The following is a 165,065-nucleotide window of genomic DNA, read 5'->3' as shown; positions in this document are numbered from 1 at the left end:
AAGGCATAGGGCGTGGAAAGCGCCTCGCGGCCCTGGAACGCGAGCACCTGCAGGTCGTGCGCCTGGCCTTCGAGGCTCAGTGTGAAGTGCGCGGTATTGGCCGCTGCGAAGACGCTGTTGCCGGTGAGATCAGACATCGCCAGCACCGATGTTCAAGCGATCCATCCGGTACAGCAGCGTGCGCCTCGGCAAACCAAGATCGCGCGCCGCCCTGCTCTGATTACCACGGTTCTTGCGCAGGCACTCCAGCAACAGGCCCCGCTCGATCTGCTCCATACGCTCACGCAGGTTCTGCGTTTTTCCGCTGGAAATGATGCGTTCCTGGCGTAAATCGAAGTGCTCGGGCAGCAATTCGCCGCCTTCACACAACAGCACAGCGCGCTCGACCAGCCCCTTCAATTCGCGCACGTTGCCAGGGAATGCGTAGGCGCTTAGCTGACTCAGCGCGTCAGCGGACCAGCGACAGGTGTCGCGCTGCAGAAGGTGAGCGGCGTTGTCGGCGAAATGCCGGGCCAGGCGTGGAATATCACCGGCACGCTCGCGCAACGCAGGCAGCTCGATGGGAAAATGCGCCAGGCGATAGAACAGGTCTTCGCGAAACTGTCCTGCCTCCACCAGCGCGCGCAAATCACGGTGGGTGGCGGCAACGATACGCACATCGACACGGTGGGTCTTCGTCGAGCCCAGGGGGCGCACCTCACCCTCCTGCAGCACGCGAAGCAGCTTGCCCTGCAGGGCGAGCGGCATATCACCGATCTCGTCGAGGAACAGCGTGCCACCGTCAGCGGCATCGAACAGCCCCAGGCGATCACGATCAGCCCCGGTAAAAGCCCCTTTCCGATAACCGAACAGCTCACTCTCCAGCAAGCTCTCGGGCAACGACGCGCAGTTCTGTACCAAGAACGCTCGGCTGCGCCGCAATCCGCATTGGTGGATGGCCCGTGCGACCAGCTCCTTGCCGGTACCTGTTTCCCCCGTCAGCAACACGTTCACCGGGCTGTGCAGCACCTTGCCCACCAACCGGTAGACGGCGCGCATTCCAGGGCTTTCACCGATCAGGCCGTAGCCGCTGGCGCAGGGCGTAGGTGTACGTACCTCGTCCATTCCATCTGCGAGCCCGCGTAGCCTCTGCAACAGATGCAGTTGGGTGACCGCGAAGGTCCCCAGATTGCCCAGCGAGTCGGCGAACCCCTGCAGTTCGGAAGCGCGTTGACTGGCGCAAAGCAATAGCCCGCAGACATTGGCCCGCTCATCGCGCAGCGGCATGCATAACAAACTTCGCCAAGGCATCGCCCGAGGGGGCAGGAAGGATGTCTCGTGCAGGGCGCTGTCCAGCGTTGCAAGGCTGAGCGTCCGGTTCTGGCACAGGCAATACTGCAGCAACTGCTCGCCTTCGTAGTCGCTCGGCAGGCTCGCCGCTTCCCGGGGCTGCAGAACACCGTCAAGCCATTCGGCGCAGAGTGTGAGTCGGGTATGGGTCGCGTCCAGGAGGAACAGCTGGCTCAGCTCGCAGCCGGAAAGCTGAGCGGCGGACTCGACCAACATTCCGAGCAGCACCTCGGCGCTCAAGGCATGCGACAACCCGGCGAAACGCTGAAGCAGCCTTTCTGCGTAATGCAGCGGCTGCGGCACATGGCGGAACATGGAAGAGGCTTCAGGCGAACTCACAGACCATCGCTCCTTCGCCGTTCAGCGTGGCGTGCACGTGCCGCAGCGGCTCTCCGCCCGCCATCGCGCCCAGCAAGCGGTCCACGATCATGGGCTGCAGGTCGCTTTCGATCAGCCGGTCTATCAGACGAGCACCGCTATCGCCCTGCGCACAGCGTTCGGTGATGCGCGTGAGCAGCGCGTCGGTATAGCTGAGCCCCAGGTTGCGCCGCCGCAAGCGCTCGGCGAAACGGGCCAGCTTCATCTCGACCAGCTCACGCAGTACCTCGCCGCTCACCGGGTAGTAGGGCACCACGCAGATACGCGCCAGCAACGCAGGCTTGAAATGGTGGGAGAGAGCCGGACGGATGGCCTCCCGCAGTTCCTGGATGTCAGGTCGACGGTGCCCACACAGCGTGGCGATCCGCTCGCTGGCGAGGTTGGAAGTCATCAGGATCAGCGTGTTGCGGAAATCGATCTCGCGCCCTTCACCGTCGTTCGCCAGGCCCTTGTCGAAAATCTGGTAGAAGAGATTGAGAACGTCCGGATCGGCCTTCTCCACTTCATCGAGAAGAATCACCGAGTAAGGTTTCTGCCTCACCGCCTCTGTCAGTACGCCGCCTTCCCCGTAGCCGACATAACCCGGTGGCGACCCGATCAGCCGGGAAATGCTGTGCCGCTCCTGAAACTCGGACATGTTCAGGGTGGTGAGAAAACGCTCGCCGCCATACAGCAGCTCGGCGAGCGCCAGTGCCGTTTCGGTTTTGCCGACACCACTCGGGCCGACGAGAAGGAAGACGCCCACGGGAGCATCGGCCCGATTCAGCCCGACCGCCGTTGCTCGCATCGCACGATCCAGCGCATCCACCGCCGGGTCCTGACCACGCACGCGCTGACGCAGATCGGCGGCGAAACTCATCAAGCGGGCGTTGTGCTCGCGTGCCAGCTGCGACAGCGGTACACCGGTCCAGTGGCTGATCACCTCGGCAACCAGTCGTGGGCAGACCTCGTGGCTGACCAGACGTGACTGCGCTTGCTCCGCCGCCAGCTCGGCCTGGGTCTCACGCAACGCCGTCTCTATCCCCGTCGACGATGCCGAGTCCGCGGTAGCCTGCTGCTGCCGAAGGTCGAGTAGCCGCTGCGCCAACAGTCGCTGGCGCTGCCAACGCGATTCCAACTGCCGGCATTCGTCTTCGGCCTCGACAAGACGCGCTTCCAGCTCATCCAGGGCAGGCTCGTCGACCGCCAAACCGGCACTCAGATCACGCCGCTGGGCATGCGCCTGACGAACACCTTCGGCAATTTCGCCACGCAAACGCTCCAGCGCTTCCGGCGCCGTGGACAGGCTGATGCGGACACGCGCACAGGCGGTATCGAGAACGTCCACGGCCTTGTCCGGCAATTGCCGACCAGCAAGGTAGCGGGCGGAAAGCTCTGCGGCGGCGACCACCGCATCGTCACGCAGGTAAATGCCATGACTGCGCTGATAGACCGGCGCCAGGCCGCGAAGGATGGTTACCGCCTCGCTCACGCTGGGCTCATGCAGCTGCACCGGCTGGAAGCGCCGCGCCAGCGCGGGGTCTTTCTCGAAGTATTTCTTGTATTCGCTCCAGGTGGTTGCCGCGATGGTGCGAAGCTCGCCCCGCGCCAGCGCCGGCTTCAGCAGATTCGCCGCATCGTTGCTGCCCGCCTGGCCACCCGCCCCGATCAGGCTGTGCGCCTCGTCGATGAAGAGGATGATGGGTTTGAGCGCCATCTTCACCTCATCGATAACCCCCTGCAGGCGGCGCTCGAACTCGCCCTTGATACTCGCGCCCGCCTGCAGCAATCCAAGGTCGAGACAGAGCAGCTCGACGCCCGCGAGGGCTTCCGGCACGTCACCTCGAACGATGCGCAACGCCAGCCCTTCAACCACCGCGGTCTTGCCGACGCCGGCTTCGCCGACCACGATCGGATTGTTCTTCCGGCGCCGCGCGAGGATGTCGATCATCTGGCGAATCGCGGAATCCCGGCAGAGCACCGGATCGAGCTTCCCGTCCCGCGCCTGCTGGGTAAAGTTATGGGTGAAGCGCTGCAGATTGGTCTGGCCAGCGGGCACCTGCTCCATGGGATCGGGCGCCTGCCCGGCGCGGGCAAACTCTCGCAGGCGCTGCACGCTCAACCTCGCCAGCAAGGGCTGGAATTGGCTGCCGGCATAACGCAGCGGGTTGCACAGCAGCGCAAGAAGCAACGCCGCCTGGTCAATCTGGGTCCTGCCGAGTTCAAGGTTGGCCATGAGCAGCGAATCCTGCAGCCACTGCACCAGTTCGCCGGAAAAGACCGGATTGAGCGATTCGCTACGCTCTGCGCGCGGTTGCAGCGTGGCCGCCAGCGCTCCGGGTTCGACGCCGGCATCCTGCAAAGCCCGCATCAGCACGCCATCGCTGCGCTCCAGCAGGCCGAGGAGCAAATCCTCCAGCAGAATCCTGCTGCCTCCGCGTGAGACGCATCGCTCGGCGGCGCGCTCCAGGTCGCGTTTGCTTTCGGCATCCAATGCCAGCACCAGTCGTTGCAGATCGACGTTGATCATCTCGCTGTCCTCAGTGAGATTGGCTGCTCAAGGTCACCAGACCATCCGCCTGCCGACTCCCGAGCCAACTGGTCCAACCCAGCCGGCAGGGGTTATCGGCGCCCAGACGCAGCTCGCGTATTTCGTCCTGACGCAATTGCAGACGAATGTCGTAGGCCAGCGGATCGCGCAGGGTGAAACGCGCCAGCGCGCAGAGCGGTTGATAGCCCGTACCTATGGGCAGGAACTCGTGGAAGCGCTGCCAACCCAGCTGGCGGATGTGAATACGGAATTTTCCACCGCGATCCCGGACCCGCTCGCCCAACACCAGGCTTTCACCCAAACGGCTGTTCGCCAGACCGAGCCGGTTGAGCTGTTCGCCCAGAATCGTCACCTGGCGCTCGATGCACTGTTCGATGAACAGCTCGGCATGCTTGAAGTAGTACCGCAGGACCGATTCGATCAACGCGGCGGAATGCGCGCGCAGGCTGAGCAGACCGAGATAGGGCAGCAACCGCTTCCAGTTGAGTTCGGACGCGCCGCGAATGGTCTCGCCGCCCAGACCGATGAGAGCGAACAGATGCGCGGAGAAGGCGTCCGTGGCGCCCGGCCGGAACCCCGCGCGATAACGGTACTTGCGCCAGATCGGCAACAGCAGACGTTGCAAGCGTCCATTGAAGAGGTCGAGAAATGCGCGTGTTGGATTTCCCTCATCGCCATCGCCCAGCGCCTGATCGGCGTAGAACGTCGGCAATGGAGATCCGGCACCGCAAAGTCCGATCAGATTGATGCGCAGCCGCGCACGTAGCTCCCCGCCCTCCTCGAAGAACTGCAGCTGGTCGATATCGCTACCCGGAAAGCCGAGGCTCGGGTTGGCTTGAAACTCAAGCCGAGCGTACAGCCCCTCCTCGTCCAGATCGGGATAGGCGGCCCGTAGCCGATCAAGCACCAGCAGCACACCCTGGAACAGGCTGTACTCTCGAATGCCCCGGCTCAGCCGGCTCAAAGCAGGGGCTGCTGCCCCATGCGTGGCGTCCATCGGTACACCTCTCCTTGTGTACTGCGTACGTGCAGCTCGTGGTACGAATTAAGACTGGCGTACAGAGCCAGGAACTCGTTGAGCACCGAGGCGAAAAGGAACAGATCGCCCTCGCCCAGATAGCCGTCGGGATTCATCACCAGCTCCGTGCGTACTCCGCGCACCGGCAAACCCCGCAGCAATCGATCGACATGCTGATGGCTGATCGCCTCGAGCCCTCCCAGCAGACGCCGGCTGACCTTTTCTGCCTGCTGGTCATAGTGACGCGGCAGGTCATAGGTCTCGAGGATCACCTTCAGCGCCTCGACATTCGTCAGCGACAGGTAGTTGAGCGACAGGTTGCTGATCAGCTTCCAGAGGAAGTCACGATGTACGGGTGGGGCGTAGCTCGAGGTCACGCTGCCGATGTTTCGAAACGTCAGAAACTCCGGGGTGTCCTCGCTGGGCAGGCAGATATCGCCCGCCCGTAGCTGGCTCGGCAGGTTCTGATTGGTACACGTCAGTTCTACGGAGAGTGTTTCATGCTGGTCGAGGTCGCGCAGGCCGAAGCTGAGATAGGTTTCCAGGCCATCGCCGAGCAACGATGGTTGCTGTCGGACGCTGTAATGTGGGCGCGCCAGCGGCACGTCGAAACTCGGATCGTGCTCGAAGGACTCGAACGCGACGTACTCCTGATAGCCCATCCCCCCGGGCTTCCAACCGGTCACCCGATCCACCGAGAAGACGCCGCAATGCCTGGAGTCGAGTTCTGCAGGTAGCAGCAGGTACTGATCCTGCTTGCCATCCAGGCGAATCGGGATGGCATCGTGCTCAAAGAGGTTGACCACCGGCGTGCAGTGCAGGCGCACATTGTCCAGCGTCGGCCTGATGCGCTGCACCCCCGCCTGGCGAATGTCGAAGCGCACCTCAAAGCCGCGCGCCTCACCGATCCGCTCTCCCAGCAGAGGGTTGAGCCGTTCTAGGCCGAGCAGGTCGAGAAACAGGAATTTGTCCTGAAACGCGAAGTACTCCTGCAGATAGCGGTAGCCGCGAAAGGTATTCAGCGGATAGGGAACCAGCGCCTCGCTCTCGGAGAAACCTACTGCCTGTACCTGGCTGGGATCCAGCGACAGCAGCGACAGCATCTGGCCATGATCGTCTTCGAGTGGCCTGTGTTCGGCGTCGAGGAAGACCAGCTGAATGCCTTCGAGATGACGCAGTAAACCCAGATACAGCAACTGGCTGATGTAGCGGTCACCGCACAAATGCAGACGCAGGCTGGACAGTGCGAGCTCGCCCAGATGACCGTCCGCGCACATTTCCACGCGCAAACTGAGCAGCGCGCCACCGCCCTTGACCGAGTAATCCAGGCCGGTGAGCTCCAGCGGGAACACCGAGGTGGCATAGGCGGTACGGAAACGGCAAGTAACGCCTTCGATGGGCCGCGATTCCGCCGGCGTATTGCGAGGCACCGACAAAGCCGGTCCCGGACGCTTCAACGGATCGAACTGCACCATGCTGAACGCAGGCAATGGCCGCATGTAGTTAGGCCACAGCAGGTGCATCAGCGAATGGGTCAGCTCCGGCAGTTCATCGTCCAGCTTCTGCCGAAGACGCCCGGTTAGAAACGCGAAGCCCTCCAGCAACCGCTCCACATCCGGATCGCGCCCCGCCTGCCCAAGGAAAGGCGCCAGCGCCGGGCTGCGGTCGGCAAAGCACTTGCCGAGCTGGCGCAAGGCCGTGAGTTCGCTCTGGTAATAGTGGTTGAAGGACATGGCGCTTCAGTCCTTTTCCGATGGATACGAAGCGTACGGAACATGGCCCTGATCGGTTAGGGTCGTAGAAACCGGATGTGCAGATGAATAGAGAGGAAATACGAATTCCATCGGATTGACCCAGCACTTCTCGAGGCGAAGAAGTTGTTGGCGCCAGGTACCGATTGCTGTGTTTGAACTCTGAAGAATTTGAACGAAATGAAAGGCCGACGGATCGCCGCTATCCCCTACAACTAACAGGGGAGCGGATGTATTGCATAACTCACTCGGAACATGGACGCGGGCATGGAAAGTTGCCGAGCTACCTGCCGCTGTCGAAATCCAGGCAGTTAATGCCGAGGATAATTTTATGAAGTTCATGTCATCGCCATCCATGGCTCAGCCATTACGTTGGACCCTGACCTTGCCGCTGCCGTCCAGGCGTGCGGTAAAACTGATCGGGCGCGTCTGCCCATCAATATTCAGCAACCCGTCCAAGGTGAAAGACAGCGTGAGCGGGTCGTGCTTGCAGGGCAAAGGCGCAACCCGCACGCTCGTCAGGCGTGGCTCGTACTGCCCGACGAAACGCTCGATAGCCGTGCGAGCCTGAAGCAACGAGTCGTGTAACGAGCGACTCATGTCGTTGAGGTCGGGAAGTCCATAGTCGGGCAACGTTTGCACGCTGCCCGCCCGGGTACTGAGCATCTTTCCGAGATGGTCAGCCACCGATGCCATGACCGCCACTTCGCGACTCCAGCCCTTCCGCAGCTGGGCTGTACCGTTCAGGCGCTCGAAGAGACTTCCGTAGGACACGCCGTCACTCCTTGTCCAACTTGCCCACCAGCGACAAGGTGAAATCGGCGCCCATGTACTTGAAATGTGGCCGCACGTTCAAGCTGACCCGGTACCAGCCAGGCTCGCCCTCGACGTCGCTGACGATGACCTGGGCCGCTCGCAGTGGTCGCCGGCTTCGTACCTCCGAGCTGGGGTTCTCCTGGTCCGCCACGAACTGCCGAATCCACTTGTTCAATTCCAGCTCAAGGTCGGTACGCTCTTTCCACGCACCAATCTGTTCGCGCTGCAGAACCTTCAGATAGTGAGCCAGGCGGTTGACGATGAACAGATAAGGCAGCTGCGTGCCGAGCTTGTAGTTCAGCTCGGCATTCTTGCCTTCTTCACTGATGCCGAAGAACTTCGGCTTCTGCGCTGAATTGGCGGAGAAAAACGCCGCGTTATCGCTGCCCTTGCGCATCGTCAGGGCGATGAAACCCTCCTCCGCCAACTCATACTCGCGCCGATCGGACACCAGCACCTCGGTCGGAATCTTGGTTTCGATCTCGCCCATGCTTTCGAAATGGTGAAGCGGAAGATCTTCCACCGCCCCACCGCTTTGTGGCCCGATGATGTTCGGGCACCAGCGGAACTTGGCGAAACTGTCGGTCAGCCTGCTGGCGAAGGTATAGGCGGTATTGCCCCACAGGTAATGTTCGTGGCTGTTTGCGACATTCTCCCGGTAGACGAAGGTTTTCACCGGGTTGTCTTCGGGATCATACGGATTGCGCAGCAGGAAACGGGGCACCGTCAGGCCGACATAGCGAGAGTCCTCCTGCTCCCGGAAGCTCTGCCACTTGGCGAATTGCGGGCCCTCGAAGTGGTCCTTGAGGTCCTTCATGTCGGGCAGGCCGGTAAAGCTCTCCAGACCGAAGAACTTGGGGCCTGCCGAGGCGATGAAGGGAGCATGGGACATACAGGCGACGCTGGCGACGTACTGCAACGTTTTCACATCCGGCGCACTCGGATCGAAGAAGTAGTTGGCAATCAGCGCGGCCACCGGCTGGCCACCGAACTGGCCGTACTCGGCGGTGTAGATGTGCTTGTAGAGACCGGACTGGACGATCTCCGGGCTGTCCTCGAAGTCGTCGAGCAGGTCCTGCTTGGAGACGTTGAGAATCTCCAGCTTGATGTTCTCGCGGAAATTGGTCCGATCCACCAGCAGCTTGAGTCCCCGCCACGAGGACTCGAGCGCCTGAAACTGCGGATGATGGAGGATTTCATCCATCTGCCGGCTGAGCTTGGCGTCGATCTCCGCGATCATGCGGTCGACCATGGCCTTCTTCACCGACTCGTGCTCGTTCTGCGGCTTGAGCAGCTCTTCAATGAACGCGGAGACGCCCCGCTTGGCGATATCGTAAGCCTCGTCATCGGGGCTAAGTTTGGTTTCGGCAATGATGCGGTCGAGAATGCCGAGCTCGGCGAAATTCTTGTCGCCGTCGATGGCTGCTGCGCTAGTGCTCATGGTTTCCACTTCCCTGTGAGGTGTTCTCAAGCATCCAGTTTGTCTTGTGCGGCGAGACCCAGCTCGCCGAGCACCCGCTCCCGCGAGACGTCATCGGCCAGCACACTTTCGATGGCGCGGCGGAACGCCGGGGCATTGCCCAAGGGGCCCTTCAGCGCGACCAGCGCATCACGAAGTTCCATCAGCTTCTTCAGCTCCGGGACCTGATCGACCAGATTGGCCGGATTGAAATCTTTCATGGAGTGGATGCGCAGCTGCACGCCGAGGTCTTCATCGCTGGCGTCCTCCAGCAGGTGATTGGCCACGCCGAAGCTGAGGCTCAGCTCCTGCTTGGCGAGTACCTCGTCGAAGTTGTTCTTGTCGATGCCGATGGGTTGACGGTCCTCGACCTTTCGCTCATCGAGCTGCTGGTTGAAGTCGCCCAGAACCATGAGTTTGAGCGGCAGTTCGATCTCTTCCTGCGCACCTCCGGCGGCGGGCTTGAACGTGACGTTGACGCGTTCCTTGGGTGCCACCGAGCCTTCTTTGGCCATGTTCATTCTCCTTTGTGTTCAGTCTTGCGATCAGTCCAGCACCACTTCGATATCGAGGTGGCAAAGTCGTCTATGCACCTCCTCCTTGCGCTCGCGAACCGCATGGTTCTGCGGGAGTAGTTCGCAGCAGCTGTAGAGAAGGCGCATGACCTCGAGCACAAGATCCGGCTCCCAGTCGGACAAACCGCCGGCCTGAAGTGTCTGGTCCAGGGATTCGAGCTGGGTCTTCGCCAGCTCGTACTTTTTTGCGGCAACACACAAACGCGCCAATGCCAGATGCCAGAAAAAGCGCTCACGACCGCCTTGGGCGCTCGCCAACCCCTGCTTGAGGGCCTGAACCGCGGGCTTCAGGCCTTCCTTGCGCAGGCGTGGCAGGTTGTCCTGCAGGGCAACGTCCCACGCCAACCTAACCTCCTGCTCACTGGCGACAGGAAGGGCTGTGCTGGACGGCGGCTGAACATGGGGCATGACTTGGGCGCTGATCCATGCGCGGGTTTGTGCATCCGCGAACGGCGAGCCGTCATGGAAGCGCAACATTTCCAGGCCCTTCATCCGCTGCAGAAACAAGGCGAGCTGGATCTCGACCTCGCGCATGGCCTGCTCCGCTTGCAACTCCTGCAAGCACAGCCAGACGAGGTGCTGGCCGTCCAGCCAGAACGGCGCCCGCACCAGGCTGGCCTCCAGATCGCTCAGCAGATCAGCATATTGACCTTGCTGGAAGCGCTCCTGAAAGCAGACAAGCCTGTCCTGCGGCAAACCTCGGAGGCTGGTCATTTGTTCTGCGTTGCGTTCGGGGAGGCCTTCGATGGGTAACCACAACAGGGTGCGGGCCAGGCGCAACGCTCGCAGGTCACTGGCCTTCTGCTTTAGCCAATAGGCGCACAGCGGGCGGGCTTGCTCCTGCAGCGCCCGGAGCCCCTTGTGGGCATCCTTTTCGCTCTCTACTGGCGCGCCGGGAGTGAGCATCTGGCTTGCGGCCTGCTTCACCTGAGCGATAACGGCCCCGACGCTTCCCGGCTCCGGCTGGCCGACGGACGCCTGCCGGACCTGCTCCTCCATGCGCCGACAAAGCGGCAGTAACAGCGGCGCGTCACTGCCCAACTGCTCGGACAGCAAACGCTCCAGTGAACGAAGCTGCTCGGCGAGTTCGCGAAACAGCGTGAGTTGCTCGACAAGCGGGATGGGCTCGGCGAAAACCTGCTCCAGGCGCGGGACCAGCCAACTGACCGCGGCGGCGCGGGTTCGCGGTTTGCGGGGATACAGTTCCGTCCAGTGGTTCGCACACAGGTAGTTCAAAAGACCGAGTCCGGCGTGCAGCCCGGCGAAGGATTCGCGCTTGTACAGGCCCCAGATCAGCCACGCGGCGACGCGCAGGTCCTTGGACTGGGAGGCGAGCAGAGATTCACAGCCCTCACGAACTCTCTGCCAGTCGACAATGCCCGTCTCGTGCGGCGAAGAAGGCTTGTTCAGCTCTTTCTCAAGCCGTTCGTACTCGGCCGAGTAACGCGCATCGGAGCCGATGAAGTCTCCGTCGCGAATAGGCGACTTGGCCAAGTCCAGATAGTGGGCATTCAACTTGTTTAGATAAGTCATCCTTGACTCTTCATTTCGGCGTAATGACGCCTGAGGTGCGAAATCCATTTCGACCATGTTGCGCAACTTATTGCACACTTACCAACTGCGCAGTTATTTGCACACAAACTTCACGCGCTACGCATCCTAATCCTGCACACAACTTCAAAGTGTGACAGGCATTCAACTAATAGCACGATGTAAAAAAGGTGGAATCAAGTTGTCGACTTAATATGATCCAGGACAACCAATCCGAGTGATTATGCAAAGAGCGTATGTATTAGGGGCGCGAGTGCGCTTTCGGAGGTAGTGCAGAGTCCGAATCAAACCCACCCAGACTCCATCATCGACAGCGGTTCGCCGTCACCCACGATGAAATGGTCGAGTACACGCACGTCCACCAGGGCCAGCGCATCCGTCAGCCGGCGGGTCAGTTGGCGGTCGGCCTGGCTGGGCTCGGCGACACCCGAGGGATGGTTGTGGGTGAGGATGAGGGCGGCGGCGTTGTGTGCGAGGGCACGTTTGACCACCTGACGTGGGTAGACGCTGGCGCTGTCGATGCTGCCGTGGAACAGCGCTTCGAAAGCCAGCACGCGGTGCTTGGCGTCGAGGAACAGGCAGGCGAAGACTTCGTGGGGTTCGTGGCGCAGGCGCGCCTTGAGGTAGTCGCGCACGGCTTGCGGGCTTTCCAGGGCGGAATCGCGCTTGAGGCCCTCGGCGAGGTGGCGACGTCCCATTTCCAGGACGGCCTGCAGTTGGGCGAACTTCGCCGGGCCCAGGCCGAGACGCAGGCTGAAGGACGCCTGGTCGGCCTCGAGCAGCGCACGCAGGCTGCCGAAGTCCTGCAGCAGGTGGCGCGCCAGGTCCACCGCGCTCTGCCCGACCACGCCGGTACGCAGGAAGATCGCCAGCAATTCGGCATCGGTCAGAGCCGCCGCGCCTTGCTCCAGAAGTTTCTCCCGCGGGCGCTCTGCCGCAGGCCAATCGCGAATGCTCATGACACCTCCCTGTCGAGCCGCGGCCCGCTGTTCCGGTGCAGGCGCTGTGCTATCTTAGCCGAACTTTGCGCGGCGCCCTGCCTGGGCACATTTGCGGCCGCGGTCACTTATAAAAAGGCAGGCCTATGCAGCGGCTGTATCGTAAACGCATCGTCCTGGGCGTCGGCGGCGGGATTGCCGCTTACAAGAGTGCCGAGTTGGTCCGCCGCCTGCGCGACCAGGGCGCTGAAGTCCGTGTGGTGATGACCCAGGGCGGACGTGAATTCATCACGCCGCTGACCCTCCAGGCCCTTTCCGGCCACCCCGTTCACCTCGACCTGCTCGACCCGGATGCCGAAGCGGCAATGGGCCATATCGAGCTGGCGCGCTGGGCCGATCTGATTCTCATCGCTCCGGCCACCGCCGACCTGATGGCGCGCCTCGCCCAGGGCGTCGCCAATGACCTGCTGACCACCCTGGTGCTGGCCACCGATGCGCAGATCGCGCTGGCGCCGGCGATGAACCAGGCCATGTGGCGCGATGAGGCGACCCAGGCCAACGCCCGCGTGTTGCAGGAGCGCGGCATGCGCCTGTTCGGTCCGGCGTCGGGTAGCCAGGCCTGCGGGGATGTCGGCATGGGCCGCATGCTCGAGGCCGACGACCTGGCTCAGCTCGCCGCCGACTGTTTCCAGCGCCTGTCGCTGTCTGGCGTGCACGTGCTGATCACCGCCGGGCCGACCCAGGAAAACATCGATCCGGTGCGCTACATCACCAACCACAGCTCGGGGCGGATGGGTTTCGCCCTTGCCGAGGCGGCGGCCGAGGCCGGCGCGCGGGTCACGCTGATCACCGGGCCGGTGTATCTGCCGACGCCGGACCGGGTCAATCGCATCGATGTGGTCAGCGCCCGCGACATGCTCGCGGCCTGCGAGGCTGCGATGCCGTGCGACCTGCTGATCGCCGCCGCCGCGGTGGCCGACTACCGTCCCGAAGTGATCGCCCAGCACAAGCTGAAGAAGGACCCCACCAGCGGCGACGGACTGCTCCTGCAACTGGTGCGCAACCCGGATATCCTCGCCACGCTGGCGCAGCGCGCAGACCGCCCGTTCAGCGTCGGCTTCGCCGCCGAGACCGAGAACCTGCTGGAGTACGCCTCGCGCAAGCTGCGTGACAAGAACCTCGACCTGATCGTCGCCAACGACGTGGCCAACCCCACGATCGGCTTCAACAGCGAGGAAAACGCGATCACCGTGATCGATCGCGAGCACCATCAAAGCGCCTTCGCCCAGACCAGCAAGGGCAAGATCGCCCGTCAACTGATCGACTTCATCGCCGACCGTCTCAACCGCACTGAGTGACCGATGCACGCCCTCCAAGCCAAGATCCTCGATCCACGCCTGGGCAGCGAATTCCCGCTGCCGACCTACGCCACGCCCGGTTCCGCCGGCCTCGACCTTCGCGCGATGCTCAAGCAGGCGCATGTGCTCGAACCCGGTGAGACCCTGTTGATTCCCACCGGCCTGGCGATCCATGTCGCCGATCCCGGGCTCGCCGCGCTGGTCTTGCCGCGCTCGGGGCTCGGCCATAAGCACGGCATCGTGCTCGGCAACCTGGTCGGCCTGATCGACTCGGATTACCAGGGCGAGCTGATGGTGTCGTGCTGGAACCGCGGGCAGACCGCCTTCAGCATCGCCGTCGGCGAGCGGATCGCGCAGTTGGTGCTGGTTCCGGTGGTGCAGGCGCATTTCGAGCTGGTCGAGGAATTCGGCGAAAGCCAGCGCGGTGCGGGTGGTTTTGGCCATTCCGGCAGTCACTGACGCAACTTCAGGATGAATTGCGAGGAACCCAGGTGAAACTCTTCAAGCGCACGGCCAAGGAATCCGATACCGGTGTCGACCTCTCGTCGATGGGCAAGGCGGCGCCCCGCCAATCGCTGGGCAAGAATCCGCTGCTACCGGGACTGGTTCCCGTGCTGCTCGGCCTGGTCGCTGCAGGCGCCGTGCTGTGGTTCGGCGTGTTCTCCAACTTCCAGCAGGAGCAACGGCAGCAACTGGTACAGACCTTCGGCAGCGCCCAGGCATCCGCCCTGCAACAGGCCCTGGCTGCACTCACCGCCGACACCCGCGCCGCCGCGCGCAATCCGCAATTGCTCGCCGCGCTGCAGAGTGGCGACGCCAGCCAGATCAGCGCCGCCGAACAATCGATCGGCTACTGGGATGGCGTGATCGACGCCTACATCAACCCGCGCGGCGAGGCCTCTCAGGATCGCAGCCGGACAGCACCGGTGAGCTTCGCCGCCCTCGACTTGCTGCGCCGCGCAGAAGGCGGCCAGCCACCCGCCGCCGAAGCCTACAAGGTCGGCAACCGCTGGATGGTCTACAGCGCCGCACCGCTGCGGCAGGACGACAAGAGCCCGGTGGTCGGTACGCTGCTGCTGGTGGTCGATCTGCAACGCCTGCTGCGCACCCTGCCGCCGCTGCCGAACAGCGCCGGTCGCCTGCAGCTGACCCAGAAGTTCGGCAACGCGCCGGAGCAGGTGCTCGCCAACTTCGGTGGAGAACCCGGTACCGAGGGCGAGCCGCTGGCCTTGAGCAGCGGCAACCCGAACTGGAAGCTGCGCTTCGCGCCGAGCCAGGAAATCAGCGCGCTGGACGTCTCGCCGCTGATGCTCGCGCTCGCCGCGCTGCTGGCGTTCGGCGGCGCGCTGGCCGGCCTGCAGATGGTGCACGGGCTGCAGCAACGCCGCCTGCGCGGCGACGTTCTGCACCTGGGGCAGATGGCGCAGGAACTCTACAACGGCAAGACCATCAAAACTCCCAGCCTGAGCTTGCCCTTGATGGACGCTCTGGCGCAGAACCTCGCGCGCATGCCCACAAGAAGAAGAAACGAAGCAGCCTCGAATGCCGCCGAAAACGGCGCCTCGGGCTCCGCCTCATCCTCGCGAGCGGTTGAACCCATTGCCGACCCAAACACCGAGCTGGTCGACCCGCTGTTCCAGTCGACCGACATTCTCGATATCGACATTCTCGACGAGGACCAAGACATGCTTGGCCTCGAGTCCATGGAGCGAGACACTCAGATGAGCACCCCCCAAGCCCCCACGCTTCCCGCGAGCATCTTCCGCGCCTACGACATTCGTGGCGTGGTCGGCGACAGCCTGACCCCGGAAACCGCGTACTGGATCGGTCGCGCGATCGGCTCGGAAACCCTCGCCAAGGGCGAACCGAACATCTCCGTCGGCCGCGACGGCCGCCTCTCCGGACCGGAGCTGGTGCAGCAATTGATTCAGGGCCTGCTCGACTCGGGCTGTAACGTCAGCGACATCGGCATGGTGCCGACGCCGGTGCTCTACTACGCGGCCAACGTGCTCGCCGGCAAGTCCGGCGTGATGCTCACCGGCAGTCACAACCCGCCGGACTACAACGGCTTCAAGATCGTCATCGCCGGCGACACCCTGGCCAACGAGCAGATCCAGGCGCTGCGCCTGCGCATCGAGAACAACGACCTGGCCAGCGGCAGCGGTAGCGTCGAACGGGTCGACGTACTCGAGCGCTACTACAACGAGATTCGCGACGACATCGCCGTCGCCAAGAAGCTCAAGGTCGTGGTCGACTGCGGCAACGGCGTCGCCGGGGTGATCGCCCCGCAGCTGATCGAAGGCCTGGGCTGCGAAGTGATTCCGCTGTTCTGCGACGTCGACGGCAACTTCCCCAACCACCATCCGGACCCGGGCAAGCCGGAAAACCTCGAAGACCTGATCGCCAAGGTGAAGGAAGTCGGCGCCGACATCGGCCTCGCCTTCGACGGCGACGGCGACCGCGTCGGCGTGGTGACCAACACCGGCACCATCATCTACCCGGACCGCCTGCTGATGCTCTTCGCCAAGGACGTCGTCTCGCGCAACCCCGGCGCGGACATCATCTTCGACGTCAAATGCACGCGCCGCCTGACCGCGCTGATCAGCGGCTACGGCGGTCGCCCGGTGATGTGGAAGACCGGCCACTCGCTGATCAAGAAGAAGATGAAGGAAACCGGCGCGCTGCTCGCCGGCGAGATGAGCGGCCACGTCTTCTTCAAGGAGCGTTGGTTCGGCTTCGACGACGGTATCTACAGCGCCGTGCGCCTGCTGGAGATCATCAGCCAGGACAAGCGCGACGCCGAGCACGTGTTCTCCGCGTTCCCCAACGACGTCTCGACCCCGGAGATCAACATCCAGGTCACCGAAGAGAGCAAGTTCGCCATCATCGACGCCCTGCAGCGCGACGCCCAGTGGGGCGAGGCCAACCTGACCACCCTCGACGGCGTGCGTGTCGACTACCAGAAAGGCTGGGGCCTGGTGCGCGCCTCCAACACCACGCCGGTGCTGGTGCTGCGCTTCGAGGCCGAGACCGAGACCGAGCTGGAACGCATCAAGGCGGTGTTCCGCGAGCAGCTCGCGCGCGTCGCTCCGGAGATGAAAGTACCGTTCTGAGCAGACGGCGCGTGATGCGCCGCCGACTTGCTCGGTATCATTCCACCCGCGCGACGCTTCTGCGTCGCGCTGTCATTTCCACCCTTCGCTTTTCGATACGCCGGAGTTACCCATGCCCCTCAGTCGTGAAGACGCCACCCAGGTCGCCCAGGTCCTTTCCGAGGCACTGCCCTACATCCGCCGCTTCGTGGGCAAGACGCTGGTCATCAAGTACGGCGGCAACGCCATGGAAAGCGACGAGCTGAAGGACGGTTTCGCCCGCGACATCGTGCTGATGAAGGCCGTCGGGATAAACCCGGTCGTGGTACACGGCGGCGGCCCGCAGATCGGCGATCTGCTCAAGCGGCTGTCCATCGAAAGTCATTTCATCGACGGCATGCGCGTCACCGATGCGCAGACCATGGATGTGGTGGAAATGGTCCTCGGCGGCCAGGTCAACAAGGACATCGTCAACCTGATCAATCGCCACGGCGGCAGCGCCATCGGCCTCACCGGCAAGGATGCGGAGCTGATCCGCGCGAAGAAACTGCAGGTGACCCGCCAGACACCGGAGATGACCACGCCCGAGATCATTGACATCGGCCAGGTCGGCGAAGTGGTCGGGATCAACACCGATCTGCTGAACATGCTGGTGAAGGGCGACTTCATCCCGGTGATCGCACCAATCGGCGTCGGTGCCGACGGGCAGTCGTTCAACATCAACGCCGACCTGGTGGCCGGAAAGGTGGCGGAGGCGCTGAAGTCGGAAAAACTCATGCTGCTGACCAATATCGCCGGCCTGATGGACAAGACCGGCCAGGTGCTGACCGGGCTGACCACCGAGGAAGTCGACGCGCTGATCGCCGACGGCACCATCTATGGCGGCATGCTGCCGAAGATCCGTTGCGCGCTCGAAGCGGTGCAGGGCGGGGTGCACAGCGCGCACATCATCGATGGCCGGGTGCCGAATGCGGTACTGCTGGAAATCTTCACCGACACCGGTGTGGGCACCCAGATCACCACCCGCAAGCGTCACTGACGAGGCGCAACGCCCCGGGCCGCAAGGGCCCTGGGCATCGGTTCGTTCAACTCGGAATCGGGGTTACTGCGGCAGACCGAGCAACTCGCTCAGGCGGGCACGATCGGCGGCGAAGGAGGCATCGGCCTGCTTGCGCAGGTCGCCGTAGCGCTTGATATCGCCGAGCAGACGCACCTGGTCGGCCTTTACGTTATCGATCTGCGCCACCAGTTGATCGGGAACCGCCTGGCCGGCGCGCTCCTTGTCGGCGGCCTGGCTCTGCAGATTGGCCTGCTGGGTACGCAGCGATTGCAGATTTCCCCGCGCCACGCTGATCAGCCCGTCGAGCTCGGCCTGCTTGCGGGCCTTGGCGCGGTCGACGTCGTCGACGCTGGAGTACAGGCGCAACAGTTGCGCATCCGAACTGGCACGGGCTTTCTCAGAAAGGCGGCGCTGCATCTCCTCCGGGCTCGGCGCCGGCGGCACGACTTGGATCACCCGGCCGCTCTCGTTGAGCACCTCGTAGCCCTTGCCGATGTACTGCGAAGGCACACCCTGGCGGTCGAGGACCGTGACGCCCTTGTCGTTGACGTAACGATAGAGTTGTTGATCGCCCTTCTCGGCGGCCTGCGCGAGCATCGGCAGAGCCAGCAACAGCATCCAAAAACGGAACGAGCCCGGTTCAGCCATGTTCAGAGCGCCCAAGGGGTGAAGATCAGATGCCGTATTGCGCGCGATACGCTTCGACAGCTGGCAGGTATTTTTTCAGTTCAGCATCACCGGCGAGATATTCCAGTACTTGTTCGAGGGACACAATACTTACTACTGGCATTTTGAAATCGCGCTCGACTTCCTGAATCGCCGAAAGCGTCTCGCGCCCCCGCTCCTGGCGGTTCAGCGCGATCAGCACACCCGCGGCCTGCGCGCCCTGGCCGTCGATGATCTGCATGACTTCGCGAATCGCCGTGCCGGCGGTAATCACGTCGTCGACGATCAGCACGCGTCCGACCAGCGGCGCGCCAACCAGGCTGCCGCCTTCGCCATGGTCCTTGGCTTCCTTGCGATTGAAGCACCAGGGCAGATCGAGCCCATGGCGCTCGGCCAGGGCGACGGCGGTTGCCGCCGCGAGCGGAATGCCCTTGTAGGCCGGACCGAACAGCACATCGAAGGAAATCCCGCTCTGCACCACGGCAGCCGCGTAGAAACGTCCCAACTCGGAGAGCGCGAGACCACTGTTGAAGAGACCGGCATTGAAGAAGTACGGGCTGGTGCGGCCGGACTTCAGGGTGAACTCGCCGAAGCGCAGAACACCGCGCTCGATGGCGAATCGGATGAAGTCGCGCTGGTAGTCCTGCATGAAAAATCCTTGAAGCGGCATGGATTTAGCTAAATGTAGAGAGCTCGGGTATCATACATGCACGTGTTTTTGGGGGCCATTATGCGGATCATCAGTGTGAACGTGAATGGTATTCAGGCTGCAGCCGAACGAGGACTCCTCAGTTGGTTGCAAGCGCAGAATGCCGACGTGATCTGCCTGCAAGACACCCGTGCCTCCGCCTTCGAACTGGACGACCCAGCCTTCCAACTGGACGGCTATTTCCTGTATGCCTGCGATGCCGAAGTACCCAGTCAGGGTGGTGTGGCGCTCTACTCGCGGCTGCAACCCAAGGCGGTGATCAGCGGCCTCGGCTTCGAAATGGCCGACCGCTACGGGCGCTATCTGCAGGCGGATTTCGACAAGGTCAGCATCGCGACCTTATTGCTGCCGTCCGGCCAGGGCGGGGACGAAAACTTGAACCAGAAATTCAAGTTCATGGACGATTTCGCCCACTATCTCGACAAGCAACGCCGCAAGCGCCGGGAGTACATCTACTGCGGCTCGCTGTACGTGGCACATCAGAAGCTCGACGTGAAGAACTGGCGCGACTGCCAACAGGTCACTGGCTTCCTCGCGCCGGAGCGCGCGTGGATGGACGAAGTGGTCGGCACCATGGGCTACGTGGATGCGCTGCGCGAAGTCAGCCGCGAAGGCGATCAGTTCAGTTGGTGGCCGGACAGCGAACAGGCCGAGTTGCTCAACCTGGGTTACCGCTTCGACTATCAGCTGCTCACGCCCGGCCTGCGCCGATTCGTGCGCAGTGCCAAGCTGCCGCGTCAGCCGCGCTTCTCCCAGCATGCGCCGCTGACCGTCGACTACGACTGGATGCTCAGCGTCTGAGCCGCGCGGCTACGGGTTTTGCCCGTCGCCGCGGCGCGCTTACTTCACCAGCCGCCAGGTGAAGGGATAACGATAGGCCACGCCCTCGTTGGCCTTGAGTCCGCCGATGATGCTCAGCACCAGCGCGCCGATGCTGACCAAAGCCAGCAGCGGAAAGCCGATTACCAGCAGCATCAACATGAAGCAGACCATCACCGCGATGGCCACGCTGATCTGGAAGTTCAGCGCTTCCTTGCCCTGCGCGTCAACGAACGGGTCGATGTCTTTTTTCAGTTGCCAGACGATCAACGGCCCGAGCAGGTTGCCGAAAGGCACGACCAATCCCGCGAATGCCGCCAGGTGACAGAGCATCGCCCACTGCCGCGCCTGCTGGCTGGGCTTGAGCGGGGCGTTTTCCGGCGGGGTCAGGGTGTCGAACTCATCCATCACGGCAACTCCTCAGGCGACGATCAGTCGGCCAGCGCGACACGCTGCAGCTCGAAAATCTGCTGCATGCCCGCCGATGCCAGCGCCAGCATGGCGGTCAGTTCCTCCGGCTGGAACGGCGCGCCTTCAGCGGTGCCCTGCACCTCGATGAACCCGCCGGCGTCGGTCATGACCACATTCAGGTCGGTTTCGGCAGCCGAGTCTTCCAGGTAATCCAGATCGAGCACCGGCTCGCCCTGGTAAATGCCGACGGAAACCGCCGCGATCATCTGCTTGAGCGGGTCGCCGCCCTTGAGCCCGCCGCGCTTCTTCAGCACTTTCAGGGCGTCGATCAGGGCGACCATCGAACCGGTGATCGAGGCGGTACGCGTTCCGCCGTCGGCCTGGATCACGTCGCAGTCGACGTACAGGGTGTTTTCGCCGAGCTTGCTCATGTCCAGCGAGGCACGCAGGGCACGGCCGATCAGGCGCTGGATTTCCAGGGTGCGACCACCCTGCTTGCCACGCGCGGCTTCGCGCTGGTTACGGTCGCCGGTGGCGCGCGGCAGCATGCCGTACTCGGCGGTGAGCCAACCCTGGCCCTGGCCCTTGAGGAAGCGCGGCACTCCCGATTCGACGCTGACCGTACAGATCACCTTGGTATCGCCGAACTCCACCAGCACCGAACCCTCGGCGTGCTTGGTGTAGTTGCGGGTGATGCGGATCGGGCGCAGCTGGTCGGCGGCGCGGCCACTTGGACGCTTCATGGGTAATTCCTAGGCAGAAAACTGTCGCGCAGTATAAGGGCCGTGTTCGCTGCAGGACATCGCCGTTTGGGAGCCACCGACGCACTGCGCTACAATCCTGCGCCTTTCGTACCGTCTTTCCCGTCTTCACCGAGAGGTTTTCCCCATGGTGCACAGCATGACCGCCTTCGCGCGGGTCGAGCGGGCCGGCGCCCACGGCACCCTGAGCTGGGAGCTGCGCTCGGTCAATCATCGTTATCTCGAACCTCACCTGCGCCTGCCGGACGCCTTCCGCGACCTCGAAGGGGCAGTGCGCGAGGCGCTGCGCCAGGGCGTTTCGCGCGGCAAGATCGAATGCACCCTGCGCCTCGCCGAAGTGGGCGGCGGCGAAGAACTTCAGGTCGACCGCGAGCGCGCCGCGCAGCTGATCGCGGCGGCCGAAAGCGTCGCCGCGCTGATCAAGCAGCCGGCGCCGCTGAACCCGCTGGAAGTGCTCGCCTGGCCCGGCGTGCTGGTGGCCGATGCCGCGGACCCGCAGGCCATGAACGCCGCCGCGCTGGAGCTGTTCGGCGAAGCCCTCGCCGAGCTCAAGAGCGGCCGCGGGCGCGAAGGCGCCGAACTGGCGCGCCTGCTCAACGAGCGTCTGGACGCGATCGCCGGCGAAGTCGCCGCGCTGCGCGAGCAGGTTCCGCACATGCTCGCAGGCCAGCGCCAGAAGATCCTCGACCGCTTCGCCGAGATGCGCGCCGAGCTGGACCCGCAGCGGCTCGAGCAGGAGCTGGTGCTGCTCGCGCAAAAGAGCGACGTCGCCGAAGAGCTCGATCGCCTGAGCACCCATGTCGGCGAAGTCCGCCGCGTGCTCAAGGCCGGCGGCGCCGCGGGACGGCGTCTGGATTTCCTCATGCAGGAACTCAATCGCGAGGCCAACACCCTGGGCTCCAAGGCCTTCGATCCGCGTTCGACCCAGGCTGCGGTGAACCTCAAGGTCTTGATCGAACAGATGCGCGAACAAGTGCAGAACATCGAATAGGTTATCGAACAGATGAGCAGCGGCACCTTGTACATCGTTTCCGCGCCGTCCGGCGCGGGCAAGACCAGCCTGGTCAAGGCCCTGATCGACGCCATGCCGCAGGTGCGCGTGTCGGTTTCGCACACCACGCGCGCGATGCGCCCCGGCGAGGTGGATGGGGTCAACTATCACTTCGTCGACCGCCAGCACTTCGCCGAGCTGCTCGAGCACAACGATTTCCTCGAGCATGCCGAGGTCTTCGGCAATCTCTACGGCACCTCGCAACGGGCGCTGGAGCGCACCCTCGCCGAAGGCTACGACCTGATCCTGGAAATCGACTGGCAGGGTGCGCAACAGGTGCGCCGGCTGATGCCGCAGGCGAAATCGGTGTTCATCCTGCCACCGACCCAGGAAGCGTTGCGCCAGCGCCTGACCAACCGTGGCCAGGACAGCGAGGAGATCATCGAGCGGCGCATGCGCGAGGCGGTCAGCGAGATGAGCCACTACGTCGAGTACGACTACCTGGTGATCAACGACGATTTCGCCCACGCCCTGGACGACCTCAAGGCGATCTTCCGCGCCAATCAGTTGCAACAGGGCGCGCAGCAACTGCGTTTCGGCGAGCTGCTGCGGCAACTGCTGGCGTGAGGGGCAGCGTCTGGGGTATACCCTGGCGCGCGGCGGAGACAGATTTACCGCTTCCCTAAATGCTGGTGATTTTTTAAACTATCCAGTCCGCTCGCCCGATCGGGCACAGCTCCCAGACTTTTCAAGATTCAGAGGAACACCATGGCTCGCGTTACCGTTGAAGACTGCCTGGACCACGTGGATAACCGTTTCGAGCTGGTCATGCTCGCCACCAAGCGCTCCCGTCAGCTGGCAACCGGCGGCAAGGAGCCCAAGGTAGCCTGGGAAAACGACAAGCCGACCGTCGTTGCCCTGCGCGAAATCGCCGAAGGCCTGATCGATTACGACGTGATCGCCCAGGAAGAGATCGTCGACGACGAGCCGCTCTTCGCCAGTTACGAGGAAGAGGCCAACGAGGCCCTTTAAGCCTATGCCCGGTCGAAGTCACAGGGTAGCGATTGGAAGCCGGCAGGAGCCCTGCCTTGGCTAGCATAGATACCCTCGCCGAACGACTTTCGACCTACCTCGGCGCGGACCAGGTCAATCTGGTCCGCCGCGCGTACTTCTACGCCGAGCAAGCCCACGACGGCCAGCGCCGTCGCAGCGGCGAAGCCTACGTCACCCACCCGCTCGCGGTGGCCAACATCCTCGCCGACATGCACATGGACCATCAGAGCCTGATGGCCGCGATGCTGCACGACGTCATCGAGGACACCGGGATCGCCAAGGAAGCGCTGATCGCCCAGTTCGGCGAGACGGTGGCGGACCTGGTCGACGGGGTCAGCAAGCTGACCCAGATGAACTTCGAGACCAAGGCCGAAGCGCAGGCGGAAAACTTCCAGAAGATGGCCATGGCCATGGCCCGCGACATCCGCGTGATCCTGGTCAAGCTGGCCGACCGCCTGCACAACATGCGCACGCTGGAAGTGCTGTCCGGCGAGAAGCGCCGGCGCATCGCCAAGGAAACCCTGGAAATCTACGCGCCCATCGCCAACCGCCTGGGCATGCATGCGATGCGCGTGGAGTTCGAGGACCTCGGCTTCAAGGCGATGCACCCGATGCGCTCCGGGCTGATCGCCAAGGCGGTCAAGAAGGCTCGCGGCAACCGCAAGGAAATCGTCAACAAGATCGAGGAATCGCTGACCCATTGCCTGCAGCGCGACGAGCTGGAAGGCGAGGTGGTCGGGCGCGAGAAGCACCTCTACAGCATCTATCAGAAGATGCGCGGCAAGCATAAGGCGTTCAACGAGATCATGGACGTCTACGCCTTCCGCATCATCGTCGACAAGGTCGACACCTGCTACCGCGTGCTCGGCGCGGTGCACAGCCTGTACAAGCCACTGCCGGGGCGCTTCAAGGACTACATCGCGATTCCCAAGGCCAACGGCTACCAGTCGCTGCACACCACGCTGTTCGGCATGCACGGCGTGCCCATCGAGATCCAGATCCGCACCCGCGAGATGGAAGAGATGGCCAACAACGGCATCGCCGCGCACTGGCTGTACAAGTCCAGCGACGACGAGCAGCCCAAGGGCACCCACGCCCGCGCCCGGCAATGGGTCAAGGGCGTGCTGGAGATGCAGCAGCGCGCCGGCAACTCGCTGGAATTCATCGAGAGCGTGAAGATCGACCTGTTCCCGGACGAGGTCTACGTGTTCACGCCCAAGGGCCGCATCATGGAGCTGCCCAAGGGTTCCACCGCGGTCGACTTCGCCTACGCGGTGCACACCGACGTCGGCAACAGCTGCATCGCCTGCCGCATCAACCGTCGCCTGGCGCCGCTCTCGCAGCCGCTGGAAAGTGGCGAGACCGTCGAGATCGTCAGTGCGCCCGGCGCGCGGCCGAACCCGGCCTGGCTGAATTTCGTGGTCACCGGCAAGGCGCGCACGCACATCCGCCACGCGCTCAAGCAGCAGCGCCGCTCGGAATCGATCAGCCTGGGCGAACGCCTGCTGAACAAGGTGCTGGCCGGCTTCGACAGTCATCTGGACAAGATCGCCGCGGAGCGCGTGCGCGGCGTGCTCGCCGAGTACCGCATGGAGGTGCTCGAGGACCTGCTCGAGGACATCGGCCTGGGCAACCGCATGGCCTACGTGGTCGCACGGCGCCTGCTGGCCAGCGAGGGCGAGCAGCCGCAGAGCGCCGAAGGGCCGCTGGCGATTCGCGGCACCGAAGGCCTGGTGCTCAGCTATGCCAAGTGCTGCACGCCGATTCCCGGCGACCCGATCGTCGGCCACCTGTCCGCCGGCAAGGGCATGGTCGTGCACCTGGAAAGCTGCAAGAACATCGCCGAAATCCGCAACAACCCGGAGAAGTGCGTGCAGCTGTCCTGGGCCAAGGACGTCACCGGCGAATTCAACGTCGAACTGCGCGTCGAGCTGGAACACCAGCGCGGCCTGATCGCCCTGCTCGCCGGCAGCGTCAACGCCGCCGACGGCAACATCGAGAAGATCGGCATGGACGAACGCGACGGTCGCATCAGCGTGGTCCAGCTGGTGATCAGCGTGCACGACCGCGTTCACCTCGCCCGCGTGATACGCAAGCTGCGCACCCTGATGGGCGTGGTGCGCATCACCCGCGTCCGCGCCTGACCCCTTTCCCACCGAGCGCGCCGGCCTGCCCGCGCCCTCCGGTAAACACCCTCAGAAGGAGTTCATCATGAGCAAGACCGTCATCAGCAGCGACAAGGCCCCCGCCGCCATCGGCACCTACTCGCAGGCGATCAAGGCCGGCAACACGCTGTACATGTCCGGGCAGATTCCGCTGAACCCGGCGACCATGGAGCTGGTGGAAGGCTTCGAGGCGCAGACCGTCCAGGTGTTCGAGAACCTCAAGGCCGTGGCCGAGGCCGCCGGCGGTTCGTTCAAGGACATCGTCAAGCTGAACATCTTCCTCACCGACCTGGCGCATTTCGCCACCGTCAACGAGGTCATGGGCCGTTACTTCCAGCAGCCCTACCCTGCCCGCGCCGCCATCGGCGTCGCCGCGCTGCCGCGTGGCGCGCAGGTGGAAATGGACGCCATCCTCGTCCTCGAATGATCGTCGTCGCGGGGCCCGGGCCCCGCCGCCCGAGGGAAGCCATCGCCCATGCTTAACGCACTCTTGCTGTTACTCGCCGGCAGCCTGCTGGCGGGTTGCGCCAGCCCGCCGAGCGATCCTGGCGGCACCTGGATCAACCAGGCGGCGATCGATGCCGCCGCGCGAGGCGAGAGCCTGCGCGAGTCGCTACTGGCGTTCGGTCCGAACCTGGAATGGCGGATCGATCCGCAACAGCGCAGCGCCACCTTCAGCAACGGCTTCGAGCTGGGCGAAGGGCGTCTGGTGGACGAGCAGGAGCGCCAGTGGCGGGTGGAATTTCCCGGCGACTTTCAGGAGCGCCTGAGCCTGGACCACGGCGAGCTGGTGCAGCAGGCCAGCCAGAGCTGGCCGGAGCAGCGCTTCACCCATCCCGCCGTCGCGGCCCCCGCCGATGCACCGACCGGCGCCAGCTTCGAGCACGCGCTCTACGCCGCCTACCTGGGCGGCACCTGGACCATCCGCGAGGGCCTCGGCGAAGGCGGGCTGGTGCTGTTCCACCCGGACGGTAGCCTCGAAGGACTGCCCGGCGCGGACCGTTATGCCCTGTGCCTGGCCGGCGATTGCGCCTCGATGGCCGGGGATCACGACAGCCTCTGGCTGCAGCTCGGCGACCAGGGCCGCTCCTGGCTGTTCGAGCGCGACGGCAAGCAGCTGAAGATCATCGAAGCGCTGAACGACGCCGCGCCGGACGAGATTCCTGAGTACCGGCCCGGTGCCCAGGCCTGGCTGCTGGAGCGCGACTAGTTACCCGAGCGCGGGCCGCACGCAGCCCGCGCTCATTCGCCGCAGCTAGACCCAGGTCAACCCCGCCGCGGCGCACGCCGCCTAGAATCGCGCCCCCCTTTCCGGTTGCGATCCGCCCGCCATGACCACCTCGCCGTTCCGCCCCGAGCTGCTTTCCCCCGCCGGCACCCTCAAGTCGATGCGTTACGCCTTCGCCTACGGCGCCGACGCGGTGTACGCCGGGCAGCCGCGCTACAGCCTGCGCGTGCGCAACAACGAGTTCGACCATGCCAACCTGGCGCTGGGTATCGACGAGGCGCACGCGCAGGGCAAGCAGTTCTACGTGGTGGTCAACATCGCGCCGCACAACGCCAAGCTGAAGACCTTCCTGCGCGACCTGCAGCCCGTGATCGAGATGGGCCCGGACGCGCTGATCATGTCCGATCCCGGCCTGATCATGCTGGTCCGCGAACACTTCCCGCAGATGCCGATCCACCTGTCGGTGCAGGCCAACGCGGTCAACTGGGCGAGCGTGGAGTTCTGGCGCCGCCAGGGCCTGACGCGGACCATCCTCTCGCGGGAGCTGTCGCTGGAGGAGATCGGCGAAATCCGCCAGCGCGTGCCGGGCATGGAACTGGAGGTGTTCGTCCACGGCGCGCTGTGCATGGCCTATTCCGGGCGCTGCCTGCTCTCCGGCTACCTCAACCACCGCGATCCCAACCAGGGCACCTGCACCAACGCTTGCCGCTGGGAGTACAAGACCAGCACCGCGCAGGAGAACGAGCTGGGCGAGATCGTTGCCGCCGGCGTGCAGCAGGTCGACCCCACGCTCGGCCAGGGCGCGCCGAGCGACCGGTTGTTCCTGCTCGAGGAGAGCACCCGTCCCGGCGAACCGATGTCCGCCTTCGAGGACGAGCACGGCACCTACATCATGAACTCCAAGGACCTGCGCGCCGTGCAGCACGTCGAGCGGCTGGTGGCGATGGGCGTGCATTCGCTGAAGATCGAGGGCCGCACCAAGTCGCACTTCTACGTGGCGCGTACCGCCCAGGTCTATCGCCGGGCCATCGACGATGCGGTGGCCGGCAAGCCGTTCGATGCGTCGCTGCTGGGCAATCTCGAATCCCTCGCCCACCGCGGCTACACCGAAGGTTTCCTGCGCCGCCACGTGCACGACGAGTACCAGAACTACCTGCGCGGCAGTTCGCTGTCCGAACGCCAGCAGTTCGTCGGCGAGCTGACCGGCGAGCGTCGTCACGGCCTGGCCGAAGTGAAGGTGAAGAACCGCTTCGCCCTCGGCGACCAGCTGGAGCTGATGACCCCGCAGGGCAACCTGCACTTTCGCCTCGACGCGCTGCAGAACGCCGCCGGCCAGGGCGTGGAGGTGGCGCCGGGCGACGGCCACGTGCTCTACCTGCCGCTGCCCGAAGACGTGCAGCCGGAACTGGGGCTGTTGATGCGCCAGCTGGAGCACTGAGCGATCAGTCGCGGCGCTGTTCTTCCAGCAGCGCGACGAAGGCGTCCACCGCCAGCGGCCGGGCGATCAGGTAGCCCTGAATCTCGTCGCAGCCGTGGGACTTGAGGAAATCCAGCTGCGCCTGTTCCTCGACGCCCTCGGCCACCACGTCCAGCTCCAGGCTGTGGGCCATGGCGATGATCGCGCGGGTGATCGCGGCGTCCTCGGCGCTGGCGGACAGGTCGCGGATGAAGCTCTGGTCGATCTTCAGCACGTCCACCGGGAAGCGCTTGAGGTAGCTCAGGGATGAGAAGCCCGTGCCGAAGTCGTCGATCGCCAGCTTCACGCCGAGCGCGCGCAACTGCTGGAAGCTGCGCGCGATGGTCTCGACATTGTCGAGCATCTGGCTCTCGGTCAGTTCCAGTTCCAGCAGGTGCGCCGGCAAACCGCTGTCGTCCAGAACCTGGCGCACCAGGCTGGTGAGATTGCCCAGGCGAACCTGATGCACCGAGATGTTCACCGAGACGCGGATGTCCATGCCCTGGGCACGCCAGGCGCAGGCATCGGCGCAGGCCCGGCGCAGGACGAACTCCCCGATCACACCGATCAGCCCGGTTTCCTCGGCCAGCCCGATGAACGCCCCCGGCGTCAGTAGGCCCTGCTCCGGATGATGCCAGCGCACCAGGGCCTCGGCCGCGCTCAGGCTGTCGTCGGCGAGGCGCAGCTTGGGCTGGTAGAAGACGTCCAACTGGCCGTCCTCGATCGCCTTGCGCAGCTGGTTCTCCAGTTGCAGCCGCTGCAGCGTCGAGGCCTGCAGGCTGTCGGTGAAGAACTGGAAGCCGTTGCCGCCCAGGCGCTTGGCCTGCTGCATGGCGGTGTTCGCCTGGCTGATCAGGGTGGAGATTTCCCGCGCGTTGTCCGGCAGCAGACTGATCCCCACCGAGGCGCTGATCACCAGTTCCTGGCCGCCGACATCCATTGGCTTGCGCAGCTTGCCGAGCAGCCGTTCGGCGCTGCGCGCGAGCGCCGAGAGGCTGCCGTAGGAATCCAGCAGCACGGCGAACTCGTCGCCGGAAATCCGCGCCAGGGTGTCCGCTTCCGGCACCGCCTGGGCCAGGCGCCGGGCCATCTGCCGCAACACCTGGTCGGCGACTTCGTGGCCGAGGCTGTCGTTTAGCAGCTTGAAGCGATCCAGATCGATGTGCAGCAGGGCCAGACTGCGACCGCCCTGGCGAGCGCGCTGGCTGGCCTCGTGCAGGCGCTCGCGGAACAGCGTGCGGTTGGCCAGCCCGGTCAGTTCGTCGTAGTTCGACAGGTAGCGCAGACGCTCTTCGGCATGGCGCCGCGCGCTGAGGTCGGCGAAGAAACCGACGACGTGGCGCAGCGTGCCGCGCGCGTCGCGGACCACGTTGAGCTGCAGCCATTGCGGATAAAGTTCGCCACTCTTGCGGGTTTCGATCAGTTCGCCCTGCCAGCGCCCATGCTCGCGCAACTCGGCGTCGATCTGCTGGTACTGGCGCTGCGAATCGCGGCTGCTGGAAATCGCCGCCACGCGCCGCCCGAGCACCTCGTCGCGCTGATAGCCGGTGACCTGGCTGAACGCGCCGTTGACCGCCAGCACCCGGTATCCCGGATCGAGGATGACGATGCCTTCGCTGGCCGCCTCGAACACCGTGGCGGCGAGCAGCTGATCGGTCTCGCGGATCTTGCGCGCGCTGATGTCGCGGCGCGTGCCGAGCATCCGCGTCACCCGTCCGCTGGCGTCGCGCTCCACCGCCCGGCCACGATCCTCGACCCACAGCCAGTGACCCTCGGCGTGGCGCACGCGGTACTCGGCGACGTATAGCTCGGTGAGCCCCTTCAGGTGCGCGACCAGCGCCTGGCGCAGCTGCGGCAGGTCCTCGGGATGCAGGTGCGTGCGCAGGTAGCGGAGCATGCCCGGCGCGGTGTCCTCCTCGACGCCGAAGATTTCCCGCAGCTGCGAGTGATGCACTTCGTCGCTGACCAGGTTCCAGTCCCACAGGCCCAGCTCGCTGGCTTCCAGCGCCAGGGTCAGGCGCTCCTGGCTGCTGCTCAGCGCGCGGGTCGCTTCGTCCAGCTCGCGGGTGCGCTCGGCGACGCGCCGTTCGAGATCGTCATGGGCGTCGCTGAGCCGGCGCTCGGCGCGCCGCCGCTGCTCGACCTCACGCCCCAGCCGGCCATTCAGCACGTCGGTCTGGCGCTTTGACTGCTCCAGCGTCGCCAGCAGCGCCTGGTTCTGGAAACCCTGCAGCAGGCTGCACCAGAGCAGCCGGTTGATCTGCCAGGCCATCAGCAGCAGCGCCACGCCGAGAATCGCCGCCAGCACTCCGCAGGCACGTTGCGCGGGCGTGTCGCTGAGCAACAGGTAGGTCAGGGTCGGCAGCAGGCAGGGCAAGGCGAAGGTGAGCAGCGCCGGCAGGCTGACCGCGTAGGCCACGCCGGCGGAAAGGATCGCCGCGGCGATCAGCCCGTAGACCAGCGCCTGGCGGGTGAAGTCCTCGGCGGGCACCAGCATAATCACCGGGAACGCCAGCGCCAGCCCGGAAGCCGCGGCGCCCAGCAGAAACGCGCGATACCAGCGCGGCTCGGCCCGGCGCTGTTCCGGGGCGGCATCGAAGGCCGTCATCTGGACCAGCCGCACCACCGCCAGCAGCACCAGCCAGACCAGCCACACCGCCAGCCACAGGCTTTCCTGCGGGCTCCACAGCAGATAGGCGCAGGCCAGCCCGGTGAGCAGCATGAACAGCGTCGGCAACCGCGAGCCCTGGTACAGCAGGCGCGTGCGCTCGATGGCGATCTGGGTCGCGAACTGCTGACCGATGGCCCGGCCTTCGGCAGGCAGGCGGATCGTCCGGGTGGCGGCACTCATAGGCGGTTCTTGTAGTGGTCTGAGCCTAAAAAGACGCCGGAGCATAACGTGAGCACGAGGCCAGGCCCAACAGCTTTTAGGACGACCGAGCAGTCAGGCATCGCCGTTCCGCCGGGCACGCCGGTTTGCCCGGCCTGACGCCGCCCCCTAGAATGCCGCGATGCCTAACGACGATCTCTCCCTGCTGCTCAACTCCCTCAACGATGCCCAGCGCCAGGCGGTTGCCTCGCCCATTGGCCGCCAACTGGTGCTGGCCGGCGCCGGCTCGGGCAAGACCCGCGTGCTGGTGCACCGCATCGCCTGGCTGATTCAGGTGATCGGCGCCTCGCCGCATTCGCTGCTGTCGGTGACGTTCACCAACAAGGCCGCCGCCGAGATGCGCCATCGCATCGAACAGTTGCTGGGGATCAACCCGGCCGGCATGTGGGTCGGCACCTTTCACGGCCTGGCGCACCGCCTGCTGCGCGCGCACTGGCAGGAAGCCGGGCTGAACCAGAACTTCCAGATCCTCGACTCCGACGACCAGCAGCGCCTGGTCAAGCGGGTGATCCGCGAACTCGGCCTCGACGAACAGCGCTGGCCGGCGCGCCAGGCGCAGTGGTTCATCAACGGGCAGAAGGACGAGGGCCTGCGCCCGCAGAACATCCAGGCCGGCGGTGACCTGTTCCTCGCCACCATGCGCAAGATCTACGAAGCCTACGAAGCGGCCTGCGCGCGCGCCGGGGTGATCGACTTCTCCGAATTGCTGCTGCGCGCCCTCGACCTCTGGCGCGACAACAAGGGCGGCATTCTCGATCACTACCGCCGGCGCTTCCGCCACATCCTGGTGGACGAATTCCAGGACACCAACTCGGTGCAGTACGCCTGGCTGAAGATCCTCGCCCAGGGCGGCGACAGCCTGATGGTGGTGGGCGACGACGACCAGTCGATCTACGGCTGGCGCGGCGCCAAGATCGAGAACATCCAGCAGTTCTGCGACGACTTCGCCGACGCCCAGACCATCCGCCTGGAACAGAACTACCGGTCCACCGCGAGCATCCTCAAGGCCGCCAACGCGCTGATCGCCAACAACCAGGGTCGCCTGGGCAAGGAGCTCTGGACCGAGGGCGGCGACGGCGAGCCGATCGGCCTCTACGCCGCCTTCAACGAGCACGACGAAGCGCGCTACGTGGTCGAGAACATCGAACGCGCGGTACGCGACGGCGCGCTGCGCAGCGAGATCGCCATCCTCTACCGCTCCAATGCCCAGTCGCGGGTGCTCGAGGAAGCGCTGCTGCGCGAACGGATTCCCTACCGCATCTACGGCGGCCAGCGCTTCTTCGAGCGCGCCGAGATCAAGAACGCGATGGCCTACCTGCGCCTGATCCACCAGCGCGGCAACGACGCCGCGCTGGAGCGGGTGATCAACGTGCCAGCGCGCGGCATCGGCGAGAAGACCGTCGAGACGCTGCGCGAATTCGCCCGCGCCCAGGACCTGTCGATGTGGGCCGCGCTGCACCAGGCGGTCGGCACCAAGGTCATCGGCGGCCGCGGCGCCAGTGCGCTGAACGCCTTCGTCGAGCTGGTCGACACGCTGGCGCTGAAGGTCGAGGGCCTGCCGCTGCATGCGATGGCGCAACTGGTCATCGAGCAGTCCGGGCTGCTGGCCTACCACCGCGACGAGAAGGGCGAGAAGGGCCAGGCACGGGTGGAAAACCTCGAGGAACTGGTCTCCGCCGCACGGGCCTTCGACAACTACGAAGGCGAGGAAGGCGACGAGGAACAGACGCCGCTGGCGGCCTTCCTCGACCACGCCTCGCTGGAGGCCGGCGAACAGCAGGCCGGCGACCACGAGGACAGCGTGCAGTTGATGACCCTGCACAGCGCCAAGGGCCTGGAGTTCCCGCTGGTGTTCCTGGTGGGCATGGAAGAAGGCCTGTTCCCGCACAAGATGAGCCTCGAGGAACCCGGACGCCTGGAGGAAGAACGCCGCCTGGCCTACGTCGGCATCACCCGCGCCATGCGCCAGCTGGTGGTGACCTACGCGGAAACCCGCCGGCTCTACGGCAGCGAGACCTACAACAAGGTCTCGCGCTTCGTTCGCGAGATTCCCCCGGCGCTGGTCCAGGAAGTGCGCCTCTCCGGTAGCGTCAGCCGCCCTTACGGGCAGCAGGCACGCGGCGGCGCCTCGATGTTCGACGGCGCGCAGGTGCCGGACACCGGCTTCAACCTCGGCCAGCGCGTCCAGCACGCGCTGTTCGGCGAGGGCGTGATCCTCAACTTCGAAGGCTCCGGTGCCCAGGCCCGGGTGCAGGTGAACTTCGACGGCGAAGGCAGCAAGTGGCTGATGCTGGGCTACGCCAAGCTGCAGCCGCTCTGACGTAGCCATCCAGGAGCCGCGCTTTTTCGCGTCTCCCGGATGGCCACCTCTCGCTCTCAGATCCTGAACTGACGCACCAGCGCACCGAGCCGCTCGCCCAGTTGCGAGAGGCTGCGCGCGGTCTGCGCGCTCTGCCGGGTTTCGTCGGCGACGGTTTCCACCGCCACGGCGATCTGGTGCACGCTGCGGTTGATCTCCTCGGCCACTGCGGTCTGTTCCTCGGCGGCGCTGGCGATCTGCGCGTTCATCGCGTTGATGGTGCCGATCAGCCCGGCGATGGTGTCCAGCGAAGCGCCCGCCTGGTTGGCCTGGGTGCTGCTCGCCTCGCCGGCTTCGCTGGAGCGGCGCATGGCGCTCACCGCGATCTGCGTGCCGTGTTGCAGGCGATCGATCATCGCCTGGATTTCCTGGGTACTCTGCTGCGTGCGGCTAGCCAGCGCGCGCACTTCGTCGGCGACCACCGCGAACCCGCGCCCGGCCTCACCGGCGCGGGCCGCTTCGATCGCCGCGTTGAGCGCGAGCAGGTTGGTCTGCTCGGCGATCGAGCGGATCACCGCCAGCACGCTGACGATCGACTGTACGTCCTGCTGTAGGCTGTCCAGCGACACCCCGCTGCTGCGGATGTCGCCGACCAGTGCATGGATGCTGGCGACGCTGTCGTCCACCACACGCTTGGCCGACTGCCCCTCGTCGTCGGTCTTGCGCGCGGCCTCGGCGGCGCCTTGCGCACTGTGCGCCACTTCCTGGGCGGCGGCGGACATCTCGTTGATCGCGGTGGCGACCTGGTCGGTCTCCTGGCGCTGCCGGTCCATCGCCTGCTCGCCCCGGTGAACCTGGGAGGCGACCTCACCGACCAGGCCGTTGAGCTGCCCGGTCATGTCGGCGATCTGCCGGACCAGGCCGTGGATCTTCTCGACGAAGCGGTTGAACGAGGCGGCCAGCTGGCCGAGCTCGTCGTCGCCGCTCACCGGCAGGCGACGGGTCAGGTCGCCCTCGCCCGCGGCGATGTCGTCGAGGTTGTTCTTCATCTGCTTGAGCGGCTTCAGGAAGGTGTTGCCGAGGGTCACGCCGGCGATGCCGCAGAGGATCAGCAGCACCACGGCGATCACTGCGATGCTGGTCACGATGCTGCGGATGCGCTCGTCGATGCCGGCGCGCACCTCGCTCAGCTGCCCTTCGATGCGGTCCAGGTTGACCGCCGTGCCCAGCGCCATGTCCCACTTCGGCAGGTAGTAGCTGTAGGCGAGCTTGGGCACGTTGATGCTCTCGTTACCCGGCAGCGCGGTGGCGTACTGCACGTAGTTGCTGCCGTTCTTCGCCACGTTGACCAGTTCGTCGTTGACCAGCACGCCATTGGGGTCCTTGCGGCCCTTCAGGCTCTTGCCGACGTCGACCGGGCTGTCGCCGCGAAACAGGCGGACCATGTCCGAGTCGTAGCCGAAGAAGTAGCTGTCCTTGCCGTACTTGATCTTCGACAGGATCGCGATGCCCTGCGCGCGGGCCTCCATGTCGCCGGCGGCGGAGGCGTCGTACAGGCTCTGCACGCTGCCCAGGGCGATCTGCATGTAGTGCTGCAGCTCGCCGCGGCTCTCGTCCATCAGCCGCGCGCGCATGCTGTTCACTTCGTCGTCGGCGAAGCTCAGGAGGATCTTCGCCGTGGCCAGGCTCAGCACGATGGCCAGCAGGATCACCGGTAGCAGCGCCAGTATCAGCACTTTGGTCTTCAGCATCAGTCGCATCGCCATTCCTCGGGTACGGCCGAATCGGGCCGGATAGATAGTCTCGTTATCGGCATTCGCCGCGAATGCTGTATAGGAGTGAAGCAGACCTCGACATGCGGCGTGCTGACGCTGCGTAGCGGCGTGCCTCGAGGTGCGCGCCAGAGCCTCTGCCGCGGGCCAGGCAAAAGCCCGAAACACTCTGCGGCTGGTCTTGTCAGGCGCGCCTGTTCAAGATGGCGCGCGTAGATCAATGAATGGGATACCCACATGCAACGTTTTCTCAGCCTTGCCCTGGCCTTTTGCGTCGCCCTGACCCTGAGTCTCGACGTGAATGCCGCCAAGCGCTTCGGTGGCGGCAAATCCTTCGGCAGCGCGCCGAGCCACCAGAGCCGTCAGATGCAGCAACCGGCGCAGAACAACGCCGCCGCTGCCGCACCCGGCCGCCAGGCGGGCGCCGCCAGCGGCGCCTCGCGCTGGCTCGGCCCGCTGGCCGGTATCGCCGCGGGCGGCCTGCTCGCCTCGATGTTCATGGGCGACGGCTTCCAGGGGCTGCAACTGTTCGACATGCTGATCTTCGGCGCGATCGCCTTCCTGATCTTCCGCTTCCTCGCCGCGCGTCGTCGCCAGCAGCAACCGACCGCCGCCCCGGCGGGCCATGCGCCGTTCCAGCGCGAAATGCCGGTCGAGCCGCAAGCCGCCAACCGCAACATCTTCGGCGGTTCGCTGGCGCCCAGCGCCGCGGCGCCGGTGATCAACGCGCCGGCCTGGTTCAACGAACAGCGCTTCCTCGAAGCCGCCCGCGAGCACTTCATGTCCCTGCAGCAGCACTGGGACGCCAACGAGATGGACAAGATCGCCGAGTTCGTCACCCCGCAGATGCTCGACTTCCTCAAGCGCGAGCGCGCCGACCTGGGCGACGGCTTCCAGTCCACCTACGTGGACGACCTGCAGGTCCAGCTCGACGGCCTCGACGACAACCCGGACAAGACGGTCGCTACCCTGACCTTCGCCGGCGTCGCCAAGACCTCGCGCTTCGACCAGGGCGAAGCGTTCAGCGAAAGCTGGCGCATGGAGCGTGCCCAGGGCGAGAACCAGCCGTGGCTGGTGGCGGGCATCCGGCAGAACTGATCCGCCGAGCAACGCTGAAAAAACCCGGGCTTGCCCCGGGTTTTTTATCGCCTGGAGTTAGCGCCGACCGGCGATTGGGTGCGACTCGGGTTTTTCCCCGCGGTCACGCTACTGTATAAAACGCATCCATTTCGTTGGGGAGGACGCTTGCCGTGGAAGAAGTCATCGAAGAGCTGCGCGAACAGAACGAGCCGGTACCGGTGCCCCTGGAGTTGCCGGACGACGACCAGCTGGTCGAAATCGAGGAGCAGCTGCTGATCAACCTGCCATTCGAGTTGCGCGAGTTTCTGCTCAAGGTCAGCGACGTGGTCTATGGCCGCCTGGAGCCGGTGACTGCCACCGACCCGCAATCGCACACCTACCTGCCGGACGTCGCCGCCACCGCCTGGGACCTGGGCCTGCCGCGCGATCTGGTGCCGCTGTGCCAGGACGGCCGCGACTACTACGTGGTCGATATCGAAGGCCAGGTCACCCTGTGGGATGGCGACGACGGCGAACTCACCGACGAGACCTGGGACTCGGTGTGGCACTGGGCGCGCGACGTCTGGCTGGAGAGCTGATCGGCCGATCAGTGCGCCGCCCGGACGCTCCGCATGAGCGGTTTCAGTGCGGCTGTTCGGGCTTGTCGAGGGTCTCGAACAGGGCGATCTGCATGCGCGAGTGCACGCGGATGAACCAGCGCCAGAGCAGCGCGATCACCCCGGCGGCGAGCAGGCCGATGGCGATCAGCAGCTCGCCGGTCGGCAGAATGCTCGCCGACAGCGCCATCACCAGCAGCATGATCCCGGCCAGCGACAGCAGCGGGATCAGCTCGGCGATCACCTTGCGCACCCGCGCCGTGTGGCGGCCGGCCTTCTCCGGGCGAACGCTCAGTTCCGCCAGCAGCATCGACAGCGCCTTGAGCTTGCGGTACGCGGCGATCAGGAACGGCAACGCCAGCAACAGCGCGGCGCCCCAGATCAGCGCCTTCTGCAGGTTGTCCTGGGCGACCCAGGGCGCCAGGTAGGTGGCCAGGGTGCCGGCGAAATAGGCGCCGCCGAGGAAAATCGCCACCACGATGGCGAGGTTCACGCCCACCTGCATCAGGATCTTGCGGATCATCCCGGCGAGCACGGCACTCTGGCCCTGCGGCTGGATGCTGCGCAGCCAGTCGCCATAAAGCGCGAAGACCCGCGACACGCGCTCCGGCATGACCTGGGCGAGCTTGCCCGACAGCGGGTCGGCGGCGCGGATCAGGTAGGGCGTGAGCAGCGTGGTGATCGCCGACACCGCCACCGCGACCGGATAGAGGAAATCGCTGGTGACCTGCAGGGTGATGCCCAGCGCGGCGATGATGAACGAGAACTCGCCGATCTGCGAAAGGCCCATGCCGACGCGCAGCGAGGTGCGCCCGTCGTTGCCGGCAACGATCGCGCCGAGGCTGCAGGTGACGATCTTGCCGATCACCACGGCGCAGGTGATCACGGCGATGGGCCAGGCGTAGTCGAGGAGGATCCGCGGCTCGATCATCAGGCCGATGGCGACGAAGAAGATCGCGCTGAACATGTCGCGAATCGGCTCCACCAGCCGTTCGATCTGCGCCAGTTGCCGCGACTCGGCCATGATCGCGCCGATCAGGAACGCGCCCAGCACCATGCTGTATTCCAGCTTCACCACCAGCAGGCAGAAGCCGAAGCACAGCCCGAGCACCGTCACCAGCAGCATCTCGCTGCTCTCGAAACGCGCCACGTAGGCAAGGATGCGCGGCACCAGGAGGATGCCCACCACCAGCGCGACGATCATGAACAGGGTCAGCTTGCCGACGGTGGCGAACACCTGGCCGGTTTCCACGTTGCCGCTGACGGCGATCCCGGAGAGCAAAGCGATGATGCCGATGCCGAGGATGTCCTCGACGATCAGCACGCCGAAGATCAGTTGGGCGAAACGCTCGTGCTTCATCTTCAGGTCGCCGAGCGCCTTGATGATGATGGTGGTGGAGGAAATCGCCAGGATCGCGCCGAGGAACAGCGAATCCATGTTGTTCCAGCCGAAGTATTGGCCTATCTCGTAGCCGATCCAGATCATCAGGCCGATTTCCAGGAAGGCCGCGATGAACGCCGTGGCGCCGACCCTGAACAGCTTGCGCAGGGAGAACTCCAGTCCCAGGCAGAACATCAGGAAGATCACCCCCAGCTCGGCGAGGGTCTTGATCGTCTCCTCGTCGTGGATGAGGCCGACCGGCGGCGTATGCGGGCCGATCAGGAAGCCGGCGACGATGTAGCCCAGCACCACCGGTTGCTTGAAGCGGTGGAACAGAATCGTGACCACACCGGCGATCAGCATGATCACGGCCAGATCCTGGATGAAGCTGATGGCATGCATGGGCGCGGCTCCTTTTGTTGCTGGCGATACTCGCTTGGCCCCGCTGGAGCCCCGAACATTCGAAAAGGGAGTGGCCGCCGCCTGGAACAGCGGGCGAGCGGAAGCGCAGATTACCATCCGCATGGCGCGTCGCTGACGGACGGCAATATGGCGAAACAATGCACCCGCCCGGCCGTCGCCGGGTTGGCACGAACGGCGCTTTCAGCACGCTGCCGGGCGTTTTCGCGCGCTATTGACAGCCTGCGGGCTCAGCCCCGAGGATGTGCGAAAAATCGAACGAGGTGTTCAACATGACAGCCAGTGGCGTCGCAGAACAGGCCGTACAGATTCTGACCGCACGCGAGCGGCAACGCTTCCTCGAACGCAACCCGCGTTCGCTGGCACTGGCCGAGCGCGCCCGCCATTCGCTGTTCGGCGGCGTGCCGATGCACTGGATGAGCGACTGGTCGACACCCTCCGCGCTGTTCGTCGAGCGCGCCCAGGGCGCCCGCTTCTATGACATCGACGGCCATGAGTACGTCGACTTCTGCCTCGGCGACACCGGCGCCATGTTCGGCCATTCGCCGGCACCGATCGCCCGCGCCATCGCCGAACAGGCCGGCAACGGCCTCACCACCATGCTGCCCGGCGAGGACGCGGTGATCTGCGGCGAACTGCTCGCCCAGCGTTTCGGCCTGCCCTACTGGCAGGTGGCGACCACCGCCACCGACGCCAACCGCTTCGTCCTGCGCTGGGTGCGCGCGATCACCGGACGCAAGGTGATCCTGGTGTTCGACGGCTGCTACCACGGCACCGTCGACGAGGCCATGGTGCGCCAGCGCGACGGCCACACCGTGCACCGCGCGGGCCTGATCGGCCAGGCGCGCAACCTGGTGCAGCACAGCCGCGTGGTGCCGTTCAACGACCTCGCCGCACTGGAGGCCGCTCTGGCGCAGAACGACATCGCCGCGGTGCTCTGCGAGCCGGCGATGACCAACATCGGCATGGTCCTGCCGGAGCCCGGCTTCATGCAGCGCGTGCGCGAGCTGACCCGCAAGTACGGCAGCTTGCTGGTGATCGACGAGACCCACACCATTTCCACCGGGCCCGGCGGCTGCACCCGCGCCTGGAACCTCGAGCCGGACTTCATCACCCTCGGCAAGCCGATCGCTGGCGGCGTGCCCTGCTCGGTGTACGGCTGCACGGCCGAGATGGCCCAGGACATGCGCCTGGCCCAGCAGCACGCCAGCGAGATGGTCCACGGCCACGGCCACAGCGGCATCGGCACCACGCTGTCGGCCAACGCCCTGGCCATGCACTGCATGCGCGCCAACCTTGAACAGGTGATGACCGAGAGCGCCTACGCGCACATGCTGGCGCTGGCCGAACGCCTGGCCGACGGCTTCCGCGCGCTGATCGGCCGTCACCAGCTGGCCTGGTCGGTCAGCCAACTGGGTGCGCGCTGCGAGTTCCAGTTCTGCGCGCAGCCGCCGAAGACCGGCGCGCAGGCCGAAGCGGCGTTCCACGACAGCCTGCAGATGGCCCTGCACCTCTACCTGATCAACCGCGGCGTGCTGATCACTCCGTTCCACAACATGACGCTGTGCTGCCCGGACACCACCGCGGCGGATGTCGATCGGCTGCTCGCCACCCTCGACGAGGGACTGAGCGAGCTGCTGGCGATTCCCGGCGCGCGGCTTTAACCCTCTCCCATTCACGGGAGAAAGCTGGGGAGAGGGCCCATGTCGCGTCCTCCGCCCCGCTCCCCCGGCCCCTCTCCCGTAAACGCTAGAGGGGAGAAAAAGGACCTCACCATGCAATTCGCCGATATCCAGGAAGCTCATGACTTCCTCGCCGCCAACCCCGAGGTGCGCAGCATCGAGTTGTTCCTCATCGATGCCAACGGCGTGCCGCGCGGCAAGCTGCTGCACCGCGAGGAACTGCTCGCCGTGTTCGAGTCCGGCCGGCCGCTGCCGAGCACCATCCTCGGGCTGACCATCAACGGCGAGGATGTCGACGAGACCGGGCTGGTCTGGGACGTCGGCGATGCCGACTGCTGGACCTTCCCACTGCCCGGCAGCCTGTGCCTGCAGCCCTGGCGCGAGCGCCCGACCGGGCAGTTGCAGGTGAGCATGCATCCGACCCTGGGCCTGCCGGCGACCCCGGCCGATCCGCGCCATCTCCTGGCGCGGGTGATCAACGGCCTCAAGGGCGACGGTTACCACCCGGTGATGGCGGTGGAACTGGAGTTCTACCTGCTCGACCGCGAACGCGCCGCCGACGGCCGCCCGTTGCCGGCGCGGCAGATGAACGGCACGCGACCGCAGGCCACCCAGGTCTACGGCATCTACGAACTGGAACAGCTGCAACCCTTCCTCGACGATCTCTACGACGCCTGCGAGGCGCAGGGCCTGCCGGCGCGCACGGCGATTTCGGAGTACGCGCCCGGCCAGGTGGAAATCACCCTGGAGCACCGCTTCGACGCGTTGCAGGCCATCGACGAAGGCATCCGCTACAAGCGCCTGGTCAAGGGCGTCGCCAACCGCCACGGGCTGCAGGCCTGCTTCATGGCCAAGCCGTTCGCCGACCTCGCCGGCACCGGCATGCACATGCACGTCAGCCTCGCCGACGCCGAGGGCAACAACCTCTACGCCAGCGATCTTTCCGACCTTGAGGGCGACGGAGCCGCCGGTGCCGGTACGCTGCTGCGCCACTCGATCGCCGGGATGATGGCGACGCTGCTGGACTCGCTGGCGCTGTTCTGCCCCAACGCCAACTCGTTCCGCCGCTTCCAGGCCAACAGCTACGCGCCGCTGGCGAAGAGCTGGGGCATCAACAACCGCACCGTGTCGTTCCGCGTGCCGGGCGGGCCGGCGAAGAGCCGCCACATCGAGCACCGCATCTGCGGCGCCGACGCCAACCCCTACCTGGCCGCCGCGGCGATCCTCGCCGGCATCCACCACGGCATCCGCCTGCAACTCGATCCGGGCGCGCCCATCGAAGGCAACGGCTACGCCCAGGCCACGGAATTCCTGCCCACCGACTGGCTCACCGCGCTGCGCGCGCTGGAACACTCGAGCTGGGCACGCGAAGCGCTGGGCGAGGAGTTCCTCAAGGTGTTCCTGGCGATCAAGCAGGCCGAATACCGCCAGTTCATGGGCGAGGTCGGCGAGCAGGACTGGCGCTGGTACCTGACCCAGGCCTGAGCCGTCGCAACCCGTCAGGATCTGGCGGGCTGAAGTCCGCCCCCCAGGAACGCGGTTCACTCAGGGTAAACGCGCGATCTGGACGTCCCGTTGAACGCTCTCAGGCCGGCTGCTGCGCCGGCATCTCCGCCGGCTCCAGCGCCTTGCCGTAGATGCTGTTGCGCGGCTTGGCCAGCACGCGGCGCAGCATCGGCTCGAACTCGCTCAGCGGCAGGTTGGCGTAAGCCGGGTCGAACGCCGGGCTGTCGTACAGCTCGCAGAACTCGGCGGTGCGCTCGTAGTGCGGGCTGTCGGCGTACTGCTCGCGCAGGTCGCGGTCCAGGCCCAGGTGATGGAAGAAGTAGTAGCCCTGGAAAATCCCGTGGTGCTGGACCATCCAGTGATCGGCCTCGCTGACGAAGGGCTTGAGGATCGCCGCGGCGACGTCAGGGTGGTTGAAGGTCGCCAGCGTATCGCCGATGTCGTGCAGCAACGCGCAGACTACGTATTCCTCGTCGCGTCCGTCGCGCAGCGCCCGCGTGGCGGTCTGCAGCGAGTGGGCGTAACGGTCGATCGGAAAGCCGCCGTAGTCGCCCTCGAGCAGGCGCAGGTGGGCGATGACGCGGTCGGGAAGCCCCTTGGCGAAGCCGACGAATTCGGCGCCGATCAGCTGCCAGTCATCGCGGGTACTGTTCTGGAACGAGGTGAAACCGGCACGGGCACTCATGGCGCTCTCCTTGTTATGGATCGCCGGCGTGGGCCGCTGGCGTCATCGCAGCCTAGAGAAAGCGCGGCCGGCGAACTGCAAGGTTTCTTGCAATTGGCCAGGCTGGCTGGCCACGGTCGCTCCGCCATTCGGCGCCTTGCGGCTCCCGGCGAGTCGGGTCACAGTGCCCCGACAACTCCAAGGAAGCACGCGAATGCCCTTCGCTGACGATCTCCTTGCCGCGCGAATGCTCGGCAACCCGTGGTTCGCCGCGCTGCCCGCCGACATCCGCGACGAGCTGCTCGCCGCCGGCAAGCCGAAGCGCCTGAACGGTGGCGAATTCGTGTTCCGCCAGGGCGACGCCGGCAGCACCTTCTACGGCCTGGTGGCGGGCACGCTGAAGGTCTCGACGCTGCGGGCCGACGGCAAGGAAGCGATCCTCGGCCTGCTGGAGCCGGGCAACTGGTTCGGCGAGGCCTCGGCGCTGGATGGCCTGCCGCGTATCCACGACATCACCGCGCAGGGCAACGCCGAACTGCTCTGCATCGAACCGGCGGCGTTCGCCGCGCTGATGCGCCACGGCCGCTTCGCCCGTGCCATCGCGGTGCTGCAGGCCGCCCATACGCGACTCGCCTTCAAGCTGCTGGAGGACGCCATGCTGCGTTCGACGCGCGCGCGCATCGTGCGCCGCCTGGAACAGCTCGCCCACGGCGACGCCACCATGTCCGACAGTGGCCGCGCGGTGGTGCAGGTGACCCAGGACGCCCTGGCGATGATGCTCGGCATCACCCGGCAGACGCTGGCGCTGGAGTTGAAGACGCTGGTCGCGGCGGGCGCCATCGCCCTGGGCTATGGCCAGGTGCACATCCTCTCGCTGCCGCTTTTGCGCGCACTGGAAGACGACGCCTAGCGGCGCAGCTGCGCCAGGCTCAGGCGCACCAGCAGTTTCCCCGGCTCGCGCTCGACCTCGACGCTGCCGGCCGCCGCGTCGATGCGGTAGGTCAGGTCGTAGAGCTGCACCGGCGAGGACAGCGGATCGGCGCGGAACGCCGCCAGGCAGTCGCCGCGCCAGCGGGCCGACGGGTAGAGCAGACCGGGCAGGCCTTCGTGGGACAGGCGCTTGCCGATCGACTGCGGGTAGCCGTAGTCGTCGCCGAGCAGGTCGGGGAATTCCCCGGTCTTGCCGCGCAAGTCGACGAACAGGCCGCTCGCCTGCACCCGCCAGACCTTGCGGTAGCGGGTCACCGGACCGTCCACGCCCTCGATGTCGCGCAGCATCTGGATCTGGTGGTAGCAGGTCTCGGCCAGCGCGGTGTCCTCGTCCAGTGCGCCGTACCAGACGCGGATGCTGCCGTCGCCGTAGCGGCTGGCGACGATGCCGTCGGCCTCGAACGGATAGCCGATGGCCTCGCTGTAGGCCAGGCCGCGCTCGATCACGCCGGGGCCGACGCGGCGCACGCGCATCTCCGCGGCGTTGGCCAGTTCCTGCGCGCGCGCATCGTCGACCAGGTCGTCGAACAGGTTGGCGGAGACCCGCAACGAAGCGATGTTGCGGTAGGTCGCGGCGGAGAAATCGCAGGTGCTGTCGAGCAAGGCCATCAGCGACCCCGCTGGAAATCGACCAGCCGGGCGATCCGCGCCACCCCGAGCAGGCCGTCGCGGATCATGACTTCCAGCGGCGTGGCGCCTTCGAGCACGCGGTTGCGCCGGTGCACCCAGGAAAAGCGCAGCGCCTCGTCCTCGGGAAACAGCAGGCGCAGCCCCTTGTGGATGCCGAGCAGGTAGCCGACGCGGTCCAGAGTGTCGCGGCTGTTGGGCAGGGCCAGTTCGCCGGCACGGTACTTCGGCAGCTGCTTGCGGCTCTTCGGGCTCATGCCGAGCAGTTGCATCTGCAGGTCGGTATCCAGGCGCCAGCGCTCGAAGAGCGCCGCGACGATCCGCGCCAGATCGCGGCGGCTTTCTTCCGAGGCGAATTCGGACGAATCGGAACGCAGGGCGGACATGACCATGGAAGGCACTCATATAGTAGATACATCTACATTATTGGGCGATATTTCTACAAATGCAAATCAGCGCGGCGGTAATCCCGCCGCCGAGGCAGAAGCCAGGCGACGCCAGGATTGCGCCTCGGCTATGGTTGCGCGAAACCAGCCACGAACAGACGAGGGATGCCATGGAAGCCGGAACCACTCAATTGACGATGACGGTGCTGATGACGCCGGACATGGCCAACTTTTCCGGCAACGTGCACGGCGGCACCCTGCTCAAGTACCTCGACGAAGTCGCCTACGCCTGCGCCAGCCGCTATGCCGGTCGCTACGTGGTGACGCTGTCGGTGGACCAGGTGATCTTCCGCGAGCCAGTGCACGTCGGCGAACTGGTGACCTTCCTCGCCTCGGTCAACTACACCGGGCGCACCTCGATGGAAGTCGGCGTGAAGGTGGTCACCGAGAACATCCGCGAGCGCTCGGTGCGGCATACCAACAGCAGCTTCTTCACCATGGTCGCAATGGACCAGGACGGCAAACCGTCGCCGGTGCCGCCGCTGCAGCCGGAAACCTACGACGAGAAACGGCGTTTCGCCCAGGCCCAGCAGCGCCGCCAGATCCGCCAGGAACTGGAGCAGCGCTACCAGGGGCTCAAGGACAGCTACGAGTAAGATTCCGTTGCAAAATCAAGGACAAACCGGCGCCAACCAAGGTCCTTGAGCGGTTACTCTGAGGAGTGGAAGGCGCGCTTCGCGCATCCGCCCCGCTTCGCCCGCGGCCGCTCTGCAACGCGCGGCGGCCAGGTCCCGTGCCAAGGAGAGCCGCATGCCCCATCAAACCCCGCTGATCGCCACCCTCGCCGCCGGGCTGGTGCTGGCGTTCATCCTGGGCGGCCTGGCCAACCGCCTGCGCATCTCGCCGCTGGTGGGCTACCTGCTGGCCGGCGTGGTCGCCGGCCCGTTCACCCCCGGATTCGTCGCCGACCAGGCGCTGTCGCTGGAGATTTCCGAACTCGGTGTGATCCTGCTGATGTTCGGCGTCGGCCTGCACTTCTCGCTGAAGGACCTGATGTCGGTGAAGGGCATCGCGATTCCCGGCGCGCTGGTGCAGGTCGTCGTCGCCACCCTGCTCGGCATGGGCCTGGCCTGGGCGCTGGGCTGGACGCTCGGCGCCGGGCTGGTGTTCGGCCTGGCGCTGTCGGTGGCGAGTACCGTGGTGCTGCTGCGCGCACTCGAGGAGCGCCAGTTGCTCGACACCCAGCGCGGGCGCATCGCCATCGGCTGGCTGATCGTCGAGGACCTGCTGATGGTGCTGGTGCTGGTGTTGCTGCCGGCGGTATCCGGGCTGCTCGGCGGCAAGCAGGCGAATGCCGACGTCAGCCTGCCCATGGAGCTGCTGCTGACCCTCGGCAAGGTCGCCACCTTCATCGTGCTGATGCTGGTGGGCGGTCGCCGCTTCGTGCCCTGGCTGCTGGGCAAGGTGGCCAGCACGGGCTCGCGCGAGCTGTTCACCCTCGCCGTGCTGAGCATCGCCATGGGCATCGCCTTCGGTTCGGCGGTGCTGTTCGACGTGTCCTTCGCTCTCGGCGCGTTCTTCGCCGGGATGGTCCTCAACGAATCGGAACTCAGCCACGACGCGGCGGAGAAGACCCTTCCGCTGCGCGACGCCTTCGCCGTGCTGTTCTTCGTCTCGGTCGGCATGCTCTTCGACCCGCGCATCCTGATCGCCGAACCGCTGCCGGTGCTGGCGACCTTCCTGGTCATCGTCCTCGGCAAGTCGATCGGCGCGCTGCTGATCGTCCGTGCCTTCGGCCATCCGCTGTCCACGGCACTGACCATCGCCGCCAGCCTGGCGCAGATCGGCGAGTTCAGTTTCATCCTGATCGCCCTCGGCATCGGCCTGGAGCTGTTGCCGGCCCAGGGTCGCGACCTGCTGCTGGCCGGCGCGATCCTGTCGATCCTGGTCAACCCGCTGCTGTTCATCGCCATCACCCGCCTCAAACCCTGGCTCGACCGGCGCGAACCCGGCCCGGCACCGGCGCCGGCGGAGGTCGACGCGCCGCCGCCGATCGACGAGCGCGACCACGCCATCCTCATCGGCCACGGCCGCGTCGGCCGGCTGATCAGCGCGCGCCTGCGCGAAACCGGCACGCCGCTGGTGGTGATCGAGGATGACCTGGGCGGCATCGACGGCCTGCGCGAAGCGGGCATCAGCGCGGTGCTTGGCAACGCGGTGAAATCGGGCGTGCTGGAGCAGGCCAACATCGGCTCGGCGCGCTGGCTGCTGGTGGCGATACCCAATGGGTTCGAGGCGGCGAAGATCGTCCAGCACGCGCGCGAGCTGTGCCCGCAGCTGTGCATCATCGCCCGCGCGCATTTCGACGCCGAGGTGGAACACCTCGAACAGAGCGGCGCGGATCTCGTGGTGATGGGCGAGCGGGAAATCGCCCGCAGCATGTTCGAGCGGCTGGAAGAGCGTCGGGTAGCGGCGGTTTGATCGGAACGCAGGGCGGGTCGCGGCCCACCCTGCGAACGCCTGCGGTCAGAAGCTGAAGTTCACCTTGGTCCACAGCGTGCGTCCCGGCTCCTGCACCGGCTGCGGATCGTCGGCGGCGTAGCCGAAGCCGGCATTGCCGGCCAGGTTGAGGTGTTCGGCGTAGGCCTTGTCGAACAGGTTGTCGACCCCGGCGCTGAGCTTGACCTGCTCGCTCAGCCGATAGCTGCCGTTGAGCGAGAAGACGCCGAAGCCGCTGCTGTCGCCGTAATCCTTGCCGACCACGTTGCCCTTGTCCTGCGCCACCCGGCCCTGCTCGGCGACCAGCCGCCAGAGGGCGCCGACGCTCCAGTCGTCACGCTCGTAGGTCAGCCCGAGGCGGGATTCCAGCGGCGGCATCTGCGGCAGCGCCTCCCCGTCCGAACTGTTCTTGCCCCAGGAATAGGCCAGCGTCGCATCGGCCTTCCAGTGCTCGCTCAGGTGATAGGCCGCACCCAGCTCGCCGCCCATGATCCGCGCATCGACGTTGCGCGCCTGCGAGCTGCTGCCCATCATCCCGCCGTTGCGGTACTCGAAGAGGATGTAGTCGCGGACCTGGCCGGCATAGGCCGAGGCCCACGCCTGCAGGTGCTCGCCGGCGTACTGCGCGCCGATGTCGAGCTGGGTGGTCTTTTCCGGACGGACGCCGTCGAAGGCGTTCGCCGAGCCGGCCGGGCCGGCATCCGGCGAGTACAGCTCCCAGTAGTCGGGGAAACGCTGCACGTGGCCCACGCCGGCATACAGCGTCGTCGGCGAGTCGGCGAGGTCCTGCTCGAAGCGCAGGAAGCCGCTCGGCAGGCTGTCGCTGCGCGTGTCGCCGGCGGTGGGGTTGGCCACCGCGCCCATGCCCGAACCGAGGCTGGAGCGGTAGTCGCGGGCCGAGGCGCGGTCCAGGCGCGCACCGCCGATCAGCCGGCGACGTTCGGCGGCGTACCAGGTCAATTCGCTGAACAGGCCGGCGTTACGCATGGTCGCGTCGTGGCTCCAGGGCTGGTCGTCGTAGGTGTCGATGCCCGAGGCGCTGCGCTCGCGGTGTTCGCTGACCTGGGCATCGGCCCCGCCGATCAGTTGCCAGTCGACCCAGCGCCAGGTAGCGGAGACGCGCCCGCCGAGGGTGCGGCGGTCGACATCGGCCGCCATCGGCCCGGCCATCATGCCGGTCCCCGAGGGCGTGCGCAGGCTGTAGTTGTCCATCACGTGGTCGGCGTAGTTGTAGTACACCCGCGCCTCCAGCTCCTGCAGCACCTCGCCGATGTTGGACTTCTTCAGGCGCAGGGCCAGGCTTTCGCGCTTGAACTGCGCACCGTCCATGCCACGCCCGGCGTAGCGCGCCTCGCCGTCGCCGGCACCAGCGCTGAGCTCGACCAGGGTGTCGGCGTCCGGCGTCCAGCCGAGGGCGACATCGCCGTTCCACTTGTCCCATTTCGACGGCACGTGGTGGCCGTTGCCGTCGCGGTAGTCGTCGGCGCGGGCCTGGTTGCCGACGACCCGCAGATAGCCCTGCGAGCCGCCCACGGCGCCGTCGACGACCTTGTCGAAGCGCCCGTTGGAGCCCACTAGAACGCTGCCATCGAGGCGCGCGCCGAGTTCGCCGAAGCGCTCCGGATCGCGCTCGAAAAGCACCGTGCCGGCCGAGGCGCCGGGACCGTAGAGCACGCTCTGCGGGCCCTTGATCACGGTCAGGCTGTCGAAGGTTTCCGGCGAAATGTAGGACGTCGGCGCGTCCATCCGGTTGGGGCAGGCGCCGATCATCTGGCCGCCGTTGGTGAGGATGTTCAGCCGCGAGCCGAACATCCCGCGCAGCACCGGATCGCCGTTGCTGCCACCGGCGCGGATCACCGAGAAGCCGGGGATGGTCTTCAGGTAATCGGCGCCGTCGCTGGCCGGCACCGGCTGGCGTGGCTGTTTCGGGTCGGTGACGACGGTCAGCGGGGATTGCGGCGCAACCGCCGTGACCACCTGGGTTTCCAGTTCGAGCGGGCTCGATTCGTCAGGCGCAGACAACGCGAAAGGCGCGTTCAGCAGCAGCGGGCTGGCGACGAAAACCAGGCGCGCGCGGGTACGTAATGTGGACATGTGCTTTCCATGATCGGGAGACGGATGCCGCTGCGCCGCGCGCGCGCAGGCGCGCCGAGAGGTCAGCGGGTCGGGGGGACGATCAGGAAAACAGCGGTGGCGCGCGGCTGCGTGCGCCGGGGAACACCGCTGAAGCGGCGTGGCCGTCGACGATCCGTGGGGTTGCCAGCGGGGTGATGAACAGACCTGCCGGCGGCAGATCGAAGGGCGCCGCGACCAGGGCCGGGCAACTGAACAACAGGGTGCAGTAGCCGCACTGGGCCCACAGCGCATCGTCGGCGCCGGTGCTGGCGGGATGGGCGTCGGCGTGCGCCATGCCCGGCATGTCGTGCATGCCCGGCATCGCGGCCATGTCCATCGACGCCTGCATCCCCGGCATGGCGTGGTGCGCCATACCCTGCGACAGCAACGGACCGGCGAACACCAGCAGCATGGCGAAGAGGCCAAGCCAGGCTGCGTGTCGTGTGGGGCCGCGTCGGTGCAAGGAGGATTACCGGCAGGTCTGCGAAGTCGGAGCGCATCCTACCGGCTTTTTCAGCGAGCGGATTGCCCCCGGTCATCCGCTGATGCCGCGGCGCGGGAAGAGCCGGGCGCGTCCGCGAGCAGGTGTTCGAGCATCTGCCGCGCGGTGACCGACAGGCGCTCCAGGCTGCGCACGCCGACCTTCAGTTCGCGCCTGGCCCAGGGGTCGGTGAGCGGAATCACCGCCACGTCGAGCGCCGGCAGCAGGTCGCGCACCGCGGCTTCGGGCAGCACGCCGACGCCCATGCCGGTCTGGATCATCCGGCTGATCGCCTCGAAGCTGCGCACCTGGATACGCATCCGCAGAGGCCGGCCGAGCTGGTGCGCGGTGCGCTGCAACAGACCGTGCAGCGAGGAATCCTGTTGCAGGCCGATGAAGTCGTAGCCGATGGCGTCGCGCAGGGCGACATCGCGGAGCCCGGCCAGCGGGTGATCGCGCGGGGTGACCAGCGCGAGCTGGTCGTGGCGGTAGCTGAAGACCTGCAGCTCGTCGGCCTGCACGTGCCCGGCGAAGATGCCGATGTCGGCCAGGCCCTCGCGCACCGCGCGTACGGTTTCGCTGCTGACCCGCTCCTCGAGGTCGATCTTCACCTCCGGGTGCGCGCGTGCGAAGCGGCTCAAATCCTCGGGAAGGAATTCGATCACCGCCGAGGTGTTGGCATGGATGCGTACGTGGCCCTTCACGCCGAGGCTGAACTCGCTGAGGTCGGCGCTCATCTGCTGCAGGTCGTCGAGCAGGGTGTGCGCGTGATGCAGCAGCGCGTGGCCGGCCGGGGTCAGCTCGACGCCCTTCGGCTGGCGATACAGCAGGGCGCTGCCGAGCTGGTTCTCCAGGTCGCTGATGCGTTTGCTCACTGCGGCCAGGGCCAGGTGTTCGCGCTCGGCGGCGCGGGTCAGGCTGCGTTCGTCGGCGATACTGACGAAGAGCCTGAGGGTGACGAAATCGATACGGCGCATGGGGCTTCCTGTGTTCGCGATTGGCGAAACGCATGCCGGGAAACCGGCCTGTAGAAGGCATTCGGCTTTACGCCTTCGCGAAGCACGAAGGATAGCTTGGCGATTCGTTGATTGTCCGCCGCCGCGGGCTGTTCCATGCTCACCGCCATACAGAACGAGGGGACGGACATGATGCAGAGCAACCTGCCACTTCAGGGCCTCAGGGTGGTGGAGATGGGCCAGCTGATCGCCGGCCCCTTCGCCAGCAAGATGCTCGGCGAATTCGGCGCCGACGTGGTGAAGATCGAGCCGCCGGGCATCGGCGACCCGCTGCGCAAATGGCGCAAGCTCAAGGACGGTACCTCGCTCTGGTGGCACGTTCAGTCGCGCAACAAGCGCTCGCTGAGCCTCGACCTGAAAGCCGCCGAAGGCCAGGAGATCGCCCGCCGGCTGATCGCCGAGGCCGACGTGCTGGTGGAGAACTTCCGTCCCGGCACGCTGGAAGAATGGGGCCTGGGCTGGGACGCGCTGGCCGAGATCAACCCGCGGCTGATCATGCTGCGCATCTCCGGTTACGGGCAGACCGGCCCCTATCGCGATCGCCCCGGTTTCGGCGTGATCGGCGAGGCGATGGGCGGCCTGCGCCACCTCTCCGGCTACCCCGGCCAGGCGCCGGTGCGCGTTGGCGTCAGCATCGGCGACTCGCTGTCCTCGCTGTATGGCGTGATCGGCGTGCTGCTGGCGCTGCAGGAACGCCAGCGCAGCGGCCTCGGCCAGAACATCGACGTGGCTCTGTACGAGTCGGTGTTCGCCATGATGGAAAGCCTGGTGCCCGAGTACGACGCCTTCGGCTACGTCCGCGAGCCGGCCGGCAGCGCGCTGCCCGGCATCACGCCGTCGAACTCCTACCCGTGCAACGACGGCCGCTACGTGCTGATCGCCGGCAACGGTGACAGCATCTTCAAGCGCCTGATGACGTTGATCGGCCGCACCGATCTTGGCGACGACCCGCGCTACGCGCACAACGACGGGCGCAGCCAACACGCCGAGCTGATCGACAACGCCATCGCCGAGTGGACGCTGCAGCGCGGCCGCGACGAAGTGATCGCCGCGCTCAACGAGGTGCGCGTGCCGGCCGGCTTCCCCTACAGCGCCGCCGACATCGTCGCCGACCCGCACTATCTGGCGCGGCAGATGATCGCGCAGGTGCAGACCAGCGCCGGCCCGCTGAAAGTGCCCGGCGTGCTGCCCAAGCTCAGCCGCACGCCGGGCCGCATCGGCGGCGGCGGCCCGCAGCTCGGCGAGCACAGCGAGGACATCCTGGCAGGGCTCGGCCTCAGCGCGGAACAGGTCGCCGGCCTGCGTGAGCGCGGCATCATCTGAAGCCAGCCATCGCCGGTAGCCTGGGTTGAACGACGTGATACCCAGGAGATCCGTCCCGGGTGTCGCTGCGCTCGACCCGGGCCACATACCCGACCCAACAGGATTGCCCCATGACCCGTCTCTACATCCAGGAAGTCGCTACCCGCGACGGCTTCCAGATCGAAGCCGACTTCATCGCCACCGAGACCAAGATCGCCCTGATCGACGCGCTGTCGCGCTGCGGCCTGGCGAAGATCGAGGCGACCTCGTTCACCTCGCCCAGGGCGATCCCCAACCTGCGCGATGCCGAGGAGGTGATGCACGGCATCACCCGCGTGCCGGGCGTCGAGTACAGCGTACTGGTGCCCAACGTGAAGGGCGCCGAGCGCGCCCTGGCTTGCGGGGTGGACGAGATCAACCTGGTGATGTCGGCCAGCGACACCCACGGCCTGGCCAACCTGCGCATGACTCCGGAGCAGTCGTTGGCGCAGTTTGCCGAGATCATCCAGGTCACCCGCGGCAGCGGCGTGTTCATCAACGCTTCGCTGTCGACCACCTTCGGCTGTCCGTTCGAGGGCCAGATCGCGGAAGAACGGGTCTACCAGCTGATCGAGCGGCTGCTGGCGATCGGCGTGCAGGGCGTGACGCTGTGCGACACCACCGGCATGGCCAACCCGGCGCAGGTCGCGCGGATCTGCCGCGAAGCCCTGGCGCGCTGGCCGCAGGCCGGCTTCACCCTGCACGTGCACGACACCCGGGGCATGGGCCTGGCCAACGCGCTGGCGGCGTTCCAGGTCGGCATCCGCCGCTTCGATGCCTCCCTCGGCGGGCTCGGTGGCTGCCCCTACGCGCCGGGCGCCACCGGCAACGTCTGCACCGAGGACCTGGTGCACATGTTCGCGCAGATGGGCGAGGACACCGGGGTCGATCTCGACGCCCTGCTGGGCGTCGCCGCCGAGCTGCCGGCGATCGTCGGCCATGCCCTGCCCGGGCAGGTGCTGAAGGCCGGCAAGGCCGACCGCCGCTACCCGAAACCCCGCGCGCTGCAGGCCTGAAAAACGGCCTGACCGGGCCGCGAAAAAAGCCCGGATGCGCCCCGTTGAAAGTCGCCGGGGTTGGGGTAAGCTCCTGTCTCCGCCCCTCGACTGGACCCTCCATGCTGACCCTCGGCAATCTGTTCCTGCTGCTGTTACTGGCTGGCGCCGGCGCCTGGCTCTGGCATGGCCACGGCGTGCGCGAGCGCGCGTTGCTCCTGGCGCGCCAGCATTGCGCGAAGGTGCAGGTGGAACTGCTCGATGAGAACGTCGCTTTCCGCCGTTTCGGCCTGGTCGCCGACAGCCGCGGGCGCAAGCGCTTCGCGCGGGTCTACGCCTTCGAGTTCACCGTCACCGGCGAGCAGCGCCATGCCGGCACCCTGGTGATGTTCGGCAATCACCTCGGCCGTATCGAGCTGGAAGCGCACCCGCTGCCGGCCGCCGCCGAGCCGATGCCCGCACCGGTGGTGGAAGTCGCCGCCAGCGTCATCCTGGAAAGCGTGCCGAACGAACCGCCGGCGCCGCGGCGCACCGATAACGTGGTCCGCCTCGACCAGTGGAAGCGCAAGAGCTAGCGGATCAGAACGACTGCTCCAGCAGGAAGCCGCGCACCAGCACGGCGGTATGCTCGGGATGCTCCTGCATGAAGCAATGTCCACCGTCGACGGTCTGCTCGCTCAGCGACGGGCTCGCCGCGCACCAGCGCGCCACCGAGGGCGCGATGAAGGCGTAGCTGTCGCGACCGTGGATCACCCGGGTCGGCGTGCGCACCTGGCGCAGCGTCGGCCACAGGCGCTGCGGGGACGAGGAGAACACCTCGGCCTCGCGGCTCGGCCGGCATTTCAGCTCCACGCCGCCGTCCGCCGCCGGACGCAGCGCGTGCTCGATGTGCGCATCCAGCGCCTCCTCGCACCAGCCCTTGAAGATCCCGCGGCCCTCGAAATTGGCGCGCACCGCCGGGCGGTCCGGCCAGTGGTTGCGCCGCGCCGCGGCCCGGCGCGCCATCTGGTGCCGGCCGTATTGTCCGAACAGCGCGGCGAAGCGCATCGCCATCAGCATGCGCGGGCTGAACAGCACCGGGTCGAGCAGCACCGCGCGCTGGAACAGGTCCGGCCGCTCGGCCAGGATCAGGCCGGTGAGCACGCCGCCGAAGCTGTGCCCGAGGGCCAGCCGGGGCACCTCGCCGAACGCCCCGCGGCCGGACTCGAAGCACTGCACCGCGAGTTCGGCGCTGCGGTTCCAGCCGACGAAGGTGCCGCCATGGTCGCTTTCGCCGTGGCCCTGGAAATCGCCCAGCCACAGGTCGAAATCGTCGCTCAGCCGGCGCAGCAAGGGTTCGTAGGTGCGAGAGCAGAAACCGTTGCCGTGGAGGAAATGCAGCAGCGGTTTGCCGGACGGCTCGCTGTGCCAGCCGCGCAGGGTGAATCCCTCGGCGACGGGTAAAGACCAGGGATGCAAGTGCATGAGGGCGCAATAGTTGTTATTCGAGAAACGCAGTGTATCCAGTCGCCGTGGACAAGGGCAGAGCGTGGCGACGGCTCGTGATAAGGTCGGGCCTGCCTCGATTGTCCCCTCCCCGGCTCGCCGGGCCACACCATGAGTTCACCCGTGCCACCCCGTTCCCTGCGCCTCATCGTGATGATCCTGCTGCTCGCCGCCGGCCTGCTGCTGGCGATGCATTTCGCCGGGCGCCAGGCCGAACGCCAGGCCCTGCGCGAGCAGAGCGTGCAGGCGCGCGAACAGCTCAGCCTGATCGGCGGCAACCTGCAGACGCTGATCGAGCGCTACCGCTCGCTGCCGGCGGTGCTGGCGCTCGACCCGGAGCTGAAGACGGCCCTGCGCGGCCCGGTGGACGGCGCGCTGCGCGAGCGGCTCAACCTCAAGCTGGAGGCCATCAACGGCGCCGCGCGCTCGTCGACCCTCGAACTGATGGACCGCGACGGTCTGGCCGTCGCCGCCAGCAACTGGCGCCTGCCGACCAGCTATGTCGGCCACAACTACGGCTACCGGCCGTACTTCTTCGACACCCGCCGGCAAGGCAGCGGGCGCTTCTACGCGGTGGGCGTGGTCAGCGGGATTCCCGGCTACTTCATGTCCCAGGCGATCCGCGACGACGACGGCAGCTTCCTCGGCGCGATCGTGGTCAAGCTGGAGTTTCCCGATCTGGAGGCCGACTGGAGCGCGCGCCCGGACCTGATCCTCGCCAGCGACGCCAAGGACGTGGTGTTCCTCGCCAACCGCGCGGCCTGGCGCTATCGCGAGCTGCGCCCGCTCGGCGAGGCCGAGCGCGCCGAACTCGCGGCCACCCGGCAGTACGACAAGCAACCGCTGCAGCCGCTTCGCTACGGCGAGCTGCGCACCCTGGGCGAGGACAGCCACCTGCGGCGCGTGGCCGGCCCCGACGGCGCCGAGGACCTGCTCTGGGAATCGATGGCGCTGCCCAACGAGGGTTGGACGCTGCACCTGCTCAGCGCGCCGCAGAGCGGCAACGCCGCCCGCGATGCGAGCCTGGCCGCCGGTGGCGTCTGGCTGGCGCTGGTCTTCCTCGGCCTGTTCCTGCACCAGCGCTGGCGCCTGGCGCGCCTGCGCCAGCGCAGCCGGGCGGAGCTGGAACGCCTGGTGGAACAGCGTACCGCCGACCTGCGCACCGCCCAGGACGGCCTGGTGCAGGCGGCCAAGCTGGCGGCGCTGGGGCAGATGTCCGCCGCGCTGGCACACGAGATCAACCAGCCACTGACCGCCCTGCGCATGCAGCTGGCCAGCCTGCGCCTGCTCTTCGACCAGGGCCAGCTGGAGCAGGCGCGCGCCGCCCTCGCCCGCCACGACGAACTGCTGCAGCGCATGAGCGCACTGACCAGCCACCTGAAGACCTACGCGCGCCGGAGCCCCGGCGGCAACCGCGAGCGCCTGGAGCTGGGCGGCGTGCTGGACAAGGCGCTGCAACTGCTGGCGCCGAACTTGCGCCAGGCGCAAGTGCGCATCGAGCAGCGCGTGCAGCGCCCGGCCTGGTTGAGCGGCGACGCGATCCGCCTCGAGCAAGTGCTGGTCAACCTGCTCAGCAACGCACTGGACGCGGTCACCGGCAAGGTCGAGCCGCGCATCCGCCTGAGCCTGCAACGCGACGGCGAGGACTGGCTGCTGGAAGTCGCCGACAATGGCGGCGGCATCGCCGAGGAACACCTGAGCAAGGTCTTCGACGCCTTCTTCACCACTAAACCGGCTGGCGCCGGGCTGGGCATCGGCCTGGCCGTATCCGCCGCCATCGTCGGCGAACTCGGCGGCCACCTGAGCGCCGCCAACCTGGACGACGGCGCGCTGTTCAGCCTGCGCCTGCCGATCCACACCCCGGAGGAAACAGCATGCGCGGACCGGTGATCCTGGTCGACGACGAGGCGGTGATCCGCCAGGCGGTCGGTGAGTGGCTGCAGCTGTCCGGCTACGCCGTGACCCTGTTCGACAACGCCCGGGACTGCCTGGCGAGCCTGGACGCGGACTTCGCCGGCGTGCTGATCAGCGACCTGCGCATGCCCGGCATGGACGGCATGGCGCTGCTGCAAGCGGTGCGCGCGATGGACGCCGAGCTGCCGCTGATCATGGTCACCGGCCACGGCGACGTGCCCCAGGCGGTGGAAGCGATGCGCCTGGGCGCCTACGACTTCATCGAGAAACCGGTGGACCCCGAACGCCTGCTGGAAACCCTCGGACGGGCGCTGGAGAAGCGCCGCCTGGTGCAGGAAAACCGCCGACTGCGTGCCCAGGTCGAGCACGGCGACGTGCTCGAGTCGCGCCTGCTCGGCGTTTCCCCGGCGATCCGCACGCTGCGCCGGCAGCTGCTGGCGCTGGCGCAGACGCCGGTCAACGTGCTGCTGCGCGGCGAGACCGGCAGCGGCAAGGAGATGGTCGCGCGTTGCCTGCACGACTTCGGCCCGCGCGCGAAAAAGCCCTTCGTCGCCCTCAACTGCGCGGCGATTCCCGAGCACCTGTTCGAGACCGAGCTGTTCGGCCACGAAAGCGGCGCCTTCACCGGCGCCCAGGGCAAGCGCGTCGGCAAGCTGGAGCACGCCGACGGCGGCACGCTGTTCCTCGACGAGATCGAGAGCATGCCGCTGGCGCAGCAGGTCAAGCTGCTGCGCGTACTGCAGGAACAGCGCCTGGAGCGGCTCGGCTCGAACCAGAGCATCGCCATCGACCTGCGGGTGATCGCCGCGACCAAGCCCGACCTGCGCGAGGAAGTGCGCGCCGGGCGCTTCCGCGAGGACCTGTTCTACCGCCTCAACGTCGCCGAATTGCACTTGCCGGCGCTGCGCGAGCGGCGCGAGGACGTCGCCCTGCTGTTCGCCCATTTCGCCCGCGAGGCCGCCAGCCGGCTCGGTCGCGAGGCCACCGCGCCGACGCCGCTGCACCTGGCGCAACTGCTCAGCCACGACTGGCCGGGCAACGTGCGCGAACTGGCCAACGCCGCCGAACGCCATGTGCTCGGCCTCGACGAAAGCCCGCTGCCGGCAACCGCCGGCGAGCCTTCGCTGGCCGAGCTGATGGAGGCCTACGAGGCGCAGTGCCTGCGCCTGGCGCTGGCGCGCAGCGGGGGCGAGATCAAGACGGCGATGAACCTGCTGCAACTGCCGCGGCGCACGCTCAACGAGAAGATGCAGCGCCACGGCCTGGCCCGCGGCGAATTCCTGCGTGACGAGGAATGAGATGATCGGCCCGCCGTAGGGTGCGCCGTGCGCACCGAGAGCCCCTCAAACAGGCGGATTTCCGCTTATCCAGCCGCAGCAGTCGGCAGAATTCCGCGCATCGACTCCCCTAAAAACCCTCGCAACCCCTCTGATACGGGCCTTCCAGCCGCTGGCACAGCATCTGCTATGGACAACCGGCACTCGCGCGGCCGAGGCGGCGCCCAAAAACAACAACATCAGAGGAATAACGATGGATAGCTCCAGCACGCTGTCTGCTTCCAACGCAGAACCCCGCAGCACCTCGCAACGCATCAAATCGATTTTCAGCGGCTCGGTGGGCAACCTGGTCGAGTGGTACGACTGGTACGTCTACGCCGCCTTCTCGCTGTACTTCGCCAAATCCTTCTTCCCCCAGGGTGACCAGACCGCGCAGTTGCTGAACACCGCGGCGATCTTCGCCGTCGGCTTCATCATGCGTCCCATCGGCGGTTGGCTGATGGGCATCTACGCCGACCGCAAGGGCCGCAAGGCCGCGCTGCTGGCCTCGGTGCTGCTGATGTGCTTCGGCTCGCTGATGATCGCGCTGACCCCGAGCTACGAAACCATCGGCGTCGCCGCGCCGGTGCTGCTGGTGATCGCGCGCCTGCTGCAGGGCCTCTCGGTCGGCGGCGAGTACGGCACCTCGGCGACCTACCTGAGCGAGACGGCGACCAAGGAAAGCCGTGGCTTCTTCTCCAGCTTCCAGTACGTCACGCTGATCTCCGGCCAGCTCATCGCCCTGGCGGTGCTGATTGTCCTGCAGCAGACGCTGACCCTTGAGCAGCTGGAAAGCTGGGGCTGGCGCGTGCCGTTCCTGATCGGCGCGCTGTGCGCGGTGGTCGCCATGTTTCTGCGTCGCGGGATGGAAGAGACCGATTCCTTCACCAAGAAGAAGGACAAGCCGACCGAAAGCCTGATGCGCACGCTGATGCGTCATCCCAAGGCGGTGTTCACCGTGGTCGGCCTGACCATGGGCGGTACGCTGGCGTTCTACACCTACACCACCTACATGCAGAAATACCTGGTGAACACCGTCGGCATGAGCAAGACCGATTCGACGATGATCTCCGCCGCCACGCTGTTCCTGTTCATGCTGCTGCAGCCGCTGGTGGGCGCGCTCTCCGACAAGATCGGACGGCGCCCGATCCTGATCGCCTTCGGTGTGCTGGGCACGCTGTGCACGGTGCCGATCCTCACCACCCTGCACACCATCCAGACCTGGTGGGGCGCGTTCTTCCTGATCATGGCGGCGCTGATCATCGTCAGCGGCTACACCTCGATCAACGCCGTGGTGAAGGCCGAGCTCTTCCCCACCCAGATCCGCGCCCTCGGCGTCGGCCTGCCGTATGCGCTGACCGTGTCGATCTTCGGCGGCACCGCCGAGTACGTCGCGCTGTGGTTCAAGAGCATCGGCCTGGAAAGCGGCTTCTACTGGTACGTGACCGGCTGCATCGCCTGCTCGCTGCTGGTCTACGTGTTCATGAAGGACACCCGCACCCATTCGCAGATGGACAAGGATTGACTGAGCCGTACTGGCTCTGGCCGCGTTAACCCGTGGCCGTTTTATTCCCGACGACGGGCCCGCAAGGGCCCGTTTTCGTTCGTAGTGCCGTCGAATAAACCGTTCGCCCGCCCCGCATCCACCGCGCCGGGACCGATGGTGCGCATGCGCACCCTACAGGGCACCGATAAGGAGTGTGTTGTTTGTCCGGCCGCCGTAGGGAGGGCTTCAGCCCACCACCGCCGTGTCATCCGGCAAGCGACACGCCTCCAGCCCCGCCGACAGCGCCTCGACATCCTGCGCCTGGGTGAAGATCAGCTCGATCCGCGAATCGCGGCGCCATTCGCTGTCGCGCCAGTGCGGCGCCTCGCCGTCCAGCGCATTGCCCGACAGCCAGCCGGCGTCGCTCCGCAGCACCAGCTTGGCGCGTCGCCAGCGCAGCAGCGTCAGCCATTGCTGCAAGCGCGACAGCTCGAAACGCTGGCTTGGGTGCCAGCGCCAGCCGATGCTCCAGCCGTCCGCCTGCTCCTGCACCTGGCGGATCGCCTGAGCGGGATCGCGCCAGAGCGCCGCGGGTGGGGAGGCGCCATCCGGCAGCGCGGCGACCTCACCGCCGGTCTCGCCAGTGGCCGCGTGGCCGGGCAGATCGGCCAGCGCCAGGTCGCCATTCCGGGTCCAGTGCCAGGGCCGCGCGGGCAATCCGGCGAGCACCCTGGCGCACGTCGCCTCGTCAAGGTCCTCGGCCTTGTTCAGCAGCAGCAGACCCGCCTCGTCCAGCGCGCCGCGCTGGCTGTCCGGCAACGCCTGGCCCGCCGCCAGCGCCGCAGCATCGAGCACCATCACCAGCGGCTGTATCGCCAGCACGCCGACCCACGGCGGCTCGTTCAGTTGGCGAAGCAGCTCGGCGGGATGACCGAGCCCGGACGGCTCGATGAACAGCCGGTCGGGCCGTGCCTTGCGCAGCAGCCGGCCAAGGCCGACCTGGAACGGCGCGCCATTGACGCAGCACAGGCAGCCGCCGGCGACCTCGGCGAGGCTGACACCGTCGGCGTCGGTGCTGAGCAGCGCGGCGTCCAGGCCGATAAGGCCGAATTCGTTGATCAGCACCGCCCAGCGTTCGGCCGCCGGCTTCTGCGCCAGCAGCGCGCGGATCAGGCTGGTCTTGCCGGCGCCCAGCGGCCCGGCGATAAGGTAGGTCGGGATGTTCTTCAGCATCTGCGCATGGTGCGGTTTCGCTCGTCATCAGTGAAGCCCCGCGCGCTCAACGACGCCGATCCGCCGTGATAAAGTCGCCGGCCTTCCACGGGAGATGTCGATGCGCGTACTACTCTTGAGCCTGCTGCTTTTGCCTGGTCTGGCGTTCGCCGAGGCCTGCGTGGTGCACAGCCAGGACGAGCACGTCGAAGTGAAGATCTGCCAGCAGAATCGCAGCATCCCCAGCGGCCTGTTCCGCAGCGGCTACTGCGAGCCGCAACTCAAGGACCAGAAGGTCGACGTGAGTTTCGTCGAGCAGTGCCCGGGCGGCGCCTTCGGCGTGTGCAGCGGCGCGCGCACCTCCAACATGCCCTACCTCGAAGACATCCACTACTACGGCGTCGCCAGCGACGCGCGCTTCCTCAAGCCGGCCTGCGAGGGCCAGAGCCAGGGCCAGTGGATAACCCCGAAGGCGGACTGAGCGACACCGCTAGGCAGCCTCCGTCCAGGGCCCGAAGGGGTCGGGAAGCTGCAACCAGGCCTCGGCGCCGAGGGCCATTTCCGCATCGCTGAGCAGGCAAGCGTCGAGCTCGGCGGTGAGCCGGTCGAAGTCGATGTTCTGCCCGATGAACACCAGTTCCTGGCGGCAATCGCCGCTGTCCGCGCTCCAGTGGCGCATGATCGTGCGCACCCCTTCGTCGTCATCCGGCCACTGATTCTTCGGCACGAAGCGCCACCAGCGCCCGGCGTAGCCGTATCGCATCAGCCCGCCGGCCTGCGACCAGCTGCCGGCCTCCTGCGGCTTGCTGGCCAGCCAGAAGAAGCCCTTGGAGCGCAGCAGGCGGCCGTTGGTCCATTCGCGGTTGAGCAAGGCGAAGAACCGTTGCGGATGAAACGGCCGCCGCGCGCGGTAGGCGCCGGAGGCGATGCCGTATTCCTCGGTTTCGGGAATGTGCTCGCCGCGCATTTCCTTCAGCCAGCCGGGCGCCTGGGCAGCGCGCTCGAAGTCGAAGCGGCCGGTGTCGAGAATCTTCTCCAGCGACACCGCACCCATGCTCATTGGCAGGATCTCGGCATGGGTATTGAGCCGGCGCAGGATCGCCATCAGCTCCTCGCGCTCGGCCGAGGCGATCAGGTCGATCTTGCTGATCAGGATGACGTCGGCGAACTCCACCTGGTCGATCAGCAGGTCGGTGATCGAACGTTCGTCGTCCTCGCCCAGGCTTTCACCGCGGCTGGCGAGGCTGTCGGCGGCATGCAGATCGCGGAGGAAATTCACCCCGTCGACCACCGTGACCAGCGTGTCGAGGCGCGCCAGGTCGGCCAGGCTCTGCCCCTGCTCGTCGCGGAAGGTGAAGGTTTCCGCCACCGGCAACGGCTCGGCGATGCCGGTGGACTCGATCAGCAGGTAGTCGAAACGGCCTTCGCGGGCCAGCCGGCTGACTTCCTCCAGCAGGTCCTCGCGCAGCGTGCAGCAGATGCAGCCGTTGCTCATCTCGACGAGCTTTTCCTCGGCGCGGTTGAGGACGACGTCGCGCTGCACTTCGCTGCCGTCGATGTTTATCTCGCTCATGTCGTTGACGATCACCGCCACACGCAGGTTTTCGCGGTTTCTCAGCACATGGTTGAGCACGGTGCTCTTGCCGGCGCCGAGGAAGCCGGACAGCACGGTGACGGGAAGACGGTGGGTCATGCGGGTTACCTCATCGGGCATCACGTAGGTGTTTTTGCCGCCGCTTCCGGTTTCGCTCAGGGCGGCTCTTTTTGTTATATCATAACATTTGAAGAGAACTGGAGATTCACCGTGCCGATGAAATCGCTTTCGCCGATTCGCTGCAGTTTCGTCCTCGCCCTGCTCGCGTGCGGATCGGCACAGGCACGTCTGCTGTTGCCGCTGCCGAAGACGGATTGTCTGCGCAGCGCCAATCTGCTGGTCTGCGAAGACCGCCTGGGCAATGCCTATGCGGTGGCGAAAGTCGGCTCGGATACCTATCTGCGTGGCTACGACAGCCTGAGCGGCCGCCATTGGCGCCAGACCAGCAGCCGCTACGGCCGGCTGACCTTCTTCAGCGGCATCGCCAGCGATGGCGAGATCTGGATCGGCTCCAGTCGCCGGCTCGGCTGGAACGACGTCAGCCGGCTTTCCTCGTCGAGCGGCACCCGTGGCTCGGTAACCTGTAATCGCCTGGTCGGTTGCCAATAGGCTCTCGATGAGCCGAAAGCCTGCATCCATGCATGTTCCACATGGAACCCTTTGAAAAATCATGCGTTTTGCCCTCTGCCGGGAGGCGCGTAGGGCCAGCCGACAGAAGGCGGTCTTTTGACGTCAAGACAGGGAACTTATCGCCGATAGCCTTGTTGTGCCGCCTTCGCGTGCACCTCACAGCGGATTTTCCGCAGCACCGCAGCCGGTTCTCCCGGCGTTGACGTATCGATGTCGGGCCATCGCCCGCCTGGAAGCACGATGAAGAAGCCTGCTTTGCTGAACAACCGTCGAGGCCGCACCGCGCTTATGGGCGCTTTCCTGGCCATCGCGCTGCTCGCCGGCGCCGCCTGGCAACTCTGGCCGCAGGCAGCGAAGCCCGCCGCCAGCGGCGCGGCCGCGTTGATGCTGGAGCAACTGAAGGAATCGACCCAGCCGTGGCTGGAGAACCGCCGCGACCTGTCCACGCTGGTCGCCGACCTGCGCGACAAACGCATCGCTAGCGCCGCGCTGGATCGCGACGCGGTCTACATCAGCACCAAGGACGGCGCTCGCTACTGGTTGCCGGACCAGTCCGGCCGTATCGCCGACCTGCTGCTGCAGCGCTACGCCGACGGCAGTGGCGAACTCTTCCCGCTCAGCCTGTTCCGCACCGATGGCGAAGCGCCCTGGTATGCCGGCGCACTCTCCTATGCGCCGTTCGGCGTGCTCGCACTGCTCCTGCTGGCAATGCTGGCGGTGAAAATGCGCCCGTATGCGGTCCTGCGCAAAAGTACCGGGGTCGGCTTCGACGGCGTGATCGGCGCCCACGAAGCCAAGCAGGCACTGACCGACGTTACCGCCTACCTGCGCGACCCCAGCGCGTTCGTCGAACTGGGTGCGCGGCCGCCACGCGGCGTGCTGCTGACCGGCGAGCCCGGCACCGGCAAGACGCAACTGGCCAAGGCTCTGGCCAGCGAAGCCAACGCAGCGTTCATCCAGGTCACCGGCAGCGACTTCTCCTCGATGTATTTCGGCGTCGGCATCCAGAAGGTCAAGGCGCTGTTTCAGGCCGCGCGGCGCCAGGCGCCGTGCATCATCTTCATCGACGAGATCGACGGCATCGGCAAGCGCTCCGAGCAGACTCGCTCCAGCGACGCCGAGAGCAACCGCATCATCAACCGCTTCCTCACCGAGATGGACGGCTTCGACGCCAGCTCAGGCGTGCTGGTGGTGGGCGCGACCAACTTCCCCAACTCGCTGGACGCCGCGCTGCTGCGTGAAGGGCGTTTCGACCGCTCGATCGCCGTGGGCCTGCCGACGCTGGCCGACCGCGGCGCGCTGTTCCGCCTCTACGCCGGCAAGCTGCGCCGCGCCGCCGACATCGACTTCGCCCAGCTGGCACGCAACAGCGTCGGCCTGACCCCCGCGGCGATCGCCTCGATCGTCAACCAGGCAGCCCTGCTCGCCGCCCGCGACCGCGCCGCGCGGGTCGAGATGGAGCACATGGTGGAGGCCATCGAGATCAGCCGCATCGGCGCCAAGCCGGACGGCGTCACCCCGCTCTCCGACGCCGAACGCACGCGCATCGCCGTGCACGAAGCCGGTCACGCGCTGGTCGCCGCCGCGCTGAACACCGGCCGGGTGGAGAAAGTCACCATCCTGCCGCGCGGCCAGGCCCTCGGCGTGACGCTGGTGACGCCGCTGGAAGACAAGCGCCTGCACCTGGAATCCGAACTGCGCGGACGCATCCAGATGCTGCTCGCCGGGCGTAACGCCGAGCAGCTGTACTTCCATGAAGTCTCGTCCGGGGCCGGGCAGGACCTGCAGGAGGCCTCGAAGCTGGCGCTGTCGATGGTCGGCGCGCTGGGCATGGGCCCAGCCGGCTCGCTGCTCAGCCTGCAGGCTGTGCGCGAGGCGCACATCGAATTCGACAGCAGCGAAACGCTGCGCTCGGCCGATGCCCTGCTGCAGCAGCTCAACCGTGAATGCTTCGCCCTGCTGCAGCGGATGAAGCCGGCGCTGGACGAGATCAGCCAGCGCCTGCTGGACGAGGAAAGCGTGCCGGGCGAAGCCGTGGTGGAGGCCATCGCCCGGTTGCCGGTGCACGACCTGGAGATGGCACTGAAGCCGCTGCGCCAGCGTGCCCACGGCGGCCTGGAACGTGTCGCCCTGAGCGCCTACGACCAGGAGCAGCCGTTCGAGCTTGGCGCAGCGCCGGCCGAGCCGGACGAAGAAGGTCCCGGCATGGCCTGAGCGGCGTCACTCCGCCGACACGATCTGGTGATACAGCTCGAAGCCGCGCGCCTTGTAGTTGGCCAGCGCGGCCGGGTGATCCAGGCTGCAGGTGTGCAGCCAGATGCGCTCAGTCCCCGGCCAGTTCCAGCCCGAGGCGACCGCGTGGGACAGCAGAGGCCCGCCCAGCCCCTGGCCGGAGAATTCCGGCGCCAGGCCGAAATAGAGAATCTCGACGTTGCGCTCATCCGGGCGATACAGCTCGTAATAGCCGGCGATGGCGCCGCGCCGGTAAGCCACCCAGGTGCGGTGCGCGGGGTTTTCCACCAGTTCACGCCATTGCGCGTCGCTCCATGACAGCTTGTCGGTCCATTCCCAGGGACCGCCGACCAACTGGTAGAGAAAGCGGTTCAGGGCGAACTGCGGCTGCTCGCATTCGACGACACTCAACCCGGCCGGCAGCGGCTTGGCGCGCAACGCCTGCGACTGGTTCATTTCCAGGTAGTAGGTGATCAATTCGCTCATGGCCGAGGCTTCCCTTTTTCCGAGGACGGCCAAGGTACCTAGCTCGACGGCGAAGTAAAACCCACCCACGCCCTTTCAGGCATACAGGTCGGCGCGGGACCAGGGCAACTCGTGGGAGCCGTCCTCCCGCGGCTTCACCGCGAGGATCTGGTGCAGGTTGATCCAGTTGCGCCCGAAGCCATAGGCGCAGCCGGCCAGGTAGAGCCGCCAGATGCGCAGCGCCTCCTCCGGAACCAGCGCCCTGGCCTGCTCCAGCCGCGCCTCCAGCCGCCCGCTCCACAGCTCCAGGGTGCGCGCGTAGTGCCGGCGCAGGCTTTCCACATCGACGATTTCCAGCCCGGCATCGCTGATCTGCGCACTGATCATCGCCAGGTGCGGCAGCTCTCCGTGGGGAAACACATAGCGCCCGATGAAATCGCCGGCGCCGTGGCCGACCGGGCGTCCGTCGGTGTGGCGCGCGGTGATGCCGTGGTTCATCACCAGCCCGCCCGGACGCACCGCGTTGAACAGCGTGCGGCAATACAGCGGCAGGTTGGCGTGACCGACGTGCTCGAACATGCCGACGCTGACCACCTTGTCGAAACGGCCGTCCTGCGGCAACTCGCGATAATCCATCAGTTCCAGTTGCACCTGCCCGGCAAGGCCGTCGTCGACCACGCGCTGGCGCGCCAGCTCCAGCTGGGCGCGGCTGAGCGTGATGCCGAACACCTCGGCACCGAACTCCCGCGCGGCGAAACGCGCCAGCCCGCCCCATCCGCAGCCGACGTCCAGCAGTCGGTCGCCGGGCTGCAGGCGCAGCTTGCGACACAGGTGGCGCAGCTTGGCCTGCTGCGCCTGGTCGAGGTCTTCCCCGCCGGTTTCGAAATAGGCGCAAGAATAGACCATGTCCTGGTCCAGCCAGAGTCGGTAGAAGTCGTTGGAAAGGTCGTAGTGATAGGAGATCGCCGCCGCATCGGTGGCCTTGTCATGGGCCTGGCGACTCGGTGCAGTGCCCGTATCTTCACCGATCAGGGCCCGGCACAGGCTGTCGGCGATACGGATGACCTCGAGTATCGGCCCCTCCAGCCCGAGGCGGCCTTCGACATAACTGCTGCCCAGCAGGTCCAGGCTGGGCCTGGCGAGCTGGCCGACCAGCGCCGGGTCATTCACCACCAACGTGACCACAGGGCTGGGGCCCAGGACGACGTGGCTACCGTCCCAGAGGCGCAACTGCACCGGAAGGTGCAAGTCACGCAAGGCTGTCATGAGCGGCGCGAACATGAGGAAGTCCTCCTGCAACAGGCAGGACTACGATAAGCCCCTATTCGATAGGTGTCATGCTATCTACCCGATAGACGAAACCTTTCCTCCTACGCTGGAAAATCGCAGCGCGGATTTCGATCAGGAGTATTCGCCCGGCATCGCCCCGCCGACGCGCGCACCGATGACCATCTCGGTCGCCCAGCCGGTCAGCACGGAGGTATAGGCCTGCTGGCAGGTCTCGCCGCTGAGCGCGTGGTCGGCGCCGTCGATGATGCGGTGGGTCAGCGAGTGGGTTTTCTGGAAGGCCGCGCGGTAATTCATGATCGTCTCGTGGGGGACGAAATCATCGTGCTCGGACTCGACGATCAGCACGTCGCCGGTGAAGGCCGCGCAGGCGGCCAGCGCACGGTTCTCGCTGGGCAGCACGCGGGTGTGCCGGTACTGGGCGAGGTCGACGCGGTCCAGGCTGCGTTTGGGCAGCGTCCAGTCCTCGTCGCGGTAAAGCGCCGGCACTCGCAGCGCCAGCCAGCGCACCGGCCGCAGGGTGGTGAGAATGGCCGCCAGGTAGCCGCCGTAGCTGGTGCCGACCACGGCGATCGCCGAGGTGTCGATGCCCGGATGCGCGGCGAGGCGGTCATAGGCGGCGAGGATGTCGCTGAGATTGTCCTCGCGGGAAACCGTCTCCTGCTGCTCGCGGGTTTGCGCATGACCGCGCAGGTCGAAGGTCAGGCACACACAACCCAGCCCGGCGATGCCGCGCGCGCGAGCGATGTCGCGCGCCTGGCTGCCGCCCCAGCCGTGGACGAACAGCACGCCGGGGATTTTCGAGCGGGGAACCAGGAAGGTACCGGCGATCTGTTCGCCGGCGACTTCCACTTCGATGTCGAGTGTTTCGCTACGTGCCTTCATACGCCTCCACCGTCACGCATTTGGTCATGAAGCCGATTTCTGGATCGAGACCGCGAAACAGCACCGAGGCATGCGTCGGCGGCTGACGGACTTCGCCGAAGAACTCCAGCGAAGACGCCCGCACGCGGGTCACGGTCGGGTCGGCATGAAAGGTTTCCAGCGCGGCGATTTCCGCGCTGCTGGCACCGCCGATGCGCCAGGACTGCTCCAGCACGCCGGAGCGCTGCCGGCCGTGCGCGTCGCGGCCCTGGGCCACATCGTAGTTGCGCCGCGAAGCGATCAGCGCGGGGAAGCAGGCGCTCGCCACGGCGTCGTAGCGCTGGCTCTGGCTCACCGCCAGGCGCACGGGGTCGGGCAGATCCAGTTGCAGCAGGGCGTCGAAATCGCCGCGCACCACGACCAGGTCGGAGCCGCCATAGACCGTCTCGCCGGCGTTGTCTTCGGTGAGCCGCTGGCGGCCGTGATAGGTCGCCAGCAGTTCACCGATGCGTACCTGGCCGACGCTATAGGTCAGCACCTCGTCCAGATGCTGCTCCAGCACCAGGCCGAAGGCGTTCACTTCGTCGGCGTCCTGGGCAGCGAGCGCCTGCTCCAGCGCGTCGGTATCCTCGACCAGCCACTGTCCACGTCCGGCGGTGGCGCGTACCGGCTTGACCCGCATGCGCCCCTGCCGCAGCAGCCGCTGTCCGGCCTCGCGGGCGTCGTCCAGATCGAACGCGGTGAAGCCGTCGAGCAGCGCATCCCCGGCCTGCGCGGCGAAGGTTTCCGGCCAACCCTGCGGTGCCTGTGCGCCCGCGCCCACCAGCCCGTGACTGATCGCCTTGGTCGCCACGAAAGGCAGCGGAACCACGCCGCCGAACAGGTCCAGCTCGCTGGCGATACCGAGCCCACGCGCCTCCTCGACGCCGATCAGGGTCCCGCTGGGGACCAGATACAGCGACTCGGCAGGCGCCTGCTCGGGGTTGAACTCGCCGTAATAGGGCAGCCCTTGAAGGCCGGCGATGCGCCGCGCCAGTTCGCCCAGCGAGACCCGCTCGTGCCGGGCCTCGTGCGCGCGATTCGGATAGAGGGCGACGGCCGCATGGGCAGTATGGGGGGTGTTTCGAGCTGTCATCGCATCGCTCCCCGGGGGCTGGATCGTCCCGCCGCCAACGCGGCGGGACGCACGGAACCACTTACCCGGTAGACCCGGACAGGTCGCGATCTATCGACCGTTCGTCCGTCAGCCGCTACTTGCGCAGCAGCCGCATGCCGTTCAGCACCACCAGCAGGCTGACGCCCATGTCGGCGAACACCGCCATCCACAAGGTCGCGTGGCCGGTCAGGGTGACCAGCAGGAACACGGCCTTGATCCCCAGCGCCAGCGCGATGTTCTGCTTGAGCACGGCCGCGGTCTGCCGCGACAGGCGCACGAATGCCGGAATCTTGCGCAGGTCGTCGTCCATGATCGCCACGTCGGCGGTCTCGATGGCGGTGTCGCTGCCGATCGCCGCCATGGCGAAGCCGATGTCGGCGCGCGCCAGCGCCGGTGCGTCGTTGATCCCGTCGCCGACCATGCCGACGCTGCCGGATTTGCCCAGCAGCGCCTCGATGGCCGCCAGCTTGTCGCTCGGCAACAGCTCGCCGCGAGCCTCGTCGATGCCGGCCTGGCGCCCGATGGCGGCCGCGGTGTGGGCGTTGTCGCCGCTGAGCATCAGGGTACTGACGCCCAATGCGTGCAGCTCGCGGATCGCCTCGCGGCTGCTCGGCTTGAGCGTATCGGCCACGGCGAACAGCGCCAGCGGACGCTGTTCGTCGCAGAGCAGCACTACGCTCTTGCCCTCGCGCTCCAGCACGTCGAGGCGCGCCTCCAGCTCGGGCGAACACAGCCCCAGCTCTTCCACCAGCCGATGATTGCCCAGGTGCAGCAGCTGCCCGTCGATGCGCCCGCGCACCCCGCGCCCGGCCAGCGCGGCGAATTCCTCGACGTCCCGCAGCGGCTGGTTCTCGCCATGCCGGGCGATGGCCTGCGACACCGGATGGTCCGAACGTACCGCCAGGCTCAGCGCGAGGCTGATGACGCTCTCCGGATCGGCATCCACCAGCAGATGCTGATCGGTCAGCTGCGGCTTGCCGTAGGTCAGGGTGCCGGTCTTGTCCAGCGCCAGGTGGCTGAGGTGGCGACCGTTCTCCAGGTAGGCGCCGCCCTTGATCAGGATGCCCTTGCGCGCCGCCGCAGCGAGGCCGCTGACGATGCTCACCGGGGTGGAAATCACCAACGCGCAGGGGCAGGCGACCACCAGCAGCACCAGCGCGCGGTAGATCCATTCCACCCACTGGCCGTCGAAGAGCGGCGGCAGCAACGCCACCGCCAGCGATAGCAGCACCACCGCCGGGGTGTAGAGGCGCGAAAAGCGGTCGACGAAACGCTGCGTCGGCGCACGCATGCCCTGGGCCTGCTCGACGGCCTGGATGATCCGCGCCAGCGTGCTGTTGCTCGGCTCGGCGGTGACCCGGTACTCCAGCGCGCCATCGCCATTCAGGGTGCCGGCGAACAGCGCGTCACCGACGGCCTTCTCCACCGGCAGGCTCTCGCCGGTGATCGACGCCTGGTTCACGCTGGACTGGCCGACGAGGACTTCGCCGTCCAGGCCGATGCGTTCGCCAGGACGAACGCGCACCTGGCTGCCCAGCGCCACCTCGGCCACCGGCGTGCTCTGCCAGGTGCCGTCGGGCTGGCGTACCGTCGCCGTTTCCGGCGCCAGTTCGAGCAGCCCGCCGATGGCGTTGCGCGCGCGATCGAGGGACTTCGCCTCGATCAGCTCGGCAACGGCGAAGAGGAACATCACCATCGCCGCCTCGGGCCACTGGCCGATGAGGATCGCTCCGGTCACCGCGATGCTCATCAGCGCGTTGATGTTGAGGTTGCGGTTCTTCAGCGCGATCCAGCCCTTCTTGTAGACGTCCACCCCGCTGAGCAACACGGCGGCCAGGGCGATCAGTGCCACCAGCCATTCGGGCGCCAGGTCGGCGAAATGCAGCACTTCGGCGGCAATCGCGGCGACACCGGCCAGCGCCAGCTTGATGCTCTTTCCGCTCGTCGGCGCCATCTGCGGCGCCGGTTCGCCCGTTGTCGCCACCCGCGGCGTGAAACCCAGCTCGCGAATCGCCTGCAGCGCCGGCTGCAGCGCCTCCGGATCGTGGCCGAGGGTGAGTACGCGCTGCATCAGGTTGAACTGCAGCGCCGTGATACCGGGCATACCGCCGAGCTTGTCGGTGATCAGGCGCTCCTCGGTCGGACAGTCCATCTGCGCGATGGCGATCCGCGTGGTGGTCGCCGCCATCGGTTCGGCGCACATGCCCAGCTCGGCGATCGCGTCGCGGATCGTCGCTTCCCGCAGCCCCGCGTGCCACACGCCAAGCACGCGCTTGAGCAGGTTGAACTCCAATCGCTGCACCTCGGGCAACTTGCCGAGGCGCCCGCGGATCAGGCTTTCCTCGGTCGGGCAATCCATCTGCTCGATGCGGAAACGGCTCAGCTGGCCTGTCACCGCGCCGTGATCGTGATCGTGATCGTGATCGTGATCGTGATCGTGGCGATCCTGAACGTCCTGTCGGTCCGCGGAAGGTTTTCCGCGGGCGTGGTCACCGCAACACTGGGTCATCTCGGTTCTCCGGATGGGGTATGGTGCGCAGTGAACACCCTGTAGCCACTACAGGGTCAAGCGACCTGGAGGCCTCATGAAAATCGGTGAACTGGCGCGGCAGACCCACTGCCCCGTGGAAACCATCCGCTACTACGAACGTGAAGGCCTGCTGCCGCTTCCCGCCCGCAGCGAAGGCAATTACCGGGTTTACGGCCCGCTACACAGCGAGCGGCTGACCTTCATCCGCAACTGCCGCACGCTGGACATGACCCTCGACGAGATTCGTCGCTTGCTGGAATTTCGCGATCAGCCGCAGAACAACTGCGAAGCCTTCAACGAGTTGATCGACGAGCACATCGAGCACGTCGCCGCCCGTATCGCCGGCCTGCAGGCGCTCCAGGTGCAACTGGTGGAGCTGCGCCGCAGTTGCTCGGAGGGCGGCGAAATCGAACGCTGCCAGATCGTCCGCCAGCTCACCGAAGCCAGCATCAACGTGGACGAGGCTCCGTCCCACGTCGGCCGTTCGCACCAGCACTGAGGTCATCACGCAGGGGAAGACCCGACAGGTTTCATGCGTATTGGTTGGAAGCGAATACAAACTGATGCCAGACGCGCATCAATTCATGCGAAATACGCACTTATCATTTCAAGATGTGTCAGCCACCATCTGGGATTCCAATAATCGTGCGCCCCTGCGCATGGACAAAAACGCTGGAGAATTCCCATGCAGGATTCGATGAAATCCGCGGCAACATCCGCGCGGGCAAAAATCGCCGCCGTATTCCGAGTCACATCGGGCAACTTCCTCGAACAGTTCGACTTCTTTCTCTTCGGCTTCTACGCCAACCACATCGCCGCCGCGTTCTTCCCGTCATCGAGCGAATTCGCCTCGCTGATGATGACCTTCGCCGTGTTCGGCGCAGGCTTCCTCATGCGTCCCTTGGGCGCGGTGATCCTCGGCGCGTACATCGACGACGTCGGCCGCCGCAAGGGGCTGATCGTGACGCTCTCGATCATGGCCAGCGGCACCCTGCTGATCGTGATGGTGCCGGACTACTCCAGCATTGGCCTGGTGGCACCGCTGCTGGTGCTCATCGGCCGACTGCTTCAGGGCTTCTCGGCCGGTGCGGAACTGGGCGGGGTATCCGTGTATCTGGCCGAGATCGCTACGCCGGGGCGCAAGGGTTTCTATACCGCCTGGCAGTCCGGCAGCCAGCAGGTGGCGATCATCGTCGCCGCGGCGCTGGGTTACGCGCTGAACCAGGGAATGGCGGCGAGCGATGTGGCGGCCTGGGGCTGGCGCATTCCCTTCGCGATCGGCTGCATGATCGTGCCGTTCATCTTCCTGCTGCGCCGCAACCTGAAGGAAACCGAGGAATTCAGCGCGCGCCGCCACCGTCCGACGATGCGCGAGGTGTTTCGCACGCTGATGCAGAACTGGGTCACCGTGGTAGCCGGCATGCTGATGGTGGCGATGACCACCACCGCGTTCTACCTGATCACCGTCTACGCGCCGACCTTCGGCAAGAACGTGCTCGAGCTGAGCACGGCGGATGCCTTGCTGGTGACGCTGCTGGTGGGGGTGTCGAACTTCATCTGGCTGCCGATCGGCGGCGCGCTGTCCGATCGCATCGGGCGCAAACCGGTGCTGGTCGCCATGACCGTGATGGCCATCGTCAGTGCTTACCCGGCGCTGTCGTACCTGGCGCAGGCGGCGAGTTTCGCGCACATGCTCGAAGTGCTGCTGTGGCTGTCGTTCCTTTACGGCATGTACAACGGCGCGATGATTCCGGCGCTTACCGAAATCATGCCGGTGGAAGTCCGCGTCGCCGGCTTCTCCCTGGCCTACAGCCTGGCGACCGCCGTGTTCGGCGGCTTCACCCCGGCGATCTCCACCGCGCTGATCCACGCCACCGGCGACAAGGCCGCGCCCGGCTACTGGATGACCTTCGCCGCCCTCTGCGCATTGCTGGCGACGCTGTTCATGTACCGGCGCATCTCCGTGCAGCCGCAGCTGGCGGTCTGAACGCGGGCCTGCCGGGTGGCAATCAGCCCGGCAGGCGCTTCATCTCCCGCACCAGGCGTTCCAGTTCCAGCGCCGCCGATGTCAGCGAGTGCCCCCGGCGCTTGATCAGGCCGACATTGCGCAGCACCTCCGGCTCCACCAGCGGCACGCTCACCAGCAAGGGGTGCCCGGCCATCGGCATGGCGATGGACGGCACCGCCGCCACGCCCAGCCCCGCCTCCACCAGACCGATCATGGTCGTTACATGGCGGGTTTCGCAGATCCCGGCCTTCTCCGGACGCACCTTGACCAGCGCCTGATCCAGCAGGAACCGGTTGCCCGAGCTCTTGCCGAGGGTGATGTAGTCCTGCCGGTACATCTCGTCCCAGCTCACCTGCGCCGCTTCCGCCAGCGGATGGTCACGACGACAGGCCATCACGTAGCGTTCCTGCAGCAGCAGCTCGAAGGCGATGGCCGGATCCAGCGCGCCGGTGAAACTCAGGCCGAGATCCGCCTCGCCACTGGCCACCGCGTCCTGTACCTCGCTGGCGCTGGCATCCAGCACGTGCACCTTGGTCCGTGGATACAGGCGGTGGTACTCGGTCACCACCTGCGGCATGAAGTAGTAGGCGGTGGACGGCACGCAGGCGATGGTGACGTTGGCCAGGCGGTTCGAAGCGACACCGGTGATGCCGAGCAGGGCGACTTCGAGGTCATCCAGCAGGCGCTCGACATTCGGCATGAACGCCCGGCCGGCCATGGTCAGGCTGACCTTGCGCGTGGTGCGCTCGAACAGCTTCACACCGAGCGCGGTTTCCAGCTTTTCGATGCGCCGGCTGAGCGCCGGCTGCGAGATGCGGATGGCCTCGGCAGCCTTGCGAAAGCTGCCCTTCTCGACCACCGCGCGAAAGGCCTGGAGATCATTGAGATCGAAGTTGATGTTCATAGAGCGCCAGAACGGTTCGGGGAAGCGGCAGCAGCCGGGCGGTGGAATTCCGCCAATGCTTGCGAGCCTGGCCGCCCGCTTCCGGATTTCACTCCACGGTGACCGATTTCGCCAGGTTGCGCGGCTGGTCGACGTCGGTGCCCTTGAGCACGGCTACGTAGTAGGACAGCAGCTGCAGCGGCAGGGTGTAGAGGATCGGCGCGAGGATGTCGTGGATGTGCGGCATGCTGACCACGTGGGTGCCTTCGCCGTTGTCGATACCGGCCTCGATGTCGGCGAACACCACCAGTTGGCCGCCGCGCGCGCGGACCTCCTGCAGGTTGGACTTGAGCTTTTCCACCAGCTCGTTGTTCGGCGCCACGGTGACCACCGGCATGTCGCTGTCCACCAGCGCCAGCGGGCCGTGCTTGAGCTCGCCGGCCGGGTAGGCTTCGGCGTGGATGTAGGAGATTTCCTTGAGCTTGAGCGCGCCCTCCATCGCCACCGGGTACTGCGCGCCGCGACCCAGGAACAGCGTGTGGTGCTTCTCGGCGAAGAGTTCGGCGACTTTCTCCACGGTCTTGTCCATGCCCAGCGCCTCGCCGAGGCGGGTCGGCAGGCGGCGCAGCTCGTCCACCAGCTCGGCCTCGACCGTCGCCGACAAGCCGCCGCGCATGCGGCCCAGCGCCAGGGTCAGCAGCAGCAGGGCGACCAGTTGCGTGGTGAACGCCTTGGTCGACGCCACGCCGATCTCCGGCCCGGCCTGGGTCAGCAGGGTCAGGTCGGATTCGCGCACCAGCGAGCTGGTGCCGACGTTGCAGATCGCCAGGCTGGCCAGGTAGCCGCCGGCACCGGGGGCAAGCTGCTTGGCGTTGCGCAGCGCAGCCAGGGTGTCGGCGGTTTCGCCGGACTGCGAAATGCTGACGAACAGGGTGTCCGGCTGCACCACCACCTTGCGGTAGCGGAACTCGCTGGCGACTTCGATCTGGCAGGGAATCCCGGCCAGTTCCTCGAGCCAGTATCGGGCGACCATGCCGGCGTGATAGCTGGTGCCGCAGGCGACGATCTGCACGTTGCGCACCTTGGCTAACAACGCCCCGGCCTGCGGGCCGAAGGCCTCGACCAGCACGTGGTCGAGACCCAGGCGACCTTCCAGCGTGCGCTGCACGACCTTGGGCTGCTCGTGGATTTCCTTGAGCATGAAGTGCCGGTAGGCGCCCTTGTCGGCGGCTTCCGCGCCTTCGTGGTACTGCACCTGCTCGCGCTGCACCGGCTGGCCGTCGAGATCCCAGACCTGCACGGAATCACGGCGGATTTCGGCGATGTCGCCCTCCTCCAGATACATGAAACGGTCGGTCACCTGACGCAGCGCCAACTGGTCGGAAGCGAGGAAGTTCTCGCCCAGACCCAGGCCGATCACCAGCGGGCTGCCGCTGCGGGTGGCCAACAGGCGGTCCGGCTGCTTGGCGCTGATCACCGCCAGGCCGTAGGCGCCGTGCAGTTCCTTCACCGTCGCCTTGAGCGCGTCGGCCAGGTCGCCCAGCGCGTCCAGGTGATGGTGCAACAGGTGCACGATGACTTCGGTGTCGGTCTCGGAGGTGAAGAGGTAGCCCATGTCCTTGAGGCGCGCACGCAACGGCTCGTGGTTCTCGATGATGCCGTTGTGCACCAGCGCCAGGTCGTTGCCGGAAAAATGCGGGTGCGCGTTGCGCTCGCTGGGCACGCCGTGGGTCGCCCAGCGGGTGTGGGCGATGCCCAGCCGGCCATTCAGCGGTGCGGTGGCCAGGGCCTGCTCCAGCTCGCTGACCTTGCCCGGCCGGCGCACGCGCTGCAGCGTGCCGTCGCCGTCGAGCAGGGCCACGCCGGCGCTGTCGTAACCGCGGTATTCCAGACGTTTCAGGCCCTCGACGAGGACCGGCAGGATATTGCGTTCGGCGACGGCGCCAACGATGCCACACATATGTTTCTCTCCTATTTTTCGCTGGCGGCGGCGAGGATCAGCCGTACGCCAAGGGATTCGATGCGATCACGCGCCTCGGCGGTGAGGCGCGTGTCGGTGATCAGGGTATGCACGCTGCTCCACGGCAGCTCGAGGTTCGGCATGCGCCGGCCGATCTTGTCGGACTCGACCATCACGATCACCTCGCGGGCGACCTCGGCCATCACCCGCGACAAGCCCAGCAACTCGTTGAAGGTGGTGGTGCCGCGCTCCAGGTCGATGCCATCGGCGCCGATGAACAGCTGGTCGAAATCATAGGAACGCAGCACCTGTTCGGCGACCTGGCCCTGGAAGGATTCGGAGTGCGGGTCCCAGGTGCCGCCGGTCATCAGCAGTACCGGTTCGTGCTCCAGTTCGCGCAGGGCGTTGGCCACGTTCAGTGAATTGGTCATCACCACGAGGCCGGGCTGACGCCCGAGCGCGCCGATCATCGCCGCCGTCGTGCTGCCGCTGTCGATGATGATGCGCGCGTGCTCACGGAGGCAGGCGACCGCGGCGCGGGCAATCGCGCGCTTGTAGGACGATACCGGCTGCGCATCGTCGACGATCAGTTCCTGCGGCACCGACACCGCGCCGCCGTAGCGACGCAGCAGCAGGCCATTCTTCTCCAGTGCCGTGAGGTCCTTGCGGATGGTCACTTCGGACGTCGAGAAGCCTTTGGCCAACTCGTCCACGCTGACTTCTCCCGACTCGGCGAGCAGAGCCAGGATGGCGTGACGACGTTGCGGCGTGTTGCGCTTCGACATGCTTAAGTTTCGATTCGAAATTAAAGTTTTCGAATCAAAACCTAACGAAGCTTTCACGTCAACCACAGAAACGAAAAAAGGCGGCCAACGCCGCCTTCTCATCATCGATCAGGTTACTTCTTCACCTTCACCGGCCGCTTCCAGCCTTCGATGTTGCGCTGCTTGGCGCGCCCAACGGCCAGCGTATTCGCCGGCACATCCTGGGTGACCACCGACCCGGCGCCCGTGGTGGCACCGTCGCCGAGGCTCACCGGGGCGACCAGTGCGCTGTTGGAACCGATGAATACATCCTCACCCATCCGCGTGTGCGACTTGTTGGCACCGTCGTAGTTGCAGGTGATCGTGCCGGCGCCGATGTTGCTGCGCGCACCGATCTCGGCATCGCCGAGGTAGCTCAGATGGCCGGCTTTGGCACCTTCCCCCATGACGGCATTCTTCAATTCGACGAAGTTGCCGACATGGGCCTTCGCACCCAGCACGCTGCCCGGACGCAGCCGCGCGAACGGGCCGCAATCGGCGCCCTCGCCCAGTTCGGCGCCATCCAGATGGCTGTTGGCCTTGACGATCGCACCCTTGCGCAGCGTGCTGTTGCGGATCACGCAGTTCGGTCCGATCTCCACGCCCTCCTCGATCAGGACGCGGCCTTCGAGAATCACGTTGATATCGATGAGCACGTCGCGGCCGACACTGACGTCGCCGCGCACATCGAAACGCGCCGGATCACGTAGCGTGACACCCTCGGCCATCAGCCGGCGTGCCGCACGCTGCTGGTAGTGACGTTCCAGTTCGGCGAGCTGGATGCGGTCGTTGGCGCCCTGCACCTCCATCGCGTCCAGCGGCTGTTCGGTGGCGACGGTGAGCCCGTCGGCGACCGCCATAGCGACCACGTCGGTGAGGTAGTACTCGCCCTGCACGTTGCTGTTGGACAGCCGGCTCAGCCAGCCGCCGAGTCGTTTGCCGGGCACCGCGAGGATGCCGGTATTGCCTTCCTTGATCGCGCGCTGCTCGGGCGTCGCGTCCTTGTGCTCGACGATCGCACGCACAGCCCCGGCGGCATCACGGACGATGCGCCCGTAGCCGGTCGGGTCGCCGAGCTCCACGGTAAGCAGCGCCAGGTGTTGGTCATCCACCTTCTGCAGTAGGCGCTGCAGGGTGCCGACTTCGATCAGCGGGACGTCGCCATAGAGGATAAGCACGCGCTCGGCGGACAGCGCCGGCGCCGCCTGGGCCACGGCGTGACCGGTCCCGAGCTGTTCACGCTGCATGACGAAATCGAGGTCCTCCGCGGCAAGGCGCTCGCGCACCGCATCCGCGCCATGCCCGATCACCACATGGATGCCCTGCGGCTGCAACTGGCGCGCGCTGTCGATGACGTGCCCGAGCATCGGTTTGCCAGCCACCGGGTGCAGCACCTTGGGCAGTGCCGAACGCATGCGCGTACCTTGGCCGGCGGCGAGAATCACGACTTCAAGGGACATGCAAGGACCTCCAGGAGCAAAGGGAAACGGCGCGACCTTAAGACAGCCAGATCATACCGGCAACAGCGTTCAGAAAAGACGCAAACAAAAAGGGGTAGCCGAAGCTACCCCTGATTGTCGAAACGGATTCACTCAGCGTTTGGCTTTGGTGCGCAACTGCTGGATGGTCCGCAACTGGGCGGCAGCTTCGGCGAGCTGGGCAGAAGCCGAGCCGTAGTCGAATTCCGCGCCCTTATCGTTCAGTGCCTGCTCGGCGGCCTTGACGGCCTCCTGGGCGGACGCTTCGTCGAGGTCGCCAGCGCGCTGCACGGTGTCGGCAAGAACCTTGACCATGTTCGGCTGGACTTCGAGAAAACCGCCGGAGATGTAGAACACCTCCTCTTCGCCGCCCTGCTTGACCAGACGGATCGGACCCGGCTTCAGGTCGGTGATCAAGGGTGCGTGGCCCGGCGAAATACCCAGGTCACCCAGGTTGCCGTGCGCAATCACCATTTCCACCAGACCGGTGAAGATTTCGCCTTCCGCGCTGACGATATCGCAATGGACTGACATAGCCATTAGGTAGCCTCGCGTGGGCGCCCGTCACCGGGCGCTCCCGATTACAGTTTCTTGGCTTTCTCGATGACTTCTTCGATGCCACCAACCATGTAGAACGCTTGTTCCGGCAGGTGATCGTAGTCGCCGTTGAGGATCCCTTTGAAACCAGCGATGGTGTCCTTCAGGGAAACGTACTTGCCCGGCGAGCCGGTGAAGACTTCGGCCACGAAGAACGGCTGGGACAGGAAACGCTGGATCTTACGAGCACGGGATACCAATTGCTTGTCGGCTTCGGACAGCTCGTCCATGCCGAGGATGGCGATGATGTCCTTCAGCTCCTTGTAGCGCTGCAGAACGTACTGCACGCCACGAGCGGTCTCGTAGTGCTCAGCGCCGATCACGTTCGGGTCCAGCTGACGCGAGGTGGAGTCGAGCGGATCGACCGCCGGGTAGATACCCAGCGAAGCGATGTCACGGGACAGAACCACGGTGGCGTCAAGGTGGGCGAAGGTGGTCGCCGGCGACGGGTCGGTCAGGTCATCCGCGGGAACGTAGACGGCCTGGATCGAGGTGATCGAACCCGACTTGGTGGAAGTGATGCGTTCCTGCAGAACACCCATTTCCTCGGCCAGGGTCGGCTGGTAACCCACTGCGGACGGCATACGGCCGAGCAGTGCGGATACTTCGGTACCGGCCAGGGTGTAACGGTAGATGTTGTCGACGAACAGCAGAACGTCGCGACCTTCGTCACGGAACTTCTCGGCCATGGTCAGGCCGGTCAGCGCCACGCGCAGACGGTTGCCCGGCGGCTCGTTCATCTGGCCATAGACCAGGGCCACTTTGTCGAGAACGTTGGAGTCCTTCATCTCGTGGTAGAAGTCGTTCCCTTCACGGGTACGCTCGCCCACACCGGCGAACACGGAGTAACCGCTGTGCTCGATGGCGATGTTACGGATCAGTTCCATCATGTTGACGGTCTTGCCGACACCGGCGCCGCCGAACAGACCGACCTTGCCGCCCTTGGCGAACGGGCAGACCAGGTCGATGACCTTGATGCCGGTTTCCAGCAGCTCGTTGCCGCCAGCCTGCTCCGCGTAGGAAGGCGCAGCGCGGTGGATGCCCCAGCGCTCTTCTTCGCCGATCGGGCCCGCTTCGTCGATCGGGTTGCCGAGGACGTCCATGATCCGGCCCAGGGTTTTCACGCCGACCGGAACCTGGATGCCAGCACCGGTGCTGGCGACGTCGAGACCGCGCTTGAGGCCTTCGGTCGAACCCATGGCGATGGTACGGACGATGCCGTCGCCCAGCTGCTGCTGGACTTCCAGGGTGGTTTCCGCGCCTTGTACCTTCAGCGCGTCATAGATGTTCGGGACCTGATCGCGCGGGAATTCCACGTCGATGACGGCGCCGATGATTTGAACGATACGTCCGCTACTCATCTTTGGTTCCTCTGAATTTTGAACCGTTAAACCGCGGCAGCGCCGCCGACGATTTCCGAGATTTCCTGAGTGATCGCTGCCTGACGCGCCTTGTTGTAGATCAGCTGCAATTCGCTGATCAGATCACCGGCGTTGTCGGTGGCGTTCTTCATCGCGATCATCCGTGCGGCTTGCTCGGCCGCATTGTTCTCGACCACCGCCTGGTAGACCTGCGACTCCACGTAGCGCACCAGCAGGCCTTCCAGCAACTGCTTGGCATCGGGTTCGTAGAGGTAGTCCCAGTGGTGCTTCAACTCCTGGCTGTCCTCGGCGACCAGCGGAATCAACTGCTCCACGGTCGGCTTCTGGGTCATGGTGTTGACGAACTTGTTGGAGACCACGTACAGCCGGTCGATACGGCCTTCGAGGTAGGCATCCAGCATGACCTTGACGCTGCCGATCAAGTCGTTGATCGAAGGCGCTTCGCCCAGGTTGCTGATCGCCGCTACCACGTTACCGCCGTAGCTACGGAAGAACGACGCACCCTTGCCCCCGATCACCGCCAGATCGATCTCCGCGCTTTTCTCGCGCTGGGCGCTCATGTCCTTGACCAGAGCCTTGAACAGGTTGGTGTTCAAGCCGCCGGCAAGACCACGGTCGGAGGTGACGACGATATAGCCGACACGCTTGACCTCACGCTCGATCATGAACGGGTGCAGGTATTCCGGATTGGCGTTGGCCAGATGGCCGATCACCTGCCGAATGCGCTCGGCATAAGGACGGCTGGCAGCCATGCGCTGTTGTGCTCTGCGCATCTTGCTGACCGCCACCTTTTCCATGGCGCTGGTGATCTTTTGCGTGCTTTTGATGCTCGCAATCTTGCTGCGAATCTCTTTTGCGCCTGCCATTTCACACCTATGGGGTTAGCAGGCGGGGCCTTTCGACCCCGCTGCGGCTTACCAGGTTTGGGTGGCCTTGAACTTCTCGATGCCGGCTTTGATGCCTTTATCGATTTCGTCGTTGAAGTCACCCTTCTCGTTGATCTTCGCCATCAGATCGGCGTGATCACGGTTGAAGTAGGCAATCAGCGCAGCTTCGAAGCTACCGATCTTGGCCAGCTCGACGTCGGTCAGGAAACCGCGCTCGGCGGCATACAGCGACAGCGACATTTCGGCGATGGACATCGGCGCGTACTGCTTCTGCTTCATCAGCTCGGTAACACGCTGACCATGCTCGAGCTGCTTGCGAGTGGCTTCGTCCAGGTCGGAAGCGAACTGGGCGAAAGCCGCCAGTTCACGGTACTGCGCCAACGCGGTACGAATACCACCGGAAAGCTTCTTGACGATCTTGGTCTGGGCGGCGCCACCCACGCGGGATACCGAGATACCGGCGTTGACGGCCGGACGGATACCCGAGTTGAACATCGCCGATTCCAAGAAGATCTGGCCGTCGGTGATCGAAATCACGTTGGTCGGAACGAACGCGGAAACGTCGCCGGCCTGGGTTTCGATGATCGGCAGCGCGGTCAGCGAACCGGTCTTGCCAGTCACGGCGCCGTTGGTGAACTTCTCGACGTACTCTTCGGAAACGCGGGAAGCGCGCTCCAGCAGACGGCTGTGGAGATAGAACACGTCGCCCGGGTAGGCTTCGCGGCCCGGCGGACGGCGCAGCAGCAGGGAGATCTGGCGATAGGCGACAGCCTGCTTGGACAGATCGTCATAAACGATCAAAGCGTCTTCGCCGCGGTCACGGAAGTACTCGCCCATGGTGCAGCCGGCGTAGGGAGCCAGGAACTGCAGCGCTGCGGATTCCGAAGCACTCGCCGCCACCACGATGGTGTTGGCCAGGGCGCCGTTCTCTTCCAGCTTGCGTACAACGTTGGCGATGGTCGACTGCTTCTGACCGACGGCGACGTAGACGCAGCGGATGCCGCTGTTCTTCTGGTTGATGATGGCGTCGATGGCCAGAGCGGTCTTGCCGATCTGACGGTCACCGATGATCAGCTCGCGCTGGCCACGGCCTACCGGGATCATCGCATCGACCGATTTGTAGCCGGTCTGTACCGGCTGGTCGACCGACTTACGCCAGATCACGCCCGGCGCGACCTTCTCAACCGCGTCGGTAGCGACGTTGTTGAGCGGGCCTTTGCCATCGATCGGGTTACCCAGGGCATCGACCACACGACCCAGCAGTTCCGGACCGACCGGAACCTCGAGGATGCGGCCGGTGCACTTGGCACTCATGCCTTCTTGCAGGCCGAGGTAGCTACCCAGAACGACGGCGCCGACGGAGTCTTGTTCCAGGTTCAGCGCCATACCGTAGACGCCGCCGGGGAACTCGATCATCTCGCCGTACATGACGTCGGCCAGGCCGTAGATGCGCACGATACCGTCGGAAACGCTGACGATGGTGCCTTCGTTACGGGCTTGGGAAGAGACGTCGAGTTTCTCGATACGCCCCTTGATGATTTCACTTATTTCGGAAGGATTGAGTTGCTGCATTGCTCTGCTGCCCCTTCAAACTCAGGATTTCAACGCTTCGGCCAGTTTCGCGAGCTTGCCGCGAACCGAGCCATCGATAACCAGGTCGCCTGCGCGGATCACGACACCACCGATGAGGCCGGCGTCTTCCGCAGCGTGCAATCGCACTTCCCGGCTGAGCCGAGCGCTGAGAACCTTGGCGAGTTTGTCTTGCTGTTCGGCGCTCAATGCGAAGGCACTGGTCACGTCCACATCGACCGACTTCTCCTGCTCGGCTTTGTACAGCTCGAACAGTTCGGCGATTTCCGGCAACAGCGCGAGGCGCTCGTTTTCGGCAACGATATGGATGAAGTTCTGTACCTGAGCATCGAACTTGTCGCCGCACACCTCGACGAAGGTGGCGGCCTTTTCTGTACTGGTCAGACGCGGAGCCTTGAGCACGCTCTGCATGCGCGCGTCTTGCGACACCGCTGCAGCCAGGCCGAGCATGGCCGACCAGGCGGCCAGCTGCTGATGGGCCTGGGCATGCTCGAAAGCAGCCTTGGCATAAGGTCGGGCCAGCGTGGTCAATTCTGCCATGATCGCCCTCGCTTAGATTTCGGCAGCCAGTTTATCAACCAGCTCCGCATGCGCGTTTCGATCGATTGTGGCACCCAGGATCTTCTCGGCACCGCCGACGGCCAGGCTACCCAGTTGGGCACGCAGCGCGTCCTTGACACCGTTGATTTCCTGCTCGATCTCGGCCTGAGCCTGAGCCTTGACGCGCTCAGCTTCGACACGGGCCTGATCACGGGCTTCGTCGACGATCTGGGTCGCGCGCTTCTTGGCTTGCTCGATGATCTCGGCTGCCTGAGTCTTCGCCTCGCGCAGTTGCTCGCCCACTTTCTCTTGGGCCAGCTCCAGGTCGCGAGTCGCACGATTGGCAGCGTCCAGACCTTCTGCGATCTTCTTCTGGCGTTCGCGCAAAGCCGTGATGACCGGAGGCCACACGAACTTCATGCAGAACAGCACGAAGATGAAGAACGCAACGGACTGGCCAATCAGGGTTGCATTAATGTTCACGCCAACACCTCGCTCGTTCGTTGTCCATCAAACCGGTTCACTCGAAAGAAGACGAGTGATTAGCCGGCGATTTGACCAACGAAGGGGTTCGCGAAGGTGAAGAACAGAGCGATACCAACGCCGATCATGGTCACGGCGTCGAGCAGGCCGGCGACGATGAACATCTTGACTTGCAGCATCGGGACCATTTCCGGTTGACGCGCGGCGCCTTCCAGGAATTTGCCACCCAGCAGACCGAAACCAATGGCGGTACCCAGGGCACCCAGGCCAATCAGCAGTGCAACGGCAATAGCGGTAAGACCAACTACAGTTTCCATTTTTCCTCCGACTCTTATGTCGACTTGGTTAGGGGTTTTAGATGAAGCGGTAAAGCGAACAATCAGTGGTTATCTTCGTGCGCCATCGAAAGGTAGACGATCGTCAGCATCATGAAGATGAACGCTTGCAGAGTGATGATCAGGATGTGGAAAACGGCCCACGCCCACTGCAGCACCACACCCAGGCCACTCAGCCAAAGCAGACCGCTGCCGAACATCACGGCGATCAGGATGAATACCAGCTCACCGGCATACATGTTGCCGAACAACCGCAGGGCCAGCGAAATCGGCTTGGCCACCAGGGTTACGAATTCGAGCAGGAAGTTGACCGGGATGAGAATGACCTGCACCGCGATGTTCTTGCTGCTGAAAGGATGCAGGGTCAGTTCACCAATGAAGCCGCCGATGCCCTTGACCTTGATGCTGTAGAAGATGATCAGCGCGAACACCGACAGGGCCATTCCCAGGGTAGCGTTCGGATCGGTAGTCGGAACCGCACGGAAGAAGATGTGCTCGTTGCCGGAGATCGCCATCGCCGCATGCGGGATCCAGTCGACCGGGATCAGGTCGATAGCGTTCATCAGGAAGATCCAGACGAAGATCGTCAGGGCCAGGGGAGCGATCAGCGGATTGCGGCCGTGGAATGTGTCCTTGACGCTGCCGTCGACGAACTCGACCAACACTTCGACGAAGTTCTGCAGGGCACCCGGCTGACCGGAGGTCGCCTTGCTGGCAGCCATGCGGAACAGCAGAACGAAGATCACACCCAGAGCAACCGACCAGCCCAGAGTATCTAGGTGGAATGCCCAGAAGCCCATTTCCTTGGCTTCCTGAGCGGTGTGGGCGAGACCCCAGTCACCGCTCGGCAGACGCCCGAAGGTCAGGTTCTGCAGGTGGTGCTGAATGTAGCCCGAAGCGTTTTCTGCTGCCATGTTTGCCTCAACGCGTTAATTCGTAAGTCGTTTTCTCATCAGCAGGGGAGAAAACCAGCCGACCGTCTGGGTCAGCAGGAACACACCGAATACGGCCAGCGGTTCCAGCGGTTTCACACCTGCGAACGTCAGCGCAAAGAGCACCGCCGTCAGAATCAGTTTTCCGGCCTCGCCGGCGTAGAACGACCGGACGATGGCTTGTGCGGCCCGCGCCCCGCTGAAGCGGAACGCCTTGTGAGCGAAATACAGGTTGGGTAGCCATACGATCAGACCACCGCAGAGTCCCGAGTAACCGGCTACCGATCCTCGCGACAGCCACAGTAACGAAGCGGCGATCAGCAGCAGGACCAGTTGGGCGATCAACACCGGAAAAACCGGCAGGCGATGGAGGGGCAGGCGTTGTGGCGTGCGGGCATCCATCGCAAACGTCCTCTGGAAGGTCGGCGTCCGTTAAATCAACGACTTGGCATATTTCATGCCGACCAAAATGCGCGCAGAGTATAGGGGCGCTTCCCTACCCGTTCAACTGCCGGGTAGTGATTTCCGACTACCCGCTACACGTCATGCATAAGCATTTGTTTCAGCGGATATGCGCCAGTACGCCCTGCAATTCGTCCAGCGAGTTGTAGCGGATTACCAACTGACCTTTGCCCTTCTGTCCGTGCTTGATCTGCACGGGAGAGCCCAGCCGCTCTGCGAGGCGCTGCTCCAGACGGCTGATGTCCGGATCGGCTTTGGGCTTCTCGGCGGCCTGTGGTTTGTCGCTTAGCCACTGCCTCACTAGAGCCTCGGTCTGACGAACCGTCAAACTGCGTGCGACAACGTGTCGCGCAGCTTCCAGCTGGCGGTCGGCCGGCAATCCGAGCAATGCCCGGGCGTGTCCCATTTCCAGATCGCCATGGGCGAGCAGGGTCTTGATCTCCTCCGGCAGGGCGATCAGGCGCAACAGGTTGGTCACGGTGACCCGCGATTTGCCCACGGCCTCGGCGACCTGCTGCTGGGTGAGCTGAAATTCCTGCTGCAAGCGCTGCAGGGCGAAGGCTTCCTCTATCGGATTGAGGTCCTCGCGCTGGATGTTCTCGATCAGCGCCATCGCCACCGCGGCCTCGTCGCTGACATCGCGCACCATCGCCGGGATCTTTTCCAGGCTGGCCTGCTGGCTGGCACGCCAGCGACGCTCACCGGCAATGATTTCGTAACGACCACCGTCGATGGCACGCACCACGATCGGCTGCATCACGCCCTGGGCCTTGATCGATTGCGCCAGTTCTTCCAGTGCGGCGGGGTCCATGTCGCGGCGCGGCTGATACTTGCCGCGCTGAATCAGGTCGAGCGGGAGGTAATGCAGCTCACGGTTTTCCACCTGGGCGGCTTCTTCCTGCATGGCGGCGATGCTGGTTCCGCCCAGCAGGGCGTCCAGTCCGCGTCCGAGACCTCGTTTCTTGATGGCCATGCCAGTTCCTTATCCTTGTGTGGCGGGCGCCACTGCGGTGCGTCCGGCGCTGCGCTGACGGCGTGCCAGTTCGCCGGCGAGTGCCAGGTAGGCGAGGGCGCCACGCGATTGCTTGTCGTAGACCAGCGCCGGCATGCCGAAGCTGGGCGCCTCGGCGAGACGGACGTTGCGCGGGATCACTGTGTCGTAAAGCGTGTCGCCGAAATGCTCCTTGAGCTGGGCCGACACATCGTTGGTCAGACTGATGCGCGGGTCGTACATGGTGCGCAGCAAGCCTTCGATCTTCAGCGACGGGTTGAGCATCTTGCCGATGCGCTGGATCGAGTTGATCAGGTCGGTCAGCCCTTCCAGCGCGTAATACTCGCACTGCATGGGGATGATCACGCCATCGGCGGCGACCAGCGCGTTGACGGTGAGCATCGACAGCGACGGGGGGCAGTCGATGAGGATGTAGTCGTAGTTCTCGCGGACCGGGGCCAACGCCTCGCGCAGGCGATTCTCCTTGGCCGGCATGTCCAGCAGGGCCACTTCGGCGGCCGTCAGGTCGCGGTTGGCCGGCAGCAGCTGGTAACCGCCGTGCTCGGAGAACTGCATGGCTTCGACCAGGCTGCATTCGCCTATCAGCACGTCGTAGATCGAGTGTTCGAGGCCGAGCTTGTCCACGCCGCTGCCGGTGGTGGCATTGCCCTGCGGATCGAGGTCGATGAGCAGCACCCGGCGCTTGGTGGCCACCAGCGAGGCCGCCAGGTTGATGCAGGTCGTGGTCTTGGCGACACCGCCTTTCTGGTTGGCGATGGCGAGAACTTTAGCCATTGTCGGTGTCGGTCCGGGTCATGAGGAGCGGCGCAGTATCAGCAGATGGCGCTGGCCTTGGCAACCGGGAACCTTGAGCACGTGGGTCGCGGCGAGGCGGAAGTCGTCCGGCAGCGCCTGCAGCTCGTCATCGGGATGCACGCCTTTCATCGCCAGCCATCTGGTCGATGCATCGCCCAGATGGCGCGTCCAGTTGGCAAAATCGTCCAGGGCACTGAAGGCGCGCGAGCAGATGCCGTCGAACGGCCGCTCGGGCGTGAACGCCTCGACGCGACCATGCACCACATCCAGGTTGCTCAGGCCGAGCTCGAGTTTCACCTGGGTGAGGAAGCGGGTCTTCTTGCCGTTGGAGTCGAGCAGAGTGAAATGGCGGTCGGGAAACAGGATCGCCAGGGGAATGCCGGGCATGCCGCCGCCGCTGCCGACGTCCAGCCAGCACTCGCCACCGTCGGCCACGAAGGGCACCACGCTGAGGCTGTCGAGCAGATGGCGCGAAACCATCTCCTCAGGGTCGCGCACCGCGGTCAGGTTGTAGGCCTTGTTCCATTTGATGAGCAGCGCCAGGTAACCGAGCAGCCGGCGTTGCTGCGATGCGTCGAGCGCCACACCAAGTTGTTCGGCTCCCCGGGAAAGCTCCAGCGCGTGGCTATCAGTGACCGCCATCAGGCGCTCTGTTCCAGCTGGCGACCCGCGCCGCGCTTCTTCAGGTGGATCATCAGCAGCGACACGGCCGCCGGCGTCACGCCGGGGATGCGCGAGGCCTGGCCGAGGGTTTCCGGGCGGGCCTGGCCGAGCTTGTGCTGGATTTCCTTGGACAGCCCGGGAATCCCGGCGTAGTCGAGGTCGTCGGGCAGGCGGATGTTCTCGCTGGCACGCAGGCGGGCAATTTCCTCCTGCTGGCGATCGATATAGCCGGCGTACTTGGTGCGGATCTCGATCTGCTCGGCGACCTGCGGATCGCCCACGCCTTCGCCGGTGATCTCGATCAGCCCGGCGTAGTCGATTTCCGGACGACTGAGCAGGTTGAGCAGGTTGTATTCGTGGGCGAGCGGCGTCCCGAAGCGCGCGGCGACGGCGTCACCCTGGGGCGTATTCGGACGGACCCAGGCGCTTTTCAGGCGCTGTTCTTCCTGCTCGATCGCCTCGCGCTTGGTGCAGAACGCGGCCCAGCGCGCGTCGTCGATCAATCCCAGTTCACGGCCCTTCTCGGTGAGTCGCAGGTCGGCATTGTCCTCGCGCAGGATCAGCCGGTACTCGGCGCGCGACGTGAACATGCGGTACGGCTCCTGGGTGCCGAGGGTGATCAGGTCGTCGACCAGCACGCCGATGTAGGCCTCGTCGCGACGCGGGCACCAGGCGTCCTTGCCCTGCGCACGCAGCGCGGCGTTGGCACCGGCGAGCAGGCCCTGGGCACCGGCTTCTTCGTAGCCCGTGGTGCCATTGATCTGGCCGGCGAAGAACAGCCCGCCGATGACCTTGGTCTCCAGGCTGTACCTGAGATCACGCGGATCGAAATAGTCATACTCGATGGCGTAGCCCGGACGCACGATGTGCGCGTTTTCCATCCCGCGGATGCTCTGCACGATCTGCAACTGCACGTCGAAGGGCAGCGAGGTGGAGATGCCGTTCGGGTACAGCTCGTGGGTGGTCAGGCCTTCCGGCTCGAGGAACACCTGGTGGCTGTCCTTGTCGGCGAAGCGATGGATCTTGTCCTCGATCGACGGGCAGTAGCGCGGACCGATCCCTTCGATAACGCCCGAGTACATCGGCGAGCGATCCAGGTTGGCGGCGATGATCTCGTGGGTGCGCGCATTGGTATGAGTGATCCAGCAGCTGACCTGCGCCGGATGCTGTTCCTTCGAACCGAGGAACGACATCACCGGAACCGGCGTATCGCCAGGCTGCTCGGTCATCACCGAGAAATCCACCGAGCGACCGTCGATGCGCGGCGGCGTGCCCGTCTTCAGCCGACCGACGCGCAGCGGCAGTTCCCGCAGGCGCTTGGCCAGGGACATCGACGGCGGGTCGCCGGCGCGGCCGCCGGAGTAGTTCTGCAGGCCGATGTGGATAAGTCCGCCCAGGAAGGTGCCGGTGGTCAGCACCACGGACTCGGCGAAGAAACGCAAGCCCATCTGGGTGACCACGCCCTTGACCTGCTCGTTCTCGACGATCAGGTCGTCGCAGGCCTGCTGGAATATCCACAGGTTAGGCTGGTTTTCCAGAACCTCACGCACCGCGGCCTTGTACAGGATGCGGTCGGCCTGGGCGCGCGTGGCGCGCACCGCGGGGCCCTTACGGCTATTGAGCACACGGAACTGGATGCCACCCTTGTCCGTTGCCTGCGCCATCACGCCGCCGAGGGCGTCGATTTCCTTCACCAGATGGCTCTTGCCGATCCCGCCGATGGCCGGGTTGCAGCTCATCTGGCCGAGGGTTTCGACGTTATGGGTCAGCAGCAGGGTTTTCACCCCCATGCGGGCGGCAGCCAGCGCTGCTTCGGTACCGGCATGGCCGCCACCGATGACGATCACGTCGAAACGGGAAGGGTAATCCACCACGCACCTCGTGCCTGTTGAGATTGGGAAATCAGGGAGCCGGCAAGTATAGGGAGTTAGGTTGGCTGAATGAAGCCTTTTGCACAAAATTTAGCCAATCGGTTCACCCGGAGAAGCGAGTGGCTCGTGAGTCCGGCTAACAAGAATAAATAGAGATGAATTTATAAAGCTTGTTTTCTATGTTTATTCTTACTGGCGCCATTTTCTGTGGATAAAGTGCTAAAAGCCACGCCAATCCTGATGTACAGCGTTCGTGAAACTTGTGCCCTGGCTGCGTGAAAGCAGGGGTTAGGTTGATCGTAACCTGTGTATTAAACCTCTACTTATGCACAGGTGAGTTTATCCTCCGCTTTGGAGGCGCGTTACCTACAGGGCACATTCAGGGTTATCCACAACGCTCATGGCCGAAAAATGGGCGGCCGAATACCGTCCCGACACGGCGAGACCGCAACCTTCCGGGGGTTACTTGCCGATGCAGAAGCTGGAAAAGATCCGACCGAGGAGGTCGTCGGAGCTGAACGCACCGGTGATTTCGCCGAGTGCCTGCTGCGCCAGGCGCAGGTCTTCCGCCAGGAGCTCGCCGGCGCCTGCCAGGGTCAGCTGGGCGCGTCCATGTTCAAGGTGGCTGGACGCCTGGCGCAGTGCCTCGAGGTGACGCCGACGGGCGCTGAAGCTGCCCTCGGACAGTTGCTGGTAGCCCATGCAGGCCTTCAGGTGTTCGCGCAACAGCTCGAGGCCGTCGCTGGAGCGCGCGGACAAGGCGATGCTGACGTGGCCATCCCCGGCGACCGACAGTGCGCTGGGCTCGCCGGAAAGATCGGCCTTGTTGCGGATCAGCGTCACCTTGTCCGCCGCCGGGCGCACGTCGAAGAACTCCGGCCAGAGTGCGAACGGATCGCGCGCTTCCGGCGTGCTCGCATCCACCACCAGCAGCACACGATCGGCCTCGCTGATCGCCTTCACGGCGCGTTCGACGCCGATCTTCTCGACCTGGTCGTCGGTAGCGCGCAGGCCGGCGGTGTCGATCACGTGCAGCGGCATGCCATCGATGTGGATATGTTCACGCAGCACGTCGCGCGTGGTGCCGGCGATGTCACTGACGATCGCCGTCTCGCGGCCGGCGAGGGCGTTGAGCAGGCTCGACTTTCCGGCGTTGGGCCGGCCGGCGATGACCACGTTCATGCCGTCGCGCAGCAAAGCGCCCTGACTGGCTTCCCGGACGACCTGCTGCAGGTGTTCGCGCACGGCATCGAGTTGCCGCAGTACGTGGCCATCGGCGAGGAAGTCGATTTCTTCCTCCGGGAAGTCGATCGCCGCTTCGACATAGATGCGCAGCTGGATCAGGCTCTCGGTCAGGCCGTGCACGCGTTTCGAGAACTCACCCTGCAGCGAACGCAACGCGTTGCGTGCCGCCTGTTCGGAACTGGCCTCGATCAGGTCGGCAATCGCCTCGGCCTGCGCCAGATCGAGTTTGTCATTGAGGAAGGCGCGCTCGCTGAACTCGCCCGGGCGCGCCTGGCGGGCGCCCAGTTCGAGGCAGCGTCTGAGCAGCAGGTCGAGAATCACTGGGCCTCCATGGCCCTGGAGTTCGAGCACGTCTTCGCCGGTAAAGGAGTTCGGCCCCGGAAAGAACAGCAGCAGGCCTTCGTCGATGACCTGGCCGGCTTCGGCGAGGAACGGACCGTAATGCGCATGTCGTGGCCGCGGTTCTCGGCCGAACAGCGCGACCGCCATGCGCCGCGCCTGCGTACCCGAAACCCGCACGATACCCACCCCGCCGCGTCCGGGTGCCGTGGCGACGGCGGCGATGGTTTCACGGGGTGTGGACATTCGGGCTCTCCAGATAGCAAGACGCCCCATAAATGGGGCGTCTCGTTCAACAGGTGCGCGCGACGTGAATCAGGCTTCGGCCTTCTTCGTGCGTGCTTCGATCTGGCGGGTAATGTACCACTGCTGTGCGATGGACAGGCAGTTGTTGACCACCCAGTACAGCACCAGACCGGCCGGGAACCAGAGGAAGAAGAAGGTGAAGATGATCGGCATCAGCTTCATTACCTTGGCCTGCATCGGGTCCGGCGGCGTCGGGTTCAGCTGCTGCTGAATGAACATGGTCGCGCCCATGATGATCGGCAGGATGAAGAACGGATCCTTGATCGACAGGTCGGTGATCCAGAACATCCACGGCGCCTGGCGCATCTCGACGCTTTCTAGCAGCGTCCAGTAGAGCGCCAGGAACACCGGCATCTGCACCACGATCGGCAGGCAGCCGCCGAGCGGGTTGATCTTCTCTTTCTTGTAGAGCTCCATCATCGCCTGGGACATCTTCTGGCGATCGTCACCGAACTGCTCTTTCAGTGCGGCCATCTTTGGCGAGACGGCGCGCATGCGCGCCATGGAGCGGTAGCTGGCGGCAGACAGCGGGAAGAACGCCATCTTGATGATGATGGTCAGGACGATGATCGACCAGCCCCAGTTTCCGAGTAGGCTGTGGATATGTTGCAACAGCCAGAAGATCGGTTGTGCGAGGAACCACAGAACGCCGTAGTCGACCGTCAGCTCGAGGCCGTGGGACAGCTCGCCGAGGTATTTCTGGATCTTCGGACCGGCATAGAGAATCGCACTGGTCTCCGCCTTGGCGCCGGGGGCGACGGTTACGGTAGGACCGGTGAAGCCGATGATGTAGTTGCCCTGGGCGTCCTTGCGGGTCTGCACCACGTTGGTGGTGTCTTTCGCCGGCACCCAGGCGGTGACGAAGTAATGCTGCAGCCAGGCGACCCAGCCGCCCTGCACGGTTTCCTTCAGCGGGGCCTTGTCGATGTCCTTCATCTTCACCTTGGTGTAAGGCGAATCAGGTTTCCACATCGCCGCGCCAAGGTAAGTGGCCGTGCCGGTGGCCGTGGTCGAGGACGGGTCGCCGCTGGCGTCACGCTTGAGCTGGGCGAACAGGTTGCCGTTCCAGGTAGCGCCGCTCTGGTTGTCGATCAGATAGCGCACTTCGACCTGGTAGGCGGACGGGTCCACGCAGCCCGGCTTCTTCAGCTGCTGCTCTTTGGGTGAGCAGGAGGCATCGAGCCCGCGCTTGAAGGTGAAGCGCTTGATGTAGTTGACCCCGGCATCGCTGTAGGTCAGGTCGACCACTAGCTGATTCTGACCTTCGGCCAGTTCGTAGCTGCGCTGCGCGCTGTTGAACAGCGGCCGGCCGGAGCTGCGGGCATCCGGGCCGTTGGCGCCGGTCAGGCCGCTCTGCGCCAGGTAGGTCAGTTCGCCGCCGTTGTCGAACAGCTGGAACGGCACATCGGGACGGTCCTGACGACGCGGATACTGCGGCAGGCTGAGCTGGACGATATCGCCCCCACGCGGATCGATCGCCAGGTCGAGAACGTCGGTCTTCACCCGAATGAGTGCGTTGCTGACTGCGCTCGGTGCAATTTGCGCTTCGCCTTCGGCCGTCGCGCTGGGCACGTCGTCGCTGGTGGCGGTGGCACTGGGAGCGTCGGGCAGCGCCTGGTTGGAGCTCTGCGCAACAGGGTTCTGCGTCGGCGGCAACGCGGCCTGCCCATAATCCTGGTTCCATTGCAGGACCATCAGGTAGGACACGATCGCAAGGGCGACGATCAGGATCGAGCGTTTGATATCCATGATTACTCGGCCATCGAAGGGGATCGGGAGGGTTTCGCTGCGGGAACCGGATCGTAACCGCCGGGATTCCAGGGATGACAACGGCCAAGCCGGCGCATGGCCAGCCAGCCGCCACGCATCACGCCGTGCTGCTCGATGGCGTCATGGGCGTAGCAGGAACAACTGGGGTAGAAACGACAGTGGCTGGCCATCATCGGGCTGATGGCATAGCGGTAGAACTGGATCGATGCGAGGGCCAGTTTACGCATGACGACTGTCGGCGACCTCAGGTTCGGCTTGGGTGTGCAGGCGAGGTCGATTGCGCGCGAGGCGTTTCCAGAGCTTGCCGAACTGTAGAGCCAGTTCGCTGTTGTCCAGGTCGCCAAGGCCCTTGCGCGCGACGATCACGATGTCCCAGCCGACCAGGCTGTCCTGGTTCAGGCGGAACGATTCGCGGATCTGACGTTTCAGGCGATTGCGTTCAACGGAGAGCTTGACGCTCTTCTTGCCGATCACCAAACCCAAGCGGGGATGATCAAGATCGTTGTCGCGCGCGAGTAGCAGGACATTCCTGCCGGGGACCTTGCCGGTGGGGGAGTCGAATACGGTCTTGAATTGTCGGGGTGTAAGCAGGCGCTTTTCCCGACTGAAGTCTCGACTCACCACCCGTGCCGGATTATTAGACGGTCAGACGCTTACGGCCCTTGGCGCGGCGACGCGACAGGACTTGACGACCGTTCTTGGTGGCCATGCGGGCACGGAAACCGTGGACACGAGCGCGCTTGATGGTGCTGGGCTGGAAGGTGCGTTTCATGATGCTTCTACCTGGTGCTCACTACGGGCCGGGAGTGGCCCCCGTTTAAGAGACCGGCAATTCTAGTGAAACCGAACGGACAGGTCAATTTCCAACCAACGCTTTTCGTTCCAGAGAAATATAAAGAGAAGAATAGATAAGCTCTTTGGTGAATATGACTACTAATGGTGAGCCTGTTTTCTGTGGAAAAGCCCTGAAGGCCGGACCAGCTGCTGCCTGCAGCCGATTACAACATTGTGATGAAAACGTGCTGTGGATGTGTCTGGGATGTGTAGAGGCTCTGGACAACTGGACGAGTTTTCCACAGGTAAGGTTAACGACAGGTTTTCCCACGGGTTCTTACGGATGTTATTGGCACTTTATCCACAACGAAACGTGTGGATTTTGTCTGTTCATAATCTGCGTGCACGACCTCTCGAACTATTTCCCCATGTCGGGCAATGTGGATAACCGCCCACCAGCCCCGTACAATGCCGGCTGATTTTTCGTCGCTTTTTCACACTCTGTGGGGTCGTCTGTGTCCGTTGAACTTTGGCAGCAATGCGTGGAAATACTTCGCGATGAGCTGCCGGCCCAGCAATTCAACACCTGGATACGGCCGCTGCAGGTCGAGGCAGAAGGCGAGGAGTTACGCGTCTATGCGCCGAACCGGTTCGTTCTGGACTGGGTCAACGAGAAGTACCTCGGACGACTGCTCGAACTGCTCGGGGAGCGCGGCGCTGGAATCGCACCGGCACTGTCCCTTCTTATAGGCAGCAAGCGCAGCGCGGCTTCGCGCCCGGCGCCTAACGCGCCCCTTTCGGCGGCCGTCGCGCCGCCGCCCGAGCCCGTTCAGCAGGCCAGCCAGGTAGCGGATGTCGTTTCGGCGCCGATCTACGCCCCTGAGCCTGTGGCGAGCAACTCGGCCCCTGCGGTTCGTACCGAGCGGACGGTGCAGGTAGAGGGCGCGCTCAAGCACACCAGTTACCTGAACCGGACCTTCACTTTCGAGAATTTCGTGGAAGGCAAGTCCAACCAGCTGGCACGAGCAGCGGCGTGGCAGGTAGCCGACAACCCCAAGCACGGTTACAACCCGTTGTTCCTTTATGGTGGCGTCGGTCTGGGCAAGACTCACCTGATGCATGCGGTCGGCAACCATCTGCTGAAGAAGAACCCGAACGCGAAGGTGGTCTACCTGCACTCGGAGCGTTTCGTCGCGGACATGGTGAAGGCACTGCAGCTGAACGCGATCAACGAGTTCAAGCGGTTCTACCGCTCCGTCGATGCGCTGCTCATCGATGACATCCAGTTCTTCGCCAAGAAAGAACGCTCACAGGAGGAATTCTTCCATACTTTCAATGCCTTACTTGAAGGTGGCCAGCAGGTTATCCTCACCAGTGACCGCTATCCGAAGGAGATAGACGGGCTGGAAGAGCGCTTGAAATCGCGTTTCGGCTGGGGGCTGACGGTAGCCGTGGAGCCGCCGGAGCTGGAGACGCGCGTGGCGATCCTGATGAAGAAGGCCGACCAGGCGAAGGTCGATCTGCCGCACGATGCGGCATTCTTCATCGCGCAACGGATTCGCTCGAATGTTCGTGAACTCGAAGGCGCGCTGAAGCGTGTCATCGCCCACGCCCACTTCATGGGCCGTGATATCACCATCGAGCTGATCCGCGAGTCGCTGAAGGATCTGCTGGCCTTGCAGGACAAGCTGGTCAGCATCGACAACATCCAGCGCACCGCCGCCGATTACTACCAGATCAAGATCGCCGACATGCTGTCGAAACGGCGTTCCCGATCGGTCGCCAGGCCCCGGCAGGTGGCGATGGCGCTGTCCAAGGAACTGACCAACCACAGCCTGCCGGAAATCGGCGATGCATTCGGCGGTCGCGATCACACCACAGTGCTGCATGCCTGTCGTAAGATTGCTGAACTGAGGGAATCCGACGCGGACATCCGCGAGGACTACAAGAATCTGCTGCGCACATTGACTACCTGATCCACACGCAGCCTACGAGGCAAGGGAACGGACCATGCACTTCACTATTCAGCGCGAAGCCCTGTTGAAACCCCTGCAACTGGTTGCTGGCGTCGTGGAACGTCGGCAGACCCTGCCGGTTCTTTCCAACGTCCTGCTGGTCGTGGAGGGACAGAATCTCTCCCTTACCGGCACGGACTTGGAAGTCGAACTGGTCGGTCGCGTCGCCCTGGAAGACATCGCCGAGCCCGGCGAAATCACCGTTCCCGCACGCAAGCTGATGGATATCTGCAAGAGCCTTCCCAGCGATGCGCTGATCGACGTGCGGCTGGATGAACAGAAGCTGGTCGTCAAGGCGGGCCGCAGCCGCTTCACCTTGTCCACCCTGCCGGCCAATGACTTCCCGACGGTCGAGGAAGGTCCGGGCTCGCTGAACTTCACCTTGCCACAGGCGAAGCTGCGTCGACTCATCGAGCGGACCAGCTTTGCCATGGCGCAGCAGGATGTTCGGTACTACCTGAACGGGATGCTGCTGGAAGTCAGCGCCAACGTGCTTCGTGCGGTCGCCACTGACGGCCACCGGCTGGCCATGTGCTCGATGACCGCCGGCATCGAACAGGCGGACCGTCACCAGGTGATCGTTCCCCGCAAAGGTATCCTGGAGTTGGCCCGCCTGTTGACCGAGCAGGATGGCGAGGTTGCGATCGTGCTGGGCCAGCACCATATCCGCGCGACCACGGGTGACTTCACCTTCACCTCTAAACTCGTCGACGGCAAATTCCCCGACTACGAGCGCGTGCTGCCTAAAGGTGGCGACAAACTGGTGGTGGGCGACCGGCAGGTCCTGCGCGAAGCGTTCAGCCGCACCGCGATTCTCTCCAACGAAAAGTACCGGGGTATTCGACTCCTGCTGGCGAGTGGCACGCTGAAGATTCAGGCCAACAACCCCGAGCAGGAAGAAGCGGAAGAGGAAGTAGCCGTCGACTACACCGGTGCCGGTCTCGAGATTGGCTTCAACGTTAGCTATCTGCTGGACGTGCTGGGCGTGATGACTACCGATCAGGTTCGTTTGATTCTTTCCGATTCCAACAGCAGCGCCCTGGTGCAGGAAGCTGAGAACGACGAGTCTGCCTATGTCGTCATGCCGATGCGCCTGTAACGCTCAATGTCCTTAAGTCGCGTCACTGTCACCGCGGTGCGCAATTTGCACCCGGTGACACTCTCTCCCTCCCCCCGTATCAACATCCTCCATGGCGCCAATGGCAGCGGCAAGACCAGCTTGCTCGAGGCCATCCATTTGCTGGGCCTGGCCCGATCATTTCGCAGCAATCGATTGCAGCCGGTTATTCAGTACGAACATCCCGCCTGCACGGTATTCGGACAGGTGCTGCTGCCCGATGGAACCAGCAATCTGGGTATCAGTCGCGATCGACAGGGCGAGTTGCAGATACGCATCGATGGGCAGAGCGTCCGAAGTGCTTCACAGCTAGCGGAGACGCTGCCTCTCCAATTGATCAATCCAGACAGCTTCCGCTTGCTCGAAGGTGCTCCAAAAATCCGTCGACAGTTTCTGGATTGGGGAGTGTTCCACGTGGAACCCCGCTTCTTGGGAGCTTGGCAGCGCCTGCAGAAGGCACTGCGGCAACGGAACTCCTGGTTGCGCCATGGTACACTTGACGGTGCTTTACAGGCCTCGTGGGACCGTGAGCTGTATCTGGCTAGCGATGAAATCGATGGTTATCGGCGCGCCTATATCCAGGCGTTGAAGCCCGAGTTCGAGGCGACGCTGCGCGAGCTGGTAGATCTGCAGGGACTGACCCTGAGCTATTTCCGGGGATGGGATAAAGAGCGTTCTCTTGAGGAAGTGCTTTCCACATCGTTGTCCCGCGATCAGCAGATCGGTCATACGCAGTCGGGACCTCAACGTGCTGACTTGCGGCTTCGTTTAGGCGCTCATAGCGCGGCAGATATCCTGTCCCGAGGCCAGCAGAAATTGGTCGTCTGCGCACTGCGGATTGCCCAAGGGCATCTCGTTAATCGAACCAAGCGCGGCCAATGCATCTATCTGGTGGACGATTTGCCGTCCGAGCTGGATGAACATCACCGACGCGCATTGTGTCGGCTGTTGGAAGATTTGCACTGTCAGGTATTCATCACCTGCGTGGATCACGAATTATTGAAAGATGGCTGGCACGCGGATACGCCAGTCGCCATGTTCCACGTGGAACATGGCCAAATCACACCTTCGGAGTGAAGCATGAGCGAGAACAACACGTACGACTCCTCCAGTATCAAGGTCCTCAAAGGACTGGACGCCGTACGCAAGCGCCCGGGCATGTACATCGGCGATACCGATGACGGCACGGGGCTGCACCACATGGTGTTCGAAGTCGTCGACAACTCCATCGACGAAGCACTGGCCGGCCATTGCTCCGAAATTTCCATCACCATCCATCTGGATGAGTCGATCACGGTTCGGGACAACGGTCGCGGCATTCCGGTCGACATGCACAAGGAAGAAGGTGTGTCCGCTGCTGAGGTCATCATGACCGTGCTACACGCCGGCGGTAAGTTCGATGACAACTCCTACAAGGTGTCCGGCGGCCTCCATGGCGTGGGTGTTTCAGTGGTGAACGCGCTGTCCGAAGAGCTGCGTCTGACCATCCGTCGCGCAGGCCAGGTGTGGGAGCAGCTCTACCGCCATGGCGTGCCTCAAGCGCCACTCGCGCCTGTCGGCACCACCGAGGGCACAGGCACCGAGGTGCATTTCAAGGCATCCGCCGAGACCTTCAATAATATCCATTTCGTCTGGGAAATCCTCGCCAAGCGCCTGCGCGAGCTTTCGTTCCTCAACTCGGGCGTAGCCATCGTTCTGCGGGACGAGCGCAGCGGCAAGGAAGAGTTGTTCAAGTACGAAGGCGGGCTGCGTGCCTTCGTCGAATACCTGAATACCAACAAGACCGCGGTCAATCAGGTCTTCCATTTCAACGTACAACGCGACGATGGCGTTGGCGTAGAAGTGGCCTTGCAGTGGAACGACAGCTTCAACGAGAACCTGCTCTGCTTCACCAACAACATTCCGCAACGTGACGGCGGCACTCACCTGGCCGGTTTCCGTTCGGCACTGACGCGCAACCTGAACAGCTATATCGAGCAGGAAGGCCTGGCCAAGAAGCACAAAATCGCCACCACCGGCGACGATGCGCGCGAAGGCCTTACGGCTATCATCTCGGTGAAGGTTCCTGATCCGAAGTTCAGCTCGCAAACCAAGGACAAGCTGGTTTCGTCCGAGGTGAAGACCGCCGTCGAACAGGAAATGGGCAAGTACTTCGCCGACTTCCTCATCGAGAACCCGAACGAAGCCAAAGCGGTCGTCGGCAAGATGATCGATGCTGCACGGGCTCGTGAGGCTGCCCGCAAGGCGCGCGAAATGACACGCCGCAAGGGCGCTCTGGATATCGCCGGACTGCCGGGCAAACTGGCCGACTGCCAGGAAAAAGACCCGGCACTGTCCGAACTGTACATCGTGGAAGGGGACTCCGCGGGCGGCTCTGCGAAGCAGGGGCGTAACCGCAAGACCCAGGCGATCCTGCCGCTCAAGGGCAAGATCCTCAACGTCGAGAAAGCGCGTTTCGACAAGATGCTCTCCTCGCAGGAGGTCGGCACACTGATCACTGCGCTGGGCTGTGGCATCGGCCGCGAGGAATACAACATCGAGAAGCTGCGTTACCACAACATCATCATCATGACCGATGCCGACGTTGACGGTTCGCACATCCGCACGTTGCTGCTGACGTTCTTCTTCCGTCAGTTGCCCGAGTTGATCGAGCGGGGCTACGTCTATATCGCCCAGCCGCCGCTGTACAAGGTCAAGCGCGGCAAGCAGGAGCAGTACATCAAGGACGACGAGGCCATGCAGGAATACATGACCCAGTCCGCCCTCGAAGACGCCAGCCTGCATGTCAACGAACAGGCGCCGGGTCTTTCCGGTTCCGCGTTGGAGAAGCTGGTCAACGATTACCGCACGGTGATGAAGACCCTGAGTCGCCTGTCGCGCCTGTATCCGCAGGAGTTGACCGAGCACTTTGTCTATCTGCCGCGGGTTGAGCCCGAACAGCTCGCTGATCACGCCGCCATGCAGACCTGGCTGGAGCTGTTCCAGGCGCGCCTGAAGCTGATCGAGAAGTCGGGCCTCAGCTATACGCTCAGCTTGCGCGAAGACCGCGAACGCCAACTTTGGTTGCCTGAGGTCGAAGTGGTCGCTCATGGTCTGAGCAACTACATCACCTTCAATCGCGATTTCTTCGCCAGCAACGACTATCGCACCGTTACCCAGCTCGGCGATCAGTTGAACAGCCTGCTCGAAGAAGATGCCTACGTGCAGCGCGGCGAGCGCAAGAAGCCGGTGTCGACCTTCAAGGAAGCGCTTGGATGGCTGATGACCGAGAGCACCAAGCGTCACAGCATCCAGCGCTACAAAGGCCTCGGCGAAATGAACCCGGACCAGCTGTGGGAAACCACGATGGACCCGAACGTGCGGCGCATGCTGCAGGTCACCATCGAAGACGCCATCGCCGCCGACCAGATCTTCAACACCCTGATGGGCGATGCCGTGGAGCCGCGCCGCGACTTCATCGAAACCAACGCCCTGGCGGTCTCGAACCTGGACGTCTGATCGTTCTGCCCGCATAAAAAAACCGGTCATTCGACCGGTTTTTTTATGGGCGCCGATTGGCGATCGATCAGAGTGCCGCGATATCCAGGGGCACCGCGCCGTCTTCCAGAGCGCCGATTTCACGTTGGGTGCGCTCGACCCAGGCGAAGGCGCGGTCGTTGAGTTCGGCTATCGCGCGCGGACCGGTGGTTTCGGCGTACATCGGCGCACCGATCACCACCTGGATGGTGCCTGGATATTTGGCCCAGCCATTCTTCGGCCAGAAGGCGCCGGCGTTGTGCGCAATGGGCAGCACCGGCAGGTTGGCGTTCACCGCCAGCGCAGTGCCGCCACGGGAGAACTTGCCGATCTGGCCGAACGGCACGCGCGTGCCCTCGGGAAACACCAGAATCCAGGCACCCTGCTTGATACGTTCGGCGCCGACGCTGGCCATCTGCTTGAGGGCGGCCTTCGGATTGCTGCGGTCGATTGCGATGGGTTTGAGCATGGCCATCGCCCAGCCGAAGAACGGCACATACAGCAGTTCGCGCTTGAGTACCTGCGACAGCGGCTCGAAGAAACCGGAAAGGAAGAAGGTTTCCCAGGTGCTCTGGTGCTTGGCCAGGATCACGCAAGGGCGCTCCGGGATATTTTCCAACCCTTTGATTTCATAGCGGATGCCGACGATGGTCTTGGTCAGCCAGACGGCGCTGCGGCACCAGTTGCGCACTACGAAACGGTAACGCGCGCGAAACGGCAGGAAGGGCGCTACGAAGAAGCTGACGGTGCACCAGATACAGGCGCTGCTGGCGAGGAGAACGTAGAACAGAAGGGTTCTGAGGGTTTGCAATGGCGACATCGAATCACTCGTTGAGCAGGTGTCTGGCGACGGATGAAAGATCGGCGAAGACCAGTGTGCCGGGCGGCAGCGGCCTTTCCAAGGTAACCGTGCCCTTGCCGGTGCGAACCAGATAGGGCGTCGCGCCGAGCGCCGCGCCCGCCTGCAGATCGCGCAGCGAATCACCCACGGCAGGCACACCGGCGAGGTCGGAATAGCCGTAGTGATCGGCGATCTGCCGGAACATGCCGGGCTTCGGCTTGCGGCACTCGCAACCGTCGTTCGGCCCATGCGGGCAGTAAAGGATGAGTTCGATCCGCCCGCCCTGCCCGGCCACCAACTCGCGTAGACGAGCGTGCATCGAGTCCAGGGTGGCGGCGTCGAACAGGCCCCGGGCCAGGCCGGACTGATTGGTGGCTATGCAGACCTGCCAGCCAGTGCGGGAAAGGCGCGCGATCGCCTCGATGGAACCCGGCAGTGGAATCCATTCATCCAGGGTCTTGATGAAGGCATCGGAGTCTTCGTTGATGACGCCGTCGCGGTCGAGAACGATGAGTTTGCGGGTGGCCACGTCGGTACTGTCCGGAAAAGCCAGAGGGGTGGCGATTCTACATCAACGCGCGGCGCCCACTCTGGCAATTCCCCGTGTGACTAGGCGAACAGCGACCTGATCCAGTCGCGTTGGGTGGCGCGCCGCACCCGCGTATCGAGGAGCTCGTGGATGCTCGGGCGAGCCTCGGCGAAGCGCATTCTCTTGGCCTGGCTGATCGAGTCGCACGACAGCAGATGAAAGCCTATCGGAGATCGCAGCGGTCCGCTGATCTGGCCTCTGGCGAGGTTGAAGAGCACCTGGTCGAGTTCCGGGTAGAGCTTGCCCCGGGGCATCTCCCCGAGCAGCCCGCCGTTCATTGCCGTTGGGCATTCCGAATAGCGTTGGGCGAGCTGGGAGAAACGCCGCGGGTGGCGCTTCAATTGCTCGGCGATCTGGCGGATGCGCTTCAGCGCGGCATCGTGGTGGTTGTCGGCGAACTGGTCATTGATGGTGATGAGGATGTGCCGCACCTTGCGTCGCTCCGGCAGATGGAAGCGATCGAGGTGATTGAGGTAGAACAGTTCCTCGTCCACCGGATCGATCTGCTTGGCGTTCTGTGCCACGCGATCCATCACCGCTTCCACCCGCAACTCCCAGAGCAGTGCGCGGCGCAGCCCCGCCTCGCCGAGCCCGGCGCGCTCCAGCCCCTCGAGGAAGTCGGCCTCCGCCTCATAGCGCTGGCGAATCCGCGCGAAGGCATCCTCCACCGTCGAGGCGGGCACGTGGACGTCCTGCGCCATGGGCGAGGCGAGTACGGCCGTTTCTATCCGGTACTGGCGCTGCGCATGCTGCTGCGCCTCGTGTTTCTGGCTCTCAGTGAGCTGCGCCGGCTCGCAATCGAAGCGCGCCTGTACGCTCTTGAGAGTCATGTACGCCAGGTTTTCCTGATCGATCGCGGTCATCGGCCAGCCTCCTCCCCGCTTGCGTCATTCAGTGCCGACTCCGGCACCATCAACAGGCGTCCGGGGAACTGCACGTGATAGAACGGCTGGCCGCGCTCGAACTCGCGGACAACCTTGAACACTTCACCCACGCTGCCCTGCGGCACCAGGACCTCGCCATTCACCGAAAGCGGGATCGCCGCGCTGACCTTCTCGCGGGTCTCGTAGCGGCTCGGCATCCACGGCAGATCGGCGTCGACCAGTTCTTCCTCGCGGCAGCCGATCCGCCTGTCCGTGCCGAGGAAATGCACGGTGTAGATCAACTGGTCCTGGAGGAAGGTGCCAACATTGAGCACGTGGCCGACTTCGCCGCGACGCATCAGCAGCGTACCGGTAGGAATGCCCGGATAGGTGCCGTCGTTGCGCACGTTGCGGATCAGCCGCACGCGGTCGCCGTATTCGTAAGAGGGTTGCATGGCGTTCAGCCCCGGGTGATTTCGCCGAGGGCGACGAAGCCGGGTGTGGCCTCCTTGAACACCTTGAGCGCTCGTTCGGCCTGAGCCGAGGAGTTGATGAAGTCGGCGTAGGCCTTGCTCAGCTGTTCGCGGTAGAGGGCGTGGCGTTCGGCTTCCTCCTCCGGCAGCGTGAGGCGGCTCAGGTAGTCGTGGAAGCGCTGCAGGATGTGCAGGCGGTAGACCTGAACGATGCGGCTGTCGAAGGGGATGGCGAAGAACTCGAGGAATTCCTCGGCGCCTTCGAGTTCACGTAACGAGTTTTCCAGGTAGCTCATGGCGGTGCTCCCATCAGGCGGCGTTTGATGTGCAGTCGAAATCGGAAAGATCGGCCAGGCTCAGCAGGTAGGCGCCGCCCAGGCTGTTCTCGGGGTCGAGCCGGCAAAGTGCCTCCAGCCGCTGCTTGGCCGACGCGCAGCGTCCGAGGCGCAATTCGAGGTAGGCGCAGGCCTTCAGAGCGAGCAGGTAGAGGCGATGCATGTCGCTCTGCGGGCCAGCGAAATCCGTAGGCTGAAGGCTCTTCCAGTCGGTGTTCAGGCGGGCCTGGGCGGCACTGGTGCGCAGGGTGTGTTCGGCAACGCCCAGTGCGTCGTCGAGGCGATGGCGATAGAAGTAGAAGCGATACAGCGCGCCAAGTACCTGGGGATGATCGGAGGCCAGCGCCCAGGCTTCCAGCAGTAGGTTTTCGGCTTCCATCTGCGGGTAGAGAATCGCGGCCTTCTCCAGCAGCCGGCCGACCGCGCCGGAAAGCGGTGCCAGCGTATCGCCGGCGAAGGTGTGCAGATCGTTCTGTACGACCGCCGCGGGCTCTTCCTCTGCGACGATGGCCGGCAACTCGGGCGCACCCTCGAGACGCTCCAGGCGCTGGATCAGCGTGGCGATGAGCTTGCCCACCGGGTCGGGAATCAGGTGGTGATCGAGGTTGATGCCCTCCTCGCCATTGACCACGGTTTTCAGCGACACCACTTCCTTGCCGGGGATTCCGACCACGGTGCGATCCGCGCCGACGCTGTGCACCACCACCGAGTTGGCGCCGACGCGCACCCGGTCGCCGAGGGTGATCGGTCCGAGCACCTTCGCGCCGGCGCCAACCACCACGCCATTGCCGAGGGTCGGGTGGCGCTTGCCCTTGTTCCAGGTGGTGCCGCCCAGGGTGACGCCATGGTAGAGGGTCACGTCGTCACCGATTTCGGCCGTTTCGCCGATCACCACGCCGGCGCCGTGATCAATGAAGAAACGCAGCCCGATGCGCGCGCCGGGGTGTATGTCGACGTTGCTCCACAGCCGCGCGACGAAGCTCAGCAGTCGTGCCGGGTAGGCCAGTTCCAGCCGCCACAGACGATGCGCGAGGCGGTACAGCAGCACCGCGTGCACGCCGGGATAGGTGGTCAGCACCTCCCAGCGCGAACGCGCGGCCGGATCGCGCTGGAAGACGCAGGCGATGTCGTCGCGCATCAGCTGCCAGAGTGACGGTGCGGCGTCAGTTGGTGCGGACATGGGCATCTCCTTGCGAGGGCGAAAGCGCGGGCGGATTGCACAGCGCATGCAGGGCGAGCAGTTCCTCGTCACGGGGCGCGCGCTTGCAGCGCACCGCCAGCGCACGGATCGCCGGCAGCAACAGGCCGGCGTCGTTCAGCGACAGTTCGATGCCGATGCGGGCGAAGCTGGCCTGGACCGAGCGGCTGCCGGAATGCTTGCCGAGCACCAGGCGGTGTTCGCGGCCGATCAGCGCGGGATCGAGGCCCTGATAGATCAGCGGGTCCTTGAGCAGGCCGTCGACATGGATGCCGGCCTCGTGGGTGAACACGCCCTCGCCCACCAGGCTCTTCTGCCAGCCGACCGGCCGGCCGGCGGCCTGGGCAACCTGCTGAGAAAGTGCCGGGAAGGCCGTCAGATCGAGGCCGCAATCGACGCCGTAGAGCGTCATCAGGCCGACGGCGACTTCTTCCAGCGCGGCGTTGCCAGCGCGTTCGCCGAGGCCGTTGACCGTGGTGTTGACGTGGCCGGCGCCGGCTTTTACCGCCGCCAGGCTGTTCGACGTGGCCAGGCCGAGGTCGTCGTGGGCGTGCATCTCCAGTTCGAGGTCGCAGACGCTGCGCAGCTGGGCGATACGCTGGTAGACGCCGAAAGGCTCGAGGATGCCGAGGGTGTCGGCGAAGCGCAGGCGCTGGGCGCCGGCACGTTGCGCGGCTTCGGCCACCTCGGCGAGGAAGTCCGGATCGGCCCGCGAGGCATCCTCGCAGCCAACCAGGACGCGCCAGCCGGAATCCAGCGCCAGCGGAACCAGGTACTCGATCTGGCGCAGCACCCAGGCACGGTCGCGGCCGAGTTTCTTGTGGATGTGCAGGTCGGAAACCGGGATCGACAGGTCGACCATCTGCACCGGCAGGTTGCGGCAGGCGATCAGGTCGCCGGCATGCATCCGGCACCACACCAGTAGATCGGCCTGCAGGCCGAGCGCGGCCACTGCGCGAATGCTGTCGCACTCCTCCTCGCCCATTGCCGGAATGCCGATTTCCAGTTCCGGTACGCCGAGCTGGTCGAGCCCGCGGGCGATCGCCAGCTTCTCTTCCAGGCTGAAGGCCACGCCGGCGGACTGCTCGCCGTCGCGCAGCGTGGTGTCGTCGATGATGACTGCCGCTGACTCGCCTTTCATCGCGTATTCCTCAGGCGTAGACCGGTGCGAAGGCCTGTTGCGGGTCGGCCACGGGCCCGAGGTCGTTCCAGTACGGCGACAGCTTGCGCAACTGCGCGACCACCTGCGGCACCACCTCGATGACGCGGTCGATTTCCGCTTCGGTGGTGTAGCGCGACAGCGAGAAGCGCACGGTGCCGTGGGCCGCGGTGTAGGGAATGCCCATCGCGCGCATCACGTGGGACGGTTCCAGCGAGCCCGAGGTGCAGGCTGAACCGCTGGAAGCGGCGATGCCGAACTTGTTCAGCAACAGCAGGATCGCCTCGCCCTCGATGTATTCGAAGGCGATGTTGGCGGTATTCGGCAGGCGGTTATCCGGGTCGCCGGTGACGAAGGCGTGGCTGACCTGCGCCAGTACGCCGGCCTCCAGCTTGTCGCGCAGGCGGCGCACTTCGGTGTTTTCGTGCTCCATCGACGCCAGCGCCATCTCCGCGGCCTGGCCGAGGGCGACGATGGCCGCGCTGTTCTCGGTGCCGGCGCGCCGGCCGCGTTCCTGATGGCCACCGCGCAGCAGCGGACGGAAACGGCTGCCGCGGCGCAGGTAGAGCACGCCGATGCCCTTGGGCGCGTGCAGCTTGTGGCCGGACGCGGAGAGCATGTCGATCTTGCTGTCGGCCAGTTCCAGCGGAATCTTGCCCACCGCCTGCACGGCGTCGGTGTGGAACATCACCCCGGCGGTGTGCGCCAGCTCGGCCATTTCCTTCACCGGGAAGTAGGTGCCGGTCTCGTTGTTCGCCCACATCACGCTGACGATGGCGACACGCTCGCTGAGCAGTCCGCGGTATTCGTCGAGGTCCAGGCGGCCCTTGCCGTCGACCTTCAGGCGGTGGATCACGTAGCCCTCTTTCTCCAGATGCTCGCAGAGCGCGAGGATCGCCGGGTGCTCGACCACCGTGGTGATGATCTCGCGGCGCTCCGGCTGTGCACGCAGCGCCGACAGGATCGCGGTGGAGTCGCTCTCGGTGCCGCAGGAGGTGAAGATGACCTCGGTGTCGTGCGCCGCGCCGAGCAGCGCCTGCACCTGCATGCGTGCCTTCTTCAGCGCCAGGCCTACGCGGTTGCCGAAGCTGTGCAGCGACGACGGGTTGCCGAACTGCTCGGTGAAGTACGGCAGCATGGCGTCGACCACCAGCGGATCGACGCGGGTGGTGGCGTTGTTGTCGAGGTAGATGGTTTCCATCGTCTAGTTCCCCATGGCGCGGGTCAGCGAACCGGCGCGGGTCGGTACCACGCGAATGAACTCCCCCAGCTCTTCCATCAGCTTCTGCTGGATACCGTTGAGGGTCAGCGATTCCATCTGGCAGCCGGAGCAGGCGCCGATCATGTTCACGTAAACGGTCTTGCCATCCACGTCGACCAGTTCGATGTCGCCATGGTCGCGCTGCAGTTGCGGGCGCACGGCCTGGATCACCTGTTCGATGCGGCGGATACGCTGCAGGGTGTTCATCTGCGCCGGCGCGACCTCCACCGCTGCCGGGGTGGCGGTCGGGTCGAAGGCCACGCCGGTTTCGGCGAGCACCTTGATCAGGATCTCCTCGATCCCTTCGTGGCAGGCGGCGCAGCTGCCGCCGGCCTTGGTGTAGTTGGTGACCTCCTCGACGGTGGTCAGCTTGTTGGCGCGGATGGTGTCCTCGATCAGCACCGCGTCCACCGCGAAGCATTTGCACACCAGCGCGCCTTCCTCGTGGTCGTCGCTCCAGACTTCACCGCGGTAGTTGGCCACCGCGGCCTGCAGGGCTTCGCGGCCCATCACCGAGCAGTGCATCTTTTCCGGCGGCAGGCCGTCGAGGTAGTCGGCGATGTCCTGGTTGCTGACCTTCAGCGCTTCGTCGAGGGTCTTGCCCTTGATGATTTCGGTGAGCGCGGAGGACGAGGCGATGGCCGAGCCGCAGCCGAACGTCTGGAAGCTGGCGTCCTGGATCACTTCGCTTTCAGGATCGACCTTGAGCATCAGGCGCAAGGCGTCGCCGCAGGAAATCGAGCCGACGTCGCCGACACCGTTCGCGCCTTCCAGCGCGCCGGCATTGCGCGGGCTGAAGAAGTGCTCTTTGACCTTATCCGAGTAATCCCACATGACGGTTTTCCTCTCAGGCGGCGAATGACTTGCCGCAACCGCACTGGGTCTTGGCATTGGGGTTGCTGAACTGGAAGCCGCTGCCGGCCAGGCTGTCGACGAAGTCGATGTTGCAGCCGTCCAGTGACGGAACGCTGAGGGGATCGACCAGCAGGGTGACGCTGCCGATGGTCAGCACCAGGTCGTCTTCTTCCTGGCTCGACTCCAGGCGCAGGGCGTACTGCAGGCCGGAGCAGCCACCGCCGGCCACCGCGACGCGCAGACCGGCGACTTGCCCTTCGGCACCCTGGATGAATCGGTGGATGGCTTGCTCGGCTTGGGCTGTGAGGTTGATCACGGTTGACCTCCAGAATCTTCATGAGATGACAGGAGGGACAGAGCACGGCCTGTGCCAAACCGGTTTTTGTGCCTAAGTGGTTGTTTTTAAAGAGAGGGACTTACGGAGAAAAGGCGCCGAGGCTGTTTGGAAGGGGACGCCGACAACGCTTTGTTGGATTTGCTACAGAGGGGAAATGCAGCGGATGGTCGCAGCTGTGGAGGGCGTTTTTCACTGACCGGACGGCGATCCGCTGCAGTCAGTAGGATGGGTCGAGGAGCCTAGCGAGGATACCCATCAGGACGCTTGATGGGTATCGCTGCGCTCAACCTATCCTACGGTTTTCCCGCCGCGCAGGATGGCTTCGGCCCGCCGGACTTTCGAGGCGGATCGCCGTCCGGCCCATCCTGCGTTCGGCGCCTACAGCGTCGGCCACAGCCGCGGGTCGATCTTCACCTGGCCGTCGCGGCCCCAGGCGGTGAGCGATTCGACGAACCAGCGCGGGTCCTGCGGGTGCTGCACGTCGAGGTCGAGTTCGGCGTAGTAGCTGCCGTCGCTGTTGAACAACACCTCCAGCTGCAGCCGTTCGGCCTTGTCGCGCCAGTAGCCCTGATAACCCGAGCGGCCGTTCACCGGGTCGGTGACGCGCACGAAGGCCAGGTAATCCGGGTCGACGTGCGCCGGCAGCGCATCCTGGCGAAAGCCCTGCGCGCTCTGGCGCAGGCGCTGGATGAGCAGGGTGAGGGTACTGCGCAGATTGCTCGGCAAACGGCAGGCCTGTCCTTGAGGTCCACGCATGGCGGTACTCCTTGATGTGGCGGGAGCCAGGTCAGCCGGCGCTGGGCATGGCTTCGTGGCTATGGCAGTTCTTCGGGCAGACGCGACTGCAGGAGCCGCAGCCGATGCAATCCAGTTCGTTGCCCAGGGTCATCACGCTGCGCACGTCGTCGAGGTCTTCGTCGTCCAGTTCGATCAGCTCGAACACGTCACGCGGGCAGACCTTGAAGCAGCGCCCGCAGCCGATGCAGGTGCTCTGGTCGACGCTGACGACGAAGGCCGGCGTCCAGCTCTGGCCGCCTCGGGTTAGGCCGGTAATGTTCATCGGGATGCCTCCTCGGCAAGTTGTTGCAAACGTGCACTGGCATCCGCCCACGCCTTGCAGGCGTCATAGGTGGATTGCGCGATGCGGGGTATCTCCTCGTAGGCGGCGGGCAGGCGATCCTCGACCAGATCGTGCAGCTGCCCGGCCCATTCGCTGGCGATGCGCTTGAGCTTGCGCACTTCTTTGTCCAGCGCCTGGCTATCGGTCGGTTCCATGTGGTGGCTCTCCTTACAGGCCGGCGACGTCGGGGAAGCGCTCGATCATCGCCAGTGCCGCGTCGATGTGCTTGGTGGCTTCGGCTTCCATCGCTTCCAAGGTCTCGAAGCCGAAGCGGTGCACGTCGCGCAGGGTGCGCTCGAACACCACCAGCTTGCCGACGGTGATCAGCACGCGGCCGAAGCCTTCGTGGCTGAGGTTGATCAGCGGCACCGCCATCAGCTTGCACTGGCGTTCGATGAGGGTGGCGATGGCGTTGTAGAAGGCCTTGATCCGCGCCACCACGATCTCGTCCGGGTCGCCGATCACCGGCATCTCGCGACGCTGGGCCTTGGTGACCACGAAGGGCTCGAGCACGCGCGCGTCGGACCAACTGTCGTAGGTGCCGTAGCTGTCGATGGCGCGCATCTGCTTGACCATCTCGCGCTTGAAGATCTCGTCCTGCTGAAGTTCGGCGACTGCCTGGCTCATGGGTGTTCTCCGCTGTCTGGGGGGGAATCGTCGAGGTGCTGGCTGACCAGCAGGGGTTGGCGGCTGCCGAGCAGGTGCGTCAGGCCGAGGCCCGCGCAGAGACCGAGCAGCGCGCCGCCGATGGCGGCGAAATCGCCGTACAGCGAGCCGACCATCGCACCGACCACCACGCTCAGGCTGGGCACCCCGTAGGCATAGAAACTGGCACGCAGCAGGTCGGCCTCGCGGACCGAGAGGATCACGCTCTGTCCGTCGCAGAGCCCGTCGTCCGGGGCGATGTCCAGTGCGTCATCGTTGCCGGCGCAGCTGCCGCGTACCTGGCAGGCGCCACAGGCGGCGGGCGTTTCGCCATGCATGCGCAATTGGCCGTGGGCATCACGGACGACGCGGGCGCGGGTCTCGATCATTCCTGCCAGGCCTCGTTGAGCAAGGCGTCGAAGCGCTTCTCGTCACGCTCGCCGTGCAGCGCCTTGCGCAGCCACACGGGCGCGGCATCGGTCTGGGTGGCGTCGATCAGCTCGCGCAGGCAGTCGTCGATGGCGCTGCCCTCCTCGACCTTCATCGGCTGGATGCCGGCGGCCAGCAACTGCTTGATCGCCGAGCCGCCGACCGCCACGCAGTACACCGCCGCGCAGCCGCCGAGCAGCTCGATCTTGCTTGCCAGCTTTCCTTCGTGGCCGTCCATCAATACGTCCGTCTCGCTGAACTCGGCGACTTCCACCAGACGCGTGACGGGCGGCTCGAAGGCGTAGATGGCGAATGCCTCGGCGGCGCCGAAGTGCTGATCGATCAGCTGCCGGTCGGAGCTGGCGAACGCGATGCGCAAGGACATGCGGTTTCCTCCTCGAAGCGTTACCAGTTTCAGGTGGCGCATGGCTGCGGCACCTGCGGTGCGTGCGCCGGACTGTCGTCGGCCGGGCGCACCGCGTAGATCGAGCGATAGGGCTGGACCTCGTGCTTGTGGATTTCGCCAAGCATCAGGTTGGCCAGGTTGCACAGCGTCTGCCGGGTGCCGCGGTAGCCGATCCACAGCTGCATCTGCCCGCCGATGCGGTCGTACAACGGCCAGCCGGCGCGTTGCAGCGGGATGTCCAGGCGTTCGGCGCTCTGTGCGGCGTGGGAGTTGGCCAGCAGCAGCTGCGCGTGGCCTTCGGCGGCGAGTTTCTCCAGATCCTGCAGGTCGCCGATCTTCACCTGCGCGCAGGCCAGCTCGGCGAGGATCGGTGCCTGCGCCGGCGCCACCGCGGCAACGGTTTCGCCACCCATGGAGGCGACCAGGTCGGCGAGGGCGAACAGCAGGTCCGGATCGGCGGCGATGGCGTAGCGCGCATAACCGAGCATGAAGTGGGTGTCGACCATGCAGTCTTGCAACTGCGCGCGCTGGCGCTCGAGGCTTGCCGGCACCGGTTGGCCGCTGAGCTGGCGCAGGCAGTCCACCAGCGCATCGACGCGCTGCAGGCCCATCAGGCTGTCGAAGCGCCGGTCGGGTACGCCGGTGCGCGCGGCGAGAATGTCCGCGGCCTTGCCCAGCGAGCGGCCGATGACCAGCGTCAGCGCCGCTTCACCCAGCGTGGCGAAGGCCTCCACCGGCGTACCGCCGACGCTGAACGGGGTGAACTGCGCGTCGGTCAGGTGGCCGTCCAGCGCATCGGCGAGGTCCGGCAGCACCACCGGGGTCAGGCCGAAGGCTTCGATCAGTTCCTTGAGCTGCTCGATGTCCGCGGCGGTCAGCAGGCTGCCGGCGAGCACGTTGACCTGGCGCGGGCGGCGCCCTGCCCGGCTGCGGTCCTCGACCACCAGCGCATCGAGCATCGCTTCCACCGCCAGCGCATAGCCGCTTTCCAGGCAACCGCTGTAGTCCGGGGTGTTCACCGCGATCACCGGGGTCGCCGCCAGCTCAGGGTGCTGCGCGCGGAACTCGCGGACCAGCCGGTGGATATCGGTGCCCTGGGTTTCCGAAAGCCCGGTGGTGGGCAGCCCGACCAGCGCCGGCTTGCGCTTGCCGATGATCCCGGCGAGGCCTTCGAGGACGTTATCGTCGGCGCCCATCACCGCGCTGCCGTGGTCCATGGCGCTGGTCTGCAACGGGATCGGCTCGCGGAAATGCCGCACCAGGAAGACCTTGGCGAACGCCGTGCAGCCCTGCGAGCCGTGCATCATCGGGATGGCGTTGCGGATGCCGAGGAATGCCAGCGAAGCGCCGACCGGCTGGCTGACCTTCAGCGGATTGACGGCCAGGGCCTTGTCGCGACGAATGATCTGCGCCATGGCTCAGGCCTCCGCCGCGTGCAAGGTGGCCGGCTGGTCCCAGGGCGCGCGTTCGCGCACCGCCTGCCAGACCGGCGATTCGAGGGTCAGCGCGATCTGCCGGGCGAGTTCCAGCATGCCTTCGTAGCCGGCATAGCCGAACTCGCGCTCCTGGTTGATATCGAGGAACGGCAGGCGCGCCTTCAGCGCGGTGTACATGTTGCGGCCGCCGGCGATCAGCAGATCGGCGCGGTAGTCGCGCATGCAGTCGAGCAGCGCCTGCGGGCTGCCCTCGTCGAGCATGCGTGCCTCCTCGCCCATCAGCTCGCGGATGCGCTGCTTGTCTTCCTCGGTGGATTTCTTGGTGCCGGTGGCCACCACGGTCATGCCCAGGTCCTGCAGCGCGGAGACCACCGACCAGGATTTCACCCCGCCGGTGTAGAGCAGCACGCGCTTGCCATCCAGGCGCGCGCGCCACGGCGCGAGGGCCAGGTCGATGCGCGCTTCCTCGCGGGCGATGAGGGTTTCGACGCGGGCCGCTAGGTCCTCGTCGCCGAGCATGCGGGCGATGGTGCGCAGCGCTTCGGAGGTGTCGTTGACGCCGTAGAAGCTGCCCTCGAACCAGGGCACGCCGAAGCTGCTCTCCAGTTTGCGCGCCACGTTCAGCAGCGCCTTGGCGCAGACCACCATGCTCAGCTCGGCGCGGTGCATGGCCTGCACTTCGTGGAAACGCGCGTCGCCGGACAGCGTGCAGATCACCCGCAGGCCGAGCTCGTCGAGCAGCGGCAGCACATGCCAGAACTCGCCGGCGATGTTGTATTCGCCGATCAGGTTGATGTCGTGCACGCGGATGCCGGGGCGTTCGGCGCTGGCCGGCAACGGTAGGGGCTCGCCGGTGCCGATCACGTACTTGAACATCGCCTCGCCGGCCAGGCGGTTGCCCATGTTCTTGGTGCCGTAGAAACCGGCCGCGTCCACCGGCACCACAGGCACGCCGAAATGCCCGGCGGCGGCCTTGCACACGGCATCGACGTCGTCGCCGATCAGCGCGGTGACGCAGGTGTTGTAGACGAATACCGCGGCGGGCGAGAACTCGTCCACGGCCTGACGGATCGCGTGCAGCAGGCGTTTTTCGCCGCGGCCCATGATCACGTCCTGCTCGGTGAGGTCGGTGGTCATGCCGATGCGGTACAGCGTCGGCCCGGAGGAGCGCGTGCCGCGGTTATCCCAGGAGCTGCCGGCGCAGGCGATCGGACCGTGGACGATGTGCGCCACATCGGCGATCGGCAACAGGGCGATCTGCGCGCCGTCGAAGGCGCAGCCGCCGTCGGTGGCACCCGGCTTGGGCTTGGCGCACGCGGATTTCTCCTTGTGGTTGTGGCTGCAAGCGGGTTCGTCGAGCAACTGGGCGATGTCTTTGGCGTGCATGGCGGTCACCTGCGGCTGGATGCGATGAGCCTCGCAAGCGGCATGCCATAACTATCTGATTGTTTTTAAAGGATTTTGTATGTGCGGTTTTGTGGCGAAGCCGACAATCGGGCCGCTCCGCGGGGGATTGCCGACAAGCCATCTTCAGGGAGGCGACACGCGAAGAGCGCCTGCCCGGAGCCGGGCAGGCGATGGGGATCAGCAGCTGTAGGGTGATTCCACCCAGCGTCTGAGCAGTGCGGCTTCGCGATCGGGCAGGTAGTGGAAGCCGGCCTGCTCGTCGTCCAGCAGGTGCTGGGCCAGCTCGGCCGGTACGCTGGCGCCGGCGATCAGGTGGAAGTACCACGCACCGCGATAGCCGGCCAGGCGCTCGAAGGCCTGCAGTTGGCTGGCCAGCGCCAGGCCGCGCTCGTGCAGGCTCCAGGGAAAGCTCTGCAACGGACGCTCGCGCACCGCCAGCATGCGCAGGCGGGTCTGACGCTGGTGGAACACATCGAGGCTTTCCTGTTGCTGCACCAGCCAGTGCTTGCACAGTGGCTGGTCGGCGGCGCTGCCGATCTGCCATTCGCGGATGAAGCGCTGGACCGGATCGTCGTTGGCCTGACTGTCGAGCAGCACGCGGACATCCACCAGGCGCGACAGCCGATAGCGCGGCGCCGCCACCGGCTGCGGGGTGATCGAGGCCGGCTGCAGCGGTTCGAGCAGGTCCTGCAGGTCGTTGGGGTTCGGGTCGTTGGGCAACAGGCGACGCTCGAAGACTTCCTGCAGCTCCTCGACCTCGACCTGCCAGAACGACGAGGCGCCCGGCGCGTACTGGGCGACGAAGTAGTGGATGCAGCCGTTCAGGCGGGTCACCACCGGCTGCGTCTCGACCAGTTCGCGCAGCACCGCGGCGAAATCCTCGTCGTGCTGCTGGTAGCGCAGCTCCAGCCAGTCCTCCAGCGAGGCGTTGAGCAGGCTGCCTCCGGGGCTACGCACCGCGCCGCTGCGGTACCAGCCGCCGACACTGCGGCGGTACTGGAAATCCAGGTCCGGCAGCATTTTCGCCAGCGTCGCCAGAAGCGCGGCATGGTGCGGGCGTGGCCGGGTTTCGGCGATGCGTTCGGCCAGGGCGGCGGTGGTCGGCCAACTGGGGCTCAGGAGCTGCTGCATGGATCGTCCTCATCCAGATCGTTGTCCAGTGGGTCGCCAGCGAGACGCCGGGCCACCAGGTTGCGGATATCTTCTTCGGGGTCGTCGGCGAGAGGCGCCAGGTATTCCAGGGGTACACGCACGGCGGCGCGCAGGCGCACCAGCCAGTCCGGGTCGTTGAGCAGGCCCACGCGGGTTTCCAGCAGGCCACGGCTGGCGACGATGGTGCGCACCTGCGGCTCCGGATCGTCGCGCAGCAGGCGCAGGGCAAACGCCGGCAGCCGCCGAGCCACCGCCTTGCGTACCTCGCTGTCGCTGTCATGGGCCAGCCGGCGCAGTTCGCCCAGCGGGAGGCGCTGGGCGACCAGCAGGCGTACCAGGTAGTCGCTGTCCTCGATCAGGGCGCTCAGGTGTTCGGCCGGCAGGCGGCTGGCCAGGGTCACGCGCACCTCGCGGTCGGGGTCGCCGATCAGCGCCGGCAGTTCGGCGACCGGCAGGCGGCTGGCTACGGCGCGGCGCACCACTTCGTCGGGGTCGTTGATCAGCGAGGAGACCGACTCCAGCGGCGCATAACGCACGGCGATGGCGCGGCGTTCCCAGAACAGGTCGTGCAGGCAGTCTTCGGCGCATTCCGGGTTGCGGCTGAGGAAGGCGTCGTTGAGGCGGCCGTTGCGCACCTGGATGCAGGCGTTCTGCGGCGTGCAGCGGCCCACGGCGAAGCGTTCGGCGCGGTGCGGGCAGTTTTCGCAGCGCGCCAGCGCGGGCACCGCCTCGAGCGCGGGGCCGGCGACGGGAGGCGGCGGTCGGACCATGTGCTGCGCCGCCCGCTCAGTCATCGACGGCGAGGATGACATGCGAGGCCTTGATCAGCGCGGTGAGCATCTGTCCGCGGTTGAGCTCCATGTCGTCGGCGCTCTCGTGGGTGATCACCGCGGTGAGCGTTCGCCCGCTGGCCAGCGCCAGGCCGACCTCGGTGTTGATAGGCCCTTCGCGCACGCTCTGCACCAGGCCGCGGAACTGGTTGCGCGCGCTGCAGCGCAGGCTGTCGTTGCTGCTCAGGATGACCCACGAGGCTTTGATCAGGGCGATCGCTTCGCCGCCGATTTCCAGGCCCAGGCGGGCGATGCTTTCCTGGGTGACGGTGGCCACCAGCGGTTGTTCGGCGCCGATGTCGAGGTGTACTTCGCTGTTGATCGGCCCGGTACGGATCTCGTCGATGCGGCCGAGGAACTGGTTTCTCGCGCTGGTGCGCATGTCCCATCTCCTTTTCAGGCGGTAGCTGTGCTGGAAGCCCTCGAAGCGAACCTTCAGGCTGTCCAGGGTCTGCAGGAAGGCGTTGAAGTCGTGGCTGCGATCGCCGAGCAGCGCGAGCGCCTGGTGGCCGTGCTCGCTGAGCCGCGCACTGCCGTCGGCATTGCAGTGCACCAGCGGCAGGGGCGAGAGGTTGTTCAGCCATTCGACCATCACCGCGGCGCGCTCCAGCTCGATGCCCTGCTCCGCGGTGGCACCCTGCAGCGAGCCGTGGCGGTCGATGCCGGCAAGCAGCAGCAAGGGATCGCGGCGGGTCCGGGCGGGCGCGGGGGTGGGGTTCAGATAGCCGAACATGGGCAGCACTCCTGGGTGCGGATCAGTCGTCGTCGTGCAGTGCCAGCACCACGCCGCTGGCGTTCTGCGCGTCGTTGGTCAGGCTCGCGCAGTGCTCGCGGGCATCGACCAGGTACAGGCTGAATCCCTCGCCGCCGCGGACCGGCTGCAGCTTCGGCGGCACGTCGTTGTCACTGCACAGGGTCAGCGAAAGGCCGGGAAAGGCCAGGCGCAGTTCGGCCAGGCGCGCATCGTCGAGCGGCGCTTGCGCGGCCTGGGCGGCGAGATTATCGAGCAGGGCTTCTTCGAGCATGCGGACTCCTCAGCTTTCCAGGTCGACGGCGAAACGTGCCAGCGAGCGGCTTTCCACACCCATCACCTTGGCCAGCCACGGCGGTGGCGCCGGCAGCACGGCCTGCAGCTTGGCGAGGGCTTCCTGCGCCGGTGCCGCCTTGGGGAATTTCAGCGGATGCACGCCCGCGCGGATCACCTTGGCCGCCGCCGGACCGCCGATGGATTGCACGTAGAGCAACTGGCAGTCGCCGATCAGTTCGGCGCGCGCGGCGTTGCGGTCGTCGCTGGCATCGGCCGCCGCGGTGCTGCGCAGTTCGCGCAACAGCGCCTGCTCGGTGCTGACGTCGTAGATCAGGAAACGTGGGCAGGAACCGAAGTGGCCGTCGAGCATTTCCTGGCTGTTGGAAGCCACGGCGACCCGCAGGTGCGCGCCCCCGGGCAGCTCATCGCTGCTGGCGGCCGGCAGCGCTTCGTCGCCGTCCTGCTCGCCCCACAGGTAGCGCACCGCCTGCTTGAGCGCAGGCGCGGCGATGTCGGTGGCGATCTCCAGTTCCTCGTCGCCGATCAGCAGCGCGCGCAGATCCTCGACGGTGAGTCCGGCGAGCTTGTGTTCGTCGATCGGCAGGCCGAGCTTGCCACCCAGTGCGGCGATGAACGAGGCCGGGTTTTCCAGGCCGAGCGCGCGCGACGCCAGGGCGATGCGCAGAGCGGCGGCCTTGCTGATGCTGGACATGGCGAACTCTCCTTCAGGCGTGCGGCGCAGAATAGGGTGCGCCGCAGCCGCGGCATGCCGACGCGGGTCAATCTTTGGCGCGTCGGCGTGGCGGTTTTCTACGGTTCAGTCTTCCGCGCCGCCAAGCCGGCGGGCGCGAAACGACATGGGCAATTTCGGCGTCCGCTCGAGCGGATCGATGAAGTAGCTCTGGCCGTTGGCCAGTTGCAGCTCGCCGCCCCATTTTTCCGGGCCGGTGAATTCCAGCGAGACGATCCTTTCTTCCAGGTCCTTCTTCGGCAGGTAGAACAGCAGGCTGCCGCCGTTGTCCTGGCTGATCATGATGTTGGCCATCTGCGTTTCCTTGCTGAATGAAAAATCGCCGGGCGCCTTTCCGACATCGCCTCGCGACGGCCCGGACAGGCAACCGTCAGCGATGACGGTCACAAAAAAAGCGACGCGGTAAGGGGACCCGCGTCGCATAAGGAGCTCGGTATCAGCGCACCAGGTCGAAGTTGAAGTCGGTGACGCCCATTTGCATGGTGTCGGCATCGAGCTTCTCGAGGACCGCGTTGACCAGGGTGGTCAGCATGGTCATGGCGCCTTCGTAACCCAAGGTGGTGGCACGGTGCAGGTGATGGCGGTCGAAGATCGGGAAGCCGATGCGGATCAGCGGAACTTCGGCGTCCTTGCCCTTCTGCAGGGTGTCGCGCTGGATGAACTTGCCGTAGGAGTTGCCGATCATGAAATCGGGCTTCTCGGTGAACACCAGCGAGCGCAGGTGCCAGAGGTCATGGCTGTGGAACAGCTGGGTCGCGTTGTTCACCGGCGCCGAAGCTTCGAGCATCTTGTTCATCGCCTTGAGCCAGCGCTTGCCACCGTTGTTGCACAGTACGTGAACCGGTTCCGCGCCCAGTTCCAGAAGGAACTTGGTCATGCCCAGGGTGAAGTCCGGGTCGCCCCACAGCGAGAAGCGCTTGCCGTGCAGCCAGGTGTGCGAGTCGGTCATCATGTCGACCAGGCGGCCGCGCTCGGTGGTCAGCGATTCGGAGATCGGCTGGCCGCTGATCTTCGATACCGCCATCAGGAACTCGTCGGTCCACTCCAGGCCCATCGGAATGTTCAGCTTGGGTATCTCGTGCTTCCAGGTGTCGGTGACCAGCTTGCGGGTTTTTTCCATCTGCAGCGGTTGCAGGAAGATGGTGGTCAGGGCGTTCGGCGCGTCCTTCACTTCATCCTGGGTAGTGCCGCCGGCGTACATGCGGAATTCCCCGTCGGCCGGGGTATCCAGCACTTCGGACGGGTCGGAGAGCAGGCTGTAGTCGACGCCCATCTCGCTCATCATGCGTTTCATCACGCGGAAGTTGCCCAGGTAGGTCTCGAAGCCCGGCACCAGGTTGATCTTGCCGTTGCTGCCGACGACCTTGCCTTCCATGTGGTTGAGGGTGAAGTAGCGGGCGATGCCTTCGAACATGTTGTCCCAGCCGGTCACGTGGGAGCCGACGAAGGACGGGGTGTGCGCGTAGGGCGTGGCGAAGTCCTGGTCGATGTAGCCTTCCTTCTTGGCGTTGTTGATGAACGCGTTGAGGTCGTCACCGATGACTTCGGCCATGCAGGTGGTGGAGACGGCGATCATGTCCGGCTTGTACAGCGCCTTGCAGTTCTCCAGGCCGTCGTACATGTTCTTCTGCCCGCCGAACACCGCCGCGTCTTCGGTCATGGAATCGGACACGCAGGACAGCGGCTCCTTGAAGTGGCGGTTGAAGTAGGTGCGGAAGTACGCGACGCAGCCTTGCGAGCCGTGCACGTAGGGCATGGTCTTCTCGAAGCCGATCGAGCAGAGCACCGCGCCCAGCGGCTGGCAGGCCTTGGCCGGGTTGATGGTCAGGGCTTCGCGCTGGAAGTTGAGTTCCTTGTATTCGACGCTGGTGGTCCAGAGGAAGGTCTCGTCGACCTTGGCCTGGCCATGGCTGTTCTCGAAGTTGGCCTTCTTGTCACCCAGCGACTGCTTGTATTCGTCCTTGCGGAACAGCGGGTAGCTGGGCTTGATGTCGTCTGCGTTTTGCATGCTGCTCTCCTCGCCGCATCGCCAATCTGCGAATCACGGCTAGAAATAATGCGGTGGGGAACGGCCGGCGGCCGCCCCGCTGAAACCCGACGCCGCACCCGCGGCGTCGGGCAGACGCGTATCGCGATCAGGCGATGGCGCGCTGCTCTTCCTCGACGGGCTTGAGCCACGGCGGGGTGAGGTTTTTCCAGCAGGGGTTGTTCAGGGTCATGTCCATGTCGCGGGCGAAGATGGCGAAGCCGTCATAGCCGTGGTACGGACCGGAGTAGTCCCAGGAGTGCATCTGGCGGAAAGGCACGCCCATCTTCTGGAAGATGTACTTCTCCTTGACGCCCGAACCGATCATGTCCGGCTTCACGCGTTTGACGAACTCCTCGAATTCGAAACCGGTGACGTCGTCATAGAGCAGCGTCGCGTTGCCCATTTCCGGAACGGTGCGGTCGTAGTCGTCGTTGTGACCGAACTCGTAACCGGTGCCGACCACGTCCATGCCCAGGTCCTCGTAGGAACCGATCACGTGGCGCGGGCGCAGGCCGCCGACGTAGAGCATCACGCGCTTGCCTTCCAGGCGCGGGCGGTACTTGGCGATCACCGCGTCGACCAGCGGCTGGTACTTGGCGATGACGCGCTCGGCGCCTTCCTTGATGTGGTCGTCGAAGAACGCCGCGATGGCCCGCAGGCTCTCGGCGATCTTGGTCGGGCCGAAGAAGTTGTACTCGACCCATGGGATCCCGTACTTCTCTTCCATGTGCCGCGAGATGTAGTTCATCGAACGGTAGCAGTGCAGCAGGTTGAGCTTGGCTTTCGGGGTGTTTTCCATTTCCGCCAGGGTGCCATCGCCGGACCACTGGGCGATCACCCGCAGACCCATCTCTTCGAGCAGGATGCGCGAGGACCAGGCGTCGCCGCCGATGTTGTAGTCACCGATGATGGTGACGTCGTAGGGGCTCGACTCGAAGGCGGTACCGCCGCCCTCGCGCTCGAACACCCAGTCGCGGATCGCGTCGTTGGCGATGTGGTGACCGAGGGACTGCGAAACCCCGCGGAAGCCTTCGCAACGGACCGGGACGATCGGCTTGGAAAGCTCCGCCGCGCCCTTCTTCGACACCGCTTCGATGTCGTCGCCGATCAGGCCGATCGGGCATTCCGACTGCACGCTGATGCCGCGTGCCAGCGGGAACAGGCCGTCGATCTCGTTGATCAGCTTGGCCAGCTTCTTGTCACCGCCGAAGACGATGTCCTTCTCCTGGAAATCCGAGGTGAAGTTCATGTCGCCAAAGGTGTCCACGCCGGTGTGGCCGACGTAGTAGTTGCGGCGGCCGGCGCGCGAATACTGGCCGCAGCCGACCGGGCCGTGGGAAATGTGGATCATGTCCTTGATCGGACCCCAGACCACGCCCTTGGAACCGGCGTAGGCGCAACCACGGATGGTCATCACCCCGGGCAGCGACTTGCGGTTGGACGTGACGCATTTGGTGGTCTTTTCCTGGTCGTTGACGGCCAGGTGCTTGGCGCGGTCTTTCTGCGCCTTCTCCGGATAAACCTCCAGCACCTCTTGGATGAGGGCGGCGGCTTCTTCCTTGCTGAGCGTTGCCATGTTGATCTCCTGCGCCGGCCCACTAATCCGTGGAACCAGCCATAGGTAATGACGGCTTGTTGCCTACGAACGTCCCGCGGGTCTCGCGACCGCGCGGGGGTTCACACATCAGGCGCTAGCGGCTTCTTCGTGTGCGGCCTTGCCGATGATGCTTTCGTCTTCCTCGTCGAGGATGCCGAACTCCATCAGCAGGGATTCCAGCTCGTCCATGGTGATGGGCGTCGGAATCACGAAGTTGCGGTTGTTGACGATCTTGTTCGCCAGCTGGCGGTACTCGTCGGCCTGCTTGGCCGTCGGGTCGTACTCGACCACGGTCATGCGGCGGATCTCGGCGCGCTGCACGACGTTGTCGCGCGGCACGAAGTGGATCATCTGGGTGCCCAGCTGACGGGCCAGTTCCATGATCAGTTCGTCTTCGCGGGCGGTGTTGCGGCTGTTGCAGATCAGGCCTGCCAGACGCACGCTGCCGGAGTTGGCGTACTTCACGATGCCCTTGGCGATGTTGTTGGCCGCGTACATGGCCATCATCTCGCCGGAGCAGACGATGTAGATCTCCTGCGCCTTGTTCTCGCGGATCGGCATGGCGAAGCCACCGCAGACCACGTCGCCGAGTACGTCGTAGAACACGAAGTCGAGGTCTTCCTCGTAGGCGCCTTCCTCTTCGAGGAAGTTGATCGCGGTGATCACACCGCGGCCAGCGCAGCCAACGCCCGGCTCAGGGCCGCCCGACTCGACGCACTTGATGTCGCGATAGCCGACCTTGAGCACGTCTTCGAGCTCGAGGTCTTCCACGCTGCCGGCTTCGGCGGCCATTTCCATGATCGAGTTCTGGGCCTTGGCGTGCAGGATCAGACGGGTGGAGTCCGCCTTCGGATCGCAGCCGACGATCATCACCTTCTGACCGGCTTCGGCCAGGGCGGAGACGAGGTTCTGGGTAGTGGTGGACTTGCCGATACCACCCTTGCCGTAAATGGCGCATTGACGCAGAGCCATGCTGGTTTCTCCTTGTTGCGTGGAATTGACGAAGCGAAATTCGCCCTCGCAATTCCCTAGCGCAAGGCCTGTGCCAGCTTTTGACTGATAGTTAACCCATTGAAATAAATAAAGATAATAAAAACTCGCAAATCGTTGTAGCGGTGTCGGAGGCGACAACGACAAAGCCATTGTCGGAGTGGCGACAAGCCTGAACGACCTTGTATCGGCCTCGCTATACCCACTTTTCAAGTAAGGGTATAAGGAGGCGATTCGCTCACAGGAGGAGCCGTCATGAAGATCGCCTTCGCTACCCAGGATTACGCTCGGATCGCCAAGCACGCCGGCCAGGCACGCCATTGGCTGGTGTTCGACACCGAGTTCGCCGAGCGTCCGGCGCAACGCATCGAGCTGCAGCGCGAGCAGACCTTCCACCACCTGGCCGACGGCGCCGCCCATCCCCTCGACGGGGTCGAGCTGATCGTCGCCGCCAGCGCCGGCGACGGTTTCGTCCGCCATCTGCGCAAACGTCGGCAGGAGGTGCTGCTCACCGAACAGGGCGACCCGCACCTGGCCTTCCAGCGGCTGCTGCGCGGCGAAACGCTGCCCGCGCCCGGCTTCGACCCGGCGCGCGTGTTGTGCAAGATCCACGACCTGTTCTCGAGGCATTGAGCGATGAGCGTATCCGTACTCGATGACGGGCAGCTTCACCAGTTGCTGCGCGACGACGTGCCCTCCGGCGACCTGACCACCGATAGCCTCGGCATCGGCGGCCTCGCCGCGCGCCTCGATTGCTCGGCACGCCAGGCCATGACGCTGTGCGGCGTCGAGGAGGCTGCGCGGCTGTTCCAGATGCTCGGCGCACGGGTGGACATGCATGCGTATAGCGGCCAGGCGCTAGCCGCCGGCACGCCGATCCTTTCCGTCGAAGGCCGCGCCGGCGCGCTGCACCAGGGCTGGAAGACCGCGCAGGTACTGATGGAGTGGGCCAGCGGCGTGGCCACTGCCAGCGCCGCCCTGGTGGCCGCCGCCGCGTCGTTGCCGGTGGCCTGCACGCGCAAGAGTGCGCCGGGCACAAAGGCGCTGGCCATCAAGGCGGTTCGCGCGGGCGGCGCGACGCTGCACCGGCTCGGCCTGTCGGAGACCCTCCTGCTGTTCGCCGAGCACCGGCTGTTCCTCGACCAGGCGCCGGGCGACACGCTCGCCAGGCTGCGTCGTCGCGAACCGGAAAAGAAGATCGTGGTGGAGGTTGGCGATCTCGGCGAGGCCTTGCGCTGGGCCGAGGCGGATGTCCTGCAGCTGGAGAAATTCACCCCGGCGGCGCTGGCTGCGGTGCGCCGGGCGCTGGAGGACTGGCCGTCGCGGCCGCTGCTCGCGGCGGCTGGAGGCATCCATGCCGGCAACGCGGCGGAGTACGTCGCTGCTGGGGCCGATCTGCTGGTCACCTCATCGCCGTTCTCGTCGCCGCCCAAGGACGTGCAGGTACGTTTCGGTCGGCCGCTCGCCGCTGTGTAGCAAGTGCGACATCAGGGCCGCACTGTGCGTCGCAGACCGCACCAAAGGACCCTGATGTTTACAGGAAACCTTTCTGACTCAATGGGTTGAAGAGTTGGCGCCGGGTTTGCAATGGATCGATAAAACCCGGTGAGGAACCGTCATGACCCCCGAGCTCCCCGTAGAACTGATCGCCGCGCGCCGTGCCGGCACCCTGGTGCCGATGCTTGGACCGGCCGCGCTGGATGGCGTGGTCGACGCCCAGGGCCAGGCCATTCCGGCCGACAGCGAGAGCCTGATCCTGGCGCTGAACAACGGCCAGCCGATGGCCAAGAAGCTGATGTACGAGTTTCCCCGGGCCGCAATGAACGTCGAGCTCAAGCGCGGCCGCAGCGCGCTGGTGCGCTTCTTCGACGCCACCTACCGGGACCATGCCTGGAGCGCCTCGGCGCTGCATGGGCGAATCGCGGAGCTCGACCCGCCCTACGTGGTCGATTTCAACCGCGACACCCAGCTGCAGGATTTCTGGGCCACCCGGCCGCACCTGCTGGTGGTCGGCATCGCCCGGCTGAGCGGCGAGTTCGCCCGCTACCGGCTGTTCCAGCACGATGGCGAGGGTTACCGCGCGGTCGCCGAGGACACCCTCGATAGCAACCTGCCGGTGCTGTTCAAACCGGTCGGGGCGGCGCGCCCGGAATCGCTGTACGTCGCTTCGGACGCCGACTACGTCGACTACCTCACCGAACTGATGGGCGGCTTCGGCATGCCGGCGTTTCTCAAGCAGCGCCGCCTGGGCATGCAGTACCTGCTGATCGGCCTGCGCCTGAACCGCGACACCGAACGCATGCTGCTCTCCGACATCGTCTGGGGCGCCGGCGAACCCGCCGGCTGGGCCTGCATGCCGGAGTGTTCGGCCAAGGAGCGGCGTTTTCTCGAACGCGCCGGCTTCGTCGTTCTCGACCTTGCCCCAGAGCAAGTCCTGAACGGTTTGAGTACGCATCATGAACCCCTCGTCCGCCATCCCGCCGGAGCACATCCATGAGCCACGCTTCCTACCCGCTGCACCTGCACTACATGGGCCTTCCGGCTCTGGACAATTCCCGCCAGGCATTCTTCGGCCTGCTCGGCGCCCTGCCCTTCGCCGAGCGCGAAAACACCGCACTGCCGGTGATCGAGCGGATCATCGAGCGGGCCCGAGAACACTTCGCCCTGGAAGAGCGCTTCATGCAGGCGACCGCCTACGGCGAGCAACGCGAGCACTGCGAAGAGCACCAGGAAACCCTGGAGATGCTGCAACGCATGCAGGCGAGTTTCGGCCAGGCCAACGGCCGGCGCAGCCGCGAAGCGCTCTACCAGCGCGTGCTGCGCAACCTCGACGAACACATCCAGAGTCTGGACGCCTGCCTGGCGCTGCACCTGCAGCGTCCGCAAAGCTGGGAAGCGCAACAGCAGGTCGCCTGAAGGCAGTCCATTGCGTCGCGTTTCCCCGGAGGTCGCCCATGAGCGCACTGCACCTGAGCCGCCCCTTGCTGAATGCCGAACAGGTCTGGCTGGCGAGTAGCCACGGCCTGCCCAACGACCGCTGGCTGGCGCGCATGCTGGCCAGCCAGCGATTCGGCCACAGCGCCCTGCCGGACGGTCTGGGCCTCACGCCCGCGGACTTCGAGGTCCTGTTGCAGCGGCATTTCCCCGGCCTGGGGCAGGCCCCGGGCGCTGTGCTGCCGGCAGCCAGTCACCGGCGCGACGACTGCCAGGCGCTTGAGCAACTGCTGTTGAGCCACCGTGCCGGCAACGACCCCAGTGAAACCTGGATGGCCAGCATCCTCGCCCACGGCTGCCTGGGGGGCGATCACCTCTGGTACGACCTCGGGCTCTGGTCGCGCGACGACCTCAGCGCGCTGCTGGCGAGCAACTTCCCTGCCCTGGCCGAGCAGAACCGCTTCAACATGAAGTGGAAGAAATTCCTCTACCGCCTGCTCTGCGCCGGGCGTTACTGCCGCTCGCCGAGCTGTCAGGACTGCATCGAATTCAGCGAGTGCTTCGGCCCGGAAAGCTGAGCGGTCCATCGACCAGGTCATGGCCCGCTTGCGGGCCATAGGGTGGGCCGGGTGCAACCCGCGATCATCGTGTGGCAACGCGGATTCATCGGCGCTACGCGATGTGCCGATCGGGTCCGGTTCCTGATCATTTCAGAGCAGTGACGGCCACATAGGGTGGGCTTCAGCCCACCGTTTGCCCGGCCCTCCGCACGGCTGGCATCTCAGCCGTGCTTACCGCAGGCGCAGCCTTCCAGGCCGCTGCCGATGCTACCCGCCGGCAGCTCCAGTAGGGCTGTCCACCTGCCCGGCCTCGAAGCCCACCAGAAAGCGTTCGCCGCGTTGCCGCGTGTAGGGTGGGCTTCAGCCCACCGTTTGCCCGGCCCGCCGCACGGCTGGCATCTCAGCCATGCTTGCCGCAGGCGCAGCCTTCCAGGCCGCTGCCGATGCTGCCCGCGGGCAGCTCCAGCAAGCTGTCCACTTGTGCGGCTTCGAAACCCACCAGGAAGCGTTCACCACGTTGCAGCAGCGGCCTGCGGGTCAGCAGTGGTTCGCTGAGCAGCAGTTCCAGGGCTTCTTCGGCGCCGAGCTCCTGCGGGCGGATCTCGCCGGAGGCGACCCTCGGGGCGGTCGGGTTGAACCATTCGGCCACCGGCAGCGGTTCGAGGAACTGCAGCAGGCGTTCGGCCGTCCAGGCCTCGGCGCGCAGGTCGTGGACCTCGACCGGTACGTGCAGCGCGGCGAGTTGCTCCAGCTGACGCTGATTGCCTTTGCAGCCGGGCTTTCCATAGAAATGCAGGGTGGTCATCGGATGTCCTGGGGGATCGAGGATGGAAGCTCGCCGGCCGACAGCAGGATGCCGGTCAGCGAGCCGGGAGGATTCAGCGCATCACCCAGCTCGTCGAGGATCGCGCCCTCGATCGGGCAGATGCTCGCACACTGGGCTTCGTCGTGGTCGCCGACGCATTCGGTGCACTTGTCCGCATCGATGAGGAAGTGTGGCTGGGCCTGGTAGATCGCATCGTTCGGACAGACCGGAACGCAGGCCCAGCAGTTGACGCAGCTATCGATTATTTCCAGGGCCATCGGGGTTCTCCTCGGTGATCGGCGGCCCCTGTTCCGGGGCCTTCTTGGATCGGTGACGGGTCAGGCGCTCTGCCGCTGCTGGGCGACGTCATCGGTCAGCTTGCCGGCCTCGAGCAGCTCCTGGTAAAGCGCCAGTACGGCTTCCTCGATGGGCTCCAGGGCGTGTTCGCCGTTGGGCTGGATGCCGGCGTTCTCCAGTGCGCTCCAGGGCTCGTAGCCGACCTTGGCGCAGAGCACCGCGCGGCAGCCTTCCAGTGCGTCGATGATCTTCGCCAGCGCGCTTTCACCTTCGCCGCAGCTACTGTCGCCCTCGCAGTAGGGCGTTTCCACCCGGCGGTGGCCGATGAAACGCACGCCAGCGGGGGACGCTTCGTAGATCAGGAACTCGCGGGCGTGGCCGAAGTGTTCGTTGACCAGGCCGCCGCCCTTGGTGGCCACCGCCATCAGCGCGGTCGGACCGGACGCCTGCAGGATCGGCACCGGCGCGGGTCCGTGCTGGCGGCGCTGGGCGAGCTCCTCGGCGATATCGGCGTGAACCCGGGCGCGGGTTTCCATCGCCGCGGCGTAGTCGATTTCCATCGCGTCGATCTTGTCCAGGGTGAACTCCGCGCCACGGTCCTCGCCCAGCAGGCCGACCGCATCGGCACGGCACTGGCGGCAGTGGCGCATCATGTTCATGTCGCCGGCGCAGGCATCCTGCAGCGCCTGCAATTCGGCGTGGCTCGGTTCGCGCTGTCCGGTGAGGCCGTAGAAGGTGCCGTGCTCGGCTTCGGCGATCAGCGGCATCACGTTGTGCAGGAAGGCACCCTTCTCCTTGACGATGCGCGAGACCTCCTTGAGGTGCTCGTCGTTGACGCCGGGGATCAGCACCGAATTGACCTTCACCAGGATGCCGCGCTCCACCAGCATCTCCAGCCCGCGCTGCTGCTGCTCGATGAGGATGCGCGCGGCCTCGATGCCGCGGATGCGGCGGTTCTGCCAGAAGATCCATGGATAGATCTTCGCGCCCACCTCGGGGTCGACGCAGTTGATGGTGATGGTGACGTGGTCGATGTTGTGCTTGCTCAGCTCCTCGACGCTCTCCGGCAGGCTCAGGCCGTTGGTCGAGACGCAGAGTTTGATGTCCGGGGTCTGCTCGCTGAGCATGCGGAAGGTGTCGAAGGTGCGCTGCGGGTTGGCCAGCGGGTCACCCGGCCCGGCGATGCCGAGCACGCTCATCTGCGGAATCGCCGCGGCGACCGCCTTGACCTTCTTCACCGCCTGTTCCGGGCTGAGCACCTCCGACACCACGCCGGGGCGCGATTCGTTGGCGCAGTCGTACTTGCGGTTGCAGTAGTGGCACTGGATGTTGCAGGCCGGCGCCACCGCGACGTGCATGCGCGCGAAGTAGTGGTGGGCGTCCTCCGAGTAGCACGGGTGGTTGAACACCTTGTCGCGTATCGCCTCCGGCAGATGACCGAGCTGGTCATCGCTGGAACCGCACGAGTTGGCCGCGCAGCCGCCCGAAGGAGACGCCGGTGGGTCGTTGAACAGAACGGGCAGGTCCATGGACGCTTCCTCCGGGTGAGATGAAGCTCGGAGTGCAAGCGCTGTGCCGTTGCCTCTGTCGAGCGACAACCCCTTGTTTTCAAACGAATATCGAAAATCGCGCTGGCGCTTTCGGCGATCTGTGTGAACAACGCCCCACGTGCGATGGGAGGAATGTGAGGTTTGCGACAGGCCTGCGCCTTCGCGGCATCGGGCCTGTCGCCTGGCCCGCGGGCAGAGGCCGCCCAGGCGCCGGCTGGCGGGCCCACTGCGGCGGTTGGTCGCTAAGGCCGGCGACGGCAAGCTCCTTGCTGGTGATGCCGGGTGGTCGCCTCGCGCGACACTGCCGAACCGGAGCCCGCCGATGAACGATCACCAGTCCCAACGCCTGCTCGATGCCCTCTCCGAACCCTCGCGCGCCGCGCTGCTGGAAGGCTTCCGCGTGCGCCGCCTGGTGCAGGGCGAGATTCTTGGCGGCCCGCAGGAGATCCGCGACAGCGTGTTCATCCTGCGCAGTGGGCGGATTCGCGTGTTCCTCACGTTCGAGGACAAGGAGCAGACGCTGACCTTCCTCGAGCCCGGCGATATCTACAGCACCCACAGCCGCGCCTACCTGCAGGCGATCAGCGAGTGCGACGTGCTGGTGACCGAGACGCGGACCATGCTCGGCAAGCTGGCGGAGCTGCCCGAAGCCGCGCCGGTGGTGATCCGTGTGCTGGCGCAGTCGCTGGGTAACGCCATGCAGATCATCGAGGACCTGGCCTTTCGCGATGTCGAGGGGCGCCTGGCGCGCTTTCTCGACGGCATGCTGCTGCGCAAGGGCGAACTGGTCGACGCGCGCAGCTGGCGCCTGCCGCTGGCGCTGAACACCGAGGACATCGCCCAGTTGCTCGGCACCACCCGGCAGACGTTGTCGTCGCTGATCGCCCGGCTGACCCGCGAGGGCATTCTCGAGCGCGACGGCGGCGGCACCTTCCTCATCCACCGCGCCGACCTGCTGCGCGAGCGCAGCGGCTGGCGCTACAGCAGCTGGCGCGCGCAGGAAAAGCACGCGCTGTCGGCTGGCTGACAGACCGCGCCACGTCGGCTTCCTAGGATGGCCTTCCAGCGACCGCTCTCCCGCGACGGAGGGCCCCATTTCCGGAGGCAGCATGAACACCAGCGGCACCACGACCACCTACCGCAGCATCGCCGGTGAGGGCGACCTGCCCTACATCGATTGCGACCACTGCATCCGCCTGATCTACGCGCGCATCCAGCACCACATCGCCGAAGACGACGGCAACTGCGTGCTGTGCCGCTATTTCCGCGAAAAGCTCGGCGATCGCGACGGCTCCGAAGACGACGCCCGGCTGCTGCTGCACGCGCAGGTGAACATCATCCACGAGCTGTTCGAGCGGCGTCAGGACGACGAGGCGCAGACCCTGCTGTACCGGGTCGAGGACGATTGCTGCTGAGAAGTGCGAGCCTGCTGGCGATCCGCGCACGGCGATCGCCAGCAGGCGCTGCGGCGCCCTTCAGGTGGGTTACAGCTGCTTCACGCGGATGTTCAGCGTCTGGATGCGGTAGGCGATCTGCCGCGGCGTCATGCCCAGGAGGCGCGCGGCCTTGGCCTGCACCCAGCCGGCCTGTTCGAGCGCGGCGATCACCTTTTCACGTTCGTCGAGGCTATCGTCGTCCAGCGCCACGGGCTCGCTGCGGCCGACGTTGATCTGCTCGTTGATCCCGGTGAGCAGCACCTGGTCGCGGTCGATCAGGCCGTCGCTGGACATCACCGCGGCGCGCTCCAGGCTGTTCTCCAGCTCGCGTACGTTGCCCGGCCAGTCGTGGTGCATCAGCACCCGCCGAGCGGCGTCGGTGAGCTCCAGCTCGCGGCCCTGCAGGCGGGAGATTTTCTGGATGAGGAACTGGGCGATGTCCGGGATATCCTCCATGCGCTCGCGCAGCGGCGGCATGACGATCGGCATCACGTTCAGCCGGTAGTACAAATCCTCGCGGAACTTGCCCTTCGCCACGTCGCTTTCCAGGTCGCGGTGGGTCGCGGCGATCACCCGCACGTCGACCTTCAGCGTGCGGGTGCCGCCGACGCGTTCCAGTTCGCCTTCCTGCAGCACGCGCAGCAGCTTGGCCTGGAACGCCGCGGACACTTCGCCGATCTCGTCGAGGAACAGGGTGCCGCCGTTGGCCTGCTCGAAGCGGCCCTGGCGCTGGGTCATGGCGCCGGTGAAGGCGCCCTTCTCATGGCCGAACAGCTCGGACTCCAGCAGGTTCTCCGGCAGTGCCGCGCAGTTCAGCTTGATCATCGGCCCGCGCGCGCGCGGCGAGTTGTAGTGGATGGCGTTGGCGATCAGCTCCTTGCCGGTGCCGGTCTCGCCGCGGATCAGCACCGTTGTGTTCCACTTGGATACCTGGCGGACCTGGTCGAACACGTGCCGCATGGCGAAGGAGTGGCCGATGATGTTGTCGAAGCCGTACTGCGCGCGCACCGTCCGGCGCAGCTGGTCGCGCTCGTCCTTGAGCGCCTGCTTCTCGGTTTCCACTTCCCAGGCCAGGCGCACGCTCTGGCCGATCAGGTTGGCGACCATCTCGAGGAAGCGCCCGCGCTCCTCGAGCAATTGCAGGTGCACGGTGTTCGGTTGCGCGGCGAACACGCCGATGATTTCCCGGCTGCTGCGGATCGGCATACCGATGAACGCGCGTTGCGGATCGTAGATGCCCAGCCGCGAGAGAAAGCGCGGGTCGTCGCCCAGGCGCGGCAAGACCAGTCCGGCGCCCTCGACGAAGACGCTGCCGACGATGCCCTCGCCGGTCTGGTAGCGCACCCCGCCGACGGTCAGCTCCGGCATGCCCTGCACGGCATACACCAGCAGGCCGTCCTCGCCGGGCGGGGCGAGGCAGACCATGCCGCGCTCCAGGCCGCCGCGTTCGTGCAGCACCTGCAGCACCGAGCTGAGGGTTTCCTTCAGGTTGAGCGAATGAGAGAGCACGCGGCTGACCAGAAACAGGGTTTCCAGCTCGCCGGCGAGGATCGCCTGGAGGGTGCCTTGGTCGAGACGTTCGTTGAACTCAGACATAGGGGATCTGCACCCTTACCTGGCAGCCCTGGCCGGTCGCGGAGTCGATCTCGATCAGGCCCTCGTGGCGCATCACCACGTCCTGGGCCATGGTCAGGCCCATGCCGATGTGCGGCTGGCCGCGCGTCTTGGTGGTGAAGAACGGCTCGAACACGCGGCTCTGCAGCTCGGCGGCGATGCCCGCGCCGCTGTCTTCGATCAGCACTTCGACATGGTCCTCGCGGGCCAGCGTCGTCACGCTGATCTCGCGGGTGCCCTGGCGCTTGGCGTCGATGCCCTCGATGGCGTTGTCCAGCAACTGCTTGAAGAGCATGGTCAGCGAGGTCGGCAGGCCGTTGACGTTGGGCAGCAGCGACTCCGGGCGCCACTCGACGACGATGCCCAGGCCGAGCAGGCGCGGGGTGAGGATCCACAGCACGTTCTGCAGGATGGCGTTGAGGTTGACCGGTTGCAGCGGCTCCTGGGCCAGCGCCGGAATGCTCGCGTTCAGGTTGTCCAGGGTCATGCCGCCGACGCGCAGCACGTCATCGAACATCTTCTTCAGCGCCTGCTGGTCGAGCTGCGGCTGTCGCTCCAGCAGCTTGGCCGCGGCGGCGATCATGTTCAGCGGCCCGCCGAGCTGGTAGATCGCCCCGGACAGCGTCTCGCGCACGCTGCGCACGCGTTCCTGTTCGGTGAGCAAGGCGCGCAGGCCGCTGGCGCGGATGTGGTCCTGTTGGCGCTTGAGCTCGCTGATGTCCTGCACCACCAGCAGCATGTAGCGGTAGCCGCGGTTCTCGTAGAAGGCTTCGGCGCTGGTGTCCTGCTCGTCGATGAGCGAGCCGGCGCAGCTGAACCACAGCGGTTCGCGGTCCTGCCGGTCGATGCGCACTTCCAGCGGGGCGAAGCCGCTGGCCAGCGCGTTGACCCGGTCGAACGCCGGCACCTCGCGCTCGAGCGCGGAAAGGAGCAGTTGCGCCGGGTCCGGCGCGAGGTCGCCGATCAGCTTCTTGTAGGTCTGGTTGCTGAGCAGCACCCGTTCGCGCGAGTCGAGCAGCACCATCGCCACTTGCGCGGCGTCCACCACCGATTCGATAAGGGTCTTCTGGTTGCGCACCTGGCGTTCGAGTCGGTGCATCTCGGTGACGTCGCGGTGCATGCCCAGGTAATGGGTGATGTTCTGCTCCTCGTCGAGCACCGGGGTGATGGTCAGGTCGGCGAGGTAGCGAGAGCCGTCCTTGCGCCGGTTCACCAGCAGGCCGTTCCACGGCTTCTGCCGCAGCAGCTGCGCCCACATGCTTTCGTAGACGATCGGCGGGGTGACCCGGTAGGAGAGGATCGACTCGTTGCGGCCAATCACCTCCGGCAGGGTGTAGCCGGTGACGCGCTGGAACGCCGGGTTCGCATAGACGATGTGGGCGTGGGCGTCGGTGATGGAGATCGCCAACGCCGACTGCTCGACCGCCTGGCGGAACACCTGGGGCGGAAGCTGATCGTAATCGCCCGGTTCGCTCGGGACGGCTGACGGGTCGGAGTTCAGGGAGGTCGATCTGGACATGCGGGCGTGCTCGCTCACGGAGAGGACCCCGGATAAGGAGCAATAACCGTTCCATTGGTAGGGATATGCGCTAGTCCCCAATGCCGCAGCGGCGTGGCGCGCGGGCGGGCCCACATACAGACGCCCAGGGCTGTGTGCCATACCCGACAAAGCCCCAACCTTCGGGCCAAGCCTGACAGCTTCGCAATGCCCCCCGATTGGGCGCAGGCCCCGGATGACGGGGGCTCGCCGCACTTTTTTCGACTGGCACGGCACTTGCGCTGGGACAGCCAAGGAGGTGCACCCATGTCTGACTATCTGCTACTGCTGCTCTCGACCGCCCTGGTCAACAACGTGATCCTGGTGAAGTTTCTCGGCCTCTGCCCGTTCATGGGGGTGTCGAGCAAGATCGACAGCGCCCTCGGCATGGGCATGGCGACCACCTTCGTGCTCACCCTCGCCGCCGCCTGCTGCTGGCTGGTCGAGAACCTCATGCTGGCGCCGCTGGGGCTACAGTTCCTGCGCATTCTCGCGTTCATCCTGATCATCGCCACGCTGGTGCAGTTCACCGAGATGCTGGTGCGCAAGGTCAGCCCCGGGCTGTACCAAGTGCTCGGCATCTACCTGCCGCTGATCACCACCAACTGCGCGGTGCTCGGCATTCCGCTGGTCAGCGCGTCGAGCAAGGCCGGCTTTGCCGTCGCCCTGCTCGATGGCTTCGGCTCCTCGCTCGGCTTCACCCTGGTGATGGTGCTGTTCGCCGGCCTGCGCGAGCGCCTCGCGCTGGCCGATACCCCCGCGCTGTTCCGCGGCTCGCCGATCGCCTTCGTCTGCGCCGGCCTGCTGGCCGTGGCGTTCATGGGCTTCGCCGGCCTCGGCGGACTTTAAGGAGCACTCCCATGCTGATGACCGTAATGCCGCTGACCGCCCTCGGCCTGGCCCTGGGCTTCCTGCTCGGCGGTGCCGAGCGCCTGTTGCGCGTGCCGCGCGACGAACTCGAGGAGGAGCTGCTGAAGATGCTTCCCGGCAGCCAGTGCGGCCAGTGCGGCTACATCGGCTGCGCCGGCGCCGCGCAGGCGTTGGCCAAGGGCGAGGCACCGCTGACCCTGTGTCCGCCCGGCGGGCGCGCCGTGGCCCAGGCGCTGGCCGAGCGCCTCGGCGTGGAGATGAACCTCGCCGACATGCCCGACGACGTGCCGCGCGTGGCGCAGGTGCTCGAGCACCTGTGCATTGGCTGCACCCGCTGCTTCAAGGTCTGCCCCACCGACGCGGTGATGGGCGCCGCCAAGCAGTTGCACCAGGTGTTCGGCGACGCCTGCACCGCCTGCGGCAAATGCCAGGCGATCTGCCCCACCGAGGCGATACAGCTGACCCCGGTGGCCCCGAGCCTGCTGACCTGGGGCTGGGAACGGCCCCTGGCGACCCGAGAGGTATGAGGATGAAATGGAATCGTTGGCGCGGCGGGGTCCATCCGGCCGGTCGCAAGGAAGAGTCCAGCGCGCAGCCGATCCGGCGCCTGCCGCTGCCCGAACTGCTGTTCATCCCGCTGCAGCAGCACGTCGGCGAAATGGCCATGCCGGTGGTCGGCGTCGGTCAGCGCGTGCTCAAGGGCCAACTGCTGGCCGCCGGCCAGGGCAACATCTCCGCACCGCTGCATGCGCCGACGTCCGGGCTGGTGCGCGCCCTCGGCGAATACTCGGCGCCGCACCCGTCCGGGTTGCCGCTGCCGACGCTGGTGCTGGAAGTCGACGGCGACGATCGCTGGGCCGACCTGGAGGTCGCCGCCGATCCCTTCGCCCTGGCGCCGGAAGACGTCTGCCGGCGGGTGGGCGAGGCCGGCATCGTCGGCCTCGGCGGCGCGACCTTTCCTTCCGCGGTGAAGCTGGAGCTGAGCCTGCGCCGCGGCATCGACACGCTGGTGATCAACGGCGGCGAGTGCGAGCCCTACCTGACCAGCGATGACCTGCTGATGCGCGAGCGCGCCGCCGAGGTGATCACCGGCGCGCGGCTGATCCGTCATGCCGTGCAGGCCCGCCAGGTGCTGCTGGGCGTCGAGGACAACAAGCCCGAAGCTCTCGCCGCCCTGCGCCTGGCCGCACTCGGCACTGAAGTCGAGGTGCAGTCGGTGCCCAGCCGCTACCCGATGGGGTCGGACAAGCAACTGGTGAAATGGCTGACCGGCCGCGAAATCCCCGCCGGCGGCCGCGCCGCCGACGCCGGCGTGCTGGTGCACAACGTCGCCACCGCCTACAGCGTCGCGCGCGCCCTGGTCCACGGGCAACCGCTGGTGTCGCGCATCGTCACCCTGGCCGGTGGCGCGATGGCCCATCCGGGCAACTGGGAAGTGCCCTTCGGCACCCTCATCAGCCGCCTGATCGAAGGCGCCGGCGGCTATCTGCAAACCCCGGCACGTCTGGTCATGGGCGGGCCGATGATGGGCATGCAGCTGCCACGTGCCGACGTGCCGGTGGTCAAGGGCTGCAGCGGGGTGCTGGCGCTCTCCGCGGCGGAAGTCGCCGAGCGCGCGCCGGAGCCCTGCGTGCGCTGCGCCAACTGCGTGCGCGGCTGCCCGCAGGGGCTGATGCCGCTGGAAATGGCCGCCTACATCCGCAACGGCGACCTCAAGGGAGCGCAGGCCCTCGGCCTGAAGGACTGCATCGGCTGCGGCGCCTGCTCGTACATCTGCCCGTCGAATATCCCCCTGACCCACTACTTCAACTACGCGCGCAACGAGCTGGCCACGATGGCCCGCCAGCAACGCAAGCTGGACGCCACGCGTCGGCTCGCCGAGCAGCGGGAGGCCCGCTTCGCCCGCGAACAGGCGCGGCTGGCGGCGCGTCGCGCGGCGGCCATGGCGCAGACGGAGAAAAGCCAATGAGCGAGACCAGCGTGGTCCACGGGCCACACGCCCACGCCGGGCCCAGCCTGCGGCGGATGATGCTCGAGGTGATTCTCGCGCTGCTCCCCGCGACCCTCTACGGCTTCAGCCAGTACGGCTGGCCGGCACTGTTCCTGTTCCTCACCTGCGTCCTCTGTGGGCTGATCATCGAGGCGCTCTGTCTGCGCCTGCAGAAACGCCCGCTGCGCGCTCTCGGCGACGGTTCGGCGCTGCTCAGCTGCTGGCTGCTGGCGCTCTCGTTGCCGCCGTGGGCGCCCTGGTGGGTGGCGCTGGTCGGCGCGCTGCTGGCGATCGGCCTGGTCAAGCAGCTGTTCGGCGGGCTGGGACAGAACCTGTTCAACCCGGCGATGGCGGCACGCGTGATCCTGCTGATCGCCTTCCCGGTGGAGATGACCCGCTGGGTGCAGCCGCTCGCGCTGGGCAGCCTGCCGGCGCCGGGTTTCCTCGAGTCGCTGCAGATCACCTTCGGCGGCGCGCAGACGGACGCCTACAGCTCGGCCACCCTGCTCGGTCACGTGAAGACCGAGCTGAGTCGCGGCACGCTACTGAGTGACGCGCTGGCGGACATCTACCGGCCGCTGCAGGCGCTGCTCGGCGAGCGCGCCGGCAGCATGGGCGAAAGCTCCAGCCTGCTGCTGGCGCTGGGCGGCTGCTTCCTGCTGGCGCGCCGGGTGATCACCTGGCAGGCGCCGCTGGGATTGACCCTCGGCCTCGCCCTGCCGGCGCTGGTGATGTACCTGATCGATCCGCTGCGCTACGCCAGCCCGCTCTATCACCTACTCTCCGGCGGCTTCATGCTGACCCTCTGGTTCATCGTCACCGACCCGGTGACCTGCCCGGCGTCCGCCGCCGGGCGGCTGCTCTTCGGCCTGCTGTGCGGCGTGCTGATCTACCTGATCCGCACCTACGGCAGCTATCCCGAGGCGGTGGCCTTCGCCCTGCTGCTGATGAACGCGGCGACCCCGCTGATCGACCGTTACCTGCGTCCGCGCATCTATGGCCGTAATCGCCAGGGTGCCGCCCTGCAACCATTCAACCGGAGGGCGCCATGAACTGGCAGCGTCTGCACGGCTACCTCAGCTACCAGAGCCTGATGCTCGGCGCCGTGGTCCTGGTCACCTGTGCCGCCCTGGGCTGGGCGGCGCAGCGCACGCACGACCCGATCCTCGCCGCCGAGGCTCAGGACCTGCGCAACAACCTGTCCCGCGTGCTGCCGCACGGCAGTTACGACAACGACCTGCTGCAGACCCGCGCGCAGATCGACGGCCCGGAAGGCCCGCTCGACGTCTACCGCGCCACGCTGCAGGGCAAGCCGGTGGCGGCGATCTTCGCCGTGCACGGGCGCGGCTATGCCGGTGACATCGAGGTGCTGCTGGCCATTTCGCCGGAAGGTGCGCTGCTCGGCGCACGGGTGCTCAAGCACAAGGAAACCCCGGGGCTGGGCGACAAGATCGACGTCGAGAAGAACCCCTGGATCACCCGCTTCCAAGGCCTTTCGCTGGGCAATCCGCCCGTGGAGCGCTGGGCCGTGAAGAAGGACGGCGGCGACTTCGACCAGTTCGCCGGCGCCACCATCACCCCGCGCGCGGTGGTCAAGGAAATCCGTGAGGGCCTGGAGTTCTTCGCCAGCCATCGCCAGCAACTGTTCGGCGAGACCCTCGCCGCCGGAGAATCGCAATGAGCAACTACCTGCGCATCGCCCAGGACGGACTGTGGAGCAACAACATCGTGTTCGCCCAAGTGCTCGGCATGTGTCCGACCATGGCGGTCACCGGCTCGGCGACCAACGGCCTGGGCATGGGCCTGTGCACGACGCTGGTACTGGTCTGCGCCAACCTGCTGGTGTCGATGATTCGCCAGGCGGTGACCGAGGCCATCCGCATCCCGGTGTTCATCGTCATCATCGCCACCCTGGTGACGCTGCTGGACATGATGATGAACGCCTGGGCCCACGCGCTGTACCAGGTGCTCGGCCTGTACATCGCGCTGATCGTCGCCAACTGCGCGGTGCTCGGCCGTTCGGAAGCCTTCGCCTCGAAGAATGGCGTGGTCGCCTCGACCCTCGACGGCCTGTTCATGGGCCTGGGCTTCACCTTCGCGCTGACCCTGATCGGCGCGATCCGCGAGCTGATCGGCAACGGCACGCTGTTCGCCGACGCGCACCTGCTGCTCGGCTCGTCGTTCGCCTTCCTCGAGACCCAGGTGATCCCCGACTACAAGGGCTTCCTGCTGATGATCCTGCCGCCGGGCGCGTTCTTCGCGCTGGGCTTCCTGCTCGCGCTCAAACGCTGGATCGACCAGCGCCAGCAGGCACGCCAGGGCATCCAGGCCGTACCCGCCGCCGCGCTCGGCGGCGGTGGCTGCCACTGACTTTCAGGGAGCAATAACATGCAGATCGTCGTTGCTTATGCCGAGGCCAACAACCAGGCCTGGCTGGAACTGGACGTGCCGGAGGACTGCTGCGTGCGCGACGCCATCGAGCGTTCGGGGGTGCTCAAGCGCTTCCCGGCGCTGGACCTGGCGAAGAGCAAGGTCGGCATCTACGGCAAGCTGGTGAAGCTGGAGGCTCCGCTGCAGCCGGGCGACCGCGTGGAGATCTACCGCGCCATCCTGGTCGACCCCAAGCTGGTGCCGCGGCGCAAGATGGACGATGACGACGACGATGACGATTGAGGCCGGCGGGACGGGTTTAGCCGTCCCCTGAACCGCATTCGGCACGGCGTGCCGTAGCAGCCGGCGTTTCCGCCGGCTTCGGCGCGCAGCAGGGGCAGCCGCGTGGCGGCAACCCCCTTCCTCACCCCAGCAGCGAAATGTCCGCCACGCCAAGGAACAGCCCGCGCAACTGCGCCAGCAGTGCGTAGCGGTTGGCGCGAACCGAGGCGTCCTCGGCGTTCACCAGCACTGCTTCGAAGAACGCATCCACCGGTTGGCGCAGTGCCGCCAGGCGCGCCAGCGCCTCGCTGTACTGCCGCGCCGCCGCCATCGGCCGGACCGCCTGGTCGGCCTGTTGCATCGCGGCGTACAGGGAGAACTCGGCGGGGTTGTCGAAGTAGTGCGCCTGGACGCCGGCTGGCAGCGTGCCGTCGAACTTGCCCAGCAGGTTCGACACGCGCTTGTTGGCGGCGGCCAGGGCAGCGGCTTCCGGCAGGCGGCGGAACAACTGCACCGCCTGCACGCGCTGGTCGAAGTCCAGCGGCGAACCCGGTTGCAGCGCACGCACCGCCTGGTAGGCGGCGACGTCCACGCCTTCGTCCTCGTAGCGCGCGCGCAGGCGGTCGAAGATGAAGTCGAGCACCTGGGCATCGAGGCCGCTGGCTTTCACCTGGCCGCCGAACTGGCGGATGGCGAAGGCGACGGTCTCGTTCAGGTCCAGGTCCAGGCCCTTCTCGATGAGAATGCGCAACACGCCGAGGGCGGCGCGACGCAGGGCGTAGGGGTCCTTGCTGCCGGTGGGCAGCATGCCGATGCCGAAGATGCCGACCAGGGTGTCGAGCTTGTCGGCCACCGCCACGGCGGCGCCGGTCAGGGTGGTCGGCAGCTCGGCGCCGGCGCCGCGCGGCATGTACTGCTCGTTCAGCGCGAGAGCCACGTCTTCCGGCTCGCCGCCGTTGAGCGCGTAGTAGTAGCCGGCGATGCCCTGCATCTCGGGGAACTCGCCGACCATCTCGGTGGCCAGGTCGCACTTGCTCAGCAGGCCGGCACGCGCGGCGTTGCGCGCATCGCCGCCGACCCGTTCGGCGATGAACGCCGCCAGTTTCGAGACGCGAACGGCCTTGTCGTAGACGGTGCCGAGCTGGGCCTGGAAGACCACCTTCTTCAGCCGCTCGTTGAAGCTTTCCAGCGGCTGCTTCTTGTCCTGCTTGAAGAAGAACTCGGCATCGGTGAGGCGCGGGCGCACCACCTTCTCGTTGCCGGAGACGATCTGCGCCGCGTCCAGGCTGTCGATGTTGGCGACAGTGATGAAGCGCGGCAGCAGCTTGCCGTGGGCGTCCAGCAGGCAGAAGTACTTCTGGTTGTCCTGCATGGTGGAGATCAGCGCTTCCTGGGGCACGGCGAGGAAGCGCTCCTCGAACGAGCAGACCAGCGGCACCGGCCATTCGACCAGCGCGGCAACCTCGTCGAGCAGCGCCGGCGGCACGATCGCGGTGCCCTGCTCGGCCGCGGCCAGTTCGCTGACGCGGGCGGCGATCAGCGCGCGGCGCTCGGCGAAGTCGGCGACCACGTGGGCGCCGCGCAGCGTCTCGGCGTAGGCGGCCGGGCTGGCGATGGTCACCGCGTCGGGGTGATGGAAACGGTGGCCACGGCTCTCGCGGCCGGCGGTCTGGGCGAGGATCTCGCAGTCGATCACGTCATCGCCGAAGAGCATCACCAGCCATTGCGTCGGGCGCACGAACTCTTCCTTGCGCGCCGCCCAGCGCATGCGCTTGGGAATCGGCAGGTCGTTCAGCGAGGTCTCGACGATGCCCGGCAGCAGGCCGATGGCGGGCTGGCCGGGGATGCTGCGGCTGAACTTCAGCTTGGCGCCGCTGCGGTCGACCTCGGCGAGGTCGACGCCGCATTTCTTGGCGAAGCCCAGCGCCGCGGCCGTGGGGTTGCCTTCGGCGTCGAAGGCGGCCTGGATCGGCGGGCCGTCGAGGTTGACGCTGCGGTCCGGCTGCTGGCTGTCCAACTGCTCGACCAGCACCGCGAGACGCCGTGGCGCGGCGTAGACGCGCGCGGAAGCGTAGCCGAGGCCGGCGGCCTTGAGGCCTTTTTCGATGCCGGCGAGAAAGGCATCGCCGAGGCTTTTCAGCGCTTTCGGCGGCAGCTCTTCGGTGCCCAGTTCAACCAGGAAATCCTTGGCGGTCATTATTCGGCCTCCTTCAGCTTGGCCAGTACTTCGTCACGCAATTCGGGAGTGGCCATCGGGAAGCCGAGGCGCGCGCGGGCCTGCAGGTAGCTCTGCGCCACGGCGCGGGCGAGTGCGCGAACGCGCAGGATGTACTGCTGGCGCGCGGTCACCGAGATGGCGCGGCGGGCGTCGAGCAGGTTGAAGGTGTGCGAGGCCTTGAGGACCATCTCGTAGGTCGGCAGCGGCAGCTCCAGCTCGATCAGGCGGTTGGCCTCGCTCTCGTAGAAGTCGAACAGCTCGAACAGCTTGTCGACGTTGGCGTGCTCGAAGTTGTAGGTGGACTGCTCCACCTCGTTCTGGTGGAACACGTCGCCGTAGGTCACGGTGCCGAACGGGCCGTCGGTCCAGATCAGGTCGTAGACCGAGTCGACGCCCTGCAGGTACATGGCCAGGCGTTCCAGGCCGTAGGTGATCTCGCCGGTCACCGGGTAGCACTCGATGCCGCCGACCTGCTGGAAATAGGTGAACTGGGTGACTTCCATGCCGTTCAGCCAGATTTCCCAGCCGAGACCCCAGGCGCCGAGGGTCGGCGATTCCCAGTTGTCCTCGACGAAGCGGATGTCGTGCACCAGTGGGTCGAGGCCGATGCGCTTCAGCGAGCCGAGGTAGAGCTCCTGGAAGTTTTCCGGATTGGGTTTGAGCACCACCTGGAACTGGTAGTAGTGCTGCAGGCGGTTGGGGTTCTCGCCATAGCGGCCGTCGGCCGGACGCCGGGAAGGCTGCACGTAGGCGGCGTTCCAGGTTTCCGGGCCGATGGCGCGCAGGAATGTGGCGGTGTGGAAGGTGCCGGCGCCCACTTCCATGTCGTAGGGCTGCATCACCACGCAGCCCTGCTCGGCCCAGTACTGCTGGAGGGCGAGAATCAGATCCTGAAAGGTGCGCACGGAGGGCTTGGTCTGGCTCAAGAAAGATCACCCATTGAGGCTGCGACGAAAAACCGGGGAGTATACCGAAGCCGCGGGCATCCCGCAGGGCGCGCAGCCCGACGTCGGTCGTCGAGCGCGAATCGCCACTCGACACCTGTTTTTTTAACCAGTGTCTTGGCTATAGTGTCCAGCCCTTCCCCCTGAGGTTCACGCCCATGCCGCGCTGCTTCTGGTGCACCGACGATCCCCTCTACATCGCCTACCACGACGAGGAATGGGGTGTGCCGCAGCGCGATCCGCAGCGGCTGTTCGAGATGCTGCTGCTCGAAGGCTTCCAGGCGGGGCTGTCGTGGATAACCGTGCTGAAGAAGCGCGAGCGCTACCGTGAGGTGCTGTTCGGTTTCGATGCCGAGCGCCTGGCGCGGATGACCGATGAGGAGATCGAGGAGCGCATGCAGGACCCCGGCATCATCCGCAACCGGCTCAAACTGCAGGCCGCGCGCCGGAATGCGCAGGCCTGGCTGAAGCTCGAGGACCCGGTGACGCTGCTCTGGTCGTTCGTCGGCGGCCAACCGAGGATCAACCGCTTCGACGGGCGCGGCGACGTACCGGCGGTGACCGCGCAAGCCGAAGCGATGAGCAAGTCGCTCCGGAAACTCGGCTTCACCTTCGTCGGCCCGACCATCTGCTATGCCTACATGCAGGCCACCGGAATGGTGATGGACCACACCCTCGAATGCGATCGTCATAGCGCTCTGTCAATGAACTGATACCTCGGTGGCGCTGAAAGGCGTGGGCGAGACGGGTACAATGCGGGCCTTTGAAAATCGGAGACCGTTGTGGAGAAGTTCAAAGGCGCGTTGGTCGTAGGCTTCCTGCGCCTGTTCGCGCTGCTGCCCTGGCGCGTGGTGCAGGGGCTCGGCGCATTCATCGGTTGGCTGATGTGGCGCCTGCCCACCGATACGCGCGAAGTGGCGCGGACCAACCTGAGCAAGTGCTTCCCGGAACTGGATGCCGATGCGCTGGAAAAACTCCTGCGCCGAAGCCTGATCGACATCGGCAAGACCCTCACCGAAAGCGCTTGCGCGTGGATCTGGCCAGCGAGCAAATCGCTGGCGCTGGTGCGCGAAGTCCAAGGGCTCGAGGTGCTGCAGCAGGCGCTCGCCTCGGGCAAGGGCGTGGTCGGCATCACCAGCCACCTGGGCAACTGGGAAGTGCTCAATCACTTCTACTGCGCGCAGTGCAAACCGATCATCTTCTACCGCCCGCCAAAGCTCAAAGCGGTCGACGACCTGCTGCAACGCCAGCGCGTGCAGATGGGCAATCGCGTTGCGCCATCTACCCGCGAAGGCATTCTCAGCGTGATCAAGGAAGTCCGCCGCGGCGGCGCCGTAGGGATTCCCGCCGACCCCGAGCCGTCGCTTTCCGCCGGCTTCTTCGTGCCCTTCCTCGGCACGCGGGCGCTGACCAGCAAGTTCGTCCCCGGCATGCTCGACCACAAGAAATCCCAGGGCGTGTTCCTCCACGCGCTGCGCCTGGAAGACGGCTCCGGTTACCGGGTAATCATCGAGGCGGCGCCGGAGGCCATGTACGGCGAGGACGTCGAGGCGGCGGTGGCGTCCATGAGCGAGACCATCGGCAACTACGTGCGCACCTACCCCAGCCAGTACATGTGGACGATGAAGCGCTTCAAGAAGCGCCCCGAAGGGGAGGCCCGCTGGTACTGAAGTGCCCTCCGGGCTGGGCGTGACGGGCGAACTGCGGTATTAAGTGGCCACCATGCCGAGGAAGCTGCTCATGTCCAATCAGCGTCGCCATCCGCGCATCCCGATGAAGTGCAGAATCAAGGTCAGCCATGAAAGCTTCGGTGAACTCATCGCGCAGACCCGCGACCTCTCCGATGGCGGCGTCTTCATCCGTCACCCGGAACTGGTTGGCCTCGCCACCGGCACGCTGATCAGCGGCCAGGTGCAGGACTTGCCGATCGAGGCGCCGGTGCTGAGGATGCAGGTGATGCGCGCGGACGGCGAAGGCGTCGGCGTGCGCTTCATCCTCGACGAAGAGGCCGGCTAGGCCACCGCTCGCCGGCCTGCCGACGAAAACGCTTACCAGCACGCGACACTGCGGCTAGAATGCCGGCCGCTGAAATGGGTTCCCTCACCCCATCACTCCAAAAAGGACGCAAGATGCCGACGTTTTCCTCATCGGCCCGCCGCGCGACGCTGGCCGGTCTGATCGCTTTCCACATCCTCATCATCATCGCCAGCAACTACCTGGTGCAGCTGCCGATCTCGCTGTTCGGCTGGCATACCACCTGGGGCGCGTTCAGCTTCCCGTTCATCTTCCTGGCCACCGACCTCACCGTGCGTCTGCTCGGCAAGGAACCGGCGCGGCGGGTGATCGCCAAGGTGATGCTGCCGGCGTTGGTCGCCTCCTACATCGTCTCGGTGCTGTTCCACGATGGCGCCTTCGGCGGCTTCGCCGCGCTGGGCGAGTTCAACCTGTTCGTCTTCCGCATCGCCCTGGCCAGCTTCCTCGCCTACGCCTTCGGCCAGTTGCTCGACATCCAGGTGTTCGACCGCCTGCGGCGCATGCGCCAGTGGTGGATCGCGCCGACCGCCTCGACCATCCTCGGCAACCTGCTGGACACCTTCGTGTTCTTCTCCATCGCCTTCTGGCACAGCAGCGATCCGTTCATGGCGGCGAACTGGGTGGAGATCGCCAGCGTCGACTACGCGATCAAGCTGACGGTCAGCCTGGTCCTCTTCGTGCCGCTCTACGGGATTCTGCTGAACTGGATCGTGCGCCAGCTGCCGCGCAGCCCGGCGCTGTCGTCCTGATCCGCTAGCGCCTCAGCGCTGCGCGGGCGACGGCTTGTCCAGCTTGCGCAGGAACACCGCCATCTCCTTTTCCGCCTGCTTGTCGCCGTGCGCCTGCGCGGCCTGCAGGCCCTGGCCCCAGGCCTCGCGTGCGGCCGCCGGATCTCCGGCTTGCAACAGCGCCTTGCCGAGCAGCTTCCAGGCCGCGGAATAGGTGGCATCCAGCTCGACGCAGCGGCGCAGGTGCCCGGCGGCGCGCGGGAAGTCGCCGGCGTCCAGGTAGCCCTTGCCGAGGCCGAAGCGCAGCAGCGAATTGTCGACGCCCCGGGCGAGCATCTTTTCCAGCGATTCGAGCATGCGCCCTCCGGCGGATCAGAAGAACGTTAGGCCGGCCTGGAACAGCCGCTCGACGTCACGGATGTGCTTCTTGTCGACGAGGAACAGGATCACGTGGTCGCCGGACTCGATCAGCGTGTCGTCGTGGGCGATCAGCACCTGCTCGTCGCGCACCACGGCGCCGATGGTGGTTCCCGACGGCAGGGCGATTTCCTCGACCATGCGCCCCACCACCTTGCTCGAGCGCGAGTCGCCATGGGCGACGATCTCGATGGCTTCGGCGGCGCCGCGCCGCAGCGAATGGGCGCTGACGATGTCGCCGCGACGCACGTGGGACAGCAGCGAACCGATGGTCGCCAGCTGCGGGCTGATCGCCACGTCGATGTCGCCGCCCTGAATCAGGTCGACGTAGGCCGGGTTGTTGATGATGCTCATCACCTTGCGCGCACCGAGCCGCTTGGCCAGCAGCGAGGACATGATGTTGGCTTCGTCGTCGTTGGTCAGGGCCAGGAAGATGTCGGCATCGGCGATGTTTTCCTCCAGCAGCAGGTCGCGGTCCGAGGCGCTGCCCTGCAGCACGATAGTGCTGTCCAGCGAGTCCGACAGGTGCCGGCAGCGCGCCGGGTTCATCTCGATCACCTTCACCTGGTAGCGGCTCTCGATGGCTTCGGCCAGGCGTTCGCCGATCTGCCCGCCACCGGCGATCACCACGCGCTTGTAGTCGCTTTCCAGCCGGCGCATCTCGCTCATCACCGCGCGGATGTGCCCGGTCGCGGCGATGAAGAACACCTCGTCGTCCGCCTCGATCACGGTGTCGCCCTGCGGCGTGATCGGCCGGTTGCGACGGAAGATCGCCGCCACGCGGGTGTCGACGTTGGGCATGTGTTCGCGCAGCTGGCGCAGCTGCTGGCCGACCAGCGGCCCGCCGTAGTAGGCGCGCACCGCCACCAGCTGAGCCTTGCCGTCGGCGAAGTCGATCACCTGCAGTGCGCCGGGGTACTCGATCAGGCGCTTGATGTAGTTGGTCACCACCTGCTCGGGGCTGATCAGCACGTCCACCGGGATGGCGTCGTTGTCGAACAGGCCGGAGCGCGTCAGGTAGGCCGACTCGCGCACCCGGGCGATCTTGGTCGGGGTGTGGAACAGGGTGAAGGCGACCTGGCAGGCGACCATGTTGGTCTCGTCGCTGTTGGTCACCGCCACCAGCATGTCGGCATCGTCCGCGCCGGCCTGGCGCAGCACCGTGGGAAACGAGCCGCGGCCCTGGATGGTGCGGATGTCCAGGCGGTCGCCGAGGGCGCGCAGGCGCTCGCCGTCGGTGTCGACCACGGTGATGTCGTTGGCTTCGCTGGCGAGGTGCTCGGCAAGTGTGCCGCCGACCTGGCCGGCGCCGAGGATGATGATTTTCAACCGATCTCCTTGCTCGCCGGCGTCGCGGCGATCTTCACCAGCTTGGCATAGTAGAAACCGTCGTGGCCGTCCTCCTGCGGCAGCAGCTGGCGGCCGTGCGGCTGGTCGATGCCGAAGCCGCCGGCGATCGCCAGTTCGCGCGCGCCGGGCTGGCGGGCGAGGAAGGCACCGATCACCTCGCTGTTTTCCGTCGGCAGCACCGAGCAGGTGGCGTAGAGCAGTACACCGCCGACTTCCAGGGTCGGCCACAGCGCGTCCAGCAGCTCGCCCTGCAGCGCGGCCAGCGCCGGGATGTCCGTGGGCTGGCGGGTCAGCTTGATGTCCGGGTGGCGGCGGATGACGCCGGTGGCCGAACACGGCGCGTCCAGCAGGATGCGCTGGAACGGCCGGCCATCCCACCAGTCGCCGGTGGCGCGCCCGTCGGCGGCGATCAGGCGCGCGTTCAGGTTCAGCCGGGCGAGGTTTTCGCGCACCCGCACCAGGCGTTTTTCTTCCAGGTCGACGCCGAGCACGTCGAGCGTCGGCTCGGCTTCCAGCAGGTGGCAGGTCTTGCCGCCCGGCGCGCAGCAGGCGTCGAGCACGTGCTGGCCGGGCGCCAGGTCGAGCAGGCCGGCGGCCAGCTGCGCGGCTTCGTCCTGCACGCTGACGCGACCCTCGGCGAAGCCTGGCAGGGTCTTCACGTCGCGCGCTTCGAGCAGGCGCACGCCGTCGCGGCTGAACTCACAGGGCGCGGCGGCGATGCCGACGGCCTGCAGTTCGGCGAGATAGGCATCGCGCGCGCCGTGCTGGCGGTTGACCCGCAGGATCAACGGCGGATGGGCGTTGTTCGCCGCGCAGATGGCCTGCCAGTGCTCGGGCCAGAACCCCTTCAGGGCTTTTTGCAACCAGCGTGGATGCGCGCTGTGCAGCACCGGATCGCGCTCCAGGCTGGCGATCAGCGCATCGCCGTCGCGCTGGGCGTTGCGCAGCACGGCGTTGAGCAGGCCCTTGAGCGACGACTTCTTCAGGCCGTCGGCGCAGGCGACGGTCTCGCCGATCGCGGCGTGCGGCGGGATGCGCGTATGGAATAGCTGGTAGAGGCCGATCAGCAGCAGGGCCTCGACATCGCGGTCGGCGGCCTTGAACGGCTTCTGCAGCAGTTTCTCGGCGAGCAGCGCCAGGCGCGGTTGCCAGCGGGCGGTGCCGAGGGCGAGGTCTTGGGCCAGGCCACGGTCGCGGGCGTCCACCCGCTCCAGCAGCGGCGGCAGGCTGCTGCCCAGCGAGGCCTTGCCGGACAGCACCGCCGCCAGGGCCCGCGCAGCGGCCAGACGCGGGTTCATTGGCCGAGCACCGTGCCGGGCAGGAAGCGTTCGCGGCGGCTGTTGTAATGGTCGGCGAAGTCCAGCGGTTTGCCGCCAGGCAACTGCAGGCGGGTGAGCAGCAGCGCGCCCTCCCCGCAGGCGACGCTCAGGCCGTCACGGCTGGCCGCGAGTATCTCGCCGGGCCGGCCCTGGCCTTCGCCAAGCCGCGCCGCGAGCACCTTCAAGGGTTCGCCTGCGAGGGTCGAATGGCACACCGGCCAGGGATTGAAGGCGCGCACCTGGCGCTCCAGCTCGGCGGCCGGACGCGTCCAGTCGAGGCGCGCCTCGTCCTTGTCCAGCTTGCGCGCGTAGGTGGCCAGCGCGTCGTCCTGGATCTGGTCGACCAGGCTTCCCGCGGCGAGCCCGTCGACCGCCTGCAGCAGCGCCTGGGCGCCCAACTCGGCGAGGCGGTCGTGCAGGCTGCCACCGGTGTCGTCGTCGGCGATTGGCGTGCGCACCTTGAGCAGCATCGGCCCGGTGTCCAGGCCAGCCTCCATGCGCATCACGGTCACACCGCTTTCACTGTCGCCGGCTTCCACTGCGCGCTGGATCGGTGCCGCGCCGCGCCAGCGCGGCAGCAGCGAGGCGTGGCTGTTGACGCAGCCCAGGCGCGGGATGTCCAGCACCGCCTGCGGCAGGATCAACCCGTAGGCGACCACCAGCAGCAGGTCCGGGGCCAATGAGGCCAGTTCGGCCTGGGCGGCGGGGTCGCGCAGGGTCGCCGGTTGCAGCACCGGAATCCCGTGCTGCGTGGCGAGCTGCTTCACCGGGCTGGGCATCAGCTTCTGCCCGCGTCCGGCCGGGCGGTCCGGCTGGGTGTAGACGGCGACGATCGGCTGCCCGGCGTCGAGCAGAACCTGCAGGTGGCGGGCGGCGAATTCCGGCGTACCGGCGAAAACGATGCGCAAAAGAGGAGCTCCAGAATGCAAAAAGGCTTGCCGGAGCAAGCCTTGGAAACCTGATCAAGCCTGCTGGCGGTGCTGTTTTTCCAGCTTCTTCTTGATCCGGTCGCGCTTGAGGTTGGACAGGTAGTCGACGAACAGCTTGCCGTTGAGGTGATCGCATTCATGCTGGATGCAGATCGCCAGAAGGCCTTCGGCGAGCAGTTCGAAGGGCTGGCCGTCGCGGTCCAGCGCCTTGATCCGAACCTGCTGCGGGCGGTCGACGTTCTCGTAGAAACCGGGCACCGACAGGCACCCCTCCTGGTACTGGCCCATTTCGTCGGTCAGCACTTCGAACTCCGGGTTGATGAATACCCGCGGCTCGGTTTTGTCTTCGGACAGGTCCATCACCACGATGCGCTGGTGCACGTTGACCTGTGTGGCGGCCAGTCCTATCCCGGGTGCGTCGTACATGGTCTCGAACATGTCGTCGATCAGCTGGCGCGTGGAATCGTCGACGCTGACCACCGGTTTGGCGATGGTGCGCAGGCGCGGATCGGGAAATTCGAGGATATTCAGTATCGCCATATGCGTTTGTGATGCACTTGTGGAATAAATTCAAATAGCGCTGCTAAGATGATGAGCAGCTTTGAAAAACGCCTGAAAAGCCCGCCCGGGGCGGCTTCCAAGCGTTTCACGTGAATGGACATGATAAAGGGATTCACCGCATGAGGAAATCACTGTTCGCCCTGGTGCTGCTCGCCTTCGGCGGTCTGGCTCAGGCAGCCGTGCAGCTCAAGGAAGGTCATCCGGATCGCTATACGGTGGTCAGCGGCGACACCCTCTGGGATATTTCCGGCAAGTTTCTGCGTGAACCCTGGAAGTGGCCGGAAATCTGGCACGCCAATCCGCAAATCGAAAACCCCCACCTGATCTACCCCGGCGATGTCCTCACCCTCTTCTATGTCGACGGCCAGCCGCGCCTGCAACTCGAGCGCGGCGCCTCGCGCGGAACCATCAAGCTGTCGCCGCAGGTGCGCAGCACGCCGATGGCCGAAGCCATCCCGACCATCCCGCTGAACGCCATCAACAGCTTCCTGCTGAGCAACCGCATCGTCGATGCGCCCGAGGAGTTCCTCCGCGCGCCCTACATCGTCGCCGGCAATGCCGAGCGCGTCGTCAGTGGCAGCGGTGACCGCGTCTATGCCCGCGGCACCTTCGAGGACGACCAGCCGGCCTACGGCATCTTCCGCCAGGGCCGCACCTACAAGGATCCGAAAACCGGGGAGTTCCTCGGCATCAACGCCGACGACATCGGCACCGCTGAGATGGTCGCCCAGGAAGGCGACGTCGCGACCGTGATGCTGACCCGCTCGACCCAGGAAGTGCGCCTCGGTGATCGCCTGTTCCCCACCGAGGAACGCGCGATCAATTCCTCCTTCATGCCGGGCGAGCCGGCCCGGACGATCGAGGATGGCGTGATCCTCGACGTGCCGCGCGGTGTCAACCAGATCGGCCAGTTCGACGTGGTGACCATCAACAAGGGCCGCCGCGATGGTCTGGCCGAGGGTAACGTGCTCGCGGTATACAAGACCGGCGAAACCGTGCGCGACCGCGTCACCGGCGAATCGGTGAAGATTCCCGACGAGCGCGCCGGCCTGATGATGGTCTTCCGCACCTACGAGAAGCTCAGTTACGGGCTGGTGCTGGCCGCCAGCCGGCAGTTGTCGGTGTTGGACAAGGTCAAGAACCCCTGACCACCCCGAAGCCCCGCACTGCGGGGCTTCGGCTATATGGCGCCGGCCGCTGGCCGGTGCGCCGATCAAGGATGATCGCCGATGGACCTTTCCCCCGCGGAACTCGAAGCCCGTCTTCGCCTGCATTGCCTGCCCGAGCTGGGGCCGCGGCGCTTCGCCCGGCTGATGCAGGCCTTCGCCGGCGCCTCCGCTGCCCTCAGCGCGCCGGCCGCCGCCTGGCGTGCGCTTGGACTGCCGGCCGGTTGCGCGGAACCGCGGCGCAGCCAGGACATCCGTGAACGCGCCGCCGCGGCGCTGGCCTGGCTGGAGCGGCCAGGCCAGCATCTGCTGATGTGGGATGACCCGCGCTATCCCGCGTTACTCGCCGAACTGCCGGACGCCCCGCCGCTGCTGTTCGTCGCCGGCGACGTGGACCTGCTGGAGCGTCCGCAGCTGGCTATCGTCGGCAGCCGCCGCGCCTCCAGGCCCGGCCTGGATACCGCGCAGAGCTTCGCGCGTAGCCTGGCGCGCGGCGGCTTCGTGATCACCAGCGGGCTGGCCCTGGGTATCGACGGCGCCGCGCACCTGGGCGCCCTGGAGGCGGGCGGCGCCACCGTGGCGGTGCTGGGCACCGGCCTGCAGTGCATCTACCCGCACCGGCACAAGGCGCTGGCCGAACGCATCGCCCGCGAGGGCGGCGCGCTGGTGTCCGAGCTGCCGCTGGACAGCCCGCCGCAGGCGAGCAACTTCCCGCGGCGCAACCGGATCATCAGCGGACTGTCCGTCGGTGTGCTGGTGGTCGAGGCGAGCCCCTCCAGCGGTTCGCTGATCACCGCGCGGCTGGCCGCCGAGCAGGGTCGCGAGGTCTATGCGATCCCCGGCTCGATCCATCATCCCGGTGCGCGCGGTTGCCACCAGCTGATCCGCGACGGCGCGCTGCTGGTGGAGAGCGTCGAGCACATCCTCGAAGCCCTGCGCGGCTGGCAGGTCGTCTCGCCCCCCGCCGCCGCCGCCGCGCCCGCCGCGCCCGCCGCGCCGACGCATCCGCTGCTGGAGCTGCTGTTCGCCGCGCCGCACAGCAGCGAGGCGCTGGCCGACGCCAGCGGCTGGCCATTGCCGAAGGTGCTCGCGGCGCTCACCGAGCTCGAGCTGGAAGGTCGCGTCGCCAGCGAAGCCGGTCGTTGGCTCGGCGTGCGGCGCTAGCGCTTCCAGCGACGCCTCGCTTGGGTACACTGCGCAGGTTTTTGCGACGGGAGACGAGCGATGGTCAGCAGCTGGAAAGTGCAACAGGCGGCACGGGTGGTCCGCAATGGCGGGGTGATCGCCTATCCGACCGAGGCGGTCTGGGGGCTGGGCTGCGATCCCTGGTGCAGCGAGGCGGTGTACCGGCTGCTGGCGCTCAAGGAGCGCCCCGTGGAGAAGGGATTGATCCTGGTCGCCGACACCATTCGCCAGTTCGACTTTCTTCTCGATGACCTGCCCGAGGCGTGGCTGACGCGACTGGCGAGCACCTGGCCAGGGCCGAATACCTGGCTGGTGCCGCACCAGAACCGCCTGCCGGAGTGGATCACCGGCGAACACGACAGCGTTGCGCTGCGCGTCAGCGACCACTCGCTGGTGGGCGAACTCTGCGCCCTCACCGGCCCGCTGGTGTCCACCTCGGCGAACCCTTCCGGGCGCCCCGCCGCACGCAGCCGTCTGCGCGTCGAGCAGTACTTTCCGAAGCAACTGGACCACGTCCTCGGCGGCTATCTGGGCGGACGCAAGAACCCCAGCCTGATCCGCGACCTGCGCACCGGCAAGGTGGTGCGCGAGGCGTGACGGCGGCGCTCAGTCCGGCAGCAGTACCGTCGAGCCGGTGGTGCGGCCGGCGGCCAGTTCGGTCTGCGCGCGGGCGGCATCGCTCAACGCCACGCGCCGGGCGACGTCTAGCGTGATCGCGCCGCTGGCGATCATCTCGAACAGCTCGTCGGCCATTGTCTGCAGGTTCTCGGCGCTGTTCGCATAGCTCCCCAGGGTTGGCCGGGTGACGTACAGCGAACCCTTCTGCGCGAGGATGCCGAGGTTCACGCCGCTGACCGCGCCGGAGGAGTTGCCGAAGCTGACCATCAGACCGCGCGGCGCCACGCAGTCGAGGGAAATCTCCCAGGTGTCCTTGCCCACCGAGTCGTAGGCCACCGGGCACTTCGCCCCGCCGGTCAGTTCCAGCACGCGCTGGCGGATGTCTTCCCGGGTCCGGTCGATGGTCGCCCAGGCACCCAGGGCCTTGGCCTGTTCGGCCTTCTGCGCCGAGCCGACCACGCCGATCAGCTTCGCCCCCAGCGACCTGGCCCACTGGCAGGCGATGGAGCCGACCCCGCCGGCCGCCGCGTGGAACAGCACGATGTCGCCGCGTTTGACCGGATAGGTCTGGCGCAGCAGGTATTGGACCGTGAGGCCCTTGAGGATCACCGCCGCGGCCTGCTCGAAGCCGATGCTCTCCGGCAGCCGGACCACGTTGGCGGCGGGCAATACGTGCAGTTCGCTGTAGGAGCCCAGCGGCCCGGTGGCGTAGGCGACGCGCTCGCCGACCTTGAGGTGGGTCACCCCGGCGCCCACCGCCTCGATCTCGCCGGCGCCTTCGGTGCCGAGCCCGGACGGCAGCGAAGGCGGCGCGTACAGGCCGTCGCGGTAATAGTTGTCGATGAAATTGACGCCGATCGCGCGGTTGCGCACGCGGACTTCGTTCGGGCCGGGTTGGGCGGGTTCGTAGTCGACGTATTCGAGCACTTCGGGACCGCCGTGGCGGCTGAACTGGATGCGTTTGGCCATGTACAACTCCTCGGGGATGGGTCGTCGACGCCGGCAGGCGTCGCGGCGAAAGGCTCTTATCCAACCCCCTCGGGCCGACAGCGTCAACTGCGGCTGCCCGGGGGCGAATGCTATGCTGGCGCCCTTTTCCGCCCGCCGGCCGCTGCCGCGCGGGCCTTGGCCGCTGTTTGCAGGGTGATTTCGTGAACGACAAGACCGGGGCCGTGAAGGCCTATCTGCTCGACCTTCAGGACCGTATCTGCGCCGCGCTGGAGGCCGAGGACGGCCGCGCGCGCTTCGCCGAGGACGCCTGGGAACGTCCGGCGGGCGGCGGTGGCCGCACGCGGGTCATCGGCGATGGCGCGCTGATCGAAAAAGGCGGGGTCAACTTTTCCCACGTGTTCGGCAACGGCCTCCCGCCGTCGGCCAGCGCGCACCGGCCGGAGCTTGCCGGGCGCGGCTTCCAGGCGCTCGGCGTGTCGCTGGTGATCCATCCGGAGAACCCGCACGTGCCCACGTCCCACGCCAACGTGCGGTTCTTCAGCGCCGAGAAGGAGGGCGAGGAATCGGTCTGGTGGTTCGGCGGCGGCTTCGACCTGACGCCCTTCTACGCGGTGGAGGAGGACTGCGTGCACTGGCACGAGGTGGCCCGCGCCGCCTGCGCGCCGTTCGGCGCCGATGTCTATCCGCGCTACAAGAAATGGTGCGACAGCTACTTCCACCTCAAGCACCGTGGCGAGCCGCGCGGCATCGGCGGGCTGTTCTTCGACGACCTCAATGCCTGGGATTTCGACACCAGCTTCGCCTTCATGCGCGCGGTGGGCGATGCCTACCTCGAGGCTTACCTGCCGATCATCCAGCGCCGCAAGGCGACCCCCTTCAGCGAGCGGCAGCGCGAGTTCCAGGCCTTCCGCCGCGGGCGCTACGTCGAATTCAACCTGGTCTACGACCGCGGCACGCTGTTCGGCCTGCAATCCGGCGGACGCACCGAGTCGATCCTCATGTCGCTGCCGCCGCAGGTGCGCTGGGGCTACGACTGGAAGCCCGAGCCGGGCAGCGAAGAGGCACGGCTGACCGAGTATTTCCTCACCGATCGCGACTGGCTGGGCCTGCAGTCCTGAGCCCGCCGCGCCGCAGATCCACACCCATCGAGGAGCCGCTTCCATGGACCGCTACTGTGTCTTCGGCAACCCCATCGGCCACAGCAAGTCGCCGCTGATCCACCGCCTGTTCGCCGAGCAGACCGGCCAGGCTCTGAGCTACGAGGCACTGCTGGCGCCGCTGGACGACTTCGCCGGGTTCGCCCGCGGTTTCTTCGCCGAGGGCCTGGGCGGGAACGTCACGGTGCCGTTCAAGGAACAGGCCTTCCAGCTCGCCGACCAACTCAGCGCACGGGCGCAACGCGCCGGGGCGGTGAACACGCTGAAGAAGCTCGCCGACGGCCGCCTGCTGGGCGACAACACCGACGGTGCCGGGCTGCTGCGCGACCTCGCGGTGAACGCAGGCTTCTCGCTGAGCGGAAAGCGCATCCTCCTGCTCGGCGCGGGCGGTGCGGTGCGCGGCGTGCTGGAGCCTTTCCTCGGCGAACGGCCGAAGGCGCTGGTGGTGGCCAACCGCAGTGTGGCGAAGGCCGAGGCGCTGGCCGCCGAGTTCGCCGACCTCGGGCCGATCATGGCCAGCGGCTTCGACTGGCTGGACGCGCCGGTCGACCTGATCGTCAACGGCACCTCGGCGAGCCTGACCGGCGAGGTGCCACCTATCGCGGCCAGCCTGATCGAGCCTGGCCACACGCTGTGCTACGACATGATGTATTCCCGCCAGCCGACGGCGTTCTGCCAGTGGGCCGTCGAGCACGGCGCGCGCGCGGCCCTGGATGGGCTGGGCATGCTGGTGGAGCAGGCGGCCGAGGCCTTCCTGCTGTGGCGCGGCGTGCGCCCGGACAGCGCGCCGGTGCTGGCGGAGCTGCGCCGGCAGCTGGCGGCCGGCTAGAGCGCTTCTTCGTCCTCGCTGGGCAAGTGCGGGTCGAGCGTCAGCCAGGGCAGCCGTGTGGTCACCCAGATGTGCCGGTCGGCCGGCGCCCGCTGCGGTTCGTCCAGGGTGGCGACGGTCACATCCAGGGTCTGCGGACTGAGGCGGGTAAACAGCGCCAGCTGGGCGCCGCAGGTGCCGCAGAAGTAGCGGGTGCAAGTGTCGGACGAGGCGTACTGCGCCGGCGTGCCGTGGAGCCACTCGAACGTCTCGAGCGGCACGCCGATCCATGTCGTGACCAGGCCGCCGCTGGTGCGCCGGCAGATCGAGCAGTGGCAGTGGGCGATATCGCGCAGCGGTGCGGCGAAGCGGTAACGCAGCGCGCCGCAGTGGCAGCCGCCCTGGTGACTCTCCTGCATGAATTCCTCCTCGGCCATTGACCGACCGCCGCGTGGCTCGCCAGGATTGGCCTCCACCACCACCGGGGGTTCCCGTGACCGATCTGCTGTTGGCCCTGTGGCCGTTGTTCGCCCTGATTATCGGCGGTTTCCTCCTGCGGCGTAGCGGCTTTCCCAGCGAAGCCTTCTGGCCCGGCGCCGAGCGGATCAACTACTTCCTGCTGTTCCCCGCCCTGCTCTTCGGCAACCTCGCCAGCGCGCCGCTGGACAACCCGGCGTTGCCGCGCCTGGCCGCGGCGGTGCTGATCGGGCTGGGCGCCGCCTGGCTCGGGCTGCTGCTGGTGCGTCGCCTGCGCGGCTGGCCGGCGGCACGCTTCGGCGCATTCGCCCAGGGCGTGCTGCGTTTCAACACCTACCTCGGGCTGGCCGTGGTCGGCAGCCTGTTCGGCAAACCGGGCCTGACCCTGGCGGCCTTGATGCTGGCGCTGATGGTGCCGGCGGTGAATGTGATGTCGGTATGGGCGCTGACCGCCGAGCGTGGCGTCAGCCTGCGCTCGCTGGCCCTGCCGATCCTGAAGAATCCGCTGATTCTCGCCTGCCTGGGGGGCGCCGCGATCAACCTCAGCGGCATCGGCCTGCCTGGCGGCAGCGAGCGCCTGCTGGGGATGCTCGGCGCCGCCAGCCTGCCCCTCGGCCTGCTCTGCGTGGGCGCGGCGCTGCGTCCGCAGGAGCTCGCCGGGGAAGTCCCGGCGCTGGGCTGGAACTGCGCCGTGCGCCTGTTGGTCATGCCGCTACTGGCGTTCGGCGTGGCGCGTCTGAGCGGTCTGCCGACGCTGGAAAGCAGCGTGCTGATCCTGTTCTTCGCCCTGCCCACCGCGCCGACGTCCTATGTGCTGACTACCCAGCTGGGCGGCGACGGGCACCTGATGGCGGGCATCATCACCCTGCAGACGCTGCTCGCCGCCGGCTCGCTGCTGCTGGTGCTGGCGGGCATCCAGGGGCTGGTTTGATCGCGGTGCGCGTGGCTCTCGCCAGGATGCGCCATGTGCGGCGCCACCCCTGGCGAGGCTAGCGTCCCCCTTCCCGGTACTGGCTGGGAGTCTTCCCGGTCCAGCGCTTGAAGGCGCGGCTGAAGCTGCTGGTGTCGGCGAAGCCGAGCAGGTAGGCGATTTCCCCCAGCGCGTTGCGTGGGTCGTCGAGGTAGCGCAGGGCCAGAGCACAGCGGGTCTCGGCCAGCAGCGCCTCGTAGCCGACGCCCTCCTCCGCCAGGTGCCGCTGCAGGCTGCGCAGGCTCAGGTGCAATGAGCCGGCGATGGCTTCGGCCGAGGGTTCCCCGTCCGGCAGGCGCGCCTCCAGCGCCGCGCGGACCTGGCGCGTCCAGGTCGGCGTCTGCAGCTGCTCGAGGGTCTTCTTCAACACCGTTTCGTTGTGTTCGGCCAGCTCGGGGTTGCCGTCGTCCAGCGGTCGCTCGAGGTCGATGCGGGCGAATTCCAGGCGATTCTCCGCCGCGCCGAAATGCACCGGCGCGCGGAACACCTCCTGCCACGGACGGCTGTCGGCGGGCTCGGCGCGGCTCAGGTACACCGCCTGCGGCGCGTAGTCCCGACCGAGACGGTTGCGGCAGGTGCGCACGTAGATCGCGGCGAAGGCGTCCAGCGCCTCGGCCGCCGGTTCGGGGCTGCCCGGCGGCACGCGGAAACGGAATTCGTAGTGCCCGTCGCGCTCGCGCAGGTCCAGCTCCATCGCATCGCTGACCACCCGGTGATAGCGCACGATGCGCTCGAACACCTCGCGCAGGGTCGTGCTGGCGATCAGCGCGTAGCCCAGCGCGTGGAAGGTGGTCGGGCTGACGTAGCTGGAAATCTTCAGGCCCAGCGCCGGATCGCCGCTGGCCGCTACCGCCAGGTGCCAGAGCCGGGTGGTGGCGGACAGTGGATAGCGCGCGTTGGGGTCATCCATCAACGCCGGGTCGAGACCGGCTTCCCGGCAGAGCGCGGCGCTGTCCAGCCCGAGCGCGTCGAGCTGCTTGCGCAGCGCGCGGGTCCAGCTGACCAGGGTGGTGGGTTCGGCAGTCATGCAGGTTGGCGTGTCCGGTCAACAGGTTGGCGTCCAGGGTCGGGCGCTCCGCGTCAGCATGTCGCAGAGTAGCGGCGTGCCTCAACAGACGATAACAAAAGGACACGCCAATGAACCCCACTGCCCTAACCGATCAGCAGCGCTCCGCGCACATCCGTGAAGCGGTGATGGCGCGCGGCGTCGAACTGCGCCGGCGCTACCCTATCCTCAACCATCAGGATGCGCTGGGCGCCGGCATCCTCGCCTTCGCCCTCGCCGGGATGATCGGCTCGGCGCTGCTCTACCTGAATGGCGCGATTGCCTGGTGGGCCTGCCTGCTGGCGAATGCCTTCTTCGCCTCGCTGACCCACGAGCTCGAACACGACCTGATCCATTCGATGTACTTCCGCAAGCAGCGCGTGGCGCACAACCTGATGCTGGCGCTGGTCTGGATGGCGCGGCCGAGCACCATCAACCCGTGGATCCGTCGCCACCTGCACCTCAACCACCACAAGGTCTCCGGCACCGAGAACGACATGGAGGAGCGCGCCATCACCAACGGCGAGCCCTGGGGTATCGCCCGTTTGCTGATGGTCGGCGACAACGTGATGTCCTCGCTCATCCGCATGCTGCGCGCCAGAACCTGGGCGCACAAACGCAGCATCCTGGCGCGCACGCTCAGGGTCTATGCGCCGCTGGCGCTGCTCAACTGGGGTACCTGGTACCTGTTTCTCGGCTTCCACGCCATCGATGGCGCGAGCGGCCTGCTCGGCGCGCCGGTGGCCTGGTCGGCGACCACGCTGGAGGTGATGAACATCGTCGATATCGCAGTGGTGGTGCTGGTCGGCCCCAACGTGCTGCGCACCTTCTGCTTGCACTTCGTCAGCTCCAACATGCACTACTACGGCGATGTCGAGCCAGGCAACGTGATCCAGCAGACCCAGGTGCTCAACCCCTGGTGGATGTGGCCGCTGCAGGCGTTCTGCTTCAACTTCGGCAGCACCCACGCGATCCATCATTTCGTAGTGAAGGAGCCCTTCTACATTCGCCAGATGACCGCGCCGCTGGCCCATCGGGTGATGCGCGATGCCGGTGTACGCTTCAACGACTTCGGCACCTTTACCCGGGCCAACCGCTGGCACAAGCAGGAGGAAACCGCCGTCCAGGGTGAGCCGGCGACCTCCTGAAGCCTCCGTCACGCACGAGCGAAACGGCCCGGAACCACCGGGCCGTTTCGTTTCAGCCAGCGCCGCCGATCAGCGCTCGCCGTCGACGCGGAACACATGGCGCAGGTAGGCGAGGAAGCTTTCGTCCTTGCACTGGCTCTTGCCCGGCGTGTCGGAAATCTTCGCCACCGGCTCGCCGTTGCAGCTGATCATCTTCAGCACGATGTTCATTGGCTCCACGCCGGGGATGTCGCAAGTGAGGTTGGTGCCGATGCCGAAACTGACGTTGATCCGCTCGTGCAGCTGGCGATACAGCGACAGCGCGGCGGGAAAGGTCAGCCCGTCGCTTAAGATCAGCGTCTTGGTCTGCGGGTCGATGCCCAGCTTGCGGTAGTGCGCGATGGCCTTTTCCGCCCACGCCAGCGGGTCCCCGGAGTCATGCCGCAGGCCGTCGAAGAGCTTGGCGAAGTACAGGTCGAAGTCGTGCAGGAAGGCATCCATGGTGATGCAGTCGGTCAAGGCGATCCCTAGCTGGCCGCGGTACTCCTGCACCCAGGTCTGCAGCGCGGCGGCCTGGCTGTCGATCAGCCGCGGGCCGAGCTGCTGGTGCGCCATCAGCCATTCGTGGGCCATGGTGCCGATCGGCTTGAGGTCGTACTCGCGGGCCAGATGCACGTTGCTGGTGCCCACGAAACGCCCGGGGAAATCGCGCTTTAGGATATGCACGACCTCTTCCTGGGTGCGGTAGGAAAAGCGCCGCCGCGTGCCGAAGTCGGCGAGCTGGAAGCCGCTGAGCTCATCGTCGCTGGCCTCCTTGCGCAGCCAGTCGAGCTTGCGATACAGCTGCTCGCTGACCTGCTCCAGCAACACACCCGGATAACGCGCCCGATTGCGCACCTCGCTGATGATCGCCAGCAGCGGAATCTCGAACAGGATCACATGCAGCCAGGGTCCGCGCAGGCGAACGAACACCTGGCCGTTCTCCACGCCGGTCTGCACATAGCGCATGTTGAAGCGAAACAGGCTGAGGAAGCGGATGAAGTCCGCCTTCATGAAGGGAATCCGCTCGAGAAACCCGATCTGATCGGCCGTCGCCGAGGTATCGGCGAGCTGCTCGATCTGCTGACGGATCTCGCTCAGATAGGGGCGCAGGTCTTCATCATTGCGACAACGAAACTCCCACTCCACCTCCGCATTCGGGTAGTTGTGCAACACCGCCTGCATCTGCGTGAGCTTGTAGAAGTCGGTGTCCAGCGTGTTCTGCACGATCCGCTCAGCGAATACGCTTTCGCGCATGGGTGGCTCCTGATGACGTTTGGGACAGGTTCGTGGGGCATCTTGTCTTAATACGGCATGAGGTGTAAGGCTTGATTGATGCTTTTGTGCCTAGAGGTTTTTCTTGATATAGGCTTTAACGTCGCTGGCGGTTTTCAGTTTAAATATGGACTGCACGCCCTCTATATATCCGTCCATGCCATTCATGTCAGGATTGGAGGTTATAAATTTGTTGATTGATAATTTGCCGTCAATATAATGGTATGCATGGATTTCATAAAGATCTCCATAAGTTCCCAGGCCGCGATTATTTAACTCCCAACGCAAAATGACAAAGAGATTATCTTCTTCTTTCACGGGGAAGAAAAATGCTGAAACTACATACGGATCACTTCCGGATATAGGGTATTGGTCAACCACTAATGGCGTGGCATCTCGCTTTTCCAATACAAGATACACAGGATAGTTGCTGTCTTGGGATTTTGAGAAATAGATTTTGCTATCTTTGATGATGGGGTTGTTAAATGGCCCATGAACGATATTTTCACCGTACTGATAGCTCTCGTGTCCAAAGCAGTGTCGGGCAAAAAAATATAGCATCAAGAGGCAGACTTTCGTTTTCAAATTATTATACCCTCATAGACAGAATGATCGACTGAAAATCGTTTGCTCCTCATGGTACCTCGGATACAGCCCAGTCCTGCACTATGTCTCGGCTCTCGGATATGACCACCGACGACCTTATGTAAATTTGGTTTTGGTTTATCTTCATTACTATTTCCTCCCTGCCTACCCTCATGCCTTCTAACACGTCACAGTCAGTCGAGCATCGACCTATGTAATGCTCGAGACTGGATTCCATTGAGACTGAAGCATGTAAATGAGGGCTCACAAGAAATAGGAAAAATATACTTGCTGGATTTTTCATAACATGCCGCTTTGGGAGTGTTTTTTAAAGATTAATTAGCTTCGTGTGAGATAAACCAAGGTGTTGCTAAGGATGATTGACGCACTCAAGCGTGTCTTTACACTGAATCCATCCACGCGTGATGTTTTCTTTGTCTTCAAACACAACTGCCAGCCAGCCAGCGTTTTGGCTAAAGACTTGAACTCTGTCACCCGATATCAAGTATTTTGAGGTTCTATCTGCGACATTGGCATTATCGTACAGGAAGGTTTTTCTTAGTATGCGGGTAGTGATTGATTTATTTTCTAGCCAGGCTTTGTACGGCGCTGATGCGATCCTGTTGCGGATTGCTGCTTCAGATTTATAAGGATACTCGTATGTCAGTGTGTCGCTCGCAGTGGAGGATAGGACGTCACCGCCCGCGCCGAAGTAGGAGCTAATGCGCTCGCTTAGTTTATAGTTCAACGCCCCGCTACTTTTATAAACCAATGTTGTGAAATAGTCAGAGCCATAGTTGACGCCGGTGTCAGAGTATAGAACCGTTCTATGTATGACAAAAATTTCGGGAGTTCCATCGAAATCGGAGTCTGCCAGAAATGCACTTCCCACTTTTCCAGGATCACCAAGATAGGGGAGCTCTGCAATTTTCGCTTCGCTTCCAGTATCACAGTTTCTCTTGACCATTATGACGGGGAAGATGTCTTCATTCTGATCAATCGATATGCTTGAAATCTTGAAGCCTATTACAGAGCTATTATCTATGGTTATTGGATTGTATAAATCTTCTCGGGAGTAGAGTGTGCAGGCTTGGCTGTTCGTGTAGCATGCATTGGTAATTGTGAAAATTATTAGGGCGTATATTGGATCTTTTATTATATTCATTTGGTGCAGCTTCCATATAGCCCAGTGAATAAGTTAGTAATTTCTCTTTTGAATTTCTTTCTTTCGGCTAAACCGTTCACCCCTCCGTTGATAGCTCGCGTGATTTTTTCTACGGCTTCTTCTTCTGTGATTTCGGAGTTCTCTGCATAAGCTTTCAGATTATTTGATTTCCAGAACCAAAGCCCTGTTTCTATAATTACAGATGTATCACTTTGTACCAGATTCGGCTCAGCGGCGATAGGTTTTCCTATTGCCAAGGAGCATGCCTGATAGTTTGCATAATGAGTGAGGTGTAGCAATCCCCTTCCGCGATAATCATTGTTTGGATAATTATTACTTCCAAAGCAATGCTGTCCATATGCTGCGTCGTTTTTAAGGAGATTGTTCCGAATGTATTGAAGTTTCTCTTCATTGGTGGAGAAAGTTATACGTTTACGAGTGAAGCCATTGTTAATTGCCGTAGGCGCCATGTTATACAGTTCTTGCGCGGTATAGTGGGAGTAGTAAAGTGACTCGCGAAATGCCGTAAAATTTTTTGTTTCGTGCTTGGCTTGTGCAAGTAGATGAGTAACTTGAGCGCACGAGTTAACTCCATATTTTTCAAATAGGTTGTCTGCATGGAGCACGAAGGAATTTATAAAGTCTTCCGCCGTATTGCTTGGGCATATTTTTCGCATTAGCTCATAAGATATGGATATGTTTTTGTTGCATATAGAGCAAAATGTTCTATTTTTTCCAAAGTTGGTGATGAATATTGGTGCTTGAAGATGCCATGCTTTTCCATTCGCCTGCATTCCATGATGTCCTAGCAACTGCCACCAACTTAGCTTCTCAATTCGTTGCTTTTCTATCACCCAATCTTGATTAGTAATGCCTTGAGAAATTGTCAGTAGCGGATCAAGTTTTTCCCACTTGTTTTGGTTCCAGAACCATTCGCTTTCGTATTGGATGATTAGCTGGCCAAGTACTTGGGTATGCCAGGGTTTGTTTAGGGCTGTTCGAATTTCGTCGTTTGTCAGTGCTCCGTCTTTGTTGGTATCTACGATGTCATATAGACGTGCGATGGCCAGCATGGAGCCACTGTCATTTTGGGTTATTTGAGCGCGGTAGTTCGCTCTCTCATCGTCACTAAGTACACCCTGGGCATTGAGGGTGTAGGCAAGCTTATCTATCAGCTCGGCGCTATCTTCAACACACTCAAACCCCTCCCACTCCCACGGACTGTGCCGGGTAGTGATCAGGTCCTGTTCGGCCAGCCAGCCGTTGATGGGGTTGCCGTCGTTGTCGGCCAGGAGGTTATCCAGGCGCCACCAGTGGGTGACCGGGCCGGGGCTGGTGGCTGTATTGACGGTGATCCTGTGGCTGGGTGGCAGGCGTTCCAGCGTGCTGATCGGAATGATCAGGTCCACCCCGATAGTTGTGCCCGCATCGGTGATCGAGGGTGGGTGGCTGGCGTCGATGCCTTCGCGGTGCGGGATCAGCTTGCTTGCGCCCTTGTGAATCTTCAGTTGGGTTTTCTGTTCCGCAGGCAGCGCGGCGGCCAGGGCCCGGCTTTGGGCGATGAAGGCGGGGACGTCGTCGCAGCTGAACAGCTCCAGGTGCAGCAGCGATTGCGGGGCGCCGTCGTTATGGTTCTGGTAGTGGCCCGGATGGCCGATCAGTTCGCCGGCCTTGATCGGGTAGGGCGGGTCCAGCAGGTGGACCGCTCCGCAGACGGGCGTGGTCCGCTTCGCCTGTAACGAGTCGAAATGCACATAACCCTGGATGTTCTGGACGCTGTTAGCGGCCAGGGGCGGTAGCGCCGTGCCTTCGATAATGGCTTTGATCTTGCGGTAGGGCGTGGTTCCCGGCTCCAGCGAGACGCGGGTGCCCTCGGGAAGCAGGCCGGTTTTCGCGTCGCTGGCATTTCCGCGACCGGTCTTGCGGATGTTCAGGCCGCGGTGTGGCGCCAGGTTCGGCTCATGGTCGTTGGCGTGTTCGCCGACCAAAAAGACATTGGGCGCGGGCGTCGATTCCATTTCCCCAGTGAAGACCCAGCCGTTGTCGCAGGCCGCCAATGAGGGCAGCACGCTGCCCTCTATTACGTTTATCAAGCGGCGCCATTTCACCGAGCCCGGATGGGTATCGCCGACTTCCACCCGGGTACCCTTCGGCAGAAGCGCCAGGACCGTTCCGTTGCCGGGCGTGGCGCGCACGCGCAGTCCGAGCGTGGGGTCGGTGGCCTTGTCGGGCTTAACGCTGTAGAGCGTTTCGCTTATGAAGGCGGGCGGGTTGGGTGCCGCTTCCAACCCATAGTGCTCCCAGTCGAGCAGATGCATGTAGAGGCTGAACAGCGTCAGCGAGGGGGAAGGGCTTGCGGCTTCGGCGGCCGTCTGGGTAGCGTTGGCCGGCGTCGGTTTCGGCACTTCGAGGCGATGCCGGACCAGTACGAAACCGGTCGAGTAGGGCTTGGGCCCGGACTCGTACTCGGAGACCGGGTAGTGCTCGTCGATACGGTAGGCGATGACGTCGCCATCGGCGATGCAATACACCGAGGACTGGTCGAGCAGCCCCGCGGTGCCCTGATCGAAGTGCACGCCGCCGTGCCAGAGGCCGTTCGTTCCCAGCGGGTAGTGGCCGCCCAGTGCATTGGCCAGGGCCTCCTGATAGAGCCAGACATCCTCGGCCCGCTCGTTTCCAGGGGTCGCCCTGGCCTTGAAGGGGTAACTCCAGTTGGTGATCTTCTGTTGCTCGGTCATGGTGCCTTCTCATCCTTGAGTCCGCTACGCGGGTTCAACTGCTGAAATTCAGCATCCGCCGTGGCTTCGGCGGCTCCTCGACGCTGTTCTTCAGTCCTTCGTCGAGGAGGTTCCCTGCGCTGTCCCTGTCCGCGGCGCCCGGCGGGATCGGCGGCTTGAGGCCAATTCCCGTGCCATGCCCCGGCGAGCCGCCGGCGTTGATCCTGACCAGGGTGCCGTTGATGGTGACGCCGCCCGGATCGAGCTTGATGAAGGCGCCTCCGGCGTTCAGGGTTAGCTCGGTGCCGGCTTCGATGACCATCTTCTGGCCGGCTTTCAGGTGTATCTCGTTTCCGGCGTCGATCAGTTGCGCCAGGCCAACTTTCAGGTGCTGACTTCCCGTAACCCCCAGGTGGTCATCAGCCCTGACCTCGACCCGGCGGTCGGCCTGGGTGGTGCGGTGCTCCTCGGCCTTGAGCTCGGTGTAGCTGTTGGCTTCCACCGTGTCGTGGCGTTC

At 65.4% G+C, this 165,065-nt stretch carries 157 protein-coding genes and 2 pseudogenes; 60 read left to right on the top strand and 99 right to left on the bottom strand.

All coding sequences use genetic code 11. The annotated features are described in order from the left end of the window. Window positions 1–129: 129 nt before the first annotated feature. From BLV15_RS20145 to radC, 9 genes are all read right to left on the bottom strand, one after another. Window positions 130–1,644: a sigma-54 interaction domain-containing protein gene (locus tag BLV15_RS20145; protein WP_090231507.1), complete on the bottom strand. Its 1,515-nt coding sequence runs from the start codon at window positions 1,642–1,644 to the stop codon at window positions 130–132. A 10-nt stretch (window positions 1,645–1,654) separates the two neighbouring features. After that, entirely contained in the window at window positions 1,655–4,216 is a 2,562-nt protein-coding gene (gene tssH / locus BLV15_RS20140; RefSeq protein ID WP_090231506.1) for a type VI secretion system ATPase TssH, read from the bottom strand. A gap of 10 nt (window positions 4,217–4,226) precedes the next feature. After that, window positions 4,227–5,234 (bottom strand): type VI secretion system baseplate subunit TssG, encoded by a 1,008-nt coding sequence (tssG, locus tag BLV15_RS20135; protein ID WP_090231505.1) that lies wholly within the window; start codon window positions 5,232–5,234, stop codon window positions 4,227–4,229. After that, the gene (gene tssF / locus BLV15_RS20130) at window positions 5,198–6,988 is read right to left on the bottom strand and encodes a type VI secretion system baseplate subunit TssF (RefSeq protein ID WP_090231504.1); all 1,791 of its coding nucleotides are present in this window, start codon (window positions 6,986–6,988) and stop codon (window positions 5,198–5,200) included. Before tssF ends, tssG begins: the two co-directional genes overlap by 37 nt. Window positions 6,989–7,366: 378 nt before the next feature. Then, window positions 7,367–7,780, bottom strand: a complete 414-nt coding sequence (gene tssE / locus BLV15_RS20125; protein WP_090231503.1) for a type VI secretion system baseplate subunit TssE — start codon at window positions 7,778–7,780, stop codon at window positions 7,367–7,369. A 4-nt stretch (window positions 7,781–7,784) separates the two neighbouring features. Next, window positions 7,785–9,263, bottom strand: coding sequence for a type VI secretion system contractile sheath large subunit (gene tssC, locus BLV15_RS20120; protein WP_090231502.1), 1,479 nt, complete (start codon window positions 9,261–9,263; stop codon window positions 7,785–7,787). Window positions 9,264–9,289: 26 nt separating this feature from the next. After that, a complete protein-coding gene (gene tssB, locus BLV15_RS20115) occupies window positions 9,290–9,796 on the bottom strand; it encodes a type VI secretion system contractile sheath small subunit (protein ID WP_090231501.1) in 507 nt (168 codons plus the stop codon). A 30-nt stretch (window positions 9,797–9,826) separates the two neighbouring features. Then, on the bottom strand, window positions 9,827–11,389 hold the full coding sequence (tssA, locus tag BLV15_RS20110) for a type VI secretion system protein TssA (RefSeq protein WP_090231500.1): 1,563 nt from the start codon (window positions 11,387–11,389) through the stop codon (window positions 9,827–9,829). Between the two features lie 302 nt (window positions 11,390–11,691). Further along, window positions 11,692–12,366: a RadC family protein gene (gene radC, locus BLV15_RS20105; RefSeq protein ID WP_090231499.1), complete on the bottom strand. Its 675-nt coding sequence runs from the start codon at window positions 12,364–12,366 to the stop codon at window positions 11,692–11,694. A 125-nt stretch (window positions 12,367–12,491) separates the two neighbouring features. Between radC and coaBC the strand changes: the two genes are divergently transcribed. The 4 genes from coaBC (at window position 12,492) to argB (ending at window position 17,834) form a co-directional block, all read left to right on the top strand. Then, window positions 12,492–13,703 carry a bifunctional phosphopantothenoylcysteine decarboxylase/phosphopantothenate--cysteine ligase CoaBC gene (gene coaBC / locus BLV15_RS20100; protein ID WP_090231498.1) on the top strand — a complete coding sequence of 404 codons (1,212 nt, stop codon included), beginning with the start codon at window positions 12,492–12,494 and terminating at the stop codon, window positions 13,701–13,703. Window positions 13,704–13,706: 3 nt separating this feature from the next. Beyond that, window positions 13,707–14,162: a dUTP diphosphatase gene (dut, locus tag BLV15_RS20095; protein WP_090231497.1), complete on the top strand. Its 456-nt coding sequence runs from the start codon at window positions 13,707–13,709 to the stop codon at window positions 14,160–14,162. A gap of 1,262 nt (window positions 14,163–15,424) precedes the next feature. After that, a complete protein-coding gene (algC, locus tag BLV15_RS22245) occupies window positions 15,425–16,816 on the top strand; it encodes a phosphomannomutase/phosphoglucomutase (protein ID WP_217632908.1) in 1,392 nt (463 codons plus the stop codon). A 112-nt stretch (window positions 16,817–16,928) separates the two neighbouring features. Next, window positions 16,929–17,834 carry an acetylglutamate kinase gene (gene argB / locus BLV15_RS20085; protein WP_090231495.1) on the top strand — a complete coding sequence of 302 codons (906 nt, stop codon included), beginning with the start codon at window positions 16,929–16,931 and terminating at the stop codon, window positions 17,832–17,834. Window positions 17,835–17,897: 63 nt separating this feature from the next. Here argB and BLV15_RS20080 read toward each other — a convergent pair whose 3' ends face one another. Then, window positions 17,898–18,473: a DUF4124 domain-containing protein gene (locus tag BLV15_RS20080; protein WP_245728243.1), complete on the bottom strand. Its 576-nt coding sequence runs from the start codon at window positions 18,471–18,473 to the stop codon at window positions 17,898–17,900. Between the two features lie 55 nt (window positions 18,474–18,528). Further along, entirely contained in the window at window positions 18,529–19,170 is a 642-nt protein-coding gene (gene pyrE, locus BLV15_RS20075; RefSeq protein WP_090231494.1) for an orotate phosphoribosyltransferase, read from the bottom strand. Between the two features lie 81 nt (window positions 19,171–19,251). Here pyrE and BLV15_RS20070 point away from each other — a divergent pair, with 81 nt between their 5' ends. Next, complete coding sequence (locus BLV15_RS20070) at window positions 19,252–20,031, top strand: exodeoxyribonuclease III (RefSeq protein ID WP_090231513.1); 780 nt, start codon at window positions 19,252–19,254, stop codon at window positions 20,029–20,031. A gap of 39 nt (window positions 20,032–20,070) precedes the next feature. Here BLV15_RS20070 and BLV15_RS20065 read toward each other — a convergent pair whose 3' ends face one another. Both BLV15_RS20065 and rph read right to left on the bottom strand, forming a co-directional pair. Beyond that, entirely contained in the window at window positions 20,071–20,457 is a 387-nt protein-coding gene (locus BLV15_RS20065; protein ID WP_090231493.1) for a DUF4870 domain-containing protein, read from the bottom strand. 23 nt (window positions 20,458–20,480) lie between these two features. Then, entirely contained in the window at window positions 20,481–21,203 is a 723-nt protein-coding gene (rph, locus tag BLV15_RS20060) for a ribonuclease PH (RefSeq protein ID WP_090231492.1), read from the bottom strand. A 145-nt stretch (window positions 21,204–21,348) separates the two neighbouring features. Between rph and BLV15_RS20055 the strand changes: the two genes are divergently transcribed. From BLV15_RS20055 to trhP, 7 genes are all read left to right on the top strand, one after another. Further along, the gene (locus BLV15_RS20055) at window positions 21,349–22,212 is read left to right on the top strand and encodes a YicC/YloC family endoribonuclease (RefSeq protein ID WP_090231491.1); all 864 of its coding nucleotides are present in this window, start codon (window positions 21,349–21,351) and stop codon (window positions 22,210–22,212) included. Between the two features lie 12 nt (window positions 22,213–22,224). Beyond that, window positions 22,225–22,839 carry a guanylate kinase gene (gene gmk / locus BLV15_RS20050; protein ID WP_090231490.1) on the top strand — a complete coding sequence of 205 codons (615 nt, stop codon included), beginning with the start codon at window positions 22,225–22,227 and terminating at the stop codon, window positions 22,837–22,839. Window positions 22,840–22,980: 141 nt separating this feature from the next. Further along, the gene (gene rpoZ / locus BLV15_RS20045; protein WP_090231489.1) at window positions 22,981–23,244 is read left to right on the top strand and encodes a DNA-directed RNA polymerase subunit omega; all 264 of its coding nucleotides are present in this window, start codon (window positions 22,981–22,983) and stop codon (window positions 23,242–23,244) included. Window positions 23,245–23,300: 56 nt separating this feature from the next. Then, on the top strand, window positions 23,301–25,409 hold the full coding sequence (gene spoT, locus BLV15_RS20040) for a bifunctional GTP diphosphokinase/guanosine-3',5'-bis pyrophosphate 3'-pyrophosphohydrolase (RefSeq protein ID WP_090231488.1): 2,109 nt from the start codon (window positions 23,301–23,303) through the stop codon (window positions 25,407–25,409). A 67-nt stretch (window positions 25,410–25,476) separates the two neighbouring features. Further along, entirely contained in the window at window positions 25,477–25,857 is a 381-nt protein-coding gene (locus BLV15_RS20035; protein ID WP_090231487.1) for a RidA family protein, read from the top strand. Window positions 25,858–25,905: 48 nt separating this feature from the next. Beyond that, window positions 25,906–26,640: a hypothetical protein gene (locus tag BLV15_RS20030; RefSeq protein ID WP_090231486.1), complete on the top strand. Its 735-nt coding sequence runs from the start codon at window positions 25,906–25,908 to the stop codon at window positions 26,638–26,640. A gap of 121 nt (window positions 26,641–26,761) precedes the next feature. Further along, on the top strand, window positions 26,762–28,096 hold the full coding sequence (gene trhP, locus BLV15_RS20025) for a prephenate-dependent tRNA uridine(34) hydroxylase TrhP (RefSeq protein WP_090231485.1): 1,335 nt from the start codon (window positions 26,762–26,764) through the stop codon (window positions 28,094–28,096). A gap of 4 nt (window positions 28,097–28,100) precedes the next feature. Here the strand turns inward: trhP and BLV15_RS20020 are convergent, their stop codons facing one another. Continuing rightward, the gene (locus tag BLV15_RS20020; protein WP_090231484.1) at window positions 28,101–30,965 is read right to left on the bottom strand and encodes a putative bifunctional diguanylate cyclase/phosphodiesterase; all 2,865 of its coding nucleotides are present in this window, start codon (window positions 30,963–30,965) and stop codon (window positions 28,101–28,103) included. A 160-nt stretch (window positions 30,966–31,125) separates the two neighbouring features. Between BLV15_RS20020 and uvrD the strand changes: the two genes are divergently transcribed. Further along, window positions 31,126–33,324, top strand: a complete 2,199-nt coding sequence (gene uvrD / locus BLV15_RS20015) for a DNA helicase II (protein WP_090231483.1) — start codon at window positions 31,126–31,128, stop codon at window positions 33,322–33,324. A 56-nt stretch (window positions 33,325–33,380) separates the two neighbouring features. Here uvrD and BLV15_RS20010 read toward each other — a convergent pair whose 3' ends face one another. Then, window positions 33,381–35,063 carry a methyl-accepting chemotaxis protein gene (locus tag BLV15_RS20010; RefSeq protein ID WP_090231482.1) on the bottom strand — a complete coding sequence of 561 codons (1,683 nt, stop codon included), beginning with the start codon at window positions 35,061–35,063 and terminating at the stop codon, window positions 33,381–33,383. A gap of 249 nt (window positions 35,064–35,312) precedes the next feature. Here BLV15_RS20010 and BLV15_RS20005 point away from each other — a divergent pair, with 249 nt between their 5' ends. Then, window positions 35,313–36,173 (top strand): Tim44 domain-containing protein, encoded by an 861-nt coding sequence (locus BLV15_RS20005; protein WP_090231481.1) that lies wholly within the window; start codon window positions 35,313–35,315, stop codon window positions 36,171–36,173. A gap of 152 nt (window positions 36,174–36,325) precedes the next feature. After that, window positions 36,326–36,733, top strand: a complete 408-nt coding sequence (locus tag BLV15_RS20000) for an SMI1/KNR4 family protein (protein WP_090231480.1) — start codon at window positions 36,326–36,328, stop codon at window positions 36,731–36,733. Window positions 36,734–36,776: 43 nt separating this feature from the next. Here the strand turns inward: BLV15_RS20000 and BLV15_RS19995 are convergent, their stop codons facing one another. Further along, window positions 36,777–38,534 carry a cation:proton antiporter gene (locus tag BLV15_RS19995; RefSeq protein ID WP_090231479.1) on the bottom strand — a complete coding sequence of 586 codons (1,758 nt, stop codon included), beginning with the start codon at window positions 38,532–38,534 and terminating at the stop codon, window positions 36,777–36,779. A 290-nt stretch (window positions 38,535–38,824) separates the two neighbouring features. On the opposite strand from BLV15_RS19995, the gene BLV15_RS19990 reads away from it, so the two are divergent. Both BLV15_RS19990 and BLV15_RS19985 read left to right on the top strand, forming a co-directional pair. Next, window positions 38,825–40,216 (top strand): aspartate aminotransferase family protein, encoded by a 1,392-nt coding sequence (locus BLV15_RS19990; RefSeq protein ID WP_090231512.1) that lies wholly within the window; start codon window positions 38,825–38,827, stop codon window positions 40,214–40,216. Window positions 40,217–40,327: 111 nt separating this feature from the next. Next, window positions 40,328–41,719 (top strand): glutamine synthetase family protein, encoded by a 1,392-nt coding sequence (locus BLV15_RS19985; RefSeq protein ID WP_090231478.1) that lies wholly within the window; start codon window positions 40,328–40,330, stop codon window positions 41,717–41,719. 100 nt (window positions 41,720–41,819) lie between these two features. On the opposite strand, the gene BLV15_RS19980 is transcribed toward BLV15_RS19985, so the two are convergent. Beyond that, entirely contained in the window at window positions 41,820–42,425 is a 606-nt protein-coding gene (locus BLV15_RS19980) for an HD domain-containing protein (protein ID WP_090231477.1), read from the bottom strand. 193 nt (window positions 42,426–42,618) lie between these two features. Between BLV15_RS19980 and BLV15_RS19975 the strand changes: the two genes are divergently transcribed. Beyond that, window positions 42,619–43,314 (top strand): Crp/Fnr family transcriptional regulator, encoded by a 696-nt coding sequence (locus BLV15_RS19975; protein WP_217632906.1) that lies wholly within the window; start codon window positions 42,619–42,621, stop codon window positions 43,312–43,314. Here the strand turns inward: BLV15_RS19975 and BLV15_RS19970 are convergent. Continuing rightward, entirely contained in the window at window positions 43,311–44,003 is a 693-nt protein-coding gene (locus BLV15_RS19970) for an RES family NAD+ phosphorylase (protein ID WP_090231476.1), read from the bottom strand. The two genes, BLV15_RS19975 and BLV15_RS19970, sit on opposite strands and share 4 nt — an antisense overlap. Further along, window positions 44,003–44,413 (bottom strand): antitoxin Xre/MbcA/ParS toxin-binding domain-containing protein, encoded by a 411-nt coding sequence (locus BLV15_RS19965; protein ID WP_090231475.1) that lies wholly within the window; start codon window positions 44,411–44,413, stop codon window positions 44,003–44,005. The genes BLV15_RS19970 and BLV15_RS19965 overlap by 1 nt, the downstream gene beginning before the upstream one ends. Window positions 44,414–44,577: 164 nt before the next feature. On the opposite strand from BLV15_RS19965, the gene BLV15_RS19960 reads away from it, so the two are divergent. Both BLV15_RS19960 and ybaL read left to right on the top strand, forming a co-directional pair. Further along, window positions 44,578–45,063, top strand: coding sequence for an acyl-CoA thioesterase (locus BLV15_RS19960; RefSeq protein WP_090231474.1), 486 nt, complete (start codon window positions 44,578–44,580; stop codon window positions 45,061–45,063). A 154-nt stretch (window positions 45,064–45,217) separates the two neighbouring features. Further along, window positions 45,218–46,888 (top strand): YbaL family putative K(+) efflux transporter, encoded by a 1,671-nt coding sequence (ybaL, locus tag BLV15_RS19955; RefSeq protein ID WP_090231473.1) that lies wholly within the window; start codon window positions 45,218–45,220, stop codon window positions 46,886–46,888. Window positions 46,889–46,933: 45 nt separating this feature from the next. Here ybaL and BLV15_RS19950 read toward each other — a convergent pair whose 3' ends face one another. From BLV15_RS19950 to BLV15_RS19940, 3 genes are all read right to left on the bottom strand, one after another. Continuing rightward, complete coding sequence (locus BLV15_RS19950) at window positions 46,934–49,000, bottom strand: TonB-dependent copper receptor (protein WP_090231472.1); 2,067 nt, start codon at window positions 48,998–49,000, stop codon at window positions 46,934–46,936. A gap of 82 nt (window positions 49,001–49,082) precedes the next feature. Next, entirely contained in the window at window positions 49,083–49,484 is a 402-nt protein-coding gene (locus BLV15_RS19945) for a DUF2946 domain-containing protein (protein ID WP_245728241.1), read from the bottom strand. 50 nt (window positions 49,485–49,534) lie between these two features. Continuing rightward, entirely contained in the window at window positions 49,535–50,479 is a 945-nt protein-coding gene (locus BLV15_RS19940) for a LysR family transcriptional regulator (RefSeq protein ID WP_090231470.1), read from the bottom strand. A gap of 168 nt (window positions 50,480–50,647) precedes the next feature. Here BLV15_RS19940 and BLV15_RS19935 point away from each other — a divergent pair, with 168 nt between their 5' ends. The 3 genes from BLV15_RS19935 (at window position 50,648) to BLV15_RS19925 (ending at window position 53,429) form a co-directional block, all read left to right on the top strand. Beyond that, window positions 50,648–51,841: a CaiB/BaiF CoA transferase family protein gene (locus tag BLV15_RS19935; RefSeq protein WP_090231469.1), complete on the top strand. Its 1,194-nt coding sequence runs from the start codon at window positions 50,648–50,650 to the stop codon at window positions 51,839–51,841. Between the two features lie 110 nt (window positions 51,842–51,951). Continuing rightward, the gene (locus BLV15_RS19930; protein WP_090231468.1) at window positions 51,952–52,875 is read left to right on the top strand and encodes a hydroxymethylglutaryl-CoA lyase; all 924 of its coding nucleotides are present in this window, start codon (window positions 51,952–51,954) and stop codon (window positions 52,873–52,875) included. Between the two features lie 101 nt (window positions 52,876–52,976). After that, complete coding sequence (locus BLV15_RS19925) at window positions 52,977–53,429, top strand: DUF3301 domain-containing protein (RefSeq protein ID WP_090231467.1); 453 nt, start codon at window positions 52,977–52,979, stop codon at window positions 53,427–53,429. A gap of 4 nt (window positions 53,430–53,433) precedes the next feature. On the opposite strand, the gene BLV15_RS19920 is transcribed toward BLV15_RS19925, so the two are convergent. After that, the gene (locus BLV15_RS19920; RefSeq protein ID WP_090231466.1) at window positions 53,434–54,318 is read right to left on the bottom strand and encodes an alpha/beta fold hydrolase; all 885 of its coding nucleotides are present in this window, start codon (window positions 54,316–54,318) and stop codon (window positions 53,434–53,436) included. 132 nt (window positions 54,319–54,450) lie between these two features. On the opposite strand from BLV15_RS19920, the gene BLV15_RS19915 reads away from it, so the two are divergent. From BLV15_RS19915 to BLV15_RS19905, 3 genes are all read left to right on the top strand, one after another. Further along, window positions 54,451–56,229, top strand: a complete 1,779-nt coding sequence (locus BLV15_RS19915; RefSeq protein WP_090231465.1) for an ATP-binding protein — start codon at window positions 54,451–54,453, stop codon at window positions 56,227–56,229. After that, a complete protein-coding gene (locus BLV15_RS19910) occupies window positions 56,214–57,551 on the top strand; it encodes a sigma-54-dependent transcriptional regulator (RefSeq protein WP_090231464.1) in 1,338 nt (445 codons plus the stop codon). Before BLV15_RS19915 ends, BLV15_RS19910 begins: the two co-directional genes overlap by 16 nt. A 232-nt stretch (window positions 57,552–57,783) precedes the next feature. Further along, a complete protein-coding gene (locus BLV15_RS19905; protein WP_090231463.1) occupies window positions 57,784–59,094 on the top strand; it encodes an MFS transporter in 1,311 nt (436 codons plus the stop codon). Between the two features lie 207 nt (window positions 59,095–59,301). On the opposite strand, the gene BLV15_RS19900 is transcribed toward BLV15_RS19905, so the two are convergent. Then, window positions 59,302–60,288 carry a CobW family GTP-binding protein gene (locus BLV15_RS19900; RefSeq protein ID WP_090231462.1) on the bottom strand — a complete coding sequence of 329 codons (987 nt, stop codon included), beginning with the start codon at window positions 60,286–60,288 and terminating at the stop codon, window positions 59,302–59,304. Between the two features lie 100 nt (window positions 60,289–60,388). Between BLV15_RS19900 and BLV15_RS19895 the strand changes: the two genes are divergently transcribed. Continuing rightward, window positions 60,389–60,748: an NADH:ubiquinone oxidoreductase gene (locus tag BLV15_RS19895; RefSeq protein ID WP_090231461.1), complete on the top strand. Its 360-nt coding sequence runs from the start codon at window positions 60,389–60,391 to the stop codon at window positions 60,746–60,748. A 9-nt stretch (window positions 60,749–60,757) separates the two neighbouring features. On the opposite strand, the gene zigA is transcribed toward BLV15_RS19895, so the two are convergent. After that, window positions 60,758–61,960: a zinc metallochaperone GTPase ZigA gene (zigA, locus tag BLV15_RS19890; protein ID WP_090231460.1), complete on the bottom strand. Its 1,203-nt coding sequence runs from the start codon at window positions 61,958–61,960 to the stop codon at window positions 60,758–60,760. A 117-nt stretch (window positions 61,961–62,077) separates the two neighbouring features. On the opposite strand from zigA, the gene BLV15_RS19885 reads away from it, so the two are divergent. After that, window positions 62,078–62,470, top strand: a complete 393-nt coding sequence (locus BLV15_RS19885; protein WP_090231459.1) for a glutamine synthetase — start codon at window positions 62,078–62,080, stop codon at window positions 62,468–62,470. Window positions 62,471–62,731: 261 nt separating this feature from the next. Beyond that, entirely contained in the window at window positions 62,732–64,705 is a 1,974-nt protein-coding gene (locus BLV15_RS19880; protein ID WP_090231458.1) for an AAA family ATPase, read from the top strand. 6 nt (window positions 64,706–64,711) lie between these two features. On the opposite strand, the gene BLV15_RS19875 is transcribed toward BLV15_RS19880, so the two are convergent. The 5 genes from BLV15_RS19875 to BLV15_RS19855 form a co-directional block, all read right to left on the bottom strand. Next, window positions 64,712–65,209 carry a GNAT family N-acetyltransferase gene (locus tag BLV15_RS19875; RefSeq protein ID WP_090231457.1) on the bottom strand — a complete coding sequence of 166 codons (498 nt, stop codon included), beginning with the start codon at window positions 65,207–65,209 and terminating at the stop codon, window positions 64,712–64,714. A gap of 75 nt (window positions 65,210–65,284) precedes the next feature. Further along, complete coding sequence (gene cfaB, locus BLV15_RS19870) at window positions 65,285–66,469, bottom strand: C17 cyclopropane fatty acid synthase CfaB (RefSeq protein WP_090231456.1); 1,185 nt, start codon at window positions 66,467–66,469, stop codon at window positions 65,285–65,287. A gap of 120 nt (window positions 66,470–66,589) precedes the next feature. Then, on the bottom strand, window positions 66,590–67,360 hold the full coding sequence (locus BLV15_RS19865) for an alpha/beta hydrolase family protein (RefSeq protein WP_090231455.1): 771 nt from the start codon (window positions 67,358–67,360) through the stop codon (window positions 66,590–66,592). Beyond that, the gene (locus tag BLV15_RS19860) at window positions 67,347–68,474 is read right to left on the bottom strand and encodes a DUF3182 family protein (protein WP_090231454.1); all 1,128 of its coding nucleotides are present in this window, start codon (window positions 68,472–68,474) and stop codon (window positions 67,347–67,349) included. The genes BLV15_RS19865 and BLV15_RS19860 overlap by 14 nt, the downstream gene beginning before the upstream one ends. A gap of 115 nt (window positions 68,475–68,589) precedes the next feature. Beyond that, window positions 68,590–70,854: a heavy metal translocating P-type ATPase gene (locus BLV15_RS19855; protein WP_090231510.1), complete on the bottom strand. Its 2,265-nt coding sequence runs from the start codon at window positions 70,852–70,854 to the stop codon at window positions 68,590–68,592. A gap of 226 nt (window positions 70,855–71,080) precedes the next feature. Here BLV15_RS19855 and cadR point away from each other — a divergent pair, with 226 nt between their 5' ends. Both cadR and tcuC read left to right on the top strand, forming a co-directional pair. Beyond that, window positions 71,081–71,524: a Cd(II)/Pb(II)-responsive transcriptional regulator gene (cadR, locus tag BLV15_RS19850; RefSeq protein WP_090231453.1), complete on the top strand. Its 444-nt coding sequence runs from the start codon at window positions 71,081–71,083 to the stop codon at window positions 71,522–71,524. A gap of 186 nt (window positions 71,525–71,710) precedes the next feature. Then, window positions 71,711–73,012: an MFS transporter gene (tcuC, locus tag BLV15_RS19845; RefSeq protein ID WP_090231452.1), complete on the top strand. Its 1,302-nt coding sequence runs from the start codon at window positions 71,711–71,713 to the stop codon at window positions 73,010–73,012. 22 nt (window positions 73,013–73,034) lie between these two features. Here tcuC and BLV15_RS19840 read toward each other — a convergent pair whose 3' ends face one another. The 22 genes from BLV15_RS19840 to rpmH form a co-directional block, all read right to left on the bottom strand. After that, window positions 73,035–73,937: a LysR family transcriptional regulator gene (locus BLV15_RS19840; protein ID WP_090231451.1), complete on the bottom strand. Its 903-nt coding sequence runs from the start codon at window positions 73,935–73,937 to the stop codon at window positions 73,035–73,037. A gap of 88 nt (window positions 73,938–74,025) precedes the next feature. Next, on the bottom strand, window positions 74,026–75,876 hold the full coding sequence (glmS, locus tag BLV15_RS19835; RefSeq protein WP_090231450.1) for a glutamine--fructose-6-phosphate transaminase (isomerizing): 1,851 nt from the start codon (window positions 75,874–75,876) through the stop codon (window positions 74,026–74,028). Window positions 75,877–75,887: 11 nt separating this feature from the next. Beyond that, complete coding sequence (locus tag BLV15_RS19830) at window positions 75,888–76,661, bottom strand: DeoR/GlpR family DNA-binding transcription regulator (RefSeq protein WP_090231449.1); 774 nt, start codon at window positions 76,659–76,661, stop codon at window positions 75,888–75,890. A gap of 113 nt (window positions 76,662–76,774) precedes the next feature. Further along, on the bottom strand, window positions 76,775–78,139 hold the full coding sequence (glmU, locus tag BLV15_RS19825; protein ID WP_090231448.1) for a bifunctional UDP-N-acetylglucosamine diphosphorylase/glucosamine-1-phosphate N-acetyltransferase GlmU: 1,365 nt from the start codon (window positions 78,137–78,139) through the stop codon (window positions 76,775–76,777). A gap of 132 nt (window positions 78,140–78,271) precedes the next feature. Further along, window positions 78,272–78,697, bottom strand: a complete 426-nt coding sequence (locus tag BLV15_RS19820; protein WP_090231447.1) for a F0F1 ATP synthase subunit epsilon — start codon at window positions 78,695–78,697, stop codon at window positions 78,272–78,274. Window positions 78,698–78,738: 41 nt separating this feature from the next. Next, a complete protein-coding gene (gene atpD, locus BLV15_RS19815; protein WP_090231446.1) occupies window positions 78,739–80,115 on the bottom strand; it encodes a F0F1 ATP synthase subunit beta in 1,377 nt (458 codons plus the stop codon). Between the two features lie 26 nt (window positions 80,116–80,141). Further along, entirely contained in the window at window positions 80,142–81,002 is an 861-nt protein-coding gene (gene atpG, locus BLV15_RS19810) for a F0F1 ATP synthase subunit gamma (RefSeq protein WP_090231445.1), read from the bottom strand. Window positions 81,003–81,050: 48 nt separating this feature from the next. After that, complete coding sequence (gene atpA / locus BLV15_RS19805) at window positions 81,051–82,595, bottom strand: F0F1 ATP synthase subunit alpha (protein WP_090231444.1); 1,545 nt, start codon at window positions 82,593–82,595, stop codon at window positions 81,051–81,053. 21 nt (window positions 82,596–82,616) lie between these two features. After that, entirely contained in the window at window positions 82,617–83,153 is a 537-nt protein-coding gene (locus BLV15_RS19800) for a F0F1 ATP synthase subunit delta (protein WP_090231443.1), read from the bottom strand. A 12-nt stretch (window positions 83,154–83,165) separates the two neighbouring features. Continuing rightward, the gene (locus BLV15_RS19795; RefSeq protein WP_090231442.1) at window positions 83,166–83,636 is read right to left on the bottom strand and encodes a F0F1 ATP synthase subunit B; all 471 of its coding nucleotides are present in this window, start codon (window positions 83,634–83,636) and stop codon (window positions 83,166–83,168) included. 59 nt (window positions 83,637–83,695) lie between these two features. Further along, entirely contained in the window at window positions 83,696–83,953 is a 258-nt protein-coding gene (atpE, locus tag BLV15_RS19790) for a F0F1 ATP synthase subunit C (RefSeq protein ID WP_003097235.1), read from the bottom strand. A gap of 62 nt (window positions 83,954–84,015) precedes the next feature. Beyond that, window positions 84,016–84,885 carry a F0F1 ATP synthase subunit A gene (gene atpB / locus BLV15_RS19785; RefSeq protein ID WP_090231441.1) on the bottom strand — a complete coding sequence of 290 codons (870 nt, stop codon included), beginning with the start codon at window positions 84,883–84,885 and terminating at the stop codon, window positions 84,016–84,018. 15 nt (window positions 84,886–84,900) lie between these two features. Continuing rightward, window positions 84,901–85,305, bottom strand: coding sequence for a F0F1 ATP synthase subunit I (locus tag BLV15_RS19780; RefSeq protein WP_090231440.1), 405 nt, complete (start codon window positions 85,303–85,305; stop codon window positions 84,901–84,903). Window positions 85,306–85,465: 160 nt separating this feature from the next. Further along, on the bottom strand, window positions 85,466–86,338 hold the full coding sequence (locus tag BLV15_RS19775; protein ID WP_090231439.1) for a ParB/RepB/Spo0J family partition protein: 873 nt from the start codon (window positions 86,336–86,338) through the stop codon (window positions 85,466–85,468). 9 nt (window positions 86,339–86,347) lie between these two features. Next, window positions 86,348–87,151 carry a ParA family protein gene (locus tag BLV15_RS19770; protein WP_090231438.1) on the bottom strand — a complete coding sequence of 268 codons (804 nt, stop codon included), beginning with the start codon at window positions 87,149–87,151 and terminating at the stop codon, window positions 86,348–86,350. 18 nt (window positions 87,152–87,169) lie between these two features. Further along, entirely contained in the window at window positions 87,170–87,817 is a 648-nt protein-coding gene (gene rsmG, locus BLV15_RS19765) for a 16S rRNA (guanine(527)-N(7))-methyltransferase RsmG (RefSeq protein ID WP_090231437.1), read from the bottom strand. Then, complete coding sequence (gene mnmG, locus BLV15_RS19760; RefSeq protein WP_090231436.1) at window positions 87,814–89,706, bottom strand: tRNA uridine-5-carboxymethylaminomethyl(34) synthesis enzyme MnmG; 1,893 nt, start codon at window positions 89,704–89,706, stop codon at window positions 87,814–87,816. Before mnmG ends, rsmG begins: the two co-directional genes overlap by 4 nt. Before the next feature lie 462 nt (window positions 89,707–90,168). Then, window positions 90,169–91,536, bottom strand: coding sequence for a tRNA uridine-5-carboxymethylaminomethyl(34) synthesis GTPase MnmE (mnmE, locus tag BLV15_RS19755; protein ID WP_090231435.1), 1,368 nt, complete (start codon window positions 91,534–91,536; stop codon window positions 90,169–90,171). A gap of 69 nt (window positions 91,537–91,605) precedes the next feature. Beyond that, window positions 91,606–93,345, bottom strand: a complete 1,740-nt coding sequence (gene yidC / locus BLV15_RS19750) for a membrane protein insertase YidC (protein WP_090231434.1) — start codon at window positions 93,343–93,345, stop codon at window positions 91,606–91,608. 2 nt (window positions 93,346–93,347) lie between these two features. Then, window positions 93,348–93,593, bottom strand: a complete 246-nt coding sequence (gene yidD, locus BLV15_RS19745; RefSeq protein ID WP_090231433.1) for a membrane protein insertion efficiency factor YidD — start codon at window positions 93,591–93,593, stop codon at window positions 93,348–93,350. Next, window positions 93,586–93,990, bottom strand: coding sequence for a ribonuclease P protein component (gene rnpA, locus BLV15_RS19740; RefSeq protein ID WP_407072462.1), 405 nt, complete (start codon window positions 93,988–93,990; stop codon window positions 93,586–93,588). The genes yidD and rnpA overlap by 8 nt, the downstream gene beginning before the upstream one ends. Before the next feature lie 13 nt (window positions 93,991–94,003). Next, complete coding sequence (rpmH, locus tag BLV15_RS19735) at window positions 94,004–94,138, bottom strand: 50S ribosomal protein L34 (RefSeq protein ID WP_090231431.1); 135 nt, start codon at window positions 94,136–94,138, stop codon at window positions 94,004–94,006. 517 nt (window positions 94,139–94,655) lie between these two features. Between rpmH and dnaA the strand changes: the two genes are divergently transcribed. Genes dnaA through gyrB form a run of 4 tightly spaced genes read left to right on the top strand, consistent with a single transcriptional unit; the run spans window position 94,656 to window position 100,770 of the window. Further along, on the top strand, window positions 94,656–96,116 hold the full coding sequence (gene dnaA, locus BLV15_RS19730; protein WP_090231430.1) for a chromosomal replication initiator protein DnaA: 1,461 nt from the start codon (window positions 94,656–94,658) through the stop codon (window positions 96,114–96,116). A 34-nt stretch (window positions 96,117–96,150) separates the two neighbouring features. Beyond that, the gene (gene dnaN, locus BLV15_RS19725; protein ID WP_090231429.1) at window positions 96,151–97,254 is read left to right on the top strand and encodes a DNA polymerase III subunit beta; all 1,104 of its coding nucleotides are present in this window, start codon (window positions 96,151–96,153) and stop codon (window positions 97,252–97,254) included. Between the two features lie 6 nt (window positions 97,255–97,260). Beyond that, window positions 97,261–98,349: a DNA replication/repair protein RecF gene (gene recF / locus BLV15_RS19720; protein WP_090231428.1), complete on the top strand. Its 1,089-nt coding sequence runs from the start codon at window positions 97,261–97,263 to the stop codon at window positions 98,347–98,349. A 3-nt stretch (window positions 98,350–98,352) separates the two neighbouring features. Next, a complete protein-coding gene (gyrB, locus tag BLV15_RS19715; protein ID WP_090231427.1) occupies window positions 98,353–100,770 on the top strand; it encodes a DNA topoisomerase (ATP-hydrolyzing) subunit B in 2,418 nt (805 codons plus the stop codon). A 67-nt stretch (window positions 100,771–100,837) separates the two neighbouring features. Here the strand turns inward: gyrB and BLV15_RS19710 are convergent, their stop codons facing one another. From BLV15_RS19710 to nifH, 27 genes and pseudogenes are all read right to left on the bottom strand, one after another. Next, a complete protein-coding gene (locus BLV15_RS19710) occupies window positions 100,838–101,608 on the bottom strand; it encodes a lysophospholipid acyltransferase family protein (RefSeq protein ID WP_090231426.1) in 771 nt (256 codons plus the stop codon). A 4-nt stretch (window positions 101,609–101,612) separates the two neighbouring features. Continuing rightward, the gene (gene gmhB, locus BLV15_RS19705) at window positions 101,613–102,158 is read right to left on the bottom strand and encodes a D-glycero-beta-D-manno-heptose 1,7-bisphosphate 7-phosphatase (RefSeq protein WP_090231425.1); all 546 of its coding nucleotides are present in this window, start codon (window positions 102,156–102,158) and stop codon (window positions 101,613–101,615) included. An 80-nt stretch (window positions 102,159–102,238) separates the two neighbouring features. Further along, complete coding sequence (gene nifM / locus BLV15_RS19700; protein ID WP_090231424.1) at window positions 102,239–103,081, bottom strand: nitrogen fixation protein NifM; 843 nt, start codon at window positions 103,079–103,081, stop codon at window positions 102,239–102,241. After that, complete coding sequence (locus BLV15_RS19695) at window positions 103,078–103,536, bottom strand: nitrogen fixation protein NifZ (protein ID WP_090231423.1); 459 nt, start codon at window positions 103,534–103,536, stop codon at window positions 103,078–103,080. Before BLV15_RS19695 ends, nifM begins: the two co-directional genes overlap by 4 nt. 5 nt (window positions 103,537–103,541) lie before the next feature. Next, entirely contained in the window at window positions 103,542–103,850 is a 309-nt protein-coding gene (gene nifW, locus BLV15_RS19690; protein WP_090231422.1) for a nitrogenase-stabilizing/protective protein NifW, read from the bottom strand. 505 nt (window positions 103,851–104,355) lie between these two features. Next, window positions 104,356–105,069 (bottom strand): annotated as a pseudogene (cysE, locus tag BLV15_RS22365) (serine O-acetyltransferase); the annotation flags it as partial. Beyond that, window positions 105,053–106,228 carry a homocitrate synthase gene (nifV, locus tag BLV15_RS19680; protein WP_090231421.1) on the bottom strand — a complete coding sequence of 392 codons (1,176 nt, stop codon included), beginning with the start codon at window positions 106,226–106,228 and terminating at the stop codon, window positions 105,053–105,055. The gene nifV and the pseudogene cysE, both read right to left, overlap by 17 nt. A 10-nt stretch (window positions 106,229–106,238) precedes the next feature. Next, entirely contained in the window at window positions 106,239–107,447 is a 1,209-nt protein-coding gene (gene nifS, locus BLV15_RS19675) for a cysteine desulfurase NifS (protein ID WP_090231420.1), read from the bottom strand. A 3-nt stretch (window positions 107,448–107,450) separates the two neighbouring features. Continuing rightward, entirely contained in the window at window positions 107,451–108,341 is an 891-nt protein-coding gene (nifU, locus tag BLV15_RS19670) for a Fe-S cluster assembly protein NifU (RefSeq protein WP_090231419.1), read from the bottom strand. A gap of 13 nt (window positions 108,342–108,354) precedes the next feature. Next, entirely contained in the window at window positions 108,355–108,678 is a 324-nt protein-coding gene (locus tag BLV15_RS19665; RefSeq protein ID WP_090231418.1) for a HesB/IscA family protein, read from the bottom strand. Window positions 108,679–109,077: 399 nt separating this feature from the next. Then, on the bottom strand, window positions 109,078–109,455 hold the full coding sequence (locus BLV15_RS19660; protein ID WP_090231417.1) for a hypothetical protein: 378 nt from the start codon (window positions 109,453–109,455) through the stop codon (window positions 109,078–109,080). Window positions 109,456–109,486: 31 nt separating this feature from the next. Next, a complete protein-coding gene (gene fdxB / locus BLV15_RS19655; RefSeq protein WP_090231416.1) occupies window positions 109,487–109,759 on the bottom strand; it encodes a ferredoxin III, nif-specific in 273 nt (90 codons plus the stop codon). Next, entirely contained in the window at window positions 109,756–109,974 is a 219-nt protein-coding gene (locus BLV15_RS19650; RefSeq protein ID WP_090231415.1) for a CCE_0567 family metalloprotein, read from the bottom strand. Before BLV15_RS19650 ends, fdxB begins: the two co-directional genes overlap by 4 nt. Before the next feature lie 13 nt (window positions 109,975–109,987). After that, complete coding sequence (locus BLV15_RS19645) at window positions 109,988–110,446, bottom strand: NifX-associated nitrogen fixation protein (protein ID WP_090231414.1); 459 nt, start codon at window positions 110,444–110,446, stop codon at window positions 109,988–109,990. Then, window positions 110,443–110,853 carry a SoxR reducing system RseC family protein gene (locus tag BLV15_RS19640; RefSeq protein WP_090231413.1) on the bottom strand — a complete coding sequence of 137 codons (411 nt, stop codon included), beginning with the start codon at window positions 110,851–110,853 and terminating at the stop codon, window positions 110,443–110,445. Before BLV15_RS19640 ends, BLV15_RS19645 begins: the two co-directional genes overlap by 4 nt. Then, a complete protein-coding gene (locus BLV15_RS19635) occupies window positions 110,850–111,278 on the bottom strand; it encodes a NifB/NifX family molybdenum-iron cluster-binding protein (RefSeq protein WP_090231412.1) in 429 nt (142 codons plus the stop codon). The genes BLV15_RS19640 and BLV15_RS19635 overlap by 4 nt, the downstream gene beginning before the upstream one ends. A 29-nt stretch (window positions 111,279–111,307) precedes the next feature. Further along, complete coding sequence (nifN, locus tag BLV15_RS19630; RefSeq protein WP_090231411.1) at window positions 111,308–112,714, bottom strand: nitrogenase iron-molybdenum cofactor biosynthesis protein NifN; 1,407 nt, start codon at window positions 112,712–112,714, stop codon at window positions 111,308–111,310. 3 nt (window positions 112,715–112,717) lie between these two features. Next, window positions 112,718–114,121, bottom strand: a complete 1,404-nt coding sequence (gene nifE, locus BLV15_RS19625; protein ID WP_090231410.1) for a nitrogenase iron-molybdenum cofactor biosynthesis protein NifE — start codon at window positions 114,119–114,121, stop codon at window positions 112,718–112,720. A 198-nt stretch (window positions 114,122–114,319) separates the two neighbouring features. Further along, a complete protein-coding gene (locus tag BLV15_RS19620) occupies window positions 114,320–115,273 on the bottom strand; it encodes a hypothetical protein (protein ID WP_090231409.1) in 954 nt (317 codons plus the stop codon). Continuing rightward, on the bottom strand, window positions 115,258–116,064 hold the full coding sequence (locus BLV15_RS19615) for a 4Fe4S-binding leucine-rich repeat protein (protein WP_090231408.1): 807 nt from the start codon (window positions 116,062–116,064) through the stop codon (window positions 115,258–115,260). The genes BLV15_RS19620 and BLV15_RS19615 overlap by 16 nt, the downstream gene beginning before the upstream one ends. A 16-nt stretch (window positions 116,065–116,080) precedes the next feature. Next, window positions 116,081–116,857, bottom strand: coding sequence for a TOBE domain-containing protein (locus BLV15_RS19610; protein ID WP_090231407.1), 777 nt, complete (start codon window positions 116,855–116,857; stop codon window positions 116,081–116,083). Window positions 116,858–116,879: 22 nt separating this feature from the next. Continuing rightward, window positions 116,880–117,149 carry a DUF6129 family protein gene (locus BLV15_RS19605; RefSeq protein WP_090231406.1) on the bottom strand — a complete coding sequence of 90 codons (270 nt, stop codon included), beginning with the start codon at window positions 117,147–117,149 and terminating at the stop codon, window positions 116,880–116,882. 9 nt (window positions 117,150–117,158) lie between these two features. After that, window positions 117,159–117,863 (bottom strand): dinitrogenase iron-molybdenum cofactor biosynthesis protein, encoded by a 705-nt coding sequence (locus tag BLV15_RS19600; protein ID WP_090231405.1) that lies wholly within the window; start codon window positions 117,861–117,863, stop codon window positions 117,159–117,161. 105 nt (window positions 117,864–117,968) lie between these two features. Further along, window positions 117,969–118,196, bottom strand: coding sequence for a putative nitrogen fixation protein NifT (nifT, locus tag BLV15_RS19595; RefSeq protein ID WP_090231404.1), 228 nt, complete (start codon window positions 118,194–118,196; stop codon window positions 117,969–117,971). Between the two features lie 142 nt (window positions 118,197–118,338). Then, window positions 118,339–119,910 carry a nitrogenase molybdenum-iron protein subunit beta gene (nifK, locus tag BLV15_RS19590; RefSeq protein ID WP_090231403.1) on the bottom strand — a complete coding sequence of 524 codons (1,572 nt, stop codon included), beginning with the start codon at window positions 119,908–119,910 and terminating at the stop codon, window positions 118,339–118,341. A gap of 127 nt (window positions 119,911–120,037) precedes the next feature. Beyond that, window positions 120,038–121,507 (bottom strand): nitrogenase molybdenum-iron protein alpha chain, encoded by a 1,470-nt coding sequence (nifD, locus tag BLV15_RS19585; protein ID WP_090231402.1) that lies wholly within the window; start codon window positions 121,505–121,507, stop codon window positions 120,038–120,040. Window positions 121,508–121,615: 108 nt separating this feature from the next. Then, the gene (gene nifH / locus BLV15_RS19580) at window positions 121,616–122,500 is read right to left on the bottom strand and encodes a nitrogenase iron protein (protein WP_090231401.1); all 885 of its coding nucleotides are present in this window, start codon (window positions 122,498–122,500) and stop codon (window positions 121,616–121,618) included. Window positions 122,501–122,773: 273 nt separating this feature from the next. On the opposite strand from nifH, the gene BLV15_RS19575 reads away from it, so the two are divergent. The 5 genes from BLV15_RS19575 to BLV15_RS22180 all read left to right on the top strand — a co-directional run bounded on the left by BLV15_RS19575 (window position 122,774) and on the right by BLV15_RS22180 (window position 126,030). Then, on the top strand, window positions 122,774–123,151 hold the full coding sequence (locus tag BLV15_RS19575) for a NifB/NifX family molybdenum-iron cluster-binding protein (protein ID WP_090231400.1): 378 nt from the start codon (window positions 122,774–122,776) through the stop codon (window positions 123,149–123,151). A 3-nt stretch (window positions 123,152–123,154) separates the two neighbouring features. Beyond that, window positions 123,155–123,994, top strand: coding sequence for a ModD protein (gene modD / locus BLV15_RS19570; RefSeq protein WP_090231399.1), 840 nt, complete (start codon window positions 123,155–123,157; stop codon window positions 123,992–123,994). A 142-nt stretch (window positions 123,995–124,136) separates the two neighbouring features. Further along, on the top strand, window positions 124,137–125,015 hold the full coding sequence (locus tag BLV15_RS19565; RefSeq protein ID WP_090231398.1) for an SIR2 family protein: 879 nt from the start codon (window positions 124,137–124,139) through the stop codon (window positions 125,013–125,015). Continuing rightward, window positions 125,012–125,434: a hemerythrin domain-containing protein gene (locus BLV15_RS22185; RefSeq protein WP_175534404.1), complete on the top strand. Its 423-nt coding sequence runs from the start codon at window positions 125,012–125,014 to the stop codon at window positions 125,432–125,434. The genes BLV15_RS19565 and BLV15_RS22185 overlap by 4 nt, the downstream gene beginning before the upstream one ends. A gap of 38 nt (window positions 125,435–125,472) precedes the next feature. Beyond that, window positions 125,473–126,030, top strand: coding sequence for a nitrogen fixation protein NifQ (locus BLV15_RS22180; protein WP_175534403.1), 558 nt, complete (start codon window positions 125,473–125,475; stop codon window positions 126,028–126,030). Between the two features lie 382 nt (window positions 126,031–126,412). On the opposite strand, the gene BLV15_RS19555 is transcribed toward BLV15_RS22180, so the two are convergent. The 3 genes from BLV15_RS19555 to nifB are packed head-to-tail and all read right to left on the bottom strand — an operon-like array spanning window position 126,413 to window position 128,643. After that, window positions 126,413–126,817 carry an ArsC/Spx/MgsR family protein gene (locus tag BLV15_RS19555; protein ID WP_090231396.1) on the bottom strand — a complete coding sequence of 135 codons (405 nt, stop codon included), beginning with the start codon at window positions 126,815–126,817 and terminating at the stop codon, window positions 126,413–126,415. Further along, window positions 126,814–127,095, bottom strand: coding sequence for a 4Fe-4S binding protein (locus BLV15_RS19550; RefSeq protein ID WP_090231395.1), 282 nt, complete (start codon window positions 127,093–127,095; stop codon window positions 126,814–126,816). Before BLV15_RS19550 ends, BLV15_RS19555 begins: the two co-directional genes overlap by 4 nt. 60 nt (window positions 127,096–127,155) lie before the next feature. After that, a complete protein-coding gene (nifB, locus tag BLV15_RS19545) occupies window positions 127,156–128,643 on the bottom strand; it encodes a nitrogenase cofactor biosynthesis protein NifB (protein WP_090231394.1) in 1,488 nt (495 codons plus the stop codon). A 343-nt stretch (window positions 128,644–128,986) separates the two neighbouring features. Between nifB and BLV15_RS19540 the strand changes: the two genes are divergently transcribed. Both BLV15_RS19540 and cowN read left to right on the top strand, forming a co-directional pair. Then, the gene (locus tag BLV15_RS19540) at window positions 128,987–129,691 is read left to right on the top strand and encodes a Crp/Fnr family transcriptional regulator (RefSeq protein WP_090231393.1); all 705 of its coding nucleotides are present in this window, start codon (window positions 128,987–128,989) and stop codon (window positions 129,689–129,691) included. 82 nt (window positions 129,692–129,773) lie between these two features. Continuing rightward, window positions 129,774–130,079, top strand: a complete 306-nt coding sequence (cowN, locus tag BLV15_RS19535) for a N(2)-fixation sustaining protein CowN (RefSeq protein WP_090231392.1) — start codon at window positions 129,774–129,776, stop codon at window positions 130,077–130,079. Window positions 130,080–130,148: 69 nt separating this feature from the next. Here cowN and nifA read toward each other — a convergent pair whose 3' ends face one another. Further along, on the bottom strand, window positions 130,149–131,696 hold the full coding sequence (nifA, locus tag BLV15_RS19530) for a nif-specific transcriptional activator NifA (protein ID WP_090231391.1): 1,548 nt from the start codon (window positions 131,694–131,696) through the stop codon (window positions 130,149–130,151). Beyond that, window positions 131,689–133,233, bottom strand: a complete 1,545-nt coding sequence (gene nifL / locus BLV15_RS19525; protein ID WP_090231390.1) for a nitrogen fixation negative regulator NifL — start codon at window positions 133,231–133,233, stop codon at window positions 131,689–131,691. The genes nifA and nifL overlap by 8 nt, the downstream gene beginning before the upstream one ends. A 285-nt stretch (window positions 133,234–133,518) precedes the next feature. Here nifL and rsxA point away from each other — a divergent pair, with 285 nt between their 5' ends. From rsxA to BLV15_RS19490, 7 genes are read left to right on the top strand one after another with little or no spacing between them, the layout of a single operon-like run. Continuing rightward, window positions 133,519–134,100, top strand: coding sequence for an electron transport complex subunit RsxA (rsxA, locus tag BLV15_RS19520; protein WP_090231389.1), 582 nt, complete (start codon window positions 133,519–133,521; stop codon window positions 134,098–134,100). An 11-nt stretch (window positions 134,101–134,111) separates the two neighbouring features. Next, complete coding sequence (locus BLV15_RS19515) at window positions 134,112–134,648, top strand: RnfABCDGE type electron transport complex subunit B (protein WP_090231388.1); 537 nt, start codon at window positions 134,112–134,114, stop codon at window positions 134,646–134,648. Window positions 134,649–134,650: 2 nt separating this feature from the next. Next, window positions 134,651–136,090 carry an electron transport complex subunit RsxC gene (gene rsxC, locus BLV15_RS19510; protein ID WP_090231387.1) on the top strand — a complete coding sequence of 480 codons (1,440 nt, stop codon included), beginning with the start codon at window positions 134,651–134,653 and terminating at the stop codon, window positions 136,088–136,090. Next, window positions 136,087–137,163 (top strand): RnfABCDGE type electron transport complex subunit D, encoded by a 1,077-nt coding sequence (locus tag BLV15_RS19505; protein ID WP_090231386.1) that lies wholly within the window; start codon window positions 136,087–136,089, stop codon window positions 137,161–137,163. Before rsxC ends, BLV15_RS19505 begins: the two co-directional genes overlap by 4 nt. Continuing rightward, window positions 137,160–137,792 carry an RnfABCDGE type electron transport complex subunit G gene (locus BLV15_RS19500; protein WP_090231385.1) on the top strand — a complete coding sequence of 211 codons (633 nt, stop codon included), beginning with the start codon at window positions 137,160–137,162 and terminating at the stop codon, window positions 137,790–137,792. The genes BLV15_RS19505 and BLV15_RS19500 overlap by 4 nt, the downstream gene beginning before the upstream one ends. Then, complete coding sequence (locus BLV15_RS19495; RefSeq protein WP_407072464.1) at window positions 137,783–138,481, top strand: electron transport complex subunit E; 699 nt, start codon at window positions 137,783–137,785, stop codon at window positions 138,479–138,481. Before BLV15_RS19500 ends, BLV15_RS19495 begins: the two co-directional genes overlap by 10 nt. 18 nt (window positions 138,482–138,499) lie before the next feature. Beyond that, a complete protein-coding gene (locus BLV15_RS19490; protein ID WP_090231383.1) occupies window positions 138,500–138,784 on the top strand; it encodes an RnfH family protein in 285 nt (94 codons plus the stop codon). 121 nt (window positions 138,785–138,905) lie between these two features. Here BLV15_RS19490 and glyS read toward each other — a convergent pair whose 3' ends face one another. Continuing rightward, window positions 138,906–140,960 (bottom strand): glycine--tRNA ligase subunit beta, encoded by a 2,055-nt coding sequence (gene glyS, locus BLV15_RS19485; protein ID WP_090231382.1) that lies wholly within the window; start codon window positions 140,958–140,960, stop codon window positions 138,906–138,908. Further along, window positions 140,960–141,907, bottom strand: coding sequence for a glycine--tRNA ligase subunit alpha (glyQ, locus tag BLV15_RS19480; RefSeq protein ID WP_090231381.1), 948 nt, complete (start codon window positions 141,905–141,907; stop codon window positions 140,960–140,962). The genes glyS and glyQ overlap by 1 nt, the downstream gene beginning before the upstream one ends. 176 nt (window positions 141,908–142,083) lie before the next feature. On the opposite strand from glyQ, the gene BLV15_RS19475 reads away from it, so the two are divergent. The 4 genes from BLV15_RS19475 (at window position 142,084) to BLV15_RS19460 (ending at window position 144,708) form a co-directional block, all read left to right on the top strand. Then, entirely contained in the window at window positions 142,084–142,638 is a 555-nt protein-coding gene (locus BLV15_RS19475) for a DNA-3-methyladenine glycosylase I (RefSeq protein ID WP_090231380.1), read from the top strand. A 69-nt stretch (window positions 142,639–142,707) separates the two neighbouring features. Then, on the top strand, window positions 142,708–143,595 hold the full coding sequence (locus BLV15_RS19470; RefSeq protein ID WP_090231379.1) for a lysophospholipid acyltransferase: 888 nt from the start codon (window positions 142,708–142,710) through the stop codon (window positions 143,593–143,595). 70 nt (window positions 143,596–143,665) lie between these two features. After that, window positions 143,666–143,941 (top strand): PilZ domain-containing protein, encoded by a 276-nt coding sequence (locus tag BLV15_RS19465; RefSeq protein WP_090231378.1) that lies wholly within the window; start codon window positions 143,666–143,668, stop codon window positions 143,939–143,941. Between the two features lie 113 nt (window positions 143,942–144,054). After that, a complete protein-coding gene (locus tag BLV15_RS19460) occupies window positions 144,055–144,708 on the top strand; it encodes a 7-cyano-7-deazaguanine/7-aminomethyl-7-deazaguanine transporter (protein WP_090231377.1) in 654 nt (217 codons plus the stop codon). Between the two features lie 12 nt (window positions 144,709–144,720). On the opposite strand, the gene BLV15_RS19455 is transcribed toward BLV15_RS19460, so the two are convergent. The 5 genes from BLV15_RS19455 to def are packed head-to-tail and all read right to left on the bottom strand — an operon-like array spanning window position 144,721 to window position 149,242. Further along, the gene (locus tag BLV15_RS19455; protein WP_090231376.1) at window positions 144,721–145,044 is read right to left on the bottom strand and encodes a tetratricopeptide repeat protein; all 324 of its coding nucleotides are present in this window, start codon (window positions 145,042–145,044) and stop codon (window positions 144,721–144,723) included. 15 nt (window positions 145,045–145,059) lie between these two features. Continuing rightward, a complete protein-coding gene (gene trkA, locus BLV15_RS19450) occupies window positions 145,060–146,433 on the bottom strand; it encodes a Trk system potassium transporter TrkA (protein WP_090231375.1) in 1,374 nt (457 codons plus the stop codon). After that, the gene (rsmB, locus tag BLV15_RS19445) at window positions 146,430–147,752 is read right to left on the bottom strand and encodes a 16S rRNA (cytosine(967)-C(5))-methyltransferase RsmB (RefSeq protein WP_090231374.1); all 1,323 of its coding nucleotides are present in this window, start codon (window positions 147,750–147,752) and stop codon (window positions 146,430–146,432) included. The genes trkA and rsmB overlap by 4 nt, the downstream gene beginning before the upstream one ends. Continuing rightward, window positions 147,749–148,681 (bottom strand): methionyl-tRNA formyltransferase, encoded by a 933-nt coding sequence (gene fmt / locus BLV15_RS19440; RefSeq protein ID WP_090231373.1) that lies wholly within the window; start codon window positions 148,679–148,681, stop codon window positions 147,749–147,751. The genes rsmB and fmt overlap by 4 nt, the downstream gene beginning before the upstream one ends. Before the next feature lie 54 nt (window positions 148,682–148,735). After that, window positions 148,736–149,242 carry a peptide deformylase gene (gene def, locus BLV15_RS19435; protein WP_090231372.1) on the bottom strand — a complete coding sequence of 169 codons (507 nt, stop codon included), beginning with the start codon at window positions 149,240–149,242 and terminating at the stop codon, window positions 148,736–148,738. 140 nt (window positions 149,243–149,382) lie between these two features. On the opposite strand from def, the gene BLV15_RS19430 reads away from it, so the two are divergent. From BLV15_RS19430 to tsaC, 3 genes are all read left to right on the top strand, one after another. Beyond that, complete coding sequence (locus BLV15_RS19430; RefSeq protein WP_090231371.1) at window positions 149,383–150,411, top strand: LysM peptidoglycan-binding domain-containing protein; 1,029 nt, start codon at window positions 149,383–149,385, stop codon at window positions 150,409–150,411. A gap of 81 nt (window positions 150,412–150,492) precedes the next feature. Further along, window positions 150,493–151,593 carry a DNA-processing protein DprA gene (gene dprA, locus BLV15_RS19425; RefSeq protein ID WP_090231370.1) on the top strand — a complete coding sequence of 367 codons (1,101 nt, stop codon included), beginning with the start codon at window positions 150,493–150,495 and terminating at the stop codon, window positions 151,591–151,593. A 60-nt stretch (window positions 151,594–151,653) separates the two neighbouring features. After that, window positions 151,654–152,211, top strand: a complete 558-nt coding sequence (tsaC, locus tag BLV15_RS19420; protein WP_090231369.1) for an L-threonylcarbamoyladenylate synthase type 1 TsaC — start codon at window positions 151,654–151,656, stop codon at window positions 152,209–152,211. A 9-nt stretch (window positions 152,212–152,220) separates the two neighbouring features. Here tsaC and BLV15_RS19415 read toward each other — a convergent pair whose 3' ends face one another. After that, the gene (locus BLV15_RS19415; protein ID WP_090231368.1) at window positions 152,221–153,201 is read right to left on the bottom strand and encodes an NADPH:quinone reductase; all 981 of its coding nucleotides are present in this window, start codon (window positions 153,199–153,201) and stop codon (window positions 152,221–152,223) included. 182 nt (window positions 153,202–153,383) lie between these two features. Between BLV15_RS19415 and hemF the strand changes: the two genes are divergently transcribed. Together hemF and aroE are read left to right on the top strand one after the other, a co-directional pair. Beyond that, window positions 153,384–154,301: an oxygen-dependent coproporphyrinogen oxidase gene (gene hemF, locus BLV15_RS19410; protein ID WP_090231367.1), complete on the top strand. Its 918-nt coding sequence runs from the start codon at window positions 153,384–153,386 to the stop codon at window positions 154,299–154,301. Window positions 154,302–154,344: 43 nt separating this feature from the next. Then, the gene (gene aroE / locus BLV15_RS19405) at window positions 154,345–155,169 is read left to right on the top strand and encodes a shikimate dehydrogenase (RefSeq protein ID WP_090231366.1); all 825 of its coding nucleotides are present in this window, start codon (window positions 154,345–154,347) and stop codon (window positions 155,167–155,169) included. On the opposite strand, the gene BLV15_RS19400 is transcribed toward aroE, so the two are convergent. After that, window positions 155,166–155,567: a GFA family protein gene (locus tag BLV15_RS19400; protein ID WP_090231508.1), complete on the bottom strand. Its 402-nt coding sequence runs from the start codon at window positions 155,565–155,567 to the stop codon at window positions 155,166–155,168. The two genes, aroE and BLV15_RS19400, sit on opposite strands and share 4 nt — an antisense overlap. Before the next feature lie 32 nt (window positions 155,568–155,599). On the opposite strand from BLV15_RS19400, the gene BLV15_RS19395 reads away from it, so the two are divergent. Beyond that, complete coding sequence (locus tag BLV15_RS19395) at window positions 155,600–156,556, top strand: AEC family transporter (protein ID WP_245728238.1); 957 nt, start codon at window positions 155,600–155,602, stop codon at window positions 156,554–156,556. A gap of 58 nt (window positions 156,557–156,614) precedes the next feature. Here the strand turns inward: BLV15_RS19395 and BLV15_RS19390 are convergent, their stop codons facing one another. Beyond that, on the bottom strand, window positions 156,615–157,622 hold the full coding sequence (locus BLV15_RS19390; protein ID WP_090231364.1) for an AraC family transcriptional regulator: 1,008 nt from the start codon (window positions 157,620–157,622) through the stop codon (window positions 156,615–156,617). Window positions 157,623–157,732: 110 nt separating this feature from the next. Between BLV15_RS19390 and BLV15_RS19385 the strand changes: the two genes are divergently transcribed. Beyond that, a complete protein-coding gene (locus BLV15_RS19385; protein WP_090231363.1) occupies window positions 157,733–158,788 on the top strand; it encodes a fatty acid desaturase in 1,056 nt (351 codons plus the stop codon). Window positions 158,789–158,857: 69 nt separating this feature from the next. Here BLV15_RS19385 and pncB read toward each other — a convergent pair whose 3' ends face one another. The 5 genes and pseudogenes from pncB to BLV15_RS19370 form a co-directional block, all read right to left on the bottom strand. Beyond that, window positions 158,858–160,063: a nicotinate phosphoribosyltransferase gene (gene pncB, locus BLV15_RS19380; protein ID WP_090231362.1), complete on the bottom strand. Its 1,206-nt coding sequence runs from the start codon at window positions 160,061–160,063 to the stop codon at window positions 158,858–158,860. Between the two features lie 90 nt (window positions 160,064–160,153). Further along, window positions 160,154–160,666, bottom strand: coding sequence for a hypothetical protein (locus BLV15_RS21985; protein WP_139210762.1), 513 nt, complete (start codon window positions 160,664–160,666; stop codon window positions 160,154–160,156). A gap of 370 nt (window positions 160,667–161,036) precedes the next feature. Then, window positions 161,037–161,831 carry a hypothetical protein gene (locus BLV15_RS21980; protein ID WP_139210761.1) on the bottom strand — a complete coding sequence of 265 codons (795 nt, stop codon included), beginning with the start codon at window positions 161,829–161,831 and terminating at the stop codon, window positions 161,037–161,039. Then, window positions 161,828–164,569 (bottom strand): glycoside hydrolase family 19 protein, encoded by a 2,742-nt coding sequence (locus tag BLV15_RS19375; protein WP_090231361.1) that lies wholly within the window; start codon window positions 164,567–164,569, stop codon window positions 161,828–161,830. Before BLV15_RS19375 ends, BLV15_RS21980 begins: the two co-directional genes overlap by 4 nt. Before the next feature lie 34 nt (window positions 164,570–164,603). Then, window positions 164,604–165,065, bottom strand: a pseudogene (locus BLV15_RS19370) (DUF2345 domain-containing protein); the annotation flags it as partial.

The sequence above is a fragment of the Pseudomonas kuykendallii genome, assembly GCF_900106975.1.
GTDB classification, from domain to species: domain Bacteria; phylum Pseudomonadota; class Gammaproteobacteria; order Pseudomonadales; family Pseudomonadaceae; genus Pseudomonas_O; species Pseudomonas_O kuykendallii.
Note: the sequence above shows the minus strand (reverse complement) of the source record. Positions and strands in the feature narration are given on the sequence as shown.

What these genes read in the sequence shown, in the direction of transcription:
- atpB (WP_090231441.1), bottom strand. Translation starts at nt 84,885, where the DNA reads ATGGCAGCAGAAAACGCTTCGGGCTACATTCAGCACCACCTGCAGAAC.
- BLV15_RS22180 (WP_175534403.1), top strand. Translation starts at nt 125,473, where the DNA reads ATGAGCGCACTGCACCTGAGCCGCCCCTTGCTGAATGCCGAACAGGTC.
- BLV15_RS19925 (WP_090231467.1), top strand. Translation starts at nt 52,977, where the DNA reads ATGCTGACCCTCGGCAATCTGTTCCTGCTGCTGTTACTGGCTGGCGCC.
- BLV15_RS19920 (WP_090231466.1), bottom strand. Translation starts at nt 54,318, where the DNA reads ATGCACTTGCATCCCTGGTCTTTACCCGTCGCCGAGGGATTCACCCTG.
- BLV15_RS20035 (WP_090231487.1), top strand. Translation starts at nt 25,477, where the DNA reads ATGAGCAAGACCGTCATCAGCAGCGACAAGGCCCCCGCCGCCATCGGC.
- rsxA (WP_090231389.1), top strand. Translation starts at nt 133,519, where the DNA reads ATGTCTGACTATCTGCTACTGCTGCTCTCGACCGCCCTGGTCAACAAC.
- rpmH (WP_090231431.1), bottom strand. Translation starts at nt 94,138, where the DNA reads ATGAAACGCACCTTCCAGCCCAGCACCATCAAGCGCGCTCGTGTCCAC.
- BLV15_RS19915 (WP_090231465.1), top strand. Translation starts at nt 54,451, where the DNA reads ATGAGTTCACCCGTGCCACCCCGTTCCCTGCGCCTCATCGTGATGATC.
- BLV15_RS19610 (WP_090231407.1), bottom strand. Translation starts at nt 116,857, where the DNA reads ATGTTCGGCTATCTGAACCCCACCCCCGCGCCCGCCCGGACCCGCCGC.
- BLV15_RS19990 (WP_090231512.1), top strand. Translation starts at nt 38,825, where the DNA reads ATGACAGCCAGTGGCGTCGCAGAACAGGCCGTACAGATTCTGACCGCA.
- BLV15_RS19575 (WP_090231400.1), top strand. Translation starts at nt 122,774, where the DNA reads ATGAAGATCGCCTTCGCTACCCAGGATTACGCTCGGATCGCCAAGCAC.
- uvrD (WP_090231483.1), top strand. Translation starts at nt 31,126, where the DNA reads ATGCCTAACGACGATCTCTCCCTGCTGCTCAACTCCCTCAACGATGCC.
- nifB (WP_090231394.1), bottom strand. Translation starts at nt 128,643, where the DNA reads ATGGACCTGCCCGTTCTGTTCAACGACCCACCGGCGTCTCCTTCGGGC.
- BLV15_RS19770 (WP_090231438.1), bottom strand. Translation starts at nt 87,151, where the DNA reads ATGGCTAAAGTTCTCGCCATCGCCAACCAGAAAGGCGGTGTCGCCAAG.
- algC (WP_217632908.1), top strand. Translation starts at nt 15,425, where the DNA reads ATGAGCACCCCCCAAGCCCCCACGCTTCCCGCGAGCATCTTCCGCGCC.
- BLV15_RS19555 (WP_090231396.1), bottom strand. Translation starts at nt 126,817, where the DNA reads ATGACCACCCTGCATTTCTATGGAAAGCCCGGCTGCAAAGGCAATCAG.
- def (WP_090231372.1), bottom strand. Translation starts at nt 149,242, where the DNA reads ATGGCGATACTGAATATCCTCGAATTTCCCGATCCGCGCCTGCGCACC.
- BLV15_RS19780 (WP_090231440.1), bottom strand. Translation starts at nt 85,305, where the DNA reads ATGGATGCCCGCACGCCACAACGCCTGCCCCTCCATCGCCTGCCGGTT.
- BLV15_RS19540 (WP_090231393.1), top strand. Translation starts at nt 128,987, where the DNA reads ATGAACGATCACCAGTCCCAACGCCTGCTCGATGCCCTCTCCGAACCC.
- BLV15_RS20030 (WP_090231486.1), top strand. Translation starts at nt 25,906, where the DNA reads ATGCTTAACGCACTCTTGCTGTTACTCGCCGGCAGCCTGCTGGCGGGT.
- BLV15_RS19375 (WP_090231361.1), bottom strand. Translation starts at nt 164,569, where the DNA reads ATGACCGAGCAACAGAAGATCACCAACTGGAGTTACCCCTTCAAGGCC.
- coaBC (WP_090231498.1), top strand. Translation starts at nt 12,492, where the DNA reads ATGCAGCGGCTGTATCGTAAACGCATCGTCCTGGGCGTCGGCGGCGGG.
- nifK (WP_090231403.1), bottom strand. Translation starts at nt 119,910, where the DNA reads ATGCAAAACGCAGACGACATCAAGCCCAGCTACCCGCTGTTCCGCAAG.
- BLV15_RS19895 (WP_090231461.1), top strand. Translation starts at nt 60,389, where the DNA reads ATGCGCGTACTACTCTTGAGCCTGCTGCTTTTGCCTGGTCTGGCGTTC.
- recF (WP_090231428.1), top strand. Translation starts at nt 97,261, where the DNA reads ATGTCCTTAAGTCGCGTCACTGTCACCGCGGTGCGCAATTTGCACCCG.
- BLV15_RS19390 (WP_090231364.1), bottom strand. Translation starts at nt 157,622, where the DNA reads ATGACTGCCGAACCCACCACCCTGGTCAGCTGGACCCGCGCGCTGCGC.
- BLV15_RS19460 (WP_090231377.1), top strand. Translation starts at nt 144,055, where the DNA reads ATGCCGACGTTTTCCTCATCGGCCCGCCGCGCGACGCTGGCCGGTCTG.
- rsmB (WP_090231374.1), bottom strand. Translation starts at nt 147,752, where the DNA reads ATGAACCCGCGTCTGGCCGCTGCGCGGGCCCTGGCGGCGGTGCTGTCC.
- pncB (WP_090231362.1), bottom strand. Translation starts at nt 160,063, where the DNA reads ATGCGCGAAAGCGTATTCGCTGAGCGGATCGTGCAGAACACGCTGGAC.
- tssG (WP_090231505.1), bottom strand. Translation starts at nt 5,234, where the DNA reads ATGGACGCCACGCATGGGGCAGCAGCCCCTGCTTTGAGCCGGCTGAGC.
- BLV15_RS19465 (WP_090231378.1), top strand. Translation starts at nt 143,666, where the DNA reads ATGTCCAATCAGCGTCGCCATCCGCGCATCCCGATGAAGTGCAGAATC.
- cowN (WP_090231392.1), top strand. Translation starts at nt 129,774, where the DNA reads ATGAACACCAGCGGCACCACGACCACCTACCGCAGCATCGCCGGTGAG.
- BLV15_RS19980 (WP_090231477.1), bottom strand. Translation starts at nt 42,425, where the DNA reads ATGAGTGCCCGTGCCGGTTTCACCTCGTTCCAGAACAGTACCCGCGAT.
- BLV15_RS19975 (WP_217632906.1), top strand. Translation starts at nt 42,619, where the DNA reads ATGCCCTTCGCTGACGATCTCCTTGCCGCGCGAATGCTCGGCAACCCG.
- nifE (WP_090231410.1), bottom strand. Translation starts at nt 114,121, where the DNA reads ATGCACGCCAAAGACATCGCCCAGTTGCTCGACGAACCCGCTTGCAGC.
- glyS (WP_090231382.1), bottom strand. Translation starts at nt 140,960, where the DNA reads ATGACCGCCAAGGATTTCCTGGTTGAACTGGGCACCGAAGAGCTGCCG.
- BLV15_RS19640 (WP_090231413.1), bottom strand. Translation starts at nt 110,853, where the DNA reads ATGATCGAGACCCGCGCCCGCGTCGTCCGTGATGCCCACGGCCAATTG.
- BLV15_RS19970 (WP_090231476.1), bottom strand. Translation starts at nt 44,003, where the DNA reads ATGGCCTTGCTCGACAGCACCTGCGATTTCTCCGCCGCGACCTACCGC.
- BLV15_RS21980 (WP_139210761.1), bottom strand. Translation starts at nt 161,831, where the DNA reads ATGAATATAATAAAAGATCCAATATACGCCCTAATAATTTTCACAATT.
- nifH (WP_090231401.1), bottom strand. Translation starts at nt 122,500, where the DNA reads ATGGCTCTGCGTCAATGCGCCATTTACGGCAAGGGTGGTATCGGCAAG.
- nifV (WP_090231421.1), bottom strand. Translation starts at nt 106,228, where the DNA reads ATGAAAGGCGAGTCAGCGGCAGTCATCATCGACGACACCACGCTGCGC.
- dprA (WP_090231370.1), top strand. Translation starts at nt 150,493, where the DNA reads ATGGACCTTTCCCCCGCGGAACTCGAAGCCCGTCTTCGCCTGCATTGC.
- rpoZ (WP_090231489.1), top strand. Translation starts at nt 22,981, where the DNA reads ATGGCTCGCGTTACCGTTGAAGACTGCCTGGACCACGTGGATAACCGT.
- BLV15_RS19600 (WP_090231405.1), bottom strand. Translation starts at nt 117,863, where the DNA reads ATGTCCAGCATCAGCAAGGCCGCCGCTCTGCGCATCGCCCTGGCGTCG.
- BLV15_RS19710 (WP_090231426.1), bottom strand. Translation starts at nt 101,608, where the DNA reads ATGTCGCCATTGCAAACCCTCAGAACCCTTCTGTTCTACGTTCTCCTC.
- BLV15_RS19645 (WP_090231414.1), bottom strand. Translation starts at nt 110,446, where the DNA reads ATGAGCCAGGCAGTCGCCGAACTTCAGCAGGACGAGATCTTCAAGCGC.
- BLV15_RS19860 (WP_090231454.1), bottom strand. Translation starts at nt 68,474, where the DNA reads ATGACAGCTCGAAACACCCCCCATACTGCCCATGCGGCCGTCGCCCTC.
- BLV15_RS19430 (WP_090231371.1), top strand. Translation starts at nt 149,383, where the DNA reads ATGAGGAAATCACTGTTCGCCCTGGTGCTGCTCGCCTTCGGCGGTCTG.
- BLV15_RS19960 (WP_090231474.1), top strand. Translation starts at nt 44,578, where the DNA reads ATGGAAGCCGGAACCACTCAATTGACGATGACGGTGCTGATGACGCCG.
- mnmE (WP_090231435.1), bottom strand. Translation starts at nt 91,536, where the DNA reads ATGTCCACACCCCGTGAAACCATCGCCGCCGTCGCCACGGCACCCGGA.
- tcuC (WP_090231452.1), top strand. Translation starts at nt 71,711, where the DNA reads ATGCAGGATTCGATGAAATCCGCGGCAACATCCGCGCGGGCAAAAATC.
- dut (WP_090231497.1), top strand. Translation starts at nt 13,707, where the DNA reads ATGCACGCCCTCCAAGCCAAGATCCTCGATCCACGCCTGGGCAGCGAA.
- fdxB (WP_090231416.1), bottom strand. Translation starts at nt 109,759, where the DNA reads ATGAACATTACCGGCCTAACCCGAGGCGGCCAGAGCTGGACGCCGGCC.
- BLV15_RS19965 (WP_090231475.1), bottom strand. Translation starts at nt 44,413, where the DNA reads ATGGTCATGTCCGCCCTGCGTTCCGATTCGTCCGAATTCGCCTCGGAA.
- BLV15_RS19935 (WP_090231469.1), top strand. Translation starts at nt 50,648, where the DNA reads ATGATGCAGAGCAACCTGCCACTTCAGGGCCTCAGGGTGGTGGAGATG.
- yidC (WP_090231434.1), bottom strand. Translation starts at nt 93,345, where the DNA reads ATGGATATCAAACGCTCGATCCTGATCGTCGCCCTTGCGATCGTGTCC.
- rsxC (WP_090231387.1), top strand. Translation starts at nt 134,651, where the DNA reads ATGAAATGGAATCGTTGGCGCGGCGGGGTCCATCCGGCCGGTCGCAAG.
- nifM (WP_090231424.1), bottom strand. Translation starts at nt 103,081, where the DNA reads ATGACCGCGATCGATCAGGAAAACCTGGCGTACATGACTCTCAAGAGC.
- nifL (WP_090231390.1), bottom strand. Translation starts at nt 133,233, where the DNA reads ATGTCCAGATCGACCTCCCTGAACTCCGACCCGTCAGCCGTCCCGAGC.
- BLV15_RS19500 (WP_090231385.1), top strand. Translation starts at nt 137,160, where the DNA reads ATGAACTGGCAGCGTCTGCACGGCTACCTCAGCTACCAGAGCCTGATG.
- BLV15_RS19475 (WP_090231380.1), top strand. Translation starts at nt 142,084, where the DNA reads ATGCCGCGCTGCTTCTGGTGCACCGACGATCCCCTCTACATCGCCTAC.
- atpG (WP_090231445.1), bottom strand. Translation starts at nt 81,002, where the DNA reads ATGGCAGGCGCAAAAGAGATTCGCAGCAAGATTGCGAGCATCAAAAGC.
- BLV15_RS20145 (WP_090231507.1), bottom strand. Translation starts at nt 1,644, where the DNA reads ATGTTCCGCCATGTGCCGCAGCCGCTGCATTACGCAGAAAGGCTGCTT.
- BLV15_RS19905 (WP_090231463.1), top strand. Translation starts at nt 57,784, where the DNA reads ATGGATAGCTCCAGCACGCTGTCTGCTTCCAACGCAGAACCCCGCAGC.
- BLV15_RS19400 (WP_090231508.1), bottom strand. Translation starts at nt 155,567, where the DNA reads ATGCAGGAGAGTCACCAGGGCGGCTGCCACTGCGGCGCGCTGCGTTAC.
- modD (WP_090231399.1), top strand. Translation starts at nt 123,155, where the DNA reads ATGAGCGTATCCGTACTCGATGACGGGCAGCTTCACCAGTTGCTGCGC.
- BLV15_RS20005 (WP_090231481.1), top strand. Translation starts at nt 35,313, where the DNA reads ATGCAACGTTTTCTCAGCCTTGCCCTGGCCTTTTGCGTCGCCCTGACC.
- gyrB (WP_090231427.1), top strand. Translation starts at nt 98,353, where the DNA reads ATGAGCGAGAACAACACGTACGACTCCTCCAGTATCAAGGTCCTCAAA.
- BLV15_RS19820 (WP_090231447.1), bottom strand. Translation starts at nt 78,697, where the DNA reads ATGGCTATGTCAGTCCATTGCGATATCGTCAGCGCGGAAGGCGAAATC.
- BLV15_RS19505 (WP_090231386.1), top strand. Translation starts at nt 136,087, where the DNA reads ATGAGCGAGACCAGCGTGGTCCACGGGCCACACGCCCACGCCGGGCCC.
- BLV15_RS19880 (WP_090231458.1), top strand. Translation starts at nt 62,732, where the DNA reads ATGAAGAAGCCTGCTTTGCTGAACAACCGTCGAGGCCGCACCGCGCTT.
- BLV15_RS19660 (WP_090231417.1), bottom strand. Translation starts at nt 109,455, where the DNA reads ATGCGTGGACCTCAAGGACAGGCCTGCCGTTTGCCGAGCAATCTGCGC.
- nifD (WP_090231402.1), bottom strand. Translation starts at nt 121,507, where the DNA reads ATGGCAACGCTCAGCAAGGAAGAAGCCGCCGCCCTCATCCAAGAGGTG.
- BLV15_RS19910 (WP_090231464.1), top strand. Translation starts at nt 56,214, where the DNA reads ATGCGCGGACCGGTGATCCTGGTCGACGACGAGGCGGTGATCCGCCAG.
- radC (WP_090231499.1), bottom strand. Translation starts at nt 12,366, where the DNA reads ATGAGCATTCGCGATTGGCCTGCGGCAGAGCGCCCGCGGGAGAAACTT.
- ybaL (WP_090231473.1), top strand. Translation starts at nt 45,218, where the DNA reads ATGCCCCATCAAACCCCGCTGATCGCCACCCTCGCCGCCGGGCTGGTG.
- argB (WP_090231495.1), top strand. Translation starts at nt 16,929, where the DNA reads ATGCCCCTCAGTCGTGAAGACGCCACCCAGGTCGCCCAGGTCCTTTCC.
- nifS (WP_090231420.1), bottom strand. Translation starts at nt 107,447, where the DNA reads ATGGAAACCATCTACCTCGACAACAACGCCACCACCCGCGTCGATCCG.
- tssH (WP_090231506.1), bottom strand. Translation starts at nt 4,216, where the DNA reads ATGATCAACGTCGATCTGCAACGACTGGTGCTGGCATTGGATGCCGAA.
- BLV15_RS19855 (WP_090231510.1), bottom strand. Translation starts at nt 70,854, where the DNA reads ATGGATTGCCCGACCGAGGAAAGCCTGATCCGCGGGCGCCTCGGCAAG.
- glmS (WP_090231450.1), bottom strand. Translation starts at nt 75,876, where the DNA reads ATGTGTGGCATCGTTGGCGCCGTCGCCGAACGCAATATCCTGCCGGTC.
- BLV15_RS20020 (WP_090231484.1), bottom strand. Translation starts at nt 30,965, where the DNA reads ATGAGTGCCGCCACCCGGACGATCCGCCTGCCTGCCGAAGGCCGGGCC.
- BLV15_RS19865 (WP_090231455.1), bottom strand. Translation starts at nt 67,360, where the DNA reads ATGAAGGCACGTAGCGAAACACTCGACATCGAAGTGGAAGTCGCCGGC.
- BLV15_RS19840 (WP_090231451.1), bottom strand. Translation starts at nt 73,937, where the DNA reads ATGAACATCAACTTCGATCTCAATGATCTCCAGGCCTTTCGCGCGGTG.
- BLV15_RS19875 (WP_090231457.1), bottom strand. Translation starts at nt 65,209, where the DNA reads ATGAGCGAATTGATCACCTACTACCTGGAAATGAACCAGTCGCAGGCG.
- atpE (WP_003097235.1), bottom strand. Translation starts at nt 83,953, where the DNA reads ATGGAAACTGTAGTTGGTCTTACCGCTATTGCCGTTGCACTGCTGATT.
- nifW (WP_090231422.1), bottom strand. Translation starts at nt 103,850, where the DNA reads ATGAGCTACCTGGAAAACTCGTTACGTGAACTCGAAGGCGCCGAGGAA.
- trhP (WP_090231485.1), top strand. Translation starts at nt 26,762, where the DNA reads ATGACCACCTCGCCGTTCCGCCCCGAGCTGCTTTCCCCCGCCGGCACC.
- tssB (WP_090231501.1), bottom strand. Translation starts at nt 9,796, where the DNA reads ATGGCCAAAGAAGGCTCGGTGGCACCCAAGGAACGCGTCAACGTCACG.
- BLV15_RS19515 (WP_090231388.1), top strand. Translation starts at nt 134,112, where the DNA reads ATGCTGATGACCGTAATGCCGCTGACCGCCCTCGGCCTGGCCCTGGGC.
- BLV15_RS19385 (WP_090231363.1), top strand. Translation starts at nt 157,733, where the DNA reads ATGAACCCCACTGCCCTAACCGATCAGCAGCGCTCCGCGCACATCCGT.
- BLV15_RS22185 (WP_175534404.1), top strand. Translation starts at nt 125,012, where the DNA reads ATGAGCCACGCTTCCTACCCGCTGCACCTGCACTACATGGGCCTTCCG.
- BLV15_RS19900 (WP_090231462.1), bottom strand. Translation starts at nt 60,288, where the DNA reads ATGCTGAAGAACATCCCGACCTACCTTATCGCCGGGCCGCTGGGCGCC.
- BLV15_RS19695 (WP_090231423.1), bottom strand. Translation starts at nt 103,536, where the DNA reads ATGCAACCCTCTTACGAATACGGCGACCGCGTGCGGCTGATCCGCAAC.
- nifU (WP_090231419.1), bottom strand. Translation starts at nt 108,341, where the DNA reads ATGTGGGATTACTCGGATAAGGTCAAAGAGCACTTCTTCAGCCCGCGC.
- BLV15_RS19940 (WP_090231470.1), bottom strand. Translation starts at nt 50,479, where the DNA reads ATGCGCCGTATCGATTTCGTCACCCTCAGGCTCTTCGTCAGTATCGCC.
- nifT (WP_090231404.1), bottom strand. Translation starts at nt 118,196, where the DNA reads ATGGCCAACATCATGATCAGCCAGGACAACGGCGGCAGCCTGCTGTTC.
- cfaB (WP_090231456.1), bottom strand. Translation starts at nt 66,469, where the DNA reads ATGTTCGCGCCGCTCATGACAGCCTTGCGTGACTTGCACCTTCCGGTG.
- BLV15_RS19605 (WP_090231406.1), bottom strand. Translation starts at nt 117,149, where the DNA reads ATGCTCGAAGAAGCCCTGCTCGATAATCTCGCCGCCCAGGCCGCGCAA.
- BLV15_RS19415 (WP_090231368.1), bottom strand. Translation starts at nt 153,201, where the DNA reads ATGGCCAAACGCATCCAGTTCAGCCGCCACGGCGGTCCCGAAGTGCTC.
- BLV15_RS20080 (WP_245728243.1), bottom strand. Translation starts at nt 18,473, where the DNA reads ATGCTGTTGCTGGCTCTGCCGATGCTCGCGCAGGCCGCCGAGAAGGGC.
- BLV15_RS19950 (WP_090231472.1), bottom strand. Translation starts at nt 49,000, where the DNA reads ATGTCCACATTACGTACCCGCGCGCGCCTGGTTTTCGTCGCCAGCCCG.
- nifA (WP_090231391.1), bottom strand. Translation starts at nt 131,696, where the DNA reads ATGTCTGAGTTCAACGAACGTCTCGACCAAGGCACCCTCCAGGCGATC.
- zigA (WP_090231460.1), bottom strand. Translation starts at nt 61,960, where the DNA reads ATGACCCACCGTCTTCCCGTCACCGTGCTGTCCGGCTTCCTCGGCGCC.
- BLV15_RS20065 (WP_090231493.1), bottom strand. Translation starts at nt 20,457, where the DNA reads ATGGATGAGTTCGACACCCTGACCCCGCCGGAAAACGCCCCGCTCAAG.
- BLV15_RS19550 (WP_090231395.1), bottom strand. Translation starts at nt 127,095, where the DNA reads ATGGCCCTGGAAATAATCGATAGCTGCGTCAACTGCTGGGCCTGCGTT.
- glmU (WP_090231448.1), bottom strand. Translation starts at nt 78,139, where the DNA reads ATGTCCCTTGAAGTCGTGATTCTCGCCGCCGGCCAAGGTACGCGCATG.
- nifN (WP_090231411.1), bottom strand. Translation starts at nt 112,714, where the DNA reads ATGGCGCAGATCATTCGTCGCGACAAGGCCCTGGCCGTCAATCCGCTG.
- BLV15_RS19620 (WP_090231409.1), bottom strand. Translation starts at nt 115,273, where the DNA reads ATGCAGCAGCTCCTGAGCCCCAGTTGGCCGACCACCGCCGCCCTGGCC.
- yidD (WP_090231433.1), bottom strand. Translation starts at nt 93,593, where the DNA reads ATGCGTAAACTGGCCCTCGCATCGATCCAGTTCTACCGCTATGCCATC.
- BLV15_RS20055 (WP_090231491.1), top strand. Translation starts at nt 21,349, where the DNA reads ATGGTGCACAGCATGACCGCCTTCGCGCGGGTCGAGCGGGCCGGCGCC.
- BLV15_RS19930 (WP_090231468.1), top strand. Translation starts at nt 51,952, where the DNA reads ATGACCCGTCTCTACATCCAGGAAGTCGCTACCCGCGACGGCTTCCAG.
- BLV15_RS19830 (WP_090231449.1), bottom strand. Translation starts at nt 76,661, where the DNA reads ATGTCGAAGCGCAACACGCCGCAACGTCGTCACGCCATCCTGGCTCTG.
- BLV15_RS19885 (WP_090231459.1), top strand. Translation starts at nt 62,078, where the DNA reads ATGAAATCGCTTTCGCCGATTCGCTGCAGTTTCGTCCTCGCCCTGCTC.
- tsaC (WP_090231369.1), top strand. Translation starts at nt 151,654, where the DNA reads ATGGTCAGCAGCTGGAAAGTGCAACAGGCGGCACGGGTGGTCCGCAAT.
- BLV15_RS19455 (WP_090231376.1), bottom strand. Translation starts at nt 145,044, where the DNA reads ATGCTCGAATCGCTGGAAAAGATGCTCGCCCGGGGCGTCGACAATTCG.
- BLV15_RS19565 (WP_090231398.1), top strand. Translation starts at nt 124,137, where the DNA reads ATGACCCCCGAGCTCCCCGTAGAACTGATCGCCGCGCGCCGTGCCGGC.
- BLV15_RS19775 (WP_090231439.1), bottom strand. Translation starts at nt 86,338, where the DNA reads ATGGCCATCAAGAAACGAGGTCTCGGACGCGGACTGGACGCCCTGCTG.
- cadR (WP_090231453.1), top strand. Translation starts at nt 71,081, where the DNA reads ATGAAAATCGGTGAACTGGCGCGGCAGACCCACTGCCCCGTGGAAACC.
- BLV15_RS19490 (WP_090231383.1), top strand. Translation starts at nt 138,500, where the DNA reads ATGCAGATCGTCGTTGCTTATGCCGAGGCCAACAACCAGGCCTGGCTG.
- dnaN (WP_090231429.1), top strand. Translation starts at nt 96,151, where the DNA reads ATGCACTTCACTATTCAGCGCGAAGCCCTGTTGAAACCCCTGCAACTG.
- atpA (WP_090231444.1), bottom strand. Translation starts at nt 82,595, where the DNA reads ATGCAGCAACTCAATCCTTCCGAAATAAGTGAAATCATCAAGGGGCGT.
- rph (WP_090231492.1), bottom strand. Translation starts at nt 21,203, where the DNA reads ATGAAGCGTCCAAGTGGCCGCGCCGCCGACCAGCTGCGCCCGATCCGC.
- BLV15_RS19800 (WP_090231443.1), bottom strand. Translation starts at nt 83,153, where the DNA reads ATGGCAGAATTGACCACGCTGGCCCGACCTTATGCCAAGGCTGCTTTC.
- BLV15_RS19615 (WP_090231408.1), bottom strand. Translation starts at nt 116,064, where the DNA reads ATGGTCCGACCGCCGCCTCCCGTCGCCGGCCCCGCGCTCGAGGCGGTG.
- BLV15_RS19985 (WP_090231478.1), top strand. Translation starts at nt 40,328, where the DNA reads ATGCAATTCGCCGATATCCAGGAAGCTCATGACTTCCTCGCCGCCAAC.
- tssC (WP_090231502.1), bottom strand. Translation starts at nt 9,263, where the DNA reads ATGAGCACTAGCGCAGCAGCCATCGACGGCGACAAGAATTTCGCCGAG.
- BLV15_RS19635 (WP_090231412.1), bottom strand. Translation starts at nt 111,278, where the DNA reads ATGTCCTTGCGCATCGCGTTCGCCAGCTCCGACCGGCAGCTGATCGAT.
- gmk (WP_090231490.1), top strand. Translation starts at nt 22,225, where the DNA reads ATGAGCAGCGGCACCTTGTACATCGTTTCCGCGCCGTCCGGCGCGGGC.
- BLV15_RS20010 (WP_090231482.1), bottom strand. Translation starts at nt 35,063, where the DNA reads ATGCGACTGATGCTGAAGACCAAAGTGCTGATACTGGCGCTGCTACCG.
- tssA (WP_090231500.1), bottom strand. Translation starts at nt 11,389, where the DNA reads ATGACTTATCTAAACAAGTTGAATGCCCACTATCTGGACTTGGCCAAG.
- BLV15_RS19650 (WP_090231415.1), bottom strand. Translation starts at nt 109,974, where the DNA reads ATGGAACCGACCGATAGCCAGGCGCTGGACAAAGAAGTGCGCAAGCTC.
- pyrE (WP_090231494.1), bottom strand. Translation starts at nt 19,170, where the DNA reads ATGCAGGACTACCAGCGCGACTTCATCCGATTCGCCATCGAGCGCGGT.
- BLV15_RS20070 (WP_090231513.1), top strand. Translation starts at nt 19,252, where the DNA reads ATGCGGATCATCAGTGTGAACGTGAATGGTATTCAGGCTGCAGCCGAA.
- BLV15_RS19995 (WP_090231479.1), bottom strand. Translation starts at nt 38,534, where the DNA reads ATGCATGCCATCAGCTTCATCCAGGATCTGGCCGTGATCATGCTGATC.
- aroE (WP_090231366.1), top strand. Translation starts at nt 154,345, where the DNA reads ATGGACCGCTACTGTGTCTTCGGCAACCCCATCGGCCACAGCAAGTCG.
- tssF (WP_090231504.1), bottom strand. Translation starts at nt 6,988, where the DNA reads ATGTCCTTCAACCACTATTACCAGAGCGAACTCACGGCCTTGCGCCAG.
- atpD (WP_090231446.1), bottom strand. Translation starts at nt 80,115, where the DNA reads ATGAGTAGCGGACGTATCGTTCAAATCATCGGCGCCGTCATCGACGTG.